Source organism: Pseudomonas sp. JC1203, assembly GCF_056175065.1.
Map to the genome: position 1 here is coordinate 40788 of NZ_JBWCAM010000001.1, position 181108 is coordinate 221895.

172 protein-coding genes, 1 tRNA gene and 1 pseudogene are annotated in these 181108 nt (G+C 62.5%); 83 read left to right on the forward strand and 91 right to left on the reverse strand.

Annotation, left to right across the window (positions count from 1 at the left end):
* Positions 1-138 precede the first annotated feature (138 nt).
* On the reverse strand, positions 139-2904 hold the full coding sequence (gene polA / locus AC0SZ7_RS00190; RefSeq protein ID WP_475502442.1) for a DNA polymerase I: 2766 nt from the start codon (positions 2902-2904) through the stop codon (positions 139-141).
* A gap of 74 nt (positions 2905-2978) precedes the next feature.
* Between polA and AC0SZ7_RS00195 the strand changes: the two genes are divergently transcribed.
* Together AC0SZ7_RS00195 and AC0SZ7_RS00200 are read left to right on the forward strand one after the other, a co-directional pair.
* Positions 2979-3269, forward strand: coding sequence for a DUF2782 domain-containing protein (locus AC0SZ7_RS00195; RefSeq protein WP_475502443.1), 291 nt, complete (start codon positions 2979-2981; stop codon positions 3267-3269).
* A gap of 58 nt (positions 3270-3327) precedes the next feature.
* Positions 3328-4278, forward strand: a complete 951-nt coding sequence (locus AC0SZ7_RS00200) for a homoserine kinase (RefSeq protein WP_475502444.1) — start codon at positions 3328-3330, stop codon at positions 4276-4278.
* Between the two features lie 88 nt (positions 4279-4366).
* Here AC0SZ7_RS00200 and AC0SZ7_RS00205 read toward each other — a convergent pair whose 3' ends face one another.
* A complete protein-coding gene (locus AC0SZ7_RS00205; protein ID WP_475502445.1) occupies positions 4367-5290 on the reverse strand; it encodes a zinc ABC transporter substrate-binding protein in 924 nt (307 codons plus the stop codon).
* 66 nt (positions 5291-5356) lie between these two features.
* On the opposite strand from AC0SZ7_RS00205, the gene zur reads away from it, so the two are divergent.
* From zur to AC0SZ7_RS00225, 4 genes are all read left to right on the forward strand, one after another.
* Complete coding sequence (gene zur, locus AC0SZ7_RS00210; RefSeq protein WP_475502446.1) at positions 5357-5839, forward strand: zinc uptake transcriptional repressor Zur; 483 nt, start codon at positions 5357-5359, stop codon at positions 5837-5839.
* Positions 5839-6630: a zinc ABC transporter ATP-binding protein ZnuC gene (gene znuC, locus AC0SZ7_RS00215; protein WP_475502447.1), complete on the forward strand. Its 792-nt coding sequence runs from the start codon at positions 5839-5841 to the stop codon at positions 6628-6630. Before zur ends, znuC begins: the two co-directional genes overlap by 1 nt.
* The gene (gene znuB / locus AC0SZ7_RS00220) at positions 6623-7405 is read left to right on the forward strand and encodes a zinc ABC transporter permease subunit ZnuB (protein WP_475502448.1); all 783 of its coding nucleotides are present in this window, start codon (positions 6623-6625) and stop codon (positions 7403-7405) included. Before znuC ends, znuB begins: the two co-directional genes overlap by 8 nt.
* A gap of 85 nt (positions 7406-7490) precedes the next feature.
* Positions 7491-8201 (forward strand): PA5502 family lipoprotein, encoded by a 711-nt coding sequence (locus AC0SZ7_RS00225; RefSeq protein ID WP_475502449.1) that lies wholly within the window; start codon positions 7491-7493, stop codon positions 8199-8201.
* Positions 8202-8304: 103 nt separating this feature from the next.
* On the opposite strand, the gene katE is transcribed toward AC0SZ7_RS00225, so the two are convergent.
* Positions 8305-10461 carry a catalase HPII gene (gene katE, locus AC0SZ7_RS00230; RefSeq protein WP_475502450.1) on the reverse strand — a complete coding sequence of 719 codons (2157 nt, stop codon included), beginning with the start codon at positions 10459-10461 and terminating at the stop codon, positions 8305-8307.
* Positions 10462-10701: 240 nt separating this feature from the next.
* Between katE and AC0SZ7_RS00235 the strand changes: the two genes are divergently transcribed.
* Genes AC0SZ7_RS00235 through AC0SZ7_RS00245 form a run of 3 tightly spaced genes read left to right on the forward strand, consistent with a single transcriptional unit; the run spans position 10702 to position 13214 of the window.
* Positions 10702-11709 (forward strand): methionine ABC transporter ATP-binding protein, encoded by a 1008-nt coding sequence (locus AC0SZ7_RS00235; protein WP_475502451.1) that lies wholly within the window; start codon positions 10702-10704, stop codon positions 11707-11709.
* Positions 11709-12380 (forward strand): methionine ABC transporter permease, encoded by a 672-nt coding sequence (locus AC0SZ7_RS00240; protein ID WP_475502452.1) that lies wholly within the window; start codon positions 11709-11711, stop codon positions 12378-12380. Before AC0SZ7_RS00235 ends, AC0SZ7_RS00240 begins: the two co-directional genes overlap by 1 nt.
* A 60-nt stretch (positions 12381-12440) precedes the next feature.
* Positions 12441-13214, forward strand: a complete 774-nt coding sequence (locus tag AC0SZ7_RS00245; protein WP_473005005.1) for a MetQ/NlpA family ABC transporter substrate-binding protein — start codon at positions 12441-12443, stop codon at positions 13212-13214.
* Between the two features lie 265 nt (positions 13215-13479).
* On the opposite strand, the gene AC0SZ7_RS00250 is transcribed toward AC0SZ7_RS00245, so the two are convergent.
* The 5 genes from AC0SZ7_RS00250 to AC0SZ7_RS00270 are packed head-to-tail and all read right to left on the reverse strand — an operon-like array spanning position 13480 to position 17397.
* The gene (locus tag AC0SZ7_RS00250; protein WP_416421724.1) at positions 13480-14112 is read right to left on the reverse strand and encodes an SCO family protein; all 633 of its coding nucleotides are present in this window, start codon (positions 14110-14112) and stop codon (positions 13480-13482) included.
* Entirely contained in the window at positions 14109-15005 is an 897-nt protein-coding gene (gene cyoE / locus AC0SZ7_RS00255; protein WP_475502453.1) for a heme o synthase, read from the reverse strand. The genes AC0SZ7_RS00250 and cyoE overlap by 4 nt, the downstream gene beginning before the upstream one ends.
* Positions 15006-15023: 18 nt before the next feature.
* Positions 15024-16073, reverse strand: a complete 1050-nt coding sequence (locus tag AC0SZ7_RS00260; RefSeq protein ID WP_475502454.1) for a COX15/CtaA family protein — start codon at positions 16071-16073, stop codon at positions 15024-15026.
* Positions 16074-16082: 9 nt separating this feature from the next.
* Complete coding sequence (locus tag AC0SZ7_RS00265; RefSeq protein ID WP_475502455.1) at positions 16083-16676, reverse strand: hypothetical protein; 594 nt, start codon at positions 16674-16676, stop codon at positions 16083-16085.
* A complete protein-coding gene (locus AC0SZ7_RS00270) occupies positions 16642-17397 on the reverse strand; it encodes an SURF1 family protein (protein ID WP_475502456.1) in 756 nt (251 codons plus the stop codon). The genes AC0SZ7_RS00265 and AC0SZ7_RS00270 overlap by 35 nt, the downstream gene beginning before the upstream one ends.
* A 24-nt stretch (positions 17398-17421) precedes the next feature.
* Between AC0SZ7_RS00270 and AC0SZ7_RS00275 the strand changes: the two genes are divergently transcribed.
* Positions 17422-17625 carry a twin transmembrane helix small protein gene (locus AC0SZ7_RS00275; RefSeq protein ID WP_475502457.1) on the forward strand — a complete coding sequence of 68 codons (204 nt, stop codon included), beginning with the start codon at positions 17422-17424 and terminating at the stop codon, positions 17623-17625.
* Positions 17626-17631: 6 nt separating this feature from the next.
* Here the strand turns inward: AC0SZ7_RS00275 and AC0SZ7_RS00280 are convergent, their stop codons facing one another.
* From AC0SZ7_RS00280 to coxB, 4 genes are read right to left on the reverse strand one after another with little or no spacing between them, the layout of a single operon-like run.
* Positions 17632-18519: a cytochrome c oxidase subunit 3 gene (locus AC0SZ7_RS00280; protein ID WP_475502458.1), complete on the reverse strand. Its 888-nt coding sequence runs from the start codon at positions 18517-18519 to the stop codon at positions 17632-17634.
* Positions 18520-18552: 33 nt separating this feature from the next.
* Positions 18553-19086, reverse strand: coding sequence for a cytochrome c oxidase assembly protein (locus AC0SZ7_RS00285; protein ID WP_475502459.1), 534 nt, complete (start codon positions 19084-19086; stop codon positions 18553-18555).
* On the reverse strand, positions 19083-20675 hold the full coding sequence (gene ctaD, locus AC0SZ7_RS00290; RefSeq protein ID WP_475502460.1) for a cytochrome c oxidase subunit I: 1593 nt from the start codon (positions 20673-20675) through the stop codon (positions 19083-19085). Before ctaD ends, AC0SZ7_RS00285 begins: the two co-directional genes overlap by 4 nt.
* Positions 20676-20709: 34 nt before the next feature.
* Positions 20710-21837, reverse strand: a complete 1128-nt coding sequence (coxB, locus tag AC0SZ7_RS00295) for a cytochrome c oxidase subunit II (RefSeq protein WP_475502461.1) — start codon at positions 21835-21837, stop codon at positions 20710-20712.
* Positions 21838-22164: 327 nt separating this feature from the next.
* Here coxB and AC0SZ7_RS00300 point away from each other — a divergent pair, with 327 nt between their 5' ends.
* Positions 22165-22803, forward strand: coding sequence for a hypothetical protein (locus tag AC0SZ7_RS00300; protein WP_475502462.1), 639 nt, complete (start codon positions 22165-22167; stop codon positions 22801-22803).
* A gap of 113 nt (positions 22804-22916) precedes the next feature.
* Here the strand turns inward: AC0SZ7_RS00300 and AC0SZ7_RS00305 are convergent, their stop codons facing one another.
* Both AC0SZ7_RS00305 and AC0SZ7_RS00310 read right to left on the reverse strand, forming a co-directional pair.
* Positions 22917-24446 (reverse strand): SulP family inorganic anion transporter, encoded by a 1530-nt coding sequence (locus tag AC0SZ7_RS00305; RefSeq protein WP_475502463.1) that lies wholly within the window; start codon positions 24444-24446, stop codon positions 22917-22919.
* A gap of 202 nt (positions 24447-24648) precedes the next feature.
* A complete protein-coding gene (locus AC0SZ7_RS00310) occupies positions 24649-25368 on the reverse strand; it encodes a carbonic anhydrase (protein ID WP_475502464.1) in 720 nt (239 codons plus the stop codon).
* A gap of 329 nt (positions 25369-25697) precedes the next feature.
* On the opposite strand from AC0SZ7_RS00310, the gene AC0SZ7_RS00315 reads away from it, so the two are divergent.
* Positions 25698-25964: a type II toxin-antitoxin system RelB/DinJ family antitoxin gene (locus tag AC0SZ7_RS00315; protein WP_475502465.1), complete on the forward strand. Its 267-nt coding sequence runs from the start codon at positions 25698-25700 to the stop codon at positions 25962-25964.
* Positions 25965-25979: 15 nt separating this feature from the next.
* Here the strand turns inward: AC0SZ7_RS00315 and AC0SZ7_RS00320 are convergent, their stop codons facing one another.
* The 5 genes from AC0SZ7_RS00320 to AC0SZ7_RS00340 all read right to left on the reverse strand — a co-directional run bounded on the left by AC0SZ7_RS00320 (position 25980) and on the right by AC0SZ7_RS00340 (position 31481).
* Positions 25980-26249 (reverse strand): type II toxin-antitoxin system RelE/ParE family toxin, encoded by a 270-nt coding sequence (locus AC0SZ7_RS00320; RefSeq protein WP_475502466.1) that lies wholly within the window; start codon positions 26247-26249, stop codon positions 25980-25982.
* An 82-nt stretch (positions 26250-26331) separates the two neighbouring features.
* Positions 26332-27390 (reverse strand): PA0069 family radical SAM protein, encoded by a 1059-nt coding sequence (locus AC0SZ7_RS00325; RefSeq protein WP_475502467.1) that lies wholly within the window; start codon positions 27388-27390, stop codon positions 26332-26334.
* 249 nt (positions 27391-27639) lie between these two features.
* Complete coding sequence (locus tag AC0SZ7_RS00330; RefSeq protein ID WP_475502468.1) at positions 27640-28941, reverse strand: c-type cytochrome; 1302 nt, start codon at positions 28939-28941, stop codon at positions 27640-27642.
* 12 nt (positions 28942-28953) lie between these two features.
* Positions 28954-30738: a GMC family oxidoreductase gene (locus tag AC0SZ7_RS00335; RefSeq protein ID WP_416421709.1), complete on the reverse strand. Its 1785-nt coding sequence runs from the start codon at positions 30736-30738 to the stop codon at positions 28954-28956.
* 2 nt (positions 30739-30740) lie between these two features.
* Positions 30741-31481 (reverse strand): gluconate 2-dehydrogenase subunit 3 family protein, encoded by a 741-nt coding sequence (locus AC0SZ7_RS00340; RefSeq protein ID WP_475502469.1) that lies wholly within the window; start codon positions 31479-31481, stop codon positions 30741-30743.
* A gap of 319 nt (positions 31482-31800) precedes the next feature.
* Between AC0SZ7_RS00340 and AC0SZ7_RS00345 the strand changes: the two genes are divergently transcribed.
* Entirely contained in the window at positions 31801-32442 is a 642-nt protein-coding gene (locus tag AC0SZ7_RS00345; protein WP_475502470.1) for a phosphatase domain-containing protein, read from the forward strand.
* Here AC0SZ7_RS00345 and AC0SZ7_RS00350 read toward each other — a convergent pair.
* Positions 32439-32720 carry a YheV family putative zinc ribbon protein gene (locus tag AC0SZ7_RS00350; protein ID WP_475502471.1) on the reverse strand — a complete coding sequence of 94 codons (282 nt, stop codon included), beginning with the start codon at positions 32718-32720 and terminating at the stop codon, positions 32439-32441. The two genes, AC0SZ7_RS00345 and AC0SZ7_RS00350, sit on opposite strands and share 4 nt — an antisense overlap.
* On the reverse strand, positions 32717-34768 hold the full coding sequence (prlC, locus tag AC0SZ7_RS00355; RefSeq protein ID WP_475502472.1) for an oligopeptidase A: 2052 nt from the start codon (positions 34766-34768) through the stop codon (positions 32717-32719). The genes AC0SZ7_RS00350 and prlC overlap by 4 nt, the downstream gene beginning before the upstream one ends.
* 89 nt (positions 34769-34857) lie before the next feature.
* On the opposite strand from prlC, the gene AC0SZ7_RS00360 reads away from it, so the two are divergent.
* Together AC0SZ7_RS00360 and AC0SZ7_RS00365 are read left to right on the forward strand one after the other, a co-directional pair.
* Positions 34858-35421 carry a gamma carbonic anhydrase family protein gene (locus AC0SZ7_RS00360; protein WP_475502473.1) on the forward strand — a complete coding sequence of 188 codons (564 nt, stop codon included), beginning with the start codon at positions 34858-34860 and terminating at the stop codon, positions 35419-35421.
* Between the two features lie 14 nt (positions 35422-35435).
* Complete coding sequence (locus tag AC0SZ7_RS00365; RefSeq protein WP_475502474.1) at positions 35436-36089, forward strand: HAD family hydrolase; 654 nt, start codon at positions 35436-35438, stop codon at positions 36087-36089.
* A 104-nt stretch (positions 36090-36193) separates the two neighbouring features.
* Here AC0SZ7_RS00365 and AC0SZ7_RS00370 read toward each other — a convergent pair whose 3' ends face one another.
* The gene (locus AC0SZ7_RS00370; RefSeq protein ID WP_475502475.1) at positions 36194-37225 is read right to left on the reverse strand and encodes an aminopeptidase; all 1032 of its coding nucleotides are present in this window, start codon (positions 37223-37225) and stop codon (positions 36194-36196) included.
* Between the two features lie 128 nt (positions 37226-37353).
* Here AC0SZ7_RS00370 and AC0SZ7_RS00375 point away from each other — a divergent pair, with 128 nt between their 5' ends.
* Positions 37354-37767 carry a PA0061/PA0062 family lipoprotein gene (locus AC0SZ7_RS00375; RefSeq protein ID WP_475502476.1) on the forward strand — a complete coding sequence of 138 codons (414 nt, stop codon included), beginning with the start codon at positions 37354-37356 and terminating at the stop codon, positions 37765-37767.
* Positions 37768-37817: 50 nt separating this feature from the next.
* On the forward strand, positions 37818-38231 hold the full coding sequence (locus tag AC0SZ7_RS00380; protein ID WP_475502478.1) for a PA0061/PA0062 family lipoprotein: 414 nt from the start codon (positions 37818-37820) through the stop codon (positions 38229-38231).
* On the opposite strand, the gene AC0SZ7_RS00385 is transcribed toward AC0SZ7_RS00380, so the two are convergent.
* Positions 38228-38464 (reverse strand): DUF1161 domain-containing protein, encoded by a 237-nt coding sequence (locus AC0SZ7_RS00385; protein ID WP_475502479.1) that lies wholly within the window; start codon positions 38462-38464, stop codon positions 38228-38230. The two genes, AC0SZ7_RS00380 and AC0SZ7_RS00385, sit on opposite strands and share 4 nt — an antisense overlap.
* Before the next feature lie 115 nt (positions 38465-38579).
* Positions 38580-39008 (reverse strand): OsmC family protein, encoded by a 429-nt coding sequence (locus AC0SZ7_RS00390; RefSeq protein WP_475502480.1) that lies wholly within the window; start codon positions 39006-39008, stop codon positions 38580-38582.
* Positions 39009-39209: 201 nt separating this feature from the next.
* On the opposite strand from AC0SZ7_RS00390, the gene AC0SZ7_RS00395 reads away from it, so the two are divergent.
* Positions 39210-40211 (forward strand): LLM class flavin-dependent oxidoreductase, encoded by a 1002-nt coding sequence (locus AC0SZ7_RS00395; RefSeq protein ID WP_475502481.1) that lies wholly within the window; start codon positions 39210-39212, stop codon positions 40209-40211.
* 60 nt (positions 40212-40271) lie between these two features.
* Here AC0SZ7_RS00395 and AC0SZ7_RS00400 read toward each other — a convergent pair whose 3' ends face one another.
* Positions 40272-40487: a DUF1161 domain-containing protein gene (locus AC0SZ7_RS00400; protein ID WP_475502482.1), complete on the reverse strand. Its 216-nt coding sequence runs from the start codon at positions 40485-40487 to the stop codon at positions 40272-40274.
* A gap of 123 nt (positions 40488-40610) precedes the next feature.
* The gene (locus AC0SZ7_RS00405) at positions 40611-40826 is read right to left on the reverse strand and encodes a dodecin (protein ID WP_475502483.1); all 216 of its coding nucleotides are present in this window, start codon (positions 40824-40826) and stop codon (positions 40611-40613) included.
* Positions 40827-40976: 150 nt separating this feature from the next.
* Between AC0SZ7_RS00405 and AC0SZ7_RS00410 the strand changes: the two genes are divergently transcribed.
* Positions 40977-41300 carry an ElaB/YgaM/YqjD family protein gene (locus AC0SZ7_RS00410; RefSeq protein WP_416421694.1) on the forward strand — a complete coding sequence of 108 codons (324 nt, stop codon included), beginning with the start codon at positions 40977-40979 and terminating at the stop codon, positions 41298-41300.
* Here the strand turns inward: AC0SZ7_RS00410 and AC0SZ7_RS00415 are convergent.
* On the reverse strand, positions 41297-42193 hold the full coding sequence (locus AC0SZ7_RS00415) for a LysR family transcriptional regulator (protein WP_475502484.1): 897 nt from the start codon (positions 42191-42193) through the stop codon (positions 41297-41299). The genes AC0SZ7_RS00410 and AC0SZ7_RS00415 overlap by 4 nt on opposite strands.
* Before the next feature lie 113 nt (positions 42194-42306).
* Here AC0SZ7_RS00415 and trpB point away from each other — a divergent pair, with 113 nt between their 5' ends.
* From trpB to AC0SZ7_RS00435, 4 genes are all read left to right on the forward strand, one after another.
* Positions 42307-43530 (forward strand): tryptophan synthase subunit beta, encoded by a 1224-nt coding sequence (trpB, locus tag AC0SZ7_RS00420; RefSeq protein WP_416421692.1) that lies wholly within the window; start codon positions 42307-42309, stop codon positions 43528-43530.
* Positions 43527-44339: a tryptophan synthase subunit alpha gene (gene trpA / locus AC0SZ7_RS00425; protein WP_475502485.1), complete on the forward strand. Its 813-nt coding sequence runs from the start codon at positions 43527-43529 to the stop codon at positions 44337-44339. The genes trpB and trpA overlap by 4 nt, the downstream gene beginning before the upstream one ends.
* Before the next feature lie 125 nt (positions 44340-44464).
* The gene (locus tag AC0SZ7_RS00430) at positions 44465-44905 is read left to right on the forward strand and encodes an anti-virulence regulator CigR family protein (RefSeq protein ID WP_475502486.1); all 441 of its coding nucleotides are present in this window, start codon (positions 44465-44467) and stop codon (positions 44903-44905) included.
* 34 nt (positions 44906-44939) lie between these two features.
* The gene (locus AC0SZ7_RS00435) at positions 44940-45398 is read left to right on the forward strand and encodes an anti-virulence regulator CigR family protein (RefSeq protein ID WP_475502487.1); all 459 of its coding nucleotides are present in this window, start codon (positions 44940-44942) and stop codon (positions 45396-45398) included.
* Between the two features lie 114 nt (positions 45399-45512).
* On the opposite strand, the gene AC0SZ7_RS00440 is transcribed toward AC0SZ7_RS00435, so the two are convergent.
* The 6 genes from AC0SZ7_RS00440 to AC0SZ7_RS00465 form a co-directional block, all read right to left on the reverse strand.
* Positions 45513-45845: a DOPA 4,5-dioxygenase family protein gene (locus AC0SZ7_RS00440; protein WP_475502488.1), complete on the reverse strand. Its 333-nt coding sequence runs from the start codon at positions 45843-45845 to the stop codon at positions 45513-45515.
* A gap of 113 nt (positions 45846-45958) precedes the next feature.
* Positions 45959-47071 (reverse strand): hypothetical protein, encoded by a 1113-nt coding sequence (locus AC0SZ7_RS00445; protein WP_475502489.1) that lies wholly within the window; start codon positions 47069-47071, stop codon positions 45959-45961.
* Between the two features lie 23 nt (positions 47072-47094).
* On the reverse strand, positions 47095-47505 hold the full coding sequence (locus tag AC0SZ7_RS00450; RefSeq protein WP_475502490.1) for a hypothetical protein: 411 nt from the start codon (positions 47503-47505) through the stop codon (positions 47095-47097).
* A gap of 393 nt (positions 47506-47898) precedes the next feature.
* Positions 47899-49323, reverse strand: coding sequence for an HlyD family type I secretion periplasmic adaptor subunit (locus tag AC0SZ7_RS00455; RefSeq protein ID WP_475502491.1), 1425 nt, complete (start codon positions 49321-49323; stop codon positions 47899-47901).
* Positions 49320-51458: a type I secretion system permease/ATPase gene (locus tag AC0SZ7_RS00460; RefSeq protein WP_475502492.1), complete on the reverse strand. Its 2139-nt coding sequence runs from the start codon at positions 51456-51458 to the stop codon at positions 49320-49322. The genes AC0SZ7_RS00455 and AC0SZ7_RS00460 overlap by 4 nt, the downstream gene beginning before the upstream one ends.
* Before the next feature lie 145 nt (positions 51459-51603).
* On the reverse strand, positions 51604-52512 hold the full coding sequence (locus AC0SZ7_RS00465) for a choline sulfate utilization transcriptional regulator (RefSeq protein ID WP_475502493.1): 909 nt from the start codon (positions 52510-52512) through the stop codon (positions 51604-51606).
* 115 nt (positions 52513-52627) lie between these two features.
* On the opposite strand from AC0SZ7_RS00465, the gene betC reads away from it, so the two are divergent.
* The 3 genes from betC to AC0SZ7_RS00480 all read left to right on the forward strand — a co-directional run bounded on the left by betC (position 52628) and on the right by AC0SZ7_RS00480 (position 56767).
* Positions 52628-54148, forward strand: a complete 1521-nt coding sequence (gene betC, locus AC0SZ7_RS00470; protein ID WP_475502494.1) for a choline-sulfatase — start codon at positions 52628-52630, stop codon at positions 54146-54148.
* A gap of 17 nt (positions 54149-54165) precedes the next feature.
* Positions 54166-55086, forward strand: coding sequence for a choline ABC transporter substrate-binding protein (gene choX, locus AC0SZ7_RS00475; RefSeq protein ID WP_475502495.1), 921 nt, complete (start codon positions 54166-54168; stop codon positions 55084-55086).
* A gap of 112 nt (positions 55087-55198) precedes the next feature.
* Positions 55199-56767, forward strand: a complete 1569-nt coding sequence (locus AC0SZ7_RS00480) for a SulP family inorganic anion transporter (protein WP_475502496.1) — start codon at positions 55199-55201, stop codon at positions 56765-56767.
* Here the strand turns inward: AC0SZ7_RS00480 and aroE are convergent.
* Together aroE and hemF are read right to left on the reverse strand one after the other, a co-directional pair.
* Entirely contained in the window at positions 56764-57588 is an 825-nt protein-coding gene (aroE, locus tag AC0SZ7_RS00485; RefSeq protein WP_475502497.1) for a shikimate dehydrogenase, read from the reverse strand. The two genes, AC0SZ7_RS00480 and aroE, sit on opposite strands and share 4 nt — an antisense overlap.
* A 54-nt stretch (positions 57589-57642) precedes the next feature.
* Complete coding sequence (gene hemF, locus AC0SZ7_RS00490; protein WP_475502498.1) at positions 57643-58557, reverse strand: oxygen-dependent coproporphyrinogen oxidase; 915 nt, start codon at positions 58555-58557, stop codon at positions 57643-57645.
* Positions 58558-58723: 166 nt separating this feature from the next.
* Here hemF and AC0SZ7_RS00495 point away from each other — a divergent pair, with 166 nt between their 5' ends.
* Positions 58724-59698 carry an NADPH:quinone reductase gene (locus AC0SZ7_RS00495; RefSeq protein ID WP_475502499.1) on the forward strand — a complete coding sequence of 325 codons (975 nt, stop codon included), beginning with the start codon at positions 58724-58726 and terminating at the stop codon, positions 59696-59698.
* 103 nt (positions 59699-59801) lie between these two features.
* Here AC0SZ7_RS00495 and tsaC read toward each other — a convergent pair whose 3' ends face one another.
* The 3 genes from tsaC to AC0SZ7_RS00510 all read right to left on the reverse strand — a co-directional run bounded on the left by tsaC (position 59802) and on the right by AC0SZ7_RS00510 (position 62603).
* Complete coding sequence (tsaC, locus tag AC0SZ7_RS00500; protein WP_475502500.1) at positions 59802-60356, reverse strand: L-threonylcarbamoyladenylate synthase type 1 TsaC; 555 nt, start codon at positions 60354-60356, stop codon at positions 59802-59804.
* 36 nt (positions 60357-60392) lie between these two features.
* Positions 60393-61487 carry a DNA-processing protein DprA gene (dprA, locus tag AC0SZ7_RS00505; RefSeq protein WP_475502501.1) on the reverse strand — a complete coding sequence of 365 codons (1095 nt, stop codon included), beginning with the start codon at positions 61485-61487 and terminating at the stop codon, positions 60393-60395.
* 90 nt (positions 61488-61577) lie between these two features.
* Positions 61578-62603, reverse strand: coding sequence for a LysM peptidoglycan-binding domain-containing protein (locus AC0SZ7_RS00510; RefSeq protein WP_475502502.1), 1026 nt, complete (start codon positions 62601-62603; stop codon positions 61578-61580).
* Positions 62604-62752: 149 nt separating this feature from the next.
* Between AC0SZ7_RS00510 and def the strand changes: the two genes are divergently transcribed.
* The 5 genes from def to AC0SZ7_RS00535 are packed head-to-tail and all read left to right on the forward strand — an operon-like array spanning position 62753 to position 67279.
* Positions 62753-63259: a peptide deformylase gene (gene def, locus AC0SZ7_RS00515; protein ID WP_475502503.1), complete on the forward strand. Its 507-nt coding sequence runs from the start codon at positions 62753-62755 to the stop codon at positions 63257-63259.
* A gap of 58 nt (positions 63260-63317) precedes the next feature.
* A complete protein-coding gene (gene fmt / locus AC0SZ7_RS00520) occupies positions 63318-64256 on the forward strand; it encodes a methionyl-tRNA formyltransferase (RefSeq protein ID WP_475502504.1) in 939 nt (312 codons plus the stop codon).
* Entirely contained in the window at positions 64253-65566 is a 1314-nt protein-coding gene (rsmB, locus tag AC0SZ7_RS00525; RefSeq protein WP_475502505.1) for a 16S rRNA (cytosine(967)-C(5))-methyltransferase RsmB, read from the forward strand. The genes fmt and rsmB overlap by 4 nt, the downstream gene beginning before the upstream one ends.
* Before the next feature lie 12 nt (positions 65567-65578).
* On the forward strand, positions 65579-66952 hold the full coding sequence (gene trkA, locus AC0SZ7_RS00530) for a Trk system potassium transporter TrkA (RefSeq protein ID WP_475502506.1): 1374 nt from the start codon (positions 65579-65581) through the stop codon (positions 66950-66952).
* A gap of 33 nt (positions 66953-66985) precedes the next feature.
* On the forward strand, positions 66986-67279 hold the full coding sequence (locus tag AC0SZ7_RS00535; protein ID WP_475502962.1) for a tetratricopeptide repeat protein: 294 nt from the start codon (positions 66986-66988) through the stop codon (positions 67277-67279).
* A gap of 88 nt (positions 67280-67367) precedes the next feature.
* Here AC0SZ7_RS00535 and AC0SZ7_RS00540 read toward each other — a convergent pair whose 3' ends face one another.
* Both AC0SZ7_RS00540 and AC0SZ7_RS00545 read right to left on the reverse strand, forming a co-directional pair.
* The gene (locus AC0SZ7_RS00540) at positions 67368-68255 is read right to left on the reverse strand and encodes a lysophospholipid acyltransferase (RefSeq protein ID WP_475502507.1); all 888 of its coding nucleotides are present in this window, start codon (positions 68253-68255) and stop codon (positions 67368-67370) included.
* 38 nt (positions 68256-68293) lie between these two features.
* Positions 68294-68845: a DNA-3-methyladenine glycosylase I gene (locus AC0SZ7_RS00545; protein WP_475502508.1), complete on the reverse strand. Its 552-nt coding sequence runs from the start codon at positions 68843-68845 to the stop codon at positions 68294-68296.
* A gap of 82 nt (positions 68846-68927) precedes the next feature.
* Between AC0SZ7_RS00545 and glyQ the strand changes: the two genes are divergently transcribed.
* From glyQ to AC0SZ7_RS00565, 4 genes are all read left to right on the forward strand, one after another.
* A complete protein-coding gene (gene glyQ, locus AC0SZ7_RS00550; protein ID WP_008367129.1) occupies positions 68928-69875 on the forward strand; it encodes a glycine--tRNA ligase subunit alpha in 948 nt (315 codons plus the stop codon).
* Positions 69872-71926, forward strand: a complete 2055-nt coding sequence (gene glyS / locus AC0SZ7_RS00555; RefSeq protein WP_475502509.1) for a glycine--tRNA ligase subunit beta — start codon at positions 69872-69874, stop codon at positions 71924-71926. Before glyQ ends, glyS begins: the two co-directional genes overlap by 4 nt.
* Positions 71927-71929: 3 nt before the next feature.
* The gene (gene gmhB, locus AC0SZ7_RS00560) at positions 71930-72463 is read left to right on the forward strand and encodes a D-glycero-beta-D-manno-heptose 1,7-bisphosphate 7-phosphatase (protein ID WP_475502510.1); all 534 of its coding nucleotides are present in this window, start codon (positions 71930-71932) and stop codon (positions 72461-72463) included.
* Between the two features lie 114 nt (positions 72464-72577).
* Entirely contained in the window at positions 72578-73351 is a 774-nt protein-coding gene (locus AC0SZ7_RS00565) for a lysophospholipid acyltransferase family protein (RefSeq protein ID WP_475502511.1), read from the forward strand.
* 175 nt (positions 73352-73526) lie between these two features.
* Here the strand turns inward: AC0SZ7_RS00565 and AC0SZ7_RS00570 are convergent, their stop codons facing one another.
* Entirely contained in the window at positions 73527-75149 is a 1623-nt protein-coding gene (locus AC0SZ7_RS00570; RefSeq protein WP_475502512.1) for an MFS transporter, read from the reverse strand.
* 96 nt (positions 75150-75245) lie between these two features.
* Positions 75246-76895, reverse strand: coding sequence for a GMC family oxidoreductase (locus AC0SZ7_RS00575; protein ID WP_475502513.1), 1650 nt, complete (start codon positions 76893-76895; stop codon positions 75246-75248).
* A 116-nt stretch (positions 76896-77011) separates the two neighbouring features.
* Between AC0SZ7_RS00575 and AC0SZ7_RS00580 the strand changes: the two genes are divergently transcribed.
* Positions 77012-77902 carry a LysR family transcriptional regulator gene (locus AC0SZ7_RS00580; protein WP_475502514.1) on the forward strand — a complete coding sequence of 297 codons (891 nt, stop codon included), beginning with the start codon at positions 77012-77014 and terminating at the stop codon, positions 77900-77902.
* Positions 77903-77908: 6 nt separating this feature from the next.
* Here the strand turns inward: AC0SZ7_RS00580 and AC0SZ7_RS00585 are convergent, their stop codons facing one another.
* On the reverse strand, positions 77909-78508 hold the full coding sequence (locus AC0SZ7_RS00585) for a LysE family translocator (RefSeq protein WP_475502515.1): 600 nt from the start codon (positions 78506-78508) through the stop codon (positions 77909-77911).
* A gap of 2 nt (positions 78509-78510) precedes the next feature.
* Complete coding sequence (locus AC0SZ7_RS00590; protein WP_475502516.1) at positions 78511-79401, reverse strand: TauD/TfdA family dioxygenase; 891 nt, start codon at positions 79399-79401, stop codon at positions 78511-78513.
* Positions 79402-79564: 163 nt separating this feature from the next.
* Here AC0SZ7_RS00590 and AC0SZ7_RS00595 point away from each other — a divergent pair, with 163 nt between their 5' ends.
* A complete protein-coding gene (locus AC0SZ7_RS00595) occupies positions 79565-80485 on the forward strand; it encodes a LysR substrate-binding domain-containing protein (RefSeq protein ID WP_475502517.1) in 921 nt (306 codons plus the stop codon).
* A gap of 87 nt (positions 80486-80572) precedes the next feature.
* Here the strand turns inward: AC0SZ7_RS00595 and gyrB are convergent, their stop codons facing one another.
* From gyrB to dnaA, 4 genes are read right to left on the reverse strand one after another with little or no spacing between them, the layout of a single operon-like run.
* Entirely contained in the window at positions 80573-82990 is a 2418-nt protein-coding gene (gene gyrB / locus AC0SZ7_RS00600) for a DNA topoisomerase (ATP-hydrolyzing) subunit B (protein WP_475502518.1), read from the reverse strand.
* Between the two features lie 4 nt (positions 82991-82994).
* On the reverse strand, positions 82995-84098 hold the full coding sequence (recF, locus tag AC0SZ7_RS00605; RefSeq protein WP_475502519.1) for a DNA replication/repair protein RecF: 1104 nt from the start codon (positions 84096-84098) through the stop codon (positions 82995-82997).
* 18 nt (positions 84099-84116) lie between these two features.
* On the reverse strand, positions 84117-85220 hold the full coding sequence (gene dnaN, locus AC0SZ7_RS00610) for a DNA polymerase III subunit beta (RefSeq protein WP_416421660.1): 1104 nt from the start codon (positions 85218-85220) through the stop codon (positions 84117-84119).
* A 39-nt stretch (positions 85221-85259) separates the two neighbouring features.
* Entirely contained in the window at positions 85260-86774 is a 1515-nt protein-coding gene (dnaA, locus tag AC0SZ7_RS00615) for a chromosomal replication initiator protein DnaA (protein WP_475502520.1), read from the reverse strand.
* Between the two features lie 564 nt (positions 86775-87338).
* On the opposite strand from dnaA, the gene rpmH reads away from it, so the two are divergent.
* From rpmH to mnmE, 5 genes are all read left to right on the forward strand, one after another.
* On the forward strand, positions 87339-87473 hold the full coding sequence (gene rpmH / locus AC0SZ7_RS00620) for a 50S ribosomal protein L34 (RefSeq protein WP_003213577.1): 135 nt from the start codon (positions 87339-87341) through the stop codon (positions 87471-87473).
* 16 nt (positions 87474-87489) lie between these two features.
* Entirely contained in the window at positions 87490-87891 is a 402-nt protein-coding gene (gene rnpA, locus AC0SZ7_RS00625; RefSeq protein WP_475502521.1) for a ribonuclease P protein component, read from the forward strand.
* Positions 87884-88129, forward strand: a complete 246-nt coding sequence (gene yidD / locus AC0SZ7_RS00630) for a membrane protein insertion efficiency factor YidD (RefSeq protein WP_475502522.1) — start codon at positions 87884-87886, stop codon at positions 88127-88129. The genes rnpA and yidD overlap by 8 nt, the downstream gene beginning before the upstream one ends.
* 2 nt (positions 88130-88131) lie before the next feature.
* Entirely contained in the window at positions 88132-89817 is a 1686-nt protein-coding gene (yidC, locus tag AC0SZ7_RS00635; protein WP_475502523.1) for a membrane protein insertase YidC, read from the forward strand.
* Between the two features lie 81 nt (positions 89818-89898).
* Positions 89899-91269, forward strand: a complete 1371-nt coding sequence (gene mnmE / locus AC0SZ7_RS00640; RefSeq protein WP_475502524.1) for a tRNA uridine-5-carboxymethylaminomethyl(34) synthesis GTPase MnmE — start codon at positions 89899-89901, stop codon at positions 91267-91269.
* Positions 91270-91272: 3 nt separating this feature from the next.
* Here the strand turns inward: mnmE and AC0SZ7_RS00645 are convergent, their stop codons facing one another.
* Together AC0SZ7_RS00645 and AC0SZ7_RS00650 are read right to left on the reverse strand one after the other, a co-directional pair.
* Entirely contained in the window at positions 91273-92733 is a 1461-nt protein-coding gene (locus AC0SZ7_RS00645; RefSeq protein WP_475502525.1) for a sensor histidine kinase, read from the reverse strand.
* Positions 92730-93458, reverse strand: a complete 729-nt coding sequence (locus AC0SZ7_RS00650; protein WP_475502526.1) for a response regulator transcription factor — start codon at positions 93456-93458, stop codon at positions 92730-92732. The genes AC0SZ7_RS00645 and AC0SZ7_RS00650 overlap by 4 nt, the downstream gene beginning before the upstream one ends.
* Before the next feature lie 143 nt (positions 93459-93601).
* On the opposite strand from AC0SZ7_RS00650, the gene AC0SZ7_RS00655 reads away from it, so the two are divergent.
* The 18 genes from AC0SZ7_RS00655 to glmU all read left to right on the forward strand — a co-directional run bounded on the left by AC0SZ7_RS00655 (position 93602) and on the right by glmU (position 109505).
* Positions 93602-94225, forward strand: coding sequence for a cytochrome b/b6 domain-containing protein (locus tag AC0SZ7_RS00655; RefSeq protein WP_475502527.1), 624 nt, complete (start codon positions 93602-93604; stop codon positions 94223-94225).
* Entirely contained in the window at positions 94222-94983 is a 762-nt protein-coding gene (locus AC0SZ7_RS00660; protein ID WP_475502528.1) for a molybdopterin-dependent oxidoreductase, read from the forward strand. Before AC0SZ7_RS00655 ends, AC0SZ7_RS00660 begins: the two co-directional genes overlap by 4 nt.
* A gap of 59 nt (positions 94984-95042) precedes the next feature.
* Entirely contained in the window at positions 95043-95303 is a 261-nt protein-coding gene (locus tag AC0SZ7_RS00665; protein WP_475502529.1) for a pentapeptide MXKDX repeat protein, read from the forward strand.
* Between the two features lie 62 nt (positions 95304-95365).
* The gene (gene msrA / locus AC0SZ7_RS00670; RefSeq protein WP_475502530.1) at positions 95366-96046 is read left to right on the forward strand and encodes a peptide-methionine (S)-S-oxide reductase MsrA; all 681 of its coding nucleotides are present in this window, start codon (positions 95366-95368) and stop codon (positions 96044-96046) included.
* Between the two features lie 483 nt (positions 96047-96529).
* Positions 96530-98422, forward strand: a complete 1893-nt coding sequence (gene mnmG, locus AC0SZ7_RS00675; protein ID WP_457359051.1) for a tRNA uridine-5-carboxymethylaminomethyl(34) synthesis enzyme MnmG — start codon at positions 96530-96532, stop codon at positions 98420-98422.
* Positions 98423-98427: 5 nt separating this feature from the next.
* A complete protein-coding gene (gene rsmG / locus AC0SZ7_RS00680) occupies positions 98428-99066 on the forward strand; it encodes a 16S rRNA (guanine(527)-N(7))-methyltransferase RsmG (RefSeq protein WP_475502963.1) in 639 nt (212 codons plus the stop codon).
* Between the two features lie 18 nt (positions 99067-99084).
* Positions 99085-99873, forward strand: coding sequence for a ParA family protein (locus AC0SZ7_RS00685; RefSeq protein ID WP_416421647.1), 789 nt, complete (start codon positions 99085-99087; stop codon positions 99871-99873).
* A gap of 9 nt (positions 99874-99882) precedes the next feature.
* A complete protein-coding gene (locus tag AC0SZ7_RS00690; protein ID WP_475502531.1) occupies positions 99883-100755 on the forward strand; it encodes a ParB/RepB/Spo0J family partition protein in 873 nt (290 codons plus the stop codon).
* Between the two features lie 147 nt (positions 100756-100902).
* Positions 100903-101310, forward strand: a complete 408-nt coding sequence (locus AC0SZ7_RS00695) for a F0F1 ATP synthase subunit I (protein WP_027980923.1) — start codon at positions 100903-100905, stop codon at positions 101308-101310.
* A 16-nt stretch (positions 101311-101326) separates the two neighbouring features.
* The gene (gene atpB, locus AC0SZ7_RS00700) at positions 101327-102196 is read left to right on the forward strand and encodes a F0F1 ATP synthase subunit A (RefSeq protein ID WP_475502532.1); all 870 of its coding nucleotides are present in this window, start codon (positions 101327-101329) and stop codon (positions 102194-102196) included.
* Between the two features lie 146 nt (positions 102197-102342).
* On the forward strand, positions 102343-102600 hold the full coding sequence (gene atpE / locus AC0SZ7_RS00705; protein ID WP_002555987.1) for a F0F1 ATP synthase subunit C: 258 nt from the start codon (positions 102343-102345) through the stop codon (positions 102598-102600).
* Between the two features lie 54 nt (positions 102601-102654).
* Positions 102655-103125 carry a F0F1 ATP synthase subunit B gene (locus tag AC0SZ7_RS00710; RefSeq protein WP_008367083.1) on the forward strand — a complete coding sequence of 157 codons (471 nt, stop codon included), beginning with the start codon at positions 102655-102657 and terminating at the stop codon, positions 103123-103125.
* Positions 103126-103137: 12 nt separating this feature from the next.
* On the forward strand, positions 103138-103674 hold the full coding sequence (locus AC0SZ7_RS00715) for a F0F1 ATP synthase subunit delta (protein ID WP_008367082.1): 537 nt from the start codon (positions 103138-103140) through the stop codon (positions 103672-103674).
* A 21-nt stretch (positions 103675-103695) separates the two neighbouring features.
* Positions 103696-105240 (forward strand): F0F1 ATP synthase subunit alpha, encoded by a 1545-nt coding sequence (gene atpA / locus AC0SZ7_RS00720; protein ID WP_475502533.1) that lies wholly within the window; start codon positions 103696-103698, stop codon positions 105238-105240.
* 50 nt (positions 105241-105290) lie between these two features.
* Positions 105291-106151 (forward strand): F0F1 ATP synthase subunit gamma, encoded by an 861-nt coding sequence (atpG, locus tag AC0SZ7_RS00725; protein WP_475502534.1) that lies wholly within the window; start codon positions 105291-105293, stop codon positions 106149-106151.
* A gap of 27 nt (positions 106152-106178) precedes the next feature.
* The gene (gene atpD / locus AC0SZ7_RS00730) at positions 106179-107555 is read left to right on the forward strand and encodes a F0F1 ATP synthase subunit beta (protein WP_027980916.1); all 1377 of its coding nucleotides are present in this window, start codon (positions 106179-106181) and stop codon (positions 107553-107555) included.
* A 44-nt stretch (positions 107556-107599) separates the two neighbouring features.
* Positions 107600-108025, forward strand: a complete 426-nt coding sequence (locus AC0SZ7_RS00735; RefSeq protein ID WP_416421642.1) for a F0F1 ATP synthase subunit epsilon — start codon at positions 107600-107602, stop codon at positions 108023-108025.
* 112 nt (positions 108026-108137) lie between these two features.
* The gene (gene glmU / locus AC0SZ7_RS00740) at positions 108138-109505 is read left to right on the forward strand and encodes a bifunctional UDP-N-acetylglucosamine diphosphorylase/glucosamine-1-phosphate N-acetyltransferase GlmU (protein ID WP_475502535.1); all 1368 of its coding nucleotides are present in this window, start codon (positions 108138-108140) and stop codon (positions 109503-109505) included.
* A gap of 212 nt (positions 109506-109717) precedes the next feature.
* On the opposite strand, the gene AC0SZ7_RS00745 is transcribed toward glmU, so the two are convergent.
* The 3 genes from AC0SZ7_RS00745 to AC0SZ7_RS00755 are packed head-to-tail and all read right to left on the reverse strand — an operon-like array spanning position 109718 to position 112074.
* Complete coding sequence (locus tag AC0SZ7_RS00745) at positions 109718-110107, reverse strand: hypothetical protein (protein WP_475502536.1); 390 nt, start codon at positions 110105-110107, stop codon at positions 109718-109720.
* The gene (locus tag AC0SZ7_RS00750) at positions 110104-111510 is read right to left on the reverse strand and encodes a PAAR domain-containing protein (protein WP_475502537.1); all 1407 of its coding nucleotides are present in this window, start codon (positions 111508-111510) and stop codon (positions 110104-110106) included. Before AC0SZ7_RS00750 ends, AC0SZ7_RS00745 begins: the two co-directional genes overlap by 4 nt.
* 42 nt (positions 111511-111552) lie before the next feature.
* Positions 111553-112074 (reverse strand): hypothetical protein, encoded by a 522-nt coding sequence (locus AC0SZ7_RS00755; protein WP_475502538.1) that lies wholly within the window; start codon positions 112072-112074, stop codon positions 111553-111555.
* Between the two features lie 226 nt (positions 112075-112300).
* On the opposite strand from AC0SZ7_RS00755, the gene AC0SZ7_RS00760 reads away from it, so the two are divergent.
* The 3 genes from AC0SZ7_RS00760 (at position 112301) to cfaB (ending at position 116344) form a co-directional block, all read left to right on the forward strand.
* Complete coding sequence (locus tag AC0SZ7_RS00760) at positions 112301-113068, forward strand: DeoR/GlpR family DNA-binding transcription regulator (protein ID WP_475502539.1); 768 nt, start codon at positions 112301-112303, stop codon at positions 113066-113068.
* A gap of 11 nt (positions 113069-113079) precedes the next feature.
* On the forward strand, positions 113080-114915 hold the full coding sequence (gene glmS, locus AC0SZ7_RS00765; RefSeq protein WP_475502540.1) for a glutamine--fructose-6-phosphate transaminase (isomerizing): 1836 nt from the start codon (positions 113080-113082) through the stop codon (positions 114913-114915).
* A gap of 244 nt (positions 114916-115159) precedes the next feature.
* Positions 115160-116344 carry a C17 cyclopropane fatty acid synthase CfaB gene (gene cfaB / locus AC0SZ7_RS00770; RefSeq protein WP_475502541.1) on the forward strand — a complete coding sequence of 395 codons (1185 nt, stop codon included), beginning with the start codon at positions 115160-115162 and terminating at the stop codon, positions 116342-116344.
* Between the two features lie 17 nt (positions 116345-116361).
* On the opposite strand, the gene cls is transcribed toward cfaB, so the two are convergent.
* On the reverse strand, positions 116362-117801 hold the full coding sequence (gene cls, locus AC0SZ7_RS00775; RefSeq protein ID WP_475502542.1) for a cardiolipin synthase: 1440 nt from the start codon (positions 117799-117801) through the stop codon (positions 116362-116364).
* Positions 117802-117947: 146 nt separating this feature from the next.
* Between cls and AC0SZ7_RS00780 the strand changes: the two genes are divergently transcribed.
* From AC0SZ7_RS00780 to zigA, 3 genes are all read left to right on the forward strand, one after another.
* Positions 117948-118475: a DUF3617 domain-containing protein gene (locus AC0SZ7_RS00780; protein ID WP_475502543.1), complete on the forward strand. Its 528-nt coding sequence runs from the start codon at positions 117948-117950 to the stop codon at positions 118473-118475.
* Positions 118476-118733: 258 nt separating this feature from the next.
* Positions 118734-119978, forward strand: coding sequence for an N-acetylmuramoyl-L-alanine amidase (locus tag AC0SZ7_RS00785; protein WP_475502544.1), 1245 nt, complete (start codon positions 118734-118736; stop codon positions 119976-119978).
* A 102-nt stretch (positions 119979-120080) separates the two neighbouring features.
* Positions 120081-121286, forward strand: coding sequence for a zinc metallochaperone GTPase ZigA (gene zigA / locus AC0SZ7_RS00790; protein WP_475502545.1), 1206 nt, complete (start codon positions 120081-120083; stop codon positions 121284-121286).
* Here the strand turns inward: zigA and AC0SZ7_RS00795 are convergent, their stop codons facing one another.
* Positions 121287-121640, reverse strand: coding sequence for an NADH:ubiquinone oxidoreductase (locus AC0SZ7_RS00795; protein WP_475502546.1), 354 nt, complete (start codon positions 121638-121640; stop codon positions 121287-121289).
* Positions 121641-121669: 29 nt separating this feature from the next.
* On the opposite strand from AC0SZ7_RS00795, the gene AC0SZ7_RS00800 reads away from it, so the two are divergent.
* On the forward strand, positions 121670-122626 hold the full coding sequence (locus AC0SZ7_RS00800; protein ID WP_475502964.1) for a CobW family GTP-binding protein: 957 nt from the start codon (positions 121670-121672) through the stop codon (positions 122624-122626).
* Positions 122627-122652: 26 nt separating this feature from the next.
* Here the strand turns inward: AC0SZ7_RS00800 and AC0SZ7_RS00805 are convergent, their stop codons facing one another.
* Entirely contained in the window at positions 122653-123042 is a 390-nt protein-coding gene (locus tag AC0SZ7_RS00805; protein ID WP_416421630.1) for a DUF3301 domain-containing protein, read from the reverse strand.
* A gap of 117 nt (positions 123043-123159) precedes the next feature.
* On the opposite strand from AC0SZ7_RS00805, the gene pdxY reads away from it, so the two are divergent.
* On the forward strand, positions 123160-124032 hold the full coding sequence (gene pdxY, locus AC0SZ7_RS00810; protein WP_475502547.1) for a pyridoxal kinase PdxY: 873 nt from the start codon (positions 123160-123162) through the stop codon (positions 124030-124032).
* On the opposite strand, the gene AC0SZ7_RS00815 is transcribed toward pdxY, so the two are convergent.
* Positions 124029-124514 carry an acyl-CoA thioesterase gene (locus AC0SZ7_RS00815; protein WP_416421628.1) on the reverse strand — a complete coding sequence of 162 codons (486 nt, stop codon included), beginning with the start codon at positions 124512-124514 and terminating at the stop codon, positions 124029-124031. The two genes, pdxY and AC0SZ7_RS00815, sit on opposite strands and share 4 nt — an antisense overlap.
* Positions 124515-124752: 238 nt before the next feature.
* On the opposite strand from AC0SZ7_RS00815, the gene AC0SZ7_RS00820 reads away from it, so the two are divergent.
* Positions 124753-126510 carry a cation:proton antiporter gene (locus AC0SZ7_RS00820; protein ID WP_475502548.1) on the forward strand — a complete coding sequence of 586 codons (1758 nt, stop codon included), beginning with the start codon at positions 124753-124755 and terminating at the stop codon, positions 126508-126510.
* Between the two features lie 91 nt (positions 126511-126601).
* Here the strand turns inward: AC0SZ7_RS00820 and AC0SZ7_RS00825 are convergent, their stop codons facing one another.
* The 3 genes and pseudogenes from AC0SZ7_RS00825 to uvrD all read right to left on the reverse strand — a co-directional run.
* Positions 126602-127009, reverse strand: a complete 408-nt coding sequence (locus tag AC0SZ7_RS00825; RefSeq protein ID WP_475502549.1) for an SMI1/KNR4 family protein — start codon at positions 127007-127009, stop codon at positions 126602-126604.
* 119 nt (positions 127010-127128) lie between these two features.
* On the reverse strand, positions 127129-127989 hold the full coding sequence (locus tag AC0SZ7_RS00830) for a Tim44 domain-containing protein (protein WP_475502550.1): 861 nt from the start codon (positions 127987-127989) through the stop codon (positions 127129-127131).
* 203 nt (positions 127990-128192) lie between these two features.
* Positions 128193-130361, reverse strand: a pseudogene (gene uvrD, locus AC0SZ7_RS00835) (DNA helicase II); the annotation flags it as partial.
* 161 nt (positions 130362-130522) lie between these two features.
* Between uvrD and AC0SZ7_RS00840 the strand changes: the two are divergent.
* The 3 genes from AC0SZ7_RS00840 to AC0SZ7_RS00850 all read left to right on the forward strand — a co-directional run bounded on the left by AC0SZ7_RS00840 (position 130523) and on the right by AC0SZ7_RS00850 (position 134834).
* A complete protein-coding gene (locus tag AC0SZ7_RS00840) occupies positions 130523-133420 on the forward strand; it encodes an EAL domain-containing protein (RefSeq protein WP_475502551.1) in 2898 nt (965 codons plus the stop codon).
* Between the two features lie 88 nt (positions 133421-133508).
* The gene (hexR, locus tag AC0SZ7_RS00845; RefSeq protein WP_416421622.1) at positions 133509-134375 is read left to right on the forward strand and encodes a transcriptional regulator HexR; all 867 of its coding nucleotides are present in this window, start codon (positions 133509-133511) and stop codon (positions 134373-134375) included.
* 240 nt (positions 134376-134615) lie between these two features.
* Positions 134616-134834, forward strand: coding sequence for a PA3496 family putative envelope integrity protein (locus tag AC0SZ7_RS00850; RefSeq protein ID WP_475502552.1), 219 nt, complete (start codon positions 134616-134618; stop codon positions 134832-134834).
* Here the strand turns inward: AC0SZ7_RS00850 and AC0SZ7_RS00855 are convergent.
* On the reverse strand, positions 134776-135738 hold the full coding sequence (locus tag AC0SZ7_RS00855) for a LysR family transcriptional regulator (protein ID WP_475502553.1): 963 nt from the start codon (positions 135736-135738) through the stop codon (positions 134776-134778). The two genes, AC0SZ7_RS00850 and AC0SZ7_RS00855, sit on opposite strands and share 59 nt — an antisense overlap.
* A 186-nt stretch (positions 135739-135924) precedes the next feature.
* Here AC0SZ7_RS00855 and AC0SZ7_RS00860 point away from each other — a divergent pair, with 186 nt between their 5' ends.
* Both AC0SZ7_RS00860 and oadA read left to right on the forward strand, forming a co-directional pair.
* Positions 135925-137340: an acetyl-CoA carboxylase biotin carboxylase subunit gene (locus AC0SZ7_RS00860; RefSeq protein ID WP_473004937.1), complete on the forward strand. Its 1416-nt coding sequence runs from the start codon at positions 135925-135927 to the stop codon at positions 137338-137340.
* Between the two features lie 11 nt (positions 137341-137351).
* Positions 137352-139160, forward strand: a complete 1809-nt coding sequence (gene oadA, locus AC0SZ7_RS00865) for a sodium-extruding oxaloacetate decarboxylase subunit alpha (RefSeq protein WP_475502554.1) — start codon at positions 137352-137354, stop codon at positions 139158-139160.
* A gap of 97 nt (positions 139161-139257) precedes the next feature.
* Here oadA and AC0SZ7_RS00870 read toward each other — a convergent pair whose 3' ends face one another.
* From AC0SZ7_RS00870 to AC0SZ7_RS00890, 5 genes are all read right to left on the reverse strand, one after another.
* A complete protein-coding gene (locus AC0SZ7_RS00870) occupies positions 139258-142212 on the reverse strand; it encodes an autotransporter outer membrane beta-barrel domain-containing protein (protein WP_475502555.1) in 2955 nt (984 codons plus the stop codon).
* A 92-nt stretch (positions 142213-142304) separates the two neighbouring features.
* The gene (locus tag AC0SZ7_RS00875) at positions 142305-142877 is read right to left on the reverse strand and encodes a hypothetical protein (RefSeq protein ID WP_475502556.1); all 573 of its coding nucleotides are present in this window, start codon (positions 142875-142877) and stop codon (positions 142305-142307) included.
* A gap of 144 nt (positions 142878-143021) precedes the next feature.
* Positions 143022-143690 (reverse strand): GNAT family N-acetyltransferase, encoded by a 669-nt coding sequence (locus AC0SZ7_RS00880; protein WP_475502557.1) that lies wholly within the window; start codon positions 143688-143690, stop codon positions 143022-143024.
* 9 nt (positions 143691-143699) lie between these two features.
* Complete coding sequence (locus tag AC0SZ7_RS00885; RefSeq protein WP_475502558.1) at positions 143700-144146, reverse strand: N-acetyltransferase family protein; 447 nt, start codon at positions 144144-144146, stop codon at positions 143700-143702.
* A 9-nt stretch (positions 144147-144155) separates the two neighbouring features.
* Positions 144156-144782 (reverse strand): FMN-binding negative transcriptional regulator, encoded by a 627-nt coding sequence (locus tag AC0SZ7_RS00890; RefSeq protein WP_475502559.1) that lies wholly within the window; start codon positions 144780-144782, stop codon positions 144156-144158.
* Between the two features lie 98 nt (positions 144783-144880).
* On the opposite strand from AC0SZ7_RS00890, the gene pdxR reads away from it, so the two are divergent.
* On the forward strand, positions 144881-146416 hold the full coding sequence (gene pdxR, locus AC0SZ7_RS00895; protein ID WP_475502965.1) for a MocR-like pyridoxine biosynthesis transcription factor PdxR: 1536 nt from the start codon (positions 144881-144883) through the stop codon (positions 146414-146416).
* 96 nt (positions 146417-146512) lie between these two features.
* Here pdxR and AC0SZ7_RS00900 read toward each other — a convergent pair whose 3' ends face one another.
* From AC0SZ7_RS00900 to AC0SZ7_RS00925, 6 genes are all read right to left on the reverse strand, one after another.
* Positions 146513-147604: a polyamine ABC transporter substrate-binding protein gene (locus AC0SZ7_RS00900; RefSeq protein ID WP_475502560.1), complete on the reverse strand. Its 1092-nt coding sequence runs from the start codon at positions 147602-147604 to the stop codon at positions 146513-146515.
* The gene (locus AC0SZ7_RS00905; RefSeq protein WP_475502561.1) at positions 147597-148646 is read right to left on the reverse strand and encodes a histone deacetylase family protein; all 1050 of its coding nucleotides are present in this window, start codon (positions 148644-148646) and stop codon (positions 147597-147599) included. The genes AC0SZ7_RS00900 and AC0SZ7_RS00905 overlap by 8 nt, the downstream gene beginning before the upstream one ends.
* A 144-nt stretch (positions 148647-148790) precedes the next feature.
* Entirely contained in the window at positions 148791-149783 is a 993-nt protein-coding gene (locus tag AC0SZ7_RS00910) for an AraC family transcriptional regulator (RefSeq protein ID WP_475502562.1), read from the reverse strand.
* A gap of 48 nt (positions 149784-149831) precedes the next feature.
* Positions 149832-150836: an asparaginase gene (locus AC0SZ7_RS00915; RefSeq protein WP_475502563.1), complete on the reverse strand. Its 1005-nt coding sequence runs from the start codon at positions 150834-150836 to the stop codon at positions 149832-149834.
* 12 nt (positions 150837-150848) lie between these two features.
* Positions 150849-151571, reverse strand: a complete 723-nt coding sequence (locus AC0SZ7_RS00920; RefSeq protein ID WP_475502564.1) for an aspartate/glutamate racemase family protein — start codon at positions 151569-151571, stop codon at positions 150849-150851.
* Between the two features lie 15 nt (positions 151572-151586).
* Positions 151587-153029: an alanine/glycine:cation symporter family protein gene (locus AC0SZ7_RS00925; RefSeq protein ID WP_475502565.1), complete on the reverse strand. Its 1443-nt coding sequence runs from the start codon at positions 153027-153029 to the stop codon at positions 151587-151589.
* 187 nt (positions 153030-153216) lie between these two features.
* Here AC0SZ7_RS00925 and AC0SZ7_RS00930 point away from each other — a divergent pair, with 187 nt between their 5' ends.
* Positions 153217-154029 (forward strand): helix-turn-helix domain-containing protein, encoded by an 813-nt coding sequence (locus AC0SZ7_RS00930; protein ID WP_475502566.1) that lies wholly within the window; start codon positions 153217-153219, stop codon positions 154027-154029.
* Positions 154030-154667: 638 nt separating this feature from the next.
* Here the strand turns inward: AC0SZ7_RS00930 and AC0SZ7_RS00935 are convergent.
* From AC0SZ7_RS00935 to AC0SZ7_RS01015, 17 genes are all read right to left on the reverse strand, one after another.
* Complete coding sequence (locus tag AC0SZ7_RS00935) at positions 154668-155897, reverse strand: hypothetical protein (protein WP_475502567.1); 1230 nt, start codon at positions 155895-155897, stop codon at positions 154668-154670.
* Between the two features lie 373 nt (positions 155898-156270).
* Positions 156271-157230: a PDR/VanB family oxidoreductase gene (locus AC0SZ7_RS00940; protein WP_475502568.1), complete on the reverse strand. Its 960-nt coding sequence runs from the start codon at positions 157228-157230 to the stop codon at positions 156271-156273.
* Between the two features lie 20 nt (positions 157231-157250).
* Complete coding sequence (locus AC0SZ7_RS00945; RefSeq protein WP_475502569.1) at positions 157251-158282, reverse strand: Rieske 2Fe-2S domain-containing protein; 1032 nt, start codon at positions 158280-158282, stop codon at positions 157251-157253.
* A 20-nt stretch (positions 158283-158302) separates the two neighbouring features.
* Positions 158303-158530, reverse strand: a complete 228-nt coding sequence (locus AC0SZ7_RS00950; protein ID WP_475502570.1) for a recombinase-like helix-turn-helix domain-containing protein — start codon at positions 158528-158530, stop codon at positions 158303-158305.
* A gap of 30 nt (positions 158531-158560) precedes the next feature.
* A complete protein-coding gene (locus AC0SZ7_RS00955) occupies positions 158561-159538 on the reverse strand; it encodes a VOC family protein (protein WP_475502571.1) in 978 nt (325 codons plus the stop codon).
* Between the two features lie 11 nt (positions 159539-159549).
* Entirely contained in the window at positions 159550-161031 is a 1482-nt protein-coding gene (locus AC0SZ7_RS00960) for an aldehyde dehydrogenase (RefSeq protein WP_475502572.1), read from the reverse strand.
* Between the two features lie 9 nt (positions 161032-161040).
* Complete coding sequence (locus AC0SZ7_RS00965; RefSeq protein ID WP_475502573.1) at positions 161041-161844, reverse strand: aspartate dehydrogenase; 804 nt, start codon at positions 161842-161844, stop codon at positions 161041-161043.
* A gap of 10 nt (positions 161845-161854) precedes the next feature.
* Positions 161855-163537: a thiamine pyrophosphate-binding protein gene (locus AC0SZ7_RS00970; protein ID WP_475502574.1), complete on the reverse strand. Its 1683-nt coding sequence runs from the start codon at positions 163535-163537 to the stop codon at positions 161855-161857.
* Positions 163530-164327, reverse strand: coding sequence for an SDR family oxidoreductase (locus AC0SZ7_RS00975; protein ID WP_475502575.1), 798 nt, complete (start codon positions 164325-164327; stop codon positions 163530-163532). The genes AC0SZ7_RS00970 and AC0SZ7_RS00975 overlap by 8 nt, the downstream gene beginning before the upstream one ends.
* A gap of 1 nt (position 164328) precedes the next feature.
* The gene (locus AC0SZ7_RS00980; protein WP_475502576.1) at positions 164329-165153 is read right to left on the reverse strand and encodes an IclR family transcriptional regulator; all 825 of its coding nucleotides are present in this window, start codon (positions 165151-165153) and stop codon (positions 164329-164331) included.
* Positions 165150-166025 carry an alpha/beta fold hydrolase gene (locus AC0SZ7_RS00985; protein WP_475502577.1) on the reverse strand — a complete coding sequence of 292 codons (876 nt, stop codon included), beginning with the start codon at positions 166023-166025 and terminating at the stop codon, positions 165150-165152. The genes AC0SZ7_RS00980 and AC0SZ7_RS00985 overlap by 4 nt, the downstream gene beginning before the upstream one ends.
* 4 nt (positions 166026-166029) lie before the next feature.
* Entirely contained in the window at positions 166030-166569 is a 540-nt protein-coding gene (locus tag AC0SZ7_RS00990) for a cupin domain-containing protein (protein WP_475502578.1), read from the reverse strand.
* Between the two features lie 13 nt (positions 166570-166582).
* Entirely contained in the window at positions 166583-167347 is a 765-nt protein-coding gene (locus AC0SZ7_RS00995) for an SDR family oxidoreductase (protein ID WP_475502966.1), read from the reverse strand.
* Positions 167347-168123, reverse strand: a complete 777-nt coding sequence (locus AC0SZ7_RS01000; RefSeq protein WP_475502579.1) for an ABC transporter permease — start codon at positions 168121-168123, stop codon at positions 167347-167349. Before AC0SZ7_RS01000 ends, AC0SZ7_RS00995 begins: the two co-directional genes overlap by 1 nt.
* Before the next feature lie 27 nt (positions 168124-168150).
* A complete protein-coding gene (locus AC0SZ7_RS01005) occupies positions 168151-169137 on the reverse strand; it encodes an ABC transporter substrate-binding protein (protein ID WP_475502580.1) in 987 nt (328 codons plus the stop codon).
* 38 nt (positions 169138-169175) lie between these two features.
* On the reverse strand, positions 169176-170012 hold the full coding sequence (locus tag AC0SZ7_RS01010; RefSeq protein ID WP_475502967.1) for an ABC transporter ATP-binding protein: 837 nt from the start codon (positions 170010-170012) through the stop codon (positions 169176-169178).
* 427 nt (positions 170013-170439) lie between these two features.
* A tRNA-Arg gene (locus AC0SZ7_RS01015) sits at positions 170440-170516 on the reverse strand.
* 350 nt (positions 170517-170866) lie between these two features.
* Here AC0SZ7_RS01015 and gabD point away from each other — a divergent pair.
* From gabD to AC0SZ7_RS01030, 3 genes are all read left to right on the forward strand, one after another.
* A complete protein-coding gene (gene gabD / locus AC0SZ7_RS01020) occupies positions 170867-172309 on the forward strand; it encodes an NADP-dependent succinate-semialdehyde dehydrogenase (RefSeq protein WP_475502581.1) in 1443 nt (480 codons plus the stop codon).
* A 185-nt stretch (positions 172310-172494) separates the two neighbouring features.
* Positions 172495-173775: a 4-aminobutyrate--2-oxoglutarate transaminase gene (gabT, locus tag AC0SZ7_RS01025; RefSeq protein ID WP_475502582.1), complete on the forward strand. Its 1281-nt coding sequence runs from the start codon at positions 172495-172497 to the stop codon at positions 173773-173775.
* A gap of 114 nt (positions 173776-173889) precedes the next feature.
* On the forward strand, positions 173890-175098 hold the full coding sequence (locus AC0SZ7_RS01030; RefSeq protein WP_475502583.1) for an HDOD domain-containing protein: 1209 nt from the start codon (positions 173890-173892) through the stop codon (positions 175096-175098).
* Positions 175099-175191: 93 nt separating this feature from the next.
* Here AC0SZ7_RS01030 and AC0SZ7_RS01035 read toward each other — a convergent pair whose 3' ends face one another.
* Together AC0SZ7_RS01035 and desA are read right to left on the reverse strand one after the other, a co-directional pair.
* A complete protein-coding gene (locus AC0SZ7_RS01035; RefSeq protein ID WP_475502968.1) occupies positions 175192-176181 on the reverse strand; it encodes a GGDEF domain-containing protein in 990 nt (329 codons plus the stop codon).
* Positions 176182-176330: 149 nt separating this feature from the next.
* Positions 176331-177515, reverse strand: a complete 1185-nt coding sequence (desA, locus tag AC0SZ7_RS01040) for a delta-9 fatty acid desaturase DesA (protein ID WP_475502584.1) — start codon at positions 177513-177515, stop codon at positions 176331-176333.
* 149 nt (positions 177516-177664) lie between these two features.
* Here desA and dibA point away from each other — a divergent pair, with 149 nt between their 5' ends.
* The 3 genes from dibA (at position 177665) to AC0SZ7_RS01055 (ending at position 180987) form a co-directional block, all read left to right on the forward strand.
* Positions 177665-179557: a phosphodiesterase DibA gene (dibA, locus tag AC0SZ7_RS01045; RefSeq protein ID WP_475502585.1), complete on the forward strand. Its 1893-nt coding sequence runs from the start codon at positions 177665-177667 to the stop codon at positions 179555-179557.
* A 174-nt stretch (positions 179558-179731) separates the two neighbouring features.
* The gene (oscA, locus tag AC0SZ7_RS01050) at positions 179732-179914 is read left to right on the forward strand and encodes a sulfur starvation response protein OscA (RefSeq protein WP_007941032.1); all 183 of its coding nucleotides are present in this window, start codon (positions 179732-179734) and stop codon (positions 179912-179914) included.
* A 59-nt stretch (positions 179915-179973) separates the two neighbouring features.
* Complete coding sequence (locus AC0SZ7_RS01055) at positions 179974-180987, forward strand: sulfate ABC transporter substrate-binding protein (protein ID WP_475502586.1); 1014 nt, start codon at positions 179974-179976, stop codon at positions 180985-180987.
* The last annotated feature ends 121 nt before the right edge of the window (positions 180988-181108 follow it).

A 181108-nucleotide genomic window follows, 5' to 3' on the forward strand; every position in this document is an offset into this window, starting at 1 on the left:
GCCTTCGGCCGCTGCTACGTTGTTGTGGGAGCTGGCTTGCCAGCGCGCTGTTGAGGCCCTAAAAACTCGCGGGCAAGCCAGCTCCCACAAAGATAGTTGCTGAGCAGCGGCCGAAGGCAGCGTCCGAACGCGCCGCTATCAGTGCGCCTCGTCCCAGTTGTTGCCCACGCCCACTTCCACCAGCAACGGCACGTCCAGTTCGGCGGCGCCGCTCATGTGCGGGCGGATCTGCTCGCTGACCTGGTCCACCAGGTCTTCGCGCACTTCCAGCACCAGTTCGTCGTGTACCTGCAAAATCACCCGGGCATCCAGGCCCGACTCGCCCAGCCAGCCATCCACCGCCACCATGGCGCGCTTGATGATGTCCGCCGCAGTGCCCTGCATCGGCGCGTTGATGGCCGTGCGCTCGGCCCCCTTGCGCAGGGCCGGGTTCTTGGCGTTGATGTCGGCCAAGTACAGGCGGCGGCCAAACAGGGTCTCGACGTAGCCTTGCTCGGCGGCCTGGGCGCGCGTGCGCTCCATGTACGCCAGCACGCCGGGGTAGCGGGTGAAATAACGGTCGATGTATTCCTTGGCCTGCTTGTTGTCGACGCCAATCTGCTTGGCCAGGCCAAAGGCGCTCATGCCGTAGATCAGGCCGAAGTTGATGGCCTTGGCGCTGCGGCGCTGGTCGATGGTGACCTGGTCCAGCGCCACGCCGAACACTTCCGCCGCGGTGGCACGGTGCACGTCGAGGTTGTTCTGGAAGGCATGCAGCAGGCCTTCGTCCTTGGCCAGGTGGGCCATGATGCGCAACTCGATCTGCGAGTAGTCCGCTGCCAGCAGCTTGTAGCCCGCCGGCGCCACGAAGGCCTGGCGAATGCGCCGGCCTTCGGCGGTGCGGATAGGGATGTTCTGCAGGTTCGGGTCGCTGGACGACAGGCGGCCGGTAGCTGCCACCGCCTGGTGGTAGGAGGTATGAATGCGCCCGGTGCGCGGGTTGATCTGCTCGGGCAGGCGGTCGGTGTAGGTGCTTTTCAGCTTGCTCAGGGAGCGGTACTGCATCAGCACCTTGGGCAGCGGGAAGTCCTGCTCGGCCAGCTCCGCCAGTACCGCTTCGGCGGTGGAAGCCTGGCCCTTGGCGGTCTTGTTGAGCACTGGCATGCCCAGCTTGTCGTAGAGAATCACACCCAGCTGTTTCGGCGAACCCAGGTTGAATTCCTCACCGGCGATCTCGAACGCCTGGCGCTCCAGCTCCGCCAGTTTTTCCCCCAGCTCGCCGCTCTGCACGCCCAGCAATGCGGCATCGACCAGCGCACCCTGGCGCTCGATCTTGGCCAGCACCGGCACCAGCGGCATCTCGATGTTATCCACCACGTTGATCAGGCTTGGCGCAGCGGCAAGCTTGGCCTGGAACAGCTGGTGCAGGCGCAGGGTCACGTCGGCGTCTTCCGCCGCATAGGGGCCGGCCTGTTCCAGCGGGATCTGGTCGAAGGTCAGCTGCTTGGCGCCCTTGCCGGCGATCTGCTCGAAGGTAATGGTGGTATGGCCAAGGTACTTGGCTGCCAGGCTGTCCATGTCGTGGCGGGTGGCCGTGGAATCCAGCACGTAGGATTCGAGCATGGTGTCGAATTTCACGCCCTGCACGCTGATGCCCTGGGCCGGATCGCCGCCGATGGCGCAGTTGGCCAGGATGTTCATGTCGTATTTGGCGTTCTGGCCGACCTTGGCCTTGGCCGGGTCTTCCAGCAACGGCTTGAGCGCACGCAGCACGGTGTCACGGTCCAGCTGCTCGGGGGCGCCCATGTAGGAATGGGTCAGCGGGATGTAGGCCGCCTCGTGTGGCTGCACGGCGAACGACAGGCCTACCAACTGCGCCTTCTGGGCGTCGAGGCCGGTGGTCTCGGTGTCGAAGGCGAACAGCTCGGCCTTGTTCAGTTTCTCCAGCCACAGGTCGAACGTTGCTTGGTCGAGAATGGTGTCGTAGCGGTTTTCCACGGCAGCCACCGGGGCTACCTCGGCCACCACTGCCTGGCCGGCGCGCTTGGCGTCACGCTGCACTTCATCGATCCAGCTCTTGAATTCCAGCTCGGTGTACAGCTCTACCAGCGCCTCGCGGTCCGGCTCGCCACACACCAGGGCCTCCACTTCCACGTCCAGTTCGACGTCGATCTTGATGGTTGCCAGCTGGTAGGACAGGAACGCCATGTCCTTGTGCTCTTCCAGCTTGGCCGGCAGGTTCTTTGCGCCGCGAATCGGCAGGGCAGGCACCTTGTCGAGGTTCTCGTACAGTTCTTTCAGGCCGCCACCGATACCCACAAGCAGGCCCACGGCAGTTTTTTCGCCCACGCCGGGAACGCCGGGGATGTTGTCAACTTTGTCGCCCATCAACGCCAGATAGTCGATGATGTGCTCCGGGCCAACGCCGAATTTTTCCTTTACGCCTTCGATGTCCATGACGCTGCCGGTCATGGTGTTGACCAGGGTCACGTGGCCGTCTACCAACTGGGCCATGTCCTTGTCACCGGTAGAAATAATGACCGGGCGATCAGCGGCGGCGCTGCTGCGGGCCAGGGTGCCGATTACATCGTCGGCCTCAACGTTGTCCACGCACAGCAGCGGGTAGCCCAGGGCGCGCACGCTGGCGTGCAGCGGCTCTACCTGCACACGCAAATCGTCGGGCATGCTGGGGCGGTTGGCCTTGTAGTCGGCGAACATTTCATCGCGGAACGTGCCCCCTTTGGCGTCGAAAACAACGGCGAACGGGCTATCCGGGTACTGCTTGCGCAGGCTCTTGAGCATGTTCAGCACACCCTTGACCGCGCCCGTCGGCATGCCCTTCGAGGTGGTCAGCGGTGGCAGCGCGTGGAACGCCCGATACAGGTAGGAAGAACCGTCCACCAGGACGAGGGGAGCTTTGCTCATGAGCAGAATCAACCTTTTCGGCGGGTCCGGCGCTAGAATGTCCGGAACATTGACGACAAAGGGACAAGGTTATCATGCGAACCGCTAAACGCTTGTTGCTGGCCGGTGTGTTGATTGCCTGTCCGATGGCCGTGATGGCCGCGGACGAAGCGGTCACCGCCGATCCGGATGTCACCATTCGCCAGGAAGGCGACAAAACAGTCCAGGAATACCGGCAGAATGGCTTCCTGTATGCGATCAAGGTCACCCCGAAACACGGCAAGCCGTACTTTCTGGTTCGCGCTGACGGTACCGATGCCAACTACATCCGGTCCGACCAGCCGGACATGCTGATTCCGGCATGGAAGATCTTCGAATGGAAATGACTCAACCTTAACTTCAACCGGGCACCCCGACGGGGGTGCCAGTATGGGCAAACTTTTCATGTCAGTGTTTACACCCCTGTCGCGGCCTGAGCTTGAAACCTTTCTCGCACCTTACGGCCTGGGCCGTCTGCGTGATTTCCAGGGGATTGCCGCCGGTACCGAGAACAGCAATTTCTTCATCAGCCTGGAACAGGGCGAGTATGTCCTGACCCTGGTGGAACGCGGCCCGGTGCAGGACCTGCCGTACTTCGTGGAACTGCTGGACGTGCTGCACGAGGCCGACCTGCCAGTGCCGTACGCGCTGCGCACCACTGACGGCGTGGCCCTGCGCGAGCTGGCCGGCAAGCCGGCGCTGCTGCAACCGCGCCTGCCGGGCAAGCACATCAAGGAGCCGAACAGCCAGCACTGCGTGCAGATGGGCGAACTGATCAGCCACATCCACCTGGCCACCCGTGACCACGTGCTGGAGCGCAAGACCGACCGCGGCCTGGACTGGATGCTGGAAGAGGGCGAGCGCCAGATCGGCCAACTGGGCAGCGAAGCCGCAGCGCTGCTGCGCAGCGCGCTGGAAGAGATCAAGGCGCACAAGGCGCAGATCCTGGCCTTGCCGCGCGCGAACCTGCACGCCGACCTGTTCCGCGACAATGCCATGTTCGAAGGCACCCACCTCACGGGCGTGATCGACTTCTACAACGCCTGCTCCGGGCCAATGCTGTACGACCTGGCCATCAGCCTGAACGACTGGTGCTCGGACGCCGCCGGTGCGCTGGACGCGCCGCGGGCGCGGGCGATGCTGGGTGCTTATGCAGCGCTGCGGCCGTTCACCGCGGCAGAGGCCGAGTTGTGGCCGGTGATGCTACGCGTGGCATGCGTGCGCTTCTGGCTGTCGCGCCTGGTGGCGGCGCAGGCGTTCGCGGGCATGGATGTGTTGATTCATGACCCGGCAGAGTTCGAACACCGCCTGGCGTTGCGCCAGAAGGTCAGCGTGGCGCTGCCGTTCGCGTTGTAACCCAACCGTGTGGGAGCTGGCTTGCCAGCGAGCTTTTCAGGGCCTCAAAAGCTCGCTGGCAAGCCAGCTCCCACACACTCAGAGCTGCTCAGAGCTGCTCCAGGCAACCCGCCAAATCGTTGCCCAGCTTCTCCATCAACTGCTCATAGCCCTGCGGCGACGCCTCGGCAAAGCCACCCAGGCCATCCAGTTCAGCCAGGCGCACCGGCAATCCTGCCGTCAGCGTTTCGGCCAGGCGCGGCCGCGCAGGCGGCTCGCTGAACACACACGACTTGCCCACTTCCTGCAACCGCGCGCGCATGGCAGCGACGTGCTGGGCACCCGGCTGCACTTCGGCGGCCACGCTGAACACGCCGGTGTGCTTGACCCCGAACTCATCCTCGAAGTAGTCAAAGCCCTCGTGGAAGACGAAGAACGGCTTGCCAGCCACGCCAGCCAGGCGCGACTTCAGGCGGCCATCCAGCGCGTCCAGGCGGCCGTCGAAAGCCTTGAGGTTGCCGGTGTAGCGCGCAGCATTGGCCGGGTCGGCCTTGCTCAGGTCGGCGGCCATGCGCGCGGCAATCACCCGGGCATTGAAGGTCGACAGCCACAGATGCGAGTCCAGGCTGCCGGGACGGTGGTCGTGGTCGTGCTCGTCCGGGTCGGCTTCTTCGTGCGACTGGCTGTCGGCGGTGAAGTGGCGCAGTTTCAGGCCGGCCATGTCCTGGATGGTCACGGTAGGCTTGCTGCGGGTAGCCACCACACGCGGGAGGAAACCTTCCATGTCCGGGCCGATCCAGTACAGCAGGTCGGCGTCGGCCACCCGGCGCACGTCAGAGGGGCGCAGGGCGTAGTGGTGCGGCGAGGCGCCCGGCGGCAACAGCACTTCAGGCGTGCCCAGGCCGTCCTGCACGGCGGCGGCAATCAGCTGCAAGGGCTTGATGCTGGTAAGCACGCGAACCTCGGCCTGGGCGGGCACGGTCACGACAGCAGCAAGGCAGAAACCGACAAAAAGAGTAAAAATGCGGGACACAATGACCACTCAACTGGGCGAGAACAGGTAATATAATAACGTCTCTTGCTGATATCGTCGCCGCTCATGCCCAATACTCCGCTGGCCAACCGCCCTCACGACCACTCCCACTGCGTACATAGCGCCCTGTCGGAAGCCGATGCCCTGTGCGCACGCATGGGCCTGCGCCTGACGGCCCTGCGCCGCCGCGTGCTGGAGCTGGTGTGGCAGAGCCACAAGCCGCTGGGCGCCTACGATATCCTCGCCGTGCTGAGCGAACAGGACGGCCGCCGCGCGGCGCCGCCTACTGTTTACCGGGCGCTGGATTTCCTTTTGGAAAACGGCCTGGTGCACCGCATCGCTTCGCTCAACGCCTTTATCGGCTGCAACCACCCAGAGCACGCGCACCAGGGCCAGTTCCTGATCTGCCGCGAGTGCCACGTGGCGCTGGAGCTGGAACAGCCCGCCATCAGCCAGGCCATCATCAAGAGCGCCGCCGACGTGGGCTTCAAGGTAGAAGGCCAGACGGTGGAAGTGGTCGGCCTCTGCTCGGCCTGCCAGGCCGCCTGATGAGCGACGCACTGATCCGCCTGGAACAGGTGGCGGTCACGTTTGCTGGGCAGAACGTGCTGGATAACATCCAGCTGAGCGTGCGCAGCGGCGAAATCGTCACCCTGATCGGCCCCAATGGCGCCGGCAAGACCACCCTGGTACGCGCCGTGCTCGGCCTGCTCAAGCCCGACAGCGGCCTGGTGTGGCGCAAGCCCAAGCTGCGCATCGGCTATATGCCGCAAAAACTGCACGTCGACCCGACGCTGCCACTGTCAGTGCTGCGTTTTCTGCGCCTGGTGCCGGGCGTTGACCGCAAGCGCGCGCTGGCGGCGCTGGCCGAAGTGGGCGCCGAGCAGGTCATCGACAGCCCGGTGCAGAACATTTCCGGCGGCGAGATGCAGCGCGTGCTGCTGGCCCGCGCCTTGCTGCGCGAGCCCGAGCTGCTGGTGCTGGACGAGCCGGTGCAGGGTGTCGACGTGGCCGGCCAGGCCGAGCTCTACAGCCTGATCACCCGCCTGCGCGACCGCCATGGCTGCGGCGTACTGATGGTGTCCCACGACCTGCACCTGGTGATGAGCACTACCGACCAGGTGGTGTGCCTGAACCGCCACGTGTGCTGTTCCGGCCACCCCGAGCAGGTCAGCGGCGACCCGGCATTCGTCGAACTGTTCGGCGACCACGCGCCAAGCCTTGCGGTGTACCACCACCATCACGACCACGCCCACGACTTGCACGGCGAAGTGGTGGCTGGCGAAGGCGACGCGGCACATACCCCTCACGTACATGGAGACGGCTGCAAGCATGGCTGATTTTCTGCTTTACGCCTTGCTGGCCGGCCTGTCCCTGGCGGTAGTCGCCGGCCCCCTGGGCTCCTTCGTGGTGTGGCGGCGCATGGCCTATTTTGGCGACACGCTGTCTCATGCCGCCCTGCTGGGCGTGGCCATGGGCTTCCTGCTGGACGTCAGCCCGGCGCTGGCGGTAACCGTAGGCTGCCTGCTGCTGGCGATCCTGCTGGTGACCCTGCAGCAACGCCAGCCGCTGGCGTCCGACACCCTGCTGGGCATCCTGGCGCCCAGCACCCTGTCCCTGGGCCTGGTGGTGCTGAGCTTCATGCACGATGTGCGCATCGACCTGATGAGCTACCTGTTCGGTGACCTGCTGGCCATCAGCCCCACCGACCTTGCCTGGATACTGGGCGGCAGCGCCGCGGTCATGGTGCTGGTGCTGGCGCTGTGGCGGCCGCTGCTGGCGGTTACCGTGCACGAGGAACTGGCCAGGGTAGAAGGCCTGCCGGTGGCCGGCCTGCGCATGACACTGATGCTGCTGATTGCCATCGTCATTGCCGTGGCGATGAAAATCGTCGGCGTACTGCTGATTACCTCGCTGCTGATCATCCCGGCTGCTGCGGCACAGCGCCACGCCCGTTCGCCGGAACAGATGGCCCTGGGCGCCAGTATCCTGGGGGTCATCGCAGTGTGCGGGGGGCTCGCCATGTCGTGGTTCAAGGACACGCCGGCCGGTCCGTCCATCGTCGTTTGCGCCGCTACACTGTTCCTATTGAGCTTCGCATTGCCCCGTCGTTGACGCCTCTGTGGGATTTCACAGGTTTTCGTGTCTTGAGACAGGGTGTAGACTTGGCCGCTTTTTGCGCAAATAGAGAGTCGCAGGAATGAAGCCGTTCGCCTCCCGTTATCTGCTCCTTGCCGCATTTTCGCTCATGTTGGGCGCTTGCCAGAGCCACACGCCAGACGCTGCCGCCCCCGCGCCAGCGACAGATGCGTTTTTGCAGCTGCAACAGAACATCGACGGTGGCGAACTGGCCACCGCCGAGGACCAGTTGGGCGCGCTGCAAAAGCAGAGCCCGGACGACCCGCGCCTGGAGCCTTACCAGCGCCAGCTGGCCGAGGCCTACCTGCAGCGCAGCCAGATCGTGCTGCAGAAGGGTGACGTCAATGCCGCCGCCACCGCCCTGGCCCGCGCCCGCGCGCTGATGCCCAAGGCACCGGCGCTGACGGGCGGCGCCAATGGCCCGATCCGCCAGGCGCGCAAGGCAGAGCTCGAGAAAGCCGAGGCCGCCCTGGAGGCAGCCGAAGCCAAGCCTGCGGCGAAGGTCATCGACCCCACCGCGCAAAGCACGCCGGTGGCGCTGAACATCACCGAAAGCCGTGCCCTGCAGCGCCAGCTGGATGACATTGCCGCTGACGTGGTGAATTACCAGTGTGACGTGTTGGTGGTAGTACCACGCACCCAGGACTGGCCGTGGTTGCAGACGCTGATCAAGAAGCGCGTGACCCGGCTGGCGCCGAACCTTGAGTGGAAGCTGGACCACAAGGTAGTGCGCAACCAGCCGGCGCAGATGGTCCTCACGCCTAGAAAATAACCCGTAGCCGCAAATAATTTGTGGGAGCTGGCTTGCCAGCGAGCTTCAGGCCTCAACAGCTCGCTGGCAAGCCAGCTCCCACATTATTGCAGCTGCTACAGGGTCAAGCAGGAACTGCCTTGGCTTTTGGCTCGCGGTCCCAGACCCGGTGCTTGGCAATGGCAGCAATGAACGCCTTGTGCGCCTTGGCGTCATCCCCCACCAGCAACCCGGCATCCTCATCCAGCTTCAGCGCATCGATAATCGCCTTGGCCTCGCTGTTCACGCCAATCGCCTTCAGGTGCTTGTAGGCTTCGAGCAGGAAATGCAGGGCCACGCCATCACCACCAAGCGCCTGCACCGACGCCTTGCCACCCGGCACCCATACTGCATCGAACGCCACCGAAGGCAGGCCTTCGGCTGAAGCATCCACCGGCAACGCCTGGCCATCGGCAGTCTTCACCGGCGCCGAGGTCGGGCCCAGTACCTTGGCGTGGGCGCCTTCGGCTTCCAGCGCTTTCTTCACCGCCGCCACTTGCGCGCCATCCACGCCATTGGCCACCAGCACCGCTACCTTGCGGCCCTTGATATCGCCCGACAGCAGGTTCAACTGGCTGAGCGCCGGCGACACCTTCAGCGACGGCTCCGGCACCTGCACAGTGCCGGCCTTGGGCGCCGGCAGGCCAAGGTTGGCGGCCACGCGGGCGGCCAGGTCGAGGTCGATATTGGCGAGAATCTCGTTCACCTCCCGGGCGCGGATGTATTCGCGCTCCACCTTGCCCAACTCGAAGCTGTAGGCGGCGATCACGTGTTCCTGCTCCGGCTTGCCCAGGCTATGGAAGAACAGCCGCGCCTGGGAAAAGTGGTCGGCGAACGACTCGCTGCGCTGGCGCACCTTATGGGCCTCGATACGCTCGGGGTAGCTCTCGAAGCCGCCGTCCTGGGCCGCCGGCGGGGTTTCCCGCGGCCAGCCGCCGTCAATGGAGTTCGGCTCGTAGGAGGCGCGGCCCTTGTCAATGGTCACCCGGTGCTGCGCATCACGCTGGCTGCTGTGGTTCGGTGCCACTGGGCGGTTGATCGGGATTTCGTGGAAGTTCGGCCCGCCCAGGCGGCTGATCTGCGTGTCGGTGTAGGAAAACAGTCGGCCCTGCAGCAGCGGATCGTTGGAGAAGTCGATGCCGGGCACGATATGGCCAGGGCAGAACGCCACCTGCTCGGTCTCGGCGAAGTAGTTGTCGGGGTTACGGTTGAGCACCATCTTGCCCAGCGGCGTCACCGGCACCAGCTCTTCGGGGATGATCTTGGTGGGGTCGAGCAGGTCGAAGTCGAACTTGTGCTCGTCCTCCTCGGGCACGATCTGCACGCCGAATTCCCACTCGGGGTAGTCGCCCATCTCGATGGCTTCCCACAGGTCACGGCGGTGGAAATCGGTGTCCTTGCCCGCCAGCTTCTGCGCCTCGTCCCACACCAGCGAACACACGCCCGCCTTGGGCTTCCAGTGGAATTTGACGAAGCTGGCCGTGCCCTCGGCATTGATCAGCCGGAAGGTATGAATGCCGAAGCCTTCCATGGTGCGCAGGCTTTTCGGAATGGCGCGGTCGGACATGGTCCAGATCACCATGTGCGCCGACTCCGGCACCAGCGAGACGAAATCCCAGAAAGTGTCGTGGGCCGAACCGCCGGTGGGGATCTCGTTGTGTGGCTCGGGCTTCACCGCGTGCACGAAATCGGGAAACTTGATGGCGTCCTGAATGAAGAACACTGGCATGTTGTTGCCAACCAGATCGAAATTCCCTTCATCGGTATAGAACTTCACGGCAAAACCGCGTACGTCGCGCACCGTGTCACCCGAACCACGGGGGCCCTGCACGGTGGAAAAGCGCACGAACACCGGGGTGATTTTCGCCGGGTCCTGCAGGAAACCGGCTTTGGTCAGCTCGGCATGGTTGCCGTAACTCTGGAAAAAGCCGTGGGCGCCGGTGCCGCGGGCGTGGACGATGCGCTCGGGAATACGTTCATGGTCAAAATGCGTGATTTTCTCGCGCATGATGAAGTCTTCCAGCAGCGACGGGCCGCGCGCGCCGGCTTTCAAGGTGTTCTGGTTGTCGCTGACCTTCACCCCCTGGTTGGTACGCAGGGCCTGCCCGGTGGCATCGGAGCGGAAGGTTTCAAGGCTGTCGAGCTTGGCATTGGTGTTGGCGCGGTCCGGAGTGTCGGTACCAGCGGCCTCGCTTTTGCCGGAACGGGGTGGGTTCTTTTTCATCTGTCCTAAACTCCTCATCGGCGCCGCCCTTGCCGGGCGATCCATTTGGCGAAAAACCCTGTCACGGGCAGGGATGACCTAGTTAGTGACTGGCCGGTTTTGCCGCCGTTCCTTTTATTTCGCCTGCCTTCCATCGTCTTATCGCCAAATGAAAGGATGTTCAGGAAATAAATGCTAAGTCTCTCTAAACGGACAGGCTAAAATGCGCGACCGGCGAAAACGCTGTCCCCATTCCATGCGCCCCACAAGGTTCGCTACGTGATCGAGTTTCAAAATGTCCACAAGACCTACCGCGTCAACGGTAGGGAAATCCCCGCCCTGCACCCGACCAACCTGAGCGTCGAGAACGGGCAGGTGTTCGGCCTGATCGGCCATTCCGGTGCCGGCAAAAGCACGCTGCTGCGCCTGATCAACCGCCTGGAGGCGCCAAGCGGTGGCCGTATCATCGTCGACGGTGAAGACGTCACCGCGTTCGATGCCAACAGCCTGCGCCGCTTCCGCCAGCAGGTCGGGATGATCTTCCAGCACTTCAACCTGCTGGCCTCCAAGACCGTCGCCGACAACGTGGCGTTGCCGCTGCGCCTGGCGGGCGAGCTGCCGGCCGCCGAGATCAACAAGCGCGTGGCCGCGCTGCTGGAGCGCGTCGGCCTGTCCGACCACGCCAGGAAGTACCCGGCGCAACTGTCCGGCGGCCAGAAGCAGCGCGTGGGCATTGCCCGCGCGCTGTCCACCAACCCCAAGGTGCTGCTGTGCGACGAGGCCACCAGTGCCCTCGACCCGCAGACCACGGCGTCGGTGCTGCAACTGCTGGCCGAGATCAACCGCGAGCTGAAGCTGACCATCGTGCTGATCACCCACGAGATGGACGTGATCCGCCGCGTCTGCGACCAGGTGGCCGTGATGGACGCCGGCGTCATCGTCGAGCAGGGCCCGGTGGCCAAGGTGTTCCTGCACCCGCAGCACCCGACCACCAAGCGCTTCGTGCAGGAAGACGAGCAGATCGACGAAAACGAACAACGCGATACCTTCGCCCATGTGCCGGGCCGCATCGTGCGCCTGACCTTCCAGGGCGAATCCACCTACGCGCCGCTGCTGGGCACCGTGGCCCGTGAGACGGGCGTGGACTACAGCATCCTCGCCGGCCGCATCGACCGCATCAAAGACACGCCCTACGGCCAGCTGACCCTGGCTATCACGGGTGGCGACATGGACGCTGCCTTCGCCCGCTTCACCTCTGCAGACGTTCATATGGAGGTGCTGCGCTAATGGACTTCCTCAACTACTTCGCCAACGTCGACTGGTCCGAGATTCTCGAAGCCAGCAACGACACCATGATCATGCTCGGCGCCTCGCTGCTGTTCACCGTGCTGCTGGGCCTGCCGCTGGGCGTGCTGCTGTTCATCTGCGGCCCGCGCCAGCTGTTCGAGAACAAGGGTATCTACGCGCTGCTGGCGTTATGCGTGAACGTGCTGCGTTCGCTGCCGTTCATCATCCTGCTGATCGTGCTGATTCCCGTCACTGTGCTGATCACCGGCACCTCGCTGGGTGTGGCCGGGGCGATTCCACCGCTGGTCATCGGCACCACGCCGTTCTTCGCGCGCCTGGTGGAAACCGCCCTGCGTGAGGTGGACCGCGGCATTATCGAGGCCACCCAGTCCATGGGCGCCACCCCGCGCCAGATCATCATGAACGCGCTGCTGCCAGAGGCCCTGCCAGGCATCATCGCGGCAACTACCGTTACAGCGATTACACTGGTTTCCTACACTGCCATGGCCGGCGTGGTTGGTGCCGGCGGCCTGGGCGACCTGGCCATCCGCTTCGGGTACCAGCGTTTCCAGACTGACGTGATGATTGTCACTGTTGTCATTCTGGTAGTGCTGGTCCAGGTACTGCAGACCATCGGCGACAAGCTGGTGGTGCACTTCTCCCGTAAATGAATGATGTGCCGCGGCCCTGCCGCGGCGCCGAGGGCCCAGGCCTTCGCAAGGAGCTGAAAAATGAAAAAACTGCTGGCGGCCTTTGCCGCCGTGGCCGCACTGTCGGCCCACGCCAATGACACCCTGAACGTGGCCGCTACCGCGGTACCTCACGCCGAAATCCTCGAATTCGTGAAGCCGCAGCTGGCCAAGGAAGGCGTGGACCTGAACGTGAAAGTGTTCACCGACTACATCCAGCCCAACGTGCAGGTCGCCGAAAAGCGCCTGGACGCCAACTTCTTCCAGCACCAGCCGTACCTGGATGAGTTCAACAAGGGCAAGGGCACCAACCTTGTGGCCGTCACCGGCGTGCACCTGGAGCCACTGGGCGCCTACTCCAGCAAATGGAAGAAACTGGCCGACCTGCCGGGCGGCGCCAACGTGGTCATCCCTAACGACGCCACCAACGGCGGCCGTGCGCTGTTGCTGCTGCAGAAAGTGGGCCTGATCAAGCTGAAAAACCCGACTGACATCCTGTCCACACCCAAGGACATCGTCGAGAACAGCAAGGACCTGAAAATCCGCGAACTGGAAGCCGCCACCCTGCCGCGCGTGCTGACCCAGGTCGACCTGGCGCTGATCAACACCAACTACGCCCTGGAAGCCAAGCTGGACCCGTCCAAGGACGCCCTGGCCATCGAAGGCAACGACTCGCCTTACGTGAACATCCTCGTCGCCCGCCCGGACAACAAGGATTCGCCGGCCATGCAGAAGCTGGCGGCAGCGCTGCACAGCCCTGAGCTGAAAGCGTTCATCCTCGACAAGTACAAAGGCGCGGTACAGCCTGCGTTCTAAGCCTCTCCCCGCGCGGCGTCATCCCTGACGCCGCCACGTAGCAGCAACTGTCTTTGTGGGAGCTGGCTTGCCAGCGAGCGTTTATGGGCCCCACAGCTCGCTGGCCAGCCCGCCCCCACAAGATGTAGCAGCGGCCGCAGGCCGCGTCCGCAGGCGCCGCGTATTCCTGGGAACACCGCGCAACGGCCGGACGCAGCCTGGCGGCAGCTGCTACGGGAAATGTGTTGTAGCAGCGGCCGCAGGCCGCGTCACAGGCGCTAAGTATTCAATCGCGCTGCACCAGCGCCGGCAATTGCGCCGCCAGCTTCTGCCCGTTCAACGGCGCGCGAATAAAGCCCCGCTGCGTACCATCTGGACCCAGCAACGCCAGGTTGCCGCTGTGCTCCACGGTGTAGTTGGGCTTGCTGGTGTCTGCCGGTATGTAGGGGATGCTCAAGCCGTTGGCCAGTTTTTGCAGGCCGCTGCCATCGCCGGTGAAGCCCCGAAAGTCCTTGTCGAAATAGCCCAGGTACTGCTTGAGCTGCTGCGGCGTGTCGCGGTTGGGGTCGACGCTCACCAGAATCACCTGCAGGCGCGCCGCCACGGCCGGCGGCAGTTCGCTTTTCACCTGGCGTAGCTGCGCCAGGGTGGTGGGGCAAATGTCCGGGCAGAAGGTGTAGCCGAAGAACAGCACGCTCCATTTGCCCTTGAGGTTGTCCAGCGCCACGGGCTGGCCGTCCTGGTCGGTCATGGTCACCGACGGCACGCTGCGGTGCTCGGGCAGCAGGATGATGCCCGCGTCGATGAAGCCGGTGTTGGCACCTTCGCGGTTGTCCTGCAGCACCCGGTGCACGGTGAGGCCGATGATGACCGCGACGATGGCGGCAAGGATGAAGACGGTTTTCTGGACTCGGGTCATAGGCTCAGCAACAGGTAGTGGTCGACGAGCAGGGCGATGAACAGCAGCAACAGGTACCAGATGGAGTACTTGAACAGGCTCATCGCCGCGTGCGGATTGCTGCCACGGTACAACACCACCGCCCATTGCAGGAAGCGCGCCCCCAGGCCCAGGGCGCACAGCAGGTAGAGCAGGCCGCTCATGCGGATCACGTAGGGCAGCAAGGTGGCCACCAGCATCAGCCCGGTGTACAGCAGGATATGCACCTTGGTGTAGTACACCCCGTGGGTCACCGGCAGCATGGGGATTTCGGCCCGCGCGTACTCATCGCGCCGGTGGATGGCCAGGGCCCAGAAGTGCGGCGGGGTCCAGGCGAAGATGATCAGCACCAGCAGCAGCGGTTCGGCGCTCATGTGCCCGGTGACGGCTACCCAGCCGAGCATGGGCGGGGCAGCGCCGGCCAGGCCGCCGATGACGATGTTCTGCGGCGTGGCGCGCTTGAGGAAGCCGGTGTAGATCACCGCGTAACCCAGCAGCGAAGCCAGGGTCAGCCAGGCGCACAAGGGGTTGGTGAACACCAGCAGCAGAATCATGCCGCCCAGCGCCAGCACGCCGGCGAACGCCAGCGCTGCCGTGGGCCCCAAGCGCCCCTCGGCCACCGGGCGCTTGTAGGTGCGGGCCATGAGGGCGTCGATGCGCCGGTCCACCACGTGGTTGATCACCGCCGCGCCGCCGGCACACAGGGCAATACCCAGGTTGCCGAAGATCAGCACCGTCCATGGCACCCCGCTGCGCGTGGCCAGGAACATGCCGACCAGCGACGTCATCAGCATCAGCACCACCACCCGCGGCTTGGTCAGCTCCAGGTAGTCACGCCAGCCGGCCTGGGCGTGTTCGCCCGTTGCCGTACTCATTTGGCTTCTCCTCGAATGTCATTTACCCGGCCAGATCACCGGCAGGTGCGGGCGCCAGGGTCGGCGCTGGGCCACGGCGCGTGGCACAGGTACCGCACGCAGGCGGTAGTTCACGCAGATCAGCGTCATCAACAGTATGGCCCCACCTGCGTTATGGGCCACTGCCACGGCCAGGGGCAAGTGCAACACTACGTTGCTGATGCCCAGCGCCACTTGCAGCGCCAGGGCCGCCAGCACCGCAACCGACAGTCGGACCAGCCCTTCAACCCATAGCCGCCAGGCCAGGCCCAGCAGCACCAGGCTCAGCACGCAGGCGCCAGCGCGGTGGGTCAGGTGGATGGCGGTTCGCGCCTCGCTGTCCAAGTGGCCCCCCAGGTAATTGGGGCCGATGTGCTGGGCCAGGTGGAAGCCGTTGGCGAAATCGGCATCGGGCAGCCACTGCCCCTGGCACAACGGGAAGTCGGTGCAGGCCATGGCCGCATAGTTGGAACTGACCCAGCCGCCCAGGGCGATCTGCCCGATGACCAGGCTCAGGCCCAGCAGCGCCCAGCGCCGCAACCGTGGCGACACCGCCGGTAGCGGCGCGAAGGCGCCCGACAGCCGCAGGCTGAGCAGCAATAACAGGCTCAAGGTGGCAAAGCCGCCCAGCAGGTGCGATGTCACTACCTGCGGCCACAGCTTCAGAGTCACCGTCCACATGCCGAACGCCGCCTGCGCCACTATCACCCCCAGCAACAGCAACGGCAGCCGGTAAGGTTGGCCATCGCTGCCATGCCGGCGCCAGGCCTGGATGGCCAGCAGCCCCACCAGCAGCGCCAGGCTGCCAGCGCAGTAGCGGTGCACCATCTCGCTCCAGCCTTTTTCCGCTTCCACCGGGTGTTCGGGGAAGCGCGCCTGGGCGTGGGCCAGTTGCGCGTCGGAGCTGGGCACGGCGAGGAAGCCGTAGCAGCCCGGCCAGTCCGGGCAGCCCAGGCCAGCATGGGTCAGGCGGGTATAGGCGCCCAACAGCACCACCACCAGGGCCAGGGCGGTGGCGAGCAGCGCGAGACGAAAACCAGGTCGGGCCATGGTCGACTCCTAACCGATGTTGGACAGCTTCAGCAGTTGGCGCAGGTCATCGAGCAGGTTCTTGCCGTTGACCTGGGCGCCGTAGCGCAGCACCAGGTTGCCGTGCGGGTCGATGATCCACAGGTACGGGCCAGGCTTGTCGCCGACCAGCGCCGTGTACTTGCCCAGCGCCAGCGGGTAGCGCTGCAGCCGTGGGTAGTCGCGGGCCAGCAGGGCCTCATAGTCGGCGCTTTGCGGCTGCGGCGCGGCCAGGGCGTGGCTGGCCCGCGAGGCGTCGCGGCCCAGGCCGATCTGGATCTGCCGCGCCAGGTACACCAGCTGCTGGCACTCGGCGGTGCATTCACCGGGGCTGGTCACCAGCAACTGCCAACGTGTTTCATCGGCCGGCACGCCCAGGTCGGCGCGGCCCTGACCGTTGGCGATCAGCTCGCCGTGATAGCTGCGGCCTTGGGGCACCCAGAAGTCGAGCTTGTACATGAAGGTGGCCAACACCATGGGGCCGACGGTGACGATGAAAATCAGCAACAGCTGCAGGCGCCCCTTTCGGCGCGAGGGCTTTACCTTCGCCTCAGACAACCCGGGTGGATTCATGGCCGCGCCCATGGCGTTTCTCCTTCTTATTATGGAAGCCGAAGTACAGGTACAGCCCCGCCAGGGTCAGCGACATGGCGAACCACTGCACGGCGTAGCCAATGTGCTGCTCGGGCCCCAGCGCCACCACCGGCCAACCCAGCTGGTAGGCGGCAGGGCCCGGCGTCAGCCGCAGCTCATGGTCGTAGCCTTCGCGCCCCAGTTCAGCCCAGAGCTTGCCGGGGTCCAGCGCGGTCACCAGCCGTGGCCAGCGCTGGTTGATGGGGTCGGCGCTCAATTGGTAGGTGGCGCCAGGCGGCACATACACCCAGGCCTCCAGGTTCAGTACGGGCGCCGGGGTGTCGAAATGCGGCGGGCTTCGGCGGTCCTGCCACGGCAGCCAGCCACGGTTGACCAGCAGCCACAAGCCGCTGGCCTGGTCGTGGAAAGGCTGCAGCAGTTCCACGCCGACCTGGCCACCCCGCTGGCGATTGTCGAGGATCAGGCTGTGATCGGCATCGAACTGGCCACGCAGCAGCACCCGGCGAAAGGCCGGGGCATCCAGGCTCGCCAACTGCGTGCTGGTGACCGGTTCCGCCTGCCGATGCTGGGCATCCAGCGCCAGCAGTTGGCGCTTTTCCTCGGCCCTGCCCAGTTGCCAGAAGCCCAGGCTGACCAGCACCGGCAACAGTGCCAGCACTACCAGGGTGGGCCACAGGCCGGGGCGAAAACGCCTCGCTATACTTGAATACATCGCTTGCCCCCCTGGAGTGCCGCCATGCTCAAAGCCGCGATCGTGCTGATGTTGCTGGCGACAGTGGCCAGCCTGTTCAGCGGCCTGTTCTTCCTGGTGAAGGACGAAAGCCGCTCCGACCGCCTGCTCAAGGCGCTGACCGTGCGGGTGGCCCTGGCAGCACTGACCATCGGCCTGGTGGCGTGGGGCTTCTACAGCGGCCAACTCACGTCCCAGGCGCCCTGGTAGCCGCCGCTACAGCACATAAACAAAGATAAACAGCCCCACCCAGACCACATCCACGAAGTGCCAATACCAGCTGGCCGCCTCGAAACCGAACTGGTGCTCGGCATCGAAATGCCCACGCATGATGCGAATCAGCATCACCGTCAGAATCAACGTGCCCATGGTCACGTGGGCGCCGTGGAAGCCGGTGAGCATGAAGAAGGTCGCGCCGTAGATACCCGAACCCAGGGTCAGGCCCAATTCCTCATAAGCCTCTACATATTCATGGGCCTGCAGGAACAGGAAGCTCAGCCCCAGCACAATGGTCGCCCCCAGCCACAGCTTCAGCGGGCCGCGATGCCCGCGCTTCAGCGCATGGTGGGCAATGGTCACGGTCACGCTGGAGCTGACCAGCAGCACGGTGTTGATCAGTGGCAGGTGCCAGGGGTCAATCACCCCCTTGGGCGGTGGGAACAACTTGGGGTCGGGGGTGTGCAGCAGCGGCCAGGTGAATTGAAAATTGGGCCACAGCATGTGGGCGATACCCTTGGGCCCTTCACCACCCAGCGCGGGGCCGGCGATGTTGCGCACGTAGAACAGGGCGCCGAAGAAGGCGACGAAAAACATCACTTCGGAAAAGATGAACCACGACATGCCCCAGCGGAACGAGCGGTCCAGCTGTGGGCTGTACAGGCCGGCACGGCTCTCTTTTATCACCGTGCCAAACCAGCCGAACATCATGTAGGCGACAATCAGCGCCCCGACGAAAAATATCCACGGCCCGTGGGAATGCTGGTGCGCCGCCTTCAGGTCATTGAACCAGGTGGCCAGCCCGAACACCGTGGTGAACAGGCCCACAGTGGCAATGATCGGCCACTTGCTCTGCGCCGGAACGTAATAGTGCTCGTGGGTTGCCATGTGCGTGTTCTCCGTTGTTGCAGGTGCCCGCCGTTAACTGCCGGTCTTGATGGGCGGGTGCCGGGCGGTGATGTCGAAGAGCGTGTAGGCCAGCGTCAGGTGCTTGATGTCCTTGGGCAGGTCACGATCGACAATGAACCGCACCGGCATCTCGATACGCTCGCCGGGGTCCAGTACCTGCTGGGTGAAACAGAAGCACTCGGTCTTGTGGAAATAAGCCGCCGCCTCGGCGGGGGCGATGCTGGGCACCGCCTGGGCACTCATGGCGTGGTCGGTAGGGTTGCGCGCCACGAACAGCATCTGCGTGACCGCCCCGGGGTGCACCGTCACCTCCGGCGCCATGGAATAGAACTCCCAGACCATGTCGGCGTTGTTGGTGGGCAGGAACTGCACGCGCACCTGGCGCGTGGCATCCACCACCTGGCTGCCCTCGTACTGCCCGGCGGTCTTGCCGTTGATGCCGAACGCCTTGCACATCACGTCGTACAGCGGCACCAGGGCGAAACCGAAGGCGAACATCAGCGCCACCACCAGCAACAGCCGAGGCACTAGGCGGCGGGTGTTCATTTCACCTCCGGCGGCGTGCTGAAGGTGTGGTAGGGCGCCGGCGATGGCACGGTCCACTCCAGGCCTTCGGCACCGTCCCAGGGTTTGGCCGGGGCAGGGGGGCCGCCACGAATGGTCTTGATCACGATGAACAGGAAGAAGATCTGCGTGGCGCCAAAGGTGAATGCACCGATGGACGACACCATGTTGAAATTGGCGAACTGCAGGTTGTAGTCCGGCACGCGCCGCGGCATGCCCGCCAGCCCGACGAAGTGCATGGGGAAGAAGGCCATGTTCATGCCGATGAACGACAGCCAGAAGTGCAGCTTGCCCAGCGTTTCGTCATACATGTGCCCGGTCCACTTCGGCAGCCAGTAATACGCCGAGGCAAAAATGCCGAAGATCGCCCCCGGCACCAGCACGTAGTGGAAGTGCGCCACCACGAAGTAGGTGTCCTGGTACTGGAAGTCTGCCGGCGCGATGGCCAGCATCAGCCCGGAAAAGCCGCCGATGGTGAACAGAATCACGAAGGCCACGGCAAACAGCATGGGCGTCTCGAAGGTCAGCGAGCCCTGCCACATGGTGCTCACCCAGTTGAACACCTTCACCCCGGTGGGCACGGCAATCAGCATGGTGGCGTACATGAAGAACAGTTCGCCCACCAGCGGTATACCCACCACGAACATGTGGTGCGCCCACACCAGGAACGACAGGAAGGCAATGCTGGCCGTGGCGTAGACCATGGAGGTGTAGCCGAACAACGGCTTGCGCGAGAACGCCGGAATGATCGAGCTGACGGCCCCAAAGGCCGGCAGGATCATGATGTACACCTCGGGGTGGCCGAAGAACCAGAACACATGCTGGAACAGCACTGGGTCGCCGCCACCAGCGGCACTGAAGAAGCTGGTGCCGAAATGGATGTCCATCAGCATCATGGTCACGCAACCGGCCAGCACGGGCATCACTGCTATCAGCAGGAACGCGGTGATCAGCCAGGTCCACACGAACAGCGGCATTTTCATCAGGGTCATGCCGGGGGCGCGCAGGTTGAGGATAGTGGCAATGATGTTGATGGCGCCCATGATCGAGCTGATACCCATCAGGTGAATGGCGAAGATAAAGAAGGTAACGCTGGCCGGCGCGTAGGTGGTGGACAGCGGCGCGTAGAAGGTCCAGCCGAAATTCGGCCCACCGCCGGGGGTAAACAGGGTCGACACCAGCAGCAGGAACGCCGCCGGCAGCAGCCAGAAACTGAAGTTGTTCATGCGCGGCAGGGCCATGTCCGGCGCGCCCACCATCAACGGGATCATCCAGTTGGCCAGGCCGACGAACGCCGGCATCACCGCGCCAAACACCATCACCAGGCCGTGCATGGTGGTCATCTGGTTGAAGAACGCCGGCTCCACGATCTGCAGCCCCGGCTGGAACAGCTCGGCGCGGATCACCATGGCGAACGAGCCACCCAGCAGGAACATGCAGAAGCTGAACCACAGGTACAGGGTGCCAATGTCCTTGTGGTTGGTGGTCAGCACCCAGCGCATCAGGCCCTTGGCCGGGCCGTGGGCGTGGTCGGCCCCGGCGTGGCCATGATCATCGATCACTGCACTCATGTCCTGTCTCCCTGGGCAAGCACGCTTGCCCGGTTCATTTGGCCTGGGCCTGTTTCAATGCCAGCACGTCCTGGGGCGTGACCATGTCACCCTTGTTGTTGCCCCAGGCGTTGCGTTCGTAGGTCACCACGGCGGCGATATCCACTTCCGAGAGCTGCTTGCCGAAGGCGGCCATGGCGGTGCCGGCCTTGCCGAAATACACCCGGTTGAGGTGGCCTTCCTTCGGCCCGGTGGCAATCGGCGAGCCCTTGAGCGCCGGGAACATCGGCGGCAGGCCCTGGCCTTCAGCCTGGTGGCAGGCCACGCAGGTGGTGTGGTAGACCTTGTCGCCACGCTCCACCAGTTCCTGCAGGGTCCATTCCTTGCTGGTGAGCTCTTTCAGCTTGGCGGCCTCGGCCTTGCGTTCACCCATCCAGGTGTCGAAGTCGGCCTGGGTCTTGGCTTCCACCACGACGGGCATGAAGCCGTGGTCCTTGCCGCACAGCTCGCTGCACTGGCCGCGGTAGATGCCGGGCTTGTCGATGCGCGTCCAGGCCTCGTTGATGAAGCCGGGAATGGCGTCGCGCTTCACCGCGAACGCCGGCACCCACCAGGAATGGATGACGTCGGCGCCGGTGACCAGGAAGCGGATCTTCTTGCCCACCGGCAGCACCAGCGGGTTGTCCACTTCCAGCAGGTAGTGCTCGTCCTTGGGCGCCTGGTTGTGGATCTGCTCCTGGGGGGTGGCCAGGTTGCTGAAGAATTCGACGTCCTGGCCCAGGTACTTGTAGTGCCACTTCCACTGGTAACCGGTAATCTGGATATCCAGGTCCGGCTCGCTGGCGTCGTACATGCGGATGAGGGTACGGGTGGCCGGAATCGCCATGACCACCAGGATGACCAGCGGTATCACGGTCCAGAGAATTTCCACTTTGGTGCTTTCATGGAAGTGGGCGGCGACCTGGCCGGTAGAGCGGCGGTGGATGACCATGGACCACAGCATCACGCCGAACACCACGATGCCGATGACCACGCAGATCCAGAAGATGGTCATGTGCAGGTCGAAGACCTGATTGCTGATGTACGTCACGCCGGGGGCCATGTTGGTGGTCCAGGCAGCGTGGGCAGGCGTGAATGTCGACCACAGCGCTAGGCCCATCCAGACATGTGGATGTCGCATCATCGCGGGTTCCCCTTATCGTTCTTGTTCTACCCCAGGCTTTGCAAGCCCACGGCTAAGGGAGCGGCGGTCAAGACAACGAACTTCAACGGCCGGGGCCTTGCTGCGCTTGCAGTCGGGCATCAGGCAACGCGTTACTAAGGCGAGTATAGACAGCGGCCCTAGGGGCGCAATGAAAGGCCGGAAATGAAAATTTCCTAGCAGGTGACCACGCGCGGTTATAGCCGTTCCATATAAAGGTTAAATAATTATGACAAATGCGTCTTAGGCGACGTCAGAACCCAGCTACCCTAGGTCTTCCGTTTGAAACCGTTCCTTCCTGGAGTCTTCATGAACACCGCCGCATTGCGCGAGCAGATCCAACGTGCCCATCAACACGAGGCCGACACCGGCCATCTGACCCAGCAACTGGAAAAACAGCTTCCTCACCTGCACCCCCTTATCCAGCTTCCCGAAGCTGACCGCCAGGGCGTGCTGACCCGGTTCGTCAAGGCCTACATCGACCAGGTCCCTGACATGCTCGACGCCGCAAACGATGTCGCGGTCAAGGCCGGCATCGAGTCGCAGATCAAACCGGTGCTGAAAATCGCCGAACACTACTTCATCCAGCCGCCAAAGGAATTGAACGGACACGAAGGCCTGGATTGCCTGCTGGATGAAGCCTACCTGGCGCACCGCCTGGTGGAAGAGGTGAATGACCTGTACATCAAGCACTTCCAGCAGCCGCTGATTCCGCTGGATACCACGGTAGCCAACCTGATCGCCCACCAGCTGATCGGCGAAGCCTTCGCCAACCAGCTGGACGAGGTGGTGCACCATTCGGTGGACAACATGCTCAACGACGAAAGCTTTGCGCTGGAGTCGGTGGAACAGTACCGCGACAAGCTGTCGGCCAAGGAAACCGGGGAGGCCTGGAGCCAGTGGCCGTGCCTGTCGCGGCAGTTCGGGCTGGAACTGGATCTGAATTGATCTTCTGACCCTCATCGCGGCCAAGGCCGGCTCCTACGCCATCCGTGGTAGGAGCCGGCCTTGGCCGCGATACAGACGACGCAGATGTTGCGAAGGATTGCGTGGCGGTGACGTCAGGCGTTGACGCCAGCACTGGTACGCATCTGCCCCTCGATCCTGCGCTTCAACCCGCGGCTTTCGATGATCAACCGCGAGCCACTGGCGCGGTTCGCCCGCCCCCAGTCCTCCAGCAGTTCCAGGCAGGAATGGTCGATGTAGCGCAGCCCGCCCAATGGCACATGGACGACGCTACCTGCCGGAATGGTATCCAGCACCTGGGTCAGTGCCGGTACCTTGAGGAAGGTGGCGGCGCCGGTCAGGCGCAGCTCCAGTTCGCCATCAGCGCGCGGCACCAGGTTGATCTTCAACCGCGCCGCCTTCAGCGCCAGCATCAGCAAGGTCAGGGCAAAGCCCAGCAACACACCGGTCAGCAGGTCGGTGAAGATGATCGCCAAGGCGGTCGCGCCGTAGATGAACATCGGCATCCGCCCATAACGGCCCAGGCTGCGCAGCGCCTTGAGGTCCACCAATTTAAAGCCGGTGTAGACCAGCACGCCCGCCAGGCTGGCCACCGGTATGCTTTGCAGCACGCTGGACAGCGCCACCACGAACGCCAGCAGCCACACGCCATGGAACACCGCCGACAGCCGCGTCTGCGCACCCGCCTGGACGTTGGCCGAGCTGCGCACAATGACACCGGTCATCGGCAGCGCCCCTACGATGCCGCAAAGCATGTTGCCTACCCCCTGGGCCGACAGTTCGCGGTCAAAATCGGAACGCACGCCGTTGTGCATGCGGTCCACGGCCGCTGCCGACAGCAGGGTTTCAGCGCTGGCGATGAAGGCCACGGCGAAAGCGGCGACCAGCAGGGTAGGGTCGGCCAGGCTCATCAGGTCTGCGGGGCGCAGCCAGTCGATGGCTTCCGCCAAATTGGCTGGCACCTCGACGCGTTTCACCGCCATGCCCAGCCACAGGCTGACACCCGTCGCCACGCCAACACCCAGCAACGCCCCCGGCACGAAGCGCAGGCGCTGGGGCCGCAGCTTCTCCCAGGCGAACATGATGGCGATGGTACCCAAGCCCAGCAGGCCCGCCTGCCAGCCCAGGCCGCCGCCCATGACCGGCAGCGCTTCGGCCACCGCGCCCGGGAAGCCCAGCAGGTTGTGCATGCCGGACGGCTGCGGCGTGCGGTCGAGCATCACGTGCACCTGGGACAGCACAATCAATACGCCGATACCCGCGAGCATGCCGTACACCACCGCCGGCGCTGTAACCCGAAACCAGCAGCCCAGCTTGAAGCGCCCGGCCAGCAGTTGCAGAAAGCCGGCCAGCAAAAGGATCGGCCCCAGCATGGCCATGCCGTGCTGGCGCACCAGCTCGAACACCAGCACCGCCAGGCCTGCAGCAGGGCCGCTGACCTGCAAGGGCGAGCCCGCCAGGAAGCCCACCACCACACCACCGATGATGCCGGTGATCAACCCTTTCGCCGGCGGCATGCCGGACGCGATGGCGATGCCCATGCACAGTGGCAGCGCCACCAGGAACACCACCACCGACGCCAACAACTCTCGCGGCAATACCGCCTTCAACTGTGTCATGTTCATGACGTTTCTCCTGAAAATAGTGCCTGGGACCGATTCCATGGCCGCTGTCGAAAACCCTGTGGCTTTTTTTGGGCGTGCAGCTGCCCGCAACCGGTCTGGCAGGGCCGGCTGGCACACACATGGTTTTCGATAACGGCAACGGGGCGGACGGCGTACCGAAGTACGCCGTCGTTCAGGCCTCGTTTATCGCAAGGTCGAGCGGTTAGAAACGCCCTTTGGGCGTTGCGCTCGGTGTCGGCAGGGTGCCGTCCAGAGGGACGAAGCAATCACGCTCAGCATCATAGGCTTTGATTTCGCTGGTCTCGATGCTGTAGATCCAGCCATGGATGAACAACTGGCCGCTGGCCATGCGCGACGCCACCGAGGGGTGGGTACGCAGGTGTTGCAGCTGGGCGATGACGTTTTCTTCGGTCAGCACCTGCATGCTTTCGGCTTCGGTGGCGCAGTTGCAGTTGTCGTGCACCACGGTCTTGGCCACTTCGGCATGGCGCAGCCAGGCCTTCACCGTCGGCATTTTTTCCAGGGTGTCGGGGTTCAGCACGGCCCGCATCGCACCGCAGTCCGAGTGCCCGCACACAATGATGTGGTGAACGCCCAGCGCCATCACGGCGTATTCGATGGCAGTGGAAACACCGCCGTTCATCTGCCCGTACGGTGGCACCACGTTGCCCACGTTGCGGGTCACGAACAGGTCACCCGGCGAGCTGTGGGTAATCAGCTCGGGCACGATGCGCGAGTCGGCACAGGTAATGAACATCGCCCGTGGGGTTTGCGCGGTGGCGAGCTTCTTGAACAGTTCTTCCTGCTGTGGAAACACTTCGTGATGGAAATGCAGGAAACCATCGACGATGGTCTTCAGCGCAGCTTCGGCGCTTTCAGCCACGACAGCCGGCCCGGTCAGGGAAGAGTCCTTGTCGGTCATGATTCGTCCTCGTGAGTCGGTTAAAGGATGTTTCCCATTTTACGGGGTAACACGCCCAGCAAGAAGCAACTATGCAGGGCGATTTATGCAGCTTAGTGACTATTGGGTCACGCGGGATTCAAGGTAGAGATGAAATCTTAATTCAACCTGAATGGAGGGCTCTGGGGCGGGGGTTTGAAGTGTTTCAGGAAGCTACGAAGTGATGGCAAAACGGTATGGTTGCGGGCGCTGCTCAACGTTTCAAATCTCACCCTCATCGCTGACCTGTACATCATCGCGAAGGTTGCGTAAGCTCGTTGTAGCTACAACATGCTCACGGGAGCGATAACATGGCAAATACCGAAGTAGTCCGGACCCGCATTGACAGCGAGCTAAAAGCGAATGCGACCGCTGTGCTTGAAGAGATGGGCATGACCATTTCCCAGGCAATCCGCATGATGCTGGTCCAAGTCGCGCAGAACAAGGAACTGCCTTTCCAGGTGAAAGCGCCGTCCCTTAACGCCCGGTCGCGCAAAATCATGGAGGACCAGGATACGAACCCTGTGGCCACCGAGTACGAGAACTCCGAGGCACTCTTCAAGGATCTCGGGATATAGCTATGCTGTGCCTGGTCATTCGAACAGATCATGAAAACCGCCTGTCTGTTCGAATGTGATCGTCCCACGCCCTATGTCGCATCGGTAGATCACCCACCAGTCAAAGCCCACTCGGCAATTCCAACGCCCATGCGTATTAACTAGTGGGCAATCGCATGCCTTCGGGGGCAACGGCAACTGCTGCTCCAGCAACTGGACAACCTCCTTGAAAAAGGCAGCGTCGCGTCCTGCACTGTGCCTTCGAAAATCCTCGGCAAATTGAGGTGTCAGTAAAATTCTCAACAAGGGGAGGCCTACTCGACAAAAGCCCCGAGCCTAACGATGCAAGCATCGCTGCAACACCCTACATTCACCCCCAGTTACAACTTCACAACAACGACATCTGCCCCCCCGGCGGGCAAAACGCCGTGCAATCCAGCGCATACCCCTCGCGCCGCTCCAGTCCATGGCGCTTGATACCGGCCCTGAAGCGCTGCTCCAGCAAGTTGGCGAATACCCCCTCGCCTCGAAAGCGCGCGCCGAAGCGGCTGTCGTAAAGTTCGCCGCCACGGCTCTGGCGGATCAGGCTCAGCACATGCTCGGCGCGCTGTGGGTAGTGCTGCTGCAGCCACTCCTCGAACAGCGGGGCCACCTCCAGCGGCAGGCGCACCATGATGTAGTTGGCGGTCAGGGCGCCGGCGGCCTTGGCTTCGCGCAGCAGGCTTTCCAGTTCCATGTCGTTGATCATGGGAATCATCGGCGAGCACAGCACGCCCACCGGGATGCCGGCGTCGCGCATCACGCGAATGGCCCGCAGGCGCGCCTTGGGCGCGGCAGCACGGGGCTCCAGGGTGCGCTTGAGCTCGTCGTCGAGGGTGGTGAGGCTGATCATCACCGACACCAGGTTGAGCTTCGCCAGTTCGCTGAGCAGGTCCAGGTCGCGCAGTATCAGCGAACCCTTGGTGACGATGGTGACGGGATGGCGGTAGCGCAACAGCACCTCCAGCACCGCGCGGGTCAGTTTGTGTTCGCGCTCGATGGGCTGGTAGGGGTCGGTGTTGGAGCCCAGGTTGATCGGCGCCACCTTGTAGCCACGCTTGGACAGTTGCTGTTCCAGCACGGCTGCGGCGTTGGTCTTGGCGATGAGTTTGGTTTCGAAGTCCAGGCCCGGGGACAGGTCCCAGTAGGCATGGCTGGGGCGCGCGTAGCAGTAGATGCAGCCATGCTCGCAACCGCGGTAGGGGTTGATGGTGCGGTCGAAGGGCAGGTCGGGGGAGCTGTTGCGGTTGATGATGCTCTTGGCCGTCTCGATGCGCACTTCGGTGCCCTGGGTTACAGGCACTTCCTGGTACCAACCATCGTCCTCGGCCGCAGAGCGGTGGGCGGCGAAGCGGTTGCGCGGGTTGGCGGCGGTGCCGCGGCCGCGTGGGGGCAGGGGCGTGGACATGGACGGGCCTCCAGGCTGTATTTATATACAGTACATCGAGACCCGGGGGTTTGAATAGGGCCGGTAGTCTGGCGGCGTCGGGGACGCGGCCTTCGGCGGATGGCCGCCCCGCCGCTGCTACACAAACCGTGTTGCCTGCATCGCGACCAAGGTCGGCTCCTACACCGTGCGCGGTAGGAGCCGGCCTTGGCCGCGATGCAGACGACGGCGCGCGTCCCTGTAGCAGCTGCCGAAGGCGGCGTCAGGGCACTACTTGGACGTCACCTGCCCAAGGTCATCGCCAGAGGTGGTCTTGAGGTCGTCGGTGCGCAACGCTTTCACGTCCTTGGCCGACACCTGCGAGCCCTGGTTACCCCAGCTGGTGCGGATGAAATTCACTACGTCCGCCACTTCCTGGTCCGACAGGCGCCAGGCGTAGGACGGCATGGTGAAGTTCGATGGCGCGGTCTTGGTCGCCACCAGCGTGCCGCCCTTGAGCACGATGTGAATCAGCGACGTCGGGTCATCGCTCTGCAGCACCGGGTTGCCGGCCAGCGCCGGGAACACGCGGGTGTAGCCCTTGCCGTCGGTACGGTGGCAGGCGGCGCAGTTGTCGATGTACACCGAGGCACCCGGCTTGCTGTCGTCACCTTTCCACAACGCGTCGGCCACGGCCTTGTCGTAGACCTGCGGCTTGTCGTCGGGATTCACCGCCGGCAAGGACTTCAGGTAGCGGGCGATGGCGGTCAGGTCGGCGTCGCTCATGTACTGCATGCTGTGCTCGACCACGTCGCTCATGCCGCCAAATACGGCAGTACGGTCGCTGCGGCCGGTCTTGAGGAAGGCCACCAGGTCCGCCTCGCTCCAGCTGCCCAGGCCGTCCTTGTGGTCGCCGCGCAGGTTCTTGGCGATCCAGCCTTCAAGCGGCGCCGAGCCTGACAGGAATTCCTTGCCGTCCGCCGGGTTCAGGGCTTTTTCCTGCATGGTGATGGCACGCGGGGTGTGGCAGGCGCCACAGTGGCCCAGGCCTTCGACCAGGTAGGCGCCGCGGTTGATGCTTTCATCCGCGCCCGCAGCCGTGAACGGCTCGACCTTGGGCGCGAACATGCCACGCCAGATAGCCAGCGGCCAACGCATGCTCAGCGGCCACGGAATGTCGACGTCCTTGTTCTCCTGGGCCACGGGCTGCACGCCCTTCATGAAGTAGGCGTACAGGGCCTGCATGTCTTCGTCGCTGACGCGGGCGTAGGACGGGTAGGGCATGGCCGGGTAGAGGGTACTGCCGCTTTTGCCGACACCGTGACGTACGGCCTGGTCGAAGTCTTCGTACGAATATTCGCCAATGCCGGTCTTGTCCGGGGTGATGTTGGTGGAATAGATGGTGCCGATCGGCGTTTCCATCGGCAGGCCACCAGCGAAGGGCTTGCCGCCCTTGGCGGTGTGGCAGGCCACGCAGTCACCGGCGCGCGACAGGTATTCACCCTTCTGCACCAGAGCCGGGTCGAACGAAGGTTCGGCTGCCCATACGGGCAGGCTGGCCAGGGCCAGGGAAGCGATAAACAGTTTACGCATGATCATCGCTCCTTAAGCCTGCACCAGCGGGCCGGGGTTTTTCAGGTACTGCTCGCGGATGGCCTTGGCCGACCAGTAGGTCAGGGCTGCCACCAGGCCGGTAGGGTTGTAGCCCAGGCCTTGTGGGAACGCGGAAGCACCCGGCACGAACACGTTATGTACATCCCAGCTCTGCAGGTAACGGTTAATGGCGCTGGTCTTGGGGTCAGTGCCCATGATCGCGCCGCCGTTGAGGTGGGTGGTCTGGTAGGCGGCGGTGTTGAATTTCTCACCCACCTTCTTGCCCAGGATGGCGATGGACTTGGGGTTCATGGCCTTGGCGATCTTGCTCAGCTTGTCCGCCATGAACATGTTCATCTTGATGTCGTTTTCCTGCCAGTTGAAGGTCATGCGCAGCAGCGGCAGGCCGTAGGCATCCTTGTAGGTAGGGTCGAGATCAAGGTAGTTGCCGCGGTAGGACTGGTGCGCGCCGTGGGCGTCCATCGACACCTGGTGCGTGTAGTACTCGGCCGTGGTCTTTTTCCAGGCGCTGCCCCAGGCTGGAGTGCCCGGCGGGTTCGAAGTGCCGGCGATAGGGCGGCTACCAGCCTGGTTGACCCAGAATGGCGAACCACCGACGAAGCCGTGGGGGCCGTGGTCGAAGTTGTCGGCGTTGAAGTCATCGATCGCCACGCCATTGCCGCCGGCGCCGATGAAGTTGTTGGTATGGGTGTCCTTGTCGAAGAACGCTTTCACCGTGGCCATGTTCTGGTAGGCGAAGTTGCGGCCCACCACGCCTTCGCCGCTGATCGGGTCGTACGGCTTGCCGATGCCCGACAGCAGCATCAGGCGCACGTTGTTGAACTGGAATGCACCGAGGATCACCAGGTCCGCCGGCTGTTCCACTTCGCGGCCCTGGGCGTCGATGTAGCTGACGCCGGTGGCCAGCTTCTTGTCGTCGGTCAGGTTCACGCGCAGCACATGGGCGTTGGTGCGCAGTTCGAACTTGGGCTCCTGGCGCAGCGCCGGGAGGATGTTCACGTTCGGCGAGGCCTTGGAATACATGTAGCAGACATAGCCGCTGCAGAAGCCGCAGAAGTTGCACGGGCCCATCTGCGCGCCGTAGGGGTTGGTGTACGGCCCCGAGGTGTTGGCCGACGGCAGGTTGTAGGGCTTGTAGCCCGACTCGGTGGCGGCCTTGTGGAACAGCATCGCCGACACGCCGTTCTTCTGCGCTTCCAGCGGGAACGGGTTGGAACGGTCGGGCGCATAGGCGTTGCCGCCCTTGCCTTCACCCACCACCTGCCCCTTCACCGACCAGGCGGTGCCGGAGGTGCCGAAGACCTTTTCCGAGAAATCGAAGAACGGCTCCAGTTCCTCGTAAGTCACCCCGAAGTCCTGGATAGTCATGTCCTTGGGGATGAAGTTCTTGCCGTAGCGCTCTTCATAGTGGCTGCGCATGCGCAGTTCGATGGGGTCTACGCGAAAATGCACACCCGACCAGTGCAGGCCGGCGCCGCCCACGCCCTTGCCCGGCAGGAACGCGCCCAGCTGGCGGTTCGGCAGGGCCACGTCATTGACGCTGTGGCGGATGGTGACGGTTTCCTTGGAAATGTCCTGGAAGAGTTTTTTGCGCACGCTGTAGGTCAATTCATCAATGACCTGGGGATAGTTGCCGTCCGGGTAGGTGTCCTGCATCGGGCCGCGCTCCAGCGCCACCACGTTCAGGCCTGCCTCGGTGAGCTCCTTGGCCATGATTGCACCGGTCCAGCCGAAGCCGACGATCACGGCGTCGACCTTTTTCAATACGGTCGCCATGTTCAAGCCCTCTCGCCGCGAATGGATACAGCCGGGAAGGGGTAAGCTTCGTTGCGTTCAACCCAGTCCATGAAATCGGCGCGTGCGCCGGGGAAGCCCACCAGGGTCCAGCCCACCAGGCCCTTGTTGCCGCCATGCACCGGGTCGCTGAAGAAACCTTCCTTGGTGTTCTGGATCAGCAGCGCGAAGAACGCTTTGGACGGCACGTCATCGAACTGGATCTCGCCGGACTCAAGCTTGGTCAGCACGCTTTCCTGGGCAGCGGTATCCAGCTGGGCGAACACCTTGCCCGCCTGCTTCTTGCACCAGGCGTCAGTGGCGGCGATGCCCAGACGGTAGATTTCCTTGGGCACCAGCTTGAGCTGGTAGCCCATTTCCGGCGGCGCGTCGGCCACGAACGGCCCCTGCATGAACCACAACGCACCGCTGGCGTAGGCGGTGTTCATCTGCCGGTCGATGAATTCCGGCGCACCGGCTTCCAACGCGCCCGGGCCCAGGTCGTCGGCCGGGATCAGCCGCGCCACGGCGGCGTTGACGAACGCCCACTCCTCGGCGGTGAAATAGCTGGGCTGGTAGTCCTGCGCAGGCTTGGCGGGCGCGGGCTCGGGCTTTTTCTCCGGCGCGGCCATCAGCTCGCCCACACCCATGCCCAGGCCAGTGCTGGCCACGGTCACTACGGGTATCAGGGTGAGTGTCTTGCGCAGGAAGTCCCGGCGCGGGTTGTCGTGGTCTTGCTCAGACATGGGGGATCCTCATCCGATCACGGATATTCGCGGCCTTGAGGCTGCTTATCGTTTTGGTTGCTCATCGAGCTGCACAGGCAGGCATCGCGTTGCCCTTAGTAAAGAGCATCACGACGTTTTTTAGTTTTATCGAGTCTGGGCGGCACGCCAGGGTGTTGCTTCAGCCTACATAGAGGCGTTTTGAGAAGCGAAAATGTAACCGGTTTCAGCCCGGTTTTACAGGGTTTTTACACGAAGTTTTTACAACTGGCTGACGACGCTTTCACGCCATGACGGGCATTCTTGCGCCCCACCAGCCCTTAATCGCCCCGGATCTGCCATGCCTTTGCTGCGCCGCCTGTTGTTTTGCCTGCCGCTGACGCTAAGCCTTGCAGCCTCCTGTTTTGCCGCGCAGCCCAGCGCGGACGCGGGCCAGCGCCCTGCCCAGTGGGCGCAGTCGGTGGCGCCCCACTACAACCTGTACCAGATGAGCCCCACCCTGTACCGCAGCGCGTTGCCGGACGAAGAAGCGCTGCCCCTGCTGGGCAAACTGCAGATCAAGACGGTTGTGAGCTTCCTGCCGCAGTCCGACGAGCCTTGGCTGAAGGCGCCGCAGATCACCCGCGTGCAGTTGCCCATGCGCACGGTGCACGCGGACGATGCGCAAATCATCGCGGCATTGCGTGCCATCCAGACCGCCGAGGCCAATGGCCCGGTGCTGATCCACTGCAAGCATGGGCTGGACCGCACCGGCCTGGTGTCGGCGATGTACCGGGTGGTGGTGCAGGGCTGGAGCAAGCAGGACGCCGTGGCCGAGATGACCCAGGGCGGGTTCGGCGACATCAAGCAGATGAAATATGGCGTGGACTACATCCACGACGTGGACGTGGAAAGCGTGCGCAACGCCCTGGCCAGCGGGGCATGCAGCACCAACCCCCTGGCCGCGTGCGCGGTCAAGGGGCTGTTCAAGGCACTGATTTAAGCGTCGGGCTTCTTCAGCTTGGGGTTGGGGAAGAACTGCACCGTCTGCACTTTCGGGTTGGCGGCTTTCGGCGCCAGCTTGTTCACCCGCGTACCCAGCTCACTGGGTATCGACTGGCCCTGGGCGTTCAGCGTGTCGCTGTAGCCGCAGGCCACGCATTCCCGGTGCGGGACTTCGCCCTCGCTCCACATCATCAGCTTGTCGGACTCGCTGCACGCCGGGCATACAGCCCCGGCAATGAAGCGTTTCTTGGTCTTGGTCACGGTGACTTCACTCATGCTGCCGCGTCCTCACTCAGGCCGCTGTGGCGCAAGAGTGCATCAATCGACGGCTCACGGCCGCGGAAGTCGACGAACAGCACCATCGGCTCCTGGGAACCACCGCGCGCCAGAATGGCTTCGCGGAACGCACGGCCGGTGGCCTCGTTGAGCACGCCTTCTTCCTCGAAACGCGAGAACGCGTCTGCCGACAGCACTTCGGCCCACTTGTAGCTGTAATAGCCCGCCGCGTAGCCGCCGGCAAAGATGTGCGCAAAGCTGTTGGGGAAGCGGTTGTAGGCCGGTGGGCGCATGACCGACACCTCGTCACGCACGCCTTCGAGCACCTGCAACACACTGCGGCCGTCGCCGTGGGTAGCGTGCAGCTCGAAGTCGAACAGCGAGAACTCCAGCTGGCGCACCATCATCAGGCCGGACTGGAAGTTTTTCGCCGCCAGCATTTTTTCCAGCAGGTCCTGGGGCAGGGGCTGGCCGCTTTCGTAATGGCCGGAGATCAGCGCCAGGCCTTCAGGCTCCCAGCACCAGTTTTCCATGAACTGGCTCGGCAGCTCCACGGCATCCCAGGCCACGCCGTTGATGCCCGACACGCCAGCGTGTTCCACGCGGGTCAGCAGGTGGTGCAGGCCATGGCCGAATTCGTGGAACAGGGTGGTCACTTCGTCGTGCGTCAGCAGCGCCGGCTTGCCAGCGTCGGCAGGGGTGAAGTTGCACACCAGGTTGGCCACCGGGCTCTGCACCGCGCCATCGGCGGTGCGGCGGTGGTCACGGGCGCCGTCCATCCACGCCCCGCCACGCTTGTTGGCGCGGGCGTACAGGTCGAAGAAGAAGCGGCCAACGTGCTTGCCGTTTTCCTTGATTTCGAACAGGCGCACGTCCGGATGCCAGGTGTCGAAGCCGGTCTGTTCGGCGATTTCGATGCCGTACAGGCGCTGGACGATGGCGAATAGGCCGGTCAGTACCTTGTCGATCGGGAAGTAGGCGCGCAGGGCTTCCTGGGACACGCTGTAGCGTTGTTCACGCAGCTTCTCACCGTAGAAACCACTGTCCCAGCTTTGCAGGTCGGGGCAGCCCTGCTCGGCGGCGTAGGCCTTGAGCTGGGTAAGGTCTTGCGCGGCGAACGGCTTGCTGCGCTTGGCCAGGTCACGCAGGAAACCCAGCACCTGGTCGCTGGACTCGGCCATCTTGGTGGCCAGGCTCAGCTCGGCGAAGCTTGCGTAACCCAGCAATTGGGCCAGCTCCTGGCGCAGGTCGAGGATCTGCTCCATCACCGGGCCGTTGTCATTCTGGCCGGCATTGGGGCCCTGGTCCGACGCGCGGGTGCAGTAGGCGGCGTAGATTTCCTCGCGCAGGGCACGGTCCTGGGCGTAGGTCATTACCGCGTAATAGCTGGGGAATTCCAGGCTGATCAGCCAGCCGTCGAGGCCCTTGGCCTTGGCGGCAGCGGCCATTTGCGCCTTGGCCGAATCGGTCAGGCCGGCCAGCGCCGCCTCGTCAGTGACGTGCTTGGTCCAGGCCTGGGTGGCGTCCAGCAGCTGGTTGGAGAACTTGCTGCCCAGCTCGGACAGTTTGCTCTGCACTTCGGCATAACGCTTCTGCTGCTCGGGCGGCAGGTCGATGCCCGACAGGCGGAAGTCGCGCAGCGAATGCTCGATGATGGTTTTTTGCGCAACGTCGAAGGTCGCCGCCTCTGGGCTGTTGGCCAGGGCTTCATACGCCTGGAACAGCTCGCGGTTCTGGCCCATCTCGGTGGAGTAGGCACTCAGGGCCGGCAGGCAGGCTTCATACGCCTGGCGCAGTTCCGGGCTGTTGCAGACTGCGTTAAGGTGGCTGACCGGGCTCCACGCCGCGCCGAGGCGGTCGTTGAGTTCGTCCATGGCCAGCACCAGGCCGGCCCAGGTCGGCTGTTGCACTTGGGTTTCGAGAATTCTGGCGATCGCGGCACGGTTGTCGGCCAGGATCTGTTCAATCGCCGGCTGTACGTGCTCGGCACGGATCGCCGAGAACGGTGGCAGGTCATAAGACTGCAGTAGCGGGTTGGTCGCGCTCACGGATACACACCTTGGCTGAAGAAACACCAGACCATCTTAATTACAATCGGCGCTGACCGCAGCTATCAACGCCAGAGAAGGAGCCTATTGTGGCCATTCGCACTTTCCAGCAGCACACGCCCCAGGTGGGCGCGCGGGCGTTTGTCGACCGTTCGGCGGTTGTCATCGGCGATGTCGAGATCGGCGAAGACAGCTCGGTGTGGCCCCTGACCGTGATTCGCGGCGACATGCACCGCATCCGCATCGGCGCGCGCACCAGCGTGCAGGACGCCAGCGTGCTGCACATCACCCACGCCGGGCCCTTCAACCCCGACGGTTTCCCACTGATCATCGGCGACGACGTGACCATCGGGCACAAGGTCATGCTGCACGGCTGCACCGTGGGCAGCCGCATTCTGATCGGCATGGGCAGCACGGTCATGGACGGCGCCGTGGTGGAGGACGAGGTCATCATTGGCGCCGGCAGCCTGGTGCCGCCGGGCAAGCGCCTGGAAAGCGGCTTCCTGTACGTGGGCAGCCCGGTCAAGCAGGCACGGCCGCTCACCGACAAGGAGCGCAGCTTCTTCACTTACACTGCCGCCAACTACGTGAAACTCAAGGACCAGCACCTGGACGCCGGCTTCGCCAGCCCCAACCCGCTGTCCACCGACTGATTCGGAAAATTCCCATGCATTATCAGAATATTCTCTTCGACCTGGACGGCACGCTGACCGACCCGCGCGAAGGCATTACCCGCTCGATCCAGTACGCCCTGGAGAAGCTTGGCATCATCGAACCCGACCTGCGCAAGCTCGAACACTTCATCGGCCCGCCGCTGTTGCAGGCGTTCATGCAGTTCTACGGTTTCGAGGAAGAGAAGGCTTGGCAGGCAGTGAATTTCTACCGCGAGCGCTTCAAGGTCACCGGCCTGTACGAAAACGAAGTGTTCGAAGGCGTGATCGAGCTATTGGAGACCCTGGAAGCCCAGGGCCGCCACCTGTACGTGGCCACCTCCAAGCCGTGGGAATTTGCCCGCGAGATCGCCCGGCATTTCAACTTTGCCAAGCACTTCAAGGTGATCTACGGCAGCGAGCTGGACGGCACCCGCACCAACAAGGTCGAGCTGCTTGCCCACCTGCTGAAGGAAGAAGGGCTGGACCCGACCCAGACGCTGATGATCGGCGACCGCAAGCACGACCTGATCGGCGCCAAGGCCAACGGCCTCGACGTGGTGGCGGTGGGGTATGGCTTCGGCAGCCGCGAAGAGCTGGAAGCCGAGGCGCCGACGTATCATTTCGACACGCTGGCTGAGCTGCACCAGGCCTTCCTTACCCCGGTGTAATTGGCGCTCCACTCCGGTAGGAGCCGACCTTGGTCGCGATGGCGCCACCGCCGTACGTCAGGCAGGCGAGTTTGTGGCGCCTGCATCGCGACCAAGGTCGGCTCCTACCGGGTTTGAGACAACCTTACCAGCGCCGCCTTGCGGTGATCGGCGGGCAACCTGCCCAGCCGCTCCACCTCGGTGAAGAACGTCGGCCAATCGCCGTTCACCTGCCGGAACAACGCCGCAAACGCCGGTACCCACTGGTCATAAAGCCCGAACGGCAGCAGCTTGGCGTTGTTCATCGGCGCGTTGACCCAGGCGTCATAGCGCTTGTCGCCATTCCATTGGCTGTCGCGCAGCTGGCGGTAATCGGCGCGCATGTGCTCGAACGCCTGCTGCTTGGCCTGGCGCATGGCCGCCGGCGCCAGCGGTTGGGCGTAAAGCGCCTTCAGGCGGTCACGGGTGTCGAGCACCAACTGGGTGAACTGGTGGGTCTGTTTCGATTGGTCGACGTTGGCCGGCGGCAAGCCCTGGTACGCCCGCCACTGCCGGGTGCCTTCCTGCTCGACGAAGGTGGCGTACGACTCGTTGAACTCGCTGTCGTCCTTCACGTAGAAGCGCTGGTGCGCCAGCTCGTGGAAAATCAGCGTCGCCAGACGCTCGTCACCCCGGTCCATCATGGTGTTGATGATCGGGTCATCGAACCAGCCCAGCGTCGAATAGGCATCCACGCCGCCGATGTACACATCCATGCCCGCCTGTTTCTGCAGCGCCGCCTCACCCCGGGCTGCGCCCAGGCTGTAGTAGCCGCGGTAGGCCACGCAGCCGGCTATGGGGAAGCAATGGGTTTGCGGGTCGAGGGAAAATTCCTCGGTAGCAAAAACGTTCCACACCACCGAGGTGCGTTTCACGTCGGCATACAGGCGGTAGCTGCGGTTGTCCGGCAGGTGCAGGTGGCTGCTGGCAAAGTCCCGCGCCGCCTGGGACTGGCGCAGCTGCGCACGCAATTTTGCGTCCCGCGACGGGTCGGCGATCACCTGGCTGACCGGCTCGCGGGCGCGCAGAAGTTGCACTTGGCCATCAAGCAGCTGGCCGTAATAGGTCGAGCAACCGTTCAGCAGCAAAGTCGCCAGTACGGGAACCAAGACCCGCATTTTGCGGTCGAGTGACCCATGGCCTGCGCGCCAGCAGAAAAGACGCCGTAGAAAAACAAGATCGATCATCTGTCGGGTGAATCCTTCATTGGGACGAGCCGGCCACCATTGCCATCGGGAGTATTGCCATGCGTGCCTTGTTACTTGTCTGCGGTCTGGCGACCGTGGCCGGTTGTTCGACCTTGCCCGACCCCGACCCGCACCAGGCCTGGGTCGACCTTGCGGCCGGCTCCGATAACGCGCTGAAGGCAGTGAAAGTCGACAACCACGACTGGGCCGACCCACGTTACTTTGAAGTGCAGCCCGGTGCTCATGAATTGTGGGTAACTTTTCAATTCGCCGTAGCGCCCACCAACATCGGCCCCGTGGCCCAGCCACTATGGCGCGACTGCAGAATGAAGCTCACCTTCAAGGACTTCAACGCTGGCCAGCGCTACCGCCTGGAGGCCGGCAGCCTGGGTTTCCAGCCGTGGGCCAAGCTGTATGACCAGCAACGTTACGTAGTGGGCAAGGCGCAACCGGCCGGCTGCCAGGCAACGTAACGCCCCGGGCAGAGGTATGCTGTAGCTTCATTCCCACTCTGGAGCCCATCATGCGCCGCGCCCTGGCTATTGCCGTACTCACCACCCTGGCCGGCTGCAGCACCACGCCGTTGCCCCCGGTCAATCCCCAGCAAGCCTGGGTAGACCTGACCATGCTGGGCGGCAAGGTCATCATGGCCGAACGCCTGCACGGCGTGCGCCTCAACGATGGCCGCTATTTCCAGGTGACCCCGGGCAGCCACGAATTGATGGTGCGCTACGATTTCGAAATCTACGCGGGCAGCATGTTCCTCATCGATGCGGATGAACGCACCTGCTACCTCACCTTGCGTTACGACGCATTCAAGCCCGGCCAGCGCTACCGCCTGGAAGCCCGCACGCTGGGCCTGAACCCGAGCGCGCGGCTATACGACCAGAGCAGGAAAGTGGTGGCGGAAGACAGTGCGGTGAACTGCCTGTTCTAGCGGTCGTTCTTCTGGTAGATGATTTTCTTGCTGCCGCCTTCGCACGAACCCACGACCATATTCTTGTCGTGAACTTCTTCGTTGCTGACGATTTCGAGGGTGTAGGAAGTAACGCCCTGGGCCTGGATCTTGGCTTCGATCTCGGCTTTCAGCTCTTCACAGGGCTTGGTGGCTGCCATGGCGCTGGTGGCCGCAGCACAGCAGGCGAGGGTCAATATCAGTCGCTTGATCATGATGGCATCCCTGAATGGCGTGTAGGAGCCAACCCTGGCCGCGACAAAGCGCATCACGACCAGGGACGGCTCCTACCTATAGACCACAAATGCCATCACCTGTTCCAGCCCGGGTTCAGCTGACCAGGGTGGCATCCAGGCTGATTTTCGCGCCCTTGAGCACTTTCGACACCGGGCAGCCTTCCTTGGCCTTGTTGGCCAGTTCCAGGAACTGCTCCTGGCTGGCACCCGGAACCTTGGCTTTCAGAATCAGGTGCACGGCAGTGATTTCGAAGCCTTCACCCACCTTGTCCAGGGTGACTTCAGCAATGGTGTCGATACGGTCGGCGGTCAGGTTGGCGCCGCCCAGGATCATCGACAGGGCCATCGAGAAACAACCCGCATGAGCCGCACCAATCAGCTCTTCCGGGTTGGTACCAGGCTGGCCCTCGAACCGTGTGTTGAAACCGTAGGGGTTGCTTTTCAGCGCACCGCTTTCGGTGGAAATCTGGCCCTTGCCGTCCTTCAGGCCGCCTTGCCAGACGGCTGATGCTGTCTTCTTCATGATGCCTCCTCGGGTTGCGCGCGAAGGTTCGCGCAGGTACTGAGGTTAGGAGGGGCAGCGGGGCTTGCAAGTTCACACCGATTGACAAGACGGTATTGAAGTTTCTCAATATGCCCATACTGTTGGATAAAGGGCAGGGTGGTGTAGACCCATGGACAGCGTGCACCAGCCTTCCACTCGACGCCTGAGGAAGTGCCACCAATGAAACGACTCTCCGATATCAAGATTTCCGCCCTGGACCTGGTGCCCGTGCGCGCCGACAAGGGCCCGGCGCACTCGCTGCGCAACTCGCTGGACCTGGCGCAACACCTGGAAAAGTTCGGTTACCACCGTTTCTGGGTCGCCGAGCACCACAACATGGACGGCATCGCCAGCTCGGCCACCGCCGTGCTGCTGGGCTACCTGGCCGGTGGCACCTCCACCATCCGCGTCGGCAGCGGCGGGGTGATGCTGCCCAACCATGCGCCGCTGGTGATAGCCGAACAGTTCGGCACCCTGGAAAGCCTGTACCCCGGCCGCATCGACCTGGGCCTGGGCCGCGCGCCGGGTTCTGACCAGATGACCGCCCGCGCCCTGCGCCGCGAGCGCTCGGGCAGCGCCGACGACTTCCCCGATGACGTGCTGGAGCTGATGAGCTACCTGGGGCCGCGCACGCCTGAGCAAAAAGTGATCGCCGTGCCCGGTACCGGCACCCAGGTGCCGATCTGGCTGCTGGGCTCCAGCCTGTTCAGCGCCCAGCTGGCCGGCATGTACGGCCTGCCATACGCGTTCGCCTCGCACTTCGCCCCGCGCTACATGCATGAAGCCATTCGTGTGTACCGCAACCACTTCAAGCCTTCGGCCGTGCTCGACAAGCCATACGTGATGCTGGGCGTGCCGTTGGTGGCCGCCGACACCGACGAGCAGGCCGACTACCTGGCCACCTCGGTGTACCAGCGCATCCTCAACCTGATGCGCGGCCAGAGCCTGGTGCAGCAACCGCCGGTAGACAGCATGGAGGGGCGCTGGCTACCCCACGAAAAAGCCGCGGTCGCCGACTTCCTGGGCCTGGCCATGGTGGGCAGCCCACAGAAGATTCGTGCAAAACTGGATGTGTTGCTGGAGCAGACCCAGGCAGATGAGTTGATCTTTACCTGCGACCTGTATGAGCACGCCGACCGGCTGCATTCCTACGAACTGCTGGCGCAGATCGCCAAGGGCTGAAAAAAAGGCGCCTGTGCAGGCGCCGATCAGAAGCCGCTGCCGCCAGGCAGCGGCTACCGGTTATTTCTTGTACACAATCTCCTTGCGGCCAGCCTCACAGGTGCCGACCACCTTGCCGCCAGTGCCCTTGTCGGCAATTTCCAGCGTGTAGTGGCTCACGCCCTTGGCGTCGAGCTTCGCGGCGATTTCCGCTTTCAGTTCCTCACACGGCTTCCCCGCCGCCAGTGCCGAACCCGCCATGCAGAACAACCCTGCTGCCAACAAAATATTTTTCATCGGTCACATTCCCTGGTCAATTCATGAGCAGACAAGCGCCCCGGCAAGATTACCGGAGCCCCCCAGCACTGTTTGTAGCGGAATACTGGCCATTCGGCCAGTAAGACGCTTCCCAGAAACGTGTCAGCTGTTTGCTATGCGGAAGCCGACCTTCAGCGTCACCTGGAAATGTGCAGCCTTGTTGTTCTCGATGTGGCCACGGGTTTCCAGCACCTCGAACCACTCCAGGTGCTTGATGGTCTTGCCGGCCTCGGCCAGGGCGTTGTTGATGGCTTCTTCGATGCTGTTGGCCGAAGAACCAACCAGTTCGATCAGCTTGTAGGTGCGATGGTCAGACATGGTGAATCTCCTTTCGATAGTGGTCTTGAGCGTAGGTGGCCTTTTAGCTCTGTGCCGTTTTGGCCAGCAAAAGTTCAGACGCACTGCACTTTCCTGAAACAGCGCAGTCGGAAACTTACACACGCAACTCACCACGCAGGAGAGACACCTATGGCTACTTCACTTCGCAAAGCTTCGTTGCAAAGCATGGAAGCGGAAATCGAAAGTCTGCTCAAATCGCTGGAGAGCTTGAAGGACGACGCGTCCGACGAGTCGCGCAAAACCCTGAAAAGCCTGCGCGCCAACGCTGAAAACGCCCTGAAACACTCGCGTCATCTGCTCAGCGACGTGTATGAAGACGTGAAGGTCAAAACCCGTGAGACCGGCGTGGCCACCCGCGACTACGCGCAGGAACACCCCTGGACCACCGCAGGCGTGGCCATCGGCGCATTGGGGCTGCTGGCCGGCTACCTGCTGATCAAGCGCGGCAATTAATCCACCTGGCGCGCCAGCTCCGCCGTGAGCCAGTGCGCCAGCTGCCGCGCGCGCCCATCGTCGGCGCGCCGGGGCACCCATAGCGCCAGGCGCGCCGAGGTTTCGCTGAAACCCCACGGCGCTGCCAGTCGCCCCGCCCGCAGGTCATCGACCACCAGCGGCTCCGGGGCGATGGCCACCCCCAGGCCGGCCACCGCCGCCTCCAGCAAATAATACAAATGCTCGAACCCCTGGCCGTACTGCAACTGGCCGGGCGCGATGCCGTGGGCCCCCGCCCAATTGGGCCACGCTTGCGGGCGCGATGTGGTGTGCAGCAACGGCTCGCCTGCGAGCACCTGCGCGGGCGCTTCGGCCAACTTTTCGAAGCGGGCAAAGCGCGGGCTCAGCACCGGGCCGATGCGTTCGTGCGCCAGTTCATATACCTGCATGTCAGCCGGCCACGGCGGCTCGGCGAACACCAGCCAGGCGTCCAGGCCGGGGCGCCGCGGGTCCAGGTCGCCCTCGCCGGCGGACAGGTGCAGGCGCAGGTCCGGCAGGTCGGCGTTGAGCTTGCCCAGCCTGGGTATGAACCAGCGCGCCAGCAGGCTGCCCGAGCAGCCCAGCACGAACGGTGCATCGCTGGCGCCCTGGCTGATCTCGGCACACGCGGTGCGCAGGCGCTCGAAGGCATCGCCGCTGGCATCGCGCAGGCGCAGGCCGGCATCTGTGAGTTTCAGGCCACGCCCTTCCTTGACGAACAGGCTCACCCCCAGGTGCTCTTCCAGCACCTTCAACTGGCGGCTGATTGCACCGTGGGTTACGTGCAACTGTTCGGCCGCGCGGCTTACGCTGTTCAGCCGGGCAGTGGCTTCGAACGCGCGCAGGGCGTTCAGGGGGGGCAGGTCGCGGCTCATGGTATCTGTGAGTTTTCCTGACAGGTTGCAGCAATCTTATCGGTTTTTTTCGCCGGCCGCCGTGGTTACAGTAGATTCATAGCTAGCCCATCACTTTTCACCTGGAGCGACCCATGACCCAGACTAACTTGCGCAACGGCCCGGATGCCAACGGCCTGTTTGGCGCCTTCGGCGGCCGCTACGTGGCTGAAACCCTGATGCCGCTGGTGCTCGACCTGGCCCGCGAATACGAAGCCGCCAAGGCCGACCCCGAATTCCTCGAACAGCTGGCGTATTTCCAGCGCGACTACATCGGCCGCCCGAACCCGCTGTACTTCGCCGAGCGCCTCACCGAGCACTGCGGTGGCGCCAAAATCTACTTCAAGCGCGAAGAGCTGAACCACACCGGCGCGCATAAAGTGAACAACTGCATTGGCCAGGTACTGCTGGCCAAGCGCATGGGCAAGAAACGCCTGATCGCCGAAACCGGCGCCGGCATGCACGGCGTGGCCACTGCCACCGTCGCTGCGCGCTTCGGCCTGCCTTGCGTTATCTACATGGGCGCCACCGATATCGAGCGCCAGCAGGCCAACGTGTTCCGCATGCGCCTGCTGGGCGCCGAGATCGTGCCGGTCACCGCTGGCACCGGCACCCTGAAAGACGCCATGAACGAAGCGCTGCGCGACTGGGTGACCAACGTCGACGACACCTTCTACCTCATCGGCACCGTGGCCGGCCCGCACCCGTACCCGGCCATGGTCCGCGACTTCCAGTCCATCATCGGCAAGGAAACCCGCGAGCAGCTGCACGCCAAGGAAGGGCGCCTGCCCGACAGCCTGGTGGCGTGCGTGGGTGGCGGTTCCAACGCCATGGGCCTGTTCCACCCGTTCCTGGACGATGCCAGCGTGGAAATCTACGGCGTTGAAGCTGCCGGCCACGGCGTGGACACCGACAAGCACGCGGCCAGCCTCAACGGCGGCGTACCCGGCGTGCTGCACGGCAACCGCACCTACCTGCTGCAGGACGACGACGGCCAGATCACCGACGCCCACTCTATCTCCGCCGGCCTGGACTACCCTGGCATCGGCCCGGAACACGCCTGGTTGCACGAGATCAAGCGCGTGAACTACGTCAGCATCACCGATGACGAAGCCCTGGCCGCGTTCCACACCACCTGCCGCCTGGAAGGCATCATCCCGGCCCTGGAGACCGCCCACGCCCTGGCGGAAGCCATCAAGCGCGCGCCTACTCTGCCCAAGGATCACCTGATGGTCGTCTGCCTCTCGGGCCGTGGCGACAAAGACATGCAAACCGTGATGAGCCATATGGCCGCCGCCGAGCAGGAGAAACTGGCATGAGCCGTCTTGAACAACGCTTCGCCGATCTGAAAGCCGAGGGCCGCGCTGCCCTGGTGACCTTTGTCACTGCCGGCGACCCTGGCTATGACGCCTCGCTGGCCATCCTCAAGGGGCTGCCGGCCGCCGGCGCCGACGTGATCGAGCTGGGCATGCCGTTCACCGACCCGATGGCCGACGGCGTGGCCATCCAGCTCGCCACCCTGCGCGCCCTGGATGCTGGCCAGACCCTGAAAAAAACCCTGCAGATGGTGCGCGAGTTCCGGGTTGGCAATAACACCACGCCGATCGTGCTGATGGGTTACTACAACCCTATCCACCGCTTTGGCGTCGAGGCCTTCGTGGCCGAGGCCCGCGAAGTGGGCGTGGACGGCCTGATCATCGTCGACTTGCCACCCGAGCACGACGCCGAGCTGGCCACCCCGGCCCAGGCCGCAGGCATCGACTTCATCCGCCTGACCACGCCAACCACCGACGACGTGCGCCTGCCGCGCGTGCTGGAACGCAGCTCCGGCTTCGTCTACTACGTGTCGGTGGCCGGCGTTACCGGTGCCGGCTCTGCCACCACCGAAGCCGTCAGCAGCGCCATCGAGCGCCTGCGCCGCCATACCAGCCTGCCGATCAGCGTCGGTTTCGGCATTCGCACCCCCGAGCAGGCCGCCGCCATCGCGCGCCTGGCCGATGGCGTGGTAGTGGGTTCGGCACTGGTGGACAAGATCGCCAAGGCAACCTCTTCCGAGCAGGCCGTGGGCGACGTACTTGAGCTGTGTTCGCAATTGGCCCAGGGCGTGCGTAAGGCACGCGTCAGCTGAAGGTAAATGTTTTGTTACAAAGGAATTAGTTGCTGATTTTTCGGACTAATTTCACAGACCAGAGGGAACCTGATCGATAAGATCCGGTTCCCTTTTTTGTTGTTAGAGCAGTGAGGATTCGCTCGATGAAACTCTCCAAACCATTGATTGCCAGCCTGGGGCTTGTGCTTGTCGGCATGACTTCCCTGGCCCATGCCGACCAATGGGGCCCGGGTGGCCCGGATGACCGTGGTCACTACGATCATCGCGATGACCACCGCGACGACCATCGTGACGACCACCGCTTCGACCACGGCGGCCCGCCTCGTGATTTCGGCCCGATCCGTCAGCACGCCTTCGAGCACCGTGGCTACTTCGGCCGCGCCGAACGCCTGCCGCCAGGCGTGTTCGTAGTCCAGGGGCGCCCACTGCCACCAGGCTACGGCCGCCCGCTGGGCCCGCGTGAAATGGAACAACTGCCGTACTACCCAGGTTACCAATGGATCGCCTACGGCCCGGATATCGTGCTGGTGCAAGATGGCACCGGTGTGGTTTACCAGGTGCTGCAAGGCGTCCTGGCTTACTGATTTCACTTTCGACACACCACCGCGAGGAACGCGTATGAAACTGCCAAAATTCCTGATCGCAGGCATGGGCGTGCTGCTGGTTGGCGTCACCCCACTGCTGCAGGCTGCCCCGGGCCCGGACGACCAACGCCAGGGCGGTGAACAGCACCAGCAACAAGGCAACGCCCACGGCAACGGCAACGAGCACGGCGCGCCGCAACAGCAGCAACACGCTGGCGGTGGCAACCGGCCGCCACAGGACTTCGGCCCTGTACGCCAAACCATCCAGCAGCACCGCGACAGCTTCGGCCACGGCAGCCCGCTGCCACCGAACGTGCACGTGGAAAAAGGCCGCCCGCTGCCCCACGGCTACGGCAAGCGCCTGGACAGCCGCGCCCTGTCGCAGCTGCCACGCTACCCCGGCTACGAATGGCGCCGCCTGGGCAATGACGTAGTGCTGATCTCGGTAGGCACCGGCGTGGTGTACGAGATTCTCGACGGTGTGTTGAATTGAAATAACACCACCCCGTAGCGCTGCCGAAGGCTGCGTCCTGAACACCTCGCTACACCAGACATACCGAGGCGCCAGGGACGCGGCCTGATGGCCGCTGCTACGGGATTGGGTTCATCACCCGCCGAAAATCGACAACTTCAATGGCCGCACCGCCCCCATCCAGATCGCATGATCACGGTGGTCCGCCAACTCATCCCCGCTCAGCGGGTGCATGAACACCACCAGCCCTTTGCGGTTCATTGCCAGCCACGGCAAAACATCCGCCACCACCTGCGGCGCGAACGCCAGCTGGCAGCTCCAGTCCGGGTGCGGCCCTACCGGCTTCTCATGCACACGCCCCATCACCACGGGAAACAACCGCGCGGCTTCTTCGCACAGGGCGCGCGCCTGGTCGAGGGTGGAGGCGTCGAAATAGATGTGGGCGTGGTAGCCCTGGATAGGTTGCATGGTGGGGTTCTCCGAGACTCCTATACGTCAGCTTACCATGCAGTTCCGTGGCCTCATTGCTGCACAATAAATCAACAGGTCTGTGGTGGCACTACGCTTAGTGCACCGCCCTACTACGCGCTTGCCGCAAGTATAGGATCGAGGCGATAGCTCAAATCTACCGTAGCTCCTCCAGTATCCAGTGCCTCACCGCCAACCGCCATCATGCTGATCAAGCTGTCTACCTGATCTCTCAGGAAGGGATTTTGGACGTGACTAAATGGGGCTGCAGACGTAATAGTTAGCAAACTCTCTGACTGTCCCAAGTCCTCAAGAAAATTACTAAGTTCCGGAAGTTCTCGTGAATTTCGTAGATCTCCAGGCGGCCCTCCTATCCAAGATTCCTGCCCCGCGTGGATATCGGACTGCTGTAGGGGCTGATGCTGAGCACTCCTGTTTTGCCGTCGAGTGCCACCGATTTCAACCCACGGAATAGATACTCTACCATTTGGAAGATTACTAAATACAAATCCTGAGCCCACCTTCCCACCGCCAGACCAATTTTTGGTCATTTGTGAAATTAAAGGTCCCAGATCCAGTTCATAGCCGAAGCCTTCGCTTAAATCTCGGACAGGCTCGAAAGTATCCAAATCCAACGTTGGCCCAATATCCTCGGAGAGGATTCCATCTGGGAGAAGACCCTCATGGACCTTAATATATTTCTTCATTTTCTCCAAATCAACAGCCGGATTGCCATTACCAGGTTCCAGAACCCCATCAAATGAAACTCTGGGCAGCCCCATCAAATCACCAAAAGAAGTGAATACGGAATTGCTATTTATCGTTTCTCCGATAACGTTAATTCCCATCGATGGATAATCCAAGTTACGACCATTTATGTATGCCGCTCCTCGCCTAGCTGTTTTCCACCTGCCAAAAACGTCTTCTGCTGGCCCAGCGTAAATTTCCTTTGATTTTTGTCCTTCCTCATAGAGCCCACTTGAGGATTTCAGAGGAACAGGCACACCGATTTTCTGTGCTTCCTCAGTTGATGCGTAATACCAAGCGCGCAATGAATGCTGTTTAGTCATGCCTATCGGGACCGGTTCACCCGACGCTCTGTCTGTCGCCATACCATGCAGCTCGCTCATAACCCGACCATCAGGCCCCTTTAAAACCCAGAAGTTGTGGCTGAATGCTCCAACTATGTTATGGGACCGCGCCTCTATCTTGTAATTATCGGACATTTAGGTTTCAACCTTTAAAATTATTAGTAAGGACAAGCATTACTTTGCCGCGATTTTACTTCCAATATCGTCCAGCTTTGACGCTCTGACGGATTACCCAAAAATGAAAAATTAAAAACCATCTCCATTCCGGGAATACAAACGTTATGCATATCGATTTTAGCTCCTACATTTCTAGCCCTCCATCTTCGGGTTATCGCGCAACTATAGGTGCTAGAGTTCAGGTCTGACTGGTGGCAACTCCCCGAGGCATTTTTAAACAGGGCTTTTAACTGCCCGAGATCAATACCATTAAAATATTCGGCAGCATCCTTCCCAACTGCCACGTCATCCATTGGCCGAGCTTGATCATTTTTATTCCAGCGAATAATCACCCGTGAAAAAAAATCAGACCTCATTGACGAATAATCATTCTCGAATACCGGGTAGTACATGCACGCACCCAACACCCAGAAGGGTGACAACAGAAACGATCTGACTGAACTAGCCACTGTTATCCGCCCCATCTTGGAAGAATAAAACCCGATAAAACACGCAGTACGTGTAAACAGCCATGATCGCTGAGGCTACGAAAGCCATAGCCCAAATCAAATATCTGAATTTGACACCAAGCTTATGCCTAGCATAAAGCGCGCTGTATCCCGTCAACCCTGTCAACATCATCAGATCCTGATGTAAAGTTGAAAGTTTTGTTTTGTCAATGCCGAGATAAAACCCCCAAAAGAAACAGTACCCGGCTCCAGCCAACAACCCATAGAGTATTGGCTTGTATATCCTCACAACCATATTGCAATCCCCCCAAATCAAAATCGGCTCACTTTATAACCTCATCGCTCTCTTAAACCTTCTTGCAGCGATCGCCATAATGGTTCAATAAAATATCCGAGCACGGATCTCTTATATAATTTTAACTCGGCCGTAAGCGTCATGCCTGGCGACACTACAAGCTTTCGGTTCACAACTAGTGCTGGGGCAGCATTCAGCTTTATCCGAACGCTGTATTTAGATGGCATTTCTTCACTCGATATCGAATCCTGGGAGATCGATACAACTTTCCCAATAAACACCCCGTATTTAACGTAATTAAACGAATCAATCTTTACTGCCACTTCCTGCCCAGGATATACAAAACCAATATCCTTATTATCCAACCAGACATCTGCTTCAGAAGGCTGAGTGTGCGGTACCACCACCATAAGATTTTGCGCTGCAGTCACCACACCACCCACCGTATGAACGGACAGTTCTTGAACGGTACCGTCTATCGGTGAAACTAATGACATCAACCTGTGTCGATACTCGGCTTTTTCAAGCTCTTGGGTTACGCTTTTAATTACCCTGCGGGACTGCCCCTCCAAATCCAGCATTGCAATACGAACTTGGTCTACCAGATTATCCCTACGCTGGCGTGTGATTCGAATGGAGGCTTGAAGCTCCCGAATTTTATTTTGTTGAAGCTCAATTTCCCGGACGTGATCAATCCTCAGGCGCTCCCTTTCCAAGTAGACGTTTCGTGGTATATAGCCGCCTTCAGCCAAACTCTTGGAACTCTCTGCCACCTTTGTAGAGATCAACAACACTTTGGCAGCTGTCTTTATATTCGTCCTGGCGGAAATTATCTGTACATCAAATTGATTTGCCTCGGCATCCATCTGGCCGATTTTGCTGTTCAATTCAATGTACTGTCCTCGGAGCCAAGTGGTAGTCGCTGCAACTTGCTCAAAAGGCGCGCCTGGCATCAGGTCCTGAATAGGTTGCGGTTCCGATTTTTTTTCAATGGCTTTAAGTAACGCCGTTGCGCGAGCCCAGTCCGATTGAGCGGCTACAAGCTCAGCCTTCAAGCGGTTCACGTCAGCTTGTGAATTGACGGCTTCAAGCTCGATTAGTACCTGACCTTTCGTTACAGCCCGTCCCTCTTGGACAAGCACAGCTTTAACGATCGAAACTTCGCTTGCCTGAATAAATTTACTCATCCCACTGGCAATTACTTTTCCCTCTGCGGTCGCGACGACGTCAATTTTTCCTAAGCAGGACCACAAGAACGCTATTGCGCTAAAAAGCAGAAGAAAGGCCAACACCCAATGCGCAGCTGGATGCGGAGGCTTCTCTTGCAACTCCAACGTGGCAGGCAGGAACTGAAGCTCTTCGGCCTTGCGCTTCACGCTGGCATTGGCTTGGCGGTTCGACCAGGCACATTTCCACGCAAGGTGGTATTTGCGCCACAGGCCGAGCGCAGCATCGAATCTGTTCATCCTTTACCACCTTGCTGCAGGTGGTACAGATAGGCGTAGTGACCGTCGGGAATGACAATCAAATCATCGTGGCTGCCTTCCTCGATAATCTGCCCACGGTCCATGACGATGATTCGATGGGAATCTCTTATAGCTGACAGTCGGTGGGCGATAACGATGACCGTTCGCCCTTCACATATCCGACGCATATTTTGCTGGACGACGCGTTCAGACTCGTAATCAAGGGCGCTGGTTGCCTCGTCAAAAATCAATATCCTCGGGTCGCCCATCAACGCCCTGGCAATTGCGATGCGCTGCCTCTGACCTCCCGATAACGATGCACCATGCTCACCCACCAACGTGTCATAGCCCTCGGGCAACTCCAGAATGAAGTCGTGAGCGCCCGCCATTTTCGCGCTGTGGATAACAACCTCCAATGAAACGCCTGCGTCACTGAGGGCGATGTTTTCGCGAATGCTTTTCTGGAAAAGCAGGCTGTCCTGAAGCACTACGCCGATTTGGCGACGCAGTGACGAGACATCGACCAAGGCCAAGTCCATGCCGTCCACGAGCACCCGACCACGCTCAGGCACATACAGCCGCTGGATCAGTCGTGTGAGTGTGCTTTTCCCCGACCCTGACCGCCCCACGATCCCAATAACCTCGCCAGGGGAGATACTCAGGCTGACGGAACGCAGAACCTCTGAGCCATCTGGCCGGTAGCGGAAACGCACCTGGTCGAATTCGATGCGCCCGATGATGGGCGCTACAGTGCTGCGAGTTTGTTGGTTTAGCTCGGTTCGGGTATTGAGAATGTCTCCCAGCCTTTGGATTGATACGCCTGTCTGCTGAAACTGCGTCCATAGTTGGGCCAAGCGCATTATGGGTTGCGAGACGCGCCCAGCCAGCATGTTGAACGCGATCAATTGGCCGACGCTCAGTTCGCCATCAATCACTAGCCGGGCGCCTAACCACAGCGTGGCAACCGTCACCAGTTTTCCTATCAACCCTACGCACTCATTGGCGACGGCAGATAAATTCTGGGTTTTAAAGCCGGCTGACACATAGGCGGCCAGCTGATTCTCCCAACGCCGGGTTATTTGTGGCTCTACCGCCATAGATTTCAGCGTGTCGATGCCGTTCACCGTTTCCACCAGGAAAGCCTGGTTCTCGGCACCTATCGCAAAACTTTCGTTAATCCTGCCCCTTAAAATTGGCGTAACTATCAGCGAAACCAGGAAGTAGAGGGGCAGCGACAGCACCACAACGAGTGTCAGCCACCCGCTGTAAATGAACATGACACCAATAAAAACGACCGAGAAAAAAACATCCAATACCAGCGTGATGCTGTTCCCAGTCAAAAAGCTCCGAATGTTTTCCAGTTCTCGTACTCGAGCAACCGAATCCCCCACTCGTCGTGCCTGGAAATACGAGATTGGCAGCGCCACAAGATGTCGGAACAACCGAGCACCAAGCTCAACGTCGATCCGGCTCGCAGTGTGGGAGAAGATGTAGGTGCGAAGGCCGCTTAACGCGGTCTCGAACAGCATGATTACCAACAGCCCTACTGCGATGACATCCAAGGTGGTCAGGCCTCGATGCACCAGGACCTTGTCCATGACAACTTGAAAAAAGAGCGGAGTGAGAAGGGCAAATATCTGCAGCACGAATGAGACGACGAAGACCTCGGTGAGCAATCGCCGGTATTTGACGATTGCTGGAATGAACCAGGTAAAGTCAAACCGAGCCAGTTCCCCCACGATTGACGCTTGAGACCTCAGGAGGATCAATTCTCCATCCCAGCGTTCGGCAAGATCCTCAACGCTCAAATATTCAGCACGCCCGACCAAGGGGTCGTGAATCAGTACCCGCCCATCAACAAGCTTGGCGAGGATGAAAAATTGACCGTCCGTGCATACGCCTATCGCGGGCAGAGGAAGGTGCGCGAGCCGATCGACGGAGCTGCGCGTGAGCTTTGCTTTGAGCCCTAGCTTTTTCGCGGCCTGCAGAATTTGCGTTGGGTCAAAATTCGTACAGCCGCTGCCTAGCTCATGCCTTAGCTGCTCAGGCGATGCAACGATCTGATGCAAACGAGCCAGCATTAACAGGCAGGCGAGCCCTGTATCTGTGCAATTGGCAGAATCCGTGATCGACATTTTCTCTGTCCCTGAACTTGGCCACAGCCAGGACGAAACTCAGTCGACCAGCGCTGTAGGATTAATTCCAAGTCCCGAGCATATGAGACGATTTCGCATCCGTAAGTAGTCCCGCCTCCGACATCAACGTAGGACGATTCCGGTTCTACGAGGACAGCTGCTCAGCCATCAACCACTCCACAAACCGCCCCGCCATCTCCCCCCGCCGTTTCCGCTGCGGCACCACCACGTAATACCCCAGCGCCGAGCTGGCCGTTGCAGCGATGGGCCGGCACAGCAGGCCCTGTTCGATCAACGCGTCCACCAGGTGGCGCCAGCCGATGGCCACGCCCTGGCCGGCGATGGCGGCCTGGATCAGCAGGGTGTAGTTGTCGAAGCGCAATTGGCCCGGGGCCGGCGCGCTGGGGATGTGCAGGTGGCGGAACAGGGTGGTCCAGTTGAACCAGTGGGTGGTGCTTTCGCCGCGCAGGTGCAGCAGCGGCAGGTCGAGCAGGGCTTGGGCGGGCAGGGGGGTGGTCTGCTTCTCCAGGAGGCGCGGGCTGCACACCGGGAAGACTTCTTCGGCGAACAGCCAGTGGCTGTCGCCCTGTTTGAAACGGCCGTCGCCGAACAGCACGGCTACGTCGATGTCGCTGCGCAGCATGGCGTGGCTGCGTTCGCTGGTTACCAGGCTGACGTCGACGTGGGGGTGGGCCTGGTGGAAGCGGTGCAGGCGCGGCATCAGCCAGTAGGCGGCGAAGGCGAAGTCGGTGGCCACCTGCAGCACCTCGTGCTGGGGTTGGGCGGTGAGGGCGGCCAGGGCGTCGTCGATCTGGCCGAAACCGGCCTGCACCGCATCGAACAGGCTGCGGCCGGCGTCGGTCAGTTCGATGCCGCGGTAGATGCGGTCGAACAGGCGCGTTGCCAGTTGCTCTTCCAGGCGCTTGATCTGCTGGCTGACGGCAGGCTGGGTGGTGCCCAGTTCGGCCGCGGCGGCGGTGAAGCTGCGCTGGCGGGCGGCGCATTCAAAGGCGCGCAGCAGGTCGAGGGACAGATCGGCGAGGCTATCAAACATTAGCTGGGCTTATCCTAGGCATTGCCTGACGTGGGCTTTACCGCGTGGCAGCGCGGTCGCATGCTCGGTTGGAAGCACTTTCGCATAATTCAACACTATGGAATGCCGCCCACCCATGAAGCGCAAGAACATTCTCTTCATCATGGCCGATCAGATGGCCGCGCCGCTGTTGCCCTTCTATGCCGAAAACTCGCCGATCAAGCTGCCCCACCTGAGCCGCCTGGCCGCCAGCGGCGTGGTGTTCGACGCCGCTTACTGCAACAGCCCATTATGTGCGCCGTCGCGCTTCACCCTGGTGAGCGGCCAGTTGCCCAGCAAGATCGGCGCCTACGACAACGCCGCCGATTTCCCCGCCGACGTGCCCACCTATGCCCACTACCTGCGCCGCATGGGCTACCGCACGGCGTTGTCGGGGAAGATGCATTTCTGCGGCCCGGACCAGCTGCATGGTTATGAAGAGCGCCTGACCAGCGACATCTACCCCGCCGACTACGGCTGGGCGGTGAACTGGGATGAGCCTGACGTGCGCCCCAGTTGGTACCACAACATGTCCTCGGTGCTGCAGGCCGGGCCGTGCGTGCGCACCAACCAGCTGGATTTCGATGAAGAGGTGGTGTTCAAGGCCCAGCAATATCTGTTCGACCACGTGCGTGAGGACGGCGAACAGCCGTTTTGCCTGACCGTATCCATGACCCATCCCCACGACCCCTACACCATTCCCAAGCGCTTCTGGGACCTGTACCGCGACGAGGACATTCCGCTGCCGGCCGACGTGCCGGGCCAGGCGGAACTGGACCCGCACTCCCAGCGCCTGCTGAAGGTGTATGACCTGTGGGACAAGCCGCTGCCCGTGGACAAGATTCGCGACGCCCGCCGCGCTTACTTCGGCGCCTGCAGCTACATCGACAGCAACGTCGGCAAGCTGCTGGAGACGCTGGAGGAAACCGGCCTGGCCGAGGACACCATCATCGTCTTCTCCGGGGACCACGGCGACATGCTCGGCGAGCGCGGGCTCTGGTACAAGATGCACTGGTTCGAGATGTCGGCGCGGGTGCCGCTGCTGGTCTGTGCACCGGGGCAGTTCCAGGCCGGGCGGGTGAGCGCAGCAGTGTCCACCGCCGATCTGCTGCCGACGCTGGTGGAGCTTGCCGGCGGCAAGGTCGACCCGCAGCTACCATTGGACGGTCGCTCGCTGGTCGGCCACCTGCAAGGCCAGGGCGGCCACGACGAGGTGTTCGGCGAGTACATGGCCGAAGGCACGGTGGGCCCGCTGATGATGATTCGCCGCGGCGAGCACAAATTTATCTACAGCGAGGACGACCCTTGCCTACTCTTCGACGTGCGCCATGACCCGCACGAACGCGAGGACCTGAGCCAGTCGCCGCACCACGCCACGCTGTTCGCCGCCCTGCTGGCCGAGGCGCGCGCCAAGTGGGACGTGGCGGCCATCCGCCAACAGGTGCTGGCCAGCCAGCGTCGGCGCCGCCTGGTGGCAAAGGCGTTAAGCGTGGGCAAACTCAAGAGCTGGGACCACCAGCCGCTGGTGGACGCCAGCCAGCAGTACATGCGCAACCACATCGACCTCGACGATCTGGAGCGCAAGGCCCGTTATCCACAACCCTGCCAAGACCAATAATCGATGAGGGGAAGCCGATGAAGTTATCCACAGTGGTTGTAACCGGCTTGTTGGCCGTGACCAGCCTGCACGCGCTGGCCGATGAGCAAAGCTGCAGCACGGTGCAAATGGCCGACCCCGGCTGGAGCGATATCGCTTCCACCAACGCCATTGCCGGGCTGCTGCTGGGCGGCATGGGCTACAAGGCCAAGGTCGACACCCTGGCGGTGCCCATTGCCTACGGTGGCTTGAAAGACGGCAAGGTGGACGTCTTCCTCGGCAACTGGATGCCGGCGCAGCAGGGCTTCTACGACAAATTCGTGGCCAGCGGCGACGTGACCCAATACGCCAAGAACCTGGAGGGTACCGAGTTCACCCTGGCGGTGCCGGATTATGTATGGGACGCCGGCGTGCACAGCTTCGCCGACCTGAACAAGCACGCCGACAAGTTCGGCGGCAAGATCTACGGCATCGGCTCGGGGGCGCCGGCGAACCTGTCGATCCAGCAGATAATCAAGAAGAATGAATTCGACCTGGGCCAGTGGAAACTAGTGGAATCCAGCGAGCAGGCAATGCTTTCGGAAGTGCGCAGGGCTGTGGATAAGCAACGCTTCGTGGTGTTCCTCGGCTGGACGCCGCACCCCATGAACGTCGAGATCAAGATGCATTACCTCACGGGCGGCGAGGCCTACTTCGGCGCCAGCGGCAGCGTCTACACCCTGACCCGCAAGGGTTATGCACAGGCCTGCCCGAATGTCGCCAAGCTGCTGGGCAATCTGGCCTTTACCCAGGACATGGAGAACAGCATCATGGCCGACGTGGTGAACACCAAGGCCAGCTACCCGGATGCGGCCAGGAAGTGGATCAAGGCCAACCCGACGGTGCTGGACAAGTGGCTGGACGGGGTGAAGACCGTGGATGGACAGGACGCGCTGCCCGCGGTGAAAGCCAAGCTTTAACGCATCTGCGCACAAACCCTGTGGGAGCTGGCTTGCCAGCGAGTTTCTTGCCCCCTGAAAAGCTCGCTGGCAAGCCAGCTCCCACGGGAAAGACCAGAAAACAGAGAGCCTCATGCGCGGTACCCGACTGGAAAGAATCCTGCCGTTCCTGGCCTGGCTCCCACGCCAGACCCGCGCCAGCGTCAGCCGTGACGCAGTAGTGGGCCTGAGCGGGGCGATCCTGGCGTTGCCGCAGTCCATCGCCTACGCGCTGATCGCCGGCCTGCCGCCGGAATACGGCTTGTACGCGGCCATCATTCCGGTACTGATCGCCTGCCTGTGGGGCTCGTCGTGGCACCTGATCTGCGGCCCCACGGCGGCCATCTCCATCGTGCTGTACGCCAGCGTCAGCCCGCTGGCGGTACCGGCCACCCAGGACTACGTGACGTTGATCCTGCTGCTGACCTTCCTCGCCGGCATTTTCCAGTGGCTGCTGGGCATGCTGCGCTTCGGCGCACTGGTGAATTTCGTCTCCCATTCGGTGGTGCTGGGCTTCACCCTTGGCGCCGCCATTGTCATTGCGATTGGCCAACTGCCGAGCCTGCTGGGCATCGAGCTCAGCAGCCAGGCCACGGCGCTGGCCAGCCTCACCAACCTGTTTCAGCACCTGGGCGAGGTGGATAAACCGTCGCTGCTGCTGGGGCTGTTCACCTTGGCGCTGGGCCTGCTGCTGAAGGCGCTGGTGCCGCGCTGGCCGACCCTGCTGATTGCCTTGGTCAGCGGCAGCCTGTTGGCCTGGCTGTGGCCGGGCATGTTTGGCCACGTGCGCCGGGTGAGCGAGTTCGTGGGCCAGCTGCCGCCATTCAGCCCGCTGCCGCTGGACCCGGCGCTGGTGCTGCGGCTGCTGCCCAGCGCCGTGGCGGTGGGCATGCTGGGGCTGGTGACCAGCCTGTCGATTGCCCGCTCGATAGCCACACGTTCGCAGCAGTTGCTCGACGCCAACCAGGAGGTTCGCGCCCAGGGCTTGTCGAACGTCATCGGTGCGTTCTTTTCCGGCTCGCTGTCGGCAGGCTCGTTCACCCGCTCCGGGCTGAGCTATGAAGCCGGCGCCTGCTCGCCGCTGGCGGGGGTGTTCTCGGCGCTGTGGGTGGCGCTGTTCGCGGTAACCGGCGCGCAGCTAATCGCGCAAATTCCCATTGCCGCCATGGCCGGCAGCATTCTGCTGATCAGCTGGGGGCTGGTGGACCACCGCGGCATTCGCGCGCTATTCCGGGTCAGCCGCTCGGAGTTCGTGGTGATGGCGCTGACGTGCCTGGCGACCCTGCTGCTGGAATTGCAGACGGCGATCTACGCCGGGGTGCTGGCGTCGCTGTTCTTCTACCTCAAGCGCACCTCGCAACCGCGGGTGCAGCAGTGGCGTGACGGCGACGAGGAGGTGCTGCGCGTTGGCGGTTCGATCTTCTTCGGCGCCAGCCACTACCTGCAGGTGCGGCTGCAGCGCGCGCAGGGCCAGCGCGTAGTGATCGACGCGCAGCAGATCAACTTCATCGATTATTCGGGGGTGGAGATGCTGCACCAGGAAGCGCGGCGGCTGCGCGCCCAGGCCCGCAGCCTGACCCTGCGCCACGCGCGGGCGCAGGTGATCGAGGAACTGCACAAGCTGGAAGGGGCCGCCAACTGCCCCATCCAGTTCGAGGGTTAGCCGGCGGCCATTTCCTGGCGCAGGGTGGCCATTACCGTCTTCGAGTCGGGGGTTACGCCACGCCAGTAGGTGAAGGCCTCGGCGGCCTGTTCCACCAGCATGCCGAAGCCATCCAGGGCCTGGGCAGCGCCGTGCTCGGCGGCCCAGCGGCAGAACGGCGTGGGCTCCTTGCCGTACATCATGTCGTAGCACACGGTGACGCCCGGCTGGATCAGGCTGCTCTTGATCGGCGGCAAATCACCGGCAAGGCTGGCCGAGGTGGCGTTGATGATCACGTCCACCGGCTCTTCCAGCCAGTCGAAACCGCTGGCGGCCACCGGGCCCAGGCCGGCGAAGATCTGCGCCAGCAGCTCGGCCTTGTCCACGGTGCGGTTGGCGATGACCAGCGACACCGGCTGCTGTTCCAGCAGCGATTCCACCACGCCACGCACCGCACCACCGGCGCCCAGCAGCAAGATGCGCTTGCCCTTGAGGGTGACGCCGGCGTTGTTCAGCAGGTCGCGCACCAGGCCCACGCCGTCGGTGTTGTCGCCGCGCAGGGTGCCGTCGGGCAGGCGCGTGAGCATGTTCACCGCGCCGGCGCGCTGGGCGCGGGGGGTGAGCACGCTGCACAGGCGGAAGGCGTCTTCCTTGAAGGGCAGCGTCACGTTGGCGCCCAGGCCTTCCTGGAAGAACTCCAGGGCGTTGCCGGCGAAGTCATCCAGCGGCGCCAGCCGCGCGCCATATTCCATGGCCTGGCCGGTCTGCTCGGCAAACAGGCGGTGGATGGCCGGCGACTTGCTGTGGCCAATCGGGTTACCGAAGACGACGTAACGGTCCATGCAGGCAGTTCCTAATTCAAGGGCAGGCAAATGATAGGTTATCCACAGCGGCTGTCAGGCCTGGCCGAGCCAGTCGCGGTCGGTGAGGAAGTAGTCGGTCAGGCGCGCTTCTTCGCTACCCGGCGCCGCCTTCCAGTCGTAGCCCCAGCGCACTTGCGGCGGCAGCGACATCAGGATCGACTCGGTACGGCCCCCCGACTGCAGGCCGAACAGGGTGCCACGGTCGTACACCAGGTTGAACTCCACGTAGCGGCCGCGGCGGAACTCCTGGAATTCGCGCTGCTGCTGGGTGTAGACCATGGCTTTGCGGCGCTGCACGATGGGCAGGTAGGCCTCAAGGTAGGCATCGCCGATGGCCCGCATGAAGGCGAAGCTGGTGTCGAAGTCCCATTCGTTCAGGTCGTCGAAGAACAGGCCGCCCACGCCGCGCGGTTCGTTGCGGTGCTTGATGTGGAAATAGCGGTCGCACCACGCCTTGTAGCGCGGGTACACGTCTTCGCCGAACGGCGCACAAGCGCGCTCCGCCACGCGGTGCCAGTGAATGCAGTCGTCTTCGTTGGCGTAGTAGGGCGTCAGGTCGAAGCCGCCACCGAACCACCACACCGCTTCCTCACCTTCCTTCTCGGCAATGAAGAAACGCACGTTGGCGTGGGAAGTCGGCACGTGGGGGTTGTGCGGGTGGATCACCAGCGACACGCCCAGGGCTTCGAAGCCACGGCCCGCCAGCTCCGGGCGGTGGGCGCTGGCCGACGGCGGCAGGCCACTGCCGAAGACGTGGGAAAAGTTGACCCCGCCTTTCTCGATCACCGTGCCGTTCTCGATCACCCGGGTGCGGCCGCCGCCACCGGCGGCGCGGCTCCAGGCGTCCTCGACAAAACGGGCGCCACCGTCTTCAGTTTCAAGGGCGCTGCAGATCCGCTCTTGCAGGTCGAGCAGGTAGGCTTTTACGGCTTCGGTGCGGGTAGTCATGGCATCACCTTGTAACGGGCAAAGGCCGGGCAGCGCTGGGGATTACCGCCGCCCGAGAGCAAATTCGGCGCATAGCATAGCACCCGCGGCCCGCTTTGAGCGGTTGACGGCGCGGTTACAAAGGCGTCCGATAGGGGCTTTCCATGCCTGTTTCAGGAGATTGCAGATGGCCAAACGTATTCAGTTCAGCACTAACGGTGGTCCGGAAGTCCTCGAATTCGTCGACTTCCAGCCAGCCGAGCCGGGCCCGCAGGAAGTTCGGGTACGCAACAAGGCCATCGGCCTGAACTACATCGACACCTACTACCGCAGCGGCCTGTACCCGGTGCCGTCCCTGCCGTCCGGGCAGGGCACCGAAGGCGCGGGCGTGGTAGAGGCGGTGGGCAGCGAAGTCACCTCGGTAAAGGTAGGTGACCGCGTGGCCTACGCCGGCGGCCCGCTGGGCGCCTACAGCGAAGTGCACACCCTGCCGGCCGCCGTGCTGGTGAAGCTGCCCGAGGCCATCAGCTTCGAGCAGGCCGCGGCGGTGATGCTCAAGGGCCTGACCGTGCAGTACCTGTTCCGCCAGACCTACGAACTGAAACGCGACGAAACCATTCTGTTCCATGCCGCCGCCGGTGGTGTGGGCTCCCTGGCATGCCAGTGGGCAAAAGCCATCGGCGCCAAGCTGATCGGCACCGTCAGTTCGCCGGAAAAGGCAGCGCGTGCCAAGACCCTGGGCGCCTGGGAAACCATCGACTACAGCCGCGAAGACGTGACCAAGCGTGTGCACGAGCTGACTGGCGGCAAGAAATGCCAGGTGGTGTATGACGGCGTCGGCAAGGACACCTGGGAAACCTCGCTGGACTGCGTAGAGCCGCGCGGGCTGGTGGTCAGCTTCGGCAACGCTTCGGGCGCGGTCAGCGGCGTGAACCTGGGTATCCTGGCGTCCAAGGGTTCGCTGTACGTGACCCGTCCCACCCTGGGTACCTACGCCACCGCCGGCACCCTGCAGGCCATGGCCGACGAGCTGTTCGGGATGATCACCAGCGGCAAGCTGGACGTGGAGATCAGCCAGCGCTACCCGCTGGCCGACGCGGCCAAGGCGCAGACCGAGCTGTCGGCGCGCCGCACCATGGGCTCGACCATTCTGCTGCCGTAACACCACCCTCACCGTAGCAGCGGCCGCAGGCCGCGCCCCAGGCACCGTGTTGGTCCTGACGCGGCCTGCGGCCGCTGCTACGACGGAGGTTTTGCGCCCGCCCTCAAGGGCGAATCACGTCACCGGTAATCAGGTCGCGAATCACGCTGGGGTTCTTGCGCCCACCCAGCTCACCGTTCAGCACCAGGTCCACCTGGCCACGGAAATACTGCTCGATGCGCAGGCGGTTCATGGCCGGCGGCCGGCCAGTGGGGTTGGCGGAGGTGGACACGATAGGCCCCACCAGCGAACACAGCTCACGCACCAACGGGTGGTCGCTGACACGTATTGCCACGCTGGTGTGCTTGCCGGTGATCCACTCGGGCAGCAGGCCCTGGTGCGGCACCAGCCAGGTGTTGGGGCCTGGCCAGGTGCTGGCCATGCGGTCCAGCCAGATTTCGGGGAAATCCTCGAAAAGGAAATCGAACTGACGGATGTTGTCCGCCACCAGAATCAGGCCTTTATCCACAGGCCGTGACTTGATCGCCAGCAACCGATAGACCGCTTCCGCGTCCCACGGATTACAGCCCAGACCCCAAACCGCTTCGGTTGGATAGGCAATGACCGCGCCCGCCTTCACTTCGCGCGCAGCTTGTTGCACACGCCAACTGCTCACCATCACTGTTACTCCGCTTGAATGCTGTGAGCAGTGTACTTAGCTGGAGCGCGCAAACCAACGCCCGGCCTCGTTGACCACGCGCCCCTCAAGCTCAAGCTCGGTAAGCGCCTGCAACAGCTTGGGCAGCGGCCACCGGCTGGAACGCATCAGCGCCTCGCTGCTTTGCGGCGCCGCATGCAGCAGCGCCAGCAAAGGGTGGTCCACCAATGGCGCTGGCAACGCCACCCGCTGCCAGCCGCGCAAGGGTTCCAGAATGTGCTCCACGGTCTCCACCAACTGCGCGCCATCGCGGATCAGCTGGTGGCAGCCCTTGGCGCCCGGGTGGTGAATGGAGCCGGGAATGGCGTACACCTCGCGCCCCTGCTCGTTGGCCAGGCGTGCGGTAATCAGCGAACCGCTGGCAAGGCTGGCCTCCACCACCAGCACGCCCAGGGACAAGCCGCTGATGATGCGGTTGCGCCGGGGGAAGTTGGCAGGGATGGGTTCGGCGTCCAGCGGAAACTCGGAAACCACCGCGCTGCCCGACGCAGCCATCTGCGCGGCGAGTGCCCTGTGGCGCTGTGGATAAAGTTTTTCGATACCTGTGCCCAGCACGCCGATTGTCTGCCCGCCAACGTCCAGGGCAGCCTGGTGCGCAGCGCCATCCACCCCGGCAGCAAGGCCGCTGGTGATGACGAAACCCGCCTTGGCCAAGCTGCGGGAGAAGGCTGCGGCAGTGTCCAGGCCAGGGCGCGACGCCCGGCGGCTACCGACGATGGCCAGCTGCGGTTTTTCCAGAATGGTGGGGTCGCCGGCAATGAACAGCAGCGGCGGTGCAGCGCTGGTTTCAGCCAGCAGGGCAGGGTAGCCAGGGTCGTCCCACATCAGCAAATGCTGGCCCGGGCGCTCTAGCCAGGCCATTGCAGCCTTGCCACCGGCTTTAACCGCAGGGCTGTCGCGGGCCTCGCAGGCGGCCGCGGTCATGCCTATCGCGCGCCAGGCCGACAGCGGTGCCCGCAGCGCCTCGGCCGCCGAACCGAAGGCTTCAAACAACTGCTGAAAGCGTTTTGGCCCGGTGTCGGTCAGGCGATGGAGACGCAGGCGCGCCTCCAGTTCATCCATGGGAAGTGCAGCATTGGCAAAGAGCGGCATCTGATCATCCTTGATTCAGGCCCCTGTACAGCGGCAGGCAAAAGCTGTGGATAACTCTGTTGGTAACTGTTTGACAACTTTCCCGACGGGCTAGGGATTCTTCACCTTGTCCATCACTGCCAGGGAGCGATTGGCGTTGAGCACTAAACCATAGCTGAGCTTTTCATAAGTGCGGAACACCATCAGCAGGCCAGCGCGCTCATCGGGGATTTTCACCAGTTCGCCGGTCACCCGGTCGCGCACCGTTTCGCCGGTCTTGTAGATGGCGAGAACGTTGCCCTCCTTGAGCCCGTCGCGGTTGCCACGGTCCAGGGTGACCACATCGTACTTGCCAATCTGCGTAACACCCCGTGGCACATCCACGATGGTGCCGCTGACTTCCCGGGCTGGCGCGCTGGGCAGGAAGTTGGAGTTCACCGGCCGCTCCTCGCTGACAAACAGGCGGTCGCCAAGGCGCACTTCCTCGCTGGAGCGCTGCAGGTTGATGGTGGCAATATCGCCCTCGGTGGCCACTACTTCGCCGCCGCCCATGTTGTCGGCGTTCACGCCCAGCTGCTCGTGGGTGACCGGGTCGGTGTAGACCTTGCCCTTGCGGAAAATGCCGTAGGAGGCGTGGGCCGGGTCGAAGGTGCCGCGCGCATAGATGCGGTCACCCATGCCGCTGACTACCCGCTCGCCCTGGCCGGCGACAATGTACGGTGCGCTGTCAAAGGCGTCGCTGCTGTCGAGGATGCGGTTGCTGAGCAGGAAGGCGTTGATCGACTGCAACGGAATGCTGGGGATGGCTTCGGCGACCGGCGTGCTGCGCACCCGTGGCGACAGCTTGATGGTGCCACGCGATGCGCCGCGTTCCAGCAGCAGCTGCGGCTGGCCGTTGACGTAGCTGAGCACCAGCGAGTCGCCGGGGTAGATCAAATCCGGGTTGGCAATTTGCGGGTTGGCGTGCCAGATCTGCGGCCATTGCCACGGCTGGCGCAGGAATTTGGCGGAAATGTCCCAAAGTGTGTCGCCCTGAACCACAGTGTAGCGCTGTGGATAACCGTCCTTGAGCTGCACATCGGCGTTGGCCAGGCCGGCGCACGCCATGAGCAGCAGGGCGAGTAGTGATTTCCTCATGCCGTGAATCCCTTTATTATGTACGTTCACGTGAAACGCAGCCGCTCGCGGCCCATCTCCCTGGGAGAGCGTTTGACAGGCAGACCGCCCCCAAGCACCTTGCGCGGCTGCTACCTTTGACTTTACCTCACAGTGCAGCAAATACGCATATGGCTATTTTAAACATCCTCGAATTTCCAGACTCGCGTCTGCGCACCATCGCCAAGCCAGTGGCCGTGGTGGACGACGAAGTTCGCCAGTTGGTCGATGACATGTTTGAAACCATGTACGAAGCGCCTGGCATCGGGCTGGCCGCCACCCAGGTCAACGTGCACAAGCGCGTGGTGGTCATGGACCTGAGCGAAGACCGCAGCGAGCCCATGGTGTACATCAACCCTGAATTCGAGTCGTTGACCGAAGAAATGGGCCAATACCAGGAAGGCTGCCTGTCGGTACCCGGCTACTACGAGAACGTCGACCGCCCGCAGCGCGTCAAGGTCAAGGCCCTGGACCGCGACGGCAAGCCGTTCGAGCTGATTGCCGAGGGCCTGCTGGCCGTGTGCATCCAGCACGAGTGCGACCACCTCAACGGCAAGCTCTTCGTCGATTACCTGTCTACGCTCAAGCGTGACCGGATCAAGAAGAAGCTGGAAAAAGCCCACCGCCAGCAAGCTTGACCCCTCACATTCCAAAGGCTTGCCACGGCAAGCCTTTTTCTTTTCCAGCGAGTAATCCATGAGCATGCGCATCGTTTTCGCGGGCACGCCCGAATTTGCCGCCGAACACCTCAAGGCCCTGCTGGCCAGCCCTTATGAAGTGGTCGCCGTGTACACCCAACCGGACCGCCCGGCCGGCCGTGGGCAGAAACTGATGCCCAGCCCGGTGAAGCAGCTGGCGCTGGAAAACGGCATTACCGTGCTGCAGCCGCCTACCCTGCGCAACGAAGACGCCCAGGCTGAATTGGCCGCGCTCAAGCCCGACCTGATGGTGGTGGTGGCCTACGGCCTGATCCTGCCGCAGGTGGTGCTGGATATCCCGCGCCTGGGCTGCATAAACAGCCACGCCTCGCTGCTGCCACGCTGGCGCGGTGCCGCGCCGATCCAGCGTGCGGTGCAGGCTGGCGACGCCGAAAGCGGCGTGACCGTGATGCGCATGGAAGCGGGCCTCGACACCGGGCCGATGCTGCTCAAGGTCAGCACCCCGATCAGCGCCGACGACACCGGCGGCAGCCTGCACGACCGGCTGGCGCAGATGGGCCCGCCGGCCGTCATCGAAGCTATCGCAGGCCTTGACGCCGGCACGCTTGAAGGCGAAGTGCAGGACGACAGCCTGGCCACTTATGCACACAAGCTGAACAAGGACGAGGCACGCATTGACTGGAGCCAACCGGCCGAGGTGCTGGAGCGCCTGGTGCGCGCCTTCTTCCCGTGGCCAATCTGCCACAGCACCCTGAACGGCGAAGCCGTGAAGGTGCTGGCCGCGCAGGTCAGCCCGGAGCAGGGCGCACCCGGCACCATCCTGGGCGCCAGCAAGGAAGGCCTGGTAGTGGCCTGTGGCGACCAGGCCCTATGCCTGACCCGCCTGCAGTTCCCCGGCGGCAAGCCGCTGAGCTTCAGTGACCTGTTCAACAGCCGCCGCGAGAAATTCGCCGTCGGCGCGGTGCTGGGCCAATGAACCCGCGTCTCGCCGCCGCCCGCGCCCTGGCCGCCGTTCTCAGCGGCAAGGCCTCGCTGAACAGCTCGTTGCCGCTGCAACTGGACAAGGTGGAAGCCCGCGACCGCGGCTTCACCCAGGACCTGGCGTTCGGTACGGCACGCTGGCAGCCACGGCTGTCGGCGCTGGCTGAAAAGCTGCTGCAGAAACCCTTCAAGGCCGCCGACGCCGACGTCGAAGCGCTGATGCTGGTTGGCCTGTACCAGCTGTTCTACAGCCGCGTGCCAGCCCACGCCGCCATCGGCGAAACCGTGGGCTGCGCCGACAAGCTCAAGAAGCCCTGGGCCAAGGCGCTGCTCAACGCCGTGCTGCGCCGTGCCCAGCGCGAAGGCAACGACCTGCTGGCCGAGATGGAACGTGACCCGGTGGTACGCACCGCGCACCCACGCTGGCTGCAGAAGTCGCTGAAAGCCTTCTGGCCCGAGCAATGGGAAGCCATCTGCGCCGCCAACAACGCCCACCCGCCAATGATTCTGCGGGTAAACCGCCGCCACCACAGCCGCGACGCCTACCTGGCGCTGCTGGAACAGGCTGAGGTCGGCGCCAGCGCTTGCCAGTTCAGCCGCGACGGTATCGTGCTGGAGCAGGCCTGCGACGTACGCGACCTGCCAGGCTTCGCCGACGGTTGGATCAGCGTGCAGGACGAGGCCGCGCAACTGGCCGCCGACCTGCTTGACCTGGCCCCCGGCCAACGCGTGCTGGACGCCTGCTGCGCCCCCGGTGGCAAGACCTGCCACCTGCTGGAAGCCGAGCCTGCGCTGAAAGGCGTGGTAGCCATTGACCTGGAAGCCAAGCGCCTGGTGCGCGTGCGCGAAAACCTCGACCGCCTGGGCCTCGACGCCCAGCTGATCGCCTGTGATGCGCGCGACACCGGCCAATGGTGGGACAAGCAGAGCTTCAACCGCATCCTGCTCGACGCGCCATGCTCGGCCACCGGCGTTATCCGCCGCCACCCGGACATCAAGCTGACCCGCCAGCCCGACGATATCCAGGCCCTGGCCACGCTGCAAGGCGAGCTGCTGGACGCGCTGTGGCCAACCCTGGAAGTGGGCGGCGTGCTGCTGTACGCCACCTGCTCGACGCTGCCCACGGAAAACACCAAGGTGATCGAAGCCTTCCTGGCGCGCACCCCTGGCGCCCGCGAGCTGGACCTGGCCACCACGGCCGGCATCAAGCAGCCCCACGGCCGCCAGTTGCTGGCGCAGGAAGGCGGCCACGACGGCTTCTACTATGCCAAGCTGATCAAGATCGCCGCCCAGCGCGCGAACTGACAGGAGTAGCGGATGAAGATCATCATCCTGGGTGCCGGCCAGGTTGGCGGCACCCTGGCCGAGCACCTGGCCGGCGAGGCCAACGACATCACCGTGGTGGACACCGACGGCGAGCGCCTGCGCAGCCTGGGCGACCGCCTGGACATCCGTACGGTGCAAGGCCACGCCTCGTTCCCCACGGTGCTGCTGAAGGCCGGCGCCGAAGACGCCGACATGCTGGTGGCGGTGACCAACAGCGACGAGACCAACATGGTCGCGTGCCAGGTCGCCCACACCCTGTTCCACACCCCCACCAAGATCGCCCGGGTGCGCGCGGCGGCCTACCTGACCCGCGACGCGCTGTTCGCCAACGAAGCCATTCCGGTGGACGTGCTGATCAGCCCGGAACAGGTGGTCACCCACTACATCAAGCGCCTGATCGAGATTCCCGGTGCCCTGCAGGTGATCGACTTCGCCGACGGCAAGGCGCAACTGGTGGCGGTGAAAGCCTTCTACGGTGGCCCGCTGGTGGGCCAGCAGCTGCGCCAGATCCGCGAGCACATGCCCAACGTCGAGACCCGCGTGGCGGCCATCTTCCGCCGCGACCGGGCCATCCTGCCGCGTGGCGACACCGTGGTGGAGGCCGATGACGAGGTGTTCTTCATCGCCGCCCGCGAGGACATTCGCGCGGTAATGGGCGAGCTGCGCGGCGTGGACGAGAGCAACAAGCGCGTGGTGATCGCCGGCGGCGGGCAGATTGGCGAGCGGCTGGCCGAGGCGATTGAAAGCCGCTACCAGGTGAAAATCATCGAGATGAGCCCGGCGCGCTGCCGGCACCTGTCCGACACCCTCAACAGCACGGTCATCCTGCAGGGCAGCGCCTCGGACCGCGACCTGATGGTGGAAGAGAACATCGCCCAGGCCGACATTTTCCTGGCCCTGACCAACGACGACGAGGCCAACATCATGTCGTCGCTGCTGGCCAAGCGCCTCGGCGCGCGCAAGGTGATGACCCTCATCAACAACCCGGCCTACGTCGACCTGGTACAGGGCGGCGAAATCGACATCGCCATCAGCCCGCAGCTCGCTACCATCGGCACCCTGCTGGCCCACGTGCGCCGCGGCGATATTGTCAGCGTGCACTCCCTGCGCCGTGGCGCGGCCGAGGCTATCGAGGCCGTGGCCCATGGCGACGCCAAGTCGAGCAAGGTGGTGGGCCGGGCCATCGAGAACATCGCGCTGCCGTCCGGCACCACCATCGGCGCCATCATTCGCGACGAGCAGGTGATCATCGCCCGCGGCACCACGGTGATCGAGGCAGGCGACCACGTGATCCTGTTCGTTGTGGATAAAAAGTACATTCGTGACGTGGAGAAGCTGTTCCACGTGGGCTTGAGTTTCTTCTAGAAGGATTGTCGCGTGCTGGAATCACTGGAGAAGATGCTGGCCAAGGGTGTGGATAACTCGCTGCTGCGCTTCGGCCTGGGCAAGGGTTACCTGGATTTGGGCGAACATGCCAGGGCGGCGGAGCACCTGGCCCGTTGCGTGGAACTGGACCCCAAGTATTCGGCGGCATGGAAGCTGCTGGGCAAGGCACTGCAGGGGCAGGGCGACGTGGCCGGCGCACGGGCGGCCTGGCAGCAGGGCATCACCGCGGCGCAGGCCCATGGCGACAAGCAGGCCGAGAAAGAAATGACGGTGTTCCTGAAAAAGCTGGATCGCATGGCGCCGTGACGGACGCGGCCTGGCGGCAGCTGCTACGCGGTCGGGGCACACCGCCACCGCGTAGCAGCTGCCGAAGGCTGCGTCCCGAACGCAAATCTCAGTACCAGCGAGCCTCGCCAGCAGGGCGCTTCTTGAAGCGCTTCATGCTCCACATGTACTGGCTCGGGTAAGCCCGCACATACTTGGCAATCACTTCGCTCATCGCCGCTACCGAAGTCTCGGTGTCGGTGCTGTACATCGCTTCAGGCGCCGCTTCCAGAATCACTTTGAAGCCCGAACCATCGGGCAGGCGCAGCGCGTGCAGGAACACGCCCACGGCCTTGCCGCCGGCGAGCATGTTGGGCACGAACTTGCTGGTCAGCGCCTGGGTGCCCAGGAACGGCACGAATACGCCAGCCGATTCTGCCGGCTCCGGGTCGGCGGGAATGCCCACCTGGCCGCCCTTGCGCACTTCCTTGATGACACTGAGGATGCCTTCCTTGGTGGAAGCCGCTACCCGGTTGCCCAGCTGTACGCGCTGCTTCTGCAGCAGTTCATCCACTGCCTTGAGTTTGGGCGGGCGGTAGAAAATGATGGGTTTGCACTGCATGCAGTAGAAGTGGTTCAGCACTTCCCAGTTGCCCAGGTGGCTGGTGATACCGACCACGCCCTTGCCGGACGCCAGCGCCTGTTCCAGCACTTCCAGCCCCTGCACCTCGCGCACCAGCTTCAGCGACTTCTCGGCCGGCCAGATCCAGGCGCAAGCGCTCTCGGTCAGGCTTTTGCCGATGTCCATCATGCTCTGGCCCACCAGGCGCTCGCGCGCGGCGGCGTCCAGTTCGGGGAAACACTTGGCGAGGTTGATGCGCACGATTTCCCGCGACCGGTTCGGCAGCTTCCAGGTCAGCCAGCCAATGGCCGAACCCACGGCCTCGACCGCGCGCCATGGCAGCATCGCAAACAACCGCAGGGCCCCGACCATCAGGGCGCCTTTGAACTTATCCACAGCCCACTCCTTTCTTCAGCGAGGCGCCATTGTAACCGTCAGCGGCACAAAGCGGCGTAGCGATCACAATCCTGGGTGTGGTCCATGACCATGCCCGAGGCCTGCATGAAGGCGTAGCAGATGGTCGGGCCGACGAAGGTGAAGCCGGCTTTCTTCAACGCCTTGCTCATGGCTTCGGCTTCCGGCGTTTGCGTGGGGATGTGGGTACGGTCGGGAAAGTGGTTGATTTTCGGCTTGCCACCGACGAACGACCACAGCAGCGCCACCGGGTCCGGAAGCTTCAGCCAGGCCTGCGCGTTCTGCCGCGCGGCCTTGATTTTCAGGCGGTTGCGGATAATGCCGGGGTCGAGCATGCGCGCCTCGACTTCCTCATCGGTCATGCGCGCCAGCCGCTGCGGGTCGAAGCCGAACATCACCTGGCGGTAGTGCTCGCGCTTCTTCAGCACGGTGATCCACGACAGGCCGGCCTGGCAGCCTTCCAGCAGCAGCAATTCGAACAGACGACCGGGGTCACGCAGCTCAACCCCCCATTCTTCGTCGTGATAAGCCTGGTAGATCGGCTCTTGCGAGCACCAAAAGCAGCGTGGCATAAGGCTCCAAGGGTAGAGGTCAGGGCGAATCGGGGTATACTCCCGCTCTTTATATTCGCAGCCCTAGAAACAGGTGAATTTCGTGAGCCAGCCTACGCCAGCCGTGCGTACCTTCCAAGACTTGATCCTCGCGCTCCAGCAATACTGGGCCGAGCAAGGTTGTGTGGTGCTTCAGCCCTACGATATGGAAGTAGGCGCCGGCACTTTCCATACCGCCACGTTCCTGCGCGCCGTCGGCCCGGAAACCTGGAACGCTGCCTACGTGCAGCCAAGCCGTCGTCCTGGTGACGGCCGCTACGGTGAAAACCCCAACCGCCTGCAGCACTACTACCAGTTCCAGGTGGTTCTGAAGCCGAACCCGGAGAACTTCCAGGAGCTGTACCTGGGCTCGCTGAAGCACATCGGCCTGGACCCGCTGGTCCACGATATCCGCTTCGTCGAAGACAACTGGGAATCGCCGACCCTGGGCGCATGGGGCCTGGGCTGGGAAATCTGGCTGAACGGCATGGAAGTCACCCAGTTCACCTACTTCCAGCAGGTAGGCGGCATCGAGTGCTACCCGGTCACCGGCGAAATCACCTACGGCCTGGAACGCCTGGCCATGTACCTGCAGGGCGTGGACTCGGTGTATGACCTGGTGTGGACCGACGGCCCGTTCGGCAAGGTCACCTATGGCGACGTGTTCCACCAGAACGAGGTGGAGCAGTCCACCTACAACTTCGAACACGCCAACGTCGAGAAGCTGTTCGAACTGTTCGACTTCTACGAAAGCGAAGCCAACCGCCTGATCGAGCTGGAGCTGCCGCTGCCGACCTACGAAATGGTCCTGAAAGCGTCGCACACCTTCAACCTGCTCGATGCCCGCCGCGCGATCTCGGTCACCGCCCGCCAGCAGTACATCCTGCGCGTGCGCACCCTGGCCCGCGCCGTGGCGCAAAGCTACCTGCAAGCCCGCGCCAAGCTGGGCTTCCCCATGGCGTCCCCTGATCTGCGTGATGAAGTGTTGGCTAAGCTGGAGGCTGCACAATGAGTGCTCAAGATTTCCTGGTTGAACTGGGCACCGAAGAGCTGCCACCCAAGGCCCTGAACACCCTGGGCGACGCTTTCCTGGGCGGTATCGAGAAAGGCCTGCAGGCCGCCGGCCTGAACTTCACCGCCAAGAAGGTCTACGCCGCGCCGCGCCGCCTGGCCGTGCTGATCAGCGGCCTGGACACCCAGCAGCCCGATCGCAGCATCAACCTTGACGGCCCGCCACGCCAGGCTGCCTTCGACGCCGAAGGCAACCCTACCCAGGCAGCCCTGGGCTTCGCCAAGAAGTGCGGCGTAGACCTGGCCGAAATCGACCAGAGCGGCCCGAAGCTGCGTTTCAGCCAGCGCATCGTCGGCAAGCCGACCGCCTCGCTGCTGCCAACCATCGTCGAAGACTCGCTCAACGACCTGCCCATTCCCAAGCGCATGCGCTGGGGTGCCCGCAAGGTCGAGTTCGTGCGTCCGACCCAATGGCTGGTGATGCTGCTGGGCGACCAGGTGGTGGATTGCACCATCCTGGCCCAGAAAGCCGGCCGTGAATCGCGCGGTCACCGCTTCCACCACCCGGAAAACGTGCGCATCAGCGCCCCGGCCAACTACGCCGAAGACCTGCGCAAGGCCTACGTGCTGGCCGACGCCGGTGAGCGTCGCGACATCATCAGCAAGCGCACCGCGGAACTGGCGATGCAGCAGGAAGGCACCGCCATCGTGCCACCGGCCTTGCTGGACGAAGTAACCGCCCTGGTCGAATGGCCAGTGCCGCTGGTGTGCTCGTTCGAAGAGCGTTTCCTGGAAGTGCCCCAGGAAGCCTTGATCACCACCATGCAGGACAACCAGAAGTACTTCTGCCTGCTGGACGTGGACGGCAAGCTGCTGCCGCGCTTCATCACCGTGGCGAACGTCGAGAGCAAGGACCCGAGCCAGATCGTGCTGGGCAACGAGAAAGTCGTGCGCCCACGCCTGACCGACGCCGAGTTCTTCTTCAAGCAGGACAAGAAGCAGCCGTTGGAAAGCTTCAACGAACGCCTCAAGAACGTGGTGTTCCAGGCCCAACTGGGCAGCGTCTACGACAAGGCCGTGCGGGTTTCCAAGCTGGCTGCGTTCATCGCCCCGCTGATCGGCGGCGACGCCCAGCGCGCTGCCCGTGCCGGCCTGCTGTCCAAGTGCGACCTGGCCACCGAGATGGTCGGTGAGTTCCCCGAAATGCAAGGCGTGGCCGGTTACTACTACGCCCTGAACGACGGTGAGCCGGACGACGTCGCCCTGGCCCTGAACGAGCAGTACATGCCGCGTGGCGCCGGCGCCGAGCTGCCGAGCACCCTTACCGGTGCCGCCGTGGCCATTGCCGACAAGCTGGACACCCTGGTCGGCATCTTCGGCATCGGCATGCTGCCAACCGGCAGCAAAGACCCGTATGCCCTGCGCCGTGCCGCACTGGGCGTGCTGCGTATCCTGATCGAGAAGCAGCTGGACCTGGACCTGGACAAGGCCGTGGCCTTCGCCGTGTCTGCGTTCGGTGCCAACGTCAAGGCCGCCGGCCTGGCCGGCCAGGTGCTGGAATTCATCTTCGACCGCCTGCGTGCGCGTTACGAAGACGAAGGCACCGATGTCGCCACCTACCTGTCGGTACGTGCCCTGAACCCAGGTTCGGCACTGGACTTCGACCAGCGCGTGCAGGCCGTCCAGGCTTTCCGCAAGCTGCCGGAAGCCGCTGCCCTGGCCGCGGTGAACAAGCGCGTGTCGAACCTGCTGAGCAAGGCCGAAGGCTCGATTGCCACTACCGTGGAGCCGAAGTACTTCGACAACGCCAACGAGTTCTCGCTGTACTCGGCCATCCAGCAGGCCGACCAGGCCGTGCACCCGATGGCAGCTGCCCGCCAGTACAACGAAGCACTCACCCGCCTGGCCGCCCTGCGCGAGCCGGTGGACGCGTTCTTCGAAGCGGTGATGGTCAACGCCGAAGACCCCAAGGTACGCGCCAACCGCTACGCCTTGCTGTCGCGCCTGCGTGGGCTGTTCCTGGGCGTTGCCGACATTTCGCTGCTGGGGTAAGCCTTGAAGCTGGTGATACTGGACCGCGACGGAGTCATCAATGAAGACTCCGACGCCTACATCAAGTCGGTGCAGGAATGGATTCCCATTCCTGGGTCCATCGACGCCATCGCGCAGCTGAGCAAGGCCGGCTGGACGGTTGCCGTGGCAACCAACCAGTCGGGCATTGCCCGCGGTTACTACGACCTGGCCACCCTCGATGCCATGCATGCGCGCCTGCGCACGCTGGTGGCAGAGCAGGGTGGCGAAGTCGGGTTGATCGTCTATTGTCCCCATGGCCCGGACGAGGGTTGCGCCTGCCGCAAGCCGCGGCCGGGCATGCTGCAGACCATCGCCGCGCACTACCAGGCTGACCTGGCCGGTGTGTGGTTCGTGGGTGACAGCAAGGGTGACCTGGAAGCTGCGTTGGCCGTCGACTCTCAACCTGTTCTGGTGAAAACCGGAAAAGGTTGCAGGACCCTGGACAAGGGCTTGCCCGAGGGGACGCTGATTTTCGATGATCTGGCTGCTGTAGCCAGAGCACTTATCCACACCTAGGGCGCCTTTGAATCCCTGAACACTACCGCGCCGCCCTGGCGGCGCGGCATGCTTGGGTCGATTCGAAAGGTGCGCTTCTAACAGGCGGGTTCGCCCGCAACGGTACAAGCCGCTATGTCGACACTGCAGGCGATCCGAATTTTCGTCTTCTACTTGCTGTTGGGCACCAGCTCGCTCTTGTGGTGCACCCTGAGCTTCTTTGTTGCTCCCTTTCTCAAGTTTCCGGCCCGTTACCGTTTCATTAACGTGTACTGGTGCCGATGCGCGTTGTTCCTGACCCGTACCATCCTCAACATCCAGGTGAAAGTCACCGGTGCCGAGCATGTACCCGCCCAGCGCTGCGTTATCGTTTCCAACCACCAGAGCACATGGGAAACCTTTTTCCTCTCTGCCTATTTCCAGCCCTTGAGCCAGGTGCTCAAGCGCGAACTGCTGTACGTGCCGTTCTTCGGCTGGGCGATGGCCATGCTGCGGCCTATCGCCATTGACCGCGACAACCCCAAGGCAGCCCTGAAAGTGGTGGCCGCGAAAGGCGACGAACTGCTGAAGGACAATGTCTGGGTACTGATTTTCCCGGAAGGCACCCGCGTGCCGTTCGGCAAGATCGGCAAATTCTCGCGCAGTGGCTCAGCGTTGGCGGTGAACGCCGAGCTGCCGGTGCTGCCTATCGCCCACAACGCCGGCAAGTTCTGGCCGAAGGAAGGCTGGGGCAAGCGCGCCGGCACCATCGAGGTGGTAATCGGTGAGCCGATGTACGCCAACGGTACCGGCCCACGGGCCATCGCCGAGCTCAACGACCGCGTGGCTGCGTGGAACGAAGCCACTCAGCGAGCCCTGGGTTCGCTGCCGGAAAATCCGCAAGTCGAGGACACGCCGGCGGTCGGCTGATCTGTGGATAACTTGTGTACAGTATTTGGATCTTTTCCAAAAAAACGTCGTAAGTAGCTAATTTAAAAGCTTATTTCTGCTCGCGATGACGCGATGTAAAACGTGCATAAGTTTTTCGAAGCATAAAAAAACCGGCCTTGATCGCCGGTTTTTTTATGCCTGTGATTAGCCAGGTTTACACCTTGTCCAGGTCGACGCCGCGAGTCTCCTTGAGGCAGAACAGACCCACCACCAGGCTTACCCCCGTCACCACTACCGGGTACCACAGCCCGTAGAAGATATCCCCGGTGTACACCACCAGTGCGAACGACACCGTGGGCAGGAAACCGCCAAACCAGCCGTTGCCGATGTGGTAGGGCAGCGACAGCGAGGTGTAGCGAATACGCGTGGGGAACAGTTCGACCATCACCGCCGCCAGTGGCCCGTAGGTCATGGTGGCGATGAGGATCATGGCCACGATCAACAGCACCACCATGGGCTGGTTCACCAGGCTTGGGTCGGCCTTGGCCGGGTAGCCCGCCGCCGTCACCGCCGCGCGCAGGGCAGCCTCGTCGTAGCCGTCTATACGCTTGTCGCCAATGGTGACCACCACCGGGTTGGCCGCGTCAGCGGGTGCCGAGGCGTAGGGCAGGCCCTGCTTCACCAGGAAGGTCTTGACCTTGTCGCAGGGGCTGTCGAAACGCGCCTTGCCCACCGGGTCGAACTGGAAGGTGCAGCCAGACGGATCGGCCATCACGGTTATCGGCGCCTGGCGGCTGGCCTGGTCGATCTGCGGGTTGGCGTAGTGGCTCAGCGCCTTGAACAGCGGGAAGTAGAGGACGGTGGCCAGCAGCAGGCCCGTCATCAGGATGGGCTTGCGGCCAATGCGGTCCGACAGCCAGCCGCAGATGACGAAGAACGGCGCCCCGATGATCACGCTGATGATCAGCAGGCTGTTGGCCTGGGTGGGGTCCATTTTGAGCATCTGGGTCATGAAGAACAGCACGTAGAACTGCGCGCAATAGAAGGTCACCGCCTGGCCGGCGTTGATGCTGAACAGGGCAATCAACACGATCTTGAGGTTCTGCCAGGAACCGAACGACTCCTTGATCGGCGATTTGCTGGTCTTGCCCTCGGCTTTCATCCGCGAAAAGGTCGGCGATTCATGCAGGCTCATGCGAATCCAGGTGGACACGCCCAACAGCACGATCGACAGCAGGAAGGGCAGGCGCCAGCCCCAGGTTTCGAACGCATCGCCGGTCATGTAGCGGCACGCCAGCACCACCAGCAACGACAGCAGCAGGCCCAGGGTGGCGGTGGATTGAATCCAGCCGGTGTGCATGCCGCGTTTGCCGGCAGGTGCGTGCTCGGCCACGTAGGTGGCAGCGCCGCCGTATTCACCGCCCAGCGCCAGGCCCTGAAGCATGCGCAGGCATACCAGGATGATCGGCGCGGCGATGCCGATGCTGCTGTAGGTGGGCAGCAACCCCACCGCGAAGGTGGACAGCCCCATCAGCACGATGGTCATCAGGAAGGTGTACTTGCGCCCGATCATGTCGCCCAGGCGGCCGAACACCAACGCCCCGAACGGACGCACCAGGAAGCCTGCAGCGAATGCCATCAACGCGAAGATGAATGCCGTGGTCTCGTTGACCCCGGCGAAGAACTGTTTGCTGATGACCGCCGCCAGGGCGCCGTAGAGGAAAAAGTCGTACCACTCGAAAACGGTCCCGAGGGACGAGGCGAAGATGATTTTCCGGTCTTCCCGGGCCGCGACAGGCGCAACCCCCGCGCTGTGATCCTGGATGTAGTCCGCCATGTGTCTTGTCCTTCCAGCCCTGAGGGCACAGTGATTATTGTTGTTGTCCACTGTCGAGGGCCGCGGACTGCTGCGGCCCTCGCCGTTCCCCGCAGGTCAGTTGACCGGCTGGGCTTGTTGCCTGGGTTTCTCCTCCACGCGCGGGGTGCCTTGCAGGATCATCTGCGCGGCTTTTTCCGCGATCATCAACGTCGGTGTACAGGTATTGCCGGAGACAATCTCGGGCATGATCGAGGCGTCCACCACGCGCAGGCCGTCGATGCCGTGCACGCGCAGGGTGGCGTCCACCACGTCCTGCGGCCCATTGCCCATGCGGCAGGTGCCCACCGGGTGAAATATAGTCGTACCGATGGCACTTGCCGCTTCCTGCAGCTGCGCCTCGGTTTCCAGGTGCGGCCCCGGCAGGTATTCCGACGGGCTGAAGATGCGCAGGGCAGGGGCGTCGACAATACGCCGGGTAAGGCGGATAGCCTGGGCGGCGACGCGCAGGTCATCGGGATGGCTGAGGTAGTTGGGGTCGATGACCGGCGCGTCATCCGGGCTTGCCGAGCTGATATCCACACGCCCGCGGCTTCTGGGCCGCAGGTTGCACACCGACGCGGTGAACGCCGGGAAGCTGTGCAGCGGCTCGCCGAAGCGGTCCAGCGACAGTGGCTGCACGTGGTATTCAAGGTTGGCGCTGGGTTGCTGCGGGTCGGACTTGATGAACGCGCCCAACTGGCTGGGAGCCATGGCCAGCGGGCCGCTGCGGTCGTACAGGTAGCGAACGCCCATGCCGAACTTGCCCCACAGGCTGTTGGCGACCTGGTTGAGGGTGCGGGTGTTGTTGACCTTGTAGATCAGGCGCAGCTGCAAATGGTCCTGCAGGTTGCCGCCAACCCCCGGCAGTTCGTGCTGCACGGTTATCCCCAGGCCTTCGAGCAAAGGCCGCGGGCCGATGCCAGACCGCTGCAGAATGCCAGGCGAGCCAATCGCGCCGGCGCTGAGCAGAATCTCCCGGCGGGCTGTGTATAACTGTGCATTGCCATCGTGGTGGGCATGGACCGCCGTGGCCCGGTGGTTATCCACAACCAGGCGGTCCACCTGCACCCCCGTCAGCACCGTCAGGTTGGCGCGCTTGAGCACCGGGCGCAGGAACGCCTTGGCAGAATTCCAGCGAATACCCGAGCGCTGGTTCACCTGGAAATATCCACACCCCTGGTTATCCCCGGTATTGAAGTCGTCCACGCTGTCCACCCCACACTGGACGGCGGCACTGCGGAAGGCATCGAGAATGGGCCAGCGGTAACGTTGCAATTCAACCCGCCACTCGCCCTTGCCGCCGTGGGCAGGAGAGTCGCCGGCGTAATGCTGTTCGCTCTGGCGGAACAGCGGCAGCACGTCCTGCCAGCCCCAGCCGGCGTTGCCCTGTGCTGCCCAGCCATCGTAGTCGCTGGCCTGGCCGCGCATGTAGATCATGCCGTTGATGGACGAACAGCCGCCCAGCACCTTGCCCCGTGGGTAACTCAGCGCACGGCCATTGAGGCCGGGCTGCGCCTGGGTCTTGAAGCACCAGTCGGTGCGTGGGTTGCCGATGCAGAACAGGTAGCCGACGGGTATGTGAATCCAGGGGTAGTTGTCGCGGCCGCCCGCTTCCAGCAGCAGCACCGAAACCTTGGGGTCGGCGGAAAGCCGATTGGCCAGCAGGCAACCTGCGGGGCCGGCGCCGACTATGACGTAGTCGTATGCGCTTGGAGCTGATGGCATGGGAACCTCGCACCGATTTTTATTCTTGTCTTCCCCCATGGTATTGATTAGCTTCGAGATGAAAACGCGAAATTTCACCCACCGGCTGTGCGTTTTTGAACAACGGATAAATGCCCATGTTCGACTGGAACGACCTGCGCTTTTTTCTCGAACTGCACCGTAGCGGCCGTTTGCTGACCGCCGCCAAACGCCTGAATACCACCCACAGCACGGTGGCTCGGCACATCGAAAGCATTGAGCACAGCCTGGGCAACGCCTTGTTCGTGCAGCACGCCCAAGGCTATGAGCTGACCCCGGCGGGGCAGGCGTTGCTCAAACATGCCGAGGCCATGGAAAACGTGGCGTTGCTGGCGCAGGAAGAGATGACCCAGCCGATGATGCCACTGGGCAAAATCCGCCTGGGCGTGACCGAAGGCATCGGCATCATGTTCCTCACGCCACGCCTGGGGGGCCTGTTCGAGCGCTACCCAGGGCTTGAGGTTGAACTGGTGGCGGTGCCGCGTTTCGTCAGCATCCTCAACCGCGAGGCGGAAATCAGCATCCACCTGGACCGGCCCTCGGCCGACCTGTTGATAACCCGCAAGCTCACCGATTACCGCCTGGCGCTGTACGCCAGCCCCGCCTACCTGCAACGGGCACCCGCGCTTGCCAACCGCGAAGACCTCGCAGCCCATGACTGGATCGGTTACGTGGATGACCTGCTGTTCAGCCAGGAGCTGCTGTTTCTCAACAGCTTCTGCCGGGCGCCGAACGTGGTGTTTCGCAGCACCAGCGTAATCGCCCAGCAGCAGGCGGCCAGGGCAGGGCTGGGCATCGCGGTGCTGCCGATGTACATGGCGCAAGACGACCCGGCGCTGGTGCGCGTGGTGCCGGGCGAGACCATCCAGCGCAGCTACTGGATGAGCACCCGCCGCGAACTGCACAAGTCGGTACGGCTGCGGGTGGTGTGGGACTACCTGCTGCAGCTGTGCGCGGCAGAGCAGGCGCAGCTGCTCGACCGCGTGTGAGCGCGCTTACTGGAATACGCGGTACACCCCCAGGGAGAACGACAGCAGGCCCAGCGCCAGCAACACGATACCCGGCGCGCAGTCGAGCAGGCGACGTACCCGGCGGTAGCGGTCCAGGCGCCGCGACAGCAGGCTGTAGGCAATCAGGATGGAAATGTCGATGGCCGCCCAGATAAGGATCAGCGCCGCCGCCTGAACAGTGAAGGGCTCTTGCGGGGAGATGAAGCCCGGCAGGAAGGCCAGGAAGAACAGGATGTCCTTGGGGTTGGACAGGCCAACCCCCATGGTCTTCCAGAAGCCATAGCCCTTGCCGGCACATTGCACCGACTCCGAGGAACTGCTGACCAGCGCGTTGCCACCCAGCCACGCCAGGTACACCCCGCCCAGAATCTGCCCCCAGTTGAGCACTGCGGCATTGATGTGCAGCGTGGTGTAGATCGCCACCAACGCGCACACCAGCAGCACCTGTGCCGACACCACGCCACCGGCGATGGTCCAGGCCGGCCAGGCGCGTCGCGCGTCGGCGATGACCATGGCAACAATGGGGCCCGGCGAGGCAATCAACAGCAACACGGCCAGGGCGAAGGAGAGGTAGGTGGCGCTCATAGTCAGATTACCAGGTCGAAGACACGCTGGTTCTTGCCCAGCATCTCGGTGTAAAGGTGTTGCCCGGTGATGGCGAAGGTGCGCTGTATCCAGCGGTCGCTACCGTCGAGCAGGGCGGTGAAGGGGCTGCGTGCGTGGGCGGTCTTGCGGTTATCAATGATCAGCAGATCGCCGGTCGCCAGCTTCACCGGCTGTTTCACTTCCCAGGCGATGTTGTGCAAATGCTGCAGCTGGGCTTGCGCCTCATCGCTGCGCGCGACCATGAACTGCGGGTCGAAGCGAAAGAACGGCGCGTCCGGGTCGCCGTAGAAAATGCTCTGGTGCTTGCCGATGTCGATTCGGCAGTTCTTCTCGGTGGCGCTGTAGTCGGAGAGGAAGTTGTATTTCTCGTCCAGGAAGAAGGCGATCTCTTCGCGCGCCAGGTGCGCGAGCATGTTGTCGATCGAGGTGACGTAGGTGATCGCTTCGCCCAACGGGTCCTGGCGCAGGCATAGCAGCAACAGGTAATCGGGCTGCACCGGGTGGAATGCGTTCTCGGTGTGCAGGTCCAGTTCGGTGTCGTAGCTATCGGAACTGGCCGCCTTGGAGTGCGCCTGGTGCGGGAAGAAATTGTTGATGATGGCGCCGTTGGACTCCTGTGGATAACCAATCGCCTGGCCCAGCAGTGATGTCGCTTGCAGCAGGCACTGTTCGCTGGCATCGTCGGGCTTGGCGAGTGCGTCGCGGCTGGTAGGGGTGGCCGGAATGTGGCCGATGGGCAGGTCTTGCAGGTGCAGGTAACCGGATTGGTTGCCGAAAATTCTGAAGTTCAGGATTTGTGCGATCTGTTCCTGATTCAATCCCCCACTGGTTATGCTCGCAGCCAGAAGCTCATCAATGTTGGTATTTGGCATGACTTCGTTCTCTTGATCCATTGGCAGTCCAGGTCACCGCCTTTCTCCTGAAGTGGGTGGGGTATCCCTTGGAGCCGATCAGAGTAGGGGTGCGCCCATGGCCTTGAAAAACGGATAAAGTGGCCGGGTTGCATGAGCAAAAATCATGGTTAAGGAAAGTGTCATGACTTCGCGGCTACCCCCGCTATATGCCCTGCGAGCCTTTGAAGTCGCGGCGCGCTATGGATCGTTCACCGTTGCGGCGCAAAACCTGTGCATTACCCAGAGTGCAGTGAGCCGCCACGTCAAAACCCTTGAGGACCACCTCGGCAGCCCGCTGTTCGAACGCAAGGGCCCCAAGCTGGCGCTGACTGACAGTGGCCGGTTGCTGGCGCATGAACTGGAGCGCAGCTTCAACGCCATCGAGAACGCCTGTGCAACCGCCCGGCGACCCAAGGGCACATTGCGGGTTAAAGCACCCTCGACCATCACCATGCGTTGGCTGATGAGCACCCTGGAAAGCTTCCAGGCGGACAACGTCGCCGACCGGGTGCAGCTCACTAGCGCCTGGATGGACCTGGACACCGTGGACTTTCGCAACGAGCCGTTCGACTGCGCGGTGCTGCTGAGCAACGGCGATTTCCCCAAAGACTGGAATTTCATCAAGCTGTTTGATGAATGGCTGGTGCCGGTGTGCGCCCCTTCGGTGTACCGCAAAGGGCCCTGGAGCATCGAGCACCTGGGCATGGCCGAACTTATCCACCCCTCGCGCGACTGCCGTGACTGGCGCCGCTGGCTGGAACGGCAAGGGCAGGGCGATGCCGTGGACTGGAACGAAGGCAAGCGCTTCGACACCCTGGAGCTGGGCATGACGGCTGCAGCCGGCGGGCATGGTGTGTCTATCGGAGACCTGGCGCTGGTGGGCCCGCAGTTGAAGGATGGCTCGCTGGTGCTGCCTATCTCCACGGCGGTGAAGACAGGGGACAGCTATTACCTGATCTGGTCGCAGCGCAACCCGGAGCATTACCTGCTGGAGCGGGTGCGGGATTATTTGTTGGCGAATGTGCCGGCCTTGAACACCGCCAACGTGCTGATGCTCGACTGACACACCCCTTGTAGCCGCTGCCGCAGGCTGCGGCTACAAGGCATAAAAAAACCCGGCGCAAAGGCCGGGTTTTTTATTGCTGCAATATCAGAAGTCCAGGTTCGAGACCGCCAGGGCGTTGTTCTCGATGAACTCGCGACGCGGTTCGACCGCATCGCCCATGAGGGTGTTGAAGATCTGATCGGCAGCGATCGCGTCTTCGATGGTGACTTTGAGCATGCGGCGCACGGTCGGGTCCATGGTGGTTTCCCACAGCTGGTCCGGGTTCATCTCACCCAGTCCTTTGTAGCGCTGGATGGTGTGGCGCTTGGTGCTCTCGGTCATCAGCCACTCCAGGGCCTCCTTGAACTCCACCACCGGCTTCTTGCGTTCGCCACGCTGCACGTAGGCACCGTCGTCCAGCAGGGTCGCCAGTTGCGCGCCCAGTGCGGTGACGGTGCGGTAGTCGTTGCTGCCGAAGAAGTCGCGGTTGAAGGTGATGTAGCTCGCCAGGCCGTGGGAGGTGATTTCCACTTCCGGCAGCCACACGTTGCGTTCACGGTCTTCGCGCAGGCTGGCCTTGTAGACCAGGCCCGACTTCTCGGTGTTGCGCAGGCGCGCGTCGAACTTGGCCAGCCAGGCTTGCATGCCTTCGTGGTCGGACAGCTGCTCCAGCGACACGGCCGGCAGGTACACGAAGTGCTCGGTGAGCTCTTGCGGGTACAGGCGCGACAGGCGCTTGAGGGTCTTCATGACCATGCGGAAGTCGTTCACCAGGCGCTCCAGCGCCTCGCCGGAAATGCCCGGGGCCGAGTCGTTCAGGTGCAGGCTGGCGTCTTCCAGGGCCGACTGGGTCATGTATTCCTCCATGGCCTCGTCGTCCTTGATGTACTGCTCCTGCTTGCCCTTCTTGACCTTGTACAGCGGCGGCTGGGCGATGTAGATGTAGCCGCGCTCGATCAGCTCCGGCAACTGACGGAAGAAGAAGGTCAGCAGCAGGGTACGGATGTGCGAACCGTCGACGTCAGCATCGGTCATGATGATGATGTTGTGATACCGCAGCTTGTCGATGTTGTACTCTTCGCGGCCAATGCCGCAGCCCAACGCGGTGATCAGCGTGCCCACTTCCTGGGACGAGATCATTTTGTCGAAGCGTGCTTTCTCGACGTTGAGGATCTTGCCCTTCAACGGCAGGATGGCCTGGGTGCGACGGTTGCGGCCTTGCTTGGCCGAACCACCCGCGGAGTCACCTTCCACCAGGTACAGTTCGGAGAGGGCAGGGTCCTTCTCCTGGCAGTCAGCCAGTTTGCCCGGCAGGCCGGCGATGTCCAGCGCGCCTTTGCGGCGGGTCATCTCACGGGCCTTGCGCGCAGCTTCACGGGCACGGGCAGCGTCGATCATCTTGCCGACGACGGCCTTGGCCTCGTTGGGGTTTTCCAGCAGGAAGTCGGAGAAGTACTTGCCCATTTCCTGTTCGACCGCAGTCTTCACTTCGGACGAGACCAGCTTGTCCTTGGTCTGCGAGCTGAACTTCGGATCAGGCACTTTCACCGAGATGATCGCGGTCAGGCCTTCACGGGCGTCGTCGCCAGTGGTGGCAACCTTGTGCTTCTTGGCCAGGCCTTCCTGTTCAATGTAGTTGTTCAGGTTACGGGTCAGGGCCGAGCGGAAGCCCACAAGGTGAGTACCGCCATCACGCTGGGGAATGTTGTTGGTGAAGCACAACAGGTTTTCGTTGAAGCTGTCGTTCCACTGCAGGGCAATTTCCACGCCCACGCCATCATCACGCTGGACGTTGAAGTGGAACACTTCGTTGACCGGCGTCTTGTTGGTGTTCAGGTATTCAACGAACGCACGCAGACCGCCTTCGTATTTGAAGGTCTCGTCCTTGCCCGAACGTTCATCCTTCAGGTAGATACCCACGCCGGAGTTCAGGAACGACAGTTCGCGAATTCGCTTGGCCAGGATGTCCCAGCTGAAGTGGATATTCTTGAAGGTATCAGCCGAAGGCTTGAAGTGGATCTGGGTACCGGTGGTTTCGCTTTCACCGACGATTTTCATCGGCGCCTGTGGCACACCGTGTACGTAGGTCTGTTCCCAGATCTTGCCGCTGCGGCGAACGGTCAGAATCAGGGTTTCGGAAAGGGCGTTCACCACGGACACACCTACACCGTGCAGACCGCCGGATACCTTGTACGAGTTGTCGTCGAACTTACCGCCGGCGTGCAGCACGGTCATGATGACCTCGGCTGCGGAAACGCCTTCTTCTTTGTGCACATCAACCGGAATGCCGCGACCGTTGTCACGGACGGTGATGGATTCGTCAGGATGGATAATGACGGTGATGTCGTCGCAGTGACCGGCCAAGGCTTCGTCGATCGAGTTGTCGACGACCTCGAACACCATGTGGTGCAGACCGCTACCATCATCGGTGTCGCCAATGTACATACCGGGACGTTTGCGTACGGCATCCAGCCCTTTCAGCACTTTAATGCTGGAGGAATCGTACGTTTGATTTTCGCTCATGCCTTCACTCCCGATGGTCGTGGGTCTGGGTGATACGGCCCTGTTCCACGTGGAACAAAGCGACTGGCGTTTCCGTCTGCCAGCCTTCCCTCAATAATTCGTGGTCTACACAGGTGATGAACACCTGGCAGCGTAATTCTTCAAGCAAGCGACAAAGTGCGCGGCGGTGTTGCTCGTCGAGTTCTGACGGCAAGTCGTCCACGAGATAAATACATTGACCGCGGCGTGCCTGGCTGACGAGATGCCCCTGGGCAATACGCAATGCGCACACCACCAGCTTCTGCTGGCCACGGGAAAGGATATCCGCAGCGTTGTGGGCGCCCAGTCGCAAGCGCAAATCAGCGCGTTGCGGCCCGGCCTGGGTATGGCCCATCTGTTGGTCACGAAGCAGGGAAGTGCCGAGCACCTCGGAGAGGTCTCGCTCCTTGTCCCAGCCGCGGTAGTAACTGAGGGTCAAACCTTCCAGCTCGACGAGCTCACTGAGGGTCTGCTCAAACACCGGTTTCAATGCCTTGATATAGGCCCGACGGTATTCATCAATTTCAGCACTGGCCAGGCATAACTCCCGGTCCCATGCAGCTTGCGAAGCAGCGTCAAGTGTACCATGCCGCAGCCATGAGTTTCTTTGCTTCAGGGCCTTCTGCAGCCTCTGCCAGGTGGCCATGAAGCGCGGTTCCACGTGGAACACGCCCCAGTCCAGGAACTGGCGGCGTATTTTTGGTGCCCCTTCCAGCAGGCGAAAACTGTCCGGGTTGATCAACTGCAGCGGCAATATCTCTGCCAGCTGCGCAGCGCTGCGGGCGTTTTGCCCGTCAATGCGAATGGTGAATTCGCCCTGCCGCTCCCGCGACACACCCAGCGCGGCGTGGCCGCCCTCGTTGAGCTCTACCTGGCCGAATACCGTACAAGCACCTTGCTCATACTGGATAACCGGCAACAGGCGCGTGCTGCGGAAGGAACGCGCCAACCCCAGCAAGTGGATAGCCTCCAGCACGCTGGTCTTGCCGCTGCCGTTGGTGCCATACAGGATGTTGATGCGGGGGGAGGGGGAAAAGGTCACCGGGTGCAGGTTGCGCACCGCGGTGACTGAGACACGACTGAGGGACATTAGAGTCTGCTGGGCAAGTTACAGGCGCATCGGCATGACAACGTACGCGGAATCGTCGTTGTCGGATTCTTGCACCAGGGCGCTGCTGTTCGAGTCGGACAGGATCAAACGCACTTGTTCAGTGGTCATCACGCCCAGCACGTCCAGCAGGTAGCTGACGTTGAAGCCGATTTCCAGCGAGCCGCCGTTGTAGTCCACGCCCACTTCTTCTTCCGCTTCTTCCTGCTCAGGGTTGTTGGCCTGAATCTTCAGCTGGCCGGCGGCCAGTTGCAGACGGATGCCGCGGTACTTTTCGTTGGACAGGATGGCGGTACGGCTGAAGGCCTCACGCAGTGCCTGGCGGTCGCCCAGCACGAGCTTGTCACCGCCTTTGGGCAGCACGCGCTCGTAGTCGGGGAACTTGCCGTCGACCAGCTTGGAGGTGAAGGTGAACTCGCCCGTGGTAGCACGAATGTGGTGCTGGCCCAGGACGATGCTCACGGTGCCGTCCGGCTCGGTCAGCAGGCGCGCCAGTTCAAGGATACCCTTGCGTGGCACGATCACCTGGTGGCGGCCGTCATGGGCGATGTCGGCTTTCATCGAGCACATGGCCAGGCGGTGACCGTCGGTGGCGACGGCGCGCATCAGGCCGTTGGACACTTCCAGCAGCATGCCGTTGAGGTAGTAACGCACGTCCTGCTGGGCCATGGCGAAGCTGGTACGCTCGATCAGGCGGCGCAGGCGGCTTTGCTCCAGGCTGCAGGTCAGCGAACCAGGGCCTTCTTCAACCGTCGGGAAGTCGTTGGCAGGCAGGGTCGACAGGGTGAAACGGCTGCGACCGGCCTTGACCACCAGCTTCTGCTCGTCGACCTTGATGTCGATGAGCGCGTCGTTGGGCAAGCTCTTGCAGATATCCATCAGCTTGCGCGCAGGCACGGTGATCTCGCCCTGCTCGGCAGGCTCTTCGAGTTGCACGCGGCCAACCAGCTCGACCTCAAGGTCGGTACCGGTAAGCGACAGCTGCTGGCCTTCGACCACCAGCAATACGTTGGACAATACCGGCAAGGTCTGGCGGCGCTCGACGACGCCCGCGACCAGTTGCAGGGGTTTCAACAGGGCTTCGCGTTGAATGGTGAAATGCATGGTCTAGTCCCTTGCCTTAATAAGCTGCGCTGACGTTCATCAAGTAGTCAGTGTCCGCAGCAGGTTCTTGTAGTCCTCGCGGATATCCGCGTCGGATTCCTTGAGTTCGTTGATCTTGCGGCAAGCGTGCAACACCGTGGTGTGATCGCGGCCGCCAAACACATCGCCAATTTCCGGCAGGCTGTGGTTGGTCAGTTCCTTGGACAGGGCCATGGCTACCTGACGTGGGCGCGCCACCGAACGCGAGCGACGCTTGGACAGCAGATCGGAAATCTTGATCTTGTAGTACTCGGCCACCGTGCGCTGGATGTTATCCACACTCACCAGTTTGTCCTGCAGCGCCAGCAAGTCCTTGAGCGATTCGCGAATCAGCTCGATGGTGATGTCACGCCCCATGAAGTGCGAGTGAGCGATGACACGCTTGAGCGCACCTTCCAGCTCACGCACGTTGGAACGGATACGCTGGGCGATGAAGAACGCCGCGTCGTGCGGCAGCTCGACTTTGGCCTGGTCTGCCTTCTTCATCAGAATGGCGACGCGGGTTTCCAGTTCCGGCGGCTCGACGGCCACCGTCAGGCCCCAGCCGAAGCGGGACTTGAGGCGTTCTTCCAGGCCTTCGATTTCCTTCGGGTAGCGGTCGCTGGTGAGAATCACCTGCTGGCCGCCCTCGAGCAGGGCGTTGAAGGTATGGAAGAACTCTTCCTGGGAACGCTCCTTGCGGGCGAAGAACTGAATGTCATCGATGAGCAGCGCGTCCACCGAACGGTAGAAGCGCTTGAACTCGTTGATCGCGTTCAGCTGCAAGGCCTTGACCATATCGGCGACGAAACGCTCGGAGTGCAGGTACACAACCTTGGCGTTGGGGTTCTTCTTGAGCAGGTGGTTACCCACGGCGTGCATCAAGTGCGTCTTACCCAAGCCCACGCCACCATAAAGGAAGAGCGGGTTGTAGCCATGCTTGGGGTTGTCGGCAACCTGCCAGGCGGCCGCGCGGGCCAGCTGGTTGGATTTACCCTCGACGAAATTCTCGAACGTGAACGTGCGGTTCAGGTAGCTGGTGTGCTTGAGCGCACCTTCTACCTGCACATTGCGCTGTTCCGCGCGTACCGGTGCCTGCTGCGAAGCGGCGCCAGCCATGGAGTCGAAGCTGTCGCGCGACGGCTCTTCACTGACCGCGGCCACCGCTGCAGGCGTAGCCGCAGGTTCCGGGGCTGGGGCAGCGGCGGGGGCCGGTTGCTGAGAAGCCGCCTGCGATGCCGCCACGGCAGCGGCCAGCGGCGCGTTGGGCGCAGCACGCGGCGCCGAGCTGCGACGGCTGCCTATTAATAAGGAGAGCGCCGGCGCGATTCCGCTGCCGTGCTCGCCCAGGAGTTCAAGCAGGCGTCCCAGGTACTTTTCATTGACCCAGTCCAGCACAAAGCGATTGGGCGCATACACACGCAACTCGTCGCCTTCGGCTTCGACCTGTAGCGGACGGATCCAGGTGTTGAATTGCTGGGCAGGCAGTTCATCGCGCAGAAGCTCCACGCACTGCTGCCAAAGTTCCACTGACACGGATATCCCCTGAGTTGAAAGCCGGGAAGGCAAAAAACGATCCCCATTGTACCGACGCCGAGCACACTTATCCACATGTAGCTGGGGTGTACATAGAGGCAAATCAGCGCGTTGCTGGATAAAAAATGTTTTCGAGGGCTGTGAATAAACTCTGTGGATAACCACCACTGAGCATTCTGCACAAGTGGGGGTCGAAAACTGTGCATAACTCGCCTGTGCATAACTCACCGTTCCATGCACAGCTTTTCCGAGGGCAGAGCACAGCCGCAGCACCGCTTCTCGACAGGGTTACCAGACGCTGTACATCAGGTGAAACAAGGGCTGAAAAGGGTTATCCACAGAAAGGTGCCTGCCTAAGATCTATAAGCTCTACAAAAAAGCTTTAAATAAGCTCCTTCTTTATTTTTATGTTTGCGCAAGGTTTGGTCAGTCAGACCGACGGTCATGCCTATGTAAAGGAAAAGCTGGTTGGAAATTGACCTGAGGCCTTGCTTTCACTAGAATCGCCGGTCTCTTAAAACGGGGACCATTCCGGCCCGTTGTGGACGAACCAGGTAACACGCCATGAAACGTACTTTCCAACCCAGCACCATCAAACGCGCCCGCACTCACGGCTTCCGTGCTCGCATGGCCACCAAAAACGGCCGTGCCGTTCTGTCGCGTCGCCGTGCCAAAGGCCGTGCGCGTCTGGCAGTTTGATCACTCGGCACTGGGGGTGAGTCAGGACTACAGTCGGGAAAAGCGTCTTCTGACAGCCCGACACTTCAAAGCGGTCTTTGACTCCCCAACCGGCAAGGTTCCAGGGAAAAACCTGCTGCTCCTTGCGCGCGAAAACGAGCTCGATCACCCTCGTCTGGGGTTAGTGATCGGCAAAAAGAGCGTCAAGCTCTCCGTTCAGCGCAACCGACTCAAACGCTTGATGCGCGACTCGTTCCGCCTGCACCAGGAACTCCTGGTTGGCTGGGATATCGTCATCGTCGCGCGGAAAGGTTTGGGTGACGTGGAAAACCCGGAACTGCATCAGCATTTTGGCAAGCTCTGGAAGCGACTAGCCCGTAGTAGGCCCGCCCCAGCGGTAAAGACCGAATCTGAAGGGGTAGACAGTCAAGATGCGTAAACTGGCCATCGTTCCGATCCAGTTTTACCGCTATGCCATCAGTCCTTTGATGGGCAATCACTGTCGTTTCTACCCCAGTTGTTCCTGCTACGCGCTTGAAGCCATCGAAACCCATGGCCTTCTTCGCGGCAGCTGGCTGACCCTACGTCGTCTGGGTCGTTGCCACCCCTGGCACGCCGGTGGTCTTGACCCGGTTCCGCCAGCCCCATCTCCCCGTAATTCTTCGATAGCCGAGTAATCATGGATATTAAACGCACGATCCTGATCGCCGCACTGGCAGTCGTGTCCTACTCCATGGTCCTGAAATGGAACCAGGACTATGGCCAGGCTGCCTTGCCGACTCAGAATGTTGCTACCAGCACTGGCGCATCGGATTTGCCCGAAGCCCCGTTGGCTAACAATGCTCAAGCGAGTGCCGACGTACCCAGCGCCCCTTCTGCCAACGCTCCCGCGCCAACCTTGGCCCCGGATGCCGGCAGCAAGAACCTGATCCGCATCAAGACCGATGTCCTGGATCTGGCTATCGATCCTAACGGGGGCGACGTCGCCCAGTTGACTCTGCCGGAATACCCGCGCCGCCAGGACCATCCTGACGTGCCGTTCCAGCTGTTCGACAATGGCGGCGAGCGCACCTACCTGGCCCAGAGCGGCCTGGTTGGCACCGACGGTCCGGACTCGCGTTCCACCGGTCGCCCGCTGTACAGCACCGAACAGAAGAGCTACCAACTGGCCGACGGCCAGAACCAGCTGGTCGTGGACCTGAAGTTCTCCTCCAATGGCGTCAACTACATCAAGCGTTTCAGCCTGGAACGCGGCGAGTACGACCTGAAGGTCAGCTACCTGATCGACAACCAGGGCACCACGCCGTGGTCGGGCAACCTGTTCGCGCAACTCAAGCGTGACAACAGCGGCGACCCGTCCTCGAGCACCGCCACCGGCACCGCGACCTACCTGGGCGCCGCCCTGGGCACTCCGGCCGAGCCCTACAAGAAGATATCGATGAAAGATATCGACAAGGGCAACCTGAAAGAAACCGTTCAGGGTGGTTGGGTAGCCTGGCTGCAACACTACTTCGTCACGGCGTGGATTCCGAACCATTCGGATAACAACGCCATGTCGACCCGCAAGGACAGTGCTGGCAACTACATCATCGGCTTCACTGGCCCGACGCTGACTGCAGCGCCAGGCGCCAAGGTCGAAACCAGCGCCGTGCTGTACGCCGGTCCGAAAATCCAGGACAAGCTGAAAGAGCTGGCGCCTGGCCTGGAACTGACCGTCGACTACGGCATCCTGTGGTTCATTGCCCAGCCGATCTTCTGGCTGCTGAAACATATCCACATGCTGCTGGGTAACTGGGGCTTCTCGATCATCGTCCTGACCCTGATGATCAAGCTGCTGTTCTTCCCGCTGTCGGCCGCCAGCTACAAGTCGATGGCGCGCATGCGTGCCGTGGCCCCGCGCCTGGCCCAGCTGAAGGAACAGTTCGGCGATGACCGTCAGAAACTGTCCCAGGCCATGATGGAGCTGTACAAGAAAGAGAAGATCAACCCGCTGGGTGGCTGCCTGCCTATCGTGGTGCAGATGCCGGTCTTCCTGTCGCTGTACTGGGTACTGCTGGAAAGCGTCGAGATGCGCCAGGCGCCATGGCTGCTGTGGATCACCGACCTGTCGATCAAGGACCCGTTCTTCATCCTGCCGATCATCATGGGCGCGACCATGTTCATCCAGCAGCGCCTGAACCCGACGCCGCCGGATCCGATGCAGGCCAAGGTGATGAAGCTGATGCCGATCGTCTTCACCTTCTTCTTCCTGTGGTTCCCTGCAGGTCTGGTGATGTACTGGGTGACCAACAACACCCTGTCGATCCTGCAACAGTGGTACATCACTCGTGGTATCGAGGCGAAAAGCAAGAAAGCTGCCGCCTGAACAGGTTGATCATCTAACCTGTGGATAAACGCCCCATTCGTGGGGCGTTTTGCTATCTGTCGATTTATTGAGGCCTGCCCCATGAACACTCCCCGTGAAACCATTGCCGCCATTGCTACCGCCCAGGGCCGCGGCGGCGTGGGTATCGTGCGCATTTCCGGGCCATTGGCCAATGCCGCGGCGCAGGCCATCGCCGGGCGCCAGCTGACCCCGCGCCATGCCCACTACGGGCCGATGCGTACCGCCGAAGGCGAGGTCATCGATGAAGGCCTGGCGCTGTATTTTCCCGGCCCGAATTCGTTCACCGGTGAAGATGTGCTGGAACTGCAGGGCCACGGCGGCCCGGTGGTGCTGGACATGCTGCTGCAGCGTTGCCTGGAATTGGGCTGCCGCCTGGCGCGGCCAGGTGAGTTCAGTGAACGGGCGTTCCTTAACGACAAGCTTGACCTGGCGCAGGCCGAAGCCATCGCCGACCTGATCGAAGCCAGCTCTGCCCAGGCCGCGCGCAATGCCGTGCGCTCGTTGCAGGGTGCGTTTTCGCGGCGGGTCGACGGCCTCACGGAAAAACTGATCGCCTTGCGCATCTACGTCGAGGCGGCCATCGACTTCCCGGAAGAGGAAATCGACTTCCTTGCCGATGGCCACGTGCTGAGCATGCTCGATGACGTGCGTGACAACTTGTCCACAGTAATGCGCGAAGCCGGGCAGGGCGCACTGTTGCGCGACGGCATGACCGTGGTCATCGCCGGCCGCCCGAATGCCGGTAAGTCGAGCCTGCTGAACCTGCTGGCCGGCCGGGAAGCGGCGATCGTCACCGACATCGCCGGCACCACCCGGGATATCTTGCGCGAACATATCCACATCGACGGTATGCCGCTGCACGTGGTCGACACCGCCGGGCTGCGCGATACCGAAGACCAGGTGGAAAAAATTGGCGTGGAACGCGCGCTCAAGGCCATCGGCGAGGCAGACCGCGTGCTGCTGGTGGTGGACGCCAGCGCCCCCGAAGCCAATGACCCGTTCGCGTTGTGGCCGGAATTTCTTGAAACCCGCCCGGATATGGCCAAGGTCACGCTGATCCGCAACAAGGCTGACCTCACCGGTGAGGCTGTGGATATGCAGCAAAGCGCCGATGGCCACGTCACCATCAGCCTCAGCGCCAAGGATGAAGGGCAGGGCCTGGACCTGCTGCGCGAGCACCTGAAGGCCTGCATGGGTTATGAGCAGACCGCCGAAAGCAGCTTCAGCGCCCGCCGCCGCCACCTGGATGCGTTACGCCATGCCAGCCAGGCCCTGGAACATGGCCGGGACCAGCTGACTCTGGCAGGCGCCGGCGAATTGTTGGCCGAAGATTTGCGTCAGGCTCAGCATTCGCTCGGCGAGATCACCGGCGCGTTCAGCTCCGATGACCTGCTGGGCCGCATCTTCTCGAGTTTCTGTATCGGCAAGTAACCGTCACGGCGCTGTGGATAACTGAAAGGTCATCACGGTGCCGCCGGGCGTGCCGGCACTGATGTGGATATCACTGCCGTGTAGTTGCAGCATGCGCTTGACGATAATCAGTCCCAGGCCGCCGCTGTCCGGTGAAGTCCGGCGCAACGCCGAGGCGCGGGTGAACAGGCCCGCGCGCAATTGCGGGTCGATACCCTTGCCGGTGTCGATCACTGCTACCTCGACATCCCCCGCCTGACCCACCAGCCGCACGATGATCCGTGTACCCGGTGGGTTGTGGCGGATGGCGTTGTCCAGCAAGTTGGTCAACACCCGTTCGATCATGCCCAGGTCGGCATTCACCGTGGGCAGTGACTGCGGCATGTCCACTTCCAGCCGCTGCTGGCGCGCCTCGGCCGCCAACTCGAACTTCTGCAACACATCCTGGACCAGGTCGGGCAGGGCGAAGGTCTCTGCCTGTGGATGAACCAGGCCCGACTCCAGCCGCGCCAGCTCGAACAATTCCTGCGCCAGCCGGCCCACCTTGCGGCTCTGCCCAAGGGCCACGTCCAGGTAATGGCGGCGTTCTTCCTGGGTCAGGCTCTCATCTTTGATACGCAATGTTTCCAGGTAGCCATGCAGAGAGGTCAGGGGGGTGCGCAAGTCATGGGAAATGTTCGCCACCAGGTCGCGACGCTGCTGGTCCTGGCGGGTCAATTCCTGCCATTGGTCGGCGATGCGCTGGCCCATCTGCGCGAAAGCGGCGCTTAGCACGCCAATTTCATCACCTTTATCCACAGGCTGGGCCGGCAATGCGGCGGCCTTGTGGCCGTTGGCATCGAATTCACGCACGGTTTGCGTCAGGGCCTTGAGCGGCCGAGTGATCAGGCGGAACGCGATCAAACCCATGACCAGGCTGAGCACTGCCATGATGCACATTATCCACAGGGCCACGCGCAACGTTGAATCGCGCGACAGGGCGGCCGCCAATGCGTCATGGGCTTCACCCTGCAACACCACGTAGACATAGCCGCCATCGTGCCCACCGACCTGCACCGGCGCAGCGCTGAATACCTTATCCACACCCAGGTTTCGCGGGTCCTGGCCCAGCACGGGAAGTGCTGCGCCCTGCAGAAACTTATGCACAGGGCCGAGATCGATGCTCGTGCGCTTGAGATTATTGTCCGGGGCACCGTTACCCACGATCCTGCCGTCCCTGGACAGCAGATACAGCTCCACCGAGGGGTTCACCGCCATCAGCTTGTCGAACAGCTCGTGCACCGCTTCTGGGCGCCAGCCGCTGGCATCCATGAGCTGCGCGGTGCCGGCGATGTGCGCAGCCAGGCCGCTGGACAGGCGCTGCACCACTTCCTGCTCATGCCGCGTGCTGGCGCTGACCTGCAGCCACATGGCCACGCCGCTGCAGGCCAGTAGCAAGGCTGCGAACACCAGCGATAGCCGCTGGCTGAGGGATAGGGCTTTCATGAGGGTGTCTCCGCGGCCGCCGGGGTGGCGGCGAACTTGTAGCCGCGCCCCCATACGGTGAGGATGCGCCTGGGCGCGGCCGGGTCTTCTTCGATCTTGGTGCGCAGGCGGTTGATGTGGGTATTCACGGTGTGTTCGTAGCCGTCATGTTGATAACCCCACACCTCGTTGAGCAGGTCCATGCGCGAAAACACCTGGTCGGGGTGCCGTGCGAAGAAGTACAGCAGGTCGAATTCACGCGGGGTAAGGCCCAATGGCCTGCCGTCCAGGCTTGATTCACGCGCTACCGGGTCGATGGCAAGGCCATGACTTATCAACAGGCCGGACTCCAGCCGCGCGTTGCGCGCCATGGCGTCGGTGCGCCGCAGCAGGGCACGCACCCGGGCCACCAGCTCCATCATCGAGAACGGCTTGGCCAGGTAATCGTCGGCGCCCAGTTCAAGGCCAAGGATGCGGTGCATCTCGCTCGAGCGCGCACTGGTGATGATGATCGGGGTGTAGCGGGCCATGGCACGCGCACGCTTGCAGATCTCCAGGCCATCGATGCCCGGCAGCATCAAGTCCAGCACCAGCGCATCCCACTGGCCTTCCTCAAGCATGCGCACGCCCACATTGCCGTCATCGGCGTGCTCCACCACGTAGCCTTCGTCACGAAGGTGCAGGCGCAGCAAGTCGGCGATGTGTGCGTCGTCCTCGACGATGAGTACGCGTTTAGGCCTTTCCATGCAGTTATCCCCAGGCAGCTGATAGCTCATTGTGGCGAAAAATGGCGGCCGCAGTTATCACATTTAATTTAACTCTGCGTGAGGACTTGGCGACCGGGCAGCTTCAACAATGGCCCCATGAACGCTTATACCCGGAGCCTGCGATGGCCAGCACAGCATCTTTAACCACCCCTGCCAGCCACCCTGGCTGGCTGCGCCTGACCCACTGGCTCAATGCCCTGGCCGTGCTGGTCATGGTCACCAGCGGATGGCGCATCTTCAATGCGGCGCCATTCCTGCCTTTCAGTTTCCCCGCCCAGCTGACCTTGGGCGGCTGGCTGGGTGGCGCCTTGCAGTGGCATTTCGCGGGCATGTGGCTGCTGTTCGTGAATGGTGTCCTGTACCTGATGCTGAACATTGCCAGTGGCAGGTTATTCACACGCTTTTTCCCCCTTTCCCCTCGCGGCGTGCTCCGGGATTTATCCACAGCGTTGCGCGGCAAGCTCGCCCACGATGACCTCAGCCACTACAACCAGGTGCAGCGGCTGGCCTACCTGTTCGCCATTGTCGATATAGCCCTGTTGATAGTTTCCGGGCTGGTGCTGTGGAAATCCGTCCAGTTTGGCCTGCTGCGCGAATTGCTGGGTGGGTACGAAGCCGCGCGGCGTGTGCACTTCATCGCCATGGCGTTGCTGGTGGGCTTCGTGGCGGTGCACCTGGTAATGGTGGCGGTGGTTCCGCGCACCCTGCTGTTGATGATCACCGGCAAAGGGGGCAAACCGTCATGACTGTGCATAAATCCATTCTCGCTGAAGCACGCAAACTGCTCGCCCCGCGCATTCATGATGCCGGGCGCCGGAATTTCCTGTTGCGCGGCCTGACCCTGGGTGGCGTGGCCATGCTCAGTGGCTGCAACCTCAGCGACGACAAGCATGTGGAAACGGCCTTGGCCGGCATCTCGCGCTTCAACGACCGGGTCCAGGGCTGGCTGTTCGACCCCAAGGCGCTGGCGCCAGTGTATGACCCATCAATGATCACCCGGCCGTTTCCGTTCAACGCCTTTTACAGCGAGGACGAAGCCCCCACTGTCGAAGCAGACGCTTACCGCCTCGAGGTCACCGGCCTGGTCGCCGACAAGCGCAGCTGGCGCCTGGATGAGCTGCACGCCATGGCCCAGACCGACCAGATCACCCGGCACATCTGCGTCGAAGGCTGGAGCGCCATCGGCCGCTGGGGCGGCGTGCGGTTCAGCGACTTCCTGCAGCGCGTGGGCGCCGATACCAGCGCCAGGTTCGTGGGGTTCAAGTGCGCGGATGACTACTACACCAGCATCGACATGGCCACCGCACTGCATCCACAGACATTGCTGGCACTGACCTATGACGGGCAGACCCTGCCGCGCCGGTATGGCTTCCCCATGAAGCTGCGCATGCCGACCAAGTTAGGCTACAAAAACCCCAAGCACATCCAGGCCATTTTCGTCACCAACACCTACCCCGGTGGGTATTGGGAGGACCAGGGTTACAACTGGTTCGGCGGCAGTTGAAGGCTTATCCACAGTGCGGCACCCGCCGCGCATCTACCCAACCTGCAAGGAGAAACACCATGAAAACAACATCCTCCGTCGTATTGGCACTGTGCCTGGCCGTTGGCGCTGCTGGCGCCTACGCCGCCGACACCATGAGCAATGGTTCGATGAGCAACGACAGCATGTCCAGCGGCGCCATGACCAAGGACACGATGAAAAAAGACACGACAATGAAGAAAGACGCCATGACCAAGGACAGCATGAAAAAGGATGAAATGAAAAAAGACAGCATGTCCAAGGATGGGATGAGCAAGGATTCCATGAGCAAGGATCAGTGATCTGAAAGCGTGCCGGCACGGTTATCCACACGCGTGCCGGCGCCCTGTCGATGGAGACAGCGATGAAAGCGATATTCCGTAGCGTACTGGCCGCCGCCATCTTGTCCACAGCCGCCTGTGCCCAGGCGGCAGAGTCTGCGGTTGTCATTGATGCACCCAAGCTCGACGAGACCAGCAAAACTGTCCACAGCGAGACTGCCGTATTTGCTGGCGGCTGCTTCTGGGGCGTGCAGGGTGTGTTCGAACATGTGAAAGGGGTGACACAGGCGGTTTCGGGATATGCCGGTGGGCTGGCCCGTACCGCGCATTACGAGGAGGTTGGCTCCGGAGATACCGGGCATGCCGAGTCGGTGCAGGTGACGTATGACCCAACGCAGATCAGCTATGGCCAGCTACTGCAGATCTATTTCTCGGTGGCCCATGACCCGACCCAGCTCAACCGCCAGGGCCCGGACACTGGCACCCAGTACCGTTCGACTATCTTTGTCGCCGATGCCGAACAACGCCAGGTAGCCCAGGCGTATATCGCCCAGCTGGACGCAACCCATGCGTTTGGCAAACCGCTGGCCACCACGGTCGAGAACCTCAACGGCTTCTTCCCCGCCGAGGCCTACCATCAGGATTACCTGGTTCAGAACCCAGGTAGCTTCTACATCATGGTCAATGACCAGCCGAAGATCGCCAATCTGGCCAAGCTGTTCGCCAACCGGTACCGCGAAGACCCTGTATTGGTCAGTCGCTAACTCACTTATCCACCTGTGGATGAAATATCAGCCGCCTTCGGGCGGCTTTTTTGTGTCAATGGGTTTCAAAATCTATCAACAACCCAGAAATAAGCCCTGTGGATAACAGCGCTTCAGCTCTGGTGATAAGCAGGCTTCAAAGCTGGAGACAACTCCTCCTGTGGGTAAGTGGTGATTTCATCCACAGGTTTAAAGCGCTTATCCAACGGGCTCCTGTGCACATGACCACAGGGTTCAATTTCTCTGTACAGTACGCCGTTAAAGGGCTCTAGAGCTTTATCCACAGATTGGCAGGTGCATAAGAATAAACATAAAAACAAAGCTTTAATAAATTTCTTTCTCTTTTTTTATTTTTAGATCCCGTTCCTGCCGCTCATCCCCAGCTGGTTAAATTTTGTGCAAAAGGTTTCTTTAGAGGGGGGTAAGTCCCTATACTGGTGAGCTATCCCAATTACCCATCAATGAACAGGCACGAGGTGCGTGGTGGATTTCCCTTCCCGTTTTGAAGTGATCGTCATCGGCGGCGGCCATGCCGGAACCGAGGCTGCGCTTGCGTCAGCACGCATGGGCGCAAAAACCCTGCTGTTGACACATAACGTGGAAACCCTCGGGCAAATGAGCTGCAACCCCGCTATTGGCGGTATCGGCAAGAGCCATCTGGTCAAAGAGATCGATGCGCTCGGCGGCGCCATGGCGTTGGCCACCGATAAAGGCGGCATTCAGTTCCGCGTGTTGAACAACCGCAAGGGCCCGGCCGTGCGTGCCACCCGGGCACAGGCCGACCGCATCCTGTACAAGGCAGCGGTACGCGAAATCCTGGAAAACCAGCCCAACCTGTGGATATTCCAGCAGTCGTGCGATGACCTGATCGTCGAACAGGACCAGGTACGCGGCGTGGTCACCCAAATGGGTCTGCGCTTCTTTGCCGACTCCGTGGTATTGACCGCCGGTACCTTCCTGGCAGGACTTATCCACATTGGCCTGGAAAATTACTCCGGCGGCCGTGCAGGTGATCCACCCTCCACCGCGCTGGCGCGCCGGCTGCGTGAATTCCCGCTGCGTGTAGGGCGCCTGAAAACCGGTACGCCACCGCGCATCGATGGTCGTTCGGTGGACTTCTCGGTGATGACCGAGCAGCCGGGCGACACGCCGATCCCGGTGATGTCGTTCATGGGTTCCAAGGAACTGCACCCACGCCAGGTCAGTTGCTGGATTACCCACACCAACGCCCGAACCCACGAGATCATTGCCGCCAACCTCGACCGCTCGCCCATGTATTCGGGTGTGATCGAAGGTGTCGGCCCGCGGTACTGCCCGTCCATCGAAGACAAGATCCACCGCTTTGCCGACAAGGAAAGCCATCAGGTGTTCATCGAGCCGGAAGGCCTGACCACCCATGAGCTTTACCCGAACGGCATCTCGACCTCGTTGCCCTTCGACGTGCAGCTGCAGATCGTGCGTTCGATCCGCGGCATGGAAAATGCCCACATCGTTCGCCCGGGCTACGCCATCGAATACGACTACTTCGACCCGCGCGACCTGAAGTACAGCCTGGAGACCAAGGTCATCGCCGGCCTGTTCTTCGCTGGCCAGATCAACGGCACCACCGGTTACGAAGAAGCCGGTGCGCAAGGCCTGCTGGCCGGTACCAACGCGGCGTTGCGCGCCCAGGGCCGTGATGCCTGGTGCCCGCGCCGCGACGAGGCGTACATCGGTGTACTGGTCGACGACCTGATTACCCTGGGTACCCAGGAGCCGTACCGGATGTTCACCTCGCGCGCCGAATACCGGCTGATCCTGCGCGAAGACAACGCCGACCTGCGCCTGACCGAGAAAGGTCGCGAACTGGGCCTGGTCGACGACGCCCGCTGGGCCGCCTTCTGCGCCAAGCGCGAAGCCATCGAGCTGGAAGAACAGCGCCTGAAGAGCACCTGGGTACGCCCAGGTACCGAGCGAGGTGATGCGATTGCCGAAAAATTCGGCACGCCACTGGGCCACGAATACAACCTGATGAGCCTGCTGACCCGTCCGGAAATCGACTACAACGGCCTGATCGAGGTAACCGGCGAAGGCGCCGTGGACCCAACCGTGGCCGAACAGGTCGAGATCAAGGCCAAGTACGCCGGCTACATCGACCGTCAACAGGACGAGATCGCCCGTCTGCGTGCCAGCGAGAACACCAAGCTGCCTGTGGATATCGACTACGCTGCGATTTCCGGCCTGTCCAAGGAAATCCAGGGCAAGCTGGGGATAACTCGCCCCGAAACGCTGGGCCAGGCTTCGCGCATCCCGGGCGTGACCCCGGCGGCGATTTCGCTGTTGATGATTCATTTGAAAAAACGCGGCGCAGGCCGTGAGTTGGAGCAAAGCGCTTGAGTTCTATGGTCACCCCACACCACTCGCAGGAATTGGCCCAAGGGGCACGGGAACTGGGCGTCGAACTGAGCCAGGCCCAGCACGATCAGCTGCTGGCCTACCTGGCCCTGTTGATCAAGTGGAACAAGGCCTACAACCTGACCGCCGTGCGCGACCCGGACGAGATGGTGTCGCGCCACCTGCTGGACAGCCTCAGCGTGATCGCCCACATCGGTGAAGGCGAGCGCTGGCTGGACGTGGGTAGCGGTGGCGGCATGCCTGGCGTGCCGTTGGCCATCCTGTTCCCGGAGAAGAAAATCACCTGCCTGGACAGCAACGGCAAGAAGACCCGGTTCATCACCCAGGTCAAGCTGGAGCTGAAACTGGACAACCTGCAAGTTATCCACAGCCGGGTCGAAGCGTTCCAGCCACCGGTACCGTTCAACGGAATTATTTCGCGCGCATTCAGCAGCCTGGAAGACTTCAGCAACTGGACGCGACACCTGGGCGACACGAATACGCGCTGGTTGGCAATGAAAGGGCTGCATCCTGCCGATGAGCTGGTAGCATTACCGGCAGATTTTCACCTCGAAAGCGCACTGGCCTTGACCGTACCGGGTTGCCAAGGCCAACGTCATCTGCTGATACTGCGCCGCACGGCATGATTGGGAACACACGCAAGAATGGCTAAGGTATTCGCGATAGCGAACCAGAAAGGTGGTGTGGGCAAAACCACCACCTGCATCAACCTCGCAGCATCGCTGGTCGCGACCAAGCGCCGCGTGCTGCTGATCGACCTCGATCCACAGGGCAACGCCACCATGGGTAGCGGTGTGGATAAGCACGGCCTGGAAAACTCGGTCTATGACCTGTTGATCGGCGAGTGCGACCTGAACCAGGCCATGCACTTCTCCGAGCACGGCGGCTACCAGCTGTTGCCGGCCAACCGTGACCTCACCGCGGCCGAAGTGGTGCTGCTGGAAATGCAGATGAAGGAGAGCCGCCTGCGTACTGCGCTGGCGCCTATCCGTGAAAGCTACGACTACATCCTGATCGACTGCCCGCCGTCGCTGTCCATGCTGACCCTGAACGCTCTGGTGGCGTCCGATGGGGTGATCATCCCCATGCAGTGCGAGTACTTCGCCCTGGAAGGCTTGAGCGACCTTGTGGATAACATCAAGCGCATCGCCGAGCTGCTGAACCCGGAACTGAAGATCGAAGGCCTGCTGCGGACCATGTACGACCCGCGCCTGAGCCTGATCAACGATGTGTCCGCGCAACTCAAGGAACACTTCGGCGACCAGCTGTACGACACGGTCATTCCGCGTAACGTCCGCCTGGCAGAGGCGCCGAGCTTCGGCATGCCGGCACTGGCTTACGACAAACAATCGCGTGGTGCTCTGGCCTACCTGGCCCTGGCGGGCGAGATGGTCCGTCGTCAGCGCCGCCAAACTCGCGCTGAAAAAGCTTAAGGAATCCACATGGCCGTGAAGAAACGAGGTCTCGGACGTGGACTGGATGCCCTGCTCAGCGGGCCTACCGTCAGCGCGCTGGAAGAACAGGCCGTCAAGGTCGACCAGAGAGAATTGCAGCACCTGCCCCTGGACGTGATCCAGCGCGGCAAATACCAGCCACGCCGGGACATGGACCCGCAGGCGCTGGAAGAACTCGCCCACTCGATCAAGAACCAGGGCGTGATGCAGCCGATCGTGGTGCGCCCGATCGGCAACAACCGCTTCGAGATCATTGCCGGTGAACGCCGCTGGCGCGCAAGCCAGCAGGCCGGCATGGACACCATCCCGGCCATGGTTCGCGATGTGCCTGACGAGGCGGCCATCGCCATGGCGCTGATCGAGAACATCCAGCGCGAAGACCTCAACCCGGTGGAAGAAGCCATCGCGTTGCAGCGCCTGCAGCAGGAATTCCAGCTGACCCAGCAACAGGTCGCCGATGCGGTGGGCAAGTCGCGGGTCACCGTGGCCAACCTGCTGCGCCTGATCACGCTGCCGGAAGTCATCAAGACCATGCTTTCCCATGGCGACCTCGAGATGGGCCACGCCCGTGCATTGCTCGGTCTGCCGGACGAACAGCAGGTCGAGGGGGCGCGACATGTTGTCGCACGCGGTCTCACCGTGCGCCAAACCGAGGCACTGGTTCGCCAATGGCTCAGCGGCAAGCCTGAGCCGGTCGAAACGAGCAAACCTGATCCGGACATAACCCGCCTTGAGCAGCGCCTGGCAGAGCGTCTGGGCTCTGATGTGCAGATACGCCACGGGCAGAAGGGCAAGGGTCAGCTGGTCATCCGTTACAACTCCCTGGATGAGCTCCAGGGCGTGCTCGCCCACATTCGCTGAAACAATCCTTCTGTAGCGCGCAGTCGGAAATCACTACCGAGCAGTTGAATAGGGGCTGAACCGCCCCTATACTCTGCGCGCATTTTGTCGGCACAAATTATGCCAAGTCACTGATTTTGGCGAGCCGACTCACGAGGAGCAATTGTGATGGAAACCCGCACGCCAAACCGCCTGCCCTTCCATCGCTTGGCGGTATTTCCGGTATTGCTGGCTCAATGTGTCGTGTTTCTGTTGGCAGCCTTGGCGTTGTGGCAGTGGCGCGGGGCAGTCACTGGATATTCAGGCCTCCTTGGGGGACTGATTGCCTGGTTGCCGAATTTGTATTTTGCTCACAAGGCTTTCCGGTTTACCGGGGCCCGAGCTGCGCAAGCCATCGTCCGGTCGTTCTACGCCGGCGAGGCAGGCAAATTGATTTTGACGGCAGTGCTGTTCGCGCTGACGTTTGCAGGAGTGAAGCCATTGGCGCCGTTGGCAGTATTCGGTGTCTTCGTGCTGACCCAACTGGTCAGCTGGTTCGCACCCCTGCTGATGAAAACAAGACTTTCGAGACCTTAGGGCGTTTGAGGCAACCATGGCAGCAGAAACCGCTTCGGGCTATATCCAGCACCACTTGCAGAACTTGACCTTCGGTCAACTACCAGACGGCGGCTGGGGCTTTGCCCACTCCGCAGCACAAGCCAAGGAAATGGGCTTTTGGGCTTTCCACGTCGATACCCTCGGCTGGTCTGTGGCCCTGGGCCTGATTTTCGTCCTGATTTTCCGCATGGCGGCGAAGAAGGCGACTTCCGGCCAACCTGGCGCCCTGCAGAACTTCGTCGAAGTGCTGGTAGAGTTCGTCGACGGCAGCGTCAAGGACAGCTTCCACGGCCGTAGCGCCGTGATCGCTCCCCTGGCCCTGACCATTTTCGCCTGGGTGTTCCTGATGAACGCCATCGACCTGATCCCGGTCGACTGGATTCCTCATCTGGCCGCCGCCGTTACTGGCGATCACGAGATTCCGTTCCGCGCAGTGTCCACCACTGACCCGAACGCCACCCTGGGCATGGCCCTGTCGGTGTTCGCGCTGATCATTTTCTACAGCATCAAGATCAAGGGCATCGGTGGCTTCCTGGGCGAACTGACCCTGCACCCGTTCAGCAGCAAGAACATGCTGGTTCAGATCATTCTGATCCCGGTCAACTTCCTGCTTGAATTCGTCACCTTGATCGCCAAGCCAATCTCTCTGGCCCTGCGACTGTTCGGCAACATGTATGCCGGCGAGCTGGTGTTCATCCTGATCGCAGTGATGTTCGGCAGCGGTCTGCTGTGGCTGAGCGGTCTGGGCGTAGTACTGCAGTGGGCGTGGGCTGTGTTCCACATCCTGATCATCACCCTGCAGGCCTTTATCTTCATGATGCTGACCATCGTCTACCTGTCGATGGCGCACGAAGAGAACCATTAAGACCCGCCTGGCGTGTCTGATGACCCTTCCACCCCGGTGGAAGGGTGCCCTTGGGGGGAGTCTGCCGGGGCTGCTGCAAAAACGGTTTGTTTTACCGCTTTAATCTAAAAAACCTAACCAATACGACGTAAAAGTCGGGAGGAAAGATGGAAACTGTAGTTGGTCTAACCGCTATCGCTGTTGCTCTGCTGATCGGCCTGGGTGCTCTGGGTACTGCTATCGGCTTTGGCCTGCTGGGCGGCAAATTCCTGGAAGGCGCAGCTCGCCAGCCAGAAATGGTCCCAATGCTGCAAGTTAAAATGTTCATCGTTGCCGGTCTGCTCGACGCCGTAACCATGATCGGTGTTGGTATCGCTCTGTTCTTCACCTTCGCGAACCCCTTCGTTGGTCAACTCGCTGGCTAATCTCTCGAACCTTCGAGCTGATTGGTGTGAACAAAGAACGAGCGAGGTGTTGGCGTGAACATTAATGCAACCCTGATTGGCCAGTCCGTTGCGTTCTTCATTTTTGTACTGTTTTGCATGAAGTTCGTGTGGCCTCCGGTCATCGCGGCTTTGCAAGAACGTCAGAAGAAGATCGCGGATGGACTGGACGCTGCACAACGAGCAGCTCGCGACCTGGAGCTGGCCCAAGACAAAGCGGGTCAGCAACTGCGCGATGCTAAAGCTCAGGCAGCCGAAATCATTGAGCAAGCCAAGAAACGCGGCGCTCAGATCGTCGACGAGGCCCGTGAACAGGCCCGTGTCGAAGCTGATCGCGTGAAGGCTCAGGCTCAGGCCGAGATCGAGCAGGAACTGAACGGTGTCAAAGACGCGCTGCGTGCCCAAGTGGGTGCTCTGGCCGTAGGCGGTGCCGAGAAGATCCTGGGCGCCACAATCGATCAAAACGCGCACGCGGAGCTGGTTAACAAACTGGCTGCAGAAATCTAAGCGAGGGCGATCATGGCAGAACTGACCACGTTGGCCCGACCTTACGCTAAGGCAGCCTTCGAGCATGCCCAGGCCCACCAGCAACTGGCCAATTGGTCAGCCATGCTCGGCCTGGCTGCTGCGGTGTCGGAAGACGACACCATGCAGCGCCTGCTCAAGGCCCCGCGACTGACGAGCGCACAAAAGGCCGCCACTTTCATTGAAGTGTGCGGTGAAAAGTTTGATAGCCAGGCACAGAATTTCATTCATGTTGTCGCGGAAAACGACCGTCTCCTGCTGTTGCCGGAGATCGCCGCTCAGTTCGACCTGTACAAGGCCGAGCTCGAGAAATCCGTGGACGTGGAAGTAACCAGTGCTTTTGCATTGAACGACGAACAGCAAGACAAACTCGCCAAGGTTCTCAGTGCACGGCTCGGCCGAGAAGTGCGACTGCACGCCGCGCTAGACGCCTCCCTCATCGGGGGTGTTGTCATTCGCGCTGGCGACCTGGTAATCGATGGTTCAGTGCGTGGCAAACTCGCGCAGCTGGCCGAAGCATTGAAATCTTGAGTTTGAAGGGGCAGCAGAGCAATGCAGCAACTCAATCCTTCCGAAATAAGTGAAATTATCAAGGGCCGCATCGACAAGCTCGATGTGACCTCCCAAGCCCGTAACGAAGGCACTGTCGTCAGCGTATCTGACGGTATCGTGCGGATTCACGGTCTGGCCGACGTCATGTACGGCGAGATGATCGAGTTTCCGGGCGGCGTCTTCGGTATGGCCCTCAACCTGGAGCAGGACTCCGTAGGTGCCGTTATCCTCGGTGCTTACCAGTCCCTGGCCGAAGGCATGAGCGCCAAGTGCACTGGCCGCGTCCTGCAGGTTCCGGTTGGTAAGGAACTGCTGGGTCGCGTAGTCGACGCACTGGGTAACCCTGTTGATGGCAAAGGTCCACTGGGCAACACCGAGACCGACGCGGTCGAGAAAGTTGCACCGGGCGTGATCTGGCGTAAGTCGGTAGACCAGCCTGTACAGACTGGCTACAAGTCGGTTGACGCCATGATCCCTGTCGGCCGTGGCCAGCGTGAGCTGATCATCGGTGACCGCCAGATCGGCAAGACCGCCATGGCGATCGACGCGATCATCAACCAGAAAAACAGCGGCATCTTCTGCGTGTACGTGGCAATCGGTCAGAAACAATCGACCATCGCCAACATCGTGCGCAAGCTGGAAGAGAACGGCGCCCTGGCCAACACCATCGTTGTTGCCGCCAGCGCTTCGGAATCCGCCGCACTGCAATACCTGGCGCCGTACTCCGGCTGCACCATGGGTGAATTCTTCCGTGACCGCGGTGAAGACGCGCTGATCGTTTATGACGATCTGTCGAAGCAAGCAGTGGCTTACCGCCAGATTTCCCTGCTGCTGCGCCGTCCACCAGGCCGTGAAGCCTACCCAGGTGACGTGTTCTATCTCCACTCCCGTCTGCTGGAGCGTGCATCGCGCGTTTCGGAAGAGTACGTTGAGAAGTTCACCAACGGTGCAGTGACTGGCAAGACCGGTTCCCTGACCGCACTGCCGATCATCGAAACCCAGGCTGGCGACGTTTCCGCGTTCGTTCCGACCAACGTGATTTCCATCACCGACGGTCAGATCTTCCTGGAATCGGCCATGTTCAACTCGGGCATCCGCCCTGCAGTGAACGCCGGTGTTTCGGTATCCCGTGTGGGTGGTGCCGCTCAGACCAAGATCATCAAGAAGCTGTCCGGTGGCATCCGTACCGCTCTGGCTCAGTACCGTGAACTGGCTGCATTCGCCCAGTTCGCTTCTGACCTGGACGAAGCCACCCGCAAGCAACTGGAGCACGGTCAGCGCGTTACCGAGCTGATGAAGCAGAAGCAATACGCTCCTATGTCCATCGCGGACATGGCGCTGTCGCTGTACGCCGCTGAGCGTGGTTTCCTGACTGACGTCGAAATCGCCAAGATCGGTAGCTTCGAGCAGGCCCTGATTGCTTACTTCAACCGCGATCACGCCGATTTGATGGCGAAGATCAACGTGAAGGGTGACTTCAATGACGAAATCGACGCTGGCATCAAAGCCGGTATCGAGAAGTTCAAGGCCACCCAAACCTGGTAAGCCGCAGCGGGAGCCGCGAGGCTCCCGCTTGCTAACCTGATAGGTGTTACATGGCAGGCGCAAAAGAGATTCGCAGTAAGATTGCGAGCATCAAAAGCACGCAAAAAATTACCAGCGCCATGGAAAAAGTGGCGGTCAGCAAAATGCGCAAGGCTCAAATGCGCATGGCAGCCAGCCGTCCTTACGCGGAGCATATCCGCCAGGTGATTGGTCATCTGGCCAACGCCAACCCGGAATACCGCCACCCCTTCATGATCGATCGCGAAGTAAAGCGCGTCGGTTATGTGGTAGTGAGCAGTGACCGTGGTCTGTGCGGCGGCTTGAATACCAACCTGTTCAAGGCCCTGGTCAAGGACATGGCGGTAAACCGCGAGCGCGGCGTCGAGATCGATCTGTGCGTGGTTGGCAGCAAGGGTGCGGCGTTTTTCCGCAGCTTTGGCGGCAACGTCGTTGCAGCGATCAGCCACCTGGGCGAAGAGCCATCGATCAATGATCTGATCGGCAGCGTCAAGGTGATGCTGGATGCCTACCTGGATGGCCGTATTGATCGCCTGTCCGTGGTGTCCAACAAGTTCGTGAATACCATGACGCAAAAGCCAACGGTCGAGCAATTGATTCCGTTGGTCGCAACCCCGGATCAAGAGCTCAAGCACCACTGGGACTACCTCTACGAACCCGACGCCAAGGAGCTGCTGGACGGCTTGATGGTTCGCTACGTGGAGTCGCAGGTCTACCAGGCGGTGGTTGAGAACAACGCGGCTGAACAAGCTGCGCGGATGATCGCGATGAAGAACGCCACCGACAACGCCGGCGACCTGATCAGCGAATTGCAGCTGGTCTACAACAAGGCGCGTCAGGCTGCGATCACCCAAGAGATCTCGGAAATCGTCGGCGGCGCTGCCGCGGTTTAACGGTTCAAATATTCAGAGGATCCTGCTATGAGTAGCGGACGTATCGTTCAAATCATCGGCGCCGTCATCGACGTGGAATTTCCACGTGACAGCGTACCGAGCATCTACAGCGCGCTGAATGTTCAAGGCGCGCCAACCACTCTGGAAGTTCAGCAACAGCTGGGCGACGGCGTGGTTCGTACTATTGCAATGGGTTCGACCGAAGGCCTGAAACGCGGCCTGGACGTTGTCGACACCAAGGCGCCAATCTCGGTACCAGTCGGTAAAGCGACCCTGGGCCGTATCATGGACGTCCTGGGCAACCCGATCGACGAAGCTGGCCCGATCGGTGAAGAAGAGCGTCGTGGTATCCACCAACCCGCTCCTTCGTTCGCCGAGCAAGCTGGTGGCAACGATCTGCTGGAAACCGGCATCAAGGTTATCGACCTGGTCTGCCCGTTCGCCAAAGGCGGTAAAGTTGGTCTGTTCGGTGGTGCCGGTGTAGGCAAGACCGTAAACATGATGGAACTGATCCGTAACATCGCGATGGAACACAGCGGTTACTCCGTGTTCGCCGGTGTGGGTGAGCGTACTCGTGAAGGTAACGACTTCTATCACGAGATGAAGGACTCCAACGTTCTGGACAAGGTTGCCCTGGTCTACGGTCAAATGAACGAGCCACCAGGCAACCGTCTGCGCGTAGCGCTGACCGGCCTGACCATGGCCGAGAAATTCCGTGACGAAGGTAACGACGTTCTGCTGTTCGTCGACAACATCTACCGTTACACCCTGGCCGGTACCGAAGTTTCGGCACTGCTGGGTCGTATGCCATCGGCCGTAGGTTACCAGCCGACCCTGGCTGAAGAGATGGGCACTCTGCAAGAGCGCATCACTTCGACCAAGTCCGGTTCGATCACCTCGGTACAAGCTGTATACGTACCTGCGGACGACCTGACTGACCCGTCGCCAGCCACCACGTTCGCCCACTTGGACGCCACCGTCGTACTGTCCCGTGACATCGCCTCCCTGGGTATCTACCCAGCGGTCGATCCACTGGACTCGACTTCGCGCCAGCTGGACCCACTGGTCATCGGCCAGGAACACTACGACACCGCTCGTGGCGTTCAGTACGTGCTGCAGCGTTACAAAGAGCTGAAAGACATCATCGCGATCCTGGGTATGGACGAGCTGTCGGAATCCGACAAGCAACTCGTTACCCGCGCTCGTAAGATTCAGCGCTTCCTGTCGCAGCCGTTCTTCGTGGCTGAAGTCTTCACTGGTGCATCGGGCAAATACGTTTCCCTGAAAGACACCATTGCTGGCTTCAAAGGCATCCTCAACGGTGACTACGACCACCTGCCAGAACAAGCGTTCTACATGGTCGGCGGCATCGAAGAAGCGATCGAGAAAGCCAAGAAACTGTAATCCTGGCGCCCGGCAACGGGCGCTAATCAGGTTGAGGCAAGCAGATGGCTATGACAGTCCATTGCGATATCGTCAGCGCGGAAGGGGAAATCTTCTCCGGTCTGGTCGAGATGGTGATTGCACACGGTGAACTGGGTGACCTGGGCGTTGCCCTGGGCCACGCACCGTTGCTCACCAATCTGAAGCCAGGTCCGATCCGCTTGATCAAGCAGGGTGGAGACGAGGAGGTGTATTACATCTCCGGTGGTTTCCTCGAGGTTCAGCCGAACATGGTGAAGGTCCTGGCCGACACCGTGCAGCGCGCTGCCGACCTGGATGAAGCCTCTGCTCAGGAAGCCGTCAAGGCTGCCCAGAAGGCCCTGAACGAGCAAGGCGCGGACTTCGACTACGGCGCTGCTGCGGCACGCCTGGCCGAGGCCACTGCGCAGCTGCGTACCGTTCAGCAGATCCGCAAGAAGTTCGGCAAATAAGCCGCAACTTTTGAGCGATTGAGAAAAAGGGTAGCCTCGGCTACCCTTTTTCTTTTTCCGCTTTTCATCTCCCGGTCGCATTCGCCGACCAGCCCGGATTGGTAGCCACTCAATGTCTCTCGATATCGTCATTCTCGCCGCAGGCCAGGGCACCCGCATGCGTTCGGCCATTCCCAAGGTCCTGCACCCGGTGGCGGGCAATTCCATGCTCGGCCATGTTATCCACAGCGCCCGGCAGCTTTCGCCCCAAGGCATTCATGTGGTCATCGGCCATGGCGCGGAGCTGGTGCGCGAACGCCTGGCGGCCCCGGACCTGAATTTCGTGCTGCAGGCCCAGCAACTGGGTACCGGCCACGCCGTGGCCCAGGCCGTGCCGAACATCACCGCCGAAACGGTGCTGATTCTCTACGGTGACGTGCCGCTGATCGAAGTCGACACCCTGCAACGCCTGCTGGCGCTGGTGACCCCGGACCAGCTGGGGCTGCTGACCGTGAACCTGGCCGACCCCACCGGCTATGGCCGCATCGTGCGTGATGGCGCCGGCAAGGTCAGCGCCATCGTCGAACACAAGGATGCCACCGACGCACAGCGCGCCATCAAGGAAGGCAACACCGGCATTTTCGCAGTGCCGGGCAAGCGCCTGGCCGAATGGCTGGGGCGGCTGTCCAACAACAATGCCCAGGGCGAGTATTACCTCACCGACGTCATCGCCATGGCAGTGGGCGACGGCCTGGTGGTTGCCACCGAGCAGCCGCTGGACGCCATGGAAGTGCAGGGCGCCAACGACCGTCGCCAGCTGTCGGAGCTGGAGCGCCACTATCAATTGCGTGAAGGCCGCCGCCTGATGGCCCAGGGCGTGACCCTGCGCGACCCGGCGCGTTTCGATGTGCGCGGTGAAGTCACCGTGGGCCGCGACGTGCTGATCGACGTCAACGTCATTCTTGAAGGCAAGGTAGTCATCGAGGACGACGTGGTCATCGGCCCGAACTGCTACATCAAGGACAGCACCCTGCGCAAAGGCGTTACCCTCAAGGCCAACACTCACCTGGACGGTGCAGTGATGGGCGAGGGCAGCGATGCCGGCCCATTCGCACGCTTGCGCCCGGGTACCGTAATGGACCAGGGCGCCCATGTGGGTAACTTCGTCGAACTAAAGAACGCGCACATGGGCGCGGGCGCCAAGGCCGGCCACCTGGCCTACCTGGGCGATGCCGACATCGGCGCGCGCAGCAACATCGGTGCCGGGGTGATCACCTGCAACTATGATGGCGCGAACAAGTGGCGCACAGTCATTGGCGAGGATGCGTTCATTGGCACCAACAACTCGCTGGTGGCGCCTGTGGATATCAAGGCAGGTGCTACGACTGCGGCGGGTTCGACCATTACCCAGGATGTAGCGGAAGCTCAGCTCGCGGTAGGGCGTGCACGCCAGCGTAATATTGATGGCTGGAAGCGGCCGGTGAAGATCAAGAAGTCTTGAGTTATCCACAGCTGGGCTGGGCGTTCGCTTGGTGAGGCGTGGGGGCAGGTACCGTTTGAGCTTTAAACGGCGCCTGCTTCTCACGCTGAGCCTGGATGGTGAGTGAATATTTGGGAATGGGGATAAGCCTGACGCTTGGCCCAAAGGTTGGAGGCTAACGCAGCCGTCAATGCTAGTCATGATTCGGCGCTGTTAAAAATCCGATGCATCCATTAGCGTACTTTTATAAATATATACGCAGCTACAATCCATATACTCCCAAATATTATTATCGCCAGCTTTATTTTCAATAAACGCTTAAAGTGAACAGGGAAGTTGTGGAGGTCAGTAGCATCTAGTTCGCCAATTTTAAGTGACGACTTCGGCCAAACGACGATCTGAGCAATTTTTGCAATTACAAGACCTGTACCTATCAGGCCCTGCTTCTTCAAACTTTCCCCCCATATGTACACGTAGCGACTGTTTTCCAGAGCTTTGAGCATGTCATCCAGATGGCACCGTCTTAGATAATAAGTGTAGGCGATATTCACTATGCCTAAAATCATAGGGCCGCCTGTGAAGGAGATCACGGCCCATCGATTCCAACTGTCAATATTGATCATGGCAACGTAGCTTCATAGAGCTGTTCACCAGCGAACTCGCCGCCAATGCCTCCTAAAGTTGTACCCATCCAGGCCCCTGTTCCTACTATTGCAACAACGCAAGCAACTCCCGCGATGCCTGTGGAAACGCCAAGGGCTATACAAATAGGCCCGCTAGCGGATTTCGCCACTTCGCCGCCTAATACACCGCCCATGGTAGACACACCAAATTTTCCTCCTTCAGTAAACTTGATCTTCCTACATGCCAACCCAGAATCCCCATTACACACCTGCTGAATAGCCAGCAGCGAAGAAATGCCTCCCAGCCCGATCCCGATATACCCTCCTGCAGTCATATATTTAGCAGCACGACTAACCTTATCCACATGAGTCGCATACCCCGGTATCTGCCCCGGCGCACCAGCCTTGTTCCAGTGATGCACCAGGCTCCGGCTGGAAATACCCAACGCCGTCTTCAACTTGGGGTGATCGCCCAAACTTGTCTGGCCCCGCAAGCGGGTGGAATTCAGCAGGTGCGAATCCAGCTTGGCAAGCAGCTGCTTGCGCTCTGACAGGAACTGCGGTGATTTAAGGTTGCCGTGCCGCCGGTAACTTTCCTGATGCAAACGCTCCATGGCCTGGAGTGTGTCCCGCAGGTTGCCCAGGTGCTTTTCCATGATCACCGCGCTCACGCCCAGCCAAGTGGATGTCTCACCAATGAAGCTGGCGATTTCCGCACCGTGCTTGAACTGGAAGTTGGCCTTTTCGGATGTCAGGGGCTCCAGGGCTGAGGTGACCTGGTGCGCAGCCTGCATCAACTGGGCTTCCTGGTAGCTGCAGGTGGTGTTGTTGGGGTCGCTCAGCACTATCATCGAGCCGGCTTTTACCTCGGCAACGTTGGGGTTGAGCGCGCGGAATTTGCTCATCACGGCCGCATTGCGGCTGGGGAAGAGGTCGGCTTCGAGGGCTTCGCGGGTAGTGCTCTGAGGCACAACATAAAAACCTGGCTCCTGAGGTTCCAGCTGGCTGACAGCATTCAGGGGCCGGTAAGCTGGGGACGGGATGGAGGAGGGTGTGCCCGGGCGTTCTGCAATGCTTGAGGAAGCTGGTTCAGCCGGCGGCCTGGACGCCATGGCACGCGTGCTCTCGTTTCGATAGCTTGCCGTGAACACCGAGGGAATCAGCCGCGCCCTGCAGGGGCAGTCGCTGAAACTGTCCAGCGTGCCCGCCACCAGCTTGCCATGGCTATCGATGAAGGACACGCCCCCCACAATCCGGTAGATACCGCCGTTGGCGCCGCAAGACACCCGGTCACCTTCACGGGCATGCAGCAGGCCGAACATGTTCACCCGGTCGTCGCCGTCCAGCACCTCACCGCCGCAGCTGGTCTTGTCACCACGGCCAATAAAATATCCGTCACTCATTGCGTTCCCCTTTTCCTGTGCAGTTGGCCAAGGCGCTACGAATCAGCGTTTGAACGCTGGCAGGAAACCTTCAGGCACAGGCACCCCCTGACGCACGATGATCAGAAATGCGGCTTGGGGGGTGTTGATAATTTCGTCGCCGTTGTCGAGCTGGCTGCCCACCAGCGCGAAATGGCTGTTGCCCTCGCCCGAGGCTGTAACGATCTGCGCGGTAGTGCCGTCGCTGTACACGACGCAATCACCTTTCTGCGCAACGGCTACCTGCACACCGTTTTCCAGTGCGATCTTCATGGCACCGGTGGCGCGTTGAATCACCCCACCTTCACGGCTCTGGCTGCCCTCGGTCGCCACCCGGTAGATAGCCACGGGCGGATGGGCGAGGGCGTAGGCCCGCTGTTCATCGACAACCGCCATGGCCTCTTCGTTGAAACCCGCTAATTGCTCCTCGGTAAAAGGGCTGCTGTCGAGGGTGACAAGATATTCAGCAGAAGCTTCGTTGGTGTACAGGGTCGGCGACGCTGCAGGCATTGGGTGATCCTTTTCCACGATGGTTGGGGCAGCCATGATTGGCAGTCTGCCTACGGTAAGCCCGTGGTCATCGCCCGTAAGTAGGACGTTTCCCAAGTTCGCCCCGCAGCAAGGCAAGCTTTGCGTCGAGCTGTTTCATGGTTTGTGGATAACTCAAGATGAACCGCCCGCCGTCAGGCTGATGCACTGTTCACTTGACGAAAACCGGCCGATAGGTTTTGATTGCTTCCGTTATCTTTCGAATCGAAACTTAAAAGCCGCCATGTCGAAACGCAACACGCCGCAGCGCCGTCACAATATCCTTGCCTTGCTCAACGAACAGGGCGAGGTGAGCGTCGACGCATTGGCCCGTCGCTTCGAGACTTCCGAGGTCACCATTCGCAAGGACCTGGCCGCCCTGGAGACCCATGGGCTGCTGCTGCGCCGTTATGGCGGGGCAGTGCCGGTGCCGCAGGAAATGATGGCCGAGAGCGTGCAGAGCGTTTCTGTCCACAAGCAGGCCATCGCCCGCGCGGCTGTGGACAAGATTCGCGAGCACGCGCGCATCATCATCGACAGCGGCAGCACTACCGCCGCCATGATTCCCGCGCTCGGGCACCAGCCCGGGCTGGTGGTGATGACCAACTCGCTGCACGTGGCCAACGCCCTCAGCGAGCTGGAGCACGAACCGGTGCTGTTGATGACCGGCGGCACCTGGGACCCGCACTCTGAATCGTTCCAGGGCCAGGTCGCCGAACAGGTGCTGCGCTCGTACGATTTCGACCAGCTGTTCATTGGTGCCGATGGCATTGACCTTGAACGTGGTACCACCACCTTCAATGAATTGCTCGGCTTGAGCCGCGTGATGGCGGACGTGGCGCGTGAAGTGATTGTGATGGTGGAGTCCGACAAGGTCGGCCGCAAGATCCCCAACCTGGAACTGCCCTGGAGCAGTGTCCATACCCTTATTACCGATGATCGCCTGCCCACCGAGGCACGCGAACAGATTCAGGCCCGCGGTATCAACCTCATCTGCGCCGCCGCAAGCTAGGAGAACAAACCATGTGTGGAATCGTTGGCGCCATCGCCGAGCGTAATATCACCGCCATCCTGCTCGAAGGCCTGAAGCGCCTGGAGTACCGTGGTTACGACAGTGCCGGCGTGGCGCTGTACACCAACACCGGTTCGCTGCAGCGTCGCCGCCGCGTGGGCAAGGTCGCCGAGCTTGAAGCCGCACTGGCCGCCGACCCGTTGGCTGGCCAGCTGGGCATTGCCCACACCCGCTGGGCCACCCATGGCGCGCCAAGCGAGCGCAATGCGCACCCGCACTTTTCCAGTGATGAGGTAGCCGTGGTGCACAACGGCATCATCGAAAACCATGAGGCGCTGCGTGACCGCCTGAAGGGCATGGGCTACGTGTTCAGCTCGGACACCGATACCGAAGTGATCGCGCACCTGTTGCACCACTACCTCAAGACCCTGCCTGACCTGAGCGACGCACTCAAGGCTACGGTCAAGGAACTGCACGGCGCCTACGGCCTGGCTGCCATCAGCCTGAAGCAGCCTGACCGCCTGCTAGCCGCCCGCAGCGGCAGCCCGCTGGTCATCGGCCTGGGCCTGGGGGAAAACTTCCTGGCCTCCGACCAACTGGCCCTGCGCCAGGTCACCGACCGCTTCATGTATCTGGAAGAGGGCGACATCGCCGAGATTACTCGCGAAACAGTGCGCATCTGGAACGCCGAAGGCCAACCAGTGCAGCGCGACACCGTGCAGTATCACGAAGGTGCCGAGGCTGCCGACAAGGGCGAGTTCCGTCACTTCATGCTCAAGGAAATCCATGAGCAGCCTAAAGTGGTGCAGCGCACCCTGGAAGGCCGCCTGGGCCAGGAGCAGGTGCTGGTACAGGCGTTCGGCCCGCAAGCCGCCGAGCTGTTCGCCAAGGTGCGCAACGTGCAGATCGTTGCATGTGGCACCAGTTACCATGCCGGCATGGTCGCGCGTTACTGGATCGAAGGCCTGGCCGGTATTCCGTGCCAGGTGGAAGTGGCCAGTGAGTTCCGCTACCGCCGCGTAGTGGTGCAACCCGACACGCTGTTCGTGTCGATCTCCCAGTCGGGTGAAACCGCCGATACCCTGGCAGCCCTGCGCAATGCCAAGGAGCTGGGTTTCCTTGGCAGCCTGGCCATTTGCAACGTGGGCATCAGCTCGCTGGTGCGCGAGTCGGACCTGACCCTGCTGACCCAGGCCGGCCCGGAAATCGGCGTGGCTTCCACCAAGGCCTTCACCACCCAGCTGGTGGCGCTGATGCTGCTGACCCTGTCCCTGGGCCAGGTGCGTGGCACCCTGGAAGCCGGTGTGGAAGCCGAGCTTGTGGAAGAACTACGTCGCCTGCCAACTCGCCTGGGTGAAGCCCTGGCCATGGATGGCACCGTGGAGAAGGTTGCCCAGCTGTTCGCCGAGAAGCACCACACCCTGTTCCTGGGCCGTGGCGCGCAATTCCCGGTGGCCATGGAAGGAGCGCTCAAGCTTAAGGAAATCTCCTACATTCACGCCGAGGCCTACCCGGCAGGCGAGTTGAAGCACGGCCCGCTGGCGCTGGTGGACAAGGACATGCCGATCGTTACCGTGGCGCCGAACAACGAACTGCTGGAGAAGCTCAAGTCCAACCTGCAGGAAGTCCGCGCCCGTGGGGGTGAGTTGATTGTCTTCGCCGATGCCCAGGCCGAGTTCCGCGACGGCCCTGGCACCCACGTGATCGCCATGCCGCACATCCTCGATGCCCTGGCGCCGATCCTCTACACCATTCCGCTGCAGCTGCTGTCGTACTACGTGGCCGTGCTGAAAGGCACCGACGTCGACCAGCCGCGCAACCTGGCGAAATCGGTAACCGTAGAGTAACCACCCCCGTAGCAGCGGCCGCCAGGCCGCGTCCAAGCCTGCGCTGACTGCAGTGCAGGTGACGCGGCCTGGCGGCCGCTGCTGCAAGGGGAGCGTGGATAGTAAGCAACGAAACAATATGTAACGTAAGAAAACCTACAAAAATCCGCAGCATGGTCTAAGACCATAGTCGTGAAGCCCATGACAGCGCCAAATTCTGGACTACCCTAATTTCAGAGAAGTCTGACTTAGGGGGGTTAAACACATGCTCGCGCAATTACCACCGGCCTTACAGAATCTTCAGCTACCGCTGCGCCTGAGACTCTGGGATGGTCATGAGTTCAACCTGGGCCCTGCGCCCAGCGTCACTATCGTGGTGAAAGACCCACAGCTGGTGACTCAGTTCACTCACCCGAGCCTTGATCTGCTGGGCACCGCCTTCGTCGAAGGCAAGCTGGAAATGGAAGGTTCGATCGGTGAGGTAATTCGGGTATGTGACGAGCTCAGCCAGGCCTTGGTGGATGACGATGACGGCAACCAGCCGATTCGCACCGTCCATGACAAGGACACTGACGCCGCTGCCATTTCCTACCACTACGACCTGTCCAACGAGTTCTACCAGCTATGGCTGGACCAGGACATGGCCTATTCCTGCGCCTATTTCCAGACCGGCACCGAAACCCTGGAGCAGGCCCAGCACGCCAAGTTCGAGCACCTGTGCCGCAAGCTGCGCCTGCAGGCCGGCGATTATCTGCTGGACGTGGGTTGTGGTTGGGGCGGGCTGGCGCGCTATGCCGCGCGTGAGTACGGTGCCCGGGTATTCGGTATCACCCTGAGCAAGGAGCAACTGAAGCTGGCGCGTGAGCGGGTCAAGGCCGAGGGCCTCGACCATCTGGTGGAGCTGCAGCTGCTCGACTACCGCGACCTTCCCCAGGACGGCCGCTTCGACAAGGTGGTCAGCGTGGGCATGTTCGAGCACGTGGGCCATGCCAACCTGCAGGTGTATTGCGAGCGTCTGTTCGGTGCCGTGCGCGAAGGTGGCCTGGTCATGAACCACGGGATTACCGCCAAGCATACCGACGGCCGGCCGGTAGGGCGCGGGGCAGGGGAGTTCATCGAGCGCTACGTGTTCCCCCATGGCGAGCTGCCGCACATGGCGATGATGTCGGCGCGTATCAGTGAAGCCGGCTTCGAGGTGGTTGACGTCGAAAGCCTGCGCCTGCATTACGCCAAGACCCTGGACTACTGGAGCAAGCGCCTGGAGGCCAATCTCGACAAGGCGGCGGCCATGGTGCCGGAGCAAGCCCTGCGCATCTGGCGCCTGTACCTGGCGGGCTGCTCCTACGCCTTCGCCCGTGGCTGGATCAACATCCATCAGATCCTGTCGGTGAAGGCCTATTCCGACGGTACCCACGGGTTGCCATGGACACGTGAGGACTTGTACCGCTAAGCCCTCGGGGGGGCGCATCACAGGATGGGAGAAATCAGCCTGGCGATGCGCATGCCCAACTTCTGCAGTTGATGCGTGTGGCGGCTGTCCTCCACGGTAATCTCCCGTGACAGGGCAAAGTCCGCCTCAAGCATTTCCGCCACCTGGCCTGCAAATACGCTGTCGACCGTCAGCAGCATAATCTCGAAATTCAGCCGGAACGAGCGGTTGTCCATGTTGGCACTGCCGATGGCGCTGATCTCGTTGTCCACCAACACCACCTTCTGATGCAGGAAGCCGGGCCCGTAGCGGAACATGCGTACTCCGGCACGTACCGCTTCGAAGGCGAACAGGCTGGAGGCGGCGTACACCACCTTGTGGTCCGGGCGTGAGGGCAGCAGGATACGTACGTCCACACCGCGCAACACTGCCAGGCGCAGGGCCGCGAACACCGCCTCGTCAGGGATGTAATAGGGGCTGGTTATCCACACCCGTTCGGTGGCCGCGTGAATGGCTTCGACGAAGAACAGCGAGCAGGTTTCCTGTGGGTCGGCGGGGCCGCTGGCCAGCACCTGGCAGAGCACGCCGCCGTCTTCGTAGGTGTCGGGCAGGATCAACGGTGGCAACTTGCGCGAAGCCCAGAACCAGTCTTCGGCAAAGGACTCCTGCAAGCAGGCCACCACTGGCCCCGTGATGCGAATGTGGGTATCGCGCCAAGGCGACAGTTTCGGGTTGCCGCCCAGGTATTCGTCACCCACGTTATGGCCACCGATGAAACCCACCACGCCATCCACCACGACGATCTTGCGGTGGTTGCGGAAGTTCACCTGGAAGCGGTTGAGCCAGCCGCTGCGGGTGGCGAACGCTCGGATCTTCACACCGCCCTTGCGCAGCACGTCGCTGTAATCGTGGGGAAGAGCGTGGCTGCCGACGCTGTCGTACAGCACGTAGATCTGCACGCCTTGCGCAGCTTTCTCCAGCAACAGCGCCTGCAAGGCGCGGCCAATCTGGTCGTCATGGATGATGAAGAACTGCACCAGCACTACTTCGCGGGCCTCGCGTATGGCGGCGAAGATGGCATCGAAGGTAGCCTTGCCATTGATCAGCAGGCCCACCTGGTTGTTGGCCAGGCATGGCATGCGGCCCAGCTTGGGCATGGCGCGTAGAGCCGCGTAGGAACTGGAGTTGCGCGCGGTCAACGCTTCCTCGACCCATGGGCGCCAGTCCAGGTCGGCAATGGCCTTGTGCATCTCGCGGTTGGCCTGGCGCCGTGCTTCGATGTAGGCATCGAAGGTGCTGCGGCCGAATACCAGATAAGGGATGAGCGTGAGATACGGCACGAAGACCAACGACAGCGCCCAGGCAATTGAACCCTGGGCCGTGCGTACGGTGAACACTGCGTGAATGGCGGCGATGACACCGAGCAAGTGGACAAGACCAAACAGGTAGCCAAAAAACCAGGGGCTGTGATAATCCATGCGCAGCGTTGCTCCCGAATGCGTTGTGCTTAACAGACCACGTTCAGCCCGGGTTGTCTCGAAATAATTCAGCATGCAACGCAATCGGCAAACCAGCATCCAAGTATCATCATCCAGCCAAGACTGGCCCACCCCAGGAGTTATCCATGAAGATTCGTTTGCCGGCTGTGGCTTTGGCCCTGTGTCTGTCGGCGCCCCTCGTGCAGGCGCAAATGCTTCAACCGGGCTTGTGGGAGCTGACCACCAGCAACATGCAGGTGGACGGCAGCGCTTTGCCTGACCTCAACGTGATGCTGGGGCAGATGCAGATGCTGGCGCCGGAACAGAAAGCCATGGTCGAGCAGGCCATGGCCAAGCAGGGCATCAGTGTCGGTGGCAAGGGCATTCGTAGCTGCCTGACCCAGGCGCAGGTGCAGTCCGACAACATCCCCTTGCAAGACCCGCAGTCGGGCTGCACCCAGCAGATCACTGCCCGCCACGGCAACGTCTGGGATTTCCGCTTCAGCTGCCCCAAAGCTCAGGGCAGTGGCCAGGCCACATTCCTCAGCCAGCGTGAATTCCTGACCAAGGTAAGCGGTACCTTCAATGCCACCGGTACCCAGCAAAAAGGCAGTATGGAAACCCGCGCTGTGTGGTTGGGCAACGACTGCGGCACCGTGCGCCCACGCCCATGAACACGTAGCAGCTGCCGAAGGCTGCGTCCCCAATCTGTCACCCAACTTGGAGGCACTCAGGACGCGGCCTTTCGGCCGCTGCTACAGGGTTCCACGTGGAACACTCAGATGTAGAAAATTTCATGATCTACCCCGCATGCCCGGTTTAGAGTCGCCAGCATGCGGACCCTGTGCCTGCGCTATTTCATCTTTGGCGACATTCCGCATGTTATATTATAACGATGCGAAAATTGTAACTTCCTTTGATGAAGATCCGCCATGCATAGACGCCAACTGCTCACCTTCATCCTGGCCAGCACCACGCTGGCACTGCCATTTGGCGCCTCCGCGGCGCTGGTGCGCGACGCGCGCTTGTGGCGCAGCAACGACAAGCTGCGCGTAGTGTTCGACCTGAGCGGTCCGGTGCAATTCAAGACGTTCACCCTGCAGGCCCCTGACCGGCTGATCGTCGATGTGGCAGGCGCCCAACTCAGCGGCGACCTGGCGCACCTGAACCTCGCCGGCACCAGCGTGCGGGCTATTCGCTCTGGCCCGTTCGGCCACGGCGACACGCGCATCGTCTTTGACCTCAACGCGCCCATGCAGGCCAACGCGTTCCTGCTTGGCCCGCAGCAGGGGCAGGGCCACCGCCTGGTGCTGGACCTGATCCAGGGCAACCATGTTGCCACGCCGGCGGTGCTGGCCAGCGCACCAGTGCCTGAGCCAGAGCCGGTCGAGCCGCCGAAAGCGGTGGCCAGCCGTGGCCCCCACCCCAAGCGTGACATCGTGGTGGTGGTCGACCCCGGTCACGGTGGCAAGGACCCGGGCGCCATTGGCGGCAAGGGCGAGCGCGAGAAGGACGTGGTGCTGTCCATCGCCCAGCTGCTGGCGCGCCGCCTCAAGCGCGAAAACGGTTACACCGTGCACTTGGTGCGCAACGACGACTTCTATGTGCCGCTGCGCAAGCGCGTCGATTTTGCCCGCCAGCGCAATGCCGACATGTTCATCTCGGTGCATGCCGATGCGGCGCCGCGTCTCACCGCCTCCGGCGCCTCGGTGTTCGCGCTTTCCGAGAACGGGGCTACCTCGGCCACTGCCCGAATGATGGCCGACCGTGAAAACGGTGCCGACCTGATCGGTGCTGCCAGCCTGCTGAACCTGAAGGACAAGGACCCGATGCTGGCCAACGTGATCATCGACATGTCGATGAACGCCACCATCGCCGCCAGCCTGCAGCTGGGCCACACGGTGCTGGGCAGCCTGGCCGACATCACCACCCTGCACCAGAACCGCGTAGAGCAGGCTGGCTTCGCGGTGTTGAAATCGCCAGATGTGCCGTCCATCCTGGTTGAGACCGGCTTCATCTCCAACGCCAGCGATGCGCAGCGCCTGGTTACCGCGCGCCATCAGCAGGCCGTGGCCGACCGCTTGTTCGCCGGCATCAACACCTACTTCCAGAAAAACCCGCCAAGCGACTCGTTCGTGGCCTGGGCGCAAGAGCAGAAGGCCCAGCGCACCGTCTGAGAAGACAATCGGTATTGGCTATCCTGCAACGTTATAATATAACATTGCAGGATAGCCTGGCAGTTCATTCCACAAGACCAGGTGCCCCTGAGGAATCGAACCATGCCCCATCGTCTTCCCGTCACCGTGCTGTCAGGCTTCCTGGGCGCGGGCAAGAGCACCTTGCTCAACCACGTGCTGCGCAACCGCGACAACCTGCGCGTGGCGGTCATCGTCAACGACATGAGCGAAATCAACATCGACGGCACCGAGGTGCAACGTGATGTGAGCCTCAACCGCGCCGAAGAAAAACTGGTGGAGATGAGCAACGGGTGTATCTGCTGCACCTTGCGCGAAGACCTGCTGGAAGAAGTGGCCCGGCTGGCCGACGAAGGCCGCTTCGATTACCTGCTGATCGAGTCCACCGGCATTTCCGAGCCGTTGCCCGTGGCCGAGACCTTCACCTTCCGCGATGAACAGGGCCGCAGCCTGGCGGACCTGGCACGCCTGGATACCATGGTGACGGTGGTGGACGGGGTGAATTTCCTGCGCGACTACGAAGCTGCCGAAAGCCTGGCCAGCCGCGGCGAGACCTTGGGTGAAGAAGACGAGCGGGCCATCACCGACCTGCTGATCGAGCAGGTGGAGTTCGCCGACGTCATCCTCATCAGCAAGATCGACCTCATCAGCAGCGCCGACAGGGACGAGCTGATGGCAATCCTCCAGCGCCTCAACGCCCAGGCGCAAATCCTGCCCATGGTGATGGGCCAGGTGCCGTTGGGCCGTATCCTCGATACCGGCTTGTTCGACTTCGACCGTGCCAGCCAGGCGCCAGGCTGGCTGAAGGAGTTGCGCGGCGAGCACGTGCCGGAAAGCGATGAATACGGCATCAGCTCGGGTGCCTACCGCGCGCGCCGGCCGTTCCACCCGCAGCGCTTTTATGACTGGCTCAACAGCCCGTGGCAGAACGGCAAACTGCTGCGTTCAAAAGGCTTCTTCTGGCTGGCCAGCAAACCCCAGGAAGCTGGCAGCTGGTCGCAGGCTGGCGGCCTGGTGCGCCATGGCTTTGCCGGGCGCTGGTGGCGTTTCGTGCCCAAGGCGCATTGGCCTCAGGATGCCGAGAGCACGGCGTCGATCATGGCCCATTGGCAGGCTGACAGCGGCGATTGCCGCCAGGAACTGGTGTTCATCGGCCAGGGCGTGGACTTCGCCCGCCTGAATGCCGAGCTGGACCAATGCCTGCTCAGCGAAGAGGAAATGGCCATGGGCGCAGGCGGGTGGGAACAGCTGCCCGACCCGTTCGGCCCCTGGCACGAAGACGCAGCCTGATCAGGGCTTGAGCCAGGTGCCCTGGCTCTTCTGTTCGCAGAACGGCTCCAGGTAGGCAGCGTCGCTGGCCACGCCGTAATAGTGGATATCCTGGCGATAGGGCATATTGTCCACATGGGCATTGCTGCACACACCAAACGCGCCCGCCGGGCACTGGTCGACAAACTGTACCTCGACCTTCTGCCCGGGCAGGTTCGGCTCGCAGAAACCATCGTGAAACATCTTTTCCGGTATGTTGCGGTTCTGCTGGCATACCTTCACGTCGAGCCGCTCGGCATGGCTGTGCACCACGCAGGCCTGGGCCCAGACCTGACTGCTGGCGAGGCTCAGCACCAGCACACCCCAAAGACGCATCCACCTACCTCCATTCAAGAAAACCAATGATGCTTGAGAACATACCCACTCACGTCATCGCCGGGCCTTTGGGCGCCGGCAAGACCAGCCTGATCCGCCAGTTGATGGCACAGCGCCCAGCAGGGGAGCGCTGGGCGGTACTGATCAATGAGTTCGGCGAGGTCGGCCTGGATGCCGCGTTGTTGAGCACTGCTGACGATGGTATCGCACTGGGGGAGGTGGCGGGTGGCTGCCTGTGCTGCGTCAACGGCGCGCCCTTCCAGGTGGGCCTTGCGCGCTTGCTGCGCAAGGCAAAGCCGCATCGGCTGTTCATCGAACCATCTGGCTTGGGCCATCCCTTGCAACTGCTGGCGCAGCTGAAGGAGGCGCCATGGCGTGGGGTGCTGGCCGTGCAACCACCGGTCATGGTGCTGGACGGTCAAGCGTTGGCCTGTGGACAACTTTTACCGGACGCGCAGCAGCAGGCGTTGAGCAGCATGGGGCTGGTGGTGGTGAATAAATCCGCTGACCTGCCTGTGGAAAAAATATTGTGGATAAAATCGCAAGTTATTGATATTCCAATATATTTTACAGAGGCTGGATTCCTGCCTATTAGCGAATTGAGAACAGTTGAAGCGGTTCCTGGGGTTGTGGATAAGCTTCCGAAACCAGCTTCTGAGCCCGTATTTCTGTGGATAGATCCCCATGTCCCATTACGGGCTGTGCATAACGCTGAAGGAGGGTGGAGCGTAGGCTGGCGCTGGCACCCTGACCGGGTCTTCGATGTGGAAAAGCTGGATGTGTGGTTATCCACAGCGCGGTGGCGCCGGGCGAAAGGGGTTGTCCACAGCGCCGGCGGATGGCTGTCATTCAACGCTGTGGATAAAATTGCGCCGGGGTGGCGAGCCAGTGAGTGGCGCAAGGATACGCGCGTGGAATTGATCTTCGATCATGCGCAGGATGAGCAGGCCCTGGAGCAGGGCCTGCGGGAATGCCTGGTGGGATGATTATCCACAGGGGGATGAGTGGTGGCTCAAGGCCGCCAGCGCTTGTGCTCCTGCCGCCACTGGTCCATCTCGATGACCTCGGCCGTAGGCTGGGTCTTGATCTCGAATGGGTAGGGTGCCAGCTCGATCTGCACCGCGTGGCCGCCGAACTGGGTGATGGTACCGGGGTGGCGCTGCTCCCCGGTCACGGTGAATTCAAAGTTATACACACGGGCAAAACGGCGACGGCCGTTGGCATCGCGCACGAACCCGAAGCGCTTGAAGGCCACGTTCTCGTCGAGCAATTCCAGGTCCAGCTTGGCACAGTGCTGCTTGACCCGTTCCAGCGCCCGCTCGCGCAGGCCGTGGTTATGCCATAGCCAGGCAGCGCCTGCGCCCAGCACCATCAGCACAAACAGATTTCCGAGGGTAAACATCGAGGAATGCTCCAACTAGGTGTGCCCAGCTTAACTGCGACTTCGGTCTGTCGTACAGACGGTATTTGGCGCCATACTGCGCCCCTCGAAAATCAGATACCGCTGCGGGATATTTGCATGAAACGTACTCCACACCTGCTCGCCATTCAGTCGCACGTGGTGTTTGGCCATGCCGGTAACGGCGCCGCGGTGTTCCCCATGCAACGGGTGGGGGTCAACGTATGGCCATTGAACACCGTGCAGTTCTCCAACCACACTCAGTATGGCCAGTGGGCCGGAGAAGTGTTGGCCCCAGCGCAAATTCCGGCGCTGGTGGAAGGGATTGCGACGATTGGTGAGCTGGGCAACTGCGACGCCGTGCTCAGCGGCTACCTGGGTAGCGCGGCCCAGGGCCGGGCAATCCTGGAAGTGGTGCGCAAGGTCAAGGCCGCCAACCCCAACGCCTTGTACCTGTGCGATCCGGTCATGGGCCACCCGGAGAAGGGCTGCATCGTGCCGGCCGAGGTCAGCGACTTCCTGCTCGACGAAGCGGTGGCGGTGGCGGACCTGGTGTGCCCGAACCAGCTTGAGCTGAACACCTTCTGTGGCCGGCTGGCGCAGTCGCTGGAAGATTGCGTGGGCATGGCCCGGGCGCTGCTTGCGCGTGGCCCCAAGGCCGTGGTGGTCAAGCACCTGGCCTACCCCGGCAAGGCCGCCGAGGACTTCGAAATGCTGCTGGTCACTGCCGAAGGCAGCTGGCACCTGCGCCGGCCGCTGCTGGCCTTCCCGCGCCAGCCGGTAGGCGTGGGCGACCTGACGTCAGGCTTGTTCCTGGCGCGCCTGCTGCTGGGCGACAGCAAGGTGGCGGCGTTCGAGTTTGCCGCTGCGGCCGTGCACGAAGTGCTGCTGGAAACCCAGGCCTGTGCCAGTTACGAACTTGAACTGGTGCGGGCCCAGGATCGCATCGTGCACCCGCGGCTGCGCTTCGAGGCGCAGCGCCTGGCGTTTTAAAGCCCGTCGTCCTTGATGTCCTGGTAGCGCTTTTCCAGTTCCTGGCGGATCTGGCGGCGCTGCTGGGCCTGCACGAAGCGGCGTTTCTCCTCGCTGGTCTGCGGCTCCAGGCGCGGCACCTGGGCAGGCTTGCGCTGGTCGTCGACGGCCACCATGGTGAAGAAGCAGCTGTTGGTGTGCCGAACGGAACGTTCACGGATGTTCTCGGTGACCACCTTGATGCCCACTTCCATGGAGGTGTTGCCGGTGTAGTTCACCGACGCCAGGAAGGTCACCAGCTCGCCGACGTGAATCGGCTCGCGGAAAATCACCTGGTCCACCGACAGGGTCACCACGTAACGGCCGGCATAGCGGCTGGCGCAGGCGTAGGCGACTTCGTCGAGGTACTTGAGCAAGGTGCCGCCGTGCACATTGCCTGAAAAGTTGGCCATGTCCGGGGTCATCAGAACAGTCATCGACAACTGGGCGTTTCCGGGTTCCATAGTGCGCTCACGGTAATGTTGCTGTAGTTAAGGGGCGCCACCTATGTTGGTGCTTACCCGCTGGGCGAAAAATCCCACTCTTCCGGGACGTAGTTTGCCGGCTGGACGTCACAGCGCGCGCGGCCCTGGCGGTGCCAGGCCAACGGATCTGTTTCCACTTGTTGCACCGGCATTTCCGCAGGTTTCACGATGTTAACCTCAGGCTTGAGATGTTACACCGTGAAAAGGAGCCGGGCCCATGCATGCCATCAGTTTCATCCAGGATCTGGCCGTGATCATGCTGATTGCAGGGGTGGTCACGGTGATTTTCCATCGGCTGCGGCAGCCCGTGGTGCTGGGGTACATCGTCGCCGGCTTCGTCATTGGCCCGCACACACCACCATTCGGCTTGATCCACGACGAAGACACCATCAAGACCTTGGCAGAGCTGGGGGTCATCTTCCTGATGTTCTGCCTGGGGCTGGAATTCAGCCTGCGCAAGCTGTTCAAGGTGGGGGCCACGGCGTTCATCGCCGCGTTCCTGGAAATCGTGCTGATGATCTGGATCGGCTACGAGATTGGCCGCTGGTTCGGCTGGAGCACCATGGACTCGCTGTTCCTGGGTGCCATCCTGGCGATCTCCTCGACCACCATCATCGTCAAGGCGCTGAACGACCTGAAAATGAAGAACCAGCGCTTCGCCCAGCTGATCTTCGGCGTGCTGATCGTTGAGGACATCCTGGGTATCGGCATCATTGCGCTGCTCTCGGGCATTGCCGTCAGCGGCACGGTCAGCTCCGGCGAAGTGTTTTCCACCGTCGGCAAGCTGTCGCTGTTCATGATCGTGGCGCTGGTGGTGGGCATTCTGCTGGTGCCCAGGCTGCTGGCCTACGTGGCGAAGTTCGAGAGCAACGAGATGCTGCTGGTGACCGTGCTGGGGCTGTGTTTCGGCTTCTGCCTGCTGGTGGTGAAGCTTGAGTACAGCATGGTGCTGGGGGCCTTCCTGATCGGGGCGATCATGGCCGAGTCGCGCCAGCTGCTGAAGATCGAACGGCTGATCGAGCCGATCCGCGACATGTTCAGTGCCATTTTCTTCGTCGCCATCGGGTTGATGATCGACCCGGCTATCCTGGTGCAATACGCCTGGCCCATCGCGGTCATCACCATCGCCGTAGTGCTGGGCAAGATGATTTCCTGCGGGCTGGGCGCGTTTCTGGCCGGCAACGACGGCCGAACTTCGCTGCGGGTGGGCATGGGGCTGTCACAGATTGGCGAGTTCTCGTTCATTATCGCCGCCCTGGGCATGACCTTGCAGGTGACCAGCGATTTCCTCTACCCGGTGGCCGTGGCGGTTTCAGCGCTCACCACCTTGTCCACGCCCTACCTGATTCGCGCCGCCGACCCGCTGTCGGAAAAACTCGCCGGCTGGGTACCGGTACGTGTAGCGCGCGTGTTCGGACTGTACGGCGAATGGCTGCGCAGCATTCAGCCGCAGGGGCAGGGGGCGCTGCTGGCGACGCTGATCAGGCGGATTCTGTTGCAGGTGGGTGTGAACCTGGCGCTGGTGATGGGCATATTTTTCAGTGCGGCGTACTTCGCCGAGCCTATCTCCGGGTACCTCGGGCGTTGGGTGAACGAGGTGCGCTGGCACAACGCATTGATCTGGGGCGCGGCGTTGCTGCTGTCGCTGGCGTTCCTGATTGCCGCTTATCGCAAGCTCAAGGCACTGTCGATGCTGCTGGCGGAAATGGGGGTAAAACCGGAGATGGCCGGGCGGCACACCGAGCGGGTGCGGCGAGTGGTGGCCGAGGTCATCCCGTTGGTGTCATTGCTGGTGATTTTCCTGCTGCTGGCGGCGCTGTCGGCCAGCATCCTGCCCACCAGCGAGCTGCTGGTAGTGGTGGGGCTGGTGGCCGCGGCGGTGGCGGCGGTGCTGTGGCGCTGGTTCATCAGGGTGCACACGCGCATGCAGGTGGCGTTGCTGGATACCCTGGGTAATAACGCCGAGCCTCATTGACTTGTAGGAGCCGGCATTGGCCGCGATGGCGCCTGGCTGAAGACCGAGGTGCCAGTAATCGCGACCAAGGTCGGCTCCTACACAAGCGGCATCAGCTTTCCAGCCAGACGTCCCGCGCCCAGTGCCATACCGATTCCCAGCTTTCCTCGGTGACGATCTCTTCTTCGCCGGACCACAGCACCACGGTGCCATCTTCTTCGACGCAGTAGTAGTCTTCACCGTCCTGGCAGATCGGGATCAGCTCGCGCGGCACACCAATGTCCCAGGCGTTGGCTGCCACTTCCGGCAGGTAGGTGTGCGACTGTGGGTCAGTCACGGTCACGGGCTCGAGGCTGCCGTAGACCACGTCGCTGACGGTCAGCAGGAACTCCTTGAAGACGAACGGGATGTTGATGAACAGTTGTTCCTCAACCTCGACCAGTTGGTCCTCATCGGGCAACTCGAGTGGAACGGGTACCGGTTCATTGGCTTCCCGGAGTTGTTCGATCACTTCTTCCACGGTGTATTTCCTCTCAACGAATTGCGCGGTGCGGTTTATACATTAGCTGGATATTTTCGCAATGTTAAAAATGAAAAACCCCGGCCTGGGCCGGGGTTCTGGCGTGCAATACCTGCGGATCAGCCGTTCTGGCGAATCCCGGCAATCAGCCAAGGCTGGTTGTCGCCCTGCGGACGCTCCATGTTCCAGCTTTCGCTGAACACTTCGCCCTGGTCAAAGCGCGAAGTCTTGGACACGCCGCTGAAGGTCAGGGTGGCGATGGTCTTGTCGGCGCGATCGTCCACACCGTCGAGCTGCACTTGCAGGTTGTCGATGATGGTGGACTGGAAGCCGTCGCCCAGGCTGGCACGTTCCTGACGCAGGAACTGCAGCATTTGCGGGGTGACGAACTCGCCGATCTTGTCCATCTCGTTGGCGTCCCAGTGCTGCTGCAGCGCTTCGAAGTGGCTGCGGGCGGCGTTCAGGAAGCTCTGTTCGTTGAACCAGGCCGGGGCGTTGATGACCGGGCGAACCGGTTGGCCACCCGAGCTGCCGAAGATCGGCTGCGCAGGTTGTTCGAAGGCTTCACGCTGGAACGGCGCGCCAGCTGGAGCCAGGTGCTCCTGCTGCTTGCGTCGACGGGCGGCGATGAAGCGGAAGATCACGAAGGCAATGACTGCCATGATCAGGATGTCGAAGATCTGCATGCCCTGGAAGCCGCCGCCCATGAACATGGAGGCCAGCAGGCCACCGGCGGCGATGCCGGCCAGTGGGCCAAGCCATTTCGAGGCGCCACCGGCAGCAGGGGCTGCACGACCGGCCATGCCTGCTGCGCCAGCACCAGCACCAGCACCGGCAGCACCGGAAGGAGAAGGGGTGACCGACTGGTGCGTCGGCGCGTTGCCGAACGACTTGCCGCCGCCAAAGCGCTTGGCGTGGGCGTCGATACTCATCGTCAGGCCGATGCACAGCGCCAGGGCGATGCTGAGAAAACGTTGCATAAGGGAATTCCCGTTGTGGATTGCACTGCAGCCATGTTGCACAGATGGGCAGGCCATGGCCAGTGACATAGTGTTTCGAGCTTTTACAGGGGGAAACAATCACGCGTGATGTGGGGTGCCCGCTGACGCGGCCTGCGGCCGCTGCTACAAAGACCGTAGCAGGGGGCGCTGGCCGCGTCAGGCCGGGCGCCCCCCCCGGCGGGCTTGGCGTAGCCCAACATCAGCCACTTGCTGCCTTCGGCGAAGTTGACCTGCACGCGGGCCTGCGCGCCCGAGCCTTCGAAGTTGAGGATCACGCCTTCGCCGAACACCGAGTGTGCCACGCGCTGGCCCAGGGTGAACTCGGTCTGCGGGATGGCCGCGCCGCCGAACAGGCTGCTGGAGTTCTGCTTCTGGCCCGAGCTGAACGGGCGGCTGACACTGTTGGACAGCCGCACTTCCTGAATCAGCCCACCGGGAATTTCGCGGACGAACCGCGATACCTTGTTGTAGGTCTCGCTGCCGTACAGGCGGCGGGTCTCGGCGTAGGTCATCACCAGTTGCTGCATGGCACGGGTGATGCCCACGTAGGCCAGGCGCCGCTCCTCTTCAAGGCGGCCGGGCTCTTCCAGGCTCATCTTGTGCGGGAACAGGCCCTCTTCCATGCCCACCAGGAACACGTGGGGGAATTCCAGGCCCTTGGCACTGTGTAGCGTCATCAACTGCACGCTGTCTTCGTGCTCGTCGGCCTGGGTGTCGCCGGCTTCCAGCGACGCGTGGCCGAGGAAGGCTGCCAGCGGGGTCAACTCTTCGTCTTCGGGGGCGGTCTCGAAGTTGCGCGCGGCGCTGACCAGTTCCTCAAGGTTTTCTACCCGTGCCTGGCCCTTTTCACCTTTTTCTTCCTGGTGATAGGTGATCAGCCCCGACTGCTCGATGACCGTCTGGGTCATCAGGTGCAGGGGCATTTCCATGACCTTGGCGGCGAGGTTCTCGATCAGCTCCATGAAAGCGCCCAAGGCGTTGCCGGCGCGGCCGGTCAGGCCCTTGTTGGCCACCAGCTGGCGCATGGATTCCCACATGGAAATCTCGGAATGGCGGGCGTGGTCGCGGATGGCCTCGACGGTCTTCTCACCGATGCCGCGTGGCGGCACGTTGATGATGCGCTCCAGCGCGGAGTCGTTGCCACGGCCTTCCAGCACGCGCAGGTAAGCCATGGCGTTCTTGATTTCGGCACGCTCGAAGAAGCGCTGGCCGCCGTAGATGCGGTACGGGATGCGCTCGCGCAGCAAGGCCTCTTCCAGCACCCGCGATTGGGCGTTGGAGCGGTACAGGATGGCGATATCGCTGCGCGACATGCCGGTCTTGATCGCCGCTTCAATGGTTTCCACCACGTAGCGCGCTTCGTCGTGTTCGTTGAAGGCTGCGTACAGGCTCAGCGGTTCGCCGTCGCCGCCGTCGGTCCACAGCTCCTTGCCCAGGCGGCCGGTGTTGTTGGCGATCAGGGCGTTGGCAGCCTTGAGGATGCCGGCGGTGGAGCGGTAGTTCTGCTCCAGGCGGATGGTTTCCACATCGGGGAAGTCCGCGGAGTACTGGTGAATGTTCTCGATTTTCGCGCCGCGCCAGCCATAAATGGACTGGTCGTCGTCGCCCACCACCATCAGGCTGTCGCCGCCTTGCGCCAACAGGCGCAACCAGGCGTACTGCACGGCGTTGGTGTCCTGGAATTCGTCCACCAGCAGGTGGCGGAAGCGGCGCTGGTAGTGTTGCAGCAGGCCGGGGTTGTCGCGCCACAGGTCCAGGGCGCGCAACAGCAGTTCAGAGAAGTCGATGACACCGGCGCGGGCGCAGGCAGCCTCGTAGGCCTCGTAGATCGACTTCATGGTGGCCAGGAACAGGTCGCCGCTGGCCTGGATGTGTTGCGGGCGCAGGCCCTCGTCCTTCTGGCCGTTGATGAACCATTGCGCCTGGCGGGCCGGCCAGCGTTGTTCGTCCAGGCCCAGCTCGCGGATCACCCGCTTCACCAGCCGTTGCTGGTCATCGCTGTCGAGGATCTGGAAGTTCTGGTTCAGGTTCGCTTCCTGCCAGTGGGCCCGCAGCAGGCGGTGCGCCAGGCCGTGGAAGGTGCCCACCCACATACCGGCCGGGTTGATACCCATCAGCTGCTCGATACGCTGGCGCATCTCGGCTGCGGCCTTGTTGGTGAAGGTCACCGACAGGATGGAGTGGGGGGACGCCTGTTCGACCTGGATCAACCAGGCGATACGGTGCACCAGCACTCGGGTTTTACCGGAACCAGCACCGGCCAGGACCAACTGACGGCCAACCGAGGCCGCTACGGCCTGCCGTTGGGCATCGTTGAGGGAATTCAGCAGAAGGGAGAGGTCATCGCGCATCCGGCCATTTTAGGGTGCTGGACAAGATTGGAGCAAACCCGGCGTTCGAGCGGTCGATAAATAACCTCTTCCATCTATGTGCGCAGGGGCTGTGGCAGGGCACCGGGCTTGTGTATGCTCCGTGCACGTTCAGGCTCAGCACATTAATAAGAATACTGCCTATGACACTTGCTTCAGGTCCTGCTTCCACGGAGGGGCAACGGGATATACGCCGCAAATACGCCGCCCAACTGGCGGTAGAGCGCACGCGCCTGCTGTACCAGGGCTCCTTGCTGCCCACCTTGCTGATGCTCGCCAACGGCCTGGTTTGCGCCTGGCTGCTGTGGGAGCCCCGGCACTACGTGCTGGTAAGCGTGTGGCTGGTGTGGCTGACCGCGCTGGTGGCCATGCGCGTCATCCAGGTGGCCGCCTTCGATTCGGCCATACCCGACCGTCAGTCGCACCCGGTGTGGGTGCGCATGTTCCTGTTCGGCTCGTTCGTCAGCGGCCTGACCCTGGCCGGCGCCGCCATTCTGCTGGTGCCCACCGATAGCTTCGTCCAGCAGGCCTGGGTGTTCGGGTTGCTGGGCGCGGCCACGTTGTCGGCCAGCGTAGCCTATGCGGTGAGCCTGCCGGCATTCCTCAGTTTTGCCTTGCCCTGCCTGTTGCCGCCCATCGGCTGCCTGTTCCTGATTGGCAGCGGCGCGCAGCACGGCTGGGGTTGGCTGGGGCTGATCCTGCTGGGGGCCTTGGTGGTAGTGGCCTGGCAGGTAAACCGCCTGATCGAGCGCGGGTTGATCCGCCGGTTCCAGAACCAGGACCTGATTGAAAACCTGCAGCATGCCCAGGCCGCCAGTGCGCGGTTGAACCAGGAACTGGCCCGCGAGGTGGAGCAGCGGCGCCGTGCCGAAGGCGAGTTGCGCGAGGCCCAGACGGGGCTGGAAACCCGGGTGGCCCAGCGCAGCCACGAGCTCGACCTGGCCAACCAGGCACTGAGCAAGAGCGAGGCACGCCTGGCGCTGGCGCTGGAAGCCAGCGAGCTGGGCTTGTGGGACTGGGACCTGCAGTCCGACGAGGTGCACCATACCCATGTGCAGCAGCTGTTCGGCCTGGACCCCGAATATGTCACCGCCATGCTCCGCCACCTCAAGCCACGGCTGCACCCCGAGGACCTGCCACACCTCAAGCGGACGCTTGTGGAACACATGAAGGGGCGCACCGAGGATTACCGCATCGAATACCGCGTGCGCCACAGCGACGGTCGCTGGCGCTGGATAGAAGACCGCGGCCGTGCCGTGGAGCGCGGCGACACCGGCAAGGTGCTGCGCATGCTCGGCACCCGCCGCGACATCAGCGTCAGCAAGGCCCATGAAGATCAGCAGCGGCTGTCGGCGATGGTCTTCGAGGCGGCCAGCGAGGGCATCATCATTCTCGACAGCGACTACGCAGTGCTGTCGGTCAACGAGGCCTTCATCAAGGTCACCGGTTACTCGCGCGAAGAAGTGCTGGGGCGCAATGTGGTGGAGTTGCCATGCAGCCGCGACGCGCGCCGCCATCACCGGCAGATCGACGAAGCCCTGCAGCAGGCCGGGCAGTGGCAGGGCGAGCTGGTGGAGGCGCGCAAGAGCGGCGAGCTGTACCCGCAGTGGCTGCAATTGAGCGTGGTACGCGATCATCGCGGCAATATCAGCAATGTCATCGCGTTCTGCGCCGATCTTTCCGCCAGGCGCGAGTCCGAGGAACGCATGCGTTTCCTTACCCATTACGATGAATTGACCGGCCTGGCCAACCGCGCGTTGTTCCGCGAGCGCCTGCAGGAAGCCAACCAGCGCGTGCGCCAGGGCGGCCGCAGCCTGGCGCTGCTGCACATCAACCTGGACCGCTTCAAACTGCTCAACGAAACCCTGGGGCATGAAACTGCCGACCAGTTGCTCAAGCAGATGGCCCGGCGCATCAGCAGCGCCCTGCCGGAAGCCGACACCATTGCGCGGTTGTCGGGCGACGAATTTGCGGTGCTGTTCGACGCCTACGCCAACCTGTCCAGCCTGGCGCGGGTCACCAGCCGGCTGTTGGCCAAGCTGCGCGTGCCGCAGATGATCGAAAACCAGGAATTGGTGGTCAGCGCGTCCATCGGCATCAGCCTGCTCCCCGACAACGCCCGCGATGTGTCGGCGCTGGTGGGCCAGGCGATCATGGCCATGCAGCACGCCAAGCACCTGGGCGGCAACAATTTCCAGTTCTATACCGAGAGCCTGCAGGCCAGCACCCTGGAGCGCCTGCAACTGGAGCAACAACTGCGCAAGGCCATCGACGAGCAGCAGCTGGAGGTCTACTACCAACCCAAGCTGTGCCTGGCCACCGGCCGCCTCAACGGCGCCGAAGCTCTGGTGCGCTGGCGCCACCCGGCCATGGGCATGATCCCACCAGGGGAGTTCATCGGCTTGGCCGAGGAGACCGGGTTGATTGTGCCGATCGGCGAGTGGGTGCTGCGCCAGGCCTGCTGGCAGGCCTGTGAATGGCAGCGCCAGGGCCTGCCGCCGATACGCGTGTCGGTGAACCTGTCGGTGCACCAGTTGCGCCAGGGCAAGCTGGTCAGCCTGGTGCGCCAGGTGCTCAGCGATACCGGCCTTGAGCCGCAATTCCTGGAGCTGGAGCTTACTGAAAGCCAGCTGCTGGACAGCGTCGAGCACATCATCGCCACCTTCCATCAGTTGCAGGCGTTGGGGATAAAACTTGCCATCGACGACTTCGGAACCGGCTACTCTTCCCTGAGCTACCTCAAGCGCTTCCCGGTGGACTACGTGAAGATCGACCAGGCGTTTATTCGCGGCCTGGCAGAAGGTAGTGAAGATGCGGCCATTACTCGCGCCATCATTGCCATGGCCCACAGCCTGCAGTTGAAAGTGGTGGCTGAAGGTGTTGAAACGCACGCGCAACTTTCGTTTTTGAACGCGCATGGGTGTGACGAAATTCAGGGTTACCTCATCAGCAAACCCGTTGAAGCCCAGGCTTTTGGCGGGTTGTTGGGCGAGGACCCGGATTACCGCGGGCAGCTTGGCCAGGTTCATTCGCGAACTTGACTATCGTTTAGCTGGGCGTGTCGCAGGTCATGTAGTATAACTACAAGAAAGCTACATCGGTCTTCCGATCCTGAACGAGTCTCTTCCATTGAACCTGTTGCAACACATCGCCCAGTCTCGCCACCTGTTACGCAAGTCGGAGCTCAAAGTCGCCGACCACGTGCTGCTCGACCCCGCGGCCGTGATGCACAGCTCCATGGCGGACCTTGCCCATAACGTTGGCATCAGCGAGCCGACCATCGTGCGCTTCTGCCGCGCGATTGGCTGCTCGGGCTTCCAGGACCTCAAGCTCAAGCTGGCGCAGAGCCTGGCCGCTGGCGCCAGCTTCGGCCAGTTCGCCATTCACGAAGACGACTCGGTAGCCGACTACAGCCTGAAGATCTTCGACACCACCCTGCACACCCTGATGGAGGTGCGCGAGCACCTCGACCCGCAGGCCTTGCAGCGCGCGGTGACCGCCATGGCCCAGGCCCAGCGCGTCGAGTTCTACGGCTTTGGCGCGTCCGGCGCGGTAGCGGCTGATGCCCAGCACAAATTCTTCCGCCTGCTGCTGACCGCAGCGGCTTATTCCGACCCGCACATGCAGGCCATGTCGGCCGTCACCCTGAAACCGGGTGACGTGGCCATCTGCATTTCGCAGTCGGGGCGCTCCAAGGACCTGCTGATCACCGCCAACCTGGTGCGTGAAAGCGGCGCCACGCTGATCACCCTGTGCCCCAGCCAGACACCATTGGCCGAGCTGTCCACGGTGAACCTGGCCATCGACGTGCACGAAGACACCGAAATCTACACGCCGCTGACCTCGCGCATTGCCCACCTGGTGGTAATCGACGTGCTGGCCATGGGCGTTGCCATGGCGCGCGGCCCGAGCCTGGTCAACCACCTGAAAAGCGTGAAGCGCAGCTTGCGCAGCCTGCGCCTGTCGCCCAAGTCGGTAAAAGCCCTCGACGACTGAAATATTCCGTAGCCGCAACTGTCTTGTGGGAGCTGGCTTGCCAGCGAGTTTTTATGGCCCCAACAGCTCGCTGGCAAGCCAGCTCCCACAGGATGTAGACCGGCTATTGCGCGGCGCCTGTGACGCGGCCTGTGGCCGCTGCTACGGGTGCGATTTAACCGAACCGTCATCCCTGCGCCCACAAATCGTAACCGCCAAAGCCCAGTCTGAAGTCCCCGCACTCGAACTGGGAGAGACGCAATGGCTCGTTACTTCGATGGCTCGCAGGACCAAGGCACCAGCAAAACCAAGCGCCAGCAGGAAGACCAGCGCCGCATGGAATTTCGCCGCGCAATCGAAAGCTACTCCGAGCAGCGCCGCCTGCTGCAGGAAATTTCCGATTTCCCCGATCTCGATTCTTTCAACTACTGGCAGGCAGCGGCGGCAAGCGGCCAGAAAAACGTTCAGCCAGGGCGCTGATCTGCGCGCGCTCCATGCGAATGAACGCCTGGAACGCCAAGGCCACCGGCGATAGCCGCTTGGCCTTGGCCTGCACGATGCACCAACTGCGATAAAGCGGCAGTTCTTCGACCGGTAGTTCCTTGAGCACCCCCGTGGCCAACTCCATGTTCAATGCATGGCGGGTCAACAGGGCCAGGCCAAGCCCGGCGATGACGCTTTCGCGCTGGGCGTCGGCGTTCGCCACCTCGATGGTCTGGGTGAAGTGCACGCGCTTTTCCTTGAAATACTCTTCGCAGGCCTTGCGTGTGCCCGAGCCTTGCTCGCGCATCAGCAGCGTGTGCGGCTCCAGGTCCTGCAGGCGCAGGCGTTCCAGCTTGCACAGCGGGTGATCCGGCGGCGCCACGGCGACGATAGGGTTGTTCAGGAACGGCATGAACTCCAGCCCCATGTCCTGGGGCACCATCGACATGATGATCAGGTCGTCGCGGTTATCCGACAGGCGACGGATGGCCTGTGCACGGTTGCACACGGTGAGGCTAAGGTTGACCTCAGGGTGTTGGCGCTTGAACGCGGCGAACAGGTGCGGCACGAAGTACTTGGCGCTGGATTCCACTGCCAGTTTCAGCTGGCCCTGCAGCGAGCCCTGCATGTCCGACAGCTGCATGTCGAAGCTTTCCAGGCGCCCGAAGATGTCGCGGCTGGCGCGTTGCAGTGCTTCAGCTGCCTCGGTCAAATAGAGTTTCTTGCCCACATATTCGAACAATGGTTGGCCAACCAGCTCTTCCAGCTGGCGAATTTGCAGGCTGACGGCGGGTTGGGTCAGCGACATTTCCTCTGCGGCGCGGCTGTAAGACCGTAGGTCGCAGACTTCGTTGAAGATCTGAAGTTGCCGTAATGTCATACGCATCAATGACTTACGCATGATGTAGTCCTCGTTGCCGCGCCATGGTCGCCTGACTATAAGGCTTCCTTTATGGCTGACCTAACAAATATTGATTTTTGTTAATTGTTACACGGCGCTACTGTGAAGGTGCGACTGGCCGAGCGGGCCGGGTCATGCGCCGACCGGTTTTGCCGGTCTGTTAGTCAACGGTCGAGGAACATCCAAGTGATAAAAAAGATCCTGATCGCCAACCGTGGTGAAATTGCCGTACGAATCGTGCGTGCCTGCGCCGAGATGGGCATTCGCTCCGTCGCGATCTATTCCGACGCCGATCGCCACGCCCTGCACGTGAAACGTGCCGACGAGGCCCACAGCATTGGCGCCGAGCCGCTGGCCGGTTACCTGAACCCGCGCAAGCTGGTGAACCTGGCGGTGGAGACCGGCTGCGATGCCCTGCACCCCGGTTACGGTTTCCTGTCGGAAAACGCCGAGCTGGCAGACATCTGCGCCGAACGCGGCATCAAATTCATCGGCCCTTCGGCCGAGGTCATCCGCCGCATGGGTGACAAGACCGAAGCCCGCCGCAGCATGATCAAGGCCGGCGTGCCGGTAACCCCGGGCACCGAGGGCAACGTTGCCGACATCGAGGAAGCGCTGGCCGAAGGCGACCGCATCGGCTACCCGGTGATGCTCAAGGCAACTTCCGGCGGTGGCGGCCGCGGCATTCGCCGCTGCAACAGCCGTGAAGAACTGGAACAGAACTTCCCCCGCGTTATTTCCGAAGCCACCAAGGCGTTCGGGTCGGCGGAAGTGTTCCTGGAAAAGTGCATCGTCAATCCCAAGCACATCGAGGCGCAGATCCTGGGTGACAGCTTCGGCAACGTGGTGCACCTGTTCGAGCGTGACTGCTCGATCCAGCGCCGCAACCAGAAGCTCATCGAGATCGCCCCCAGCCCGCAGCTCACCCCCGAGCAGCGCGCCTACATCGGCGACCTGGCCGTGCGCGCCGCCAAGGCCGTGGGCTACGAGAACGCCGGCACCGTGGAGTTCCTGCTCGCCGAGGGCGAGGTGTACTTCATGGAAATGAACACCCGGGTGCAGGTGGAACACACCATCACCGAGGAAATCACCGGCATCGACATCGTTCGCGAGCAAATTCGCGTGGCGTCCGGCCTGCCGCTGTCGGTGAAACAGGAAGACATTCACCACCGTGGTTTCGCGTTGCAGTTCCGCATCAACGCCGAAGACCCGAAGAACAACTTCCTGCCCAGCTTCGGCAAGATCACCCGTTACTACGCCCCCGGTGGCCCCGGCGTGCGGACCGACACAGCGATCTACACCGGCTACACCATCCCGCCGTTCTACGACTCGATGTGCCTGAAACTGGTGGTGTGGGCACTGACCTGGGAAGAAGCCATGGACCGCGGCCTGCGGGCCCTGGACGACATGCGCGTGCAGGGGGTGAAGACCACCGCTGCGTACTACCAGGAAATCCTTCGCAACCCCGAATTCCGTAGCGGCCAGTTCAACACCAGCTTCGTCGAAGCCCACCCTGAACTGACCAACTACTCGATCAAGCGCAAACCCGAAGAGCTGGCCCTGGCCATCGCCGCCGCCATCGCCGCCCACGCAGGCCTGTGAGGAACCCCATAATGTCCAAGAAAATCTTCGTTACCGACACAATCCTGCGCGACGCCCACCAGTCCCTGCTGGCGACCCGCATGCGCACCGAAGACATGCTGCCCATCTGCGACAAGCTCGATAAAGTCGGCTACTGGTCGCTGGAAGTCTGGGGCGGCGCCACCTTCGACGCCTGCGTGCGTTTCCTCAAGGAAGACCCGTGGGAGCGCCTGCGCAAACTGCGCGCCGCCTTGCCCAACACCCGTCTGCAAATGCTGCTGCGCGGCCAGAACCTGCTGGGCTACCGCCATTACAGCGACGACGTGGTGCGTGCATTCGTGGCCAAGGCTGCGGTCAACGGCATCGACGTGTTCCGCATCTTCGACGCCATGAACGATGTGCGTAACCTGCGCGTCGCCATCGAAGCGGTGAAGGCTGCCGGCAAGCACGCCCAAGGCACCATCGCCTACACCACCAGCCCGGTGCACACCATCGATGCGTTCGTGGCCCAGGCCAGGAAGATGGAAGCCATGGGCTGCGACTCCATCGCCATCAAGGACATGGCTGGCCTGCTGACCCCGTACGCCACCGGCGAACTGGTGCGCGCGCTGAAGGCCGAACAGTCGCTGCCGGTGTTCATCCACTCCCACGACACCGCCGGCCTGGCCGCCATGTGCCAGCTGAAAGCAGTGGAGAACGGCGCCGACCACATCGACACCGCCATCTCCAGCTTCGCCTGGGGCACCAGCCACCCGGGTACCGAATCCATGGTCGCGGCCCTCAAAGGCAGCGAGTTCGACACCGGCCTGAGCCTGGAGCTGTTGCAGGAAATCGGCCTGTACTTCTACGCCGTGCGTAAGAAATATCACCAGTTCGAGAGCGAATTCACCGCAGTCGACACCCGGGTGCAGGTCAACCAGGTGCCGGGCGGGATGATTTCCAACCTGGCCAACCAGCTCAAGGAGCAGGGCGCCCTCAACCGCATGAACGAAGTGCTGGCCGAGATTCCGCGCGTCCGTGAAGACCTCGGCTTCCCACCACTGGTGACGCCGACCTCGCAGATCGTCGGCACCCAGGCGTTCTTCAACGTGCTGGCCGGCGAGCGCTACAAGACCATCACCAACGAGGTGAAACTTTACCTGCAGGGTGGCTACGGCCAGGCCCCTGGCCAGGTCAACGAGAAGCTGCGCCGCCAGGCCATCGGCAGCGAAGAAGTGATCGACGTGCGCCCGGCCGACTTGCTCAAGCCGGAGATGGTGCGCCTGCGTGGCGAGATCGGCACGTTGGCCACTTCCGAAGAAGACGTGCTGACCTATGCGATGTTCCCGGACATTGGCCGCAAGTTCCTCGAAGAACGCGCCGCCGGCAAGCTGACACCTGAGGTGCTGCTGCCGATTCCAGAGCCTGGCAAAGCCCCGTCCGCCGGTGGCGAGGGTGTGCCCACCGAATTCGTCATCGACGTGCACGGCGAAACCTACCGCGTCGATATCACCGGCGTGGGCGTGAAGGCTGAAGGCAAGCGCCACTTCTACCTGTCCATCGACGGCATGCCGGAAGAAGTGGTGTTCGAACCGCTCAACGAATTCGTCGGCAGCGGCATTGGCAAGCGCAAGCAGGCCAGCGAGCCGGGCCACGTCAGCACCACCATGCCGGGCAACATCGTCGATGTGCTGGTGAAGGAGGACGACACCGTCAAGGCGGGCCAGGCGCTGTTGATCACCGAGGCCATGAAAATGGAGACCGAGGTGCAGGCGCCTGTCGCTGGCAAGGTAACGGCCATTCACATCGCCAAGGGCGACCGGGTGAACCCGGGCGAGATTTTGATCGAGATCGTTGGCTGATCAACGTTTAACCTCTGGGAGGCTTCGGCCTCCCTTTTTTTGCCCGCGCATTTTGGCGCCCTGGACGCGGCCTGGCGGCCGCTGCTACGAGGAGGGGTTAAAACCTCAATTGCCATTGGCCGATGACCGCGTGGTTGCGGCTGTTGCTGCCGTATTCCCCGCTGTATCCCACGCCCAACGTCTGTCGTGCGGTTATCCCCACGTCCAGCCCGGCTTCGGCCAGCAAACTGTCGCGGTCCAGTGCCGTGCCCTGCACGCTGAACGCCGTGCCGCCGGACAGGAACGCTTGGCGCGTCTGGCTATCCACATCGCCATAGGTATGCCGCCAGCCCAGGCTGGCCCGGGGGGTGATGCTCATGCCGTTGGCAAGCGTGCCCAGGTGCGCCACGCGCACGCCGAAGGTACTGCTGAAGTTGTCCTGGGTTTGGGCGCTGACATCCAGCGCGGCGGCGCCGCCTTTTTCCTGGTAAGCGTCGCGGTGGTAGCGCTGGTAGCCCAGGTTGGCAAAGGGTTCGGCACTGAAGCGGCCGCTGCCCAGGCTGTAGCCCAGTTCGGCGAAGGCCTGCTGGCTGTCGGCGTTGTAGTCGCCCTTGGGGCTGTCGCTAAAGCCATCGAATGCCACGTTGCGGCGGCTGCGGCCATCGTGGTGGCTGTAGGCCGCGCCCAGGCGCAGCGCCAATGGGCCGTCCTGGCGCAGGGCGTAGGCACCCAGGTGCCAGCTGTCCACCGAACCATCGACGCCGCTGGTGTCCAGATCGGTCTTCGAATAGCCGCCCAGCACCCCCAGGCGCCACGCCGGGCTGGCAGCCCAGTCGGCGCCGATCACGCTGCCCTTGGTGCGCTGGGTGAGGGCGCTGGCGCCGTCCTTGCCGTCCAGCTTGCCGTAACTGCCCAGGCCTTGCAGCCATAGCCGGCCTTGGGCGTTGGGGTCGTTGAGGTTGCGGGCGCTGTCAGGTACGCCGTTGGCAGCCAGCGCCGGCGTGTCCTTGTCGTTGAGGCCCACCAGCAGGCCGGCATTGCCGCCCATCTGCTGCATGGCGGCCAGCATGGTGCTACCTACCTGGGCGCTGCCGCTCAGGGTGGCGGCGGCCAGGCTGGCGTTGCTGCTGGCCGCCAGTTGTTCGATAGTGCCTGAAGCCGTGCGCGTGGAAGTGTTGAGCAGGGCGTTGTACAGCGTGCTGTTCTGGTCCAGCCCGCCCAGGCTGCGCGCGGCGTTGGTGCCGTTGCCGGTAGTGGCGTAATCGCTGAAGGCAATGTCGTTGCGGTTGTAGTCCAGCCCGACCTGGGTGGCGCTGTAGCTCAGGGTCGGAGTCAGGAAAGCGTAGTCGCTGGTGACTTTGGCGAAGGTGCCTTCGATGGTGCCGGCCTCAAGCACCGTGTAATGGCTCTTCCAGGGGTAGTCGCCGCTGGACGGCACCACCTCAAGCGTGGCGCCGGTGAGCGTGGCGGTGCCGCCAACCTGCACGGGCGCGCTGCTGCCGTCGGCGTTTACGCCATAGGCCAGGGTAGCGCCGCTGCCGAAGGTCAGGTTGCCGGCAACGCTGGCGGTGCCCAGCGCGGTGCTGGTCTGCAGGGTGCCGTTCACCAGCAGGTTGCCGACGCTGCCGCCGCCTGCATAGGTGCCGCCGTTGTCTACGGTCAGGGTGCCGGCAATGCTGCCCTGGTTGACCAGCGTGGCGCCTGTGGATATCTCGCCGCCGTCACTGAAATCGCCCGTGCCAGTGAGGGTCCAGGTGCCCTGATTCACTTGCAGCCACTCGAAATTGCGGCTGGCGCCGAAGCTGCCGCCATTGGCATCGTCCATCACCAGCCGGTCGTAGCCGCTGCCACCATCTACTATGCCTTCGAAGCGGCTACCGCCGAGCAGGGTGAGGGTGTCATTGCCGCCGCCTAGGTCCAGGGCCAGGCCGTTGCTGCCGCTGATCAGGCCGGCGTTGGTGACCTTGTCGTCGAAATCCCCCACCAGCTGGATGCCGAAGCCGTCCAGGCCGCGGATTGTGCCTTGGTTGATCAGGGTCAGGGCACCCGCGCCTGAACCGCCGCTGCCGTCATCCACCAGGATGCCGTTGTTGGCACCGCTGATCAGCGCGCCGCTGGCGTTGTAGATGTAGCCGCCGCCCATGGCAATACCTTCGCTGCCGTTGGCGAAGCCGTTCTTGTCCACACCCCCGGCGCCCGTACCCTGGATGGTGCCGTGGTTTTCCACATGGCCGATACCATCGATATCCACACCGTCGCCATCACCATTGGCCTTCAAGCCCGAGTAGGCGCCGGTGATGGTGCCGAAGTTATACACAGTGCCGTCGCCGTCCGAGCCGAACCCCGAGCCGTTGCGGCCGGTGAGGTCGCCATAGTTATAAAGCGTGGCGCCCAGGTCAGTGGTGATGCCGTGCCGGCCACCGCTGATGATGCCGTAGTTATACACAGTCACACCGGTTGCGGAGTCGATGTCCACGCCGTCGTATTTCTGGTCGTCAGTCAGCGAGTCGCCTGTGGATATCTCGCCGTAGTTGATGATTGTCGCATTGCCGCCGGTCTTTATGCCGTCGCTGGCATCACCGCGAATCAAGCCGCCTTCGCGGTTGATGACGGTAGTAGTGGTGCCGGCGCTGCGCAGGCTGTCCAGGTCGATGCCCTGGCCGGTGCTGGAGCGGATGGTGCCGCTGTTGTCGATCAGCACGCTGCCGGTGGGGAAATTGCTATTGATGCGCAGGGCGTCGTCGTAGCCCTGAATCAGGCCGCCGGCACGATTGGTAAAGCTGTAGATGCGCTCGGCCGTCTCGCTGCCGCTGCTGTCGATGGCGCGGCCGCCGGTGGAAATGATGCTGCCGGCGTTATCCACAACCACGCCGCTGCCCGAGGTCGGGTCCTTGAGGCTCACCGCCTTGCCGCTGGTGGTGATGCTGCCAGCGCTCGTCACGGTCAGGGTCTTTTCCCCGTTCAGCGTCTGCGAGTCGGTGGTAGGAGTGCTAATTACCGTGGCGTTGGCTTGGGTTATGCCCAGGCTCAGGAGGGACAAAGCACAAGCCAGGCGAGAGTAGTGCGACGGCATGACGGACGGCCTTTTTTGTAAGGTTGAGGCCGTCCTATATAGCGGGTGGTGTTTACAATTATATTTATCGGTACAAATTGAAATATTTCGGGTTATTTATCCAGCGGCAATTGGTCCAGTATCAGTTTCTGGATCGCTGTGCACGACATCTGCGACTTGCCAATCTCACGCATACCTTCTTCCTGCAGGTAGCTGAATTTGACAAATAGCAGGTTGCCCTGTTGTTTGTTGCTGGTCTTGGCCTTGAGTAAGTCAGCAATGAAGCGCGCTATTTTCTCTGCCTTGGAGCCTTTGTAATCGCCCCATACTTTCATGCCGAAATTGAAGATATCCATCGCTACCAGATTGAGTGGAAATACCCCATCGAAGCGCTTCTTGGGTTCAAACAGCGAAATGCCCATGTATAGCTTGGGCAATTCCTTGATCTCGCTGGCGATACTTTGCTTGGCCGAGCGCTCCAGCAATTCGACTATCTGCAGGGCTGTGCCGATGATAGCCAAGGGTTTCACTCCAGGCCCGGACTCGGAAAACAGATAACGATTTTTACTATCCGGCAGGGCTTTCGTCATCTCGCCATGGTCGGTGATCACGCTGTGGTATTTGCCCAGTTTCAATTCTGGCGCGGGGGCGCGCCACCAGTTGGCGGTTTCTACGTGGTTGGTCATGTTGATTTCCCTTTCTTGAGTAAACGGGCCCGCCACGGGTGTGGCGGGCTGTGGTGCGAATACTCGACGAACTGTGAACAGAAAGGGCGCTCGGCAAAATTTGGAATTCATTCCGCCAAGGGATAGCGGGTGCCGGCGGCAGGATTAACCCGCGCGCAGCTCGCTCAAGCTTTTGAGCTGGCCGTTGGCACCCTGGTTGGTATCAGCCAGCCAGGCATCGAACGCGGCATGCACCGCTGGCCACTGGCCGTCGGTAATCGAATACCAGGCCGTGTCGCGGTTGCAGCCCTTGACGATCATGTGCTGCCAGAACACCCCTTCGAAAGTGAAGCCCAGGCGCTCGGCGGCCTGCTTGGAGCGGGCGTTGGCGTTGTTGCACTTCCACTCCAGGCGGCGGTTGCCCAGGGCGAACGCCAGCTTGGCCAGCAGGTACACCGCCTCGGTACTTTTCGGTGTGCGCTGCATGGGCGCGCCAAAGGCCACGTGGCCGATCTCGATACGGCCATGTTCCGGCACGATGGACATCAGGCTGAGAATGCCCTCGGCCTCGCCGCTGGCACTGTCGATCACCGTGTAGAACAACGGGTCGCTGCTGGCCGCCTGGCCTTTCAACCAGGCATCGAACAGCCCCCGCTCGGTGAAGGGGCCGTAGGGCAGGTAGTCCCACAGTCTTGGGTCGGGCCCCTGCAGCGCGGCCCACAGTTGTTCGCCGTGGTGGGCAACGTCGAGTTTTTCCAGGCGCACGAACCGGCCTTGCAAGGTGGAGCCACTGGGTTCGACGGCGGGTTGCCAGTCGACAACGGGGTTGGACATGGTCAATTCCTACAGTGCTTTGCGAAATTGGATAAAGCCCGGGCGCTCGGCAATGCGCTCGTACAGCTGGATGGCCGTGGCATTGGTTTCGTGGGTCAGCCAGTGCACCTTGGCACAGCCAGCCGCGGCGGCGGTGGCGTAGACATGCTCGATCAGCTTGCGCCCTATGCCCAGCCCGCGCGCCTGTTCACTGACGAACAGGTCCTGCAGGTAGCAGGAGTTCTCGATCGACCAGTTGGAACGATGGTAGATGAAGTTGACCATGCCAATGACGCGCCCGTCTTTCCATGCCAGCGCGGCGTTAGTGGTTTCGGCCGGGTCCAGCAGGCGCGCCCAGGTGCTGTCGGTGACCTGCTGCGCCAGCTCGGTTTCGTAGAAACGCAGGTAGCCTTGCCACAGGGGCAACCAGTGTTCCTTGTCAGCAGCGGTTACCGGACGAATTTCAACGGATGACATGGTGGCTCCTTATTCACTCATGAGCTGGGCAACGGCGTTGTCCAGGGGGTCGATGCTGGCCGCAAGGCCCCGGCGTACGCCGGCGATGTCCTCGGCGCTGCGGTTCTGGCTGAGCTTGCGCTTGCCTTCCAGGCGGCTGATGGGCAGCTCGAAGCCGACGATGGCCTTGAGCATGCTGTGCAGGTAGTCGGCGGGCGCGTCATTCACGGCCCAGGGCTTGGCCTGGCCAGCTTCGTGGCGGTCGGTGAGCTGGCTGACCAGCGTGCGCAGGCGTTCGGCGTCGCTGAACACTTCGGCCGTGCCAGTGGCGTGCACCGCCAGGAAATTCCAGGTGGGCACCGCCTTGCCGTGCTCAGCCTTGCTTGGGTAGAAGCCGGGGCTCACATAGGCGTCGGCGCCGCTGAATACCACCAGGGCCTCACTGCCATTGGCCAGGTCGCGCCACTGCGGATTGGCCCGGGCCAAGTGGCCGCGCAGGGTGCCGAACGGGCCCGCAGTGCGGTCCAGCAGCAGCGGCACGTGGCTGGCCTGCAGGCCGCTTTCGCCGTGGCTGATGACAATTGCCAGGCGGCATTCTTCCATCTGCTGCTGCAGGCGCTCGATGTCCTGATCATGGAAAGCGGCGGGTAGGTACATGGCTCGAAATTCCTCGACGTATGTGCCTATCCTAGGCAGTGGATTGGACCTTTGTAAGATCCATTTCCTGTCATTTTCATAGGACCATTAGCGTGTCGATCACTTCCCCTGCCTTGCCATTCGACCCTGCTGGTATTCAATTGGATGCTAGCCGAGGCCTCAGCCGCGGGCTTTACCAGGCCCTGCGTGAAAGGGTGCTGGACCGCCGCCTGGCCAGTGGCACGCGCATGCCCGCCAGCCGTGACCTGGCCAATGCGTTGGGCATATCGCGCAACACGGTGGTGCGGGCCTACGACCAGTTGTATGCCGAAGGTTACCTGCAGGGCAGGGTGGGGGATGGCACCTACGTGGCAGCATTGGAACGCCCGGCAGAAAAACTATCCACAAAACTGTCCACAGGGTTATCCCGGGGTATATCCACAGGTTTATCCACAAAATCGCTTGAAAATACTGTTATTTCATCCAGTAAAGTTATCCACAGTGAGGCGCTCAAGCGGCTGGATGAACACCATTTGTCGCCCCTGCGCAGCGGCCCCCCAAGGGCATTCAGGGTCGGCGTACCGGCGTTCGATCTGTTCCCATTTGCCACTTGGGCCAAGCTTTACGCAGCTTTCTGGCGCGCGCCCGCCCCTGCGTTGCTGGGTTACGGCGACCCGGCAGGCGACCCCGGCCTGCGCAGCCTTATCGCCGCTTACCTGCGCAGTTCACGCGGTCTGAATTGCAGTGCTGAACAAATTCTGATCACCACCGGTGCACAGGAGGCCATAACACTTTGTGCACAGTTGCTGGTGGACGCTGGTGACACCGTTGCCATCGAGAATCCGGGGTACCGTGCGGCCGGCCATGCCTTCGCCAATGCCGGTGCGAAACTTGCGGGCGTAGCCGTGGATGAGGAAGGGTTGGTGTGCTCGGCGCTGGACGGTATTGAAGGCTGCCGCATGGTCTATGTCACTCCCGCGCACCAATACCCCACGGGCGTGACCCTCAGCCTGGCCAGGCGCCTGGCCCTGCTGGAGTGGGCCGAACGCACCCAGGGTTGGATCGTCGAGGACGACTACGACGGCGAGTACCGCTACAACGGCGCCCCGCTGGCACCCTTGGCCGCGCTGGACCGCAGCGGCCGCGTGCTTTACGTGGGCACCTTCGGCAAGGTGGCGTTCCCGGCGCTGCGCTTGGGCTACCTGGTGGTGCCGCAGCCATTGGTGGATGCGTTCGCACGCAAACGCGGGGTAGCGCTGCGGCATTCGGAAATCGGCACGCAGATGGTCATGGCCCGCTTCATCGCCGACGGCCACTTCCAGCGCCACATCCGCCGCATGCGCCGTGCCGCGCTGGCGCGCAGGAATGCGTTGCTCGACAACTGGCCCGTGGATATTCCCGGCATCGGCCCGCTGCCGGCCGTCTCGGCTGGCCTGCACCTGACCATTCCAGTGGATACGCTGGCGCGGGAGCAGGAGTTGGTGGCCCAGGCGGAAGCGGTGGGGGTGGAGGTGAACGCCTTGAGCCATTACTGGCTGGAAGATTCGAGCGGTCCTGTGGATAACCGGGCGGGGCTGGTGCTGGGGTTTGCGGCGGTGGATGAGGCGGCCACCGTGACCGCCCTATCCCGTTTACGCCAAGCCTGGGCCCCGTAGCAGCGGCCGTAGGCCGCGTCCCAGGCGCCGAGGTGTCGGCAGTCAATGCACGTCACGGCCGGACGCCGCCTGCGGCAGCTGCTACGGGGGATGGGCTCAAGTCCCCGACTTGATCTTGGTCCACGCCCGCGTCCGCGCCCGCTCCGCGTCATGGGGCAATGGCTTCAGCGTATACAGCTTGGCCATCATCTCGTCGGTGGGGTACAGGTTCGGGTTGGTGCGGATCGCTTCCGAGACCTTGGCCGTAGCGTCCTTGTTGGGGTTGGGGTAGCCGACAAAGTCGCTGATCGGCGCAATCACCTGGGGTTGCAGCAGGTAGTTGATGAACTTGTGCGCATCCTCGGGGTTGGCGGCGCCCTTGGGGATGGCCAGCATGTCGAACCAGATTGGCGCACCTTCCTTGGGCAGGCGCATGTCCACCACTACGCCATTCTTCGCCTCGCGGGCGCGGTTGGCGGCCTGCGAGAAGCTGCCCGAGTAGCCAACGGCCACGCAGATATCGCCATTGGCGATGTCAGCCATGTACTTGGACGAATGGAAGTAGGTGATGTACGGGCGGATCTTCATCATCAGCGCCTCGGCCTTCTTGTAGTCGGCCGGGTTGCTGGAGTTGGGGTCCAGGCCCAGGTGCTGCAAGGCGAGCGGCAGAATCTCCGAGGGCGAGTCGAGCATGGCTACGCCGCACTGCTTGAGCTTCTTGATGTTGTCCTCGTTGAACAGCAGGTCCCAGCTGTCCACCGGGGCATTGTCGCCCAGCACTTGCTTGACCTTGGCCGGGTTGAAGCCAATCAGGATGGTGCCGTACATGTAGGGCACGGCGTATTTGTTGCCCGGGTCATTGAGCTCCAGCAGCTTCATCAGCTTGGGGTCCAGGTGCTCGAAGTTGGACAGCTTGCTGCGGTCCAGCGGCTGGAACACGCCTGCCTCGATCTGCTTGGCGAGGAACACGTTGGACGGCACCACCACGTCATAGCCGGAGTTGCCGGTCAGCAGCTTGGCTTCCAGGGCCTCGTTGGTGTCGAAGATGTCGTACACCAGCTTGACGTTGTCGTCCTTCTGGAAGTCCACCAGCGTCTGCGGCGTGATGTAGTCGAACCAGTTGTACACCTTCAGCGTGCGTGGCTCGTCGGCGTGGGCCGCGCCGCAGGCCAGGGCCAGGGCGCACAGGGCTTGCTTGAACTTATGCATGTTGGCGTTCCTTGAGTGCGCTTTCGAAACCTTCCAGCACGTTCACGGCGTTGATGCCGATCTCTTCCACGGCATAGCCACCTTCCATCACGAACAGCGTCGGCTTGCCCAGGGCGGCGATGCGCTTGCCCATGTTCAGGTAGTCGGGGCTGTCCAGTTTGAACTGCGAAATGGGGTCATCCTTGAAGGTGTCGACGCCTAGCGACACGATGATCACGTCCGCCGTGTAGTCATCAATTCGCTGGCAGGAGGCGTCCAGGGCCGCGCCCCACACGTCCCAGGCGCTGCCGGCAGGCAACGGGTAGTTGATGTTGAACCCCTCGCCGGCGCCTTCGCCCACTTCATCGGCATAACCGAGGAAGAACGGGAATTCGAACTCCGGGTGGCCGTGGATGGACGCGAAGAACACATCGCTGCGCTCATAGAAGATGGCCTGGGTGCCGTTGCCGTGGTGGTAGTCGACGTCGAGTATTGCCACGCGCGGGTGGCCCTGGTCGATGAAGGCCTGGGCGGCAATGGCGGCGTTGTTCAGGTAGCAGTAGCCGCCCATCACGTCGCTGGCGGCGTGGTGCCCCGGTGGCCGGCACAGGGCGAAGGCGCTGTAGGCACCGGCCTGCATGGCGGCCTGGGCGGTCAGGGCCACTTGGGCTGCGCTGTAGGCGGCCTGCCAGGTGCCGGCGGTAATGGGCGCGCCGCCATCGAAGGAGTAGTAGCCCAGCTCGCCCAGCAAGGTGGTGGGCTTGATGGCGCGCAGGGTACGTGCCGGCCAGGTGAACGGCATGATGTCGTCCTCGCGGCCGGTAGCGACCCAGCGCTTCCAGGCGCCCTGGAAGAAGTCCAGGTAGGCGCCGTCGTGAATGCGCTCGATGGGCGCGCGGCCGAAATCCTTGGGTGCCTGCACCGGGCCCAGCTCACGGTCCTTGACCCGCTGCAGCACGTGGTCGGCGCGCGACGGCATCTCGAAGCAGGGCATCAGTTGCCCGTCGATCAGCTCGCAGCGGCCGTGGTGCAGGTGGTGGTCGTCCGAATAAATCGTCAGCATTTTGTTGTTCTCCGGTGGCTGAATCAGGGTTCCATTCTTGATGCGCCGGTGTTGAATCGGGAACGTCGGGAACGGCCAAAAGGGGATCGATATGGCCAAGCGTGTTGACCGGATTTCGCCCCCGTTTGACGCGCAGCGCACCAATCAGGCGCGGAAGTGGCTCGGCGCCACGCCGCTCCAGCGTACGAAGGCGTGGCGGAAGCTGGCGGTTTCGCTGAAACCCAGGGCTTCGGCGATGCGGTAGATGGGGATGTGCTCGTCGGCCAGCATGTGTTTGGCGCGCTCGAAACGCAGCTGGTCGAGCAAATCCTGGTAGCTGCTGCCTACCTCGCTGAGGTGGCGGCGCAACGTGCGTGCCGAACACTTCATCTGCCGTGCCAGCCCCTCCAGCCCCGGTGCGTCGGCCAGCTGGGCTTCCAGCAGTTGGCGGATGCGCCCCAGCCAGGCCTGACGGCCGGTGAACTCCAGGTTCTGCAGGCGGCAGCGCTCGGCCATGGCCCGGTGGGTGACAGGGTCGGCCAGGGGCAGGGGCTGGTCCAGCCAGCGTTGGTGGAACGCGAAGGCGTGGTCGCAGGCGTTGAAGTGCACAGGGCAATCGAAGGTCACGGCATAGTTGTCACGGTAGCCGGGGGCGCCGTGGGCAAAGCGGGCGCCCAGCAGCGGCAGGGAGTGGCCCAGCAGGTCATCGCAGATCACCTTCAGCGAGGTCATGCACAGCTCGGCATTGAAAACCGCGAGGGCGGGGCTGTCGGTGTATTGGCTGGCGCTGAACCACACGCGCTCGCCGTCGACCTTCAACTGCAAATGGAAAAGTGTTCCCAGCAGTGCCGGGTATTGCAGCGCCAGCTGCAGGGCGTCACCGAAAGTGGCACTCGACAGCAGGGCATAGCCAAGCATGCCATAGGCAGAAACGTGCATGCGCCGCCCCAGTTCCAGGCCTATTTCCTGGCGCAGCGCCACGGCGTTGGCGCATACCTGCATTTCCTGGCTGGTGGTGATGCGTGGGTCGGCGCGGCTCAGGTCGGCGGGGCTTATGCCGCTGCCGGCCAGCAGCGCTTCGCTGGTCAAGCCTTCGGATTTGAAGGTGTTGAGCACCAGCGAGACGGCGTTGAGGGTGGTGAGGTGGGAATGGAGCATGCTCGATATCCGACGGGAACCTGGCGGATACCGAGCAAGGAGCGTGCCTTACGCCAGTTCACCACACAGGTCGAGTTCCACCAGGCGGCGCACCTCGGCCACCGGCAGGCCAGCGCCCAGCAGCGCGTGCAGCTTGCCGAACGCCGCTTCGCGGGTCATGCCGCCACCGGCCAGCACGCCGGCGGTGCGCAGGCCGCTGCCGGCCTCGTAGACGTCGAATTCCACGCCGCCTTCATGGCACTGGGTCACGGCCACGATGACCGCGCCGTTGGCCTGGGCGGCCTGCAGCGCGGCAATGAAACCTGCGTTGTCGCACGGGCCGGTGCCGCTGCCGTAGCACTCCAGCACCACGCCCTGCACGCCGCTGGCCAGCACCGCGTTCAGCGGTTCGGCGCCGAAGCCGGGGAACAGTGGCAGCACCGCTACCTTGGCCAGGGCCTTGGGCTGGTTGTAGCCCAGCGCTGCTGGCAGTTGCCCGGCCGCGGCCACGCCACCACGGCGCTTGAGGGCGGCGAAGGGGTTGCGGCCAAAGCTGCGGACCTTCGCGCAGCGGGTCGGCGCCAGCAGTTCGCCGTGGAAGTACAGCTGCACGCCGGCTGGCAGGCCTTGGCCCAGGGCCAGCAGGGCGCCGTTGATGTTTTCCCAGGCATCGCTGTCAGGCACGCCGGCGGGCAGCATGGAGCCGGTAAACACCACCGGCGCCGGCAGGCCCAGCAGCTGGAAGCTCATGGCCGCCGCGCTGTAGGCCAGGGTGTCGGTGCCATGCAGCACCAGCACGGCGTCGCAACCGTCCACCTCAACTGCCTGCACCACGGCTTCGCGCAGGCGCTGCCAGTAGTCGGGGGTCATGTTGGCGCTGTCGATCAGCGGCAGCAGCTCGCGGAAACGCCAGGCCGGGATGGCCAGTTCGGGGTGCCCGGCCAGTTGCTCGCGCAGGCGCTGCTCGAAGCCCGAGGCAGGCGCCAGGCCGTTGGCCGTGGCCTGCATGCCGATGGTGCCACCGGTGTAGAGCACCATCACTTGGCGGGCGGGTACTGCGTGGGGCGAATTCATTTGCCCGGTCTCCTAGCGAATAAGGCTGTGGTCGAGCATGGCTTCGGCCACCAGCTGGGTGACATCGACCAGTTGCTTGTCGGTGTCGATATCGGCAATCAAGGGCAGCTCGGTGCACGCCAGCAATACCGTGTCCGCCTCGATGCTGTCCAGCAGCCGGGCGAAACGCGGTCGCAGCTCCGGGTGCCTGGGCCCCAGTGCCTTGATGTCATAGATCAGTTGATGCAAGGCCTGGGCCTGCACGGGCTCGAACGTTACATGCTGGCGCAGCGAGCGGTACGGCGACCACTCGCCCAGCTCGGCCACCGGGCGCGCGCCCAGCAGGCACACGCGGGTCAGGCCGCGGCTGCGCAAATAGTGTTCAAGTACGTCACAGAACGAAACGAACACACTACGCAGGTTCAGCTCGCGAATGCGTTCGGCAAACAGGTTCAAGGTGTTGCAGGCAATGGCGAAGGCAGCGACGGTGCCGTCCAGGGCGAGGACGTCCTGGCGCAGGGCGTTCCACACTTGCTGTTCGGTCTTCTGCAGTTCCATGGACAACCCCAGCTCGGGGTCGGAGATGATCGATACCGCGGGGGCATCGAGGTCGCCGCGAAACGCCTGGCCAAGGCGGCGACGGTTTTCTTCCAGCAGCTTGGCCCACATGTCCATCCCGGCTTCTGGCCCCGAGCCGGTGATGATCCCCAGCCTGGGCCGGGCGACATAGTCGCCCGGGGCCAGGTGGGTGGGCATGAATGCCCCGGCCATTTAGCGTTGTGCCTGGGCCAGGTTCACAGCCTTGTCGGCTTCGGTGCCGGCAGTCGGGGCTGGCCACGACTTGGCGTCGATGTCCAGGTCCGGGAACTGGCTGGCGTCGAACACCGGGGTCTTGATGCCGGCCTTGCGCTGGGCATCGTAGTCGGCCAGCAGGCGCAGGCCGATGTTGAACAACATGGCCAGGGCGATCAGGTTGACGAAGGCCAGCATGGTCATGGTGATGTCGGCGAAGGCGAACACGGTGCTCAGGTCTTCGACCGCGCCCCATACGATCAGCGCCAGTACCAGTGCGCGGTAGCCGATCAGCGCCTTGCGGTTTTCACCGACCAGGAAGCGCAGGCTGTTCTCGCCCAGGTAGTAGTTGTAGAGGATCGAGGTAAACACGAACAGTGCCAGTGCCACGCTGATGAACATGCGGCCCCAGTCGCCAACCACGGCGGCCAGCGAGTTCTGGGTCAGGGCAATGCCGTCACCTTCGAAGCCCGGGGTGTAGAAGCCCGACAGCAGGATCAGCAGGGCGGTGCAGGTGCAGATCACGAAGGTGTCCAGGAACACGCTGAACGCCTGGACCACGCCTTGGGCAACCGGGTGCTCGACCTGGGCCACGGCGGCCACGTTCGGGGCGCTGCCCAGGCCGGCTTCGTTGGCGAACACGCCGCGCTTCACACCCATCACAATGGCGCTGCCCACCAAGCCACCAAAGGCCTGGTCAAGGCCGAAGGCGCTCTTGACGATGGTTTCCAGCATGGCAGGCACGTGTTCGAATTGCAGGCCGATCACGTACAGGGTAACGCCGATGTACACCAGGGTCTTCACCGGTACCAGCAGGTCGGCCACCTTGGCGATACGCTTGATGCCACCCACGAACACCAGGCCCAGCAGCACGGCCAGGGCGATGCCGGTCTTGTGCACATCCAGGCCAAAGGCGTTGTTCAGCGAGTGAGTCACGGCGTGCGATTGCAGGCCGTTGAAGGCGAAGCCGAAGGTCACCAGCAGCAGGATGGCCATCAGCATGCCGATCTTGCGCTTGCCCAGGCCGTGCTGGATGTAATACGAAGGGCCGCCGCGGAACTGGCCCTCGGAGTCACAGCGTTTGTACAGCTGCCCCAGGGTGCACTCGAAGAAGCTGCTGGACATGCCCACCAGCGCGGTGACCCACATCCAGAACACGGCGCCAGGGCCACCCAGGGTCACGGCAATGCCGACGCCTGCGATGTTGCCCGCGCCCACGCGGCCAGCCAGGCTGAGCATCAGCGCCTGGAACGAGCTCAGCTGGTCCGAGCTGCTCTTGAGGCTGTCACGGAACACCGCGAACATGTGGAAGAAGTGTCGAAGCTGGACGAAACGCGAGCGGATCGTGAAATAGCTGCCGAGGCCGACAATAAGCACGATCAGTACTTTGCCCGAGAGGAAGTCGTTGATGACTTCAAGCATGGAGTAATCCTCGCTGTTTTTTTTTTGATGGCGAATTTGACTGGTCCGGGTGCAACACGCCGCACCCAGTTACCGGGGCGCAAATGGTTGGCGATTGACCCGTGCGGAGCAATTTCGCGGGTTGATGGAAAATGACGCTACTTGATGCTACCTTCGCGCTCCTTGGCGCCATATTGACGAGCTGCACATGCGTGAATACCTCCCGGCGAACCTGCAGTTGCTGTGTCGGCACTATCCGTCCATTGCCGAGGTATGCCGGCGGCTGGACATCAACCGCGCGCAGTTCAACAAATACCTCAGTGGCCAGAGCTTGCCGACGCCCTACAACCTCAAGCGCATCTGCGACTTTTTCGGGGTCGAGGAATACGAGATCGGCCTGCCGGCCGAGCAGTTCACGCGTCTGATCGGCGTGCGTCACCGCCACACCGTGGAACAGCCGGAAATGACCGGGCCGCAACGGGCCCTGGAGCATCTGCGCCAGCGTTCATCCCCGGACCTGGCCGCCCACGTGGGCTATTACTACGAGTACTACCACTCGATGTCGGTTCCGGGGCACATCCTGTGCTCGCTGGTACACGTGCACGAAGAGGGCGGGCACTATACCTATGAGCGCAGCGAACGTCTGCAAACGCCGGGTATCAAGGGTGAGGAATATGAGCGCTACCGCTACCTGGGGGTGGCCTATAGCCTGCAAAACCGCCTGTTCTTCGTTGATTACGAATCGCTGACTTCAAATGAAATCTGCCAGACGGTGCTCATCCCCAGCTACAAGGCGCGCATCAAGCGCCTCAACGGCCTGAAGATCGGCGTGTCCTCCGCCGACCATCGTGCCCCGGCCTGCACCCGGGTGGTGTGGGAATTCTTGGGCAAGGACATCAACCGCGTCGACGCCTACCGGCGCGTGCGCCTGTACAAGCCCGACGACCCCGAGATCGACAGCGACCTGCGCGAGCGCCTGGCGCAGACGCAGGTGGTGGATGGGTTGTTCCAGATCGGGTGAGCATGCCCCCGTAGCAGCTGCCGAAGGCTGCGTCCGGCGGCAGTCCTGTGTTGCTCCGGGACGCGGTCTGGGGCCGCTGCTACAGCAGCGGTGTGCGCAGGATTTCGCGTAGCCGCTGCCGCCAGGCTGCGCTGGCCCCTGAGTGCACTGGAGATCTCCAGCGAGGGTGAAGGCCTGCGCAGCCTGCGGCAGCGGCTACAGGCTGCGTCTGGCGGCAGTCCTGTGTTGCTGCGGGACGCGGCCTGGGGCCGCTGCTACAGATGGGTTGTGCGCAGGATTTCGCGTAGCCGCTGCCGCCAGGCTGCGTTGGCCCCTGAGTGCACTGGAGATCTCCAGCGAGGGTGAAGGACTGCGCAGCCTGCGGCAGCGGCTACAGAGACACGTAGCAGCTGCCGAAGGCTGCGTCCGGCGGCAGCCCTGCGTCGCTCCGGGACGCGGCCTGGGGCCGCTGCTACAGCAGCGGTGTGCGCAGAGTTTCGCGTAGCCGCTGCCGCCAGGCTGCGCTGGCCCCTGAGTGCACTGGAGATCTTCAGCGAGGTGAAGGCCTGCGTAGCCTGCGGCAGCGGCTACAGCGACGACCGCAGTAATCTCCGCGAAGTCAGTTGCTGCTACAGAGGGCTTCCGCTGGCTGCTCTACATTAAAAGTAATACCCAATGTTCACGTTGGTCCGGTAGTACCACTGGTTGCTCCCGCTCGACGACGTGCTGGTCCACCCCGTGCCGTTCTCCGCACCCCCGAACGGGTTGGCGTTCTTCGCCCAGGTGAAGTCCACCCACGCCATGATCGGCATGGCGATGAACTGCGCGCCCACGGTGAACATCTGCGAGTCGTCCCAGCCGCTCTTGTCTTTCATCATGCGGCTGTAGTCGTTGTACAGCTTGATCTTCTTCAACTGCCCCAGGCGCGGGGTGTAGATGTCGTAGCCGACGTTGAGCGAGGCGAGGGTGGCCTTGGCCGCGATCAGGTAGGCGGGGGTCAGGCCGTTGCCGCCCATCAGTACCGAGTCATTGCTGACGCCGGTGGGGTTTTTCGGATCGTATTCGTAGCGGATGCCCTGGCCGGTCACGGTCCATGGGCCGGTGTTGAAGATGGCATGTACACCTGCGGCCCAGTAGCTGCCGTTGTCGTCGGTGGTGGCGTTGTACAGCTGCGAGGCGGCCAGCGAGGCGCCGATTTCGGTGCTCCAGTCGCTGCCGCGGAAGGTGCGTGCCACGCGGGCGTTGACCTGGTTGCGCTTCTCGTTGTCCTGGCGCGACTGGGTGATGGCCACCGCGTTGTCTTTCAGGTCGGCATAGCGGCCGATCTCCGGCGAATAGCGGATATCGGAAGGCAACATGCGTGGGAAGTAACCCAGTTGCAGGTCCCAGTCCCTGTCCTTGTAGCTGTACTTCAGGCCGGTGCCAGCGCTTACGCCGTAACCCATGAAGAAGGGGATATGGTAGCTCCAGCCAAACTGTGGATAAGGCTCCAGGCCGAAGGGCTTGAACGGTGCGCCCACCTGCAGGTTGGCGGCAGGAGTGAACTTGTAGCCGACGAAACCGTGGTCCACCGAATGCTTGCCGTCATCCTGGAACCAGTAGCCCACGTCGCCATACGCCTGCTTATAAGTGGCCTTCACGTCGAGGCGGAACGTGTCGAACAGGAAGCGCCCGTTGTTCTCGGTGGTTTTCCAGTGCTCGTCACGGTAGTTGGTGCGCAGCGCACCGCCAATGTCCAGGCTGCTGTCGCCGTCATCACTGCGCCAGGCAATATGCGGAAACGGTTTCTTTACATCACTGGGTACATCGGGTGCCGCTGGGCCGGGCTCGGCGGCAAATACGGCGCAGCTAGTGACAATCAAACCCAGGCCAATCACAGACTTTTTCATTGCTATCCCCAACCCTGCAAAGTTGCTGCGGTTACAAAACGATGGGCAACACTTTCCTGCGGCTTCAATCAGCGAGCGGTGGTGTTGAATCATTGAATGACGGGGTTCACTGTTTTAGGGGTGGAACGCTGTGTTATGTGTGAACCCATGGTAGATTTAGCAGGAACTGTGCCAGGGTTAGATAGTGAATTATTTAAATAAAAGCAATTAAATTCAATGCTTTATATATAAAACACGCCTTTTTGTGCCGCCCCTGAAACATACTGTTTTTGCGGTAACAGGCGTGTGCTTCCTTAGTGCACGTACACCTCAATATGGGGCGACAAGAGCAAGTTCGCATAAAAAAGCCGGCGTATTCGCCGGCTTCTTGAAGTTATATATCCAGTACCAATCGTCGGCTCTTGCAACCCGATACACACACCATCATCGACTTGTTCGCCGCACGCTCGGCCTTGGTCAATACACCATCGCGGTGATCGATATCGCCCTCCACCACTTTTGTTTCACACGAACCACAGACACCCTCGCGGCAGCTGTAATCAACATCGCAGCCGGCTTCCAGCAATACATCCAGCAAGTTCAGCCCAGGCTCTACATTCACTGTCTTTCCGGACTTGCGCAACTCCACGCTGTAGCTGCATTGCGCTTCTTCACTGGGCGGCAGTTCGGCTGCCGTGAAGCGTTCGATATGTGCATGTGGATAACCCAGGCTTTCGCAGGTGCTTTCAAAAGCATCCAGCATCGGCGTCGGCCCGCAGCAATAGAAGTGGGTGTCCGCTGGCTGGCCTGCCAGGTAATGCGCCAGGTCCGGCGGCACACCTTTTTCATCGTTGAAGTGGTAGACCACCTTGGCATCCAGGCCAACCAGCGACTCGATCAGCGCCGCCTCCTTGCGGGAGCGCGTGCAATAGATCAACTGCGCCGACTTACCCAGTGCCAGCAGTTGGCGGAACATGCAGTAGATCGGCGTAATGCCGATGCCGCCGGCCACCAGCACGCTGTGCCTGGCGTTCACCTCCAGGGCGAAGTTGTTGCGCGGCTGGGAAATCTGCAACTGCATGCCTACGCGCAATTGCGCGTGCACGTATTCCGAGCCGCCACGGCTTTTACGGTCGCGCAAAATGCCGACCACATACCGGCCCTGGTCGCTTGGCGAGTTCAGCAGCGAATAACTGCGCACCAGGCCGTTGGGCAAATGCAGGTCAATGTGCGAACCGGCATCGAATGGCGCGAACACGGTGTCGCCCCACGGGCGCAGTTCGACGCTGATGATGCCTTCGGCTTCGTAGCGCAGGGTGTGCACCAGCGCGGTAATGGTGTTGTTGACGGACATGGTTCGGCTCCCGGCGCTCGTTACAGTTGCTTGGCTTCGATCAGCTCGAGTTGCGCCTTGGCCTGGCTCTTCAGGTAGCGGCGCAGGCGCACCACGCCCAGGTCATGCTGGTAGAGGTTTTCGCGCTGGTTGGCGTCCGGCTCCATGAACTCCAGCAGCACCCGGTCCTGCTCCAGCACGGCCCAGTGGCGTGCTTCCAGGCGGTTCTTGTAAAGGAAGCGCCAGGTGTCGCGCTGCCAGCCGGTGAGCGGGCGGGCGCGCCAGTGGAACACGGCGGCCAGGGCACGGCTGCTGGGGGTATAGCTGCCGATGATGGTGAAGTTGCCGCCCGGGCCGCCGGTTTTCGGGTAAGGAATTTCCAGGCGTAGCCAGTGGCAGCCGTTGTCGAGGAATTCGGTCCAGTCGAAGTTGACGCCCCGCTGGCCTTCTTTCTCGAAGAAGAAGCCCTGGTCAGTGTCACGGGTGACGAATTTGGCGGTGGCTTCGCCTTCGCTCATGGAGTGGGACATCTTGTGCAGGTAGGTGCCGTGCATCGGGTCCATGACGTTGTCGAGCACATAGCGGTAGTCGCCTTTCCACTCGGTGTAGCAAAGGAAGCTGCTCCACTCGGGCGAAGTCAGCTGCTCGGGCAGCACCAGTTCCGGCGGCGTATCCAGATGCGGGTCGGTGGCGTTGAACAGGAAAATCGCGCCAGCGGCTTCGCGGGTGTGGAACATGCGGGTAGGGCGGGCGCCCTCCAGTTTGCAGCCGGGGCTGCCGGGCACCTTGGTGACGGTGCCGTCGCAGCGCACTTCCACGCCGTGGTAGGGGCACTGCAGGCGGTCACCCAGCACGGGCCCTTGTGACAACGGCGCACCGCGGTGCGGGCAGTGGTCTTCCAGGGCGTGCACGGTGCCGTCGTTGTCGCGCCACAGGGCAATCTTGTAGCCCAGGCGGCGCACCGACAGCGGCTTTTCGCCCAGCAGTTCGGAGGGCAATACGGGGAACCACAGGTCTTTCAGGCCGTTGGCCAGCAGGTTCTCAACAGGGTCAGCGGTCACGTGCATATTCATGTTCTTCTACCTCGGGCGTCTTACGCGCCCAGCCGGGCCATCAGGGTCTTGTAGGCATCTTCGGTCCACTCGCCGGTGGTCAGCGGGCAGGGTGGGCCGGCGTGGTTCAAGTGCGCCAGCAACGCCGGCAGGTCGGCAATACCGCTGCCGTAGGCGCGTTCGATGGAGTCGCCCAGCAGGTCTTCGAAGGGCGTGTTCGGGCGTTGGCGCGCCTGATGGGGCTGCAGGTACGGTTCGGTGTTGTTCATGTCATTGGCCTTTGAATAGGGAATAGGGGCTCAGCGCTGGCCGCTTTCCTTGGGCTTGTCGGTGAGGAATTTGCCCTGTGGCGCTTCCACGTGTTGCTGGCGACGGGTGTTGCCGTCGATACCGCCGGCAATGGCCCACTCGGCGAACACCGTGGGGCCGGGTTCGAACTCGCGTGGCTGCCATTCGCCGGTCAGCTGGTCTTCGTCGGCGTAGTACTCGATCAGCGCGCCGGCCGGGTTCTTGAAGTACCAGAAGAACGCCGACGACACCGGGTGGCGGCCCGGGCCAATCTCGGTGGCCCAGCCGCTGCGCGAGATGTGCATGCCGCCGCCAAACACTTCGTGCACGTCGCGCACGGTGAAGGCCACGTGGTTCAAACCGGCGCGCGGGGCGGGCAGTTGCAGCATGAACAGGTCGTGGTGGCCGCCTTCTTCCGCCGTGCGCAGGAAGGCGCCGCGGTTGGGGTAGCGGTCCGAGGCCTGGAAGCCGAACCGCTCGTGGTAGAAGGCTTCGCAGGCGTTGACGTCAGTGACGAAGAACACCACGTGGCCGACTTCGATCGGCGTGGCGCGTTCGTAAATGGGCGCCGGTTTGTTGATGCGGCCCTTGGTTTGCCAGGTGTTATGGCCGCTGCACTCGATGGCTAGATCACGCTTGCGGGTGACCTGCAGGCGGATCGCCAGGCCGTTGGGGTCGGTGCAGCCGATGCGGCCGTTGCCTTCCACGAAGCCCGGGTCATTGGCGATGCGCTCGCTGTACATGGCCAGGTCGGCTTCGTTTTCCACGCCCCACACTACTTCGCGTACGGTGCTGCCGGCTTCGATGGCGGGCGGCAGGCCGGGCTTGTCGATGGCGGCCAGCACCACGCGGCAGCCGTTGAGGGTTTCGAAGATCACCTCGTCGGCCTGCTCGCTGACCTTGTTCAGGCCCCAGTCGCTGAAAAAGCGCGCGCAGGTGGCCAGGTCTTCGACGCCGTAGGTGACTTCATCAATACCTAAAACGCTCATCTCGCTATTCCTCAGTGGCCGTTGGCCCAGGCCAATGGTTGTTCATTCATGCCCCAGTAGAGGCTCTTCTGTTCCATGTACTGCACAATCCCCAGGCGGCCTTTTTCACGGCCCAGGCCGCTGTCGCGCCAGCCGCCGAACGGCGTGGAAATGGAGAACTGCTTGTAGGTGTTGATCCACACCGTGCCGGCCTGGATCTTGCGGCCCAGGGCCCAGGCGCGCTTGTAGTCACGGCTCCAGATGCCGGCCGCCAGGGCGTACAGGCTGTCGTTGGCCTGCTCGACCAGTTCGGCTTCGTCGTCGAAGGGCATGGCCACCAGCACCGGCCCGAAGATTTCCTCCTGGCAGGTCTGCTGGCTGTTGGTCAGGCCTTCGAGAATGGTGGGCGGGAAGAAGTAGCCGTTGTCGTAGATGCCGCCAGTGGGGCGCTGGCCGCCCAGGCGCAGCGTCCCGCCTTCGGCGAGGCCCAGGGCCACATAGCGTTCCACCGACTCGCGATGGCTGGCGCTGATCAGCGGGCCCATCTGCGTGTGTTCGTCCGCCGGGTCGCCCAAGCGCAGTTTCGCCGCGCCGGCCACCAGGCGTTCCATGAACGGCTCATACAGCGAGCGCGCCACGAACAGCCGCGAACCGGCGATGCAGGCTTCGCCCGACGAACTGAAAATGCCGTACAGCACCCCGGCCACGGCGTGGTCCAGGTCGGCGTCGTCCAGCACGATGGTCGGCGACTTGCCGCCCAGTTCCAGCGACACCGGCATCATCTTGTCGGCGGCGATGTGGGCGATGTGCTTGCCGGTCCTGGTGCCACCGGTGAACGACACGCGCTTGATCAGCGGGTGCTGGGTGAGGGCGTCGCCCAGCAGCGAACCCTTGCCGGGCAGCACGCTGACCAGCCCTTTGGGCAGGCCGGCGTCTTCGCAGATCTGCGCCAATTGCAGGGCGAGCAGCGGGGTAATTTCTGCCGGCTTGATTACTACTGCGTTACCCGCTGCCAACGCTGGCGCGACTTTCTGCGCCTCGCTGGCGATGGGCGAATTCCATGGCGTAATGGCCGCCACTACGCCCATGGGTTCATAGACGCTCATGGTGACGAAGTCGCCGCGCGACGGCGTGATGGTTTCTTCCAGGGTTTCGCAGGCAGCGGCGAAAAACTGGAACGTGCCGGCGGCGCTGGCCACCAGCGCGCGGGTTTCGTTAATGGGTTTGCCGTTGTCCTGGCGTTGCAACTGCGCCAGTTCTTCGCTGCGCTCGCGAATCAGCGCGGCGATGCGGTACAGCACACTGGCGCGCTCATGGGGTTTGCGCTGCGCCCAACCGCTGTGCAGGAACGCTTCATGGGCGCCGCGCACCGCTTCTTCAACATCGTCCAGGTTGGCTGCGTTGAGCCAGGCCACCGGCTCGCCGGTGGCAGGGTAGCGGGTGGCGTAGCGTTCACCACGGCCCAGGCGCCATTGGCCGGCGATGCAGATGGGTAAGGTCTGTTCCAAGGTCATGTTCATCCCCTAGATGGAAATCGCGTGGGCGTGGTTGCCGAGGGCGCGGACCACGCTGTACACGGTAAGGGCCGAGGTCTTCGGGTTGGCCTGCAGCGGCTTGCCGCGCAGGCTCAACTCGAAACCACCGAAAGCGCCACGGGCTTCGAACTGGTGCACGTTCTCGTCGCTGTGCGGGTCGGCGATCAGCGTCACGTGGGTACGGTCCAGGCCGATGCCCGCCAGCGACAAGGTGGCGGCGACGTTGGCGTTCTTCGGGTAAAGCTGTGCGGCTTCGCGGGCGCTGCCCTGGAAAATCACCGTGGCTTCGGTGATCGCGTCCAGGTCGCACGCCAGTTCGCCGGGCGTGTTCTTCCAGGCGCGCGCCGGTTTGCGCCCGGTGTAATTCACCGCATCCAGGCCGCCGACCTTTGCGGCCGACAGCGCATCGATGCCGCCGATGGCGCCGGGCAGCAGTTCGATGCGCGTCTGCCCACGCTCGGCAGCGGCTTCCAGGCGTTCCACCAGGCCCACTTCCGACAGCGCGCCCACCGACACAATCAGGCAGGCGATGCCGCGTTCCAGTGCTGGCAACACGTGCTCCTCGATGGCCCGGTGGCCGGCGCACTCCACCAGCAAATCCGGGCGAGCATCGGCGGGCAGGGCGGTGAGTACCTGCGGCGGCTGGCTGAAACTGGCCAGGCGCTGGCGCACCAGGTCTTCGGAGCCGGCCGAGGCGATGACGTGGTCAACGCACAGGGTCGGGTCCTTCTCCAGCAGTTCCAGCACGCCGACGCCGATGGCGCCGCAGCCGATCATGGTGATATGCAGCATGGCGCGGTCCTCAGGCAGTGGCCTTCTGAGCCTTGGTTTCACTGTTGGGCGGGCCGGCGAACTGGGTGGCGAAACCACCGACGGCAAGCATGTCCACTTCCAGCAGGAACGGCCCCGGCTCGGCCAGCGCGCCTTCGATCACGCCGCCGAAGTTGTTCAGGTCGCTGACCAGCGCGTGGCGCAAGCCCATGGATTCGGCCAGCTGCGCGTAGTCCGGGGTGTGCAGTTCCACGTAGGCGTGGCGGGCGCCGTAGATGGCGTCCTGAATATTGCGAATCACGCCGTAGCGCTGGTCGTTCATCAGCAGGATCACCACGTTGGCTTTTTCCTGCACCAGGGTCGCCAGCTCACCCAGGTTGAGAATGAAGCCGCCATCACCGGCCAAGGCGAACACTTTGCGCGCTGGCGCGGTTTCGGCAGCCGCCACCGCTGCACCAATACCCATGGCCAACGCCTGGCCAATGCCGCCGCCCAGGGCGTGAACGCCTGCGCGCGGGTGGAACAGGTTGATCAGGCGGTTGCCCCAGATGCTGTTGGACAGGGTCACGTCGCGCACCCAGGAGAAGTTGCGGCCGGTCACGGCTTGCAGCTGTTCCACAAGGGCGGTGTAGGGGCCCAGGTCGCTGTTCAGTTGGGCGCGGGCCTTGGCCCGAACCGCAAATAGTTCCACGTGGAACATTGGGTCTATATTCAGGCGACCGCTCAGTCGGTCGGCCAACCCGTCCAATGCCAGGGCGGTATCGCCGCACACGAACAGGTCGCTGCAGTAGCTGCGGCCTTCGATGGCCGGGTTGGCGTCGATACGCAGGGTGGTCTGCGGCAGTTTCAATGCGTACTTGAACGTCTCGTTGGAACGCAGGCGTGAACCGGCCACCAGCAGCACGTCGCACGATTGCATGAATTGTTCCACGGCGCGGTTCTGCGAAAAGGCGCCCAGGCAGCGCTCATCGTCTTCATTCACCACGCCGCGGCCTTGGGTGGAGGTGATCACACCCACGCCCATGTCCAGCAGGCGCTTCACCTGTTTGCCCGCATGGCGCGCGCCGCCACCCAGCCACAACATCGGGCGTTTGGCGCCGGCGATGCGTTCGGCCAGGGCGTCCAGCGCTTCGGGGGCGGGGATTGCCACCGGGATAGGCAGTGGCGCCAGGTCGGCGGGCATGGTGATGAAGGTGGACTGAATGTCGATCGGAATCTCGACACTTACCGGGCCGGTGGGCGCGGTAAGGGCGGTCTGCACGGCCAGCTTCATGGTGCTGAGCGCGGTCTCGACGCTGCGCACGCGGAAGGCAGCTTTCGACACGGCCTTGAGCATGGTCAGCTGGTCGCGGGCCTCATGGATGTAGGCGAATTCCTGGTCCAGGTACTGGGTCTCGATTTGCCCGGTGATGTGCAGCAGCGGCGTGCCGGCGGTCTGTGCTTCCACCATGGCGCCGGCAGCGTTGCCGGCGGCAGTGCCGGTGGAGGTCAGGCACACGCCCAGGCCACCAGTGGTGCGTGCGTAGGCGTCGGCCATGTTGGTGGCGCCGGCTTCGCCGCGGGCCATGACGAAGCGGATATTGCCGCGCACCGCGAAGGCATCGAGGATCGGCATGTTGTGGATCGAGATAACCCCGAACGCAGCTTTCACGTCGCACTGTTCGAGGAACGCGGTGATGGCAGCACCTACGGTGACTTGGTTGTCGTTACGCATGGCGGGACAGGCCTCCAGAAACGTCGATATGGCTGCCTGTGATGTAAGCCGACAAGGGCGAAGCCAGGAACAGGATCGCGCGGGCTGCCTCTACGGGCAGGCCCAAGCGGCCCAGGGGAATGTGTTTGCGTTGCGCCAGTTGCGCGGTCCACTGCGGCCAGTCCAGGTGGCGCTCTTCGCGCGCCTCGAAACGTCGGCGCCATTGGCCCGATTCCACAAGGCCGATGAGGATGCCGTTGACCCGAATGCTTTTCTCGGCAAACTCGGTGGCCATGGAACGCACCAGGTTTTTCAGCCCGGCGCGGGCGGCGGAGGTGGCGACCATGTGCGGCTCCGGCTGGCTGGCCAGCAGCGAATTCACGCAGACGATGGCCGCACCCTGGCAGCGCTCAAGCTGGGGCATGAAGGCGCGCACCGGGTTGATCACCGAGAAGAACTTGAGGTTCAGCTCTTCGGTCCAGGCCGCGTCGGTGGTGTCGGCGAAGGTCGAGACTCGGCCCTGGCCGGCGTTGTTGATCAGCATCTGCGCGGGGCCGAAAGCAGCCTCACTGGTAGCGGCAAAAGCTTGCACGCTGGTGGCGTCGAGCACGTCGCACACCTGTGCCAGCAATTGCGCTTGCGGAAAGCGTGCGCGCAGGCCGGCTTCGGCGCTGCGCAGGCGGTCTTCGTTGCGGCCGCAGAAGGCCACCTTGGCCCCGGCTTCCAGCAGCAGTTCGACGCACGCAAGGCCGATGCCCGAGGAGCCGCCGGTGACGATCGCCGTGCTGCCTTGAATTTGATAAAGGCTCATCTCAATCCCTCATCAGCGCAGTGACGCGGCTGCCGTGGCCGGGGGTGTAGTTGAGCAGGCGCGACAGTTCGTCGGCGTTGCGCCGCACCTGGGCCAGGGTTTCCTCGAAGTTGACGTGGCCGATCTGCGTGGTCGGAATGGTCACGCCCAGCGCCGCTACAACTCGGCCGCTGTGGTCCCGCACGGGCGCTGCCACGGTGGAAATTGCCGATTCGAAGAAACCTTCGCCGCTGACGTAGCCGCGCTGGCGGTCGGCCTGCACCAGGTTGAACAGGTCCAGCACGGTCTTGGGCGTGCACAGCGAGTGCTGTTCCAGATGCTCTTCGGGGTACAGTTCGCGCAGCTCGGCCAGGCTCAGGTCTTCCAGCAGGATGCGCCCCAGTACGGTGGCGTGGGCGGGCAGGCGGGTGCCAACATTGACCGCGCTGGAGAACACCGACGGCGGCGAGACCTTGGCCACGTAGACGATGGAGCGGCCATCGCGCACCACCAGGTTGCTGGGGTAATTGAGCTTGTCGCACAGGCGCGCCAGCAGTGGTTGGCCCAGCTCGGTCAGCTCCAGCGACGCCAGGTATTCGAAGCCCAGGCGCAGCACTGACATGCCCAGGCGGTATTCATTGCCGCTGCGGGTCACGAAGCCCATGGTTTCCAGGGTGGTGAGCAGGCGGAAAATCGTCGAGCGCGGCAGCTCCAGGCGACGTGCCAATTCCGGCGCCGTGAGGGTGCGGTTTTGCCGGCTGAATTCGCACAGCAGCAACAGGCCGCGCTCCAGGCCCGGGACTATGTACTTGTCCTGGGCGTCCTTGTTCAGATCTGAGTCGTTCATTGGGCACTACCTGTCAGGGATTCCTTGAGGGCGAAGGCCAGTCGGCCTGCCACCACGGCGGGTTGTTCTATGGGGCTGGCGTGGCCGGCGTCGGCGATCAGGTTAAAGCTTGCGCCCAGGGCCTTGGCCAGGGTCAGGCAGCTTTCGGGGGCAGTGATCGCGTCGGCCTCGCCGCAGTGCACTTCGCAGGGCACTGGCAGCGGGGCGTGGCGCAGCAGGTCGTCGCCGCACAGCAGCTCGATGGCCTGGCGATAACCGTGTTGATTCAGGCGTGACATGTTCCAGCGCACCCAGGCCAGGGCTTTGGCCGTGGGGCGTGGCGAGAGCATGGCGCTGCTGCGTTGGGCAGCCATCTGCGCGATGCCCAGGGTTTCCAGGGTGCTGATGCGTTTGGCACGGATCTGCTGGCGCTGGATTTCGCGGGCAGGGTCGCCGTAGCCACGCGCCGGGCTGAGCAGAACCAGGCGGCTAACGCGCGCCGGGTGCAGGCGGGCAAACGCGGCGGCGGTGATGGCCCCCAGCGAATGGCCCACCAGCACACAGCGTTCGATGTTCAGTGCATCCAGCGTGTGCAGCAGTCGTTCGGCATAGGCCTCGGCGCGGGGCGCGGCCGGCGCCAGCGGCGTGGACTCGCCGTAGCCGGGAGCATCCCAGGCAATAACCCGGGCGCCCTGGCCCAGTTGCAGCGCCACTTCCAGCCAGGAGCCAGCACCCGAACCGATACCGTGCAGCAGCACCACGGCTGGGCCGCTGCCGGTGGTGCGCACGGCCTGTTGGCCGCCGGGCACGTTCAGCAGTTGCTGGGTAAAACGGCTGGCCAGTAGGCCTTGCAGTTCAGCGCTGGGGTCGAGGTTTTCAGTGGCGTGCAGCATGGCTTCAACCGCGCTTGATCGAGGCCAGAGGGTGCTCTGGCGGGTAGGTCGGGGTGATCGGCTTCTTGGCGCCGAGCATCACGCACATCAGCGCGTCTTCGTCGCCGATGTTGATTTCCTCGCGGTACACGCCAGGCGGCACAGAAATCACGTCGCGGTCGGTGAGGATGGTTTCGTAACGTTCGCCGTCTTTCTCGATCACCACCTTGAGCTTGCCGCGCAGCACGAAGAACACCTCTTCAACATCGGTGTGCAGGTGCGACGGGCCTTCGTGGCCGGCAGGAATCACCATGGTGGAGAAGGTGAAGTGCTCCGAGGGAATGGTGTTCATGTCGGTGCTCACCCCGGTGCCGCCGGTGCCGATGTAGCGCATCTGCGCGCGGCGATATTTGGGGTCGTAGTCGGCCTGGAATTTCAGTGCGTTCCAGTCGTACTTGCGCGTCTCGTAGCGGGCGATGCGGGTCTGCATCCAGGCTTCCAGGCTGGTGCCTTCAGGGCGCTCCCAGCTTTTCGGGGCTTGTTGTTGTGCGGCTAGATCAGTCACGGCTGTCTCCTTCTCAGGGCATGACGAACCCGCCGTTGACCGGCAGGGTTTGTCCAGTAATGAAGCGGGCAAGGTCGGAAAGGGCGAATATCACCGCGCCGCTGACGTCCTCGGGCAACTGCGCGCGTTGCAGGGCGCGCTGCTCGGTGTACAGGCGGTGGCGTGCTTCGGGCACGTAGGCGGTGGCTTCCACCAGCACCAGGCCGGGGGCGATGGCGTTGACGGTGATGTTGTCCTTGCCCAGCTCGCGGGCCAGGCTGCGGGTCATGGCGATGACGGCGCCCTTGCTGGCGACGTAGGCCAGCAGGTTGGTGGCGCCCCACAGCGGGGTGTCGGAGGCCAGGTTGATCACCGCGCCGTGGCCGCTCTGGCGCAGGGCCGGCAGGCAGGCCCGGGTCATCAGCCAGGTGCCGCGCACGTTGACCTTCATCACCGTGTCCCAGGTGTCGATATCCAGCTCTTCGCAGGTCTTGCCGCCGGAGTTGGTCACCGAGGCGTTGTTCACCAGGCCGTCCAGGCCGCCCAATTGGTGGGTGGCGGCGGCCACGCAGGTGTCGATGGACGCCGGGTCTGCCAGGTCCAGGACCAGGCCGGTGACATCCAGGTCCATGGCCAGCAGCTCGGCAGCAGCCTGCTGTACGCGGTCGGCAAGAATGTCGGCGATCACCACCCGCGCTCCGGCGCGGGCAATGGCTTCGGCGAAGGCAAAGCCCAGGCCGCGGGCGCCACCGGTGACCAGCACGCGGCGGCCTTCAAGCAGTCGAATGGAGGGCGTCATCATTTAGTACTCAACATGGCTTTGGGCAGGTAATGCAGCACGCGCTTCTCGGCCCAAACCACCGCGCCGTAGGCCAGCACGCCGATCAGCGTCAGCATGACGATGGCGACGAATACGCCACTGGTGTTGCCCTGGCCCTCAGCGTCCACCAGCAGGAAGCCCAGGCCCTGGTTGCCGCCCACCAGCTCGCCGACGGTGACGCCGATGACGGCCAGGGTGGAGGCAATGCGCAGGCCGGAGAACAGCGCGGCCATGGCCGAGGGAAACTCCACCAGGCGGAAGATCTGCCAGCGGCTGGCGTTCATGGTGCGCACCAGGTTGATCATGTCCGGGTCCACGGTGCGGATCGCCGACAGCACGTTGATCATCACCGGGAAGAACACAATCAGGATGGCGATCAGGATCTTGGGGTAGATGGTGTAGCCCAGCCACATCACGAACAGCGGCGCGAAGGCCACCTTCGGCGCGATCTGCAGCGCCAGGATGTACGGCGACAGCATGGCCTCGGCCGCAGGCGACAGGCCCAGGGACACGCCGATCATCACGCCCAGCAGGGCGCCCAGGCCGAAGCCGACGATGATTTCGAAGGCGGTGATCAGGGTGTGCTTGAGCAAGCTGCTGCCGCCCCACATGGCCAGGCTTTCCTGGGCCACGCGGCTGAGCTTGGGCAGCACGAACTCGGGCATGCCCAGCAGCCCTGGGCCGAACTGCCAGGCCAGCAGGAACACGATCAGCAGGGCGAAGCTGCCCAGCACGGAGGAATTCAGACTTCTCATCAAAGGCTACCTTTGTTTATCCCGCGGCTACTTGGCGGCCGTCGTGGTATCGATGAACTGGTTGGTGTAGAGGTCGTCGAGCTTGGGTTCCTTGGCGACGATGCCCTCGCTCACGTAGAACTGGCGCACCTTGTCCAGGCGGGCCGGGTCAACCTGGCCGAGCACGGCCTGGTGGGCGTAGACGTTGTCGATGTACAGCTTGAAGGTGCGCTCCAGCAGCGCTTCCTTGCCCGCGTAGGCGGGCACCGCCTTGGCGAAGGTGACGGCGGCGGCATGTGGGTCCTGGATAATGTCGCGCATGCCTTCGAGGGTGGCCTGCACCACGCCGCGCACTACGTCGGGGTGGTTCTTGATGGCGTCGTCAGAGGCGAGGATGGCCTGGGCCATGCTTTCGAACACCTGGTCCTGGGGGATCATCTTCACCTTCACCCCGGCGTCCTCGGCGTCCACCACCCAGTCGGCAACGCCGGCCATGGCGTCGGCCTTCTTCGCCGAGAACAGCTGCCACACGCCTGCTGGGCCGGCCGCCTGCACGTCGACATCGTCCTTGCCCAGGCCGGCCTTGCGCAGCGAGGCGAGCAGGGCGTAGTAGGTGGTGTCGGAGTAGGACATCACCGTCAGGGTCTTGCCCTTGAGGTCGGTGATCGAATTGACGTTGGCGTCGGCATTGGTGGCAATCATGGTCACGCCGCCTGCGCCCAGCACCGCCACCGCGCGTACCGGAATGCCGTTGGCGCGCACCACGATGGGGGTGTCGCCGATGGCGCCGCCCACCAGCGCGTTGCCGGCGCCTATCTGTTTGGCCACGTCGACACCGCCCTTGGCGGCGATGAAGGTGACATTCAGATCCTTGCTGCTGTAGTAGCCCTTTTCCTTGGCAATCACCCAGGGGGCGAAGGCTGGCAGGGTGGGCGGTGCCGGCAGCAGGTAGGTGACGTCGGTCTGCGCCTGGGCCAGGCCCGCAAGGCCCAGGCCGGCGGCAAGTAGGGTGGTGGTGAACAGGGACTTGAACATGCGTGCTCCTGAATCGGTTGATGGCCGTGAGGCGTTGATCAATGCAGTTCGGTGTCTTCGCCGACTTTCAGCAGCTCCATCAGGCGCCCGGCCAGGGGGCCGATCTCCGGCAGCTTGCGACGCTCCAGCGGGTTCTCGCGGAAGGGCAGGTCGACCACGATTTCCTCGACGATGGTGCCGGGGCGGGCGCTCATCACCAGTAGGCGGTCGGACATGGCGATGGCCTCCACCAGGTCGTGGGTGATGAACAGTGCGGTCTTCTTTTCCTGGTGGAGCATCTGCGCCAGGTCCTGCTGCAGGATCATCTTGGTCTGCGCATCCAGGGCCGAGAACGGCTCATCGAGGAACAGCACCTGCGGGTCGATAGCCAGGGTGCGGGCTAACGCGGCGCGCTGGCGCATGCCGCCCGACAGCTGGAAGGGGTAGTGGTCGGCGAAGCCTTGCAGGTGGCAGCGGTTGAGCAGATCTTCGGCGATGACCTTGCGCTGGGCTGCGGGCATGCCCTGGATCTCCAGGCCCAGCTCCACGTTGCGGCGGATGCTGCGCCAGGGCATCAGCAAGTCCTTCTGCAGCATGAACGCCACCTTGCGCACTGGCCCGGTAACAGCCTCGCCACCCACGAAGACTTCGCCTTCGCTGGGGCGGTACAGGCCCGAGCCCATGTTGAGGATGGTGCTCTTGCCGCAGCCGGATGGCCCGATGATCGACACCACTTCGCCGCGGCGAATCTTGAAATTCACGTGGCGGATGGCGAATGGCGCTTCCGACTTCCCCTTGGCCGGGAAGCATTTGCCGACCTGGCGGAACTCGATCTCGGTCGGCTCCAGGTCTTCCTTGGGAGCGTGCTGATTCCATTGCGGGGTAACGGCGTACATCTCTTTCACAGCCATTGGGGAGGTCTCTGGTCTGTTTTATAGGTGATACGACGTTTAGTGCATGAACAATGCCAGCAGCGTTTCGCTGCTGGTTTTTTGGAAAAGGCGTTGTTTATTAGAGGGTTAGATAGAGGAGGTCATTTCTTGAGCGTTTCACATATGAAACGTGGTTTTCCAGGTGGCACGGATCTGCACACTCGCTGTGCGCGAAGTGTGTAACTGCGAGAAAAGGGTGCTTTTTGCAGTAACGTCGGCGATACCGGCGTTTTGATGGCTTGTTTCGCTGGTGAAATGCCAGCGTGTAGCAGGTGTAATAGGGGGGGGACGCGGCCTGCGGCCGCTGCTACGGGGGGCGGGTTCCACGTGGAACAGGGGGCTGGAAATGAAAAAAGCCCCAAGGCGTGAACCTTGGGGCTTTTCATATATATGGCGCACTTGGCGGGATTCGAACCCACGACCCCTGCCTTCGGAGGGCAGTACTCTATCCAGCTGAGCTACAAGTGCAGCGCGCGCCATAATACCCATCTCCGCGGTGGGCGTCTATTACGTTGATGTGTAGGTGATTTCGCACAGTTGCGGCCCCCACAGCCGCGCCAGTCGGAAATGAGTGCCGTTGGGGGAAATTTTGTTCTTTTTTCCGAACAGCCTATTGTCCTTTACCCCCATTGATCCTAGGATTCGTTTGAGATTTCAAACGCTCCCCTGTCCGGCGCTGCGCTCGCACGGGTAACATCCTGTGCGCATTTGGCGTTTTGCCCGGCTTATGATTTCCTGACGGCAGTTCCACCAGGAACGCCCTATCCAACAATCAACAATTCGCCCCGTGTGCGCACGGTGCTGTTAAGGAAGCCGACATGCAGCTCAAAGACGCTCAGTTGTTCCGCCAGAAAGCCTACCTCGACGGTGTTTGGGCAGACGCGGACAACGGCCAGACCATCAAGGTCAACAACCCGGCCACGGGAGAGATCCTGGGTACCGTGCCGAAGATGGGCGCCGCTGAAACCCGCCGCGCCATCGAAGCCGCCGACAAGGCGCTGCCAGCCTGGCGTGCACTGACCGCCAAGGAACGCTCGAACAAGCTGCGCCGCTGGTTCGAACTGATGATCGAGAACCAGGACGACCTGGCTCGCCTGATGACCCTGGAACAAGGCAAGCCGCTGGCCGAAGCCAAGGGCGAAATCGCCTACGCTGCCTCGTTCATCGAGTGGTTCGCGGAAGAAGCCAAGCGCGTCTACGGCGACACCATTCCTGGCCACCAGCCAGACAAGCGCCTGATCGTCATCAAGCAGCCAATCGGCGTTACCGCAGCCATTACCCCGTGGAACTTCCCGGCCGCCATGATCACCCGTAAAGCCGGCCCGGCCCTGGCCGCTGGCTGCACCATGGTGCTCAAGCCTGCTTCGCAGACGCCGTTCTCGGCCCTGGCCCTGGCCGAACTGGCCGAGCGCGCCGGCATTCCGCAAGGCGTGTTCAGCGTGGTGACCGGCAGCGCCGGCGACATCGGCAGCGAGCTGACCGGCAACCCAATCGTGCGCAAACTGTCGTTCACCGGCTCGACCGAAATCGGTCGCCAGCTGATGTCCGAATGCGCCAAGGACATCAAGAAGGTTTCCCTGGAGTTGGGCGGTAACGCGCCGTTCATCGTGTTCGACGACGCCGACCTGGATAAGGCCGTAGAAGGCGCGATCATCTCCAAGTACCGCAACAACGGCCAGACCTGCGTCTGCGCCAACCGCATCTACGTGCAGGACGGTGTCTACGACGCCTTCGCCGAGAAGCTGAAAGTGGCCGTCAACAAGCTGAAGATCGGCAACGGTCTGGAAGAGGGCACCACCACTGGCCCGCTGATCGACGACAAGGCGGTGGCCAAGGTCAAGGAACACATCGCCGACGCCCTGAGCAAGGGCGCCACCGTGCTGACCGGCGGCAACGCGATGGAAGGCAACTTCTTCGAGCCGACCGTGCTGGTCAACGTGCCGAAGAACGCTGCCGTGGCCAAGGAAGAAACCTTCGGCCCGCTGGCGCCGCTGTTCCGCTTCAAAGATGAAGCCGAAGTGATCGCCATGTCCAACGACACCGAGTTCGGCCTGGCGTCGTACTTCTACGCCCGTGACATGAGCCGTGTGTTCCGCGTTGCCGAAGCGCTGGAATACGGCATGGTGGGTATCAACACCGGCCTGATCTCCAACGAAGTGGCGCCGTTCGGCGGCATCAAGGCTTCGGGCCTCGGCCGTGAAGGCTCCAAGTACGGCATCGAAGACTACCTGGAAATCAAATACCTCTGCATTTCGGTCTGATCCGCAGCGGTATTGCAGCCGCCGGGGCGCGAGAGCGACGTTCCGGCGGCTTTATGTAGCAACACCCAGCAACCCCTTTTCGTGGCCGGGAGGCCGTGACAGTCGATCATCGTATGCTGTCGCCGTTGACCCCCGCTGCTTGATCCTTGAACAACGCCGCCCGATGAGCGGTGAATGAGGAAAACATGAGCAAGACAAACGAATCGTTGATGCAACGCCGCCAGGCAGCCGTTCCACGTGGCGTTGGTCAGATCCACCCGATCTTTGCCGACTCGGCGAAGAACGCTACCGTCACCGACGTTGAAGGTCGCGAGTTCATCGACTTCGCCGGCGGTATCGCCGTGCTGAACACCGGTCACGTGCACCCGAAAATCATCGCCGCCGTTGAAGCTCAACTGCACAAGCTCACCCACACCTGCTTCCAGGTCCTGGCCTACGAGCCGTACGTGGAAGTGTGCGAGAAAATCAACGCCCTGGTGCCTGGCGACTTCGCCAAGAAAACCCTGCTGGTGACCACAGGTTCCGAGGCTGTAGAGAACGCCGTGAAGATCGCCCGTGCCGCCACTGGCCGCGCTGGCGTGATCGCCTTCACCGGCGCCTACCACGGCCGCACCATGATGACCCTGGGCCTGACCGGCAAGGTCGTGCCTTACTCGGCCGGCATGGGCCTGATGCCAGGCGGCGTGTTCCGCGCCCTGTACCCGAACGAACTGCACGGTGTGAGCATCGACGATTCGATCGCCAGCATCGAGCGTGTGTTCAAGAACGATGCCGAGCCGCGTGACATCGCCGCCATCATCCTGGAGCCGGTACAAGGCGAAGGCGGCTTCTACGTCGCGCCGAAAGAGTTCATGAAGCGCCTGCGCGCCCTGTGCGACCAGCACGGCATCCTGCTGATCGCCGACGAAGTACAGACCGGCGCTGGCCGTACCGGTACCTTCTTCGCCATGGAACAGATGGGCGTGGCGCCTGACCTGACCACCTTCGCCAAGTCCATCGCTGGCGGCTTCCCGCTGGCCGGTGTGTGCGGCAAGGCCGAGTACATGGACGCCATCGCTCCAGGCGGCCTGGGCGGCACCTACGCCGGTAGCCCGATCGCTTGCGCCGCGGCCCTGGCCGTGATGGAAGTGTTCGAGGAAGAAAACCTGCTGGACCGCAGCAAGGCCGTGGGCGAGCACCTGGTTGCCGGCCTGCGTGCCATCCAGGCCAAGCACCCGATCATCGGTGACGTGCGTGCCTTGGGCGCCATGATTGCCGTTGAAGTGTTCGAAGGCGCTGACAACCACAAGCCGAACGCCGCAGCCGTGGCCTCGGTGGTTGCCAAGGCACGCGACAAGGGCCTGATCCTGCTGTCGTGCGGCACCTACGGCAACGTCCTGCGCATCCTGGTTCCGCTGACCGCGCCTGACGCGCAGCTGGACAAGGGCCTGGCCATCATCGAAGAGTGCTTCGCCGAATTGGCGTAAAAGTGTGACGTGATGAACAAAAAAACCCGCTCCGGCGGGTTTTTTTTGCTTTGAACGAAGGCATCCCGCGTAATGTCTGGATAACCTGTAGGCAAGGCCTTCGGAGTAACCGCCATGAGTGCGCAGGATAGCCCGGCAGTACCGCGGGTATTGATCGCCGAAGCAGACCCCTGGACCCGGGACCTGCTGACGCAAATGTTGTTGAGTGTGCGCTGTGACGCACAGTTGGATGTATGTACCGACGGCAACGATGCCCTGCAGCTGCTGCAGCGCAAGCCTGACCTGGTGATTGCCGCGCGCGAGCTGCCCGGCGTCGACGGCCTGGACCTGTTGCGCAACGTGCGGCAGAAAAGCTTGCGCAAGACCCTGCCGTTCATTCTCATCAGCGACCGCAGCGACGTCGCCAGCGTGCGCGAAGCGGTGCCGTTGACCCCGACTGCCTACCTGACCAAACCCTTGAACCTTGACTCCCTCAAGGAGCGCCTGCACGGCCTGCTGTTGGCGGTGGGGCAGGAGGTGGTGTGCGAGATTGCGCCACTGGCCCCGGGCATGCGCCTGGAGCCGTACCTGGAAGAGCGTCGCCAGCATTCCGATGGCGGCCCGCTGATGGCTGACGTGCAGGTGGCCATCAAGCGCGCGCTCAACCCCCACGGCCTCAACCTGCGCCAGCTGGAAGAGGAGGTGCGCACCGACCCGCAGATCACCGCCGTGCTGATAGCGGCTGCCAACAGTGCCGCGCACCACAGCGACGCGCCCGTGCAGACGCTGCTGCAGGCCTTGCAGAAGCTGGGCGCCACGCAAAGCATGAACCTGATCCTGGGCCTGGCGTTGAAGCGCAGCGCGCGCTTGTCCGACCCTGAACTGTCGCAGCATGCCGAACGCTTCTGGGGGCACTCGCTGCACGCGGCAGAGTACGCCCGCACGCTGGCGCGCAACCTGGACGTCGACCAGGAGCGCTGCTATTGCGCCGGCCTGCTGCATTGCCTGGGCGACCTGGCGCTGCTGCGGGTGCTGCAGGAGTGGCGGCTGGCCGGTGGCGTGCTGGAGGAAGGGCAGGTGGACAAGGCCTTGAAGGAGTTTGGCGCAGCCTATGGTTCGGCGCTGCGTACCCGTTGGCGCTTGCCGATTGAACTACGGGAGTTGATCGCGGCTATCTACCACCTGGGCGGTGGCGTGTATGGGCGCGACACCCTGGCCATGAACCTGGCGGGGCAACTGGCGCGCCTGGGGCCGGAGGAAAGCCTGGAGCCTATCGCCAATGGCAAGACCGCGCGGTTGCTGAAGATGAGCCTGCCGGAACTGACGCGCCTGCGCCGCAATTGACCCCTCAAAATATCTTTGTGGGAGCTGGCTTGCCAGCGAGCTGTCGAGACCCCAAAAAGCTCGCTGGCAAGCCAGCTCCCACAGGGTAATGTATCAACCCACCACGATCTGATTCTTGCCCTGGCGCTTGGCCTGGTACATGGCCGCGTCCGCCCGGGCGAACAGGTTGTCCAGCAATTCGTCATCCTGCTTGAGCCCGGTCAGGCCCTGGCTCACGGTAACACCGTACACCTCGCCGTCATGCTTGAAACTCAGGCGCTGGATTTCCCGCTGCAGGCGCTCGGCGATCTGCTTGGCGACTTCCGGCGAGCAGCCGGGGAACACCGCGGCGAACTCTTCGCCGCCGATACGCCCGAAGAGGTCGCCCCGGCGCAGCACCGCGCGGCCGGTCTCGGCAATGCGCTGCAGCACCACGTCGCCTTCCTGGTGGCCGTAGGTGTCGTTGATTACCTTGAAGTCATCGATGTCCAGCAGCAGGAACGAGATGTTCGACTCCTGCAGGCGCGCGGTCTCGAATTCGCGGTGGGCGCATTCGAAGAAATGCCGGCGGTTGCTGCTCTGGGTGAGCACGTCGGTGGTGGCCAGGCGTTGCAGTTCGCCTTCCAGGTGCTTCTTTTCGGTGATGTCCTCGGCGATGCCGACCACGATCACCCGTTGCTCCGGGTCGCTTTGCTGGCTGATAAAGCATTTGTCGCTGAGCCAGCGAATCTGTCCGTCAGCGGCGATGATGCGGTACTCGCGGTCTTCCACCGCGCCCTTTTCCAGCACTTCGGCTAGGCTGCGCTCGGCGTAGTCGAGGTCATCGGGGTAGATGCTGTCGCGCCATTCGTTGTAGTCCGCCAGCAGCAGGCCGGCCGAGCGCCCGAAGATGCGCTCGTAGGCAGGGCTGACGTAGATCATGCGCTGGGCTTCCCAGTCGAAGGCCCACAACACCGCGTTGACGCTGACCAGCAGCGAACTGAACAACTGCTCGCGCTCGCTCAGCCGCGCCACCTCGCCTTGGGCGTGCATCAGCGCCAGCAGCGTCTCGGCCGCGGCTGGCATCTGGGGGAACGTCGGCGACTGTGGTTGTTTGTTGGCCATCATCACGAAATCTCGAATGTCACGGTAGGCCGAGCCCTGACGTGCGCACGCGCCAGGTCCCGCCGCGTAGGCGATCATTCGTAGGATTAATATTTTGTAATGAAGTTCCGAACGGCACGCCCCTTGCCGGAGCGTGCCGATGGACGGCGTCAGGCGACGGCGGGGCGCAGCGAGTAGGTCTTGAGCTGAGTGGCGAAATCGCGCAGCGACTGGATGCCGCTGGCCTCGGCTTCATGCACCCAGTCCTTCATGGCGGCCAGCATGTCGTGGCCGTTGGAGCTGGTGCGTGCCCAGATCTGCTGCAGTGCCAGGCGCTTCTCGTAAATTACCTTCAGGGCCTGGCTGTGTTCCAGCATGTCCTGGATATGCGCATGGTGGCGCTCATCCAGCAGGCTGGTCTCACGCGACAACAGGCGCTTGGCGCGGCGGAACTGGTGGCGCACCGAGGCGTCGACACGCGACAGCTCCTGGGTCACCAGCGGCGCGATCACCAGCTTGCGGTACTGGGCCATGATCTGGAAACGGTTGTTGAGGATGGCCATGGCGGTGTCCATGTCCAGGTGGCCCTTGCCTTCCACGCGGTGGGCGATGGGCGCCACGCGCTGCACCTTGGCCAGGCGCATGAACGAGAGGATGCGAATCCACATCCAGCCCATGTCGAACTCCCACTTGCGCACCGACAGCTTCGCCGAGTTGGGGTAGGTGTGATGGTTGTTGTGCAGTTCTTCGCCGCCAATGATGATGCCCCACGGCACCAGGTTGGTGGCGGCGTCACGGCATTCGAAATTGCGGTAGCCCACCGCATGCCCCAGGCCATTGACCACGCCGGCGGCCCAGAAGGGAATCCACATCATCTGGATGGCCCACACGGTCAGGCCGATGGCGCCGAAGCAGGCGAGGTCGATGCCCAGCATCAGGAACACGCCCAGCAGGCGGTGGCGCGAATACAGGTTGCGCTCGATCCAGTCCTCGGGGCAGTTCTTGCCGTAGATGCGCAGGGTCTCGGCGTTCTGCGCTTCGGCGCGGTACAGCTCGGCGCCGCGGCCCAACACCGTGCCCAGGCCCTTGATGACCGGGCTATGAGGGTCGTCGACGGTTTCGCATTTGGCGTGATGCTTGCGGTGGATGGCGGTCCACTCGCGGGTATTCTGCGCCGTGGTCAGCCACAGCCAGAAACGGAAAAAGTGCTTGAGGCCGGCGTTCAGTTCCAGCGAGCGATGGGAGGAGTAGCGGTGGAGGTAGATGGTGACACTGACAATCGTCACATGGGTCATCAACAGGGTGACCGCCACCAGTTGCCAGGCTGACAGGTCAAGAAAACCGTTGTACCACATAGGCTGCAGGGCCCTCGTCAAAGAAAAAATTAGAAGCACGTCGCATTATCGGCATGTAAGCAGATAAAACCAGCCCGGGTTTTAGATAAGAGTGGCTGAATGTTTCTGCTTTATAATCCCGATCTTTTCGTATGGGCTTCGCCACTTTTATGCCTGGTACTTCACGCGGCGCCCTGCGGGCCGCCTTGCTCTACCTCGTGGCCTCGGTCGTCTGGCTGGTGCTGACTGATCAAATATTGAGCAGCCTTTTCGATGATTCGGCCCGTCTGCTGCGCTGGCAGCTGATCAACGGCTACGTCTGGGTGCTGGCCACCGCCGCCATGATCTTCCTGGCCCGTGCCCGGTTGCTGCGCTGCTTCGGCCTGGGCGATGCCGGGCGTATCCAGCGCGAGCGTTTGCGCATGGCCGCCGCGGTGTTCGACAGCACCCTGGAGGGGGTGCTGGTGACCAGCCGGCTGGGCAGCATCGTGCACGTCAACCGCGCGTTCATGGACATCACCGGCTACCGCGAGGACGAGGTGCTGGGCCATAACCCCAGCAAGTTCAAGTCCGGGCGCCATGGCATCGATTTCTACCGGCAGATCTTCCACAGCCTGGAGCAGACGGGCAGCTGGAGCGGCGAAATCTGGAACCGGCGCAAGAGCGGCGAAATCTACCCGCAATGGCAGACCATCCGCGCCATCGCCAACGACGCCGGGCACGTCAGCCACTACGTGGCGGTGTTCTCCGACATCAGCGCGCTCAAGCACTCCGAACGCGAGCGCGCGCACCTTATCCAGCACGACCCCCTTACCGAACTCCCCAACCGCCTGCTGTTCCACGACCGCGCCGAGCAGACCCTGGCCGCCGCCCAGGCCAACAAGCGTGGCTGCGCCTTGCTGCTGCTGGACCTGGACCACTTCCAGAGCATCAACGACAGCCTCGGCCACGCCACCGGCGACCACTTGATCAAAGCCGTGGTCGAGCGCCTGCAAGGCCTGCTGGGCAGCGGCATGACCCTGGCGCGCATGGGCGGCGACGAATTCGCCGTGCTGCTGGAAGACTCGCCCCAGGCGGCGCAGGCGGCCATGCTGGCGCAGTCGATCATCGACGGCCTCAAGCAGCCGTTCCTGCTGGACGGCCACACCCTGTTCATCAGCGCCAGCATTGGCATCAGCCTGTTCCCCAGCGACGCGCTGGGGCCCGAGCAGCTGCTGCGCAACGCCGACTCGGCGCTGTTCAAGGCCAAGGGCAACGGCCGCGGCGGTTACGCGCTGTACACCGAGGAGCTGACCGCCCACGCCCAGCAGCGCGTGGAGATGACCGCCGAACTGCGCCGCGCGCTGGCCCAGGAAGAACTGCGCGTGCACTACCAGCCGGTGCACGACCTGGCCACCCGCCAATTGGTGGGCGTGGAGGCGCTGGTGCGCTGGCTGCACCCCGAACGCGGCTTGATTCCGCCGGGTGAGTTCATTCCCATCGCCGAGCGCAGCGGCCTGATCGCGGAAATCGATGCCTGGGTGATGACCAATGCCTGCCGCCAGATGTGCCAGTGGCAGGCCGAGGGGCATTGCCTGGACTTCATCGCCGTGAACGTCTCCAGCCGCCTGTTTGGCCGCCAGGACCTGTACCAGCAGGTGGCGCGCATCCTTGAGGAAACCGGCCTGGACCCGGCGCGGCTGGAGCTGGAAGTCACCGAAAGCGCGGTGATGGAAGACCCCGAGTCGGCGCTGGAGCAGATGCACCGCCTGCGCGAGCTGGGCCTGCGGCTGTCCATCGACGACTTCGGCACTGGCTACTCGTCGCTGCTGCGCCTCAAGCGCCTGCCGGTGCAGAAGCTCAAGATCGACCAGGGGTTCGTGGCCGGCTTGCCGCAGGATGAGGACGACGGCGCCATAGTGCGGGTGATCATCGCCCTGGCCCGCAGCATGGGCATGCAGGTGCACGCCGAGGGCATCGAACAGCCGGAACAGGCGCAGTTCCTGCTGGAGCAGCAGTGTGAGCTGGGGCAGGGGTATTGGTTTGGGCGGCCGGTGCCGGCGGCGGATTTGCGTTGGGCCTGACGCGGCCTTTGGCCGCTGCTACATACCTGAGTGTGGCCCCCCGTAGCAGCGGCCGCAGGCCGCGTCCCGGGGTTTGAAATTTGGTTATATGGGCATTCTTAAATAGTATTTTTAAGTATAACCCTGCCTAACTACTATGGCGCTCAAGGCAACTCTCACCCAAGGAGCATGATCATGAGCGCATCTCTGCGTAGCGTCGACGGTCAGGACGAAGCAACCATTCTGCGCGAAATCCAGAGCGCGCTGCGTGACCTGCGTTTCGGCGCGGTGGAAATCACCGTGCACAACGCCCAAGTGGTGCAAATCGAGCGGAAGGAAAAATTCCGCCTGCAGAACCCGGGCAACAAGCCCAGCTAAATGATTCTGCTATAAAAAAACGCCAACATAATAATCAAGAGTCATCCAGGAGCTTCACCATGTCTATCCGTCATTACGCTCTGGCGGCGCTCGCCAGTGCGCTGTTCGCAGGCTCTGCGGTCGCCAAGGACTATGAGCTGCTCAACGTTTCCTACGACCCGACGCGCGAGCTGTACCAGGATTACAACGCCGAGTTCGTGAACTTCTGGAAGAAAGCCCACCCCGACGACAAGGTCGACATCAAACAGTCCCATGGCGGTTCCGGCAAGCAAGGCCGCGCCGTGATCGACGGCCTGCGCGCCGACGTGGTGACCCTGGCGCTGGCGGGCGACATCGACGAAATCGCCAAGCTGGGCAAGACCCTTCCGGAAAACTGGCAGACCAAACTGCCGGACGCCAGCACCCCCTACACCTCGACCATCGTGTTCCTGGTGCGCAAGGGCAACCCCAAGGGCATCCATGACTGGAACGACCTGGTCAAGGATGGCGTTTCGGTGATCACCCCGAACCCGAAAACCTCCGGCGGTGCCCGCTGGAACTTCCTGGCCGCCTGGGCCTACGGCCTGAAGGCCAATGGTGGTGACGAAGGCAAGGCCAAGGCCTACGTGCAGACCCTGTTCAAGCACGTGCCTGTGCTGGACACCGGCGCCCGCGGCTCGACCATCACCTTCGTCAACAACGGCCAGGGCGACGTGCTGCTGGCGTGGGAAAACGAAGCCTACCTGGCGCTGAAGGAAGACGGCGGCAAGGACAAGTTCGACATCGTCGTGCCGTCCGTGTCGATCCTCGCCGAGCCGCCAGTGGCGGTGGTGGAGAAGAACGCCGAGAAGAAGGGTAACGAGGAAATCGCCACCGCTTACCTGAAGCACCTGTACAGCAAGGAAGGCCAGGAGATCGCGGCGAAGAACTTCTACCGCCCACGTGACAAGGACGTAGCGGCCCAGTACGCCAAACAGTTCCAGGAAGTGAAGAGCCTGGCCACCATCGACAAGGACTTCGGCGGCTGGAAAACCGCGCAGCCCAAGTTCTTCAACGACGGCGGCGTGTTCGACCAGATCTACCAGGCGCAGTAATTTAAAGGCCCCCAGGCGGGGCCTTTCCCCGTTGTGATGGACCATTGTGGGAGCTGGCTTGCCAGCGAGCTTTTGAGGCCAAAAAGCTCGCTGGCAAGCCCGCTCCCCCAACAGCGTCCGC

What these genes read in the sequence shown, in the direction of transcription:
- polA (WP_475502442.1), bottom strand. Translation starts at nt 2,904, where the DNA reads ATGAGCAAAGCTCCCCTCGTCCTGGTGGACGGTTCTTCCTACCTGTAT.
- AC0SZ7_RS00195 (WP_475502443.1), top strand. Translation starts at nt 2,979, where the DNA reads ATGCGAACCGCTAAACGCTTGTTGCTGGCCGGTGTGTTGATTGCCTGT.
- AC0SZ7_RS00200 (WP_475502444.1), top strand. Translation starts at nt 3,328, where the DNA reads ATGTCAGTGTTTACACCCCTGTCGCGGCCTGAGCTTGAAACCTTTCTC.
- zur (WP_475502446.1), top strand. Translation starts at nt 5,357, where the DNA reads ATGCCCAATACTCCGCTGGCCAACCGCCCTCACGACCACTCCCACTGC.
- znuC (WP_475502447.1), top strand. Translation starts at nt 5,839, where the DNA reads ATGAGCGACGCACTGATCCGCCTGGAACAGGTGGCGGTCACGTTTGCT.
- znuB (WP_475502448.1), top strand. Translation starts at nt 6,623, where the DNA reads ATGGCTGATTTTCTGCTTTACGCCTTGCTGGCCGGCCTGTCCCTGGCG.
- AC0SZ7_RS00225 (WP_475502449.1), top strand. Translation starts at nt 7,491, where the DNA reads ATGAAGCCGTTCGCCTCCCGTTATCTGCTCCTTGCCGCATTTTCGCTC.
- katE (WP_475502450.1), bottom strand. Translation starts at nt 10,461, where the DNA reads ATGAGGAGTTTAGGACAGATGAAAAAGAACCCACCCCGTTCCGGCAAA.
- AC0SZ7_RS00240 (WP_475502452.1), top strand. Translation starts at nt 11,709, where the DNA reads ATGGACTTCCTCAACTACTTCGCCAACGTCGACTGGTCCGAGATTCTC.
- AC0SZ7_RS00245 (WP_473005005.1), top strand. Translation starts at nt 12,441, where the DNA reads ATGAAAAAACTGCTGGCGGCCTTTGCCGCCGTGGCCGCACTGTCGGCC.
- AC0SZ7_RS00250 (WP_416421724.1), bottom strand. Translation starts at nt 14,112, where the DNA reads ATGACCCGAGTCCAGAAAACCGTCTTCATCCTTGCCGCCATCGTCGCG.
- cyoE (WP_475502453.1), bottom strand. Translation starts at nt 15,005, where the DNA reads ATGAGTACGGCAACGGGCGAACACGCCCAGGCCGGCTGGCGTGACTAC.
- AC0SZ7_RS00260 (WP_475502454.1), bottom strand. Translation starts at nt 16,073, where the DNA reads ATGGCCCGACCTGGTTTTCGTCTCGCGCTGCTCGCCACCGCCCTGGCC.
- AC0SZ7_RS00265 (WP_475502455.1), bottom strand. Translation starts at nt 16,676, where the DNA reads ATGGGCGCGGCCATGAATCCACCCGGGTTGTCTGAGGCGAAGGTAAAG.
- AC0SZ7_RS00270 (WP_475502456.1), bottom strand. Translation starts at nt 17,397, where the DNA reads ATGTATTCAAGTATAGCGAGGCGTTTTCGCCCCGGCCTGTGGCCCACC.
- AC0SZ7_RS00275 (WP_475502457.1), top strand. Translation starts at nt 17,422, where the DNA reads ATGCTCAAAGCCGCGATCGTGCTGATGTTGCTGGCGACAGTGGCCAGC.
- AC0SZ7_RS00280 (WP_475502458.1), bottom strand. Translation starts at nt 18,519, where the DNA reads ATGGCAACCCACGAGCACTATTACGTTCCGGCGCAGAGCAAGTGGCCG.
- AC0SZ7_RS00285 (WP_475502459.1), bottom strand. Translation starts at nt 19,086, where the DNA reads ATGAACACCCGCCGCCTAGTGCCTCGGCTGTTGCTGGTGGTGGCGCTG.
- ctaD (WP_475502460.1), bottom strand. Translation starts at nt 20,675, where the DNA reads ATGAGTGCAGTGATCGATGATCATGGCCACGCCGGGGCCGACCACGCC.
- coxB (WP_475502461.1), bottom strand. Translation starts at nt 21,837, where the DNA reads ATGATGCGACATCCACATGTCTGGATGGGCCTAGCGCTGTGGTCGACA.
- AC0SZ7_RS00300 (WP_475502462.1), top strand. Translation starts at nt 22,165, where the DNA reads ATGAACACCGCCGCATTGCGCGAGCAGATCCAACGTGCCCATCAACAC.
- AC0SZ7_RS00305 (WP_475502463.1), bottom strand. Translation starts at nt 24,446, where the DNA reads ATGAACATGACACAGTTGAAGGCGGTATTGCCGCGAGAGTTGTTGGCG.
- AC0SZ7_RS00310 (WP_475502464.1), bottom strand. Translation starts at nt 25,368, where the DNA reads ATGACCGACAAGGACTCTTCCCTGACCGGGCCGGCTGTCGTGGCTGAA.
- AC0SZ7_RS00315 (WP_475502465.1), top strand. Translation starts at nt 25,698, where the DNA reads ATGGCAAATACCGAAGTAGTCCGGACCCGCATTGACAGCGAGCTAAAA.
- AC0SZ7_RS00325 (WP_475502467.1), bottom strand. Translation starts at nt 27,390, where the DNA reads ATGTCCACGCCCCTGCCCCCACGCGGCCGCGGCACCGCCGCCAACCCG.
- AC0SZ7_RS00330 (WP_475502468.1), bottom strand. Translation starts at nt 28,941, where the DNA reads ATGCGTAAACTGTTTATCGCTTCCCTGGCCCTGGCCAGCCTGCCCGTA.
- AC0SZ7_RS00335 (WP_416421709.1), bottom strand. Translation starts at nt 30,738, where the DNA reads ATGGCGACCGTATTGAAAAAGGTCGACGCCGTGATCGTCGGCTTCGGC.
- AC0SZ7_RS00340 (WP_475502469.1), bottom strand. Translation starts at nt 31,481, where the DNA reads ATGTCTGAGCAAGACCACGACAACCCGCGCCGGGACTTCCTGCGCAAG.
- AC0SZ7_RS00345 (WP_475502470.1), top strand. Translation starts at nt 31,801, where the DNA reads ATGCCTTTGCTGCGCCGCCTGTTGTTTTGCCTGCCGCTGACGCTAAGC.
- AC0SZ7_RS00350 (WP_475502471.1), bottom strand. Translation starts at nt 32,720, where the DNA reads ATGAGTGAAGTCACCGTGACCAAGACCAAGAAACGCTTCATTGCCGGG.
- AC0SZ7_RS00365 (WP_475502474.1), top strand. Translation starts at nt 35,436, where the DNA reads ATGCATTATCAGAATATTCTCTTCGACCTGGACGGCACGCTGACCGAC.
- AC0SZ7_RS00370 (WP_475502475.1), bottom strand. Translation starts at nt 37,225, where the DNA reads ATGCGGGTCTTGGTTCCCGTACTGGCGACTTTGCTGCTGAACGGTTGC.
- AC0SZ7_RS00375 (WP_475502476.1), top strand. Translation starts at nt 37,354, where the DNA reads ATGCGTGCCTTGTTACTTGTCTGCGGTCTGGCGACCGTGGCCGGTTGT.
- AC0SZ7_RS00380 (WP_475502478.1), top strand. Translation starts at nt 37,818, where the DNA reads ATGCGCCGCGCCCTGGCTATTGCCGTACTCACCACCCTGGCCGGCTGC.
- AC0SZ7_RS00385 (WP_475502479.1), bottom strand. Translation starts at nt 38,464, where the DNA reads ATGATCAAGCGACTGATATTGACCCTCGCCTGCTGTGCTGCGGCCACC.
- AC0SZ7_RS00390 (WP_475502480.1), bottom strand. Translation starts at nt 39,008, where the DNA reads ATGAAGAAGACAGCATCAGCCGTCTGGCAAGGCGGCCTGAAGGACGGC.
- AC0SZ7_RS00395 (WP_475502481.1), top strand. Translation starts at nt 39,210, where the DNA reads ATGAAACGACTCTCCGATATCAAGATTTCCGCCCTGGACCTGGTGCCC.
- AC0SZ7_RS00400 (WP_475502482.1), bottom strand. Translation starts at nt 40,487, where the DNA reads ATGAAAAATATTTTGTTGGCAGCAGGGTTGTTCTGCATGGCGGGTTCG.
- AC0SZ7_RS00405 (WP_475502483.1), bottom strand. Translation starts at nt 40,826, where the DNA reads ATGTCTGACCATCGCACCTACAAGCTGATCGAACTGGTTGGTTCTTCG.
- AC0SZ7_RS00410 (WP_416421694.1), top strand. Translation starts at nt 40,977, where the DNA reads ATGGCTACTTCACTTCGCAAAGCTTCGTTGCAAAGCATGGAAGCGGAA.
- AC0SZ7_RS00415 (WP_475502484.1), bottom strand. Translation starts at nt 42,193, where the DNA reads ATGAGCCGCGACCTGCCCCCCCTGAACGCCCTGCGCGCGTTCGAAGCC.
- trpB (WP_416421692.1), top strand. Translation starts at nt 42,307, where the DNA reads ATGACCCAGACTAACTTGCGCAACGGCCCGGATGCCAACGGCCTGTTT.
- trpA (WP_475502485.1), top strand. Translation starts at nt 43,527, where the DNA reads ATGAGCCGTCTTGAACAACGCTTCGCCGATCTGAAAGCCGAGGGCCGC.
- AC0SZ7_RS00430 (WP_475502486.1), top strand. Translation starts at nt 44,465, where the DNA reads ATGAAACTCTCCAAACCATTGATTGCCAGCCTGGGGCTTGTGCTTGTC.
- AC0SZ7_RS00435 (WP_475502487.1), top strand. Translation starts at nt 44,940, where the DNA reads ATGAAACTGCCAAAATTCCTGATCGCAGGCATGGGCGTGCTGCTGGTT.
- AC0SZ7_RS00440 (WP_475502488.1), bottom strand. Translation starts at nt 45,845, where the DNA reads ATGCAACCTATCCAGGGCTACCACGCCCACATCTATTTCGACGCCTCC.
- AC0SZ7_RS00445 (WP_475502489.1), bottom strand. Translation starts at nt 47,071, where the DNA reads ATGTCCGATAATTACAAGATAGAGGCGCGGTCCCATAACATAGTTGGA.
- AC0SZ7_RS00450 (WP_475502490.1), bottom strand. Translation starts at nt 47,505, where the DNA reads ATGTACTACCCGGTATTCGAGAATGATTATTCGTCAATGAGGTCTGAT.
- AC0SZ7_RS00455 (WP_475502491.1), bottom strand. Translation starts at nt 49,323, where the DNA reads ATGAACAGATTCGATGCTGCGCTCGGCCTGTGGCGCAAATACCACCTT.
- AC0SZ7_RS00460 (WP_475502492.1), bottom strand. Translation starts at nt 51,458, where the DNA reads ATGTCGATCACGGATTCTGCCAATTGCACAGATACAGGGCTCGCCTGC.
- AC0SZ7_RS00465 (WP_475502493.1), bottom strand. Translation starts at nt 52,512, where the DNA reads ATGTTTGATAGCCTCGCCGATCTGTCCCTCGACCTGCTGCGCGCCTTT.
- betC (WP_475502494.1), top strand. Translation starts at nt 52,628, where the DNA reads ATGAAGCGCAAGAACATTCTCTTCATCATGGCCGATCAGATGGCCGCG.
- choX (WP_475502495.1), top strand. Translation starts at nt 54,166, where the DNA reads ATGAAGTTATCCACAGTGGTTGTAACCGGCTTGTTGGCCGTGACCAGC.
- AC0SZ7_RS00480 (WP_475502496.1), top strand. Translation starts at nt 55,199, where the DNA reads ATGCGCGGTACCCGACTGGAAAGAATCCTGCCGTTCCTGGCCTGGCTC.
- aroE (WP_475502497.1), bottom strand. Translation starts at nt 57,588, where the DNA reads ATGGACCGTTACGTCGTCTTCGGTAACCCGATTGGCCACAGCAAGTCG.
- hemF (WP_475502498.1), bottom strand. Translation starts at nt 58,557, where the DNA reads ATGACTACCCGCACCGAAGCCGTAAAAGCCTACCTGCTCGACCTGCAA.
- AC0SZ7_RS00495 (WP_475502499.1), top strand. Translation starts at nt 58,724, where the DNA reads ATGGCCAAACGTATTCAGTTCAGCACTAACGGTGGTCCGGAAGTCCTC.
- tsaC (WP_475502500.1), bottom strand. Translation starts at nt 60,356, where the DNA reads ATGGTGAGCAGTTGGCGTGTGCAACAAGCTGCGCGCGAAGTGAAGGCG.
- dprA (WP_475502501.1), bottom strand. Translation starts at nt 61,487, where the DNA reads ATGCCGCTCTTTGCCAATGCTGCACTTCCCATGGATGAACTGGAGGCG.
- AC0SZ7_RS00510 (WP_475502502.1), bottom strand. Translation starts at nt 62,603, where the DNA reads ATGAGGAAATCACTACTCGCCCTGCTGCTCATGGCGTGCGCCGGCCTG.
- def (WP_475502503.1), top strand. Translation starts at nt 62,753, where the DNA reads ATGGCTATTTTAAACATCCTCGAATTTCCAGACTCGCGTCTGCGCACC.
- fmt (WP_475502504.1), top strand. Translation starts at nt 63,318, where the DNA reads ATGAGCATGCGCATCGTTTTCGCGGGCACGCCCGAATTTGCCGCCGAA.
- rsmB (WP_475502505.1), top strand. Translation starts at nt 64,253, where the DNA reads ATGAACCCGCGTCTCGCCGCCGCCCGCGCCCTGGCCGCCGTTCTCAGC.
- trkA (WP_475502506.1), top strand. Translation starts at nt 65,579, where the DNA reads ATGAAGATCATCATCCTGGGTGCCGGCCAGGTTGGCGGCACCCTGGCC.
- AC0SZ7_RS00535 (WP_475502962.1), top strand. Translation starts at nt 66,986, where the DNA reads ATGCTGGCCAAGGGTGTGGATAACTCGCTGCTGCGCTTCGGCCTGGGC.
- AC0SZ7_RS00545 (WP_475502508.1), bottom strand. Translation starts at nt 68,845, where the DNA reads ATGCCACGCTGCTTTTGGTGCTCGCAAGAGCCGATCTACCAGGCTTAT.
- glyS (WP_475502509.1), top strand. Translation starts at nt 69,872, where the DNA reads ATGAGTGCTCAAGATTTCCTGGTTGAACTGGGCACCGAAGAGCTGCCA.
- AC0SZ7_RS00565 (WP_475502511.1), top strand. Translation starts at nt 72,578, where the DNA reads ATGTCGACACTGCAGGCGATCCGAATTTTCGTCTTCTACTTGCTGTTG.
- AC0SZ7_RS00570 (WP_475502512.1), bottom strand. Translation starts at nt 75,149, where the DNA reads ATGGCGGACTACATCCAGGATCACAGCGCGGGGGTTGCGCCTGTCGCG.
- AC0SZ7_RS00575 (WP_475502513.1), bottom strand. Translation starts at nt 76,895, where the DNA reads ATGCCATCAGCTCCAAGCGCATACGACTACGTCATAGTCGGCGCCGGC.
- AC0SZ7_RS00580 (WP_475502514.1), top strand. Translation starts at nt 77,012, where the DNA reads ATGTTCGACTGGAACGACCTGCGCTTTTTTCTCGAACTGCACCGTAGC.
- AC0SZ7_RS00585 (WP_475502515.1), bottom strand. Translation starts at nt 78,508, where the DNA reads ATGAGCGCCACCTACCTCTCCTTCGCCCTGGCCGTGTTGCTGTTGATT.
- AC0SZ7_RS00590 (WP_475502516.1), bottom strand. Translation starts at nt 79,401, where the DNA reads ATGCCAAATACCAACATTGATGAGCTTCTGGCTGCGAGCATAACCAGT.
- AC0SZ7_RS00595 (WP_475502517.1), top strand. Translation starts at nt 79,565, where the DNA reads ATGACTTCGCGGCTACCCCCGCTATATGCCCTGCGAGCCTTTGAAGTC.
- gyrB (WP_475502518.1), bottom strand. Translation starts at nt 82,990, where the DNA reads ATGAGCGAAAATCAAACGTACGATTCCTCCAGCATTAAAGTGCTGAAA.
- recF (WP_475502519.1), bottom strand. Translation starts at nt 84,098, where the DNA reads ATGTCCCTCAGTCGTGTCTCAGTCACCGCGGTGCGCAACCTGCACCCG.
- dnaN (WP_416421660.1), bottom strand. Translation starts at nt 85,220, where the DNA reads ATGCATTTCACCATTCAACGCGAAGCCCTGTTGAAACCCCTGCAACTG.
- rpmH (WP_003213577.1), top strand. Translation starts at nt 87,339, where the DNA reads ATGAAACGTACTTTCCAACCCAGCACCATCAAACGCGCCCGCACTCAC.
- yidD (WP_475502522.1), top strand. Translation starts at nt 87,884, where the DNA reads ATGCGTAAACTGGCCATCGTTCCGATCCAGTTTTACCGCTATGCCATC.
- yidC (WP_475502523.1), top strand. Translation starts at nt 88,132, where the DNA reads ATGGATATTAAACGCACGATCCTGATCGCCGCACTGGCAGTCGTGTCC.
- mnmE (WP_475502524.1), top strand. Translation starts at nt 89,899, where the DNA reads ATGAACACTCCCCGTGAAACCATTGCCGCCATTGCTACCGCCCAGGGC.
- AC0SZ7_RS00645 (WP_475502525.1), bottom strand. Translation starts at nt 92,733, where the DNA reads ATGAAAGCCCTATCCCTCAGCCAGCGGCTATCGCTGGTGTTCGCAGCC.
- AC0SZ7_RS00650 (WP_475502526.1), bottom strand. Translation starts at nt 93,458, where the DNA reads ATGGAAAGGCCTAAACGCGTACTCATCGTCGAGGACGACGCACACATC.
- AC0SZ7_RS00655 (WP_475502527.1), top strand. Translation starts at nt 93,602, where the DNA reads ATGGCCAGCACAGCATCTTTAACCACCCCTGCCAGCCACCCTGGCTGG.
- AC0SZ7_RS00660 (WP_475502528.1), top strand. Translation starts at nt 94,222, where the DNA reads ATGACTGTGCATAAATCCATTCTCGCTGAAGCACGCAAACTGCTCGCC.
- AC0SZ7_RS00665 (WP_475502529.1), top strand. Translation starts at nt 95,043, where the DNA reads ATGAAAACAACATCCTCCGTCGTATTGGCACTGTGCCTGGCCGTTGGC.
- msrA (WP_475502530.1), top strand. Translation starts at nt 95,366, where the DNA reads ATGAAAGCGATATTCCGTAGCGTACTGGCCGCCGCCATCTTGTCCACA.
- rsmG (WP_475502963.1), top strand. Translation starts at nt 98,428, where the DNA reads ATGGTCACCCCACACCACTCGCAGGAATTGGCCCAAGGGGCACGGGAA.
- AC0SZ7_RS00685 (WP_416421647.1), top strand. Translation starts at nt 99,085, where the DNA reads ATGGCTAAGGTATTCGCGATAGCGAACCAGAAAGGTGGTGTGGGCAAA.
- AC0SZ7_RS00690 (WP_475502531.1), top strand. Translation starts at nt 99,883, where the DNA reads ATGGCCGTGAAGAAACGAGGTCTCGGACGTGGACTGGATGCCCTGCTC.
- AC0SZ7_RS00695 (WP_027980923.1), top strand. Translation starts at nt 100,903, where the DNA reads ATGGAAACCCGCACGCCAAACCGCCTGCCCTTCCATCGCTTGGCGGTA.
- atpB (WP_475502532.1), top strand. Translation starts at nt 101,327, where the DNA reads ATGGCAGCAGAAACCGCTTCGGGCTATATCCAGCACCACTTGCAGAAC.
- atpE (WP_002555987.1), top strand. Translation starts at nt 102,343, where the DNA reads ATGGAAACTGTAGTTGGTCTAACCGCTATCGCTGTTGCTCTGCTGATC.
- AC0SZ7_RS00715 (WP_008367082.1), top strand. Translation starts at nt 103,138, where the DNA reads ATGGCAGAACTGACCACGTTGGCCCGACCTTACGCTAAGGCAGCCTTC.
- atpA (WP_475502533.1), top strand. Translation starts at nt 103,696, where the DNA reads ATGCAGCAACTCAATCCTTCCGAAATAAGTGAAATTATCAAGGGCCGC.
- atpG (WP_475502534.1), top strand. Translation starts at nt 105,291, where the DNA reads ATGGCAGGCGCAAAAGAGATTCGCAGTAAGATTGCGAGCATCAAAAGC.
- atpD (WP_027980916.1), top strand. Translation starts at nt 106,179, where the DNA reads ATGAGTAGCGGACGTATCGTTCAAATCATCGGCGCCGTCATCGACGTG.
- AC0SZ7_RS00735 (WP_416421642.1), top strand. Translation starts at nt 107,600, where the DNA reads ATGGCTATGACAGTCCATTGCGATATCGTCAGCGCGGAAGGGGAAATC.
- glmU (WP_475502535.1), top strand. Translation starts at nt 108,138, where the DNA reads ATGTCTCTCGATATCGTCATTCTCGCCGCAGGCCAGGGCACCCGCATG.
- AC0SZ7_RS00745 (WP_475502536.1), bottom strand. Translation starts at nt 110,107, where the DNA reads ATGATCAATATTGACAGTTGGAATCGATGGGCCGTGATCTCCTTCACA.
- AC0SZ7_RS00750 (WP_475502537.1), bottom strand. Translation starts at nt 111,510, where the DNA reads ATGAGTGACGGATATTTTATTGGCCGTGGTGACAAGACCAGCTGCGGC.
- AC0SZ7_RS00755 (WP_475502538.1), bottom strand. Translation starts at nt 112,074, where the DNA reads ATGGCTGCCCCAACCATCGTGGAAAAGGATCACCCAATGCCTGCAGCG.
- AC0SZ7_RS00760 (WP_475502539.1), top strand. Translation starts at nt 112,301, where the DNA reads ATGTCGAAACGCAACACGCCGCAGCGCCGTCACAATATCCTTGCCTTG.
- glmS (WP_475502540.1), top strand. Translation starts at nt 113,080, where the DNA reads ATGTGTGGAATCGTTGGCGCCATCGCCGAGCGTAATATCACCGCCATC.
- cfaB (WP_475502541.1), top strand. Translation starts at nt 115,160, where the DNA reads ATGCTCGCGCAATTACCACCGGCCTTACAGAATCTTCAGCTACCGCTG.
- cls (WP_475502542.1), bottom strand. Translation starts at nt 117,801, where the DNA reads ATGGATTATCACAGCCCCTGGTTTTTTGGCTACCTGTTTGGTCTTGTC.
- AC0SZ7_RS00780 (WP_475502543.1), top strand. Translation starts at nt 117,948, where the DNA reads ATGAAGATTCGTTTGCCGGCTGTGGCTTTGGCCCTGTGTCTGTCGGCG.
- AC0SZ7_RS00785 (WP_475502544.1), top strand. Translation starts at nt 118,734, where the DNA reads ATGCATAGACGCCAACTGCTCACCTTCATCCTGGCCAGCACCACGCTG.
- zigA (WP_475502545.1), top strand. Translation starts at nt 120,081, where the DNA reads ATGCCCCATCGTCTTCCCGTCACCGTGCTGTCAGGCTTCCTGGGCGCG.
- AC0SZ7_RS00795 (WP_475502546.1), bottom strand. Translation starts at nt 121,640, where the DNA reads ATGCGTCTTTGGGGTGTGCTGGTGCTGAGCCTCGCCAGCAGTCAGGTC.
- AC0SZ7_RS00800 (WP_475502964.1), top strand. Translation starts at nt 121,670, where the DNA reads ATGCTTGAGAACATACCCACTCACGTCATCGCCGGGCCTTTGGGCGCC.
- AC0SZ7_RS00805 (WP_416421630.1), bottom strand. Translation starts at nt 123,042, where the DNA reads ATGTTTACCCTCGGAAATCTGTTTGTGCTGATGGTGCTGGGCGCAGGC.
- pdxY (WP_475502547.1), top strand. Translation starts at nt 123,160, where the DNA reads ATGAAACGTACTCCACACCTGCTCGCCATTCAGTCGCACGTGGTGTTT.
- AC0SZ7_RS00815 (WP_416421628.1), bottom strand. Translation starts at nt 124,514, where the DNA reads ATGGAACCCGGAAACGCCCAGTTGTCGATGACTGTTCTGATGACCCCG.
- AC0SZ7_RS00820 (WP_475502548.1), top strand. Translation starts at nt 124,753, where the DNA reads ATGCATGCCATCAGTTTCATCCAGGATCTGGCCGTGATCATGCTGATT.
- AC0SZ7_RS00830 (WP_475502550.1), bottom strand. Translation starts at nt 127,989, where the DNA reads ATGCAACGTTTTCTCAGCATCGCCCTGGCGCTGTGCATCGGCCTGACG.
- AC0SZ7_RS00840 (WP_475502551.1), top strand. Translation starts at nt 130,523, where the DNA reads ATGACACTTGCTTCAGGTCCTGCTTCCACGGAGGGGCAACGGGATATA.
- AC0SZ7_RS00850 (WP_475502552.1), top strand. Translation starts at nt 134,616, where the DNA reads ATGGCTCGTTACTTCGATGGCTCGCAGGACCAAGGCACCAGCAAAACC.
- AC0SZ7_RS00855 (WP_475502553.1), bottom strand. Translation starts at nt 135,738, where the DNA reads ATGCGTAAGTCATTGATGCGTATGACATTACGGCAACTTCAGATCTTC.
- oadA (WP_475502554.1), top strand. Translation starts at nt 137,352, where the DNA reads ATGTCCAAGAAAATCTTCGTTACCGACACAATCCTGCGCGACGCCCAC.
- AC0SZ7_RS00870 (WP_475502555.1), bottom strand. Translation starts at nt 142,212, where the DNA reads ATGCCGTCGCACTACTCTCGCCTGGCTTGTGCTTTGTCCCTCCTGAGC.
- AC0SZ7_RS00875 (WP_475502556.1), bottom strand. Translation starts at nt 142,877, where the DNA reads ATGACCAACCACGTAGAAACCGCCAACTGGTGGCGCGCCCCCGCGCCA.
- AC0SZ7_RS00880 (WP_475502557.1), bottom strand. Translation starts at nt 143,690, where the DNA reads ATGTCCAACCCCGTTGTCGACTGGCAACCCGCCGTCGAACCCAGTGGC.
- AC0SZ7_RS00885 (WP_475502558.1), bottom strand. Translation starts at nt 144,146, where the DNA reads ATGTCATCCGTTGAAATTCGTCCGGTAACCGCTGCTGACAAGGAACAC.
- AC0SZ7_RS00890 (WP_475502559.1), bottom strand. Translation starts at nt 144,782, where the DNA reads ATGTACCTACCCGCCGCTTTCCATGATCAGGACATCGAGCGCCTGCAG.
- AC0SZ7_RS00900 (WP_475502560.1), bottom strand. Translation starts at nt 147,604, where the DNA reads ATGCATAAGTTCAAGCAAGCCCTGTGCGCCCTGGCCCTGGCCTGCGGC.
- AC0SZ7_RS00905 (WP_475502561.1), bottom strand. Translation starts at nt 148,646, where the DNA reads ATGCTGACGATTTATTCGGACGACCACCACCTGCACCACGGCCGCTGC.
- AC0SZ7_RS00910 (WP_475502562.1), bottom strand. Translation starts at nt 149,783, where the DNA reads ATGCTCCATTCCCACCTCACCACCCTCAACGCCGTCTCGCTGGTGCTC.
- AC0SZ7_RS00915 (WP_475502563.1), bottom strand. Translation starts at nt 150,836, where the DNA reads ATGAATTCGCCCCACGCAGTACCCGCCCGCCAAGTGATGGTGCTCTAC.
- AC0SZ7_RS00920 (WP_475502564.1), bottom strand. Translation starts at nt 151,571, where the DNA reads ATGCCCACCCACCTGGCCCCGGGCGACTATGTCGCCCGGCCCAGGCTG.
- AC0SZ7_RS00925 (WP_475502565.1), bottom strand. Translation starts at nt 153,029, where the DNA reads ATGCTTGAAGTCATCAACGACTTCCTCTCGGGCAAAGTACTGATCGTG.
- AC0SZ7_RS00930 (WP_475502566.1), top strand. Translation starts at nt 153,217, where the DNA reads ATGCGTGAATACCTCCCGGCGAACCTGCAGTTGCTGTGTCGGCACTAT.
- AC0SZ7_RS00935 (WP_475502567.1), bottom strand. Translation starts at nt 155,897, where the DNA reads ATGAAAAAGTCTGTGATTGGCCTGGGTTTGATTGTCACTAGCTGCGCC.
- AC0SZ7_RS00940 (WP_475502568.1), bottom strand. Translation starts at nt 157,230, where the DNA reads ATGTCCGTCAACAACACCATTACCGCGCTGGTGCACACCCTGCGCTAC.
- AC0SZ7_RS00945 (WP_475502569.1), bottom strand. Translation starts at nt 158,282, where the DNA reads ATGAATATGCACGTGACCGCTGACCCTGTTGAGAACCTGCTGGCCAAC.
- AC0SZ7_RS00950 (WP_475502570.1), bottom strand. Translation starts at nt 158,530, where the DNA reads ATGAACAACACCGAACCGTACCTGCAGCCCCATCAGGCGCGCCAACGC.
- AC0SZ7_RS00955 (WP_475502571.1), bottom strand. Translation starts at nt 159,538, where the DNA reads ATGAGCGTTTTAGGTATTGATGAAGTCACCTACGGCGTCGAAGACCTG.
- AC0SZ7_RS00960 (WP_475502572.1), bottom strand. Translation starts at nt 161,031, where the DNA reads ATGACCTTGGAACAGACCTTACCCATCTGCATCGCCGGCCAATGGCGC.
- AC0SZ7_RS00965 (WP_475502573.1), bottom strand. Translation starts at nt 161,844, where the DNA reads ATGCTGCATATCACCATGATCGGCTGCGGCGCCATCGGCGTCGGCGTG.
- AC0SZ7_RS00970 (WP_475502574.1), bottom strand. Translation starts at nt 163,537, where the DNA reads ATGCGTAACGACAACCAAGTCACCGTAGGTGCTGCCATCACCGCGTTC.
- AC0SZ7_RS00975 (WP_475502575.1), bottom strand. Translation starts at nt 164,327, where the DNA reads ATGAGCCTTTATCAAATTCAAGGCAGCACGGCGATCGTCACCGGCGGC.
- AC0SZ7_RS00980 (WP_475502576.1), bottom strand. Translation starts at nt 165,153, where the DNA reads ATGAACGACTCAGATCTGAACAAGGACGCCCAGGACAAGTACATAGTC.
- AC0SZ7_RS00985 (WP_475502577.1), bottom strand. Translation starts at nt 166,025, where the DNA reads ATGCTGCACGCCACTGAAAACCTCGACCCCAGCGCTGAACTGCAAGGC.
- AC0SZ7_RS00995 (WP_475502966.1), bottom strand. Translation starts at nt 167,347, where the DNA reads ATGACGCCCTCCATTCGACTGCTTGAAGGCCGCCGCGTGCTGGTCACC.
- AC0SZ7_RS01000 (WP_475502579.1), bottom strand. Translation starts at nt 168,123, where the DNA reads ATGAGAAGTCTGAATTCCTCCGTGCTGGGCAGCTTCGCCCTGCTGATC.
- AC0SZ7_RS01005 (WP_475502580.1), bottom strand. Translation starts at nt 169,137, where the DNA reads ATGTTCAAGTCCCTGTTCACCACCACCCTACTTGCCGCCGGCCTGGGC.
- AC0SZ7_RS01010 (WP_475502967.1), bottom strand. Translation starts at nt 170,012, where the DNA reads ATGTACGCCGTTACCCCGCAATGGAATCAGCACGCTCCCAAGGAAGAC.
- gabD (WP_475502581.1), top strand. Translation starts at nt 170,867, where the DNA reads ATGCAGCTCAAAGACGCTCAGTTGTTCCGCCAGAAAGCCTACCTCGAC.
- gabT (WP_475502582.1), top strand. Translation starts at nt 172,495, where the DNA reads ATGAGCAAGACAAACGAATCGTTGATGCAACGCCGCCAGGCAGCCGTT.
- AC0SZ7_RS01030 (WP_475502583.1), top strand. Translation starts at nt 173,890, where the DNA reads ATGAGTGCGCAGGATAGCCCGGCAGTACCGCGGGTATTGATCGCCGAA.
- AC0SZ7_RS01035 (WP_475502968.1), bottom strand. Translation starts at nt 176,181, where the DNA reads ATGGCCAACAAACAACCACAGTCGCCGACGTTCCCCCAGATGCCAGCC.
- desA (WP_475502584.1), bottom strand. Translation starts at nt 177,515, where the DNA reads ATGTGGTACAACGGTTTTCTTGACCTGTCAGCCTGGCAACTGGTGGCG.
- dibA (WP_475502585.1), top strand. Translation starts at nt 177,665, where the DNA reads ATGCCTGGTACTTCACGCGGCGCCCTGCGGGCCGCCTTGCTCTACCTC.
- oscA (WP_007941032.1), top strand. Translation starts at nt 179,732, where the DNA reads ATGAGCGCATCTCTGCGTAGCGTCGACGGTCAGGACGAAGCAACCATT.
- AC0SZ7_RS01055 (WP_475502586.1), top strand. Translation starts at nt 179,974, where the DNA reads ATGTCTATCCGTCATTACGCTCTGGCGGCGCTCGCCAGTGCGCTGTTC.